General features: G+C 70.7%; 205 protein-coding genes, 3 tRNA genes and 3 pseudogenes (2 of these 211 only partly in view). 105 read left to right on the top strand and 106 right to left on the bottom strand.

The genetic code is table 11. From position 1 onward, the window contains the following. The 3 genes from rimO to A3862_RS23080 all read left to right on the top strand — a co-directional run. Nucleotides 1-1,311: the 3' portion of a 30S ribosomal protein S12 methylthiotransferase RimO gene (gene rimO / locus A3862_RS23090; RefSeq protein ID WP_043761101.1), read on the top strand. 51 nt of this gene lie to the left of the window's left edge; 1,311 of the gene's 1,362 nt are visible here — the last part of the coding sequence; its start codon lies beyond the left edge, outside the window; the stop codon is at nt 1,309-1,311. 209 nt (nt 1,312-1,520) lie between these two features. Further along, nucleotides 1,521-2,603: a DNA polymerase IV gene (gene dinB / locus A3862_RS23085; protein WP_043379674.1), complete on the top strand. Its 1,083-nt coding sequence runs from the start codon at nt 1,521-1,523 to the stop codon at nt 2,601-2,603. A gap of 161 nt (nt 2,604-2,764) precedes the next feature. Further along, complete coding sequence (locus tag A3862_RS23080; RefSeq protein ID WP_043379670.1) at nt 2,765-2,992, top strand: hypothetical protein; 228 nt, start codon at nt 2,765-2,767, stop codon at nt 2,990-2,992. Between the two features lie 51 nt (nt 2,993-3,043). Here the strand turns inward: A3862_RS23080 and A3862_RS23075 are convergent, their stop codons facing one another. The 3 genes from A3862_RS23075 to A3862_RS23065 form a co-directional block, all read right to left on the bottom strand. Next, a complete protein-coding gene (locus A3862_RS23075; protein ID WP_043350668.1) occupies nt 3,044-3,244 on the bottom strand; it encodes a hypothetical protein in 201 nt (66 codons plus the stop codon). 110 nt (nt 3,245-3,354) lie between these two features. Continuing rightward, entirely contained in the window at nt 3,355-3,981 is a 627-nt protein-coding gene (gene pncA / locus A3862_RS23070; protein WP_043350665.1) for a bifunctional nicotinamidase/pyrazinamidase, read from the bottom strand. Nucleotides 3,982-3,992: 11 nt separating this feature from the next. Beyond that, nucleotides 3,993-4,970, bottom strand: a complete 978-nt coding sequence (locus A3862_RS23065; RefSeq protein WP_043379664.1) for a quinone oxidoreductase family protein — start codon at nt 4,968-4,970, stop codon at nt 3,993-3,995. 212 nt (nt 4,971-5,182) lie between these two features. Between A3862_RS23065 and A3862_RS23060 the strand changes: the two genes are divergently transcribed. The 7 genes from A3862_RS23060 (at nt 5,183) to A3862_RS23025 (ending at nt 14,448) form a co-directional block, all read left to right on the top strand. Continuing rightward, nucleotides 5,183-5,479, top strand: coding sequence for an FAD assembly factor SdhE (locus A3862_RS23060; protein WP_043351869.1), 297 nt, complete (start codon nt 5,183-5,185; stop codon nt 5,477-5,479). A gap of 25 nt (nt 5,480-5,504) precedes the next feature. Continuing rightward, nucleotides 5,505-5,735, top strand: coding sequence for a hypothetical protein (locus A3862_RS23055; RefSeq protein ID WP_043351867.1), 231 nt, complete (start codon nt 5,505-5,507; stop codon nt 5,733-5,735). A 274-nt stretch (nt 5,736-6,009) separates the two neighbouring features. Further along, nucleotides 6,010-9,606, top strand: coding sequence for a transcription-repair coupling factor (gene mfd / locus A3862_RS23050; protein ID WP_043756801.1), 3,597 nt, complete (start codon nt 6,010-6,012; stop codon nt 9,604-9,606). Between the two features lie 148 nt (nt 9,607-9,754). Further along, nucleotides 9,755-11,083: an AmpG family muropeptide MFS transporter gene (locus tag A3862_RS23045; RefSeq protein ID WP_043756804.1), complete on the top strand. Its 1,329-nt coding sequence runs from the start codon at nt 9,755-9,757 to the stop codon at nt 11,081-11,083. Nucleotides 11,084-11,273: 190 nt separating this feature from the next. Further along, on the top strand, nt 11,274-12,650 hold the full coding sequence (locus A3862_RS23040) for a DUF2778 domain-containing protein (RefSeq protein WP_052083593.1): 1,377 nt from the start codon (nt 11,274-11,276) through the stop codon (nt 12,648-12,650). Nucleotides 12,651-12,775: 125 nt separating this feature from the next. Then, entirely contained in the window at nt 12,776-13,825 is a 1,050-nt protein-coding gene (locus tag A3862_RS23035) for an HpcH/HpaI aldolase/citrate lyase family protein (RefSeq protein ID WP_043756806.1), read from the top strand. A gap of 269 nt (nt 13,826-14,094) precedes the next feature. Then, entirely contained in the window at nt 14,095-14,448 is a 354-nt protein-coding gene (locus tag A3862_RS23025; protein ID WP_043756808.1) for an endonuclease domain-containing protein, read from the top strand. Between the two features lie 7 nt (nt 14,449-14,455). On the opposite strand, the gene A3862_RS23020 is transcribed toward A3862_RS23025, so the two are convergent. Beyond that, a complete protein-coding gene (locus A3862_RS23020) occupies nt 14,456-15,439 on the bottom strand; it encodes a GlxA family transcriptional regulator (RefSeq protein ID WP_043756811.1) in 984 nt (327 codons plus the stop codon). A 53-nt stretch (nt 15,440-15,492) separates the two neighbouring features. On the opposite strand from A3862_RS23020, the gene A3862_RS23015 reads away from it, so the two are divergent. The 3 genes from A3862_RS23015 (at nt 15,493) to A3862_RS23005 (ending at nt 17,751) form a co-directional block, all read left to right on the top strand. After that, nucleotides 15,493-16,236 (top strand): DJ-1/PfpI family protein, encoded by a 744-nt coding sequence (locus A3862_RS23015; RefSeq protein ID WP_043357320.1) that lies wholly within the window; start codon nt 15,493-15,495, stop codon nt 16,234-16,236. 96 nt (nt 16,237-16,332) lie between these two features. Next, nucleotides 16,333-16,671 (top strand): heat shock protein HspQ, encoded by a 339-nt coding sequence (gene hspQ / locus A3862_RS23010; protein WP_043357318.1) that lies wholly within the window; start codon nt 16,333-16,335, stop codon nt 16,669-16,671. 84 nt (nt 16,672-16,755) lie between these two features. After that, nucleotides 16,756-17,751 (top strand): DUF4424 domain-containing protein, encoded by a 996-nt coding sequence (locus A3862_RS23005; RefSeq protein ID WP_043756814.1) that lies wholly within the window; start codon nt 16,756-16,758, stop codon nt 17,749-17,751. A gap of 122 nt (nt 17,752-17,873) precedes the next feature. On the opposite strand, the gene A3862_RS23000 is transcribed toward A3862_RS23005, so the two are convergent. Further along, a complete protein-coding gene (locus tag A3862_RS23000; RefSeq protein WP_043379642.1) occupies nt 17,874-18,650 on the bottom strand; it encodes an invasion associated locus B family protein in 777 nt (258 codons plus the stop codon). A 454-nt stretch (nt 18,651-19,104) separates the two neighbouring features. Between A3862_RS23000 and A3862_RS22995 the strand changes: the two genes are divergently transcribed. Then, a complete protein-coding gene (locus tag A3862_RS22995; RefSeq protein WP_236961453.1) occupies nt 19,105-20,412 on the top strand; it encodes an acyl-CoA synthetase in 1,308 nt (435 codons plus the stop codon). Between the two features lie 162 nt (nt 20,413-20,574). After that, nucleotides 20,575-20,919 (top strand): hypothetical protein, encoded by a 345-nt coding sequence (locus A3862_RS22990; protein WP_043357312.1) that lies wholly within the window; start codon nt 20,575-20,577, stop codon nt 20,917-20,919. A 151-nt stretch (nt 20,920-21,070) separates the two neighbouring features. Here the strand turns inward: A3862_RS22990 and A3862_RS22985 are convergent, their stop codons facing one another. Both A3862_RS22985 and A3862_RS22980 read right to left on the bottom strand, forming a co-directional pair. After that, complete coding sequence (locus tag A3862_RS22985) at nt 21,071-22,315, bottom strand: UbiH/UbiF family hydroxylase (RefSeq protein WP_043756817.1); 1,245 nt, start codon at nt 22,313-22,315, stop codon at nt 21,071-21,073. 491 nt (nt 22,316-22,806) lie between these two features. Beyond that, nucleotides 22,807-23,691: an alpha/beta fold hydrolase gene (locus A3862_RS22980; RefSeq protein ID WP_043756819.1), complete on the bottom strand. Its 885-nt coding sequence runs from the start codon at nt 23,689-23,691 to the stop codon at nt 22,807-22,809. 97 nt (nt 23,692-23,788) lie between these two features. On the opposite strand from A3862_RS22980, the gene recG reads away from it, so the two are divergent. Together recG and A3862_RS22970 are read left to right on the top strand one after the other, a co-directional pair. Beyond that, entirely contained in the window at nt 23,789-26,020 is a 2,232-nt protein-coding gene (recG, locus tag A3862_RS22975; protein ID WP_170861803.1) for an ATP-dependent DNA helicase RecG, read from the top strand. Between the two features lie 285 nt (nt 26,021-26,305). Next, complete coding sequence (locus A3862_RS22970) at nt 26,306-26,629, top strand: hypothetical protein (protein WP_043357302.1); 324 nt, start codon at nt 26,306-26,308, stop codon at nt 26,627-26,629. Between the two features lie 255 nt (nt 26,630-26,884). Here the strand turns inward: A3862_RS22970 and A3862_RS22965 are convergent, their stop codons facing one another. Both A3862_RS22965 and A3862_RS22960 read right to left on the bottom strand, forming a co-directional pair. Next, nucleotides 26,885-27,691, bottom strand: a complete 807-nt coding sequence (locus A3862_RS22965; protein ID WP_374701387.1) for a DUF502 domain-containing protein — start codon at nt 27,689-27,691, stop codon at nt 26,885-26,887. 116 nt (nt 27,692-27,807) lie between these two features. Next, on the bottom strand, nt 27,808-28,743 hold the full coding sequence (locus tag A3862_RS22960; protein WP_111474017.1) for a sugar kinase: 936 nt from the start codon (nt 28,741-28,743) through the stop codon (nt 27,808-27,810). A gap of 743 nt (nt 28,744-29,486) precedes the next feature. Here A3862_RS22960 and A3862_RS22955 point away from each other — a divergent pair. After that, nucleotides 29,487-30,440 carry a PAS domain-containing protein gene (locus tag A3862_RS22955; RefSeq protein WP_236961451.1) on the top strand — a complete coding sequence of 318 codons (954 nt, stop codon included), beginning with the start codon at nt 29,487-29,489 and terminating at the stop codon, nt 30,438-30,440. Nucleotides 30,441-30,577: 137 nt separating this feature from the next. On the opposite strand, the gene A3862_RS22950 is transcribed toward A3862_RS22955, so the two are convergent. Beyond that, nucleotides 30,578-31,006 carry a MucR family transcriptional regulator gene (locus A3862_RS22950; protein WP_053608246.1) on the bottom strand — a complete coding sequence of 143 codons (429 nt, stop codon included), beginning with the start codon at nt 31,004-31,006 and terminating at the stop codon, nt 30,578-30,580. Between the two features lie 598 nt (nt 31,007-31,604). Here A3862_RS22950 and A3862_RS22945 point away from each other — a divergent pair. Beyond that, a complete protein-coding gene (locus A3862_RS22945; RefSeq protein WP_053608247.1) occupies nt 31,605-33,017 on the top strand; it encodes a DUF4105 domain-containing protein in 1,413 nt (470 codons plus the stop codon). Nucleotides 33,018-33,111: 94 nt separating this feature from the next. On the opposite strand, the gene A3862_RS22940 is transcribed toward A3862_RS22945, so the two are convergent. Next, nucleotides 33,112-34,344 (bottom strand): serine hydrolase domain-containing protein, encoded by a 1,233-nt coding sequence (locus A3862_RS22940; RefSeq protein WP_043756823.1) that lies wholly within the window; start codon nt 34,342-34,344, stop codon nt 33,112-33,114. Nucleotides 34,345-34,708: 364 nt separating this feature from the next. Between A3862_RS22940 and A3862_RS22935 the strand changes: the two genes are divergently transcribed. Further along, nucleotides 34,709-35,035 (top strand): DMT family transporter, encoded by a 327-nt coding sequence (locus A3862_RS22935; RefSeq protein WP_043357283.1) that lies wholly within the window; start codon nt 34,709-34,711, stop codon nt 35,033-35,035. 143 nt (nt 35,036-35,178) lie between these two features. Beyond that, nucleotides 35,179-35,805, top strand: coding sequence for a cell wall hydrolase (locus A3862_RS22930; protein WP_051045108.1), 627 nt, complete (start codon nt 35,179-35,181; stop codon nt 35,803-35,805). Nucleotides 35,806-35,865: 60 nt separating this feature from the next. Here A3862_RS22930 and A3862_RS22925 read toward each other — a convergent pair whose 3' ends face one another. Then, nucleotides 35,866-36,129 carry a hypothetical protein gene (locus tag A3862_RS22925; protein WP_043379630.1) on the bottom strand — a complete coding sequence of 88 codons (264 nt, stop codon included), beginning with the start codon at nt 36,127-36,129 and terminating at the stop codon, nt 35,866-35,868. 87 nt (nt 36,130-36,216) lie between these two features. On the opposite strand from A3862_RS22925, the gene A3862_RS22920 reads away from it, so the two are divergent. Both A3862_RS22920 and A3862_RS22915 read left to right on the top strand, forming a co-directional pair. After that, nucleotides 36,217-36,408 (top strand): hypothetical protein, encoded by a 192-nt coding sequence (locus A3862_RS22920; protein WP_043357287.1) that lies wholly within the window; start codon nt 36,217-36,219, stop codon nt 36,406-36,408. 199 nt (nt 36,409-36,607) lie between these two features. Then, nucleotides 36,608-37,015 carry a hypothetical protein gene (locus A3862_RS22915; protein ID WP_043357279.1) on the top strand — a complete coding sequence of 136 codons (408 nt, stop codon included), beginning with the start codon at nt 36,608-36,610 and terminating at the stop codon, nt 37,013-37,015. Nucleotides 37,016-37,303: 288 nt separating this feature from the next. Here A3862_RS22915 and A3862_RS22910 read toward each other — a convergent pair whose 3' ends face one another. The 18 genes and pseudogenes from A3862_RS22910 to A3862_RS22825 all read right to left on the bottom strand — a co-directional run bounded on the left by A3862_RS22910 (nt 37,304) and on the right by A3862_RS22825 (nt 53,043). Further along, entirely contained in the window at nt 37,304-37,849 is a 546-nt protein-coding gene (locus A3862_RS22910; protein ID WP_075380073.1) for a transglycosylase SLT domain-containing protein, read from the bottom strand. After that, nucleotides 37,809-39,335: a flagellar hook-length control protein FliK gene (locus A3862_RS22905; protein ID WP_043756825.1), complete on the bottom strand. Its 1,527-nt coding sequence runs from the start codon at nt 39,333-39,335 to the stop codon at nt 37,809-37,811. The genes A3862_RS22910 and A3862_RS22905 overlap by 41 nt, the downstream gene beginning before the upstream one ends. Continuing rightward, nucleotides 39,332-40,606, bottom strand: coding sequence for a chemotaxis protein (locus tag A3862_RS22900; RefSeq protein ID WP_052083594.1), 1,275 nt, complete (start codon nt 40,604-40,606; stop codon nt 39,332-39,334). Before A3862_RS22900 ends, A3862_RS22905 begins: the two co-directional genes overlap by 4 nt. Further along, complete coding sequence (locus tag A3862_RS22895) at nt 40,603-41,871, bottom strand: MotB family protein (RefSeq protein WP_043756827.1); 1,269 nt, start codon at nt 41,869-41,871, stop codon at nt 40,603-40,605. The genes A3862_RS22900 and A3862_RS22895 overlap by 4 nt, the downstream gene beginning before the upstream one ends. Nucleotides 41,872-41,873: 2 nt before the next feature. Then, complete coding sequence (locus tag A3862_RS22890; protein ID WP_124263010.1) at nt 41,874-42,530, bottom strand: hypothetical protein; 657 nt, start codon at nt 42,528-42,530, stop codon at nt 41,874-41,876. Next, the gene (gene fliF / locus A3862_RS22885; RefSeq protein ID WP_043357265.1) at nt 42,503-44,140 is read right to left on the bottom strand and encodes a flagellar basal-body MS-ring/collar protein FliF; all 1,638 of its coding nucleotides are present in this window, start codon (nt 44,138-44,140) and stop codon (nt 42,503-42,505) included. The genes A3862_RS22890 and fliF overlap by 28 nt, the downstream gene beginning before the upstream one ends. A 169-nt stretch (nt 44,141-44,309) precedes the next feature. Further along, a complete protein-coding gene (locus A3862_RS22880) occupies nt 44,310-45,476 on the bottom strand; it encodes a flagellin N-terminal helical domain-containing protein (protein WP_043756832.1) in 1,167 nt (388 codons plus the stop codon). Between the two features lie 267 nt (nt 45,477-45,743). Then, complete coding sequence (gene fliP / locus A3862_RS22875) at nt 45,744-46,481, bottom strand: flagellar type III secretion system pore protein FliP (protein ID WP_043357262.1); 738 nt, start codon at nt 46,479-46,481, stop codon at nt 45,744-45,746. A gap of 58 nt (nt 46,482-46,539) precedes the next feature. Further along, the gene (locus tag A3862_RS22870) at nt 46,540-47,022 is read right to left on the bottom strand and encodes a flagellar basal body-associated FliL family protein (RefSeq protein ID WP_043756834.1); all 483 of its coding nucleotides are present in this window, start codon (nt 47,020-47,022) and stop codon (nt 46,540-46,542) included. Between the two features lie 20 nt (nt 47,023-47,042). Then, nucleotides 47,043-47,741 (bottom strand): flagellar basal body L-ring protein FlgH, encoded by a 699-nt coding sequence (gene flgH / locus A3862_RS22865; protein ID WP_043357258.1) that lies wholly within the window; start codon nt 47,739-47,741, stop codon nt 47,043-47,045. Next, entirely contained in the window at nt 47,738-48,361 is a 624-nt protein-coding gene (locus A3862_RS22860; protein WP_043756838.1) for a MotE family protein, read from the bottom strand. Before A3862_RS22860 ends, flgH begins: the two co-directional genes overlap by 4 nt. After that, nucleotides 48,358-49,458: pseudogene (gene flgI, locus A3862_RS22855) on the bottom strand (flagellar basal body P-ring protein FlgI). The gene A3862_RS22860 and the pseudogene flgI overlap by 4 nt, the downstream one beginning before the upstream one ends. After that, on the bottom strand, nt 49,458-49,943 hold the full coding sequence (flgA, locus tag A3862_RS22850) for a flagellar basal body P-ring formation chaperone FlgA (protein ID WP_043756843.1): 486 nt from the start codon (nt 49,941-49,943) through the stop codon (nt 49,458-49,460). The pseudogene flgI and the gene flgA overlap by 1 nt, the downstream one beginning before the upstream one ends. A gap of 4 nt (nt 49,944-49,947) precedes the next feature. After that, nucleotides 49,948-50,736: a flagellar basal-body rod protein FlgG gene (gene flgG / locus A3862_RS22845; RefSeq protein WP_043357253.1), complete on the bottom strand. Its 789-nt coding sequence runs from the start codon at nt 50,734-50,736 to the stop codon at nt 49,948-49,950. Between the two features lie 92 nt (nt 50,737-50,828). Continuing rightward, complete coding sequence (locus A3862_RS22840) at nt 50,829-51,161, bottom strand: flagellar hook-basal body complex protein FliE (protein WP_043357251.1); 333 nt, start codon at nt 51,159-51,161, stop codon at nt 50,829-50,831. Next, nucleotides 51,161-51,577 (bottom strand): flagellar basal body rod protein FlgC, encoded by a 417-nt coding sequence (flgC, locus tag A3862_RS22835; RefSeq protein WP_043357249.1) that lies wholly within the window; start codon nt 51,575-51,577, stop codon nt 51,161-51,163. Before flgC ends, A3862_RS22840 begins: the two co-directional genes overlap by 1 nt. Further along, nucleotides 51,574-51,960: a flagellar basal body rod protein FlgB gene (gene flgB, locus A3862_RS22830; protein ID WP_043357248.1), complete on the bottom strand. Its 387-nt coding sequence runs from the start codon at nt 51,958-51,960 to the stop codon at nt 51,574-51,576. Before flgB ends, flgC begins: the two co-directional genes overlap by 4 nt. Nucleotides 51,961-52,359: 399 nt before the next feature. Continuing rightward, nucleotides 52,360-53,043 (bottom strand): response regulator transcription factor, encoded by a 684-nt coding sequence (locus A3862_RS22825; protein ID WP_043756845.1) that lies wholly within the window; start codon nt 53,041-53,043, stop codon nt 52,360-52,362. Nucleotides 53,044-53,353: 310 nt separating this feature from the next. On the opposite strand from A3862_RS22825, the gene A3862_RS22820 reads away from it, so the two are divergent. Next, entirely contained in the window at nt 53,354-56,083 is a 2,730-nt protein-coding gene (locus A3862_RS22820; RefSeq protein WP_052083596.1) for a hypothetical protein, read from the top strand. A gap of 562 nt (nt 56,084-56,645) precedes the next feature. Here A3862_RS22820 and A3862_RS22815 read toward each other — a convergent pair. The 9 genes from A3862_RS22815 to A3862_RS22775 all read right to left on the bottom strand — a co-directional run bounded on the left by A3862_RS22815 (nt 56,646) and on the right by A3862_RS22775 (nt 62,929). After that, the gene (locus A3862_RS22815) at nt 56,646-57,095 is read right to left on the bottom strand and encodes a hypothetical protein (RefSeq protein WP_043756846.1); all 450 of its coding nucleotides are present in this window, start codon (nt 57,093-57,095) and stop codon (nt 56,646-56,648) included. A gap of 4 nt (nt 57,096-57,099) precedes the next feature. Then, on the bottom strand, nt 57,100-57,435 hold the full coding sequence (locus tag A3862_RS22810; RefSeq protein ID WP_043357243.1) for a hypothetical protein: 336 nt from the start codon (nt 57,433-57,435) through the stop codon (nt 57,100-57,102). A gap of 41 nt (nt 57,436-57,476) precedes the next feature. Then, a complete protein-coding gene (locus tag A3862_RS22805; RefSeq protein WP_043357241.1) occupies nt 57,477-57,953 on the bottom strand; it encodes a rod-binding protein in 477 nt (158 codons plus the stop codon). Next, the gene (locus A3862_RS22800; RefSeq protein WP_111474016.1) at nt 57,950-58,465 is read right to left on the bottom strand and encodes a hypothetical protein; all 516 of its coding nucleotides are present in this window, start codon (nt 58,463-58,465) and stop codon (nt 57,950-57,952) included. Before A3862_RS22800 ends, A3862_RS22805 begins: the two co-directional genes overlap by 4 nt. A gap of 1 nt (nt 58,466) precedes the next feature. After that, nucleotides 58,467-59,213 (bottom strand): flagellar biosynthesis protein FliR, encoded by a 747-nt coding sequence (gene fliR, locus A3862_RS22795; protein ID WP_043756852.1) that lies wholly within the window; start codon nt 59,211-59,213, stop codon nt 58,467-58,469. A gap of 6 nt (nt 59,214-59,219) precedes the next feature. Beyond that, nucleotides 59,220-61,310, bottom strand: coding sequence for a flagellar biosynthesis protein FlhA (gene flhA, locus A3862_RS22790; RefSeq protein WP_043756855.1), 2,091 nt, complete (start codon nt 61,308-61,310; stop codon nt 59,220-59,222). Nucleotides 61,311-61,469: 159 nt separating this feature from the next. Next, nucleotides 61,470-61,751, bottom strand: coding sequence for a flagellar biosynthesis protein FliQ (fliQ, locus tag A3862_RS22785; RefSeq protein ID WP_043348590.1), 282 nt, complete (start codon nt 61,749-61,751; stop codon nt 61,470-61,472). A 368-nt stretch (nt 61,752-62,119) separates the two neighbouring features. After that, the gene (gene flgD, locus A3862_RS22780; protein ID WP_043756858.1) at nt 62,120-62,530 is read right to left on the bottom strand and encodes a flagellar hook assembly protein FlgD; all 411 of its coding nucleotides are present in this window, start codon (nt 62,528-62,530) and stop codon (nt 62,120-62,122) included. A gap of 45 nt (nt 62,531-62,575) precedes the next feature. Continuing rightward, nucleotides 62,576-62,929, bottom strand: coding sequence for a flagellar biosynthesis repressor FlbT (locus A3862_RS22775; protein WP_236961449.1), 354 nt, complete (start codon nt 62,927-62,929; stop codon nt 62,576-62,578). A 141-nt stretch (nt 62,930-63,070) separates the two neighbouring features. Here A3862_RS22775 and istA point away from each other — a divergent pair. Both istA and istB read left to right on the top strand, forming a co-directional pair. Further along, nucleotides 63,071-64,568 (top strand): annotated as a pseudogene (istA, locus tag A3862_RS22770) (IS21-like element ISMdi7 family transposase). After that, nucleotides 64,565-65,405 (top strand): annotated as a pseudogene (gene istB / locus A3862_RS22765) (IS21-like element ISMdi7 family helper ATPase IstB). The pseudogenes istA and istB overlap by 4 nt, the downstream one beginning before the upstream one ends. 159 nt (nt 65,406-65,564) lie before the next feature. Here the strand turns inward: istB and flaF are convergent. The 7 genes from flaF to A3862_RS22730 form a co-directional block, all read right to left on the bottom strand. Further along, the gene (flaF, locus tag A3862_RS22760) at nt 65,565-65,924 is read right to left on the bottom strand and encodes a flagellar biosynthesis regulator FlaF (RefSeq protein ID WP_043348583.1); all 360 of its coding nucleotides are present in this window, start codon (nt 65,922-65,924) and stop codon (nt 65,565-65,567) included. Between the two features lie 90 nt (nt 65,925-66,014). Further along, nucleotides 66,015-67,070 carry a flagellar hook-associated family protein gene (locus A3862_RS22755; RefSeq protein ID WP_043756865.1) on the bottom strand — a complete coding sequence of 352 codons (1,056 nt, stop codon included), beginning with the start codon at nt 67,068-67,070 and terminating at the stop codon, nt 66,015-66,017. A gap of 4 nt (nt 67,071-67,074) precedes the next feature. Then, a complete protein-coding gene (gene flgK, locus A3862_RS22750) occupies nt 67,075-68,532 on the bottom strand; it encodes a flagellar hook-associated protein FlgK (RefSeq protein ID WP_043756867.1) in 1,458 nt (485 codons plus the stop codon). 22 nt (nt 68,533-68,554) lie between these two features. After that, nucleotides 68,555-69,763 (bottom strand): flagellar hook protein FlgE, encoded by a 1,209-nt coding sequence (locus tag A3862_RS22745; protein ID WP_043756870.1) that lies wholly within the window; start codon nt 69,761-69,763, stop codon nt 68,555-68,557. A gap of 185 nt (nt 69,764-69,948) precedes the next feature. After that, nucleotides 69,949-71,274 carry a flagellar protein export ATPase FliI gene (fliI, locus tag A3862_RS22740; RefSeq protein WP_100793954.1) on the bottom strand — a complete coding sequence of 442 codons (1,326 nt, stop codon included), beginning with the start codon at nt 71,272-71,274 and terminating at the stop codon, nt 69,949-69,951. 42 nt (nt 71,275-71,316) lie between these two features. Next, nucleotides 71,317-72,057, bottom strand: coding sequence for a flagellar basal-body rod protein FlgF (flgF, locus tag A3862_RS22735; RefSeq protein ID WP_043348571.1), 741 nt, complete (start codon nt 72,055-72,057; stop codon nt 71,317-71,319). A 1-nt stretch (nt 72,058) separates the two neighbouring features. Continuing rightward, nucleotides 72,059-72,838 carry a DUF1217 domain-containing protein gene (locus A3862_RS22730; protein ID WP_111474015.1) on the bottom strand — a complete coding sequence of 260 codons (780 nt, stop codon included), beginning with the start codon at nt 72,836-72,838 and terminating at the stop codon, nt 72,059-72,061. Between the two features lie 252 nt (nt 72,839-73,090). On the opposite strand from A3862_RS22730, the gene motA reads away from it, so the two are divergent. From motA to flhB, 6 genes are all read left to right on the top strand, one after another. Beyond that, a complete protein-coding gene (gene motA, locus A3862_RS22725) occupies nt 73,091-73,978 on the top strand; it encodes a flagellar motor stator protein MotA (RefSeq protein ID WP_043756879.1) in 888 nt (295 codons plus the stop codon). Nucleotides 73,979-73,980: 2 nt separating this feature from the next. Continuing rightward, nucleotides 73,981-74,910 (top strand): flagellar motor switch protein FliM, encoded by a 930-nt coding sequence (locus A3862_RS22720; RefSeq protein ID WP_043756881.1) that lies wholly within the window; start codon nt 73,981-73,983, stop codon nt 74,908-74,910. Further along, nucleotides 74,891-75,232 carry a hypothetical protein gene (locus A3862_RS22715; RefSeq protein WP_236952921.1) on the top strand — a complete coding sequence of 114 codons (342 nt, stop codon included), beginning with the start codon at nt 74,891-74,893 and terminating at the stop codon, nt 75,230-75,232. The genes A3862_RS22720 and A3862_RS22715 overlap by 20 nt, the downstream gene beginning before the upstream one ends. Nucleotides 75,233-75,323: 91 nt before the next feature. Beyond that, on the top strand, nt 75,324-75,716 hold the full coding sequence (gene fliN, locus A3862_RS22710; RefSeq protein ID WP_043348558.1) for a flagellar motor switch protein FliN: 393 nt from the start codon (nt 75,324-75,326) through the stop codon (nt 75,714-75,716). Nucleotides 75,717-75,730: 14 nt separating this feature from the next. Then, entirely contained in the window at nt 75,731-76,759 is a 1,029-nt protein-coding gene (locus tag A3862_RS22705; protein WP_043348557.1) for a flagellar motor switch protein FliG, read from the top strand. A gap of 14 nt (nt 76,760-76,773) precedes the next feature. After that, complete coding sequence (flhB, locus tag A3862_RS22700; protein WP_043379583.1) at nt 76,774-77,835, top strand: flagellar biosynthesis protein FlhB; 1,062 nt, start codon at nt 76,774-76,776, stop codon at nt 77,833-77,835. Between the two features lie 291 nt (nt 77,836-78,126). Here the strand turns inward: flhB and A3862_RS22695 are convergent, their stop codons facing one another. Next, nucleotides 78,127-80,289, bottom strand: coding sequence for a malate synthase G (locus tag A3862_RS22695; protein ID WP_111474014.1), 2,163 nt, complete (start codon nt 80,287-80,289; stop codon nt 78,127-78,129). 141 nt (nt 80,290-80,430) lie between these two features. On the opposite strand from A3862_RS22695, the gene A3862_RS22690 reads away from it, so the two are divergent. After that, the gene (locus tag A3862_RS22690) at nt 80,431-81,330 is read left to right on the top strand and encodes a LysR family transcriptional regulator (protein ID WP_111474013.1); all 900 of its coding nucleotides are present in this window, start codon (nt 80,431-80,433) and stop codon (nt 81,328-81,330) included. A gap of 195 nt (nt 81,331-81,525) precedes the next feature. Here the strand turns inward: A3862_RS22690 and A3862_RS22685 are convergent, their stop codons facing one another. The 6 genes from A3862_RS22685 to A3862_RS22665 all read right to left on the bottom strand — a co-directional run bounded on the left by A3862_RS22685 (nt 81,526) and on the right by A3862_RS22665 (nt 86,825). Next, nucleotides 81,526-82,335, bottom strand: coding sequence for a class II aldolase/adducin family protein (locus A3862_RS22685; protein ID WP_075380084.1), 810 nt, complete (start codon nt 82,333-82,335; stop codon nt 81,526-81,528). A gap of 518 nt (nt 82,336-82,853) precedes the next feature. After that, complete coding sequence (locus tag A3862_RS22680; protein WP_111474012.1) at nt 82,854-84,137, bottom strand: amidase; 1,284 nt, start codon at nt 84,135-84,137, stop codon at nt 82,854-82,856. Between the two features lie 65 nt (nt 84,138-84,202). Continuing rightward, nucleotides 84,203-84,982, bottom strand: a complete 780-nt coding sequence (locus tag A3862_RS22675; protein ID WP_043379573.1) for an SDR family oxidoreductase — start codon at nt 84,980-84,982, stop codon at nt 84,203-84,205. Between the two features lie 130 nt (nt 84,983-85,112). Continuing rightward, nucleotides 85,113-85,250, bottom strand: a complete 138-nt coding sequence (locus A3862_RS31650) for a hypothetical protein (protein ID WP_164706393.1) — start codon at nt 85,248-85,250, stop codon at nt 85,113-85,115. A 574-nt stretch (nt 85,251-85,824) separates the two neighbouring features. Further along, a complete protein-coding gene (locus A3862_RS22670; RefSeq protein WP_236961448.1) occupies nt 85,825-86,319 on the bottom strand; it encodes a hypothetical protein in 495 nt (164 codons plus the stop codon). After that, complete coding sequence (locus A3862_RS22665; protein WP_043756890.1) at nt 86,316-86,825, bottom strand: hypothetical protein; 510 nt, start codon at nt 86,823-86,825, stop codon at nt 86,316-86,318. The genes A3862_RS22670 and A3862_RS22665 overlap by 4 nt, the downstream gene beginning before the upstream one ends. A 348-nt stretch (nt 86,826-87,173) precedes the next feature. Between A3862_RS22665 and A3862_RS22660 the strand changes: the two genes are divergently transcribed. Together A3862_RS22660 and A3862_RS22655 are read left to right on the top strand one after the other, a co-directional pair. Then, nucleotides 87,174-87,455, top strand: coding sequence for a hypothetical protein (locus A3862_RS22660; protein ID WP_052083598.1), 282 nt, complete (start codon nt 87,174-87,176; stop codon nt 87,453-87,455). A gap of 136 nt (nt 87,456-87,591) precedes the next feature. Continuing rightward, nucleotides 87,592-87,846, top strand: coding sequence for a hypothetical protein (locus A3862_RS22655; RefSeq protein ID WP_043379566.1), 255 nt, complete (start codon nt 87,592-87,594; stop codon nt 87,844-87,846). A 302-nt stretch (nt 87,847-88,148) separates the two neighbouring features. Here the strand turns inward: A3862_RS22655 and A3862_RS22650 are convergent, their stop codons facing one another. From A3862_RS22650 to A3862_RS22635, 4 genes are all read right to left on the bottom strand, one after another. Then, nucleotides 88,149-88,442 carry a hypothetical protein gene (locus A3862_RS22650; protein ID WP_043756892.1) on the bottom strand — a complete coding sequence of 98 codons (294 nt, stop codon included), beginning with the start codon at nt 88,440-88,442 and terminating at the stop codon, nt 88,149-88,151. A 413-nt stretch (nt 88,443-88,855) separates the two neighbouring features. Further along, nucleotides 88,856-89,059 carry a hypothetical protein gene (locus tag A3862_RS22645; protein ID WP_043379564.1) on the bottom strand — a complete coding sequence of 68 codons (204 nt, stop codon included), beginning with the start codon at nt 89,057-89,059 and terminating at the stop codon, nt 88,856-88,858. Next, a complete protein-coding gene (locus tag A3862_RS22640; RefSeq protein ID WP_043756895.1) occupies nt 89,056-89,313 on the bottom strand; it encodes a hypothetical protein in 258 nt (85 codons plus the stop codon). Before A3862_RS22640 ends, A3862_RS22645 begins: the two co-directional genes overlap by 4 nt. A gap of 110 nt (nt 89,314-89,423) precedes the next feature. Continuing rightward, nucleotides 89,424-89,498 (bottom strand) — tRNA-Val (locus A3862_RS22635). A gap of 356 nt (nt 89,499-89,854) precedes the next feature. Here A3862_RS22635 and A3862_RS22630 point away from each other — a divergent pair. The 9 genes from A3862_RS22630 to scpA all read left to right on the top strand — a co-directional run bounded on the left by A3862_RS22630 (nt 89,855) and on the right by scpA (nt 102,034). Then, a complete protein-coding gene (locus tag A3862_RS22630; RefSeq protein WP_043345999.1) occupies nt 89,855-90,898 on the top strand; it encodes a hypothetical protein in 1,044 nt (347 codons plus the stop codon). A gap of 2 nt (nt 90,899-90,900) precedes the next feature. Beyond that, the gene (locus A3862_RS22625; RefSeq protein ID WP_100793955.1) at nt 90,901-93,084 is read left to right on the top strand and encodes a glycosyltransferase family 2 protein; all 2,184 of its coding nucleotides are present in this window, start codon (nt 90,901-90,903) and stop codon (nt 93,082-93,084) included. Nucleotides 93,085-93,251: 167 nt separating this feature from the next. Beyond that, nucleotides 93,252-94,589, top strand: a complete 1,338-nt coding sequence (locus A3862_RS22620; protein ID WP_043379559.1) for an MFS transporter — start codon at nt 93,252-93,254, stop codon at nt 94,587-94,589. A gap of 112 nt (nt 94,590-94,701) precedes the next feature. Next, entirely contained in the window at nt 94,702-95,913 is a 1,212-nt protein-coding gene (gene cyoA / locus A3862_RS22615; RefSeq protein WP_111474011.1) for a ubiquinol oxidase subunit II, read from the top strand. Between the two features lie 75 nt (nt 95,914-95,988). Then, nucleotides 95,989-97,989: a cytochrome o ubiquinol oxidase subunit I gene (gene cyoB / locus A3862_RS22610; RefSeq protein ID WP_111474010.1), complete on the top strand. Its 2,001-nt coding sequence runs from the start codon at nt 95,989-95,991 to the stop codon at nt 97,987-97,989. Nucleotides 97,990-97,993: 4 nt separating this feature from the next. After that, the gene (gene cyoC / locus A3862_RS22605) at nt 97,994-98,626 is read left to right on the top strand and encodes a cytochrome o ubiquinol oxidase subunit III (RefSeq protein ID WP_043379554.1); all 633 of its coding nucleotides are present in this window, start codon (nt 97,994-97,996) and stop codon (nt 98,624-98,626) included. Next, complete coding sequence (gene cyoD / locus A3862_RS22600; protein WP_043379552.1) at nt 98,623-99,027, top strand: cytochrome o ubiquinol oxidase subunit IV; 405 nt, start codon at nt 98,623-98,625, stop codon at nt 99,025-99,027. The genes cyoC and cyoD overlap by 4 nt, the downstream gene beginning before the upstream one ends. 14 nt (nt 99,028-99,041) lie before the next feature. Beyond that, a complete protein-coding gene (locus A3862_RS22595) occupies nt 99,042-99,812 on the top strand; it encodes an SURF1 family protein (protein ID WP_043756900.1) in 771 nt (256 codons plus the stop codon). A 56-nt stretch (nt 99,813-99,868) separates the two neighbouring features. After that, on the top strand, nt 99,869-102,034 hold the full coding sequence (scpA, locus tag A3862_RS22590) for a methylmalonyl-CoA mutase (protein WP_043346014.1): 2,166 nt from the start codon (nt 99,869-99,871) through the stop codon (nt 102,032-102,034). Nucleotides 102,035-102,239: 205 nt separating this feature from the next. Here the strand turns inward: scpA and A3862_RS22585 are convergent, their stop codons facing one another. Beyond that, nucleotides 102,240-103,382 (bottom strand): alpha/beta hydrolase, encoded by a 1,143-nt coding sequence (locus tag A3862_RS22585; RefSeq protein ID WP_111474009.1) that lies wholly within the window; start codon nt 103,380-103,382, stop codon nt 102,240-102,242. 219 nt (nt 103,383-103,601) lie between these two features. Between A3862_RS22585 and A3862_RS22580 the strand changes: the two genes are divergently transcribed. Then, complete coding sequence (locus A3862_RS22580; protein WP_111474008.1) at nt 103,602-105,236, top strand: alpha-D-glucose phosphate-specific phosphoglucomutase; 1,635 nt, start codon at nt 103,602-103,604, stop codon at nt 105,234-105,236. Between the two features lie 129 nt (nt 105,237-105,365). Here the strand turns inward: A3862_RS22580 and A3862_RS22575 are convergent, their stop codons facing one another. Next, nucleotides 105,366-105,845, bottom strand: coding sequence for a GNAT family N-acetyltransferase (locus A3862_RS22575; protein WP_111474007.1), 480 nt, complete (start codon nt 105,843-105,845; stop codon nt 105,366-105,368). 192 nt (nt 105,846-106,037) lie between these two features. Here A3862_RS22575 and rpsD point away from each other — a divergent pair, with 192 nt between their 5' ends. Continuing rightward, complete coding sequence (gene rpsD, locus A3862_RS22570) at nt 106,038-106,655, top strand: 30S ribosomal protein S4 (RefSeq protein ID WP_010686187.1); 618 nt, start codon at nt 106,038-106,040, stop codon at nt 106,653-106,655. Between the two features lie 111 nt (nt 106,656-106,766). Here rpsD and A3862_RS22565 read toward each other — a convergent pair whose 3' ends face one another. Further along, on the bottom strand, nt 106,767-107,096 hold the full coding sequence (locus A3862_RS22565; protein ID WP_111474006.1) for a hypothetical protein: 330 nt from the start codon (nt 107,094-107,096) through the stop codon (nt 106,767-106,769). A 102-nt stretch (nt 107,097-107,198) separates the two neighbouring features. On the opposite strand from A3862_RS22565, the gene A3862_RS22560 reads away from it, so the two are divergent. The 5 genes from A3862_RS22560 to A3862_RS22540 all read left to right on the top strand — a co-directional run bounded on the left by A3862_RS22560 (nt 107,199) and on the right by A3862_RS22540 (nt 110,903). Beyond that, complete coding sequence (locus A3862_RS22560) at nt 107,199-107,540, top strand: DUF2293 domain-containing protein (protein WP_043379540.1); 342 nt, start codon at nt 107,199-107,201, stop codon at nt 107,538-107,540. 97 nt (nt 107,541-107,637) lie between these two features. Further along, complete coding sequence (locus tag A3862_RS22555) at nt 107,638-107,847, top strand: TOBE domain-containing protein (RefSeq protein WP_043350594.1); 210 nt, start codon at nt 107,638-107,640, stop codon at nt 107,845-107,847. 151 nt (nt 107,848-107,998) lie between these two features. Continuing rightward, nucleotides 107,999-109,054, top strand: coding sequence for a tRNA (adenosine(37)-N6)-threonylcarbamoyltransferase complex transferase subunit TsaD (gene tsaD / locus A3862_RS22550; protein ID WP_043350596.1), 1,056 nt, complete (start codon nt 107,999-108,001; stop codon nt 109,052-109,054). Continuing rightward, entirely contained in the window at nt 109,051-109,908 is an 858-nt protein-coding gene (locus A3862_RS22545) for a GNAT family N-acetyltransferase (protein WP_043756909.1), read from the top strand. The genes tsaD and A3862_RS22545 overlap by 4 nt, the downstream gene beginning before the upstream one ends. Continuing rightward, nucleotides 109,905-110,903 carry an NAD(P)H-dependent glycerol-3-phosphate dehydrogenase gene (locus A3862_RS22540; RefSeq protein WP_043350600.1) on the top strand — a complete coding sequence of 333 codons (999 nt, stop codon included), beginning with the start codon at nt 109,905-109,907 and terminating at the stop codon, nt 110,901-110,903. The genes A3862_RS22545 and A3862_RS22540 overlap by 4 nt, the downstream gene beginning before the upstream one ends. A gap of 342 nt (nt 110,904-111,245) precedes the next feature. Here the strand turns inward: A3862_RS22540 and A3862_RS22535 are convergent, their stop codons facing one another. After that, entirely contained in the window at nt 111,246-113,612 is a 2,367-nt protein-coding gene (locus A3862_RS22535) for a bifunctional diguanylate cyclase/phosphodiesterase (RefSeq protein WP_043756910.1), read from the bottom strand. 246 nt (nt 113,613-113,858) lie between these two features. Here A3862_RS22535 and A3862_RS22530 point away from each other — a divergent pair, with 246 nt between their 5' ends. Next, nucleotides 113,859-114,275 carry an EVE domain-containing protein gene (locus A3862_RS22530; RefSeq protein WP_043379533.1) on the top strand — a complete coding sequence of 139 codons (417 nt, stop codon included), beginning with the start codon at nt 113,859-113,861 and terminating at the stop codon, nt 114,273-114,275. Between the two features lie 24 nt (nt 114,276-114,299). Here A3862_RS22530 and A3862_RS22525 read toward each other — a convergent pair whose 3' ends face one another. Next, nucleotides 114,300-115,835 (bottom strand): sensor histidine kinase, encoded by a 1,536-nt coding sequence (locus tag A3862_RS22525; RefSeq protein ID WP_043346075.1) that lies wholly within the window; start codon nt 115,833-115,835, stop codon nt 114,300-114,302. A gap of 284 nt (nt 115,836-116,119) precedes the next feature. Between A3862_RS22525 and A3862_RS22520 the strand changes: the two genes are divergently transcribed. The 5 genes from A3862_RS22520 (at nt 116,120) to A3862_RS22500 (ending at nt 120,748) form a co-directional block, all read left to right on the top strand. Further along, entirely contained in the window at nt 116,120-116,575 is a 456-nt protein-coding gene (locus A3862_RS22520) for a (2Fe-2S)-binding protein (RefSeq protein WP_043346072.1), read from the top strand. A gap of 50 nt (nt 116,576-116,625) precedes the next feature. Further along, nucleotides 116,626-118,821 (top strand): xanthine dehydrogenase family protein molybdopterin-binding subunit, encoded by a 2,196-nt coding sequence (locus tag A3862_RS22515; protein ID WP_052083599.1) that lies wholly within the window; start codon nt 116,626-116,628, stop codon nt 118,819-118,821. A 137-nt stretch (nt 118,822-118,958) separates the two neighbouring features. Further along, nucleotides 118,959-119,576, top strand: a complete 618-nt coding sequence (locus tag A3862_RS22510; RefSeq protein WP_043756914.1) for a uracil-DNA glycosylase family protein — start codon at nt 118,959-118,961, stop codon at nt 119,574-119,576. 70 nt (nt 119,577-119,646) lie between these two features. After that, nucleotides 119,647-120,339, top strand: a complete 693-nt coding sequence (pyrF, locus tag A3862_RS22505) for an orotidine-5'-phosphate decarboxylase (RefSeq protein ID WP_043379783.1) — start codon at nt 119,647-119,649, stop codon at nt 120,337-120,339. 64 nt (nt 120,340-120,403) lie between these two features. Continuing rightward, on the top strand, nt 120,404-120,748 hold the full coding sequence (locus tag A3862_RS22500; protein WP_043346068.1) for a DUF1330 domain-containing protein: 345 nt from the start codon (nt 120,404-120,406) through the stop codon (nt 120,746-120,748). A gap of 301 nt (nt 120,749-121,049) precedes the next feature. Here the strand turns inward: A3862_RS22500 and A3862_RS22495 are convergent, their stop codons facing one another. Continuing rightward, nucleotides 121,050-121,679 (bottom strand): TetR/AcrR family transcriptional regulator, encoded by a 630-nt coding sequence (locus tag A3862_RS22495; RefSeq protein ID WP_043379529.1) that lies wholly within the window; start codon nt 121,677-121,679, stop codon nt 121,050-121,052. A 152-nt stretch (nt 121,680-121,831) separates the two neighbouring features. Here A3862_RS22495 and A3862_RS22490 point away from each other — a divergent pair, with 152 nt between their 5' ends. After that, complete coding sequence (locus tag A3862_RS22490) at nt 121,832-122,602, top strand: SDR family NAD(P)-dependent oxidoreductase (protein ID WP_043756918.1); 771 nt, start codon at nt 121,832-121,834, stop codon at nt 122,600-122,602. A gap of 102 nt (nt 122,603-122,704) precedes the next feature. Here A3862_RS22490 and A3862_RS22485 read toward each other — a convergent pair whose 3' ends face one another. The 8 genes from A3862_RS22485 to A3862_RS22445 form a co-directional block, all read right to left on the bottom strand. Next, entirely contained in the window at nt 122,705-122,902 is a 198-nt protein-coding gene (locus A3862_RS22485; protein WP_012318739.1) for a hypothetical protein, read from the bottom strand. 203 nt (nt 122,903-123,105) lie between these two features. Beyond that, a complete protein-coding gene (locus tag A3862_RS22480; protein WP_043756924.1) occupies nt 123,106-123,651 on the bottom strand; it encodes a cysteine hydrolase family protein in 546 nt (181 codons plus the stop codon). Between the two features lie 186 nt (nt 123,652-123,837). Further along, nucleotides 123,838-124,347, bottom strand: coding sequence for a ferritin-like domain-containing protein (locus A3862_RS22475; protein ID WP_043756927.1), 510 nt, complete (start codon nt 124,345-124,347; stop codon nt 123,838-123,840). A 310-nt stretch (nt 124,348-124,657) separates the two neighbouring features. Next, nucleotides 124,658-125,257 carry a PAS domain-containing protein gene (locus tag A3862_RS22470; RefSeq protein WP_043379521.1) on the bottom strand — a complete coding sequence of 200 codons (600 nt, stop codon included), beginning with the start codon at nt 125,255-125,257 and terminating at the stop codon, nt 124,658-124,660. Between the two features lie 199 nt (nt 125,258-125,456). Further along, nucleotides 125,457-126,308, bottom strand: a complete 852-nt coding sequence (locus tag A3862_RS22465) for an ABC transporter permease subunit (RefSeq protein ID WP_111474005.1) — start codon at nt 126,306-126,308, stop codon at nt 125,457-125,459. Beyond that, on the bottom strand, nt 126,305-127,096 hold the full coding sequence (locus A3862_RS22460) for a taurine ABC transporter ATP-binding protein (RefSeq protein ID WP_043756933.1): 792 nt from the start codon (nt 127,094-127,096) through the stop codon (nt 126,305-126,307). Before A3862_RS22460 ends, A3862_RS22465 begins: the two co-directional genes overlap by 4 nt. Then, the gene (gene tauA / locus A3862_RS22455; RefSeq protein WP_043756937.1) at nt 127,093-128,133 is read right to left on the bottom strand and encodes a taurine ABC transporter substrate-binding protein; all 1,041 of its coding nucleotides are present in this window, start codon (nt 128,131-128,133) and stop codon (nt 127,093-127,095) included. The genes A3862_RS22460 and tauA overlap by 4 nt, the downstream gene beginning before the upstream one ends. A 580-nt stretch (nt 128,134-128,713) precedes the next feature. Further along, a complete protein-coding gene (locus A3862_RS22445) occupies nt 128,714-129,277 on the bottom strand; it encodes a sugar O-acetyltransferase (protein ID WP_043756939.1) in 564 nt (187 codons plus the stop codon). 163 nt (nt 129,278-129,440) lie between these two features. Here A3862_RS22445 and A3862_RS22440 point away from each other — a divergent pair, with 163 nt between their 5' ends. Both A3862_RS22440 and A3862_RS22435 read left to right on the top strand, forming a co-directional pair. Next, entirely contained in the window at nt 129,441-129,986 is a 546-nt protein-coding gene (locus A3862_RS22440) for a TetR/AcrR family transcriptional regulator (protein WP_043379780.1), read from the top strand. A 405-nt stretch (nt 129,987-130,391) separates the two neighbouring features. After that, nucleotides 130,392-130,715: a hypothetical protein gene (locus A3862_RS22435; protein ID WP_043356119.1), complete on the top strand. Its 324-nt coding sequence runs from the start codon at nt 130,392-130,394 to the stop codon at nt 130,713-130,715. Between the two features lie 33 nt (nt 130,716-130,748). Here the strand turns inward: A3862_RS22435 and A3862_RS22430 are convergent, their stop codons facing one another. Further along, the gene (locus A3862_RS22430) at nt 130,749-133,451 is read right to left on the bottom strand and encodes an MGH1-like glycoside hydrolase domain-containing protein (protein WP_236961446.1); all 2,703 of its coding nucleotides are present in this window, start codon (nt 133,449-133,451) and stop codon (nt 130,749-130,751) included. A gap of 352 nt (nt 133,452-133,803) precedes the next feature. Between A3862_RS22430 and A3862_RS22425 the strand changes: the two genes are divergently transcribed. From A3862_RS22425 to A3862_RS22400, 6 genes are all read left to right on the top strand, one after another. Beyond that, entirely contained in the window at nt 133,804-134,937 is a 1,134-nt protein-coding gene (locus tag A3862_RS22425) for a branched-chain amino acid ABC transporter substrate-binding protein (protein ID WP_111474004.1), read from the top strand. Between the two features lie 141 nt (nt 134,938-135,078). Further along, complete coding sequence (locus tag A3862_RS22420; protein ID WP_043379508.1) at nt 135,079-135,969, top strand: LysR family transcriptional regulator; 891 nt, start codon at nt 135,079-135,081, stop codon at nt 135,967-135,969. A 134-nt stretch (nt 135,970-136,103) separates the two neighbouring features. Then, a complete protein-coding gene (locus tag A3862_RS22415) occupies nt 136,104-136,868 on the top strand; it encodes an HpcH/HpaI aldolase family protein (protein WP_043357688.1) in 765 nt (254 codons plus the stop codon). 24 nt (nt 136,869-136,892) lie between these two features. Continuing rightward, nucleotides 136,893-137,780 (top strand): 2-hydroxy-3-oxopropionate reductase, encoded by an 888-nt coding sequence (locus A3862_RS22410; RefSeq protein WP_043379506.1) that lies wholly within the window; start codon nt 136,893-136,895, stop codon nt 137,778-137,780. 44 nt (nt 137,781-137,824) lie between these two features. After that, nucleotides 137,825-139,393 carry a galactarate dehydratase gene (gene garD / locus A3862_RS22405; RefSeq protein ID WP_051975940.1) on the top strand — a complete coding sequence of 523 codons (1,569 nt, stop codon included), beginning with the start codon at nt 137,825-137,827 and terminating at the stop codon, nt 139,391-139,393. Nucleotides 139,394-139,464: 71 nt separating this feature from the next. After that, on the top strand, nt 139,465-140,673 hold the full coding sequence (locus A3862_RS22400) for a PepSY-associated TM helix domain-containing protein (RefSeq protein ID WP_043756946.1): 1,209 nt from the start codon (nt 139,465-139,467) through the stop codon (nt 140,671-140,673). Nucleotides 140,674-140,856: 183 nt separating this feature from the next. Here A3862_RS22400 and A3862_RS22395 read toward each other — a convergent pair whose 3' ends face one another. The 6 genes from A3862_RS22395 to A3862_RS22370 form a co-directional block, all read right to left on the bottom strand. Beyond that, a complete protein-coding gene (locus A3862_RS22395) occupies nt 140,857-143,034 on the bottom strand; it encodes a TonB-dependent siderophore receptor (RefSeq protein ID WP_043756949.1) in 2,178 nt (725 codons plus the stop codon). A 418-nt stretch (nt 143,035-143,452) separates the two neighbouring features. Beyond that, on the bottom strand, nt 143,453-144,091 hold the full coding sequence (locus tag A3862_RS22390; RefSeq protein ID WP_043756952.1) for a TetR/AcrR family transcriptional regulator: 639 nt from the start codon (nt 144,089-144,091) through the stop codon (nt 143,453-143,455). Beyond that, nucleotides 144,088-144,387 carry a hypothetical protein gene (locus A3862_RS22385; RefSeq protein WP_043756956.1) on the bottom strand — a complete coding sequence of 100 codons (300 nt, stop codon included), beginning with the start codon at nt 144,385-144,387 and terminating at the stop codon, nt 144,088-144,090. The genes A3862_RS22390 and A3862_RS22385 overlap by 4 nt, the downstream gene beginning before the upstream one ends. A 384-nt stretch (nt 144,388-144,771) precedes the next feature. After that, nucleotides 144,772-146,604, bottom strand: coding sequence for an NADPH-dependent assimilatory sulfite reductase hemoprotein subunit (locus A3862_RS22380; protein ID WP_043756958.1), 1,833 nt, complete (start codon nt 146,602-146,604; stop codon nt 144,772-144,774). A gap of 262 nt (nt 146,605-146,866) precedes the next feature. After that, nucleotides 146,867-148,636 (bottom strand): diflavin oxidoreductase, encoded by a 1,770-nt coding sequence (locus A3862_RS22375; protein WP_043756960.1) that lies wholly within the window; start codon nt 148,634-148,636, stop codon nt 146,867-146,869. Between the two features lie 111 nt (nt 148,637-148,747). After that, on the bottom strand, nt 148,748-149,263 hold the full coding sequence (locus A3862_RS22370; protein WP_043351854.1) for an Lrp/AsnC family transcriptional regulator: 516 nt from the start codon (nt 149,261-149,263) through the stop codon (nt 148,748-148,750). Between the two features lie 269 nt (nt 149,264-149,532). On the opposite strand from A3862_RS22370, the gene A3862_RS22365 reads away from it, so the two are divergent. Genes A3862_RS22365 through cysN form a run of 3 tightly spaced genes read left to right on the top strand, consistent with a single transcriptional unit; the run spans nt 149,533 to nt 152,722 of the window. After that, nucleotides 149,533-150,357: a phosphoadenylyl-sulfate reductase gene (locus tag A3862_RS22365; protein WP_043756963.1), complete on the top strand. Its 825-nt coding sequence runs from the start codon at nt 149,533-149,535 to the stop codon at nt 150,355-150,357. Then, nucleotides 150,354-151,316 carry a sulfate adenylyltransferase subunit CysD gene (gene cysD / locus A3862_RS22360; RefSeq protein ID WP_043351851.1) on the top strand — a complete coding sequence of 321 codons (963 nt, stop codon included), beginning with the start codon at nt 150,354-150,356 and terminating at the stop codon, nt 151,314-151,316. The genes A3862_RS22365 and cysD overlap by 4 nt, the downstream gene beginning before the upstream one ends. Further along, the gene (gene cysN, locus A3862_RS22355; RefSeq protein ID WP_043756966.1) at nt 151,316-152,722 is read left to right on the top strand and encodes a sulfate adenylyltransferase subunit CysN; all 1,407 of its coding nucleotides are present in this window, start codon (nt 151,316-151,318) and stop codon (nt 152,720-152,722) included. Before cysD ends, cysN begins: the two co-directional genes overlap by 1 nt. Before the next feature lie 239 nt (nt 152,723-152,961). Here cysN and A3862_RS22350 read toward each other — a convergent pair whose 3' ends face one another. After that, nucleotides 152,962-154,002 (bottom strand): fumarylacetoacetate hydrolase family protein, encoded by a 1,041-nt coding sequence (locus A3862_RS22350; RefSeq protein WP_100793956.1) that lies wholly within the window; start codon nt 154,000-154,002, stop codon nt 152,962-152,964. 108 nt (nt 154,003-154,110) lie between these two features. Further along, the gene (locus tag A3862_RS22345) at nt 154,111-155,136 is read right to left on the bottom strand and encodes an LLM class flavin-dependent oxidoreductase (protein WP_043756970.1); all 1,026 of its coding nucleotides are present in this window, start codon (nt 155,134-155,136) and stop codon (nt 154,111-154,113) included. 201 nt (nt 155,137-155,337) lie between these two features. Here A3862_RS22345 and A3862_RS22340 point away from each other — a divergent pair, with 201 nt between their 5' ends. The 3 genes from A3862_RS22340 (at nt 155,338) to A3862_RS22330 (ending at nt 158,581) form a co-directional block, all read left to right on the top strand. After that, nucleotides 155,338-156,540, top strand: a complete 1,203-nt coding sequence (locus tag A3862_RS22340) for a pyridoxal phosphate-dependent aminotransferase (protein ID WP_043756972.1) — start codon at nt 155,338-155,340, stop codon at nt 156,538-156,540. A 590-nt stretch (nt 156,541-157,130) separates the two neighbouring features. Continuing rightward, a complete protein-coding gene (locus A3862_RS22335) occupies nt 157,131-157,514 on the top strand; it encodes a hypothetical protein (RefSeq protein ID WP_043386864.1) in 384 nt (127 codons plus the stop codon). A gap of 113 nt (nt 157,515-157,627) precedes the next feature. After that, nucleotides 157,628-158,581, top strand: a complete 954-nt coding sequence (locus A3862_RS22330) for a DMT family transporter (RefSeq protein WP_043346933.1) — start codon at nt 157,628-157,630, stop codon at nt 158,579-158,581. A 30-nt stretch (nt 158,582-158,611) separates the two neighbouring features. On the opposite strand, the gene A3862_RS22325 is transcribed toward A3862_RS22330, so the two are convergent. Next, on the bottom strand, nt 158,612-158,881 hold the full coding sequence (locus A3862_RS22325) for a hypothetical protein (protein WP_043346930.1): 270 nt from the start codon (nt 158,879-158,881) through the stop codon (nt 158,612-158,614). A 333-nt stretch (nt 158,882-159,214) separates the two neighbouring features. On the opposite strand from A3862_RS22325, the gene ileS reads away from it, so the two are divergent. The 7 genes from ileS (at nt 159,215) to A3862_RS22290 (ending at nt 169,054) form a co-directional block, all read left to right on the top strand. Continuing rightward, the gene (ileS, locus tag A3862_RS22320) at nt 159,215-162,181 is read left to right on the top strand and encodes an isoleucine--tRNA ligase (RefSeq protein WP_043756976.1); all 2,967 of its coding nucleotides are present in this window, start codon (nt 159,215-159,217) and stop codon (nt 162,179-162,181) included. Nucleotides 162,182-162,413: 232 nt separating this feature from the next. Then, nucleotides 162,414-162,929 carry a signal peptidase II gene (lspA, locus tag A3862_RS22315; RefSeq protein WP_043756978.1) on the top strand — a complete coding sequence of 172 codons (516 nt, stop codon included), beginning with the start codon at nt 162,414-162,416 and terminating at the stop codon, nt 162,927-162,929. Between the two features lie 160 nt (nt 162,930-163,089). Continuing rightward, complete coding sequence (locus tag A3862_RS22310) at nt 163,090-163,752, top strand: hypothetical protein (RefSeq protein WP_043346925.1); 663 nt, start codon at nt 163,090-163,092, stop codon at nt 163,750-163,752. Nucleotides 163,753-163,912: 160 nt separating this feature from the next. Then, complete coding sequence (locus tag A3862_RS22305; protein WP_043346924.1) at nt 163,913-165,322, top strand: M16 family metallopeptidase; 1,410 nt, start codon at nt 163,913-163,915, stop codon at nt 165,320-165,322. Between the two features lie 106 nt (nt 165,323-165,428). Beyond that, nucleotides 165,429-166,724: a M16 family metallopeptidase gene (locus A3862_RS22300; protein WP_043756983.1), complete on the top strand. Its 1,296-nt coding sequence runs from the start codon at nt 165,429-165,431 to the stop codon at nt 166,722-166,724. 291 nt (nt 166,725-167,015) lie between these two features. Then, nucleotides 167,016-167,966: a ring-cleaving dioxygenase gene (locus A3862_RS22295; RefSeq protein WP_043756987.1), complete on the top strand. Its 951-nt coding sequence runs from the start codon at nt 167,016-167,018 to the stop codon at nt 167,964-167,966. Nucleotides 167,967-168,280: 314 nt separating this feature from the next. Continuing rightward, nucleotides 168,281-169,054: a ferredoxin--NADP reductase gene (locus A3862_RS22290; RefSeq protein ID WP_043346916.1), complete on the top strand. Its 774-nt coding sequence runs from the start codon at nt 168,281-168,283 to the stop codon at nt 169,052-169,054. Between the two features lie 25 nt (nt 169,055-169,079). On the opposite strand, the gene A3862_RS22285 is transcribed toward A3862_RS22290, so the two are convergent. Next, on the bottom strand, nt 169,080-169,373 hold the full coding sequence (locus A3862_RS22285) for a helix-turn-helix domain-containing protein (protein ID WP_043756991.1): 294 nt from the start codon (nt 169,371-169,373) through the stop codon (nt 169,080-169,082). Nucleotides 169,374-170,019: 646 nt separating this feature from the next. On the opposite strand from A3862_RS22285, the gene A3862_RS31645 reads away from it, so the two are divergent. The 3 genes from A3862_RS31645 to A3862_RS22280 all read left to right on the top strand — a co-directional run bounded on the left by A3862_RS31645 (nt 170,020) and on the right by A3862_RS22280 (nt 172,015). After that, nucleotides 170,020-170,087 (top strand) — tRNA-Ser (locus A3862_RS31645). Beyond that, nucleotides 170,088-170,219: transfer RNA gene (locus tag A3862_RS31640), tRNA-OTHER, on the top strand. It abuts the tRNA gene before it with no gap. A 221-nt stretch (nt 170,220-170,440) separates the two neighbouring features. Then, nucleotides 170,441-172,015, top strand: coding sequence for a TROVE domain-containing protein (locus A3862_RS22280; protein ID WP_043756994.1), 1,575 nt, complete (start codon nt 170,441-170,443; stop codon nt 172,013-172,015). Between the two features lie 34 nt (nt 172,016-172,049). Here the strand turns inward: A3862_RS22280 and A3862_RS22275 are convergent, their stop codons facing one another. Beyond that, the gene (locus tag A3862_RS22275) at nt 172,050-175,499 is read right to left on the bottom strand and encodes a DUF3971 domain-containing protein (RefSeq protein WP_043756997.1); all 3,450 of its coding nucleotides are present in this window, start codon (nt 175,497-175,499) and stop codon (nt 172,050-172,052) included. A gap of 183 nt (nt 175,500-175,682) precedes the next feature. Between A3862_RS22275 and A3862_RS22270 the strand changes: the two genes are divergently transcribed. The 7 genes from A3862_RS22270 (at nt 175,683) to A3862_RS22245 (ending at nt 182,140) form a co-directional block, all read left to right on the top strand. Then, complete coding sequence (locus A3862_RS22270; protein ID WP_043386844.1) at nt 175,683-176,150, top strand: peroxiredoxin; 468 nt, start codon at nt 175,683-175,685, stop codon at nt 176,148-176,150. 77 nt (nt 176,151-176,227) lie between these two features. Further along, the gene (locus A3862_RS22265; RefSeq protein WP_043757000.1) at nt 176,228-177,439 is read left to right on the top strand and encodes a M23 family metallopeptidase; all 1,212 of its coding nucleotides are present in this window, start codon (nt 176,228-176,230) and stop codon (nt 177,437-177,439) included. A 371-nt stretch (nt 177,440-177,810) separates the two neighbouring features. Then, complete coding sequence (locus A3862_RS22260) at nt 177,811-178,374, top strand: Uma2 family endonuclease (protein ID WP_043757005.1); 564 nt, start codon at nt 177,811-177,813, stop codon at nt 178,372-178,374. A 49-nt stretch (nt 178,375-178,423) separates the two neighbouring features. Beyond that, nucleotides 178,424-178,765 carry a hypothetical protein gene (locus A3862_RS22255; protein ID WP_043345965.1) on the top strand — a complete coding sequence of 114 codons (342 nt, stop codon included), beginning with the start codon at nt 178,424-178,426 and terminating at the stop codon, nt 178,763-178,765. A 144-nt stretch (nt 178,766-178,909) separates the two neighbouring features. Then, the gene (locus A3862_RS22250; protein WP_043757007.1) at nt 178,910-179,761 is read left to right on the top strand and encodes a DUF1206 domain-containing protein; all 852 of its coding nucleotides are present in this window, start codon (nt 178,910-178,912) and stop codon (nt 179,759-179,761) included. Nucleotides 179,762-179,867: 106 nt separating this feature from the next. Further along, complete coding sequence (locus A3862_RS31635) at nt 179,868-180,026, top strand: hypothetical protein (RefSeq protein WP_164706392.1); 159 nt, start codon at nt 179,868-179,870, stop codon at nt 180,024-180,026. A gap of 101 nt (nt 180,027-180,127) precedes the next feature. Further along, entirely contained in the window at nt 180,128-182,140 is a 2,013-nt protein-coding gene (locus A3862_RS22245; RefSeq protein ID WP_043757009.1) for an SDR family NAD(P)-dependent oxidoreductase, read from the top strand. Between the two features lie 29 nt (nt 182,141-182,169). Here A3862_RS22245 and A3862_RS22240 read toward each other — a convergent pair whose 3' ends face one another. Further along, nucleotides 182,170-183,195: a cyclase family protein gene (locus tag A3862_RS22240; RefSeq protein WP_043757012.1), complete on the bottom strand. Its 1,026-nt coding sequence runs from the start codon at nt 183,193-183,195 to the stop codon at nt 182,170-182,172. 314 nt (nt 183,196-183,509) lie between these two features. Between A3862_RS22240 and A3862_RS22235 the strand changes: the two genes are divergently transcribed. The 9 genes from A3862_RS22235 (at nt 183,510) to A3862_RS22190 (ending at nt 194,530) form a co-directional block, all read left to right on the top strand. Then, complete coding sequence (locus tag A3862_RS22235; RefSeq protein ID WP_043386830.1) at nt 183,510-184,769, top strand: ABC transporter substrate-binding protein; 1,260 nt, start codon at nt 183,510-183,512, stop codon at nt 184,767-184,769. 18 nt (nt 184,770-184,787) lie between these two features. Then, nucleotides 184,788-185,663 carry a branched-chain amino acid ABC transporter permease gene (locus tag A3862_RS22230; protein ID WP_043386828.1) on the top strand — a complete coding sequence of 292 codons (876 nt, stop codon included), beginning with the start codon at nt 184,788-184,790 and terminating at the stop codon, nt 185,661-185,663. 319 nt (nt 185,664-185,982) lie between these two features. Then, the gene (locus A3862_RS22225; protein ID WP_043345981.1) at nt 185,983-186,903 is read left to right on the top strand and encodes a branched-chain amino acid ABC transporter permease; all 921 of its coding nucleotides are present in this window, start codon (nt 185,983-185,985) and stop codon (nt 186,901-186,903) included. Then, complete coding sequence (locus A3862_RS22220; RefSeq protein ID WP_043386826.1) at nt 186,900-188,405, top strand: ATP-binding cassette domain-containing protein; 1,506 nt, start codon at nt 186,900-186,902, stop codon at nt 188,403-188,405. Before A3862_RS22225 ends, A3862_RS22220 begins: the two co-directional genes overlap by 4 nt. Nucleotides 188,406-188,700: 295 nt before the next feature. Further along, nucleotides 188,701-189,936 carry an acyl-CoA dehydrogenase family protein gene (locus A3862_RS22215; protein ID WP_043383145.1) on the top strand — a complete coding sequence of 412 codons (1,236 nt, stop codon included), beginning with the start codon at nt 188,701-188,703 and terminating at the stop codon, nt 189,934-189,936. After that, nucleotides 189,933-190,991: a phosphotransferase family protein gene (locus A3862_RS22210; protein ID WP_043353020.1), complete on the top strand. Its 1,059-nt coding sequence runs from the start codon at nt 189,933-189,935 to the stop codon at nt 190,989-190,991. The genes A3862_RS22215 and A3862_RS22210 overlap by 4 nt, the downstream gene beginning before the upstream one ends. A gap of 2 nt (nt 190,992-190,993) precedes the next feature. Beyond that, complete coding sequence (locus A3862_RS22205) at nt 190,994-191,770, top strand: SDR family NAD(P)-dependent oxidoreductase (RefSeq protein ID WP_043757017.1); 777 nt, start codon at nt 190,994-190,996, stop codon at nt 191,768-191,770. Nucleotides 191,771-191,990: 220 nt separating this feature from the next. Next, nucleotides 191,991-192,761 carry an SDR family NAD(P)-dependent oxidoreductase gene (locus A3862_RS22195; RefSeq protein WP_043757020.1) on the top strand — a complete coding sequence of 257 codons (771 nt, stop codon included), beginning with the start codon at nt 191,991-191,993 and terminating at the stop codon, nt 192,759-192,761. Continuing rightward, nucleotides 192,758-194,530, top strand: coding sequence for a class I adenylate-forming enzyme family protein (locus tag A3862_RS22190; protein ID WP_043757023.1), 1,773 nt, complete (start codon nt 192,758-192,760; stop codon nt 194,528-194,530). Before A3862_RS22195 ends, A3862_RS22190 begins: the two co-directional genes overlap by 4 nt. On the opposite strand, the gene A3862_RS22185 is transcribed toward A3862_RS22190, so the two are convergent. After that, nucleotides 194,497-195,087 (bottom strand): hypothetical protein, encoded by a 591-nt coding sequence (locus A3862_RS22185; protein ID WP_043757028.1) that lies wholly within the window; start codon nt 195,085-195,087, stop codon nt 194,497-194,499. The genes A3862_RS22190 and A3862_RS22185 overlap by 34 nt on opposite strands. 658 nt (nt 195,088-195,745) lie before the next feature. On the opposite strand from A3862_RS22185, the gene A3862_RS22180 reads away from it, so the two are divergent. Further along, entirely contained in the window at nt 195,746-197,443 is a 1,698-nt protein-coding gene (locus tag A3862_RS22180) for a methyl-accepting chemotaxis protein (protein ID WP_236961442.1), read from the top strand. Between the two features lie 40 nt (nt 197,444-197,483). Here A3862_RS22180 and A3862_RS22175 read toward each other — a convergent pair whose 3' ends face one another. The 5 genes from A3862_RS22175 to bchO all read right to left on the bottom strand — a co-directional run bounded on the left by A3862_RS22175 (nt 197,484) and on the right by bchO (nt 202,236). Then, nucleotides 197,484-198,737 (bottom strand): cytochrome P450, encoded by a 1,254-nt coding sequence (locus A3862_RS22175; RefSeq protein ID WP_111474002.1) that lies wholly within the window; start codon nt 198,735-198,737, stop codon nt 197,484-197,486. A gap of 9 nt (nt 198,738-198,746) precedes the next feature. Continuing rightward, the gene (locus A3862_RS22170) at nt 198,747-200,018 is read right to left on the bottom strand and encodes an NAD(P)/FAD-dependent oxidoreductase (protein WP_111474001.1); all 1,272 of its coding nucleotides are present in this window, start codon (nt 200,016-200,018) and stop codon (nt 198,747-198,749) included. Further along, complete coding sequence (locus tag A3862_RS22165; RefSeq protein ID WP_111474000.1) at nt 200,018-200,263, bottom strand: ferredoxin; 246 nt, start codon at nt 200,261-200,263, stop codon at nt 200,018-200,020. Before A3862_RS22165 ends, A3862_RS22170 begins: the two co-directional genes overlap by 1 nt. A 169-nt stretch (nt 200,264-200,432) precedes the next feature. Then, nucleotides 200,433-201,218 carry a gamma-glutamyl-gamma-aminobutyrate hydrolase family protein gene (locus A3862_RS22160; RefSeq protein ID WP_043354002.1) on the bottom strand — a complete coding sequence of 262 codons (786 nt, stop codon included), beginning with the start codon at nt 201,216-201,218 and terminating at the stop codon, nt 200,433-200,435. 109 nt (nt 201,219-201,327) lie between these two features. Continuing rightward, entirely contained in the window at nt 201,328-202,236 is a 909-nt protein-coding gene (gene bchO / locus A3862_RS22155) for an alpha/beta fold hydrolase BchO (RefSeq protein ID WP_111473999.1), read from the bottom strand. A 219-nt stretch (nt 202,237-202,455) separates the two neighbouring features. Between bchO and A3862_RS31630 the strand changes: the two genes are divergently transcribed. Then, nucleotides 202,456-202,602, top strand: a complete 147-nt coding sequence (locus A3862_RS31630; protein ID WP_164706391.1) for a hypothetical protein — start codon at nt 202,456-202,458, stop codon at nt 202,600-202,602. Nucleotides 202,603-202,633: 31 nt separating this feature from the next. Here A3862_RS31630 and A3862_RS22150 read toward each other — a convergent pair whose 3' ends face one another. From A3862_RS22150 to bchF, 16 genes are all read right to left on the bottom strand, one after another. Beyond that, on the bottom strand, nt 202,634-204,262 hold the full coding sequence (locus tag A3862_RS22150) for a magnesium chelatase subunit D (RefSeq protein WP_442919045.1): 1,629 nt from the start codon (nt 204,260-204,262) through the stop codon (nt 202,634-202,636). A 268-nt stretch (nt 204,263-204,530) separates the two neighbouring features. Then, the gene (bchI, locus tag A3862_RS22145) at nt 204,531-205,541 is read right to left on the bottom strand and encodes a magnesium chelatase ATPase subunit I (RefSeq protein ID WP_043757036.1); all 1,011 of its coding nucleotides are present in this window, start codon (nt 205,539-205,541) and stop codon (nt 204,531-204,533) included. 134 nt (nt 205,542-205,675) lie between these two features. Next, the gene (gene hemA, locus A3862_RS22140) at nt 205,676-206,893 is read right to left on the bottom strand and encodes a 5-aminolevulinate synthase (RefSeq protein ID WP_043383104.1); all 1,218 of its coding nucleotides are present in this window, start codon (nt 206,891-206,893) and stop codon (nt 205,676-205,678) included. 112 nt (nt 206,894-207,005) lie between these two features. Beyond that, nucleotides 207,006-207,800, bottom strand: a complete 795-nt coding sequence (gene puhE, locus A3862_RS22135; protein WP_043383101.1) for a putative photosynthetic complex assembly protein PuhE — start codon at nt 207,798-207,800, stop codon at nt 207,006-207,008. Between the two features lies 1 nt (nt 207,801). After that, nucleotides 207,802-208,890 carry a magnesium-protoporphyrin IX monomethyl ester (oxidative) cyclase gene (gene acsF, locus A3862_RS22130; protein ID WP_043383098.1) on the bottom strand — a complete coding sequence of 363 codons (1,089 nt, stop codon included), beginning with the start codon at nt 208,888-208,890 and terminating at the stop codon, nt 207,802-207,804. Further along, nucleotides 208,887-209,183, bottom strand: a complete 297-nt coding sequence (locus tag A3862_RS22125; protein WP_020095258.1) for a hypothetical protein — start codon at nt 209,181-209,183, stop codon at nt 208,887-208,889. The genes acsF and A3862_RS22125 overlap by 4 nt, the downstream gene beginning before the upstream one ends. After that, complete coding sequence (puhC, locus tag A3862_RS22120; protein ID WP_052083600.1) at nt 209,183-209,677, bottom strand: photosynthetic complex assembly protein PuhC; 495 nt, start codon at nt 209,675-209,677, stop codon at nt 209,183-209,185. The genes A3862_RS22125 and puhC overlap by 1 nt, the downstream gene beginning before the upstream one ends. An 11-nt stretch (nt 209,678-209,688) precedes the next feature. Next, complete coding sequence (gene puhB / locus A3862_RS22115) at nt 209,689-210,339, bottom strand: photosynthetic complex putative assembly protein PuhB (protein ID WP_043757042.1); 651 nt, start codon at nt 210,337-210,339, stop codon at nt 209,689-209,691. Next, the gene (puhA, locus tag A3862_RS22110) at nt 210,336-211,115 is read right to left on the bottom strand and encodes a photosynthetic reaction center subunit H (RefSeq protein WP_043757045.1); all 780 of its coding nucleotides are present in this window, start codon (nt 211,113-211,115) and stop codon (nt 210,336-210,338) included. Before puhA ends, puhB begins: the two co-directional genes overlap by 4 nt. Before the next feature lie 18 nt (nt 211,116-211,133). Further along, nucleotides 211,134-212,564, bottom strand: a complete 1,431-nt coding sequence (locus A3862_RS22105; RefSeq protein WP_043383090.1) for a BCD family MFS transporter — start codon at nt 212,562-212,564, stop codon at nt 211,134-211,136. Next, a complete protein-coding gene (gene bchM / locus A3862_RS22100; RefSeq protein ID WP_043757049.1) occupies nt 212,561-213,313 on the bottom strand; it encodes a magnesium protoporphyrin IX methyltransferase in 753 nt (250 codons plus the stop codon). Before bchM ends, A3862_RS22105 begins: the two co-directional genes overlap by 4 nt. A gap of 16 nt (nt 213,314-213,329) precedes the next feature. Further along, nucleotides 213,330-214,223 carry a ferredoxin:protochlorophyllide reductase (ATP-dependent) iron-sulfur ATP-binding protein gene (gene bchL / locus A3862_RS22095; RefSeq protein ID WP_043346558.1) on the bottom strand — a complete coding sequence of 298 codons (894 nt, stop codon included), beginning with the start codon at nt 214,221-214,223 and terminating at the stop codon, nt 213,330-213,332. Beyond that, entirely contained in the window at nt 214,220-217,924 is a 3,705-nt protein-coding gene (locus A3862_RS22090) for a magnesium chelatase subunit H (RefSeq protein ID WP_111473998.1), read from the bottom strand. Before A3862_RS22090 ends, bchL begins: the two co-directional genes overlap by 4 nt. After that, entirely contained in the window at nt 217,899-219,497 is a 1,599-nt protein-coding gene (gene bchB, locus A3862_RS22085; protein ID WP_111473997.1) for a ferredoxin:protochlorophyllide reductase (ATP-dependent) subunit B, read from the bottom strand. The genes A3862_RS22090 and bchB overlap by 26 nt, the downstream gene beginning before the upstream one ends. 4 nt (nt 219,498-219,501) lie before the next feature. Then, entirely contained in the window at nt 219,502-220,776 is a 1,275-nt protein-coding gene (locus tag A3862_RS22080; RefSeq protein ID WP_043757053.1) for a ferredoxin:protochlorophyllide reductase (ATP-dependent) subunit N, read from the bottom strand. After that, nucleotides 220,773-221,279 (bottom strand): 2-vinyl bacteriochlorophyllide hydratase, encoded by a 507-nt coding sequence (gene bchF / locus A3862_RS22075; protein ID WP_043757056.1) that lies wholly within the window; start codon nt 221,277-221,279, stop codon nt 220,773-220,775. The genes A3862_RS22080 and bchF overlap by 4 nt, the downstream gene beginning before the upstream one ends. A gap of 317 nt (nt 221,280-221,596) precedes the next feature. On the opposite strand from bchF, the gene A3862_RS22070 reads away from it, so the two are divergent. The 5 genes from A3862_RS22070 to A3862_RS22050 form a co-directional block, all read left to right on the top strand. Then, nucleotides 221,597-222,487 (top strand): cobalamin B12-binding domain-containing protein, encoded by an 891-nt coding sequence (locus A3862_RS22070; RefSeq protein WP_111473996.1) that lies wholly within the window; start codon nt 221,597-221,599, stop codon nt 222,485-222,487. A 40-nt stretch (nt 222,488-222,527) separates the two neighbouring features. Next, nucleotides 222,528-223,976 (top strand): transcriptional regulator PpsR, encoded by a 1,449-nt coding sequence (ppsR, locus tag A3862_RS22065; RefSeq protein ID WP_111473995.1) that lies wholly within the window; start codon nt 222,528-222,530, stop codon nt 223,974-223,976. A 292-nt stretch (nt 223,977-224,268) separates the two neighbouring features. Beyond that, on the top strand, nt 224,269-225,153 hold the full coding sequence (gene chlG, locus A3862_RS22060; RefSeq protein WP_043353924.1) for a chlorophyll synthase ChlG: 885 nt from the start codon (nt 224,269-224,271) through the stop codon (nt 225,151-225,153). Then, nucleotides 225,153-226,547 carry a BCD family MFS transporter gene (locus A3862_RS22055; protein ID WP_236961433.1) on the top strand — a complete coding sequence of 465 codons (1,395 nt, stop codon included), beginning with the start codon at nt 225,153-225,155 and terminating at the stop codon, nt 226,545-226,547. Before chlG ends, A3862_RS22055 begins: the two co-directional genes overlap by 1 nt. A gap of 4 nt (nt 226,548-226,551) precedes the next feature. Beyond that, nucleotides 226,552-226,628: the start of a geranylgeranyl diphosphate reductase gene (locus A3862_RS22050; protein WP_043353930.1), read on the top strand. The gene runs 1,150 nt beyond the window's last position; 77 of the gene's 1,227 nt are visible here — the first part of the coding sequence; its start codon is at nt 226,552-226,554; its stop codon lies off the right edge, out of view.

The following is a 226,628-nucleotide window of genomic DNA, read 5'->3' as shown; positions in this document are numbered from 1 at the left end:
ATCACGGCCCCCAAGATCTCGTTCGTGTCGCTGGGCTGCCCGAAGGCGCTGGTCGATTCCGAGCGGATCCTCACCCACCTGCGCGCCGAGGGCTACGAGCTGGCCCGCCGGCACGACGGCGCCGACGTGGTGATCGTCAACACCTGCGGCTTCCTCGATTCGGCCAAGGCGGAGTCGCTCTCGGCCATCGGCGAGGCCATGGCGGAGAACGGCCGGGTGATCGTCACCGGCTGCATGGGCGCGCAGCCGGAGGAGATCCGCGAGAAGTATCCGGATCTCCTGGCGGTGACCGGGCCGCAGGCCTACGAGTCGGTGGTGGCCGCCGTCCACGAGGCGGTGCCGCCGGCCCACGACCCGTTCCTCGACCTCGTGCCGCCGCAGGGGATCAAGCTCACCCCGCGCCACTACGCCTACCTGAAGATCTCGGAGGGGTGCAGCAACCGCTGCAGCTTCTGCATCATCCCGTCCCTGCGCGGGAATCTCGTGAGCCGCCCCGCCGCCGACGTGCTGCGCGAGGCCGAGAAGCTGGTGAAGGCCGGCGTGAAGGAGCTGCTCGTCGTCTCGCAGGACACCAGCGCCTACGGCGTCGACATCCGCTACGCCGAGAGCCCGTGGCGCAACCGGCAGGTCCGGGCCAAGTTCTACGACCTGACTAAGGAGCTCGGCGAGCTCGGGGCCTGGGTGCGGCTCCACTACGTCTACCCCTACCCGCACGTGGACGAGGTCATCCCGCTGATGGCCGAGGGCAAGGTGCTCCCCTACCTCGACATGCCGCTCCAGCACGCGAGCCCGTCGGTGCTCAAGCGCATGCGCCGGCCCGGCAACCAGGAGCGCCAGCTCGACCGGATCCGGAGCTGGCGGCAGACCTGCCCGGACCTCGCGATCCGCTCGACCTTCATCGTCGGCTTCCCCGGCGAGACCGAGGCCGAGTTCGAGGAGCTGCTGGCCTGGCTGCAGGAGGCCAAGCTCGATCGGGTCGGCTGCTTCGAGTACGAGCCGGTGGCGGGCGCCACCGCCAACGCGCTCGGCGACCTCGTGCCGCCGGCGGTGAAGGCCGAGCGCAAGCGCCGGTTCATGGAGACGCAGAACGGCATCGCGCTGCGGCTGCAGCGCGCCAAGGTCGGCAAGCGGCTGCCGATCATCGTCGATGCCGTCGAGGGCGGGGTCGCCCGGGGCCGGTCCAAGGCCGACGCGCCGGAGATCGACGGCACCGTCCACGCCGCCTTCCGGCGCCCGGTGCGGGTCGGCGACATCGTCACCGTGAAGATCGACCGGGCCGAGGCCTACGACCTCTACGGCAGCGTGGCGTAAGGCTGTCCCCGTCATCGCGAGCGCAGCGAAGCGACCCAGCTGGGGCTGCGCTCACCGACGTCGCGTTGCCCTGGGTCGCTTCGCTGCGCTCGCGATGACGGGCGCGGGCCGGACTCCTGTTGAAGCCCTCTCCGACGCGGCTTGACCCCGCCGGCCCACCGCGGTCTTTGGAACAGAGCAGGAACTCACCGCGGATCTCCGAGGCGGCGATGGATCCGGAGGTCGCGCTCCGCAAGATCATCCACATCGACATGGACGCGTTCTACGCCTCCGTGGAGCAGCGCGACGACCCGTCCCTGCGCGGCAAGCCCCTGGCGGTGGGCGGCTCGCGGGAGCGGGGCGTCGTGGCGGCGGCGAGCTACGAGGCGCGCAAGTTCGGCGTGCGCTCGGCCATGCCGTCGGCCACGGCCCGGCGGCTCTGCCCGGACCTGCTGTTCGTGAAGCCGCGCTTCGAGGTCTACCGGGCGGTCTCGGAAGAGATCCGCGCGGTCTTCGCCCGGCACACGCCGCTCATCGAGCCGGTGGCCCTCGACGAGGCCTATCTCGATGTCACCGAGAACCTCCTGGGCCTGCCGACGGCGACGGCTGTGGCGAAGGCGATCCGGGCCGAGATCCTGGAGCGCACCGGGCTCGTGGCCTCGGCCGGGGTCTCGTACAACAAGTTCCTCGCCAAGGTGGCGTCCGACCACAGGAAGCCGAACGCCCTGTTCGTCATCACCCCCGCCATGGGGCCGGACTTCGTGGCCGAACTGCCGATCGGCCGGTTCCACGGCGTCGGTCCGGTCACCGAGGCGAAGATGAAGCGGCTCGGGATCGAGACCGGGGCGGATCTCCGCGCCTGGACGCCGGAGCGCCTGCGCGAGACCTTCGGCTCCGCGGGCGCCTACTACCACGCGGTCGCCCGGGGGATCGACGAGCGGCCGGTCCGCGCCCACCGGGTGCGCAAGTCGATCGGGGCGGAGACCACCTTCTCGGAGGATACGGCGGCCTTCGAGGTCCTGGCCGCCCGGCTGGCGCCGCTGTTCGACAAGGTCTGGGCGGGGGCCGAGGCCAAGGGGATGCGCGCCCGGACCGTGACCCTGAAGCTGAAATTCTCGGATTTCGCCCAAGTCACCCGGGCGAAGTCGCTGTCCGTCCCCGTCGCCGACCGGGCGGCGCTGGAGCGGATCGGCCTCGACCTGCTCGCCGGCCTGTTCCCCCTGCGGCGCAGCGCGCGGCTGATCGGGGTGTCGCTGTCGGGCTTCGCGCAGGACGCGCCCGAGGCGCCGCTCCAGCTCGGGCTGGCGCTCTGACGGGGCGCCCCGTCGCGGGGCCCCGTCGCGCGGCCCGCGCTGATGCGACGCGGGATCGTCGTGCGGTCGCGCACGCCGGGCCCGCGCGGCCGCCCCCACATGGGATCCATCCGGCGCGGACCGGCATTCCCCGGGACCGCGCGCACCGAAGGGTCCGTCCCATGTCGAAGCCCGCCGTCCTGGCCCTGTCCGCCGCGCTCCTGCTGACCGTCCCGGTGCACGCCGCCCGCGCCGACGGCACCGCCGCCTTCGGGGCCGCCAACGCGGCGCAGCTCCTGGGCTACACCGCGAGCCCCGCCCAGCTCTACGTCCCGGCGAGCGGCCCATCCGCCGGGTTCGCGACCGGCCCGGCGCCCCAGCGGCCGAAGCCGCCGGCCCGCGCCCGCTGACCGGGATCGCCCGGGCCGGGCCGGCCCGGGCGTGCCGTCACGCCGGCTCGGTCAGGCGTTCTTGCGCGGCCGGTGGTCCGGGTCGACGCCGCCGTCGCGCTTCGTCTCGTTGTCGACGTCGCCCTCGAAGGTCGAATCCGCCTGCAGATCCGCCGGGTCGGCGCCGCTCATCCCCTTCGACGTGCCGATCCCGGGATTGCCCTTGAGGTCGGCGTCCGTCGGCGTGTCGGTCTTCGGGTGCTTGCCTGACATGCTGGCTCCTGACTGGCATCCTGCCGGATGCCGATGTCGGGCCAACGCGTTGGGGCGGGGGCGGTCTCCCGCGCGGCATGCGGCGGTTCGCCTCCCGCGCCCCGGGGCGCTCAGCCGATCTGCGCCGCCGCGATCCGGCGGACGCCCGCCGCCTCCATCCGCGCCCAGGCCTGCGCCAGCGACCCGTCCACGTCGATCCCGCGCACCGCATCCTCCACCACGAGGACCTCGAAGCCGGCGTCGCGGGCGTCGAGCGCGCTCCAGGCGACGCAGAAATCGGTGGCGAGGCCGCACACGGCGACGCGGGTGATGCCGCGCTCCCTGAGCGCCCCCGCGAGGCCCGTGCGCGTGGCCCGGTCGGCTTCCAGGAAGGCCGAGTAGCTGTCGACCCGGGGATCCAGCCCCTTGCGCACCACCAGGCTCGCCCGGTCGGTGGCGAGCCCCGGCGCGAAGGCGGCCCCGCGGCTGCCCTGGACGCAGTGCCGGGGCCACAGCACCTGCGGCCCGTAGGGCAGCACGATGGTCTCGAACGGCGCCCGACCGGGATGGGTCTCGGCGAAGGAGACGTGATCCGCCGGGTGCCAGTCCTGCATCAGCACCACATGCCGGAAGCGGTGCTGGAGCGCGTTGATCGGCTCGACCACCGCGTCGCCCCCCGGGACGGGGAGCGCCCCGCCCGGCAGGAAATCGACCTGCACGTCGACGACGAGGAGCAGGTCGGCGTTGCCGGGCGTCACGGTCGCGGGCCTCAGGGCAGCATCACGATCGAGCCGGTGGTCTCCCGGCCCGCGAGGTCGCGGTGGACCTGCTGCGCCTCGGCCAGCGGGTAGGTGGCGTTCACCGCGATCTTCACCGCGCCGTCGCGCACCACCTTGAACAGGCGGGCGGCCGCCTCCTCCAGGGTGGCGCGGTCCGACGTGAAGGTCGCCAGCGTCGGGCGGGTCACGTAGAGCGAGCCGCGCGGGGCCAGCAGGCCGAGGTCGAGCCCGGTGATCGCCCCCGAGGCCGAGCCGAAGCTCGCCAGGAGGCCGAGCGGTGCGAGGCTGTCCAGCGAGCCCATCAGGGTCGCCTGCCCGACGCCGTCATAGACCACCGGCACGCCCTTGCCGCCGGTGATCTCGCGCACGCGCTTGGCGACATCCTCCTCGCGGTAGAGGATGACGTGGTCGCAGCCGTTCTGCTTGGCGAGTTCCGCCTTCTCGGGGCTGCCGGCGGTGCCGATCACGGTGGCGCCGAGGTGCTTGGCCCACTGGCAGGCGATCAGGCCGACGCCGCCGGCGGCCGCCTGCCACAGGATCGTGTCGCCGGGCTTCACCGCGTAGGTCCGGTGCAGCAGGTACTCGACGGTCAGGCCCTTGAGCATCATGGCGGCGGCGGTCTTCTCGTCGACCCCCTCGGGGATCGGCACGGCCGCGGAGGCCGGGATCACCGGCTCCTCGGCGTAGCAGCCGTCCGCCACCGAGCCGTAGGCGACCCGGTCGCCGGGCTTGAACTGCGAGACCCCCTCGCCCACCGCCGTGACGGTGCCGGCGCCCTCCTTGCCGGGGGTGTAGGGCATGTGCGGGGACTTGTAGGCGCCGGTGCGGAAGTAGATGTCGATGAAGTTGACGCCGATGGCGGCCTGCTTGACGCGGATCTGCCCGGGGCCGGGCTCGGCCAGGGGCACGTCCTCGAAGCGCATCACCTCGGGGCCGCCGTACTCGTAGACCCGGATCGCCTTCGGCATCGTCCTGCTCCCGCTCGCCGCCCCGTCCGGGGCGTTGCAGCCCGAGATAACGGAGCGCCCGCCGGAGGCAATTCGTTTTTGGGCCCCCGTACGCCGCCCGTGCGCCGGTTGTAACCCGCCCAGGGGCGCCGCCGTTCTGGATCCGCCGGTCCTGGGCGCCTATCTAGCCCTCGTCCCTGCTCCTGCCCTTCCTCAGCCGAGGTCCGAGATCCATGTCCGGCACCACCCGCACGAGCGCCGACCTCGATCCGCGCCGCCGCCGCCTCCTCTACCGCGCCTGGCACCGGGGCATCCGCGAGATGGACCTGATCATGGGCCGCTTCGCCGATGCCGAGATCGGCGACCTGTCAGAGGCGGAGCTCGACCAGTTCGAGGCGCTGATCGAGGTGCCGGACCGCGACCTGTTCAAGTGGCTCACCGGCGAGGTCGAGACGCCGTCGAACTACGACACGTCGGTCTGGCGGCGGGTGCGGGCGTTCCACCGGCACGACGCGCCGATCCATTCCTGAGAGCGACCGGTCGAGAGTGCCCGCGATGGACGAACCCAAGCCCAACTACGATCACCCGGCCCGGTCGATCGCCACCGAGCTGGTGGTGCGGATCATGCTGGAGATGATGGAGCGCTCCGATCCGGCGCTCCGCGCCGAGATCCTGCGGCAGGCGACGGTGCGCGCCGGGGCGATGACCGAGCACATGCCCAACGCGGATTTCTTCCGCGGCCGGGTCGAGGCGGCGCTGGCGGAGATCGTCGGGCCGGACGCCTGAGGGGCATGCGCCGGGGTATCCCCGGCCCCGACGCGGCGCGGGCCGCGGCCTCTTCCATGCGGGAGAGGGGACCCGCGCGCCATCCTGCGCCCGGCTCACCGACGATCGGCCGCCCATCGGCGCAGGGCCGTTCCCTGCCGCGACGGAGCGTCCATATAGGCTCTGTCCCGCCGCCCGGCCGCCGCCGCCATGCTTTATCGCGGCGGCCCGATCGGCTAACGCCACCCGACCTCTACCCCTGACGCGCCCGGCGGGATTTCCCGCGAAAGACCCGATGGCCAAGCCTCAGCCGAAGCCCCCCGCCCCCGCCGCCAAGCCGCAGGTCGCGCGCTTCGCCCTGCCGAAATCCTCGGCGCTCGCCCGGGCGATCGACGCCCTGAAGCGCGGCGACAGCCCGGTCCTGGCGAACGCCCCGGAGGGCTTCGACGCGCTGGCGCTCGCCGACCTCGCCCGTGCCCTGGCGCCCACCGTCGACGCGCCGGCCGTGCTGGTCCACGTGGCGCGGGATTCCGGACGCTCGGCCTCGTTCCAGGCGGCGCTCGGCTTCGTCGCGCCCGAGATGGACGTGATGAGCCTGCCGGCCTGGGATTGCCAGCCCTACGACCGGGTCTCGCCGACCACGGCCACGGCCGCCGCCCGGATGACGGCGCTCGCCCGCCTCGCCCGCACCCGCTCCGCCGAGGACCGCCCGCGGATCCTCTGCACCACGGTCAACGCCCTGGTGCAGCGGGTTCCGCCCCGCACCCACATCGCCAAGGAGGCGTTCTCGGCGGCGATCGGCAACGTCGTGTCCATGGACGACGTGGTCGCCTGGGTCGAGGCCAACGGCTTCCTGCGCACCGGCACCGTGCGCGACACCGGCGAGTATGCGGTGCGCGGCGGCATCCTCGACCTGTCGCCGCCGGGCTTAGCCGCGCCGATCCGCCTCGACTTCTTCGGCGACACGCTGGAATCGATCCGCGCCTTCGATCCGGAGACGCAGCGCACCACCGGGCAGCTCCGCTCGCTGGACCTGATGCCGATGAGCGAGGTCCAGCTCACCACCGAGACGATCCGGCGCTTCCGCCAGGGCTACATCCAGAGCTTCGGCGCGGCGACCCGGGACGACCGGCTCTACGAGACCGTGAGCGAGGGGCGCCGCTACGCCGGCCTCGAGCACTGGATGCCGCTGTTCTACGACCACCTCGACACGCTGTTCGACTATCTCGGCGGCGTGCCGCTGGTCTTCGACCCGCAGGTCGAAGACGCCGCCGCCGAGCGGATCAGCCTCGTCCAGGATTATTACCAGGCCCGCGAGGGCGCGATGAAGACGCCGCAGGCCGGCGTCGCTCCCTACAAGCCGCTGCCGCCCCGGGCCCTCTACCTGACGCCGAACGAGCTGAAGGAGCGGATCGCCACCGCCACGGTGGCGCGGCTGACGCCCTTCGCGCAGCCCGAATCCACGGAGCGCGCCGTGATCGATTGCGGCGCCAAGGCCGGGCGGAGCTTCGCCCCCGAGCGGGCCGACGAGAATGCCAGCGTGTTCGACGCCGCGGTGGCGCATATCCGCGACCTCCAGGGATCCGGTCATCACGTGATCCTGGGCGCCTGGTCCGACGGATCCCGCGACCGGCTCTGCGGCGTGCTCACCGACCACGGCCTCAAGAAGCCGGTGGCGATCACCCGGCTCACCGACGTCTACGCGCTGAAGCGCGGCACCGACGCGGCGGTCGCCGTCTGGGGCCTGGAGGCGGGCTTCACCGCGGGCGAACTCGCGGTGGTCTCCGAGGGCGACATCCTGGGCGACCGGCTGGTCCGCCAGAAGCGCAAGGCCAAGAGACCCCAGGACGTGATCCTGGAGGTGCAGGCGCTCCAGCCCGGCGACCTCGTGGTCCATGCCGACCACGGCATCGGCCGGTTCGTCGGCCTCAAGACGATCCACGCCGCGGGTGCCCCGCACGATTGCCTGGAGCTGCAATACACCGGCGGCCTGCTGCTGCTGCCGGTGGAGAATATCGAGCTCCTGACCCGCTACGGCTCGGAGGATTCCGAGGTCGCCCTCGACCGGCTCGGTGGCGGCGCGTGGCAGGCCCGCAAGGCCAAGATGAAGCGCCGCATCCTCGAGATGGCGGGCGAATTGATCAAGGTCGCGGCCCAGCGCTTCGTCCGGAAGGCCCCCGCCCTCAAGGCGCCGGAGGGGCTCTACGGGGAATTCGCCGCCCGCTTCCCGTTCGAGGAGACCGAGGATCAGGCCAACGCGATCGACGCGGTGCTGGACGACCTCAATGCCGGCCGGCCGATGGACCGGCTGGTCTGCGGCGATGTCGGCTTCGGCAAGACCGAGGTGGCTTTGCGCGCCGCCTTCGCGGCGGCGATCTCCGGCAAGCAGGTGGCGGTGATCGTCCCCACGACGCTGCTGGCCCGCCAGCACTACCGGACCTTCGCGGAGCGCTTCAAAGGATTGCCGGTTCAGGTGGCGCAGCTCTCCCGCTTCGCCTCCGCCGGGGAGATGAAGCAGACGCGGGCGGGGCTCATCGCCGGCACGGTCGACATCGTGGTCGGCACCCACGCCCTCTTGGCCAAGAACATCGCCTTCAAGGATCTCGGCCTGATCATCGTGGACGAGGAGCAGCATTTCGGCGTCGCCCACAAGGAGCGGCTGAAGGCGCTCCAGGCCGACGTCCACGTGCTGACGCTGTCGGCGACGCCGATCCCGCGCACGCTCCAGCTCGCCATGACGGGGGTGCGCGAGCTCTCGATCATCGCGACGCCGCCGGTGGACCGGCTGGTGGTGCGCACCTTCGTGACACCCTTCGACCCGCTGACCATCCGGGAGGCCCTGCTGCGCGAACGCTACCGCGGCGGCCAGTCCTTCTACGTGGTTCCCAGGATCGAGGATCTGGCCGAGGTCAAGAAATTCCTCGACGCCGAGATGCCCGAGATCAAGGTCGCGGTGGCCCACGGCCAGATGGCGGCCGGCCAGCTCGAGGACGTGATGACGGCCTTCTACGAGGGCAAGTTCGACGTGCTGCTCTCGACCACGATCGTGGAATCGGGCCTCGACATCCCCACCGCCAACACGCTGATCGTCCACCGGGCCGACATGTTCGGGCTGGCCCAGCTCTACCAGCTGCGCGGCCGGGTCGGTCGCTCGAAGGCCCGGGCCTACGCGCTGTTCACGACCCCGGCGAACCGCCAGCTCACCGCCCAGGCCGAGCAGCGCCTCAAGGTGCTCCAGAGCCTCGACACCCTGGGCGCGGGCTTCCAGCTCGCGAGCCACGATCTCGACATCCGCGGCGCCGGCAACCTGCTCGGCGACGCGCAGTCCGGCCACATCAAGGAGGTCGGCTACGAACTCTACCAGCAGATGCTGGAGGACGCGGTGACGGCGCTCAAGGCCGGCATCGAGGACGTGCCCGAGGAGGCGTGGTCGCCGACCATCGCGCTGGGCGCCCCGGTGACCATCCCGGAGACCTATGTGGAGGATCTCGGCGCGCGGCTCGCGCTCTACCGGCGCCTCGCCACCCTCCAGGACGATGCCGAGATGGAGAGCTTCGGCGCCGAACTCATCGACCGGTTCGGGCCGCTGCCGCCGGAGGTGGAGCAACTCCTCAAGATCGGCACAATCAAGATCCTCTGCCTCAAGGCGAACGTCGAGAAGGTCGAGGCCGGGCCGAAGGGCGTGGTGGTCCATTTCCGCGACCGGTCCTACGCCAACCCGCAGGGGCTCGTCGCCTACGTGGCCGAGCAGGCCTCCTTCGCGAAGGTGCGGCCCGACATGAGCGTCGTGTTCGTGCGCGAGCTGAATACGGTCCCGGCCCGGCTCAAGACCGCCACCGAGGTGCTGCGCAGCCTCGTGAAGATCGCCGAGCGGGGGAAGAAGGCGGCGTAACGATCCGCCCGATAGACTCCCTCATCCTGAGGTGCCCGCGTCAGCGGGCCTCGGCACCTCAGGATGAGGGGGCAGGTGGGAAAGCCGTGTGTGTTGCACCGCCCGCCCATCTCTGCTCTCTCCGTCGCGAATCCCAGGAGACGCGTGGATGGCAAACCCGGCCGCAGCCAGCGCCCCGTCCGATCCGGCAAGATCCGAGAAAAACGCCTTCCTCACCCCCCTGTTCACCGACCGGCGCGTCGCCGCGGTGCTCGGGCTCGGCTTCGCGCAGGGCATCCCGTTCCTGCTCGTCTACGCGACCCAGTCGGCGTGGCTCGTCCAGGCCAAGGTGCCGCTCGCCACGATCGGGCTGATGAGCGAGCTGACCATCGCCTACAAGCTCAAGTTCCTCTGGGCCCCCTTCCTCGACCGCCACGACGCGCCGCTCATCGGCCGCTGGCTCGGGCGGCGCCGGGGCTGGATCGTCGCCACGCAGATCCTGGTGGCCCTGGCGCTGGCCGGCGTCGCCTTCGGCGATCCGGCCCACTGGCTCGCCTGGACGGTGGCGTTCTCCCTGGCGCTCGGCGTGGCCGGCGCCACCCAGGACGTGGTGATCGACGGCTGGCGCATCACCGCCGCGCCCCCGGAGCGGCAGGCGCTGATGTCGTCGTGGTCGGAGATCGGCTACCGGATCGGCAACCTCGCGGCGGGCGCCGGCGCCCTCTACCTGTCTGACGCCTATGGCTGGCGCGCCGCCTACCTGTGCATGGCCGCCCTGATGGCCCCCGGCACGATCGCGGCCCTGCTCGCCCCCGAGCCCCCCGCCCCCGAGACGCCCGCCACCGGCGGATTCGTCGAGACCGTGTGGGCGCCGATCCGCGACCTTTTCGCCCGGCTCGGGCCGCTGGCCGTGCCGGTTCTGGCGCTGGTCGCGGGTTTCCGGATGCCCGGCTACGTCTCGAACGCCATGGCGATCCCGCTGTTCAAGACGCTCGGCTACTCCAACACCGACATCGCCACCGTGACGAAGCTGTTCGGCTTCTGGATCGCGCTCGGCGGCACCTTCCTGGCGAGCGCCATCATCCCGCGGATCGGCATGATGGCGAGCCTGCTGATCGGCACCGTGACGGCCTCGGCCTCGCACCTCGCGCTGGCCTATCTCGCGTGGCACGGCGGCCATGGCGGGGCGGCGTTCTGGACCTTCGCGCTGACCGTGGGGATCGACGGCTTCGCCTACGCCTTCGCGTCGATCGTGCTGATCACCTACATGTCGCGGCTCTCGGCGACCGCGCACGCGGCGAGCCAGTACGCCCTGCTCACCTCGCTCTGCGCCCTGCCGGGCAGCCTGCTCGCCGGGTTCTCGGGCTTCGTGATCGAGCGGACCGGGTTCACGTGGTTCTTCGTCGGCACGTCCCTGATCGGCGTGCCGGTGGCCCTGCTCTGCCTGCTGGTCGCGCGCCGCCACGGGCCCATGGACACGCCCGGACAGGCGATCTGAGGCTGTGTCCCAACACGGGAACGCGCGCGGAAACTGTCTCTTTAGCGGGGATTAACCACAGCACGGCTTAATGGGGTGGACGGTTGATGTCCTCCCCAGACGGGCGACCCAGGCCACGTGCGCGGAAACAAGCTTTCGCGGGCGAACGGCGGCGGCTGCCCACGGGGAAGCGCGTACGCGAGTTCCCCGAATGGCCCAGGCTGCGTTGTCCCAAGCCGCGTTCCAGATCGCGTATCCGAGCGCGGCGCCCCTGCGCCGGGCGCCGCCGCGCATCACCTACGTCGAGACCGTCTACGATCCCGTCATCCGCACCCGGGCGCCCTACCCGAGCGCCATGCGGCGCGCGCGCCGCCGCGCCCGGCTGACGGCGCTCATCTCCCTGACGGGCATAACCCTGGCCGGCTGGGCCGTGTTCAGCCAGCCGCAGGGGCCGGCCCGGATCGACCAGCAGACCGTCGCCGCGACCGGGGCGATGTCCGGGCTCCCGCCGGTCGCCGCCCCGATCCGGCACGCCGCTCGCAACGCCGCGCCGAATCCGAGCATCGCCTGGATGCTCGATCCGAGCCCGGCGCTGGGCTCCGGTTCCGCGACGGCCTTCGGCGAGGCCCCGCCGACCGCCACCTTCCAGATCGCCCGTGCCGAGCCGTCCCCGGCGGTCCGCGAGATCGCCCGGCAGGTTGCCCGTGCCGAGCAGTCCAAGGCCGCGCAGACGGCCGAGCAGGCCCAGATCCGGATGGCCCAGATCCGGATCGCCCAGGCCAAGATGGGCGAGACGACCACGGAGGCGCCGGCCGCCCCGGTCCGGATCGCCGCGGCCGAGCCCACGCCCGCCGCCCTCGCGCCCGCCTCCGTCCTCGTGCCGCTGCCGGTGTCGCGTCCGCCCGAGCTGCGGCGTGCGCCCGCGGTCCCGGCCACGCGGGTGGCGACCCGCGCCCTGCCCCGGACCCGCGACGTGTTCCGCGCCGCGATGGCCGAGGAGCCGTCCTTCTTCGAGAAGCTGTTCGGGGTCGGTAACGCGGCGCCGTCACAGGACAGCCGCCAGGAGCCCCGTCAGGCGCTCGCCTATGCCAGCCCGGACGCCCTGCCGCAGGAGGCGCCGCGCACCCGGATCAGCCCGGAGCCCGATTCGGTGGCCGGCACGGCCGTCTACGACATCACCGCCCGCACGGTGACGCTGCCCTCCGGCGAGGTGCTGGAGGCCCATTCCGGCCTCGGTGAGGCCATGGACAACCCGCGCTACGTCCACCTGCGCATGCGCGGCTCGACGCCGCCCGGCACCTACACGCTGACCGAGCGCGAGCGCCTGTTCCACGGGGTCCGGGCGATCCGCCTCAACCCGGTGGGCGGCAGCGCCGCGATCCACGGCCGCGACGGCCTGCTCGCCCACACCTACATGCTGCGGCAGCCCGGCGCCTCGAACGGCTGCGTCTCCTTCCGCGACTACAACCGCTTCCTGCAGGCCTTCCTGCGGGGCGAGATCCGGCGCCTCGTGGTGGTGGCCGGCAGCGAGGCCGGCGGCATCCTCAACCGGATCGGCCTGGCCGGGCGCCGCGGCAGCCGGGGCTGAAGCGCGACAGGGTTGACGACCGTCTGAGCCGAAAGTTCGAGACTTCTTCGGCGCGGCGCGGCTTTACGCGCCCGCCCCAGCTGCCTTAACGGGGCTCAGACGCCAGCCCTGACAAGAGGCACCCGATGAAACTGCCCCGCCGCTTCTTCCAGCCCCTCGCCACCGGCGCGCCGGCCCCGTTCCGCGAGCTGCCCGTGCGGCTGGAGCGGATGATCCACTTCGTGCCGCCCCACAACGACAAGGTCCGCGCCCGGGTGCCGGAGCTCGCCGGCACGGTCGACGTGGTGCTGGGCAACCTGGAGGACGCGGTCCCGGCCGACCAGAAGGAGGCGGCCCGCAAGGGCTTCGTGGCGATGGCCCAGGCCACCGACTTCGCCGCCACCGGCACCGGCCTCTGGACCCGGATCAACGCCCTCAACTCGCCCTGGATTCTCGACGACCTGTTCACGATCGTGGCCGAGGTCGGGGACAAGCTCGACGTGGTGATGGTGCCCAAGGTCGAGGGGCCGTGGGACATCCACTACATCGACCAGCTCCTCGCCCAGCTCGAGGCGCGCCACGGCGTGACGAAGCCGATCCTGGTCCACGCGATCCTGGAGACCGCCGAGGGCGTCGCCAACGTCGACGCTATCGCGTCCGCCTCGCCGCGGATGCACGGGATGAGCCTCGGGCCGGCGGATCTCGCGGCGTCCCGCGGCATGAAGACCACCCGGGTCGGCGGCGGCCACCCGGATTACCGGGTGATCGCGGACCCGGCGGGCGACGCGCCCCGGGCCAGCGCCCAGCAGGACCTCTGGCACTACACCATCGCCAAGATGGTCGATGCCTGCATGGCCAACGGCATCAAGGCCTTCTACGGCCCGTTCGGCGACTTCTCCGATGGCGCGGCCTGCGAGGCGCAGTTCCGCAACGCCTTCCTGATGGGCTGCGCGGGCGCCTGGACGCTGCATCCGAGCCAGGTGGCGATCGCCAAGCGGGTCTTCGCGCCGGACCCGGCCGAGGTGGCCTTCGCGGCCCGGATCGTCGAGGCCATGCCGGACGGCACCGGCGCCGTGATGCTCGATGGCAAGATGCAGGACGACGCCACCTGGAAGCAGGCCAAGGTCATCGTGGATCTCGCCAAGCTGGTGGCCGCGAAGGATCCGGAGCTGGCGGCGGTCTACAAGCTGGGGTGAGCGGCTGCCGAGTGCGCCCCCCTGTTGATTACAGATCGGTGTCCGCAAGCCACGACGTGCCCCCTCTCCCGTGCGGGAGAGGGTTGGGGTGAGGGATCAGGTTTTTCCGGATAGGTCGCACCCCTCACCCTGTCCCTCTCCCGAACGGGAGAGGGGACCTGCGCTGTGTTCTGAGCCGGTGGCAAGGAATTCAAGCTGGAGGTGGCCCCGCACAAGCGATGTGCCAGTAACCTCGCCTGGACTCGCAATCACCCTTTCGGGCCAGTCCAGTGATCAAGTCGACCCCGCGAGCCCGAAGCCTGCGCCGCACCCAGACATCCGCCGAGGCCAAGCTCTGGCGCGTTCTGCGAAACCGCGCCCTGAACGGCTGGAAATTCCGCCGCCAGCACCCGATCGACCGATACATCGTCGATTTTGCCTGCATAGAGGCTAAACTCATCGTCGAGGTGGACGGGGCAACGCATTCCACCGATGCCGAGCTCGTCCGAGACGCCATGCGGACCGAAATCCTCGAATCGCTCGGCTTCGCCCTGCTCCGCATCCCGAACGCGGACATCCACGACCATCGCGACGGCGTGCGCGAGACGATCCTGGCGGCCCTCGAGCGCCGCGACACGGTCTAGTCCCCCCTCATCCGCCGAACCGCGCCCGATACGCCTGCGGCGTCGCCGCGACGTGCCGCAGGAAGCTGCGCCGCAGCGTCTCCTCGGAGCCGAAGCCGCAGGTCCGGGCGATTCGCTTCACCGGCTGCGCCGTCTCGGCGAGCGCCCGCCGGGCCGCCTCCACCCGCAGGCGCTCCACGGCCTTGGCCGGGGTGAGGCCGGTCGCCTCCAGATAGTGCCGGCTCAGGCTGCGCGCGCTCATCCCGGCCGCCGCGGCCAGCGCCGGCAGCGACAGGTCGCCGGACAGGTTGTCCGCCATGAAGGCGTGGAGCCGCCCGAACCGCTCCTCGCCCGCCTGCAGGGCCAGCGCCGCGCTGAACTGCGCCTGCCCGCCGGGGCGCTTGAGGAACATCACGAGGTGGCGCGCCACCGCCAGGGCGGTCGCGCGGCCGAGATCCTCCTCGACCAGCGCCAGGGTCAGGTCGATGCCCGCCGTGACCCCCGCCGAGGACCAGACCGGGCCGTCGCGCACGAAGATCGGGTCGGGCTCGATCCGGGCGCGCCGGTAGCGCGCGGCGAGCGCGCCGCAATGCTTCCAATGGGTCACGGCCCGCCGCCCGTCGAGGAGTCCCGCCGCTCCGAGCAGGAACGCGCCGGTGCAGACCGAGGCGACCCGGCGGGCCCGGCCCGCCCGGGCCCGCACCCAGGCCACCAGGGCGGCGTCGTCGCAGGCCGCGACGACGCCGGGACCGCCCGCGATCACCAGCGTGTCCACCGGCGCCGCGAGATCCGGCAGCGGGTCGGCCACCAGCCGCAAGCCCGCCGAGGCGGTGAGCCCCGGGTCGCCGGCCGCGATCACCCGCGGCGCGTATGGGGTCCCGGCGCCGCCGTGCTCGTTGGCGGTGGCGAAGACCTGGAGCGGCCCGGCCACGTCGAGGAGCTGCACCGACGGGAAGGCCAGCACCTCGACCGGTCGCGGCGGATCTGGCGAGAAACGAGGGCTCTTTGGCATTTCAGCCAGATCCTGACGCGGTAGGGTGTCCCGGTCCACCACGGAGGCCCGGCATGATCCCGCCCGACACCCATCTGCAGATCGGCTCGCTCCTGTTCGAGGGGCTGGACCAGATCGACCTCACCGGCCCGTTCGAGGTCCTGTCCCGGGTGCCCAACAGCACCTACCGGGTCTACGCGCCGAGCCTGGACCCCGTCCGCGACGTCCGCGGCCTCCGGATCCTGCCGGATGCCACCCTGGCGGAGGCCCCGCGGCTCGACGTGCTGCACGTCCCGGGCGGCCAGGGCCAGGAGGCCCTGATGCGGGACGCGGCCGTGCTCGGCTGGATCCGCGACCAGGCGGCCGGGGCCGGCCACGTCCTCTCGGTCTGCACCGGCGCGCTCCTCCTCGGTGCGGCCGGTCTGCTGGTGGGGCGGCGGGCCACGACCTACTGGAACGCCGTCCACCTGCTCCCGTTCTTCGGGGCCGAGCCGGTGGATGAGCGCGTCGTGATCGACCGCGACGCGGACGGCCGCACCTGGGTGTTCGCGGCCGGGGTCACCGCGGGCATCGACGGGGCGCTGCGGCTCGCCGCCGCGCTGCGCGGCGACGAGGCCGCGCAGGCGATCCAGCTCGGCATGCAATACGCCCCCGAGCCGCCCTTCGACAGCGGCACGCCCCGGACGGCCCCGCCGGCCATCGTGGCGCGGGCGCGGGCGGCCGCCGCCGACCTCACCGCTCGGCGCGAGGCCACCGCCCGGGCGATCGCGGCCGAACGCGGCATCCGGCCTCCCGAACCCGCGTCCGTCACCCGATGACGCGCAGGCCGGTGCGCGCCGTTACCGGTCGGCGGCACCGACCCGGTGACAGGCCCCGTCAACGGACCTATCTGTCCGTTCTGGACGGACTGAACCATGACGGACGTAACACTGAGAACCGCGAAATTCGCGATCGGCGCCGTGGTGCGCCACCGGATCTACCCGTTCCGCGGCGTCGTGTTCGACGTCGACCCGGTGTTCGACAACACCGAGGAATGGTGGCTGGCGATCCCCGAGGAGGTCCGGCCGCGCAAGGACCAGCCGTTCTACCACCTGCTCGCCGAGAACGCCGAGACCGAGTACGTGGCCTACGTGTCGGAACAGAACCTCCTGCCCGACACGTCGGGCGAAGCCCTGCGCCATGCCGGCATCGCCGAGATGTTCGAGCGCGACGCCGCCGGCGCATACCGGATGCGGGACCGCCCCACGAACTGAGCGGGCCGGGACTCGTCAAGATCCTGGCAACGCCGCCGCGATAGCCTTCCGTGACGGCCCGTGCCGTCGCACGGGCCCGACACCATGATCCGACCTGTCGCCGCCGCGCTTCTGGCCGCCGGCCTTCTCTCGATCCAGGCCCGCGCCAACGATAGCGCCGCCGAACTCGATGCCGGCGGGCTGGTCCTGAGGCGCGAGCCCGGAATCGCGCTGGCGAGCGAGGACCTGTCGATCGCCAGCGACCGGATCGGCGTCTCCAACCTGTTCCGCAATCAGGGGCAGGAGCCCCGCACGGTGCGGATCGCCTTCCCGCTGCCGCCCATCGACGGGCGCGAACTCAGCTTCTCGGCCCTCGCGCTGCCGCAGCCCGAAAGCCCGAACTTCGTCGGCTTCACCGTGACGGTGGACGGAAAGCCGCTCGCACCGGAGCTGGAGGAGCGGGCCTTCGTGGGCGAGCGCGAGGTGACGGACCTCCTCCGCCGCCACGACCTGCCCCTGAACCCGCTGCGCTTCGACGCGATCAAGGCGGCCGAGAAGCGGATCGGCACCGCCGCGTGGGCCGAACTGGTCAAGGCCGGCCTGTTCCCCGAATCCGAGGGGATGACCGATCGCATGACCGAGGGCCTGTGGCGCAGCGAGGCGAAGTTCCACTGGCTCCAGACCTTCCCGCCCGGGCAGGATATCCGCATCGCGCACAGCTACGCGCCGGTGAACGGCTTCCATTTCCTCGACCTCAAGGACGCCTCCCGCGAGGGCTACCGGGCGACCTACTGCCTGGACGAGGCCGGGCTCACGGCGATCCGGCGCCTGCAGGCGAAGGCGGCGGATCCCAGCGGCTACCTGCGCGCCACCGTGGTGCCCTACATCGTCACCACGGCGCGCAACTGGGCCGCGCCGATCGGGCGCTTCACCCTCACGGTCGACAAGGGCAGCCCGGAGGCGGTGGTGAGCTTCTGCCGCACGGGCATCCGGAAGACCGGGCCGACCACGTTCCGCTGGGAGGCCCGGGACTACGTTCCCGACCAGGATCTGCGCGTGCTGATCGTCCAGCCGGGTTCGGGCCCGGCGGGGACCCGGTAGATCCCGGCGCCGGGCGCCTCAAACGCGAAGGGCCGGACCTCGCGGTCCGGCCCCCGATACGGACCCGCCGCGCGGCGGGTCGATGGCGCTCGCGGTCCCGGAGGAACGCGGACCAGAAGCCCTTACTTGGCGGCGGGGGCCGGCGCCGCGGCACCGGCGGCCGGAGCGGAGCCCTGCTGCTGCTCCAGCTTCTTGCGCATGTCCTCGGAGCGCTTCTCCAGCTCGGCCTGGAGCTTCTTCTGCTGCTCCTCGAGGACCTTCGGGTCGATGGCCGGGCCGTCGAAGGCCTTGCCGAAGCCGGTCAGCGGCACCGCGAAGGTGACTTCGCGCTGGGTCTGGTTCTGGACCGAGACGTTGAGGGTCGTGCCCTTCTTCATCGCGGCGATCACGCCGGCATCGACGCCGCCGGCCTCGGCGAAGCAGCCGTTCGGGAAGCAGACCGCGAAGCGACCAGCGGTCGCCGCCTGGCCGTCGACGCTGAAGCGGATGCCCGGCTGCAGCAGCAGGCCGAGCGGCAGCAGGTAGCGCACCACGCGCACCTCCTGCTTCTGGGCGGCGTTCTTCATCTCGTAGACCGCCACTGCCAGCACGGGCTGGCCCTGGTCGGACACGAAGTCGCGGGTCGTGTAGCAGATGTCGGTGCCCGAGCCCTGATCCTTGCCGCAGACCTTGGTCCAGTCGGCCTGGCTCGGCTCGGACTTCACGGCGACGATCTGCGGGCCGGTCTGGGCGGCCGGGGTGTTGGCCGCCGGGGTGCCCGGGGCGGTCGGCGCCGGCGCGGCCGGCGCGGGAGCGGCGGGCTTCTTCGGCTGCGCCAGGGCCGGCGCGGCCGCGAGACCGAGGCCCGCGAGGCCGAAAAGAGCGGCGCGCGCGAGCGTCGCGGTGCGGGTGAAGGACATCGGCTCTGACCCCTTGGAAGAGACGTGGTGTGGCTGGCAGGATGCGGAGCCGGCCTGGCGGCAGGTCCGCCGGACCGTCCGGATGCCCGCCGCGTTGGCGTGCCGCCCGGAACTCCGGATGAATCGGTCCGGCCATCGGGCGGGACGGGCGCCCGTCTGCGCGCATCCCTCACCCCGGCGACCGGGCGGCCTGCCTTTCCCCTTGAATGAGGCGAAGGCATGACACCGCGGCCGGGGAGGCTGTCGGAACCGTCCTGGCCGCGCCCGGCCCCCGATAGGCCCCCATACGCCCGGCCGCAAGCACGACGTTGCGCGGGCGCGAGGCACGAGCGCGTGATCGGGCCGCGCCGTCGGCCGCCGGCGGCCGCCCTCCGGCGGCGGCCCCCTTAGCGGTCGGTTAACCCTGCCGGGCCGAGATGATAGGAGTTCTGCAGGATCGGCGGGGGCGGCGGGTGTGAGCGCGTTGGCGGTGGCGGAGTGGGCGGCCGACGCCGCACTGGACGCGTCCGCGCGATCCGAGGACGCGCCCGAAGGCCTGTCCGAAAGCTTCTTCGGCGGCCTGTCCGAGGGTCTCGCGGCCCGCCTCTTCGCGGCGGCTCTGACGGGCCCCCAGCGCACGGTCCTGCGTGATTCGGGGGACCGCGTCGCTTGGTGCGGGCGCCCGGCCATCACCTGGACCTACGCGGCCGCCGCCGAGATCGTCGGGCGGCTCGCCCGCGGGATCGGCGCGTGGCGGCTTCCCGCCGGCAGCCGGATCGGCCTGTGGTTCTCGGGGGGCGCCGAATCGACCCTCGCCCATCTCGCCGTCGAGGCGGCGGGCCACCTCCCCTGCGCGATGCCGGCCGTCTGGGATTGCGCCGAGCTCTCCGCCGGGATCGAGTCCGCCGGCCTCGTGGCCGTTCTGACGGAGGGCCGCCGCGGCGCGCGTCGGCCCGCGGAGGACCTCACCCGCGCGGCCATGCGCCATTTCGGCCTGCGCTACCTCGCGGCCTTCGGTCCGAGCGTGCCGGACGGCGTGATCAGCCTCGACGCGATGGCCCTGGAGCGGGGCGTGGTCGAACCGGCGCCGAGCCGCGGCCTCGTCACCTTCGCGGGCGGCGATCCCGGCCGGCCCGTCTACCGCAGCGCCGCGGCGCTCGCGGCGGCGATCGCCGCCCATCTCGACGCGCTGCCCCTGTCCGCGGACGAGCGGGTCCTGACGCTCCTGCCCGGCCACGACCTGCGTGGCCTCGTGACCGGCCTCGGCGCCGCCCTGGCGGCGGGCGCCGGCCTGGAGACCGTGCTGCCCTTCGACGAGGCCGGGTTCCGCGCCGCCCTCCTGCGGCCGGTGCCCACCCGGCTCGTGGTCCCGGCCCTGGTCGAATCGGCCATTGCCGCTCTGCCGCTGCCCTGGACCGTCCGCGTCCTCGACGTGGTCCATCGCGCGCCCGCGCGGCTGACCCGGCGGAGCGCCGGGCTCGCGGGCCCGCAGCGCCTCGATTCGCTGGTCCTGGGCGAGGCGCTGGTGCTCACGCGCCCCGGCCTGGAGGACCTCGCCGCGACCCTGGCCCATCCGGAGGACGCGCTCCTGCCGCGCGCCCTCCTGGACGTCGGCCACGGGCCCGCGGGCGACCTCGGCTGTCGTGGGCCGGCCTGCGCCGCACAGGCGCTTCCCCGAAGCGGAAACCCGGAGACGGATCCGCGCGCGTGGCGGGATTCGGGCTACCGCCTGCTCCTGTCGGGCGGGACGGCCGTGGCGGTCGCGGCGGTCGCGGCGACCTGAACGGCGGCGCCGCGCCGGTTCATCCGGCGCTCAGGCGGCGCAGATAATCTCGCATCTGCACACGGACCCACGGGATCCGAACCGCCTGTTAGCGGGTTCTGCATCGGATTGTCGTGACGGCTATCTTTCCAAGTCGTCCGGGATGGAGTACCGCTCAAGCTTATGGGTGCGCTGCAACAAGTGCTCGTGGTCGACGACGGCGTCCGCGCCGTGGACCGGTCCCTCTCGGGCGAGCTGGCCAGCCTCGGCTATGCGAGCGTGACCGCCTCGATGGAGGCGGCGGACGACGTGCTGGCCGTGATCGCCCGGCCGGCCGCGGTGCTGCTTCAGGCGCCCACCCGCCGCGATCCCGCCTATGCCCGCCGCGCCGCCCGCCTCCGCGGCCATCTCCGCGACCGCGGCATCCCGGTGATCCTCATCAATGATCCGGGCGGGGCCCGGGCGGGCGGCCCGGTGGACCTCGCGACCCGCCTCGGCGCCTACGTGGCCGCCCAGCCGGATCTCTGAAGCCGCAGGCCCCCGTACCGCCTTAACGGGCGTCCCTGAACCGTCTCGTCCGTGCGCGCGCAGCGATCTCAGGGCCGCGTGTGCCGTCGGGCGCCGAATGCCCCGGGATTGCGGCGCGCGCGAAGACGCCGGCTGTCGCGGCGCCCGCGGTTCAGCGGGCCGCCCGCATCAGCTCCGGGGCGCCGAGCCGGGGCAGCACGCCCTCCCGCATCACGAGCCGGCGCAGCGGTCCGAGCTGCGTCATCGCCAGCAGGCCGAGGCCGCGGAGCGCGTCCACCGGCAGCAGGCCGGTGAGCAGGCTGCGGTTGAGGAGATCCACCGCGGCGGTGCGCGCCGCCGTGTCGACCCGGCGCGCCCGCGCATAGGTGTCGAGCACCGGGCGGCTGCCGGGATCGCGGCGGTCCCGGGCGGCGACCAGCAGGGTATCGCGCAGGGTCGCTGCGTCGCGCAGGCCGAGATTGAGCCCTTGGGCGCCGATGGGTGGGAAGACGTGGGCCGCCTCCCCGATCAGAACCAGCCGATTCGCCACCGGCCGGGTCACCGCGAGGCCGCGCATGGGCACGAGGCCGCGGGGGCCGTCGACCCGCATGGCGCCGAGCATCGCCCGGGCCTGCCGCTCCACGGCTTGGCCCAGAGCGGCGTCGTCGAGGGCTGCGAGACGCCGGGCCGCGCCCTCCCCGGTTACCCAGACCAGACTGGACCGGTGACCGCCCGGCAGCGGCACCAGGGTGAAGGGACCGGACCGGGTGTGGAACTCGGTGGAGACGTCCCGGTGCGGGCGCGCATGGGCCAGGATCGTGGTGATCGCGCTCTGTGGGTAGGTCCAGTCGCGCACGCGGACGCCGCTGGCGGTCCGCAGCGGCGAGCGCGCGCCGTCGGCGGCCACCACCAGCCGGGCCTCGACCGCGGCGCCATCGGCCAGGGCGATGCGTGCCGTCGCTTCGCCGGGCACGGCGCCGGCGGCGTCCGCCTCGACCAGGGTGAGGTTGTCCTGCGCCCGGGCGCGGGCGCGCAGGCTCTCGACCAGCCGGGCGCTCTCGACGTTCCAGCCGAAGGCGTCGAGGCCGATCTCGGCGGCGCGGAAGCGTGCCGGCGGCGGCCGGAACAGGCTGCCGGTGTCGTCGACGATCTGGAGTTCGCAGAGGGGACTCGCGTGCGGCGCCACCGCCTCCCAGGCGCCGAGCGCCTCCAGGAAGCGCACGGACCCATCGAGGAGCGCGACGGTCCGCCCGTCCGCCACGGGGGCGTGGCGGCCGACCAGCGCCGTGGGGATCCCCTCCCGGGCGACCGCCAGCGCCGCGGCGAGACCCGCGGCCCCGGCCCCGACCACGGCGACCTCGAACGGCGTCGCGGCGCCTCCGACCTGGCCCGCTTCGACCTTGGCTCCTTCGGACATGTTGCCCCGCACGCGCTCCGCTCGTTCCTGGGTCGGCCGGGCTCCGCGCCCCCCGTCCGGGAGATGGCCGCCGCCACGGTCTCCCGTCGGCGCGGCCCATGCCCGTATCTGAGCATTCCGCCCTCTCTGCCAAGCCCGATCCGCGCAGGCCACAGCGCCGCACGCCCGGAGATCCGCATGCCGTCGCGATTCGATCCGACCTCCCGCTTCGCCAGCGTGGCGCCGCGCGCCGGATCCCGGAAGCGCCGCCACGCCTGCTGCGGCACCGGGCCGATGTCCCTGCCCCTCGTCGCAGGGGGCTACGCGGTCGCGGGATACGGCATCGCGGTGGCGCAGGTGCGCCGGGCCCGGACCGCCCTCTCCGCGATGGCCGAGGTCCGGGCCCTGGCCGCGACGGAGGCCTGGGCGGCAGCCGAGCCCGGCGGTCTCGACCGGGGCGAGACCCTGTCGGCCCACCTCGCGGTCGATCTGCTCCGGGCGGCTGATCGCCGTCAGCCCAGGAACGCCATCAGCTCCGAGACGACCGCGTCCGGCCGCTCCTCCTGGAGGGTGTGGCCGCAATCCAGCGCCCGGCCCGAGACGGTGGTGGCCTTCTCGCGCCAGGTCGCCAGCACGTCGTAGGTCTGGCCGACGACGCCCTTCGCGCCCCAGAGCGCCAACAGGGGCGCCGCGACGCGCGCCTCCGCATCGGCGGCGTCGTGCTCCAGGTCGATCCCGGCCGCCGCCCGGTAATCCTCGCAGATCGCGTGGCGGCAGGCGGGGTCGGCGTAGCAGCGCAGATACTCGGCGAAGAGGTCCGGCGGGGTGGAGCCGGGCGTCTTGGACTGGCCCTCGACGTGGTGGCGGAGGAAGTATTCCGGATCGGCCCCGATCAGCGTCTCCGGCAGGGGATGGGGCTGGATGAAGAAGAACCACCAGAAGTACCGGGTGGCGAAATCCTTGTCGGTGCGCGCGTACATGGTCGCGGTCGGCGCGATGTCGAACAGGGCGATCCGCTCGACCGCGGCGGGATGGTCCAGGGCGAGGCGGTGGGCGACGCGCCCGCCCCGGTCGTGCCCGACCACGGCGAAGCGGTCGTGGCCGAGCGCCCGCATCACCGCGACCGCGTCGGCCGCCATGGCGCGCTTGGCGTAATTGGTATGCCGGTCCCCGCCCGGGGGCTTCGACGAATCCCCGTAGCCGCGCAGGTCCATCGCCACCACGCTGTGGCGCTCCGCGAGTTGCGGGGCGACGTGGAGCCACGTGGAGAGGGTCTGCGGATGGCCGTGCAGCAGCAGCACCGGCGGGCCCGAGCCGGCCGACCGGGCATGGATCGTCACGCCCGGTGCGGTCTCGATCCGGTGCCGGTCGAAGCCCGGCAGGAAGTCGCTGGCCATGGGATCGGTCTCTGGGCTCGGTCTTCATCGGCCGCACTGGCGCGCCGGGATGCACCGGATGATAAGGCGCCTCCGGCACCATGTCCGCCGAACCGCCATGACAGATGCACGCGCGACTCAGGACCCGGCCTTGAAGGACCCCGACGCGGCCGAGTCGTCCGAGGGCGAGGTCGCCCGTGCGCGTCCCGCCGCATCGGCCGACGCACCCGCCCTGCGCCCGAGCATTCTCGACGCCCTGTTCGCGCCGGCCCGCGCCCTGCCGGGCATCGGCCCGAAGATGGCGCCCCTCATCGAGAAGCTGCTCGGCACCCCCGAGCGCGAGGCCCGGGTCGTGGACCTGCTGTTCCACCTGCCCCAGGGCGGCGTGGCGCGGAAGCTCATGGGCTCGATCAGCGACGCGCCCGTCGGCGAGCCGGTGACGATCGGCGTCACCGTGGTGGCGCATCGGCCGGCCCAGATCGGTTCGGGCCGGCGCCCGCACCGGGTTCTGGTGGAGGATGCCACCGGCGACATCTCCCTGGTCTTCTTCGGCATGCCCCGCGCCCGGGTGGAGAAGATGCTGCCGCTCGGGGCGCACCGCTACATCACCGGCCGGATCGACCTCTGGGACGGCACCCGCCAGATGGTCCACCCGTCCCGGATCGTGGACGAGGCGGGACTGGCCGAGCTGCCCGCCGTCGAGCCGGTCTACGGCGCCACGGAGGGGCTGACCTCGCGGGCGATCAACAAGCTCGCGGTGGCGGCCCTCGACCGGCTGCCGGTCCTGCCGGAATGGCAGGACCCGGCCTGGCTGGAGAAGAACCGCCTGCCGGCCTTCGCGGATGCGCTCCGCCTCGAGCACCGCCCCGAGGAGGCGCCCCCGAAGGCCGAGGATCCGCTCCAGCCGCCGCCCGCGACCCCGTCCCGGAAGCGGCTGGCCTACGATGAACTCCTGGCCTCGCAGCTCGCGCTCGCCCTCCTGCGCGCCCGCCAGCGGCGAAAGGCCGGCCGGGTCAATGCCGGCGACGGCGCCCTGAGCGCCCGCATCGAGGCCGCCCTCCCCTTCGCGCTGACCGGCGCCCAGGCGCGCGCGGTGGCGGAGATCCGCGCCGATCTCGCCGCGCCCCGCCGGATGCTGCGCCTGCTCCAGGGCGATGTCGGCTCCGGCAAGACCGCGGTGGCGCTGCTGGCCATGGCCTCGGCGGTGGAGGCCGGCCGTCAGGCCGCCCTGATGGCCCCCACCGAGATCCTCGCCCGGCAGCATTTCGAGCGGCTCAAGCCCCTGGCCGGCGGTCTGCGCCTGCGCCTGATGACCGGCCGCGACCGCGCCGCGGAGCGCAAGAGCACGCTCGCCGCCCTCGCCGCGGGCGAGATCGACATCCTGGTCGGCACCCATGCCCTGTTCCAGGAGGCGGTCACCTTCCGCGATCTCGGCCTCGCGGTGGTGGACGAGCAGCACCGGTTCGGCGTCCATCAGCGCCTCGCGCTGGGCGCCAAGGGCGAGGCGGTGGACTTCCTGGTCATGACCGCGACGCCGATCCCCCGCACCCTGGCGCTGACCTTCTTCGGCGACATGGACGTCTCGATCCTCGACGAGAAGCCCGCCGGCCGCCAGCCGATCCGCACGATCACCCTGCCCACCGAGCGGATCGACGAGGTGGTGGCCGGCCTCGCCCGGGCCATCGCGGGTGGCGAGCGGGTCTATTGGATCTGCCCGCTGGTGGAGGAATCGGAGTTCGTCGACCTTGCCGCCGCGGCCGAGCGCTTCGACGACCTGCGGCAGCATTTCGGCGATGCGGTCGGGCTGATCCACGGCAAGATGCCCGGCCCCGAGAAGGATGCCGCCATGGCCCGGTTCGCCGCCGGCGAGACCAAGCTCCTCGTCTCGACCACCGTGGTGGAGGTGGGCGTCGACGTGCCCGAGGCGACCATCATGGTGATCGAGCACGCGGAGCGGTTCGGGCTGGCGCAGCTGCACCAGCTCCGCGGCCGGGTCGGGCGCGGCTCGAAGGCCTCGTCCTGCCTGCTGCTCTACCGGGGCCCGCTCGGGCAGGTGTCGCGGGCCCGGCTCGAGATGATGCGCGCGAGCGAGGACGGGTTCCGCATCGCCGAGGCCGACCTGAAGCTCCGCGGCGAGGGGGAAGTGCTGGGCACCCGGCAATCCGGCATGGCCGCGTTCCGGCTCGCCCGCCTGGAGAGCGATGCCGCCCTGCTGGAAGCCGCCCGCGACGATGCCCGCATGATCGTCGAGCGCGACCCCGGACTGAAGAGCCCCCGCGGGCAGGCGCTGCGGGTGCTGCTCTACCTGTTCGAGCGCGAGGCTGCGATCCGCTTGATCGGCGCCGGATGAACGGTTTCGTTCAGGAAAGTCCGGTGTTCCTGAACGGTGGGGGCGGGAATCGCCCTCGCTCGGCCAAGCCGGGAGGCCGATGCCGCAATGTCACAGGCTCTCGGGAAAGACCAATCTTATCAAGAACTTGTTGGGATTAGGCGGAAGCTTGGCCGCGTCTTGGCGGCGGCCCGGCAGGCTCCGGACAGGCCTCGCGATCTTGCATCAGCCATATTCTTCCCTTAACTGGAGATGAACGAATGGCCCGGTAAGCCGGGACATCACGGACGAATCTGGAGGACGGACATGTCGAACGGACTGTTCCAAAACCTGCCGGGCTCCCACGAGATGGCCGGTATCCAAGCCCTGCCGACCGAGCCCTGGCTGCTGCCGATCTCGGATCGCGCCGCCGAGGCGGCCGGCAAGACCGCGGACGAGTTGCAGGCCGCCGTGCGGCGGGCCGCCCGCCCCTTCTGGCTGGCCGCCAACGGGCTGTGCATCGCGCTGGGTCTCGCCCTCACGCTCCAATGCGCCGCCGGCTGGGGGCCGACGCCCCCCCGCAGCGCCGTGACGGTCGCGCAGGCGACCCCGCCGACCATCGCTCCGCAGACGGCTTCGCTGCAGCGCTGAGCCGCCGCGGAACGGACGGGATTTCCAAGGCATTCCAGGCCGGTCCGCACCTGTGCGGGCCGGCCTTTTTCGTCCGCCCTGCAGGCGGCATCGGCCCCGCCTTCAGGGGCTTTCCGAGGGAGACGACGCAATCCGGCGGCGCGTCACGCCGCGCGGGCGGCCGCGACCGGGTCGCCGTGTTGCGCGCGTTGACGGGTCGGTCTCGGAGCCGGGCGGGCGCCGCGCCCGAAGCGGGCCTGGCCCGGAAGCGCGGCCTCACGCGTCCTGCGGCTCCCGACGCGACACCGTTCCGCCGGCCTGCTGGGCCGTCCGCAGGGTCGCCGCCATGGCGTTGAGGCGCCCCTGCGGATCCTCGGGCTGGATCACCCCGGCCGACATCACCAGCTTGGCGGCGTCGTCGACGCTGATGGCGAGTTCCACCACCTCGGCGCGGGGCAGGTAGAAGAAGAAGCCCGTGGTCGGATTGGGGGCGCAGGGCAGGAAGACGCCGACGAGTTCGTCGGCGGGGGCGCCCCGGGCGCGCAGCGCGCCCTCGACCTCGTGGCCGGCGGGAGCCGACAGGAAGACCACGGACCATGTGCCCTTCACGGGGAACTCCACCAGCCCCACCGTGCGGAACGACGTGCCGTTGGCCGAGAACAGGGTCTCGAAGATCTGCCGCAGGCCCTTGTAGAGGCCGGAGATCACCGGCGTCCGCGCCAGCAGGACCTCGCCGAACTCGATCACCGAACGGCCGACGAGGTTGGCCGTGAGGAAGCCGAGCAGCGTGACCGCCAGGAAGGCGATCACGAGGCCGAGGCCCGGGATCGAGAACGGCAGGTAATGGTCCGGCAGGTAGCTCGCCGGCACCAGCGGCTTCACGAACGAATCGATCAGCGCGATGAACCACCACGTGATGTAGGCGGTGATGGCGAGGGGGCCGGCGACGATGATCCCGGTGAGGAAGTAGGTGCGCAGCCGGCCGCGCGCGCTGACCCGCGTCTTCGGGGCGCCGCCGCCCGCGGCTGCGTCGGGCTCGGGAATCTGGATCGGCGGGGGAATCGGCGGGGGACTCGGCGCCACGGGTGCCCTCTCGGCCGCACCACGCGCGGCGATGAAGCTGCGGGGATCGTCCCCCGGGAGCAGAGGTAGCGGTTGCGCCTGTCCGCCTCAAGGGCGGCCCCCGGTCCCGGCGACCCTCAGGCCTCCGGAGCGGGCTGCCGGACGGCGGGTGCCGGCATCGCGTCCCGGGGAATCACGGCGCCGCGATGCCCGATCACCGCCCCGGCGAGGCGATGGGCCTCGCCGGCGGCGGCCTCCGGTGTCAGCCCGGCGATGCGCGCGGCGAGATAGCCGGCCGCGAAACTGTCGCCCGCGGCCGTGGTGTCGACGACCCGCACCGCCGGCTTGGCCGGCACGGCGGTGTCGGCCGCCCCGTGCAGCACCCGGGCGACGGGCCCGGATCCGCTGGAGGCCTTGAGCACGATCTCGGCCCGACCGCGATGGCGCAGCACCTCGTGCGCCCCCGCCGCGCCGAAGAGCCAGTTCAGATCCTCCGCCGAGGCGAAGATCAGGTCGGCCAGCGCCAGGGCCGCGCGGAAGGCCGCTCGGGCCTCGTCGTGGTCGGGCCAGCCGCGGGGCCGGTAATTGGTGTCGAAGGCCACCCGACCGCCTCGGTCCCGCAGGCGCGCCAGCGTCCCGAACAGGGTGGCGCGCCCGGTCTCGCCGTAGAGCGAGAGGCTGATGCCGGACAGGTAGACGAGGTCGTAGCCGGTCAGTGCCGCCTCGGTCTCGGCGGCGCCGGGCTCGGTGAAGAGGTCCCGGGCCGCGGCGCGATCACGCCAGTAGTGGAAGCTGCGCTCGCCCGCGGCATCCGTGCGGATGATGTAGAGCCCCGGCATCCGGCCCGGCAGCCGCCGGACCCGGTCGAGGCCGATGCCCTCGCGGCCCCAGGCTGCCGCCATCGCGTCGCTCCAAACATCGTCGCCCAGCGCCGTCACGTAATCGACCCTGACGCCGAGACGCGCGAGATAGAGCGCGGTGTTCAGCGTGTCGCCGCCGAAGCCCTGGACGAGGGTCCCGTCCGGGCGTTCGGACAGCTCGACCATGCACTCGCCGATGCAGGCGACCCTCATGCGGTTCCTCCCGGTGTGCGGCCCACCTCCCCGCATTGTTCGGCCCGACCTGTCAACCGTCCGCCGGCGCGGCCGCACCGGATCCCGGATCCGCGCCCCTCCGTGCGGACCGGCGACCGATTGAACACGCGACCATGGCCGCCGGCGCGAGGTGATGAGAATAAATATTTGCTCCGTAATATTTATGAAATCGTCTTGTGGCCCGGCGTATTAAAATTTCTTTGTTACGAATATTGATCGCGATTTATCCAATATTCAGTGAATAGCTCGGGGAAATATGGTGTCGCCAAGCCTCTTGCTCGGAATAGATCCAATGTTATCGCGGATGATCATTGTTTTGAAACATGCGTGAGCGAGACACAGTGCCAACTTTTGCGGGTGCACTGATCGAGAGCCGGTCGCGATGCGGTTCAGGCGGCGCGCCGCGGGGGCGGATGAGGGTTCCGCAGGCGGAATGTCCGTGTAGCGGAGCGTGGCAGGCGCAAGCCCGCAGGTCATGGGCTGCATCACGATGATCTGGGTCGGATTGGATGGGAATGCTGTATTGTAAAATAGATTCCGCAAAACATTTTACATCATTGCTTGAACATTGAGCTTAATTATGAATTAATCGCAATAAAAATTCCTTGTTCGGATGTGTGGAACGATGATATGGTCCGCGCGGTGCTGAGATGTTCCATACTGCTTTAAGCGCTCTGACATTTTCTTCGGGAGAGTTCCTGACTCTCACGGAAAGTCGTGGGATGAGCGGTGCGTGGAGCTGGGTCTTCGCGGGTGGGGAGCAGATCTGGTCTCCGGGATTCTACCGGTTGCTCGGTCTGGTGCCGAATGCCGCGAAGGCGCGCTATGACCTGCTGCTCAGCCTGATCCACCCGGAGGATCGGCACCTGATGCCGGCGCTGACCGATATCCGGCAGGGGCATGTCCCGCGCGAGGTCATCGTGCGGGTGATCCGGCCGAACGGCACGGTTCGCACCCTGTCGCTGACGATGGAGATCCGGTTCTCGACGGAGGGGCGCCCCGTCGCCCTCAACGGCACGGCGCTCGACGTGAGCGACCGGGAGCAGCTGGCGCGCCTGCGGCAGGAGGAGCGGCGGCGCCAGGGCGCGCTCTATCTCACGGAGCACATCACGACCTTCTCGATGGGCCTCGATCGCATCCGCGAAATCCCGTTCGCGGTCGCCCAGGTCCACGGCCTCCCCCTCGAGGAGATCTGCGCCGATCCGTATCTCCTGATCGTTCCGGAGGAGCGGAGCGCCTTCCAGGCGGCGGCCGCGGAGCGGATCGAGCGGCGGGCGTTCTTCCAGGGTACGGCCCACGAGCGTCTCGCCAACGGCGAGCTCTGGCATTTCCGGATTCTCACGATGCCGATCTGGGACCTGGACGGGACCTATCTCGGGCGTGGCGGCCTCAAGTACCCTGTCCGCAGCCATGCCCCCGTGCCGGTCGGCGCGCACGAGGGCCTGGAGCACTCCGTCACCGGGCACCATCTACGCGCCGCCCGGGCCCTGCTCGACTGGTCGATGATGGATCTCGCCCAGGCGAGCGGCCTGTCGCATTCCACGGTGCGGCGCCTGGAGGAGGACAGCGAGCATCGGGGGAGCCGGTCCCGCCTGCACGCGGTCGATGCGTTGCGCCGGGCGGGCGTCCGCTTCGTTCCCATCGATGACGGGACCCTGGCCGTCGCCCGGGTCTGAGCCGCGCCCGCGCGCGGCGGGCCCCCACGGGGCAATCCTGCCGCGCCGGCCCGCAGCCCGGATCCGCGCCCGCCCGTCTCGGCACCCGTCTCGGCGCCCGGATGGGGCGTCGAGGGGCGGTGCGGACCGGGTTTCGCTCAGGCCGCCTTGTGGCCCAGCTGGATCGCCTTGGCGATCTCCGAGCGCTTGGCGGCGTAACCCGGGGCGACCATCGGGTAGTCGGCCGGCAGGCCGTACTTGGCCCGGTAGCGCTCGGGCGTCAGGCCGTGCGCGGTCAGGTGGCGCTTCAGGGTCTTGTAGGACCGGCCGTCGATGAAGCTGATCAGGCCATCCTGCTGGATCGAGGATTCGATCTGTGCGGCGGTCGGGCCGGTCCAGCCCGCACCGGATCCCGAGGCGCTCCCCTGCAGGACCGTTATGGCCGTATGCACCTGATCGATCAGAACCGGCAGGTCTCCCACCCCCACCGCGTTCCGGGACACGTAAGCCGCAACCAGTGAAGCCGTGCACTTGATCAGATCTGTGTTCAGATCTGCGGCCTTTTCGTTCAATTCGATCGTATTCATGTATCCCCCAGTGCATAGAAACGAAGCTTGAGCATCGGTGCACCGACAAATCCGAACTCTTGATCGTGATTTACCGCCCGATCATGCGCCGAATTGCTTCGAGTCTGCCAAGATTGGCGCGTAACAATACAAAAACTGTGCGATTTGTCTACGGTTTATCTTAAGATGTGCTTTGAACACATTCTGTTCTTGCGAGGCAACATGAGGTTGCCCTCTCGGGAGGCTTCGCAAATATTGCGCAGTGGCGGCGTTTGCTGCGGCGGCCTGCGGCCGATGACTGCGAATGGTCGCGCGATGACAGGCTGTCAGCGGCCGAATCAGTCGCGGAGACGTGGGACAATCCGGGATGCCGCCGGGCCGCGGGAGGCGCGGGCGAGGCGGCGGCACGGTCGTCGTCCCGGCCATCCGCGACCGGCGCGGGAGCCCGTGCGAGGCCGCGATTAACAAAGTCCTCAGGCAAGTTGTGGATCGTCGTCTCGATCGTGCGCCTCGCGCGCTCCTCAGACCTCGTGCGTGTCGGGAGCCTCGCTCCGGCCGTGACGGCATGGCGGGATCTGTGCGAGAGGCTCGTTGACGCGCGCTTTCGAGGGCGACCCCTATGTCCGGACCGTGTTCGACCTCCATCCCGCGTGCGCTCTCGGCGCTCGACGCGCCCGGACCGGGCGGCGCGGACGCCGCCGGCGGCCGGATGGCGCCCCTCTGGATGCTCCTCGTCGGGCGGGCCGCGGTCCGCCGCCACTGGCACCTGATCGTCGCCACGGGCCTGCTGTGGTCGTCGCTCGGCATCCTCGTGGCGATCGATTCCCTGGACGGGGCGCTCCACGTTCCGGACCGGTGGTTCGGCCTGATCCTGCTGGCGGAGGGCGTGAGTTCCCTCGCCGCCGGCCTGTCCGCGCTCGGCGCCGCCCGCCGGCTGCGCCTGTTCAAGGGCGTGCTGCTGTCGGTCATGGCGGTGCTGATCATGATGGCCACCCGGCACAGCACCTTCCTGCTCGCCATGATCTTCGGCATCGCCTTCACGGTGGACGGCGTGGTCCGGATCACGATCGCGAGCCTGCTGAAGTTTTCCGGCTGGCGGATGTCGGTGGCCCTGGGCGGCCTCAGCATCGCCTTCGGCCTGTTCCATCTCCAGCCCTGGCCGACCTGGTATGCCGGCACGGTGGGCTACTGCATCGGGATGTTCCTGATCCTGAACGGGGCCAACCTCGCGCTGGCCGGGCTGCGCACCCGGCGCCTGGGCACAGCCGAGCCGGCCGCCTCCGTCGGCAGCGCCGAGCCCGGCAGCCTGACGGTCTATGTCTGGACCCCCACCGGGCAGGCGACGACCCCCGCCGGCCAGCGGCTGATCCGGCGCTACGTCGCCTCCGTCGACAAGGCGGGGCGGTTCTCCACCGGCCACGCCGCCCTGCAGCAGGGCGACGACCTCTACATCAGCCACTATCCCGCGGTGGAGATCGACCGTTCGCCTGCCAACCTGCGGTCGAGCCTGCGGGCCGGCCCCGAGAACGACGTGCCCGGACGCTTTCTGCCCTCCCACGAGGCGGAGGTGGCGGATTGGTGCCCGGCGACGGTGGCGGTGACGCTCAACGGCATCGACGCCGCCCGGTTGCGGGCGTTCTGGGCGTACTACAGCGCCGACACCACCTACAATTTCATCAGTCGCAACTGCTCCACCACGGTGGCCCAGGCCTTGGACATCGCGGTCGAGGGCGCGTTCAGCCGCGGCGGTCATCCCTGGCGGCAGCTCGCCGCGGCGCTGACCACGCCGGAATTCTGGGCGGCGGCCTTCCTGCGCAACGGGGCGCGGTCGATGACCTGGACCCCGGGCCTCGTGCTCGACTACACGCGGGCTCTCAGCGCCCTCGTCGATCCGGCCTCGCCGGTCCCGTCGATCGCGTGGCGGCGGGTCGGATGGCGTCTCCTGCGCAACTGGCGGGCACGGGGTCTGACGCCGCTGAGCCCGCTCACCCAGCAGTCCTCCGTGCGGGGGGGCGGACCGACCGAGGCCTGACCGGGCCTCGACCGGGGCCTTGGCCGGAGCCTTGTTGGCCGAAGCCTTCTCGGTGGAAGCCTTCTCGGTCGAAGCCTTGGCCGCGGCGCCCCGCTCAGGGTTCCTTGCGTGAAGCGGGGGGGCGACCGGCGGCGAGATCGGCCGCGATGGTCTGCATCACCGCGAGCGTGTCGATCTCGTCCTGTTCGGCGCCGTGATCGCTGAGCTTGACGATCACCGTGCCGGTCTCGCGGTTCACGTAGATGTACTGGCCGTAGACGCCGATCGCCGAGATGTCGTCGTCCTCGCCCCCCGGGGCGTGCCACCACTGGGCCGAGTACTGCCAGCCGTCGACGTCGCGCCGGGCCGGCGTCATGATCCGCTCGATCCAGCGGGCCGGGACGATGCGGTTGGCGTTCAGCCGGCCCTGGTCGGCCACCAGCAGGCCGAGGCGGGCGAAGTCGCGGGCCGTCGCGTTGATGCAGCAGAACGCCTTCTCGACGCCGCCGGGCCGGTCGAGGTTCCAGGTGGCGTCGGCCTGGGCACCCATCGGCTTCCAGATCCGCTCCGAGAGGATGTCGGCCAGGGGCTTGCCCTCGACCCGGGCCAGGATCAGGCCGAGCAGCTCTGTGTCGATGCTGCGGTAGCGGCCCTTGCTTCCGGGCTTGAACGCCAGATGCGCGTTGTCGCGCACGAAGGCCGTGATGTCGCGCGTCAGGTACATCCCCGCGGTACCGGTCAGGGGATGCCGGGGATCGTAGTTCTCCGGCACCGCGATCCCGCTCGCCATGTCGAGGAGGTTGCGCACGGTGATCTGACCGAACACCGCGCCGTTCTTCAATTCGGGCAGGAGGGCGGAGACCCGGTCGGTCTCGGCGAGCTGGCCCCGCGCCACCGCGGCGCCGACCAGCAGCGAGACGATGGACTTCGCCACCGACCACGAGGGAAACAGCGTCTCCGGTCCGGTTCCCGCGCGCTGCCATTCGTGGATCAGCACCCCGTCCTGCACCACCAGGAAGGCGTTGGTGTGGGTCGCCGCCAGCACATCCATCAGCGGGACGGTCTTCCCCTTCCAGGGGACGCGGTCGAGGATCGGGCGCGGCCGGGCCGGCAGATCGCTCGCCCGCGCGGGGGCCTGGACGATCCGGCTCGGGAACCACGTGCCCACCGACGACGGCTCGATGACCGCGAGGGCCGTCAGGGTGACGGGGTCGGGGACGTTGATCAGCGCGGCGGCGGTCCAGGCGCAACCCAGAACGGCGGCGCCGCCCGCCGCCGCGATCACGCCCCAGCGGCGGCCCCGGCGCGTGCGGGCCGGAGAGTCCGGGATCGCCAAGGGCGCGGTCATGCTGGGTCTGTGTCGCTCTGGATCGTCGCTGTCGCGCGGCCGCCATCGCGGCGGTGGGCCGGCGCGCAGCCACCATGCGCAGGAGGGCTTAACGAAAGCCCCAATCGGCCCAAGCCCGGCCGCAGAACCGGGCGCGGTGCGCCTGGCTCAGCGCCCACGAAGGTCCGGGACGCTGGTTCGGAAATGTTCATGGATCTGTGGCCTTGTGTCGGGCGGCGGCCGCCGATGTCCTGCGGCCGATTCGAAGCAGACTTGGGCCGGCCCTGCGCTCCTCCGTCTGCTCGGGCGTCCGATTCGAAACAGGTTCTACACGCCTCGACCGCCCGATTCACGCAGCCCGTGCAGCCCGAAAGTTCGCCGTGCCATGAATCCGTTCCTGATCCTCGGGCTCGCCATCGGCGCTGAGGTCACCGCCACCCTGGCGCTGAAGGCCGCCGAAGGCTTCACGCGTCCGGGACCGACGGTGATCGTGGCCCTCGGATACGGGACCGCCCTGTGGCTGATGTCGACCAGCATGGACCTGCTGCCGATCGGCGTCGTCTACGCGATCTGGTCGGGGATCGGCATGATCGGCGCGGCGCTCGGCGGCGCGTGGCTGTACGGCGAGGCGATCAACCCGACGATGCTGGCGGGCATCGCGGTGATCGCCGTGGGCGTGACCATCCTGGCCGCCGGCCAGGGCCAGCACTGAGGCCCGGGTTCAGGCCCGGCCCCGAGGCGGGGACGCCCTCGCCACATCCTCGCCGCGAACGTGCCGTCAAGCTTGGCCTTCGCCTGGTCGGAGCGGAACACCGCCCGACGCGGCAGGCTGGGGGGAGCACGGAGCGCACATGCATGCAGGGTAGCGAGAGGACGAAGGTCGGTCCTGCACTGATTGTCCTGGCGGTAGCCGGAGGCCTGGGGGCCTGCAACACCGCTTCGCCGGTTCTCACGACGGGGTCGATCCCCGACCGCAAGCCGCCGATGGTCGTCAGCGATGCCGAGCGCGATTGTCTCGGCCGCGCCATGTATTTCGAATCGAACCGGAGCGACAGCGACGGGCTGGTCGCCGTCGGGACGGTGGTCATGAACCGGCTCGAGAATGCGGTCTTCCCGGGGGGCATCTGCGCGGTTGTCGGCCAGCCGGGACAGTTCGCGCCGGGCGTGCTCACCAAGCCGATGCAGGAGAAGGACCTGCTGAAGGTTGCCGATGCCGCCGATGCCGTCCTGGCCGGCGAGCGCCACCCGAAGGTCGGGAAGGCGATGTATTTCCACACCGCCGGCCACCGGTTCCCCTACACCAACATGCACTACGTGGCCGTCGCCGGGGGCAATGCCTTCTACGAGAAGCGCGACAAGCGCATGGCAAAGCAGGACAAGCCGGATCCGCAGGACAAGCCGGCCGCACCGGCGGCGCCCGCCCTCCCCGCGACGGTCCTGACCTTCGCGGCCGTACCCGCGCCCCCGTCCGCGAGCCATTGACAGCGCACGCGCGACCCGGCCGCCGCAGCCTCTGAAGGCGGCTGCGCGGCCGGGCTTCGATCAGCCGGCCGCCGCGTCCGTCGCGCCGGTCGCGCGCAGGTTCCGGGCCTCCTGACGAGCGGCCGCCAGGACCCGTTGCCGGCTCCGCGGCTCCCGCAAGGCATGCCACAAGCGGAGCAGCTCCAGGGTCGGCATCGGGTCGCAGTCCGATCCGGACGCGCCTCCGGCTTCGGAGCCGGATTCCTGGAAGAAGATCTCGACCGGACTTTCGAGTGCCTCGGCCAATCTCCTCAGCAGAACGTCGGCTTGGCCGGGCGGGATCATGGGGCCTCCTGTTTCTGCGCGGGCGATCGAACTCGATCCATACCTTTAAGTTGTATGCTCGGCATTCAACCAGGTTACCGCCCCGCCATGTCCGACGAAGACGGTTTTGACCGCATGGTGGAGACGGCCATCGCGGCCCATCAACTCCTGGCCCTACACGGCACGTCGACGATGCAGCTCCTGTCCCGGCTGCTGCTGATGGAAATCGGCACGGAGATCGCGGCGCGGCGCGATGCCGAAGCGGCCGCCAACGACAATCCAGATGTCCCGGAGGCGTAGAGCCCGTTTCGCCGGCCGCGGAAGCCGGGTGGCCGTCCTCGGCGAGACCGGCTTGACCCGTAATCACGCGCGCCGTGAAATGGAACGAGCGGGCAAATCTGTTGATCGGCCTCTCCGCCCGAGCAGGCGGCATTTACACCGACGGGTAAAGGCCTAGCTTGTGGGTAGAAACTACCCACGAATCACGGATCCCTAGCCGATGATCGCGAAACGGGTAGCGCTCGCCGGTGCGCTTCTCCTGCTGAGCATCACGCCGTCCGCCTCCCAGCTGCGCCGTCCGATGACGTGTACGGAGGAGGCGTCCGTCGGTCTCGATGCCGCCACGCCGGAGGGGGCGAAGCCGCAGCCCCAGAAGGCCCGGACGTTCTCGCTGGTCACCAGCGGCGGCCTGCTGACCGTGATCTCGGCAGGACGCTCCGACTATTACGAGTGTCAGACCGCCTCGCCGCGTCTGAATGAGCGCACGCCGCGCAACGCGATCAAATGCCAGAACGGCGTCTATTTCCTGCTGATCGACCTGAACAAGCTGAACTTCGTCGAGGCGCAGCTCAATCCCGAGGAGCGCAATGCGATCAAGGTCAGCTACGGGAGCTGTCGAATCCTGTAGCGACGGAGCGGGATCGTCCGTCGGCGCGGCGACGGCCGGACTAATCCATACGGATCAGGACATAGGCGGCGGCGGCGACGGCCGCGAGAGTGAGGGCCACCAGCAGGGCCATCTTCCCGGATGGTGCTTCCGGCGGCTCTGGGGCGTCGGTCATGCGGCTCCTCCAGGCCGGTGAACGGACGATGACCGCCGTCCTGCCCGGTGATCGTCAGGTGTCGGGTGGCCTCTGGCGAAAGACCCCGGTTCTTCCCTTGGTTCCATGGACGCTTCCGGACTGCCTTCCGGCTCTCACTGGCAGAAGCGCGTGGCGGCGGGCGTCCACTGGCCGAAACCCGTCACCACCATGTTCGCCACGACCCGGCAGATATAGATCTTCTGCGCCGCGTTGTTGTGCGGGCCGGCATGATAGCGCGCCACGGCCATCGTCCAGCTGCCTTCCCGCTTCTTCAGGTCCCGGAGGAATTGCGTCGCGTAGTCCACGTTCGCGTGCGGGTCGATCATGGCCTCGACCGAGCCGAACTTGCCGCCGTGATAATGGTGATTGATCTGCATGCAGCCGAGATCGATCAGGCGCGCGCCCCGGCGGCGCGCCTCGGTGAAGTGGGCGAGCACGTCCTGGGGCCCGGTCGCGAAATAGGCCGTTCCTTCGATATTCATGGCATAGGGCTGGAGCGAGCCGCGTTTGCCCGTCTCCGTGAGGCCGACGGCGTAGAGGACGCCGAGAGGCACGCCGTAACGGGCCGAGGCGCGGCCCATCTCGGCCTCACACACGTTTGCGGCGGCCGGAACCGCGCTACAGATAAATGCCGCCGTCGCGAGGACGTATCGTCTCATCGATCCGCTCTCCGTCGCGCCGGCCGGTGGCCGAACGATGCGCCGCCTGTCGTTGCCCATCCTCCCCGTGACCCGGTCGAGCTCCCCCGTTCGCGAAGGAAGACTGACCCTGCGACGGAGCCCCTTCAGCAGAGCCTCCCGCATCGGCCGGTCGCGCTTGAGCGACGGTGACATCGGCTTGGTGGTGCGCCTGCTTGAGGAGGTCCGTGAGGATGGCCGCATCCCGCTGCAGGAGCGCGGCGGTTTCCGGCCGCGAGGCGCGCAGGTGCGTCTCGAGCTGGCCATTCGCCAGTCGCAGCTCCACGGTGACGGTTCCCAGCTCTTCCGGCCTCAGCTGGATCCTGAGCACCCGCAGCGGTCCGTCGGGCGCGGTCCCGGTCGCCGGGTCGGCGTGATTGCCGACCGCATCCGGACGGGCCGGCACCGCACGCGCGATCTCATCCTCGATGGCAGCGGCGATCATCGGCAGGGTGATGGCGGGCAGGCCCGTCTCTGTCCCGACGCTGTCCCTGGGGGTCGGGACGGAACTGCCGGCCCGGCTCTGATGGCCTGCGGCCGCGAGGATCGTACGGGCGATTCCGGGGACCGCATGGCTGTCCGCAGGCACGCTCAGGTCGGACGTGCCGGGCGCGGTGATGGCCGCGCGCACTGCCGTGTCTGCGGGATCCTGGGGCGCGAGACCGGTCGCGGCCCGAAGCGTCCGCGCCGTGGTGGCGATGATGTCGCCCAGTCCCGGCCGGGCGAGGTTCTGTCCGGCCACAAAGGTAGCCCCGGAGGCCGCCGGCGCAGCTTCGGCGGGCATCGCCGTGTCTGCCGGACCCTGGGACGCGAGATCGGTCGCGGCCTGAAGCGTCCGCGCCGCGGTGGCGATGACGTCGCTCAGTCCCGTCCGGGCGAGGTTCTGTCCGGCCACGGTTGGTGCCCCGGAGGCCGCTGGCGCAGCTTCGGCGGCCCCGGACTCGGGTAGCGCTGCCGGGGGTAGCACGGGTTTGAAATGGACCGCGCGGTCGAGCACCGTGACGTCCGGCTTGGGTCCTGATCCGGCGAGCAGCCCCTGCGCGGATCCTGCTCCGCGCACCAATGCGGGTGCAGAACGGGCTGCGGCGTCGGGGGCTGTCATGCGCGGCCCCGGAGAGCCGCCGGTCGCGGGGGCGTCGGAGGCGGCCGCCGGATGGGCGGTGTTCAGGACGTTGGCCAGCACCGTCGCGGCGGCGCTTGCCGGATCGGCGGGGGAGAGCGCGGGTGTCACGGTCGCCTCGTCGGGGCGGCCCTTCGCGACAGGTCCCCGCGGCTCCGCGGCATCATCCCGGTCCTCGTCGGACGAGGGCGTGGAGGGGGGCTCCGCGATCTCGCGCAGGACATCCCCGAAGGCGCCGGGCCGGCCCCTGTCCGGCGGGGTCCGGAGGTCGGTCTCCGGATGGGACCGCGCCATCTCGCGATCGGACTTCGGCGCGGGTCTCTGAACCGTGGCGGCGATCAGGGTCACGGAGTTGCCTTCTGGAGGAGCAGATCGATCTGGTCGATCGTGGCTTGGGCCTTGGGAATCAGTCTGGCCGCGCCATCGGTGGAATCCGCCGCGGCCTGCGCCTGTCGCGATGGCGCCGTGTCGGCCACCGGCCCCACGCGCGTGCCGACGAGACCGCGCCCGATCTCCTCGGCCGTCGCAAGCGCCGTCTTGAGGAGGGGGATGTCGCGGGCGGGAAGCTTGGATCGGTCGAGGGCCTGCAAGGTCCGCAGCCCGGGCTCGAAGGTCGCCAGGTCCACGATCTCGGCCGCCGCCCGGTAAAGGCGTCCCTGGGCCGCCTCCGGACTCTCGGGCCCGCAGAGCGCCAGGGCCTTGTCGGCGGCCAGGCGCGCCGAGGCCGTCTTGCCCTCCTGGATCGCCGTACGGGCGATCAGCAGGTACAGATCGCGCCGGCTCCCGGCAGCCAGTTCGTTGACGATCCTGTTGAGGGCCCCGAAGCGCGCCTCGTCCCGGCCGACATCGAACTGGGTCAACTGGTAGGCGAGGCGCTGCCTGAAATTGCCAGCGTAGACCGAATGCGGAAAGCGGCGCAGATACTGAATCGCCAGGGCTTCGAACCTGTGCAGATCGCCGATCTGCCCGAGGGCGAAGACCTCGCGGCGCAGGGCTCCTTCTTCGCTGAGGGTCCCCGGCAGCAACAGCCGCACGCGATCGAGCAGGGCGATCGCCCGGACCGGATTCTCGGTCACGATGAGCGAGGCCTGCGCGAGGCCGACCGCACCGGCGAGCGTCGGCGGCAGACCCGCCGTGTCGAAATCCCTGAGGAGGCGGTTCGCGTCCGCATCCCGCCCCTCGATAAAGGCTAGAGCGCCGCGGGCCAGCGTCGCCTCCCGCTCGCCCAGCCCGTCCAGCGCAGTCAGGCGACGCAGGATCGCCGGCCCCCCGCCGCTCAGGGAGAAGACGATGGCGGCTCTGACATGATGCCCGTCGGCCCAGACTTCCGGTGCCGCAGCGAGAAGATCCGCGTTGATCCGGGCGATCAACCGCGGCTGACCCTCGTGGGCGGCGACCGAGCCGGACGCGACCCGGTCCTGCAGCAATTGCAGCGTCCGCACCGCGGCAACGGGACCGGCCCTCAAGCCCTGGGAGTCCAGGGCCGCCGGTGCCGGCACGGACTCCGGAAGCGCGGGACGGTCCGCCTGCGGAACCGCTGTGGGTGCCGGTTCCGCGACGGCTGGATCCACGAGCCCTGTGACGAGCGCACCGAGGGCACCCAGCAGGATCCGCCTCATCCCGGAATTCCTTGGAGAAGGATCTCGATCCGCCGGTTCTCCGGCGCCTTGGGATCTGGCGCGTTGCGCGGCATCCGGTCGGCCGCCCCCTCAACGCGCCAGATCCGCGCCTCCTCGATGCCCGCTCGGATGAGCATGTAGGACGCCATGTGGGCGCGCGCCGTCGAGAGCCGCCAATTGTCGTAGACGTCCGAGCGGAACGGCCGACTGTCGGTATGGCCGCGGATGATGAGCCGGCCCGGGCGCGAGGCCAGCGCCTTCGCGAGGCGCTCCATGGCCCGCACCATCTCGGGACGGGGCTCGGCCGAACCCACCGCGAACATGCTGAAATTCAGGTCGTCCGTCACGTTGATCAAGAGCCCCTCCGACGTCCCCTGAACCTCGACGCGGGGGCCGGGGGCGGAGGGCGGGAAGATCTTGGCGATCTCCGCTTGCAGCGCAGCCTGGGCCGCAGCGGTCGCCGCCGGGATCGGGGCCGACCCCGCGATGGGAGCCTCCGCCGCCTTGGCGCCGGTGTCCCTGATCTCCGCCACCTTGTTTGCCGTCGCCGTGTGTCCTGTGGCCGCGTGTCCTGCTGCCTTGGCCTCGGGGGTCTGCGCCTCCGCCGCTTGGCGATCTGGGCGATCGGACACCGGCGGTTCAGCGTCCGTGCTGCCCGCGTCTCCGGCTCCGCGCACATCGGGCCTGGCCTGGGCCGGCGGGGGTGTGATCCCGGTTGGGGCGGGCCGGTCGGTCTTCGCCGGCGACAGGGTGGTCACCTGCCAGTACAGCGGATCGAACGGATCCCGGGCCACGTCGCCCCCCCGCCGACCCGCTTCGCCGAGATCGCCGATCGTGGTGCTCTGGGGCTTGTCCGGATCGGACTCGGTCGCGAGGTGCGCCAGGACGGAATAGGGATCCTGGAACAGTTCCCGCTCCCGCCCCGCCGATCCGGGCGGCAGGGTGCCGGATCTGTCCCGCGTGCCGGCGGCGGCCGCCGTGTCGCTCGCCTTGTTTCCCTCCTTCAAATCCGTCGAACCCGGCTGAGGATCGCTGAGCCCCTTCCGAAGCGGGAGAGGCTGGGAAAGGCTGATCGGATTGAAGTAATTCGCTATGCTGGTCTTGGTCTCATCGCTCGTGACCCTGGTCAGCCACAGGACCAAGAACAGCGCCATCAGCGTCGTCATAAAGTCGGCAAATGCGATCTTCCAGACGCCGCCATGATGTTCGTTGTCGTCCTGCGGGGGCCGGCGGACGATAATGATCTCGGGGTGATCGTTGGCCATGCTCAGCGGTCCTCGATGAGGGCGGCGATACGGTCACCCCATGCCTGGAGCCGGGTCTCAATGACCGTCCAGTTCGTCTGAATGCGCAGGTCAGGTCTGCTGTCCGGCGACAAGGCGAGTCGGCCAGGCGGCAGATTCAGGCGCCGGGCCAGCGCCTCCACGAGATCCGGCGGCCCGCTCAGGGTGAGCGTGCCCGTCTGACTGTCTGCCACTAGAGTCGACACGGTCGCCTGCAACTCGCGGATCGCCTCCTGCTGCAGGGCTTCCGCCAAGAAGGGCTGGAGGACCCGCGTCAGGCTCCCGGCCAGACGGGCTTCCAGCATCTGAACCTGCTCGGCGAAGCCGTTCGCCAGGACAGCGGCTTCCGTTTCGACCCAGCGCTGCCGTGTCTCCGCCAGGGTGGTAGCCGCCGCGGCGCGTTCCGCCGCCGCGGCGGCCTCAGCCGCCCGAGCGGCCAGCGCCTCGCCCTCTCGGCGGCCTTCCGCGCGCGCCTCAGCCGCGATGGCATCGGCGTCCTGCGGGGGGGCGGTCGCGTCGGCCGGATCCCGTTTGGCGATCAGCGCCGCAAGGGTGGGGGACGATCGCTGACCCGCATCCGAGAATACGGTCCAGATCGGAGGTGCATCCACCATTACGCGGCCTCGTCGCGCGTGAGCCATTGTTTCAGGATGTTGGCGACCTGCTCCTCGTCGAGTTCCACCAGCTGCTCGAGCTTGCGGATCGGCGAGCGCGCGACGTGCTCATTCAAATCCTCGATCAGGCTGGGATCCGAGGATGCCCCGACCTGCTCCGCTTGCGGCACGCCGAGCGCCGCCGCGAGGTCCATTGGGGCGACGGCGAGTTCGGTTCCGACCTCCGAGGGGCGGGCGAGGATGGCATTGACCGCTGGACGCAAGCCGAACCAGATGAGCAGGCATCCGACAATCAGGATCGTGGCCGCGTTGATCAGGGTTCCGGACTGCCGCATCAGGACGTCGCCGACACCCAGGGCCGGCGTGGGGGCGAGAGGCTGACCTTCGTCGATGAAACTGACGGCCGCCACCTTGATCTGGTCGCCCCGGCCCTTGTTGAAGCCGGCCGCTGACGCGACCAGTTGCTCGATCTCTGAAATCTGCGGCTCCAGATCGACCTTGGCCCCGTCTTTGACGCTGCCCGCGAGCGCCTCGAGGCGGGACCGGTTCACCAGAACGGCGACGGACAGATTCTTCACGGAATAGCCGTCGCTGACGGTCTGGACCGTCTTCGAGGAGATCTCGAAGTTGGACAATTCCTCGCGGCGCTGGCTTTCTGAACTCGACGCATCGGTCCCCTCGGAACGGACGCGCTGATCGGGCAGGTTCTGCTGAGCGGTGGTCGGCTTCTGGGGGGCGCGGTTCTGCGAACTCTCCGATTCCTTGATTGTCCGCAGCGAGCGCTCGACCTTCTGGTCAGGATTGAAGATTGTCTCGTCCGTCTTGGTCTTGTCCGTGTTGAGCCGGGCAACAACGCTGATTTCGAAATTGTTTGGCCCCAGATAAGGGGTAAGCGTGCGGCGGACGTTGTCCTGGATCTCCCGGGTGACGGTTTGCTCGAGGCTCGTCAGCCGGCCGGCCGGCGCCGTGGTGGCGTCGTCGCCGGCGAGCAGGACCGTCCCATCGGTATTCAGCACGGTCACCTTTTCCGGCTTCATGCCGGGAATGGCGGCGGCGACGAGCTGCCGGATCGCCGGCGCGGTCGAGGCATCGTTGGCGGGCTCGGTGCGCACGACCACTGAGGCCGAGGCGGGCTGCTGCTCGCGGCGGAACGAGCCGGGATCGGGCATCACGATATGGACCCGGGCTGCCTTGACGCCCTTGAGCGTCTGGATGGTACGGGCGATCTCGCCCTCCAGGGCCCGGACCCGGGTGATGTCCTGCATGAACGAGGTCAGGCCCAGCGAGCCCAGGTCGTTGAACAGTTCGTAGCCGGCCTTGCCGCTTTGGGGCAGGCCCTTCTCGGCCAGGAGCATGCGGGCCTGCGCGGTCTGCCCGTAGCTGACCAGAACCGATGTGCCGTCCGCACTGACGTCGAAGGGAATCCCGGCGTCCTTGAGCGCCACGCCCATGCGACTCACGTCGTCACGGCTCAAGCCGGAATAGAGGGTCTCCCGGAGCGGGCGGCTCAGGTAATAGGCCCCTAGGCCTATGGCGAGGAACACGGTCAGTCCCACCAGCCCGAGGGCGATCAAGCGCCGGGGCCCGAGCTCCAGGATATTGTTCCACAGCTTCTCAATGTGTTCGCGACCGGGCATCGGCAGGACTCGGTATCCACCACAGTGGCTCTGCCTCCGCATGGCGGATCAACCTTGCGCGAAGGTGGCGTAACGCGCGGCTTCGGCAAAGGAAAAAGCCGCGCATCCGAAGACGCGCGGCCTGAATCAGATCGGCGATATGGTCTTTATATTGCTCAGGTGAGCCGGATCAGTTCCGGAACAGGCTGAGGATCTGCTGCGTGTTCTGGTTGGCGATCGTGAGCGACTGGATGCCGAGCTGCTGCTGGACCTGAAGGGCCTTCAGCTTCGTCGACTCTTCTTCCATGTTGCCGTCCACCAGGATGCCGATGGAGGTGTCGTTGGCCTTGGACAGGACGTCGGTGTAGTTCTGGAACGACTGCATCTGCGACTTGAGCGCGCCGAGGTTGGCCGCCACTTCGGTCATCGCGGAGGAGATCCGGTCGACCATCGAGATGTAGGCGTTGATCTTCGACAGGTCGTTCGGCAGGACCGTCGAGATGTCCATCGTGTCAAATTTCAGGTTGTAGGCCTTGAGGAAGCCGTTGTTGTCCGCGCCGAGCACGGAGTATTCCTTGTTGAGGATGCCGCCGGTGCCATCCTTGCCCACCTTGGCCGAAGCATTCGCCGACGTCCGCGCGCCCTCGAAAGTCGCCTTGGCGGCATCGTAACTGGCCTTCGCGCTCGTGTAGGCGGTCACGTCCGCGGAGGTCTTGCCGCTGCTGGTGTAGGCCGCATAGGCGGCGTCGTACGTGGCTTGCGCCGTCGTCCAGGCCGCCAGCGACGTGGTCGCGGCACTCGTGCCGGCGCTCCCGTTGCCCGTCTTCGCATCGTACAGCTTGAGCTTGTTCGTGTCGATGTCGGTCGTCGTCAGGATCGGCTGGCCCAGCACCCGGGTGAAGCCCGAGACGACCTTCCGGATCGGCGAGTAGGTGGGCTGGTTCGAGTCGACCGACAGCCAGGCTTCGCCGGCCTGCGAGGCATCCGCAGCATAGGCGCGGAAGCGGGAGAGGGTCGCATTGAGATCGTCCTGGATCAGCATGCGGTCGACGCCGACGCCCGACGCCGTGGTCAGCTTCCTTTTGACCTCCTTGAGCTCGTCGACCATCGTGTTGAGGGCCTGGTACGTGATGTTGACGACGCCCAGGCCCTGGCCGATCGAATCCTTGACGGCGCCGAGGGCGGAATTGTCCTGGCGGATCTGGGTGGCGATCGCCCAGTAGGCGGCGTTGTCCGAAGCGCCCGCGATCTTCAGGCCCGTCGTGATGACGTCGTTGGTCTTGTCCAGGTTCTGGCCGATGAGCTTCAGCGTCAGCTGCGCCGTCATCGCGGCGTTGTTCGTAAACAGGCTCGACATAACGATGTCCCTTGGAAGACGTTGTTTCTGGGACATGCCGGATTCTCGCCGGCATAGCAGGGCGGCTTCATGCCTTTGAGATCGCCCGTCCGGGTCGGATCTCAACCTGCTATCAATGCTGCACAGAACGAGAGGTAACCTTTGTGGCCGACCGATCCATTTGCAGCGCTGATGTGATGGACTGGCTATCCTCGCAAGTCAACGTCAAAATAGACCCGTCGTGGAAAAATTTATGACGCCTCGACCTTAGAATTGTTTCGGGTCTGATTAGAAATACGATTTCACAAGACCGCTGATCAGCATGTTCCATCCGTCGATCAGTACGAAGAACAGGATCTTGAAAGGCAGCGAAATCACCGTCGGCGGCAGCATCATCATACCCATGGACATGACCAGCACCGCGATGACCATGTCGATGACGAGGAAGGGAAGCGCGATCAGGAAGCCGATCTCGAAACCGCGCCGCAGTTCGGAGATCATGAAGGCCGGGATCAGGATCCTCAGGTCGGATCTGCCGCCATCCGGCGCCTTGGACGCATTGGCCGCGGCCATCTCCGCGAAGGTGTCGAGATCCTTCGGTCGGACATGGGCCAGCATGAAGTCCCGGAACGGCGCGGTCACCTTGGCGAAGGCTTCCTCCTCGCTGATCCTGTTCTCGGTGAGCGGGCGGACGCCGTCCTGCCAGGCACGATCGAAGGTCGGCCCCATGACATAGAAGGTCATGAACAGCGACAGGCTGATCAGCACGAGATTCGCCGGGGCGCTCTGGAGGCCCAGCCCCGAGCGGAGGAACGAGAGTGCGACGACGAAGCGGGTGAAGCTCGTCACCATGACAAGGAGACCCGGCGCGATCGACAGGACGGTCATCAGCGCGATGAGCTGGATCATCCGCCCGCTGATCGAGCCGTTTCCTGGGGGCAGAACCTGGTCGAGGCTGAAATTCTGCGCGTGCGCCGCCGTGGCGACAAGGAGGAGCGAGCTCGCGATCCAGACGCGACGCAGCATGGTGTGACTGATCCTGATGATTGTCGGCCGGGGTCGAAGAGGTGGCCGACGGAGCGCCCTACTGGACGACGAGTGTTTCGATGAAGAAGTCTTGGACTTGGCCATTGCTTCGGATCTGGACGCGTTCGGTCAGATCCTCGCGCAAGTGGCTCAGGCCGCTCGGTCCCTCGATCTGCGCGACGGTCAGGGTGCGCAGGTAGCCGACGATGTCCTGGCGGATCTCCGCGGCGATCGCCTTGGGGTTGCCGAGGGCCCCACCCTTGACGACGATGGACGATTCCAGACGGATCCAGACATCGCCGGGGCCGGCGAGGTTCGTCACCACGGTGCCGAGACTCGCGACAGTCGCGTTCGCATCGTAGGGGGCCACCCGCTGGACGCGCTCCTCCTCGGCCTTCTTCCGCTCGTCGACGGCCTTCTCGATCCGTGTGGCCATGTAGAGGCCGCTCGCTCCCCCGACACCGACCGCCAGGACCGTGAGCATCGCGAGGAGGAGCAGCCAGCGGAGCTTGGAGCGGCGGGATGCGGAATCGGAAGCCATGGATCTCGCCAGCCTCGGGTTCAGAACGGCGTGGCCAGGTCGTAGACCTGCTGGACGACGGCGGGCTGCTGCACCTCCATCAGGCGCCCCCGGCCGCCGTAGGAAACGCGCGCCTCCGCGATCTTGTCGTAGTCGATCGTGTTCCGGCGCGAGATGTCGCGCGGACGGACGATGCCGGCGATGTTCAGGACACGGACCTCGTAATTGACCCGCACTTCCTGCGAGCCGCTGATCAGCAGGTTGCCGTTGGGAAACAGATGCGTGACGACGGCCGCCACGGAGAGCCGGAGCTGCTCTTTGCGGTCGATGGTGCCCTGCCCCTTCGTCGAGGAATTGCCATTGACCTCGTAATGGTTCTTCGACTCCGGCGTGAGACCGAACAGGTCGAACTGGAGATCCAGGCTCGATTTGGCGCGCGAATCGCGCGACCGGTCGGTGGCATTGTCGAACTGGGCCTTGTCGTTCATCGCGATGAGAACGGTCAGCACGTCGCCGACATTCTTGGCGCGCGGATCCTGAAACAGGTCCGCGCTCTGCTGGGCCCAGGTCGAGTGGTACCCCTGACCCTGCGTCGCCACGTAGAGCGGCGGCACGCTGTCGTGGTTCGGATCGATGCCGAGGCCCACGGGGCTCAAGGCCGGCGCGCGGCCGATCTCTTGGATGGGCGTCGCGCAAGCCCCGAGGGCCGTGAGCGCCGCGATGGCGGCCAAGCGCTTCATCCTGATGTCTCGCTGTCCTGCGGATGGCGGTCCCCCTCGTCCATACGCGGCTGGGGCTGCGCCTTGACGGCCTCGCCGGGCCTCTGGGGCGTCGGCTTCTTCGGCGGGGTGTTCGTGATGACGTTGGCCAGGCGCGCGGCCCGACCCGGTTCCATCTCGTTCAGGATCGCGCTGGCGATGCGCGCGTCGAGCCGTGTCAGGATCGCGGCTGCCGCCTCGCTGTCCATGGCGGTCAGCTGCTGCGCCGCTGCCTCGGGCCGCATCCGGGCGTAGATCGCCGTGACGCTCTCGTCCGCCTTAGCGAGGAAGGCTTGCCGGCGCTTCAGCCATTCCTCGTACTCGGCACGCTTGGCCTCGAGCTGGCTGATCCGGTTCTCGATATCCTTGGACAGCGCGGTGAGCGCCTCCTTCTGCCAAGCGAAGCGGGCATCGGCGGCGGCGTTCGCGATGCCGGCGCAGTACTGCGCGGGACGGGACTCCTCAGTCTTGCCCGGCTCGCCCGGCTTCTGCTGGGCGGCCGCCTGCGTTGCCGACAGCGCGACGGCTGAGGTCAGGAAAAGGCCGCGCCAGCTCCGTACGGAGGCCTGGCCAATGCGGCGCATGCGGATTGGACCGGTCATTGGATCACCAGCTCCGCCTGCAGGGCCCCCGCCGTCTTCACGGCCTGGAGGATGGCGATCACGTCCGTCGGCTTCATCCCGACATTGTTCAGGCCCCGGATCAGGGTCTGCAGGTCGGGCCCCGAGACGATCGCGAGGCGTGCCATCCGCTCGCCCGCCTCGATGTCGGTCCGCGGCACGACGGTCGTCTGCCCGTCGGAGAACGGAGCGGGCTGGGACACCTGCGGGGTCTCGGTGATGCGCACGGTGAGGTCGCCGTGCGTCACCGCCACGGTGGAGACCTGGACGTTCCGGCCGATCACGACGGTGCCGGTCCGCTGGTCGATCACCACCTTCGCGGGAATATCCGGCTGGACCTGCAATTCGCCGATCTCGGCCATGAATCGGGTCCGACCCACATGGCCGGGCCGGGACAGGACGACGGTTCGGTAGTCGCGCGGGCTCGCAGCACGCTTCCCGTACTTCTGGAGCGTGTAGGCGTTGATGGCGTCGGAGATCAGGACGGCCGTGCGGAAATCCGGGTTCTTCAGTTCGAGCGCCATGCCCGGCAACTCGTTGAACGTGCCGGCGACGGCGCGCTCCACCAGCGCGCCGTTGGGGATCCGGGCGGCCGTCGCCACCCCGGAGACCAGGGACTCCGCCTGCCCGGTGGCGCTGAACCCGGAGACGACGAGGGCGCCCTGGGCGACCGCATAGACTTGCCCGTCTCCGCCCGAGAGCGGTGTCATCAGCAGGGTGCCGCCGCGCAGGGAGGTGGCGTCGCCCATGGAGTTCACGGAGACGTCGACGCGCGAGCCCGGCTCCACGTAGGCCGGAAGGTTGGCGGTGACCATGACCGCCGCGACGTTGCGGGTTCGCAGCCGCTGGTCGCGCACGTTGATGCCCAGGCGATCGAGCATCGATTGCAGGGATTGTTCCGTGAACTGCGCGTTGCGCAGGGTATCGCCGGTGCTCTGCAAGCCGGTGACGAGCCCCTAGCCGACGATCTGATTGTCGCGCACGCCCTGGAGCGACGCGATGTCCTTGATCCGCGTCGCCGCGGCAGACGCCGGCCAGAGAGCGAGGGCGGTCAGGAGAAGGGGCAGCAGCCGGCGCATCACGGCTGCCCCGTCCGGACGTGGCCATCGGGCTGGACGATGCCCTGGACGACCCGTCCCGTCGCCAAGTTCCGCACGCTGACCGCCTCGTTCACGGCGGCGTTCGCCAGGGCCTGGCCGACGGTGGTGATCACCACCCCGTGCTCCTCGAAGACGATCACGGTCGGGGTGCCCCGGGTCACGAGCTTTGCCTCTTCGAGGGCGGTCGACGGGATCGTCTCGCCGGGCAGGAGGGTCCGCCGGGCGATCCGTCCGACCGCATGCGCCACCGAGTCGACGACCGGCAGACGCGGCCGGTAGCTTTCCGGATAGGCCTGCTCGCGCAGCATCGTCGGCTTGATCATGTCGCCCGCGTAGATCGTGGCGACCGGCACCGGCAGGACCTGTTCCGCGGCGACGGCCGGCACGGACGCGAGGCCGAGCGTGCAGGCCGCGCCCAGCGCCATCCGTGCCACGATCCCGACGGGGCGAGCTGCATGGGCCATGGTTTTAGCGGATGCCCTTCGAGATCGTGCCGGCCATCTCGTCCGCGGCCTGGATCACCTTCGAGTTCATCTCGAAGGCCCGCTGCGCCGAGATCAGACTGGTGATCTCCCGGACCGGGTCGACGTTGGAGGTCTCCAGATAGCCCTGGTGGATCTTGCCGAAGCCGGGATCGCCGGCGAATCCGGTGACCGGAAGTCCCGAGGCAGCGGTCTCGCGGTACAGGCCGTTGCCCAGGGGCTCGAGCCCGGCATCGTTGGTGAAGTTGGCGATCTGGAGCTGGCCGATCGTCTGCGGCAATTGCTGTCCGTCGACCTTGACCATCACTTGGCCGGTCTCGTTGATCACCACGTCGACGGCGTTCTGCGGGATGATGATCGCCGGATCGACGCTGTAGCCCTCCGCGGTGACCAGGCGCCCGTCGGCGTTCTTGTTGAAGGAGCCGGCGCGGGTGTAGTTGATCTCGCCGTTGGGCATCGTCACCTGGAACCAGCCCCGGCCGTTGAGCGCGAGATCGAGGGGATTGGTCGTGTTGTTGAGCGGGCCCTGCCGGTGCAGGTTCCGGATCGCGGTGTTGCGCACGCCGAGGCCGAGCATGGCGCCTTCGGGGATCGCCGACTCGCCGGCCTGGATCGGGACGCCCGCCGGCCGTTCGGCCTGATAGATGAGGTCCTTGAATTCCGCGCGGGCCGCCTTGAACGCTGTCGTGTTCAGGTTCGCGATGTTGTTGGCGATGACTTCCACGTTCAATTGCTGGGCATTCATGCCCGTGGCCGCGATGGCGAGCGCTCTCATGACCGGATCCTTGCGCGGGAGGAATGGGTGACGGTGTTCGGGTAGGGGCCGAGCGCCGCCCCGGGGCGGCGCCGTCGTGGCGGGCGGACGCGTCAGATCGCCATGCGGACGATTTCCAGGTAGGCGGCGACGACCTTGTCCCGGATGGCGACCGCCGTCTGGAGGGTCTGCTCGGCGGACATCACCGCCTCCACCACGGCCTGGGTGGATGTCTTGCCCTGAATCCCGGAGATGGCGGCCGCCTCGCCGGTCTTCACCGTGTCGCGCATCTGACCCGCGATCTGGGTCAGGAGGTCGCCGAAATTCGATGCGGGTCCCGCAGGGGCCGCCTGCCGGATCCCGGGCGTCGTGAGGCCGAGGTCGGCCGCGCCGAAGACGGCGTTCGTGTCGGTGACGCTTGTGAGGGCGGCGAGGGACTGGATCATCACGGCCTCAGGAGTTCGATGATGCTGGCGATCATCGAGCGGGTCTGCTTGATCATCTGAAGGTTGGCCTCGTAGGAGCGGTTGGCCTCCCGCATGTCGGCCATCTCAATCAGCATGTTCACGTTCGGCAGCTTGACGTTCCCGTTCGCGTCCGCCGCCGGGTTCCCGGGATCGTACTCGACCCGGAACGGCGCCGTGTCCTGCCCGACCTGGCGGACCGCGACGGCCGCCGTCCCGGAGGCCCGGTCGAGGGCCGTCCGGAACGTGATCGTCTTGCGCGTATAGGGATCGGCTCCCGCGGTGAGGCCCGTGGATTGCGCGTTCGCGATGTTCTCCGAGATGACGCGCATGCGCTCGGACTGCGCCTCCATGCCGGAGCCGGCGATCCGCGATGAGGCGGCGAGCGGATCGATCATTGGCCGGCCTTCACGCTCAGGGCCAGCATCCGGTTGAACGCCTTCACCACGCCGCTGTTGAGGGCTTGGTCGCGGCTGACTTCGCCGGACTTCATCATCTGTTCCTCGATGCTGACCGAGTTGCCGGAATGGACGACGTCCCAGCCGGCCGATGACGTCGCGCGCGCCGGTCGCGTGCCGGCACCGTTGGCCTCAAGGTGGCCCGTATGGGTCGCCGCCATCGTCAGAGCCGTCTTGTCCATCAGGTCCCGGAACGGGGTCAGGTCCCGGGCGCGATAGCCAGGCGTGTTGGCATTCGCGATATTGCCAGCGATCACGGCTTGGCGTGCCGCAAGATGTTGCAGCTGACGGGATGCGATGTTGAACAGAAAGATCGGGTTCATGACCTGTCGGCTTTCTGACGGGATAAGTCAGGAGGCGGGAAAATCCCGCTGGCGAGGGGCGTATCCTGGGCCGCAACGTTCGTTGTACGGCGAAACATTGTTCTGCAGGCGGATCTTTCCTCGATCTGTCTTGTCCGAAGCTTGTGGCGGCCTCCCGCCGCGCTCTCGGGGGGGCGCGTGTCCGGTCTGGCCGTTCCGCGGGTTGATCCCCGTGCGGTCTGGGAGGCGCGGAGCCGGCGTCCGGCACGCCCAGGCTGCGGCCGGATCATCTCCGCGCTGCTTCTCATGCCGGACATGCGGGCCACCGGACGATGGACGTCCGGCCGCCTGTCCGCGACGGGCCGGCCAGGAGACCGGCCCTTGTGATGAGCGGATTCCCGCAGAACTCGGATAGAGAGGTCAATTTACAAAGGCGTACCCGAGATAACGCCGAACTTCGATAGGATCGAAACTCAGCTTTTGCCGAAGTTTCTTGCGAAGTTTACTGATGTGACCCTCGATCACGCTTTCGTCCACGTCGCTCGTGAAGGCGCCGTAGACCGCATTGAACACCTGCTCCTTGGTCATCCGGCGCCCGCGATTGCGGACCAGAAATTCGAGGATCTGGCGTTCGCGGCGCGGCAGGGGCATTTTTTCCCCATCGACGTCGGGGTCGCGGCCGTCGAAGTACACCCTCAGCCGCGCGGTCCGGTCCGCCACGACGCTGTCGCTGGCCCTCTCGCGCTGCGAGCGCCGCCATACGGCCTCGGTCCGGGCGAGGATCTCGCGGACATGGATCGGTTTGCGGACGACGTCGTCGATGCCGGCTCTGAACAGATCCAGCGTCTCGGTCAGGCAGCGGGTCTCGATCATCGCGATGATGGGCGCGCGGGACCGCTTCTGAATCATCTCCGGCAGATCGGGCCGCTGCTCACAATTGCCCAGGAGGAAGCCCTGGACGGCGTCCAGATCCGTCTCGGGGGCGGACTGAATCCAGCCTTCAAAATCATCGGCCACTAATCCAACCGATGTCACGCCCTCGCGATTGAAGTTGGCCACGTAACCATCGGTAACCATCGGCCGCTCATCGACAATGACGTACATTGCCATAAGTCTCCGTCGACATTCTTGCGTGAAAGATCAAAAATTGTCTTTTCTTCGTCTTTGATTCCCTGATTTTCTCAATGGATCAAACGTGAGAAAGCGTCAACATCTTGTTATTAGATTATATCAAAGAAAATTTGTAGAGAATTGTAGCGAAAATTGAGGCGCGATATCCAAGAATAAAGGAATCATCGCAAAGTTTATCGAATTTTATGGCGTTTGCGGAATGGTGCGTCCCATATTGCGGGATCCGCCAAGATGATCGAACGCGCCCAGCGACGCTTCGATCCTGCGAGATCTGCCTGAGCCGATGTCCGAACGACACACCTTCACGCCCGACTCGGCGCGACCGGACGCGGGCGCTGCACAGGCGCCCGATGCGAGCCATGCGGTTGGCAACAGGAATCGCTGGTCGCGGGTCGTCTTCGCGTTCGAGCGTTTGATCGGCGACCGCTGGTATGAGTTCAACGCATACATGATCTGCGCTGCTGCCGAGGGATGTCCGGGCGTCCGGGACTTCGCGGCGATCGGTGTCGCATTCCGCGCGCAGGATCAGTCCGAGATCGATTTCGGCCGCATCCCGGGATTGGCGCGGACCTCGATCGACGCGCACGGAGACTGGATCGCCGGACCGATGTCGGAGGGCGGCGCGGGGTCGATCGGCGCTCCCATCCGCTGCCGCTTCTATCTCCCGGCGCCCGCCTCCCAAGTCGGCGTGACCATCAGGAGCTGGCGCAACACGCACCCGTTCCGGATCGTGCAGCCGGAGATCCGGCAGGCCGTTCCGGACGCGGCCCACCCTGAGGACGGGGGCCCCGTATCGGCGCGGGGCTGGTTCGGCCAGGACAGCCGGATCGTCCTCGGTCCCCGGCCCGCCTGGTTGCGGCACGGGCTGGTTCCCGGGCGTGCCCTCGTGTTCAAGGGGCAGGTCATCGCGCAGGGCCAGTCGGACGGTGCCCTGGCTCAGGTGTCCTTCCGCGACGCGCGGGGCAACCCGATCCCGCCGCCCTACCCCGGTACCCTGGCCACCCTGTCGATCCCCGCCTTCCTCGACATCCCGGTCCACCGGGAGGCCTACCGCTTCACCCTGAAGGTCTCGCCGCCCCCCCAGGCGGCGACGGTGGAGATCGGCTTCGCCACCTGGGATCCGGATGCGCGCCTTGCACTGGCCGCCGCACCGGACGTGTTCCTGGACGACGAGTTGCGCTTGGCCAATCTTGCGGAGGAAGCCGGCCCGGACGCCGAAGCCGTCCTGGCGCATCTGCTCGGCCGCCTCGGCGCCCCGCGGCCAACCCAGGGCGCCGCCGCGGGGTCGATCCTGCCCTATCTCGACCCCGCCCTTCTGGAGGAAGCGCCGTCGCCGTTGCGCAGCGTCGCGCTCCTGCGGGACGGGCCGGACGCCGCGGCCTGGGCTGACGGTTCCGTCAGTCTCGCGTCTTGCCCGGCCTGGGCGCTCCCGGAGGTGCCGGACTGGGGGAGCGATCCGTTCCGGTCGCATGCGTGGCGCCTTGCGTTCCAGTCCCTCTCCTGGACCTGTGCGGCCGCTGGAAATCCTGAGCGCGCGGTTCGGGACCGGGCGGTCGCTGTCGCCCTGGCCTGGTCCCGCGCGAATCCCTGGGGCCGGCCGGCCGACACGCTGAGCCTGCATCCCGCCTGCATGGCGATGCGCCTGGAGGCGATGCTGTGCCTGCTGGGCGCAGCGATGCGGGATGGCGATGCGGCGGACCGTTCGGCCGTCGAGCGTCTGGGTGCCGAGATCGTCCGGCATGCCGCGGCCCTGGCGGAGATCTTGGCCCAGCACACGGTGGCGGGGTCGTTGCTGGAGGCGCAGGTGGCGGCGTCCCTGATGGCGGCCGGCGTCACCCTGCCGGCCTTTCCGATGGCGCGGCACTGGACCGACCTCGCGATGATCGCCCTGCGCAGCGGCTTCGAGGCGATGATCGATCCCGAGGGGGCGGTCACGGAGCCATCCTACCACCGCAGACTCGAGATCCTCACGCTCGCCCTGGTCCTGATGCCGGTCCTGAAGGGCCGGCCGGATCTGGCCCCCCTGGCGGATATCCTCGACCTTCGCCTCGCGAGGGTCTGGGGCGGGCTGATCGCGCTGCTCGAGCCGGACGGCGCCCTGCCGCCTTTCGACGATGCGCCTGGGCATACGGACCGGTATCGCTGGATGGGGCGCGTTGCGGCCGCCCATCGTCACCCCTGGATGACCGGTCCGGCGGTGGGGCCGACGAGCGGCGGATGGCCCCTCCCCGGCGCCCCGATTCCGTCCGGAACCATTCTCCTGCGCCGGACGGACGCCGCCGCAGGCTGGTCCGCCTTCACGGCGGATTTCTCCGAGCAGATCCACCCGCAGGATCACCGGGACTGCACCTCCTTCACGTTCGCCACGGGCGGTCTGCGGTGGATCACGGAACGGGGCGGCTCGCAGGCCGAGCCCTTCGGTCCGCGCGGCCTGCATCCGGCGGCGGCGCGCGCCCACAACATCGCCATCCCGGAGGGCCGCGAGCCGGGTGCGGGCGTCGGAACGGCCCGGGCGACCCTCACCCTCGGCGAGGCCGCCGTGCATCTCATCGAGACGAGCGTCCACGGGCCGGACTACCGCCATATCCGGGCCTTCGTGCTGCTGAACGACCTCGCCGGGATGGCCGTCTTCGACCGGTTCCTGACGGGCGACCGTCCCCTCTCGGTCGAAGGGTTCCTGCACCTCGACCCCAGCGTGGTGGTCGCCCTGGATCCATCGCATCGGATCTTCGGCCTTCGGGGCGAGCGACGGCTGCACATCGTACCCCACGGCCTCGCCGGCCGGATCGACGATATCGGGGTGCATCGCCCATGGGCGGAACCGCCGGTGCCGGTTCCGCATCCGCGCGCGGGGGCGCATCACCGGGCGCGGCCCGGTCCCTGCCTCCGCTACACGCTATCGGGCGTGCGATGCGTGGCCGGCGGCCTTCTCATCGCCGGCGCCTCGGACGGCATCGCGCGGCTGATGCGCGCGGTCGAGGCGGCGGGGCTCCGGCGTCGCCTCACGGAATGAGGATCGTGCGCCGGCAGGGCCGGGCCCGTCCCCGAGTCCCTGCGGTCGCCCGAGGCGTCCTGACAGGTGGGTTCGGCCGGCTCCCCGACGCCGATGCCCGCGGCATCCCGACGAAGCGCCCACTCGGCCCGGGACAGAGGCGTCGAACGGGCCTTCGGGATCCGTCGTAGGATCGCAAGAGCCGGGTGCAGGCGGCTGCCGAGGCGCGCGGCTGTGCCGTCGCCCGCCGCATCGCGCCAGGACAGGGTCGTGCGCTGCCGCTCGCGCTCCCCTCGATCGATCGAGTCCCGGGCGTGCGGTGGCCGGCCGCGGTTCTTCGGCCCGGGCCTCCGCAAGCCGATCAGGAGGACGGCGGCCCGGCCGGCGAGCCCGAAGACGGGCGCGGCGAACAGCCCGCCCTCTGCCCCGCGTGAAACGCCCATGGCCGCAGCGGGGTCGAGCGGCTCCGGCGCGCTTCATGCCGGTACGGGCGGAGGCCCCACGCTGCGAGAAAACCGCCGGCCGCCTCACCGGCTTCCGCCGCCTCGCCGCGGCTCGCGGTTGAATCCCGTGACGCCGGGCCTCAGCTCCGGATGTCCTTCTTGGTGATGAAGTTGAAGTTCTCAACCATCACATCCTTGACGATCTCGGAGCCAAGACGCTCGTTGACACGTCGTTTGATCTCGTCCAGGCGCCTGTTGATATCGTACTTCTTGAGATTGCGGAAATCGAGGGCGCCGTCGCTGTAGATCTGGCGGAACGACTCGTCCATCACGAACGGCTCCGGGGTCACGCCCAGGCCCTTGATCAGGTGCGAGTCGGCCGTGAAGATGATCGTGGCTAGGATGTAGCCCTGGACGTTCCCATCCGCGATGATCGGAATGTTGAGGGGGCGCAGCTTCTGATAGGTCAGCCCCTCCAGATACTCCTCGGCTTTGGGTTTCGGCAAAGCCGGCATCCAGGAGATCACCGCGTAGCTGGACAGCACCGTGATGGCGCAGATCCACAATCCGGTGATGACGATGCGAGTCACGCGGTCACTCCTGGTAGCGCAGGACGGCCGAGTAGGTGCCGTCGGATTCCGCGCTCTGGATCATGGTGGAGACGAGATCCGAGACCTCCTGCATGGCACGCAAGTGGATGCCCAGGAGTTCGTGGTTGCGTCGCAGCTTGGCGCGGACCCGCTCCAGCCCCTCGATCTCGGGCGGGCTCAGCCGGTCCGCGCTGATCGTCCGTCCGAGACGAGCCAGTTCTACGAGGCTCTGACTCTTGCGGCGGTTGAAATCGTCCTGATCCCGCAGGTCGTGCACCGTCAGAGAGGTGGTCTCGGCGTCGATGGTCGCTTCGAGGCGGGCCAGGGATGATAGCAGCATGATCCGTGTCCGGGGTGTCGGTGGGGCGGAGCGGGGTTGCGTCAGACCGCCGGGATCCGGGACGCGGGGGCCGGGGCTCTGGTGTCCGGGTGTGACGCCTCGATCATCCGGGCGATGCCGATGCCGCCGGCCTTGGCCAGCTGGGCGCCGAGCTGCTCGGCCAGCATCGACTTCCAGATCGCCCCGGCATTGCCCTTGCCGTAGACCGCCGATGCGCCCTGCGGGAGCATCGATTCGACGAAGGTCTGAAGGACGAAGGCCTCGAATTGCTGGGCGGGGGTTCCCTTCGTCCGGGGCGACGGCAGGGTTGCGGCCGTGCGGAACCGCGTCAGCACGGAATCGGCGCTCGGCTGCGGCGCTACGGCGAACCCGGTCCGGTTGCCCGAGGCCGTTCCCAGGGCGTCCGCGAAGGTTCCGGGCGCGCCTTGGGTGAGCTTGGTGACCGCGGCCTGATAGCGGGCGGGATCCGCCGCGCGCGCAACGTCGAGGACGATATCGGAGGGAGGCTGGACGCTCACGGCGTACTCGTATCCGGATTGTTGCGATCGCGACGAGCCCAGCCGTCAAGGCCGGACACATCCGCCGGGCCCACGGGAGACCTTGGCTCGTCCTGCAGGTTAACCGGCCTGGCTGACCGGAGGCTTGCCTCCGTGGGGAGGCCCAGATGGTCGAGGCGCTCCGCCCAATCCCGCTTCTCCGCGTGCTGGCGCTGGGCGGTCTCCAGGCGTCCGACCCACAGCTCGGTCCGCTTGTGCTGCGTGGAGCGTTCCATCAGCCTCAGTGCAGAGATGTCGCGTTCCGCGCGCAGCTCCTGCGCCTCAACCGCCAGGCGCCTCAGCCGCCCGACCGCCGTGGCGCGCAGCGGCTCGTGAAACGCAGACGCTTCGTTGAGGGCGCGAATCAGATCCGCCTGCGCCATGTCGGCCGCCTGAACCCGGCGGTCCAGGGCGGCAAGGTCCCGCTCGGCGAGCTGGTGCATGCGGTCCTGCAGGCGCAGCAGCCGCATCGCCCGGCTCAGGCGTGTCCGCATGTCAGCCTCTCTTCAGCCAATGCCCGTACTCGAGGGCGAATTGCCCGAGCAGATCCGTGGACAGGACCATCAGCAGCAGGAGGCCGCCGAACAGGATGAACGGTGTCGCGATGAAGAACACCGGAATCTGTGGTGTGAGCTTGTTGGCGAGCCCCAGGGCGAGATTGACCAGCACGGAGTAAATGATGAACGGGCTCGTCACACGAACGGCCATGACGAAGGCCGCCGTGATCCGGTCGACGTAGCCGGCCAGCATGGGCCGCGCGCCGAACGGGTTCCCGGCCGGGATGCGGTCGTAGGAGGCGACCAATCCGCGGAACAGTTCCCAGTGCAGGTCCATGCTGAACACCAGCACCGTCGCCGCCATCATGATCAGCGAGCCGGCGAGGGAGGCCGCCTCGTGTTCGGCGACGGGATTCCCCGGGATGCCTCCCAGACCGATCATCGTCGCCAGGGCGCTGCCCATGGTTTCGAGCGCGAAATAGAAGGATCGGCCGAAGAAGCCGATGGCGAGCCCGGTGAGCGTCTCGCATCCGACCCACCAGAGAATGTCGGCCGGCCCTGCACCCCTCAGGCCCAAACCGAGTTTCGGCAGAAGCATGGGGGCCACCGCCAAGGTCACGGTCAGGGCGATGAACAGGCGGATGTGCGGGGCCACCCGCGCACTGGACAGGCCCGGCGCCACCAGCAGGCACCCGCCGACACGACAGAAGATCAAGAAGACGCCGAGGATCGTGTCCGAGATCATCGGGGGTCAGGAGATCGTACCGAGGGACTTGATCTCAACGCCGCGGGCGATCTCGACATGCGACAGCACGGGGACCGTCGGAAACAGGCGCTCGATGATCATCCGCACGTAGCTGCGCACCTCCGGCGCCGTGACCAGGGCGAATTTGTGCGACGTCTTCAAATGGGCGCGGATGGCCTCGGAGGCCTCGACGCCGAATTGCTCGATCAGCCGCGGATCGAGATCGACCTCGACCACATCGCCCTTGGCGTCGCGCTTGAGGCCTTGATGGAAGGTGAGATCCCAGCGGCTGCCGAGTCGCAGGACGTTGAGGGCGCCGTTCTCGGCAAGATCGCCGCAGATCTGCTGCGCGATCCGCAGCCGGACATGCTCGGCGATCTGCTCCGCCCGGCGGGCATGGGGGACGATCTCGGCGATGGCCTCGATGATCAGGTGCAGGTTCCGGATCGAGACCCGCTCGGCGAGGAGCAGCTTGAGCACGGCCTGCAGGCCTGAGTACGATATCTGCGACGGACAGATATCGTCGACCAGCCGCTTGTATTCCGAATCGAGCCGCTCGATCAGCATCCTCAAGTCCTTGTAGGAGAGGAGCTGGGGCAGGTTGTTGCGGATCACCTCGCTGACATGGGTCAGCATCACGGAGTGCCAGTCGATCGGACTGAAGCCCTCGCGCCGGGCCTCCTGGGCGTAGGCATCCGGAACCCAGACGGCCCGCATGCCGAAGGCCGGCTCGCGCACCTCCTCGCCGGCGATGCTGGGCAGCGGACCGTCACCCACGACGATCATAGTCTCGCCGGGGCGCATCTGCTGGGCGGCGATGACGGTTCCGTGGATCGCGATCTCATAGCTCTTGCTCGGGACCGTCAGGGATTCGACCAGCTTGATGTCCGGAACCACGAATCCGTATTGCTGCGCGAACTTCCGGCGCATCCGGCCGACCCGGTGGGCCAGTTCGTTCTGCGCGCCCTGCATCTGCACCGCGAGGTGCTTGCCCAGCCGCAACTCGATCTCGGCGGTTTTCAGCGAGTCCTTCACGGCCTCGCTCTCCTGGTGCTCCAGGAGACGCTGCTGCTCCTTGGCCTTCACCGCGGCATCGACCTTCGATTGCGCCTCCGCGAGGCGGCGCGGGATCAGATAGGCGATGGTGCCCATCAAGACGCTCAGGACGGCGAAGGGCAGGAACGGCATCCCGGGCATGATCGCGAAGACCAGCATCAGACCCGAGGCGACGAACAGCGCCCGCGGATAGGCGCCGAGCTGGCCGAGGACGGCCTGCTCGGCGGTTCCGCGCGTCCCCCCCTTGGACACGAGAAGGCCCGCGGCCAGGGACACGATGAGGGCCGGAATCTGCGAGACGAGTCCGTCACCGACCGAGAGCTTGGTGAAGACGTCGGCGGCCTTGCCCAGCGGCAGGCTGTGACGGGTGACGCCGATGATGATGCCGCCGAAGATGTTGACCGCGATGACGATCAGGCTGGCGATGGCTTCGCCGCGCACGAACTTCGAGGCGCCGTCCATGGATCCGAAGAACGCGCTCTCCTCCTCCAGCTCGCGCCGACGCCGCTGCGCCTCCTTGTCGTCGATGAGGCCGGCTGAGAGATCGGCGTCGATCGCCATCTGCTTGCCGGGGATCGCGTCCAGGGTGAAGCGCGCGCCGACCTCCGCGATGCGCGTGGCGCCCTTGGTGATCACGAGGAAGTTGACCGTGATCAGAATGGCGAACACCACGAGCCCGATCACGAAGTCGCCGCTCATCACGAACTGCGAGAAGCCCTGAATGACGTGGCCGGCCGCGTCGACGCCCGCATCCCCGTTGGACAGGATCAGCCGCGTCGTCGCGATCCCGAGGGCCAGACGCAGCAGCGTCGCGATCAGCAGGATCGTGGGAAAGGACGAGAATTCCAGCGGTTTGTGGATCCAGAGCGCGACCATGAGGATCAGCACCGAGATGGCGATGGAGAGCGCCAGCCCGATATCGATCAGCACGGCCGGAACGGGCAGGAACAGGATCGCGAGGATCGCGATGATGCCGATCGCGAACCAGACATCCCGCCGGATTCTTCTGTCCGGCGCGAGCGCTTGTACGGCCGATGCCACGCTCTCACCCCCTCGTGTCGTGATGGGACTTCTGGATCATCAAGCTTGCGCCTGCATGGCGTCGGTCCGCGCACCCGGCTCCGATGCCCGGGCGGCGCGCCTTGCGCGCCGCCGCGTCCGACGTGTCGCGCGCAGACCCCCCTCCGCCTTCGACGCCGCTCATTCCGACACCGCGCGGAAGCCCGTCACGATCCGGCCGTAGACCATCTCGGTGAAGGCGTAGATCTGGCCGCCCACGAAGGAGCCGCTGACGATCATCACCAGCAGGACGACCACGATCTTCGGGACGAAGGTGAGGGTGACCTCCTGAATCTGGGTCAGCGCCTGGAACAGGGCGATCAGGATCCCCACCACCATCGCGGCTCCGACCGCCGGCCCCGAGGCGACGATGATCGTCCAGATGGCGGCGCGGACGAGTTCAAGGGCGTCGATCTCGTTCATGGGGCCGGACGGGGATTCTCACAGGGGCATTCGAGAGAGGCGGACGTTCGCCGGAAACCGTCTGGCCGGCAGACGGGCTCGACTCGGTCTGATGGGGTGAGTGCGGTCTGCGCCGACGGTCCGGCGTCATCGCCTCCGCGAGCCCTTGCGGATGTCGGATCGGAGGCCTGCCGGGATCGCAGCGGCCCGCGCGCCCCATCGATTCCCGTCCAAGCCGCGCCCTGCTGGGCCGCGGCCGGCGGTTCAGTTCGGCGTGTCGACTGCGATCGCCGCGGACGTTGCGATGACGCGGATGCCGGCTCGTCGAACGATCGCGCATGCCGTGGCATTGGGGCCGCCGACCGGCTGCCGTCAGGCCGGGGACGGTTCTAGGACACGGTCAGGCCGGATTCGTAGGGGACATCCTGGCCGCTATCGAGATGTACGATCAGGCCGTCCTTCGTCACCCGCGCGGACGTGACTGTTCCCGTGACCGATCCGTCCGCGGAGGTGACGGTGTGCCCGATGAGATTGCTGGCCTGGGACAGACTCGAGGAGGTGAGCAAGGCGTCGAGCTTGCTATTCATGTTCACGCTCTGCTCAACCTGCGAGAATGTCGCGAGCTGGCCCATGTAATCGGTCGATTTCATCGGCGCCGTGGGATCCTGGTTCTTCATCTGCGCCATGAGGAGCCTGAGGAAAGTGTCGTAGTTCAGAGTCGACGGCTTCGCGGCCGGGGCCGTTCGGGCCGCGACATTCGTGGTTGACGGGTTCGTAGATTGGGTTGCCGGTATGGACATGGCTCGACCTCCGTCTGGTTTCGGCGCCTATTCCCTGACGGTTCGTCAGGCGACCTGATGAGTGAGACTGTTCGAGTTCGGTCGGGATGGCGCGTCTTCCGGTTCGAAGACCCCGCGCAGCATCCGCAGGACCTCGAACGGCCGACCCCTGTTGAGGAGATCGCGCGCCGCTGCGAGCGCCGCAACGACGGGGCGATCAGGAGTCTGATCCAGGATCGCCTGCTCGACTTTATCGTAAGCCTGTCGGACTTGGCCGGCATTGCTGGGATCGATCAACATGGCCTGGGCGATGAAGTAGAGCTGTCGCAGCGGCGTCTTCGCCTGCTCGACCTGCAGCACATGGGCTTCGAGAAGAAAGGTCGCGTCGTTGAGCAGCTCGATCGTGACCTTGCGGTCCACTCTGAGAACGGCCCCGTTGATGAAGATGCGCTCCTGTGTAGGACGGTGACAAAACCATCCACTGGAGCGTCGGCTTTGTGCTGATGCGGGCGGTGTAAAAGCCGGCCAGTGGAGAGGCTTCTCTTTCGAGAGGAGCCGAGGATGTTCGTCGTGGAAGTCTACGCAGCCGTTCGGCAGTTCGTGTTCATCGAGGGCCAGTCCCGGCGTGAGGCGGCTCGGGTCTTCGGGTTGAGCCGAGAGACGATCGCCAAGATGTGTCGGTTCTCGTTGCCGCCGGGCTACACACGCTCGAAGCCGGTCGAGAAGCCGAAGCTCGGGCCTCTTCTGCCAGTGATCGCGGCGATCCTTGAGGCGGACCGGACTGCACCGCTCAAGCAACGCCATACGGCCAAGCGGATCTTCGAGCGCCTACGCGACGAGCACGGCTATGCCGGTGGCTATACCGTGGTGAAGGACCACGTACGGATCTGCCGAGCACGGGGCAGGAGACTTTCGTGCCGCTCGCCCACCCGCCCGGCCATGCCCAGGTCGATTTTGGCGAGGCGGTCGCCACCATCGCTGGCGTGCGCCGCAAGATCCATTTCTTCTGCATGGATCTGCCGCACTCCGACGCCTGCTTCGTGAAGGCGTATCCGCGGGAGACCACCGAAGCTTTTCTCGACGGGCATGTCGCCGCCTTCGCCTTCTTCGGCGGCGTGCCTCTGTCGATCCTGTACGACAACACCAAAATCGCAGTGGCCAAGATCTGCGGCGACGGACAGCGTGAGCGTACGCGCGCCTTCACCGAGTTGGTGAGCCACTGCCTGTTCCGGGATCGCTTCGGCCGTCCGGGCAGGGGCAACGACAAGGGCAAGGTCGAGGGGCTGGTCAAGTTCGCCCGGTCCCACTTCATGACCCCGGCTCCGGAGGCGGCCTCGTTCGAGGCGCTGAACGCTGACCTGGAGCGCCGCTGCCGAGCTCGGCAGAACGAGTGCGCCGGGCGGCATCCCGAGAGCATCGGAACGCGGCTCATGGCCGATCGAGTGGTTCTGCGAGCCCTGCCGGCGGTGCCGCTGGAGCCGTGCGAGAAGAGGGCCGGGCGCGTCTCGTCGACCGCGCTGGTGCGCTATCGCGGCAACGACTACTCGGTGCCGACCACCTACGGCTTCCGGGACGTGCTGGTGAAGGGCTTCGTCGAGGAAGTCGTGATCCTGTGTGCGGGGTCGAGATCGCCCGGCACCCGCGCAGCTACGGCAGCGGCGTTTTCGTCGCCGAACCTCTGCACTACCTCGCGCTGATCGAGACCAAGCCGAACGCCCTCGACCAAGCCGCGGCACTCCAGGGCTGGGATCTGCCCGAGGCGTTCCAGCACCTGCGCCACCTTCTGGAGGCGCGCATGGGCAACCGCGGCAAGCGCGAGTTCATCCAGGTGCTGCGCCTGATGGAGGCGATGCCGAAGGACCTCGTGGCCTGGGCCGTCACCGAGGCGATCCGGCTCGGGGCGATTGGCTTCGATGCGGTCAAGTTGATCGCGCTGGCCCGTCTCGAACGGCGGCCGCCTCGGCTCGACTTGTCGGCCTACCCGCATCTGCCCCGGCCTGCGGTGCGCGCGACGATGGCCGCCGACTACACGGTGCTGGTGCCGGAGGTGGCGGCATGAGCGTGAGCGGCGATGAGACGACACCGGGCGTCCTGCTCGCCCATCACCTCAAGCAGTTGAAGTTGCCGACGGTCCTGCGCGAGTACGACAAGGTCGCCCGGGACTGCGCCCGGAGCGGCCTCGACCACCCCGCTATCTGCTGCGGCTGGTTGAGCTGGAACTGATCGACCGCGAACGGCGCATGGTCGAGCGCCGGATCCGGGCGGCACGCTTCCCGGCGGTGAAGAGCCTCGACACCTTCGACTTCGCCGCCATCCCGAGCCTGAACAAGATGCTCGTGCTGGAGCTGGCGCGCTGCGGCTACGTCCTCGGTCGGGAGAACGTCATCGCGCTCGGCAACTCCGGCACCGGCAAGACGCACATCGCCCTGGCTCTCGGACTGGCAGCCTGCCAGAAGGGCTTCTCGGTCACGTTCACCACGGCGGCCTCGCTGGTCAACCAGCTCATGGAGGCGCGTGACGAGCGCCGCCTGCTCCGGCTTCAGAGGGAGCTGGCCGCGGTGAAGTTGCTGATTGTCGATGAACTCGGCTACGTGCCGCTGTCGCCGACGGGGCCGAGCTTTTGTTCGAGGTCCTGTCCCAGCGCTACGAGCGCGGCTCGACGGTGGTGACCTCGAACCTTCCGTTCGAGGACTGGACCTCGGTCCTGGGCTCGGAGCGGCTGACCGGTGCGCTGCTGGATCGGCTGACCCATCACGTCAGCATCCTGAGCCTGAACGGAGACAGCTACCGCCTCAGATCCTCCCGCAGCCGGCGGGGCCGCACAGACAGGGCGGAGCAAAACCAGGCCACCCTTGATGACCCTGATCCCGCGACGGGCGAGATCCGGCCAGCCTGACCTCACGATCCGCGACAAACGATGAAGAGGCCCGATCGGGCCCCTTCATCGTTCAGGCTGTCCGCAGTCCGTGGCCTGGTTTTACTCCGCCACGGCGGCCTAAAATTGGTCCGCCCTTTACACGCTCCTGGCCTCGCAGGCTGAGATTGATCGAGCGGCTCATTGGAGACCATCGCGGATCAGCGTATTGACGTAGATGAGCGCCTCGAACCCCGTCGCATCGCCGCGGAGGATCTGGTCGGTCTGGCTCAAGTTCCACAATCCGATGGAGATCAGGTCCGCCCGCAATTGCGCCGGCAGCGCGTTCTCGGGATTGGCGAGATCATCGATGAGCATGCTCCAGAGGCGCTGCAGGAAGCTGATGGCCTCCTGACGCAGTTCCGCCGATGCAGGGGCGGCCTCGGCCTCCTTCATCAGAGCGATGGCCCGATCGAAGGCCGCCCGTTCCCGCTCCCGGGCGAGGGTGGGTGAATCGTCCAAGACTTCCGTGTAGGCTTCCGCGTAGGACGCGCCGTACATTGCCGATCTGCCTATCGAATTGAAGCGTTGCCGCAGTGATGTGCCGTCGCTTGGCGTGCCGCCCGGCGGTCAAAACCGTATCCGAAACTGTCAGACGTAATCGATCAGACTGATCCGTCTCATCTCGCTCGTCAGGCTGTACGAGACCTGAAGGTCGGCTTTCAGGTTTTCCTGGCGTGTCCTGAGTTCTGCGAGATCGACGCTCTCGAGATTGCTGTATCCGAGGGTCAGGAATTTTATCTTGGAATCGAGCAGGTTGTCGGCGGCTTTCATTCTGGATTGAACGATGCCGACACTGGCTTGGATCTGCGTCAGGTTGAATGCGGCATGGCTCGCCAAGTCCCGCATCTTGTCGTACACGATCGACTGCGTCGATGGAGCGAGGCTGGTCAGCCCGATTTCGGAACCGACCGTATACAGCATTGCGAGCTGTCGAACGGCCTGAACGTTGGCATTGACGGATGTCTCCGCCGTTTCGCCGCCAGCGAGTTCACTGAGGATGTTGACGTTCGACGCACCGGACCATGTTGCACCCCATTGAGGGTCGGCGAAGAGCGCGGATGCGGGGCCGTCGAGGAAGGCCTGCATCTGTGTCGCCGTGATGTTGGTCGCGGCCGGCAGCGTTCCGGGCGCGAAGCCGAAGGCGGCTTGGAACGCCTGCGCGAAGGCTAGCTTGGCAGCCGCCGGCGGCACGGATTGCGTATCCGCGATCGGGCGTCGGTCGGTATCGATTCCGGAGAACAGGAATTGGCCCGCGACGGCGGAGTTCAGATGCGCGATCAGCGCCGAGAGTCGCGATGACGCCTCCTTGACCGTCTCGGCCCCGTTGCTGCTGAACAGCTTTCCAGGGGTGACGAGGGCGAGAAAGGACTCGCTGTCCGTCCGGATCTGGGTCAGCGCATCGTAGGTGCCGCTGACCCGGAGCCCGGTTATGTTGTTGCGGCTCTGTTGCGCCTTGAGGTCGTCGACCTCCTGTCTCAGATTGATGTCTGTTCCGGTCCTGTGGCCGAGCTCAAGGCCGACATCGGCGTATCGGCCGCCCTGCACCATTTCGGCATTCGCCTTCGCGATCTCCGCCTCCAGCCGGGCGGCGCCGGCGCGGGGCGAGTTCCAGAGCGTGGCGGTAGAGATGTAGCTCGTTTTCATGACGCTACCTCACGGCATCAAGGAGAGACTGGATCATCGCATTGACGGTCGCGATAAGCTTGGCGGACGCCGCGTAGGATTTCTCGAGCTGCAGCATCGAGGCGACTTCCTCGTCGCGGTTCACGCCGGTGGTGTTCGAGAGCGCGGTCGATGCGCTGTCCAGCACCGCTGATTCTTTGTCGACCTGGAGGGACGCAGCCTTGCGGGCGGCTTCGAGCCAGCTCGCCGACGCCGCCGCGGCGGTTTGCAGGGATGCCGAGGCCGGCAGTTCCGAGGCCGCCGCAAAGGGTCGCTCCGCGCCGAGGGCGGCGCGCAAGGCGTTCAAGTGATCGGAGAAGGCGGCAGCCTGCGTGTCGTTGTACAGATATTGCGCCCCCGCATTCATGCCGCCGTCGCGCAGCGTGAACGGGTTGCCGCCCTGCTCGGGATCGGCTGCGGCGTTGACGCGGATGGTGTGGGCGAGCCCCGTAATGCCTGCCCCGGGAAGCGCCGGGCCGCCGGGATAGGTGAACAGGCCGGCCCGGGCCGCACCGATCGCGGACGTCTTGTCCGTCTCCGACAGGGCGTTGATCAATCCGGCGGCGATGGCGTCGAGCTGCTTCTGATACGTGACCGTGACTTCGTCGCGGATCGTCATCTGTCCCACGATCCGGCCGGATTGCAGCGGCATCAGGGAGCCGTTGCCGGTCACGCGCATCCCGTCGATGAACACCGCCTTGCCGGTCGTCCCGGCCGCGAAGGCGGATGTCGGTTCGAAGGTGACCGTCCGAGGCTGTCTTTCGAACAGGGGCGAGCCGTTATCGGCGTAGATCGCCATGTCGTTGTTCTCACGGACGACCGTGCTGATGCCGATCTCCTGGGACAACTGGGTGAGGATCTTGTCCCTGTTGTCGAGCGCATCGCTGATATCGTCCCCGCGCGCCGTCCCGAGGACGACGGCCTTATTGGCCGCGTCGAACTTTCCGAGCAGGTCGTTGATCGTGGCGACGGACTCGGCGATCTCCTGGTCGGCGCTCAGCCGGGCGGCCTGCACCGTGTCGCTCGCTTGGTTCAGCGCGCGCGCGAGGTCCCGCGCGGCCGCAACGGCTGCCTTCGCCAGATTCACGTCGTTCGGCTGGTTGGCGGCATCGCCCAGTGCCGAGTTCAGGATACCGACCTTTGCGGCGATGGAGCGCTGCGCGTCCGTATCGCCGACCGTACCCTCCAGCGTGGTGAGCCCGGTCAGGATCGCCTCATAGCCGGCGAGTTCCGACGTGCTGCTCATCATCCGATCGAACAACGCCGTGTTGCTGGCGCGGTTGATGACGACCCGGACCGGCCCGTCCGTCGTGACGAGCGATGCGATCTTTCGCGAATAGGCCGGATCGTGGGCCCCGGCGATGTTCCGCGACACGACGTCGGTCTGGGTCGCGTTGGCGAGCAGGGATCCGCGCGCGGCGTTCAGTGCAACGGAAAGGCCCATGTGGAACGTCCTCTATTCCAGCTCAGCGCTTCAGGTTCACGAGGAGTTCGAGCATTTCGGCGCCGGTCTGAAACACTTTGGAATTGGCGCCGTAGCTGGTCTGCGATTGGATCATCGTTGCCAGCTCGGTTCCGAGATCGACGTTCGATTCTTCGAGCGTGCCCTTCAGGATCTGCCCGCGGCCGCCGACGGTGGCGAAGCCGATCTGAGGCGTGCCCGAACTGGGGGTGGTATCGAAGACATTGCCGGCCTGCGGACTCAGATTGTCCGGGCTCTCGACAGTGGCGAGCGGGACCTTGAAGGCCGCCGCCTTCTTGCCGTCCTGATAGACGGCGTACACCGTCCCGTCCCGGTCGATGTCCGTTCCCACGACGCTCATCGGGGCGCTTCCGTTGGCGCCCCCCGTGATCGTGTATTCGCCTGCCAAAGCCGTCATGTTGGCCATGTCGATAGACACGGGCTGGCCCTTTGGAACAGTAAAATTCAGTTTCGGCAGGCCTTGAATTTTGCCATTGCTGTCGAACGTCAGATTTGTCTGGCCGAGCGGTGATCCGGGAAAGTTAGCGGGTTTGCTGGAATCGTAGGCCGAGACCTGCCACGTGTTGGATGCCGTCTTCGAGAAGTACAGATCGACGACAACGGCGTGGCCGAGATTGTCATAGGTGGTTATGCTGGTCGCCTTCGTGAAATTCGCCCCGCCCGTGACGATCGCCGCGTCGGCAGGAAGGTTGCCGCTGATCGTTCCGATGGTGGAGGGGCGGGCCTGCATGGACAGGCTGGCCGTGTTGACGGGCACAAGCCCGTCATAGCTGTTCAGCGAGACCTTCGGATCGCCCGAGGCCAGGCTGTAGCCCATCAGGTGCATGCCGGCTGCATTCACGAGATCCTTGGTTGTCGCGTCTTCGATGAAATTCCCGGCTCGGGTCAGGTAAGTCCTGCCGCCGGGATCCTTGACGACGAAGAACCCGTTGCCGTTGACGGCGAGGTCGGTGGCGGACGTCGTCGCGGATCTCGTGCCCTGGCTCGTGATCGCATGTCGCACGATCGTGTCGACCGATCCGGACTCGTAGGATCCCGGGTTCGGATCGATCAGGAGCGACGAGAACTCGGTTGATGCGCGCTTGTACCCGGTTGTATTCTGATTCTGGATATTGTCAGCAACCGTTCCAAGTCGATTGGTTTGGGCGTTCATTCCGGAGACGCCGCTGTTCAGCACACCATAAAGTCCCATAACGAACGTCCCCGTTGTTTGATCATGTTCGGCCGACTCTGATCAGAGATCGCTTGCGCGAAGCTTTCCGACCGGCTGTTCTGAACCTACGCCGGCGAGCGACGCGGATCCTCGTGACGCCCTGCCATCGGCACGGGCGATCGACCCTCCCCCTCGGATCCGGGTCCGCCCCATGCCTCCGTTGATCAGGTTCGCAACGCGTTCGCGAGGTCCAGGAAGGCGTCGAGGCTGCGCGGCTCGGTGGGATCCTGCCGGAGGGCCGCATAGATCTTCGGGACCAAGACGACGGCTTGGTCGAGTTCCGGATCCGCTCCGGCCTGGTATCCCCCCATCTGGCGCAGGTCCCGGGAATCCTCGAAGCGCGCGACCAGGCTCTTGAGCATGCGGACGAGTTCGCGCTGCTGCAGGGTCCACACGACGTCGGCCAGGCGTGAGATCGAGCCGAGCAGGTTGATCGCCGGATAGCGGCCCTGATCTGCGATCGCCCGGTCGAGGACGATATGGCCGTCGAGGGTGCCGCGGATGCTGTCGGCTACCGGGTCGTTGTGGTCGTCTCCGTCGATCAGGACCGAGAAGATGCCGGTGATCGTGCCGCCGCCCTCGGTCCCCGGCCCGGCCCGTTCCAGCAGACGCGGCAGATCGCCGAACACGCTCGGCGGATAGCCCCGTGCCACTGGCGGTTCGCCGGCCGCGAGGGCCACCTCCCGGGCGGCATGGGCAAAGCGCGTGACCGAATCGAGGATGAGCAGGACCGATTGGCCCTGATCGCGAAAATACTCGGCCACGGCGAACGCGAGCTTCGGCGCCTGCCGGCGCATCATCGGGCTCTCGTCGCCCGTGGCGACCACGACCACCGACCGGGACCGGCTGTCCTGGACAGGGCCCTCGAGGAACTCCCGAACCTCGCGCCCGCGCTCGCCGACCAGGGCGACGACCACGGCGTCGAATCCGGAGCAGCGGGCCAGCATGGACAGCAGCGTGGTCTTCCCGACCCCGGAGCCCGCGAAGATGCCGATGCGCTGCGCCGCGCAGAGCGGCGTGAACAGATCCATGGCCCGCACGCCGGTCGGAAGCGGCCGGTTCACCCGGGACCGCAGCATCGCGGGCGGAGGATCGGCATCCAGCGGCATCGCCCGCGCGCCCTTGGCCAACGGCCCCTTTCCGTCGATGGGCTGCCCCAGGGCGTTGATGACGCGATCCTTCCAGTCCTCGCAGGGTCGGGGATCCGAGGTCGGCACGCGATAGGCGGGCGATCCGAGGCCGGCGCCGATCCGGCTCTCGAACGGCTTGAGGATCGCCCCGTCTTCGTCGATCCGCACGACCTCGCCGTCGAGATTCCGCCCGCCGGTCTCGATCTGCATCCGATCGCCGAGCCTCAGTAGGGGGGTGTTGATGCGGATGCGGCAATGGCCGAACCCGATCTCCCGGACGACTCCCCCGACTCTGACGAGGGGATGATCGTCCCGGTCCTCCAGCGCGCGGGCGAGCCGGTCGAGGGCGTTCATGCTCATCTCAGCACGCGGCAGCCTTGTGGAGTCCACGATGGCGGTCGCTTACGCGCTGGGGCCGAGGCCGCGGATCGCGTCCTGCAGCGAGGATTCGGTTTCGGCCACCGCGGCGGCCGCATTCTGGAAGGTGCGCGTGATCTCGATGAGCCGGGACATCTCCATGACCGGATTGACGTTGGCCCCCTCCTGAAATCCCTGCTGGACCCGGACCGTGGTCGCGTCGCGCTGATTGAAGTCCAGGATCGGCTGGCCCGGCCTGTCCGACGCGACGGCACCGCCGGCGACACGGGTGAGTTTCGCGGCCGGGTCCAGACGGAACACGCCGAGTGCGCCGATCTGATTGGTGCCCTGGGATATGATCCCGTCCTGTCCGATCGTGATCGGGGGCCCTTCCGGATCGACGGTCAGGGGCGAACCGCCGGGGTCCAGGATCGGGCGCCCGCTCAGATCTTGCAGGTCGCCGGCCGCCGTGACCTGCATCCGGCCGTCGCGGGTATAGACCGGACCTCCTGGACCCCGCACGGCCAGCCAGCCGTCCCCCTGCACGCCGACGTCGAGGGGCGAATCCGTCTTGATGAGCGGTCCGGCCTTGCGCGACAGGAAGGTCTCGCCCGGCGTCGTGAACGCGACCTCGCGCCCGCCCGCCTCGGACAGGATCGTCTCGAACTTGACCTCCTCCGCACGGTAGCCGGCGGTCCCGAGATTGGCGACGTTGGTCGCCACGGTGTTCAGGCGCTGTTCGAGCGCCATCTGGGCGGACAGCGTGACGTAAAGCGACGCCTGCATGTCAGTGCCCCCCCAGCCGGATGGATTGCAGCTTGAGCAGGAGCCCGGTGTCGAAGCCCGAATCGGACCCGCCGAAGAGCGACAGCGTCGGCGTCGATGCCGTATCGTTCTTCTGATCCCACATGATCGTGAAGCGCTTGATGAATTTGTCGAGTTTTTCCGTATCTTTGAAGCTCGCGATGTCGAGCTTCCGGTTTATCAGGGCGGCCTGAGCATCAAGGTTGCTCATCGCCATCTCGGGAGGGAGTCCAAGGGCTGTTCGAACGACTTCCGCCAAAGCCTTGTCGGCCAGGATGCCGAACGCGGACCTAATCGTTCCCGCCTGGCGCTTGAAGTACAGGGCTAGGCGTGTGCCCTCGTCTTGCTGGCCGGCATCGCTCTCGAGCTTCTGGCGGACATAAGAATCGATCGGTGCCTGCCTGGCCTCGGCACGCTGCGTTGTGTTGGCGCCGTGGGTTTGGAAGTCGAAGGCGTTCGCAAATTCTCGAAATCGCGCATCTTGAATGCGATCGACCAAGCGCATTCCGTTCGCGTCAGGCGGCCCTGCCAGGATCTTTCTCATGAATCCCTTGGCGTAAGCCATGTCATCTAAGCCGAAGGCTTGCATGGCGAAATTGAAGATGCGCGCATTGCCGATGAAATCATCGACTGATTTTATTTCGGAAATATGATCAGAGTAATATTTTATCTCTCGAGAATTTGCCTTTTCCGACGCTTTTTCGCTCAGATTTTTTGTAATATCTCTAGATATAATCTTGTAATTAAGATAAGTTGATGTCATGTCCGGGTTCCTGATCTTGTTGGATCGGGTTCAGAACGAATTAACAAGAATTCGGATTGCCGATATATCGACCGCTGCAGATGTACAGGCCGCGGATGCTGGGCGTCAGCCCTAGGGCCGGGAGCTTGTCTGGGCCTTGCACGGTCGATCTCGAAACGTGTTGCGTTTGAGCGCTGCGAGATCGCTCCAGCCCGACGCAAGCATGACCGTCTACAGCCCGGTGTAGCGATCCATACGACGTCGAGGCGCTACGTGGGTGTTATCATCGGCTTGCTGACCGCGATGGTCTGTGTCGCGGGCGGCTTCTGGGCCATGGGCGGCCACCTCATGGTGGTCTGGCAGCCTTTCGAATTCATCATTGTCGGGGGCGCCGCGATCGGTGCGTTCATCGTCGCCAACCCGGCGCGGGTGGTGATGGACACCGCCGGTGCGGTCCGGGATGCTCTGTTCGCTCGGGAGCCGAGACAGGAGGATTACCTTTCCTTGCTCGGCCTTTTGTTCGCTTTGACACGGGAACTTCGGTCAAAGCCGCGCAACGAGGTCGAAACTCACTTGGACAGACCGGATGAGTCCGAGATCTTCAAGGCCTATCCGCGCGTGGCCCGCGACCAGGAACTGACGCTGTTCATCTGCGACTATGTCCGTCTCATTCTGGTCGGCAATGCGCGGCCCTACGAGATCGAGGCGCTGATGGAGGAGGAGATCGCGACGCACCGCGGCGACAAGCTGAAGGTCTACTTCGCGCTGATGAGCATGGCCGACGGCTTGCCGGCCCTGGGGATCGTGGCGGCGATCCTCGGTATCGTGAAGGCGATGGGGGCGCTCGACCAATCCCCCGCCCTGCTGGGAAGCCTGATCGGGGCCGCCCTGGTGGGCACCTTCACCGGCATTCTCGTCTCCTACAGCGTCGTGGCGCCGCTCGCCAACAAGGTGAAGGCGACCCGCGAGGCGCAGGCCCGGGTCTTCATCATCGTCAAGCAGACCCTGCTGGCCTTCATGAACGGCGCGCTGCCCCAGATCGCCGTCGAGCATGGCCGCAAGGCCATCACGGCGGCCTACCGGCCGACGATCGACGAGGTGGAGAACGCGACGATCACGGGCGCGCCGCGCAGCGAGAGCGCCCTGCGTGAGGCGGCTTGATCATGGACAAACAACCGGTCGCCAACGACATCCGGGATCGGCTCCTGGACGCCGCAGGGCTCTCCCTCGATCGCCTCCCGATGCTGCACGTGATCCTCGACCGGGCCGCGACGTTCTGCGCGGAGCAGCTCCGCCACCTTGCGGCCTCCCCGGTCTACTTCTCGCTGAGCAATGTCGAGAGCCAGCGGTTCGGAGACATCCTGGAGCCCTACGAGGCGAACGCGGTCGCCGGCATCTTCCAGGCGCCCGAATGGGACAGTCACATCCTGGTCGGTTTCGACCGCGACTTCATCTTCACGATGGTGGAGGCGCTCCTCGGTGCCGACGGCTCCGAACCGCCGCTCGACGAGGAACGATCCTTCTCGAATATCGAGATGCGGATCGCGCAGCGCCTCTTCGAGCAGATCGGCAAGGCGATGCAGTCCGCATTCGCGCTGGTGGCGGACACGCCGTTCAAGCTCGAGCGGACGGAGCTGCGAATGGATTTCGCCGTCATCGGCCGCCGGAACAACCAAGCGGTGGCGGCGAAGTTCGTCCTGCAGGCGCTCAATCGCGGCGGAGAGATGTTCATCGTCATCCCGCAATCCGTCCTGAATCCGATGCGGCAGAGCCTGGCGCGGATCCTGGTGGGTGAGACCTCCGCCCGGGACTCCCGGTGGACGAAGCAGATCGCCGGCGAGGTGCAGAAGACGCCGGTGACCCTCAAGGCGATCCTGGAGGAGAAGCAGCTGACGCTCGGCGAGATCGCCGAGCTCAGCGTGGGCCAGGTGCTAGAACTGCGGGCGACCCCGCGCAGCCGTGTCAAGCTGGTCGGCAACGACCGCGATCTGTTCTGGTGCGATGTCGGGCAGGAGGAGGGCGGCGTCGTCCTGCGCGTGGACCGCTTCATCGATCAGGATCAGGAATTTATCGATGATGTTCTCTCTCGCTGAGGCCCTGCTGTTCGCGGCCCTGGTCGCGACGACCGCCTGCCTCGTACCGATGTACATGCGGCTGAAGCGGCTCGATCGGTATCATGCCCAGTACCGCGACATGGTCGATTGGAGCGCGTCCGCCCTCGTCGGCGCGAGCAACGCCGTCCAGTCCTTCGCCCAGGACGGGCGTGTCGTCCTCGAAGATCTGAGCCGCGAGATCGAGTGCGCCAAGGTGGCCCTGGCCGAGCTGAAGGCGGAGCGGATCAGGCTGGCGAACGCGGCACAGCCCGGCGATGCGAGCCCTGAACCTGCCGTCGGCGGCAACCTGACGAGCGCCTGATGCCGGCTCAGCCGACGTGGCCACCCTCCCCCGCGACCGCCGGTCCCGGTGCGGCTCGGCCGCGAATCGTCCCATCCTTGAGGAGCGTTTGATGTCATCCCCCGCAGACCACGTGAATGTCGAGTCCGGGACCGGGAGTGGGCATAGCGACAGCCTGTTCGCCAAGATCGAGGCGCATGCCGACGGCCAGCGGGCGCAGGACGAGCGCTTGGGCCATGGCCGGAATCTCGATTCCATCCTCCGGATTCCGGTCTTGATGCAGGTGGTCCTCGGATCGGCCACGATGCCGGTCGCCAACCTGATGAAGCTGGGCCGAGGAGCGATCGTTCCCCTGGACCATCGCGTGGGCGAACCGGTCGACGTCGTCGTGAACGGCCGCGTCATCGCCCGGGGCGAAGTCGTCGTGGTCGAGGACGACAATTCCCGCTTCGGCGTGTCCCTCACCGAAATCGTCGGTCCCGCAGCGGCCGATTCCAACGGCTGAGAGGAAGCAGCGCCATGGCCGCAGGTTCCATGACCAAAGTCGGTCGAAGAGTGCTGACCCCTGCCGAGGAGGTCGCGGCCGTCCTCATCGCGATGAAGAAGACGACGGCCAGCCGGCTCGTCAAGTATTTCGACCAGGCCGAACTGAAGCAGATCACGCGCGCCGTCTCGCAGCTCGGACCCGTCCCCAAGCCGCAACTCGAGACGATCGTCGAGCAGCTGGCGGCCTTCTTCGCCGACGGGGCGAACCTGATCGGGACGGCCCGCGAGATGGAGAAGCTGCTGGAGGGGGTCCTGCCTCCGGAGCAGATCGCCGAGATCATGGCCGATGTGCTCGGCGGGGGGGAGCGGTCGATCTGGGACCGGATCTCGAACGGCTCGGAGACGGCTCTTGCCGCCTACCTGATCAAGGAACATCCGCAGACCGCGGCCCTGATCCTGTCGAAGGTCAAGCCGGCCTGTGCCGCCAAGGTGATGGCCCAGCTCCCGGCGCCGATGCGCAACGCGGTCATGCGGCGCATGCTGACGTTCAAGCCGATCGTCGAGACCACGATGAAGATGATCGAACAGACCATCCACGAGGACTTCATGATCAATCTGGCGCGCAACGCCGCGGCGGATACCCATTCGCGCATGGCCGACATCATCAACAAGATGGAGCGCCAGAGCATGGAGGAGGTCCTGGACAACCTCACGCAGTCGCGCCCGAAATCGGCGGAGATCCTGAAGAGCCTGCTCTTCACCTTCGACGACATCATCAACCTGACACCGCGGGCCCGCACGACCCTGTTCGACCAGATCCCCCACGAGAAGGTCATCCTGGCGCTCAAGGGCACGAGCGGACAGCTGCGCAACGTCGTGCTCAGTGCCCTGACGGCCCGCGCGCGGCGCCTGGTGGAGCACGAACTCGAGGGCGGCGAGCCCGCCTCGCAGCGGGATGTGCACGAGGCCCGCCGCGCGATCACCGATCAGGCGCTCGAGATGGCCGCCCGAGGCGAGATCGAACTCAGCTCGGCGGATTCGGATGAGACCTACATCCGCTGAGCGGGACTGCCGCGATGTCGGATGACAAGGAGAGCAAAACCGAGGCGGCCAGCGAGAAGAAGATCAGCGACGCGGTCGCGCAGGGCAATACCCCCTTCTCGCGCGAGGCCCCGGTCTTCGCCTCGATCATGGGCCTGCTGGTCTTCCTCGTGTTCGTGGTGCGGGATCAGGGGGCTGCATTCGTGCGGCGGCTCACCCTGCTCCTCGAGCAGCCGCGCAACTTCAGCGTGGAGACCAGCCCGGACGCCAAGCGCCTCGTTCACGCCCTGGCCCTGGAAATGGGCCGGTTCCTGTTGCCGGTTCTGGTGATCCTGCTCGTTGCCGGGATCGCCGCCTCGATCTTTCAGAACGCGCCCCGCATCGTGTTTGATCGCATCCAGCCCCAATGGTCTCGCATCTCGCCCGCGAGCGGCTGGAAGCGGATCTTCAGTACACAGGGGTTCGTCGAGTTCGGAAAGAGCCTCTTCAAGTTTCTGGCGATCGGCGGCATGTCCTTCATGGTTCTGCGCGCAGACCGGTACGAGATCGTGGACGCCATGTTTGTGGATCCGATCGGCCTGCCCGAGTTCCTGCTGACCCTGTCGGTCCGCCTGATCTCGGCCGTCAGCGTGGCGACCATCGCGCTGGTGGCGGGCGATCTGGTCTGGTCCCGCCTGCGCTGGCAGCGTGACCTGCGGATGTCGCGACAGGAGCTGAAGGACGAGTTCAAGCAGCTCGAGGGCGACCCGCTTGTGAAGGCCAGGCTGCGCTCGCTGGCGCAGGACCGGCTGCGCAAGCAGATGATGGCGGCGGTGCCCCGCGCCACGATGATCCTGGCGAACCCGACGCACTACGCCATCGCGCTGCGCTACGATCAGAGCGAGAGCGACGCCCCGGTGGTGCTGGCCAAGGGGGCGGACCTGATCGCCCTGCGCATCCGCGAGATCGCCGAGAGGAACCGGATCGAGGTGGTCGTCGACAAGGCCCTGACCCGGGCGATGTACGACCACGTGGAGATCAATCAGGCAATCCCGGCGGAATTCTACCGGGCGGTGGCGAATCTCCTCGTCTACGTGATGACGCGCAAGCGCCGCTGAGCGGCCGCGGGTGACCGGCCCGCGGATCGGGGAACCCGGCCTGGCCGGCCGGCGCCCCCCCCCGGCGGGCGCCGGCCCTCAGAAATGCGGGAGGGCGCGCCGCGGGGCGACGATCGCTTGTCGAACCCGGCCCCTGATCCTGGCGCCCGCGTTCCCCGGCCTCGAAGGCGGATGCGGGGAAACGCGGTGATCCCCGAAGGCCTCCTGCGAGTCCTCCTGCGAGGCCCCCGCTGCGCTCCGGCGCCTCGGGATCGGGTCGCGCTCGGGCGGATCGCAGGCCGCGAGACGGCCTCAGGCCGCCCGACCGTCGGCCTGCCGGCGCTTCGCCTCCCGGCGGAACCGGTGCAGCACGAACTCGGTGTAGCCGTTGGGCTGGCGCGCGCCCTCGAACACCAGGGCCTCCGCGGCCCGGAAGGCCGGGCCGTCGAAGCCCGGAGCCATCGGCCGGTAGGCCGGATCGCCCGCGTTCTGGCGGTCGACCACCGCCGCCATCCGCCGCAACGCCGCGTCGACCTGCGCCCGGTCCACGATCCCGTGGCGCAGCCAGTTGGCGATGTGCTGGCTGGAGATCCGCAGGGTGGCGCGGTCCTCCATCAGGCCGACCTCGTGGATGTCCGGCACCTTCGAGCAGCCGACGCCCTGGTCGATCCAGCGGACCACGTAGCCCAGGATCCCCTGGCAGTTGTTGTCGAGCTCCTCCCGGATCGCCTCCGGCGCAAAGGCGCCCTCGGCGAGGGGCAGGGTCAGCATGGCGTCCCGGGTCGCGGGCGCCCGGCCGGCCAGATCCGCCTGGCGGGCGCGGACATCCGTCCGGTGGTAGTGCAGCGCGTGGAGCGTGGCCGCCGTCGGCGACGGCACCCAGGCGGTGTTGGCGCCGGCTTCCGGGTGGGCGCCCTTCGCCTCCAGCATCGCCGCCATCTGGTCGGGGGCGGCCCACATGCCCTTGCCGATCTGCGCGTGGCCCGGCAGGCCGCAGGCGAGGCCGGCATCGACGTTCCCGTCCTCGTAGGCCTTGATCCAGGCGGTCGCCTTCATCGCGTCCTTGCGGACCACCGGACCGGCCTCCAGGGAGGTGTGGATCTCGTCCCCGGTCCGGTCGAGGAAGCCGGTGTTGATGAAGAACAGCCGGTCCGCCGCGGCGGCGATCGCCGCCTTCAGATTGAGCGTCGTGCGCCGCTCCTCGTCCATCACGCCGATCTTGAGCGTCCGCGGCGCGAGCCCGACGAGGGCCTCGACCCGCCCGAACAGCTCCACCGCGAAGGCGACCTCGTCGGGGCCGTGCAGCTTCGGCTTGACCATGTAGACCGAGCCCGTCCGGCTGTTGCGCAAGGAGCCGGTCCCGTTCAGGTCGTGCAGGGCGATCAGCGCGGTCACCGCCGCGTCGAGGAGCGTCTCGGGGATCTCGGCGCCGTCGAGGGTCACGGCGTCGGTGTACATGTGATGGCCGACATGCCGGACCAGCATCAGCGACCGCCCCGGCAGGGTCAGGCTTCCCCCGTCGGGCGCCGTGTAGGTGCGGTCCGCGGCAAGCCGCCGCTCGACGGTGCGGCCGCCCTTGGACAGGGTGGCCACGAGGTCGCCGCGCATCAGGCCGAGCCAGCTGCGATAGACCGCGACCTTGTCGGCCGCGTCCACGGCGGCGACCGAATCCTCCATGTCCATGATGGTCGAAAGGGCGGATTCCAGCACCACGTCGGCGATGCCGGCGGGGTCGGTGCGGCCGATCGGGCTCGTCCGGTCGATGACGATCTCGACGTGCAGGCCGTTGTGGCGCAGCAGGAGCGCGGTCGGCGCCTCGGGGGCGCCGGTATAGCCCGCGAGGTCCGCCGTGCCGGTCAGGCCGGCGCTCCGTCCGGCGCCGAGAGCAACGGCGAGGCGGCCGCCCGTCACCGAGAAGCCCACCGCATCCGCCCAGGAGCCGACGCTGAGCGGGGCGGTCGCGTCGAGGAGGGCCTTGGTCTTGGCCACCACGGCGGCGCCCCGGGCCGGGTTGAACCCGGTGCCTGGGGCGAGGTCGCCGTCCTGCGGGATCGCGTCGGTGCCGTAGAGGGCGTCGTAGAGGCTGCCCCAGCGGGCATTGGCGGCGTTGAGCGCGTAGCGGGCGTTCGAGATCGGCACGACGAGCTGGGGCCCGGCGATCTGCGCGATCTCCGCGTCCACGTTCTCGGTGGTCACCCGCACAGCGTCGGGCTCCGGCTGCAGGTAGCCGATCTGCGTGAGGTAGGCCGCGTAGGCGGCCGGTTCGTGCGGCAGGCCGCGATGGTCGCGGTGCCAGGAATCGATGTCGGCCTGGAGGCCGTCGCGCCGGTCGAGCAGCGCCCGATTGTGCGGTGCGAGGTCGCGGACGATCGCCGCGAAGCCCGACCAGAACCGGTCGGCCGAGAGGCCGGTTCCAGGCAGCGCCTCCTCGGACAGGAAGGTGCGGAGATCCTCGGCGACGACGAGATTCGACATGCGATCCTCTGGGAAATGGGGCGCCGTGCGTCAGAAAAAGTCGAACGGCCCGTGAAATTTTTTTGATCTCACGGCGATAGACCGCTTGGCACCCGCCGAAAAGGCGGCAAAAGGGATTTGATTTTTTCCGCAGCGTTGAAAATGAACGACCAGAGCGACCTGGAGATCTTCGCCCGGGTGGTGCGGACCGGCAGCCTGACCCGGGCCGGGTCGGAACTCGGCCTGTCGGTGGCGGTGGTCTCGAAGCGGCTGAAGCGGCTGGAGGAGCGGCTCGCCGTGCGCCTGCTGCACCGCACCACGCGGCGGCTGGCGCCGACCGATATCGGCGCGGCGTTCTTCGAGCGGATCGCCCCGATCGTCGACGCCATCGCGGAGGCCGAAAGCCTCGTCTCGCAGAACGCCACGCGGGCGCGGGGGACGCTCCGGGTTACGGCGCCGAGTTCCTTCGGGCGCCTGCACATCGTCCCGCATCTGGGGGCCTTCTTCGCCCTCCACCCCGACCTCGTGCTGAACCTGGAGCTGAGCGACGATTTCGAGTCCATCATCGAGCGCGGCTACGACCTCGCCATCCGGGTGGGCGCGCTGGAGAGTTCCGGACTGACGGCGGTGCGCCTCGCGCCGGTGCGGCGGGTTCTGTGCGCGCGGCCGAGCTACCTCGATGTGGCGGGGCGACCGCAGACCCTGGACGATCTGCGCGGCCATGTGTGCCTCGCCACCGAGAACCAGAACCCCTGGCGCCTCATCGGACCGGAGGGACCCTGCACGGTCACCGCGTCGGGCCCCCTGCGCACCCATTCCAACGAGGTGGTGCGCGAGGCGGCGATCGGCGGCCTCGGGATCGCGCTCCGCTCCACCTGGGACGTGCACGCGGAGCTGCGCGGCGGGCTCTTGGAGGTGGTGCTGCCCGCCTACACGGCCGCGGCCTCGGCGGGCATCTTCGCGGTCTATCCGAGCCGCGCCTTCGTGCCCGCCAAGACCCGGGCCTTCATCGCGTTCCTGAAGCAGACCTACCGGTCGAGCGGGGCCTGGACGGAGGGGTGAGGGGTGGGCCGAGGGGCGACGCGTCCCCCTCCCCCGCAGAGGCGACCGACGTCACACGGCCGGCGCCGCGCGCTCCGCCTCACGAGGGAGAGGGGACAGGCACTCGTCGCTCACGACTTTGATGGCCGGCGGAAGACGGGTGAAACCGCCCGCCCGGAAGCGGGGGCGCGGATCCCACCCGATCGACGTCGCGCCTCACCCTGCCGCGAAGACATCGGGATCGGTCCGCGCCAGCATCCGCTTGAACGCCGCCCATTCGTTGTCGGGCGCTCCCTGGACGACGACGCGGTCGTAGCCGGCGGCGTATTGCCCGGCGGTCTTGGTTGCGATGGCGGCGGAGGGCCGGATCACCGGCGCGCCGGCCGCCTGGATCGCCAGCTGCGCCCGGCACGAGCGCTCCATGTTGTGCATCAGCCGGAACGCCTCGCCGACCGTGCGCCCGCAGGTCAGCAGGCCGTGGTTGCGCAGCACCATCACGGGCTTGTCGCCGAGATCGGCCACCAGCCGCTGCCGCTCGTCGAGATCGAGGGCGATGCCCTCGTAGGCGTGGTAGGCGACGCGCCCCGTGAACTGCATCGACCACTGGTTCAGGGGCAGCAGCCCCTCCTCCTGACAGGAGACCGCGACCCCCGCCACCGTGTGGGTGTGCAGCACGCAGATCGCGTCGGCGCGGGCGGCGTGGATGGCGCTGTGGATCGTGAACCCGGCCGGATTGATGCCGAGCCCCATCGGGTCCGCGAGCACGTGGCCGTCGATATCGACGGTGACGAGGTTCTCCGGCGTCACCTCCTCGAAGCGCATCCCGTAGGGATTGATCAGGAACCGGTGCCCGTCCCCCGGCAGCCGCGCCGAGATGTGGGTGTAGATGCTGTCGTCGAGGCCCAGCCGATGGATCAGCCGGTAGGCGGCCGCCAGATCGACGCGCATCGCCCGGACCGCCTCCTGAATCCCTCCGCCGGACCCGGCGTCCCGGTCCGCGACGATCGACGGCGTGGCTGCGCTCATGCGGCGGCTCCCTGCCGGTCGGCCTGATCGGGATCACCCCCCGGCGCGGGCGGTCCCGGTCTCCCGGCGCGGTCGAGCCCCGGAGGACGCGGTTCGGGCCGGGATCGCCGCCAGGGTGCACGATGGGACGCCATCCGGCAATGCGCGGGACCGGGCCGGCCGGCACCGCGGCCCGAGGCGTTCGGAGCCCGCTCCTCCGCACGCCCGCCGCGATGCACCGTGACGCGCCTCGGGGCGTCGGTCCGGTCAGCCGCCGGGAAGCCGGCTTTAGCAACGTTGCGTTCGGGCTTCGCGGCGTCCCGCGTCACCCCGGCGGCGTGAGGTTTGGGCCATGCCCCCGGCGGCGCAGCGCGCGGGGCCGCGATAGTGTGTCCGGATGCGTGGGCGCTCCCGATGTACGGTGGCCGTCTTTGCGAGCGCAGCGAAGCAATCCAGGGTCGCGCCACGTCCACCGGGGTCACGCTGCTGCCCTGGGTCGCTTCGCTGCGCTCGCGATGACGGGAGCGGCGCGGAGCCCCCTACCCCGCCAGCGCCGCCTCGATGCCGGCGCCGAGGGCCAGGAGGCGGCGGTCCTGCCCGTGGCGGGCGAGCAGCATCAGCCCCGCCGGCCGGGCGAGATCCGGCATCGGCAGCGACAGGCCGGTGAGATCGAAGAAATTGCCGAACGCCGTGTTGCGCAGCATCAGGCGATTGGCGTTCAGGAACGCCGCGTCGTCCGCCTCCAGCGGGGCGGTGAGCGGCGCCGTGGTGGCGGTCGCCGGGAGGACCAGCACGTCGAGGGGGGCGAGAACCCGGTCGAAGGCGGTGATCAGTTCGGCCCGCCGGCGCATCGTCCGGACGTAGCGCGCCGCCGTCGCGGTCCGGCCGGCCAGGATGCGGCGGTGGACCCGCGGGTCGTAGCGGGACGCTGCGCTGTCCAGCCAGTCGGCATGGACCGCCGCGGCCTCGATCGCCGCGATAGAGCCGTCCGGCATGGCCGCGTCCATCGCGGCGAGGAGATCGTCGATCGGGTGGTCGACGATTCGGGCGCCAGCCCGGGACAGGCAGGCCAGCGCGCGCTCGAAGGCCTCGGCCACGAGCGGCTCCGTCTCGGTGAACAGCAGGCCCCGCGGCACGCCGACGCGCAGGCCCGCGACGGGGAAAGCCTCCAACGGCACGGGCTCCGCGCCCGCCATCACGGCGTCGGCGGCCGCGCATTCCGCCACCGTCCGGGCGAGCGGACCCAGCGAATCGAGGGCGTAGGAGAGCGGGAAGGCCCCGTCCAGCGGCACGCGGCAGGCGGTCGGCTTGAAGCCCACGACGCCGTTCAGCGCGGCGGGGATCCGGACGGAGCCCCCCGTATCCGACCCGATCGCGATGTCGCTGGTCCCCTGCCCCACCGAGACCCCGGCGCCTGAGGACGAGCCCCCCGGGATGCGCGCCGGATCGGCGGCGTTGCCGGGGGTGCCGTAATGCGGGTTGAGGCCGAGCCCCGAGAAGGCGAACTCGGACATGTTGGTCTTGCCCAGGATCACCGCGCCGGCCCGGCGCAGGCGGGCGACCACCGGGGCATCGGCCCGCGCCGGCGCCCCGTCGGCCAGCAGGATCGAGCCGGCGCGCGTCGTCTCGCCCGCCACGTCGAACAGGTCCTTGATCGAGACCATCGCGCCGTCGAGGGGGCCGAGGGAGATCCCGTCCCGGCGGCGGGCGTCGGCGGCGTCCGCCGCCGCGCGGGCCTCGGCGGCGTAGAGCCGGGTGAAGACCGCCTTGTCCCCCTCCCCGATGCGGGCCAGCCGCGCCTCGACGGTCTCGCGTACGCTCATGATCCTCACCGCGCGATGTTGCGGGCCGTCGATGCAAGCGGAGGGCCCGGGCGGGCCCCCGCCCGTCAGAACGTGCCGGGATAGGCGCCGCCGTCCATCAGCAGGTTCTGGCCGGTGATGAACCCCGCCTGCCGGCTGCACAGGAACGCGCAGGCGGCGCCGAACTCGTCGGGGTGCCCGAACCGGCCGGCGGGGTTGGCGCGCGCCCGCGCCTCCAGGAACGCCTCCACGGTGGTGCCCGCCTTGGCGGCGCCGGCTGCGGCGTTGCTGCGGATCCGGTCCGTGTCGAAGGGGCCGGGCAGCAGGTTGTTGATGGTCACCCCGTGCCGCACCGTCTGCCGGGCGAGGCCGGCCACGAAGCCCGTCAGCCCCGATCGGGCGCCGTTCGACAGGCCGAGATGCTCGATCGGCGCCTTCACGGCGCCGGATGTGATGTTGACGATCCGGCCGAACTTGCGGGCGATCATCCCGTCGACGGTCGCCTGGATCAGGGCGATCGGCGCCAGCATGTTGGCGTCGAGCGCCCGGATCCAGGCGTCGCGGTCCCAGTCGCGGAAGTCGCCGGGGGGCGGCCCGCCGGCATTGTTGATCAGGATGTCGGGCTCTGGGCAGGCGGCGAGCGCCGCGGCCCGGCCGGCCTCGGTGGCGATGTCGCCCGCGACGGCGGTGACGGTGACCCCGGTCTCGCTGCGGATCTCCCCGGCGGTCCGCTCCAGGAGCTCCGCGTTGCGGGCCGTGATCGTCACCGCGACGCCCTCGCGGGCCAGCGCCAGGGCGCAGCCCCTGCCCAGTCCCTTGCTCGCCGCGCAGACGAGCGCCCGGCGCCCGCTCAAGCCGAGATCCATGGGGAGCCTCCGTGACCGGCCCTCGCCGCGAGGGCATCCGCCGCGTCATAGCCCGCCGGACGCCCCCCGCGGAAGCGATCCGGGACGGGGCCGCGGGCCTCTCAGGCGGTGTTCGGCCGGCGCCCGCCGCTCACCACGTGCGCAGGTCGCGGGCGCCGGGCCCGTCGGGACGCTCCTCCCGCTCCGGGGCGACGAACCCGGCCCACAACAGGGCCACCGCCCCGGTGAGAAGCGGAAGGGACGTGCTGAGGACGAGGCTGAGGGTCACGGCGATCCTGCCAGGCGGACGAGGTCGAGACGACGAGGTCAGGCTCTTTTGGTCCGAAAGTTGTTTTCGTGAGCTTAAGGTTGCCGGTCATATTGAAGAGGCCGCGGCAAAATCTGCATGCGCTGCACCGCTCCAGTCACCGCCTGCGCGGTCGGGCCTCCCCGTCCGGGCGGAATCTGCGGCCGTGGCGCTCCGCATCGGGATGTCGCATGGCTGTTCGAGGACGGATCCGCTGAGCGACGGACCGGAGGCCGGCTCACGACTGCATCAACCCGCGCGATCCCCAGGCCGACGCGATCCCCAGGCCGGGCAGGCCACGTTCGTGCGCTCCGTCGCGGGGCGGCCTCTCCCCGAGATCACGCCCGGCGTGGATCGCGCCGGAGACGGCCTGTCGCCGCGCCTGTCCGACGCCTGCGTCCGAGATCTGCAACCGGACATCGCCGTGTCTCACGGCCGGATGGTGCCTAGGGCTGGGCGCAGCCTGCGGTCGGTGTCACGGCCCTGCCGGCAACCGCGTCGTCCGGCCCGCGCCTGTCGCGCCCGCCGGGACGCCGGGGGGCCGCTGCGCGCCGGCTCACGGCTGATCCGCGGCCTCGGACAGGGCGCCGAATTCGTTGACCATGCACTCGTGCATCCGGCGCAGCCACCCCCGCGCTTCCGTTCGCTCGGCCTCGGCCCGTTCGGCCCGTTCGGCCGCCGCACGGGCCTGCGCCTCGGCCTGCTCGGCCCGCTCGAGCGCCGCCCGCAGCAGCGATTCAGCGTGGCGGGCCCGGTCCTCCGCGGCGCGGCGTGCCGTCTCGGCCGCGCGCACCGAATGCTGCGCCTCCCGGACGGACGCGCGGGCGCTCGCCTGCAGGCCGCGGACCCGCGCTGCGACGCCGCGCACGGCGGTCAGGGAGGCCGACCAGTCATCCGCCTCCGCTTCGGCCGCGGGCCCGGCCGAAGCGGCGCCGGAGAACAGGGCGACGACCCGGTCGATCGGCGCGGCGTCGCCGTCGCGAGGCCCGACCGGGTAGGTCAGGGGATGGGACTCCATCGTCTCGGCCCGCGCCCGGGCGGCGCCGCTCATGCCGCCTCCTGATCGGTGAGGTCCGAGAATTCGGACAGGATCGCCTGCTGGACGCGTTCCAGCCATTCCTCGGCCTGCCGCGCCCGGTCCTCGGCGGCGCGGACGCGGGCCTCGGCGGCCCTGGCGCGTTCCTCCGCGGCGAGGACCTGGGCCTCGGCGCGCACCTGTGCCTCGCGGGCCTGCATCTCCGCCGTCCGGGCGCGCTCGTTGGAGGCTTGGATCTCCTCACGCACCTGATCCAGCACCTGTTCGATGCGCGCCTCCCGCTCACGGGCCTGCGCCTCGATCTCGCGGGCCTGGCGGGCTGCGGCCTGGACCCGGAGGATGAGGGCGTCCCAATCCTGCGGCGAGGCCGGCGGCTTCTGAAGCTCGGCCCGTGCGTGCAGCGACGAGACGACGCGCAGGACGTTGCCGAGGTTGGTTTCGGGCCCGGCGCCGGAGTCGCGCTGGGTCTTGTCTGCGGGTCGAAACCGAGGGTCGTTCAGAAGCCTCTGCAGCTCGCTCACGGATCCTCTGCTCCCTCTCGATCCAATTCCGATCCGCCTAGACTGTTTAGAATAGTTAACAAACAATTAAATGCGCTGCTGGCCGATTGTAGAATGTTAACACGATGGGCTCCGCCGCCACGCGGGATCCGGCCCTGGCGATCGAGGCCCCCGCCGCAGGCTCGACCGCGCGGGACGCGCCGGGCCCGGATCCGCGCGGCCGGGTGCCGTCGAACGGACCCGGTGGGCCTGTGCCCCGAGACCGCTGCCGCGCTGCCGGATGTGACGTTTGATACCGAAATCGCGTGGGGAATGAACGCGAATACAGATCGTCGCAGGACGCGATGGCTGGTTCGTCAGGAGGTCACGATGGCCGAGGAGCGCTTGGACGAGCCCTGGAGGCCTGCCTTCAAGACCGGGCAGATCTTCTTCGGGCGCCCGCTGGAATGCTGCGATTGTCTCATCTGGGAGCTCAGGGCATCCGGTGCGATGATCGAGCTTCATCCGGAGGCGATGCCGCCGCACACCCTGCGACTGATCTCGATCGCCCTGCTCCTGAACCAGCCGTGCGAAGTCGTCGGGCGCGATGGCCGGAGGATCGAGTTGAGGTTCTCCTCGGGTTTGGACCGCCTGCTCCTGGGGGGGCGATGACGCGGGCGCCTGTCCGGCCTGCGGGCGACCCCGCTCCGCCACGGCCCGTGCTCATCCGACGCCGCAGCCTCCGCCGCAGCCTCCGCCGCGGCCATCCGGGCCCATCGTCAGCGCGATGCACCCGCGCAGGTGCGCCATGACCGCTCCGCAAGTCATCGCCACGGTCGTCTTCCTGACCTCGGTCGGATCGGCGATGGCGCTCGCCCTCATGGCAGGCGCCTCGTCCGCTCTGGACGCGGTGACGCAGACGTTTGATCGCGTGCGGCCGGACGAAACACGCGACCGGACGCGCCGCCGCCCGGACACCCCTACGGCATCGATCCCTGCCGACGGCGCGGCCGACCCCGTGGGCGCTGCGACAGGAAGCCCGGACGCTTCGCCTGCGCTCTGAGAGACCCTGTTTCGCATCGCCGGACAGGGCCGAAGGGAGACGGGAGCGCATCGCCGTGACCGTGGTCGGGATCCATCGCTCGCCCTGGAGAGCCGCCGGGTTGTTTGCTGCCGCCCCCGCGGCTTCTTCGGCCTGTGCGCGGTGCTCGTCCGCCCCACGCTGCTCCGGCGCGGTCCGATGGTGTCCGTGGGGCCGCGCGGGATCGCTGCGCTACGCGACGCAACTCAGCGAAACGCCGGTAGCCTGCGCGTGGCGGGTCCGCGGCCCTCGTGATCGCATGCTGCCGCGCGCGCTGCGGTACGCTAACCGACCTTGTCGTCCGGTTCGGTGGGCTCCACGCTCGTACCGAGCGCTCCACCGCGCGGCAAATCCACCGGACCGTGCCCGTCCCGGTCCAATATGCCGCCGTGATCTGGATTGCGCCCGTGGTTCGGGTGCGTCGCCTGCCGCTGGGCCTGTGCCAACTCCCTGTGGGTCGGCAGCGGCCGCCAAGGCGCGGGCGCGGCCCCCAGGCGAAGGGCCGTCGGGGTGCGCGTGAAATACACCGCCAGCACCACCCATGGGACGACGAAGACAACAAATGCGGTGAGACCCATGACGACGCTCCGCGAATCTTTGCCAGCAATAGTGAGAACGCTGTCGGTCCATTGCTGATCCCGCCGGGTCGAAATCAATCTCTGTCGCACCGCAACACAGTTTTCGTTGGTGGACGCGCGATGCCGCATCGCGTCGGCTTGGCAAGATCGGAAGCGGAAACGCCGATACGCCTGACCACGCTCCGTGATTTGGCTCGCGGCGTGCGGAAGCGGGCGGTGCCGCCGCGAAGCACCCGCAAGCCGCCTGCTTGAAGTCTCCGGATCGAACGTCTGGGCCGCCTCGTCAGGCCCGAGCCGGGTGGATATCCGCCGGACAGATTTCTGGCGGCTCAACCACACAGGCCGCCATCACGCGTGGGCGAATGCCCTGACGCGGCCGAGCGCCTCGCGGCGATGGGGCCGTCGGCAGGTCGCTACCCCAGCGCGATCAGCATCCAGGTGCGAGCCTTCGCCATCAGCTCCCCGTCCCCGGCCGACGGATCGGATGCGATCACGCGGCCGATGATCTGGCGGGCGTCCGTGCCACTCAGCCCGATTCCCTGCGCGAAGCCGCTCAGGCGCTGCATCAGGCGATTGGCGGTGGCTTCGCGATCCAGATCGGCCTCGGGCTCGCTCATCCCTTCACCGGGTGCGCCAGCAGGATCGCGGTCCGGACCATGGTGCGCGTCCAGGCCGGCGTGTCGGTGGTGAGCGCATCGGCCGCATGGGCGTGCGTTCGGATGGTCACGACGAGGTCGAGGCTCCAACCCTTCGCAAGCGGGTACGCGTCGGTAGCGAGGTCGGCCGGCACCGCGTCGACCGCAGCATCGATCTCCTGATCGGTGACCTCAGCGGATTTCCGGAATTCGGAGACGGTCGGGTCGGTGGCCACGCGAACCTGCGGCTGATGTCCGCTGAACCCGCCTCAGGTTCGCCGAACCTGAGGGACCCGGTAGAAAACCGTCTTCGGTCAAAAAAACCATCCAACCTCGCTCGGTTAGATGGTGGGCGCGACAGGGATCGAACCTGTGACCCCTACCATGTCAAGGTAGTGCTCTCCCGCTGAGCTACGCGCCCGGGCCGGAGCCGTTCTTGCTCCGGTGGGCGGGGCCTATAGCGGCTGGCCGGCGAGGGCGCAAGCAGAACCTGCATCGCGGATCGGATCGATCGCGCCCGGCCGGGCACCGGACGACCGGATCGCGACGGGGCCGGACTGCATCGGTGATGTCTGGCAAGGGTTTGCGGGCAAGGGCTTGCGGGAAAAATCTTCGGGCCGGTTCAATCGACCGGCTCGGATGCGGTTCGAGGCCGAAGCCGGCCCTGGTGCACGCCGGCGGAAAAATGCGCTATGGCCCTGCCGCTCGGCATCAGGCCGTGCCGCGACACATGGCGGACACAGGGCGCCGGCATGCCGCCGCCTCACGCTTCAGGACATGCGCTACTTCATCGACCACGATCAGGGTGTTGCGATCCGCGGCTGGATCGTGCCGGACAATCCCCTCGCCATCAGCCGGGTCGTGGTCGCGGTCGACGGACGACGCGTGGCCGAGGTCCCGGCCAGCGTCATCGACGAGGCCTTCAAGCGCAACGGGTGGCATGCCACCGGGCAATGCACCTTCGTGGTCACGGAGGCGGAGGTGCCGGGGCTGACGGAGATCCCGCGGCTCGAATTGTACGATGCCGACACCAACGTGATGGTCTATCGCCGCATGCCGCCCGAGGGGCTGGTGCGGCTGCGGACCATGCTGATCAACACCGGCATCGAGCCCGAAACCGTCCTCCAGACGGCGCTCTTCCCGCATTTCCAGCATTGCTATTTCGGCATCCATAAGCTGCCGGACGAGATTCTCACCTGCGTCCTGACCGGCCCGGCCGCACCGTCGGCCTTCCTGTCCGGCGCCGTGACCGTCCCGCGCTACGAGAACTTCCTGACGCCGGACCTGATGATCACCGCCATCCTGCTGCAGGAGCCGCAGATCGAGATGGCGACCCGGATGCGCTGGCTGAAGGCTCGGGCCGGGGATGCCGCCGATCCCGCGCGCAGCTGGCGCCTGGGCCCGCTCGCCGAGGCCGCCGCCTTCGCGGAGGGGTACGACTTCTCCGACGTGAAGAGCCTCAAGCGCTTCTTCCGCATGCTGCCCGAACCCGCCTACCGGCTGCTCTACAATCCGCTGACCCGCCAACTCGGGACCCGCATGCCGGACGACCGGCTGCATCCGGGCAACTCCATCGCGGCGATCGAGATTCTCGCCCGCGTCGGGATCGTCGGGCACAAATCCCGGTTCCCCGCCTTCGCATCGACGCTGTTCGACCGCCTGGGGATCGCCAAGCCGATCCCGGCCCTGCCCCCGGTGCCGGCCGAGACGATGGCGCTCGCCGAGCGCCTGAAGGCCGTCAAGGCGGTGGAAGACATGATCGTCTTCGATGTCGCCATGTCGGATGCCGTGAAGGCCTCGGTCGACAAGAGCTGGAGTTGAGGGTGCCTGCGTCCGGGGCGGAGGTGCCCGAATTCCAGCCCCTGCCGGCGCAGCTCACGGGGCTCTGGCGCAAGCGGCGCGACCTCGCGGCGCGGGCGGCCTCGGACGGCCTGCGCGTCGCCCTCCCGGGCCTCGCGGGCCGCTGGGTCGAGATCGTCCTGTCCAACGACCCGGCCGAGGGCCGCGACACCCTCCCGGACATCAGCTTCGTCGGACCGGACGGACGCCCGGGCACGGTGCTGCCCCAGGAGGCCCGGGGCGGGGGCGCCTTCGCGTGGATCGGCCGCCTGCCCGAGGACGTCGTCGCGTTGCGCGTCGCCGATCCGGCGGGACGGGTCCCGGTCCGGCTGCGTCGGATCGCCGTGCATCGTCTCGCCCGGCCGATCCTGGCCGCGCGCGGTCTCCTGCGCGATCCCGGCCTGACCGCCCAGGCGCTCGCCTGGCGGATCCTCGGCAAGAAGGTGCGCGCCCGTGGCTTCCTCGGCCGGGCGCTGCGTCACCGGCGCGTCAGCGGCTACGAGGCGTGGCTCGGAACCCACAGCCTGCGCCGTGCGGAGCGGGACGGGATCGCCGCCGAGATCGCCGCCTGGACCGATCCGCCGCTGATCTCCGTGCTGATGCCGGTCCACAATCCCGACCCGAAGGTGCTGCGGGCGGCCCTGGCGTCGCTGCGCGCGCAGCTCTATCCCCACTGGGAATTGTGCGCCGTCGACGACGCCTCCACGCGCCCCGAGATCCCGCGGATCCTGAGCCGTGCGGCCGAGGCCGACCCGCGCATCCGCGTCCTCACCCGGCCGGAGAACGGCCACATCGCCCGGGCGACCAACGACGCGCTGGGCATGGCCCGGGGCGCGGTCTGCGCCTTCATGGACCACGACGACGCGCTCACCGAGGACGCCCTCTACGAGGTCGCCCGGGCGCTGCGCCGCGATCCGGACCTCGTGCTGATCTACAGCGACGAGGACAAGATCGACGGGCGCGGCCGCCGGTTCGACCCGCATTTCAAGGCGTGCTTCGACCGCGAGCTGCTCTACGCCCAGAACTACATCAACCATCTCACGGTCGTGCGCACCGAGGCGCTGCGCGCCGTCGGCGGCCTGCGTCCGGGCTTCGAGGGCAGCCAGGACCACGACCTGCTGCTGCGACTCACCGACGGGCTCGATCCCGGCCGCATCCGCCACATCCCGCGGGTGCTCTATCACTGGCGCGCCGCGCAGGGCTCCGGCACCTTCTCCGACCGGTCCCTCGCCCGGGCGGAGGCCGCGCGCCTGCGCGCCCTGGAGGAGGTCGTGGCCCCCTGGGGCGGCCGGGCGGAGCGCGGTCCCGGGGGCTTCAACCGCCTGATCCGGCCGCTGCCGGCGCCGCCGCCGCGGGTCTCCGCGATCATCCCGACCCGGGACCGGGCCGAGATCCTGTCGGTGACCCTCGACGGCTTGCTCGGCGCGACCGACTACCCCGACATCGAGGTGATCATCGTCGACAACGACAGCCGCGAGCCCGAGACCGCCGCCCTGTTCGCCCGCTACCGGGACGATCCGCGGGTGCGCGTTGTCCCGGTAGCGGGCGCCTTCAACTTCTCGGACCTGTCGAACCGCGGCGCCGCCGCGGCCACCGGCCCGGTGCTCCTGTTCCTCAACAACGACATCGAGGTGCTCGAGCCCGGCTGGCTCGCCGAGCTGGTCCGCCACGCGGTGCGGCCGGAGATCGGGGCCGTCGGGGCGAAGCTCCTCTATCCGGACCACACGATCCAGCACGGCGGCATCGTCCTCGGGATCGGCGGCGTCGCGGGCCACAGCCATCTCGGCGTCGCGGACGCGGATCCGGGCTATTTCTGCCGCATGGTCATCGCCCACGAGGTCTCGGCGGTCACCGGCGCGTGCCTCGCCATGCGGGCCGATGTCTTCGCGGCGGTCGGAGGCTTCGACGCCGAGGCCCTGAAGGTCGCCTTCAACGACGTCGATCTCTGCCTGAAGATCCGCCGGGCCGGCTACCGGATCGTCTGGACGCCCTTCGCCAGATTGATTCACCACGAGTCGAAGAGCCGCGGGGCCGAGGACACGCCCGAGAAGCGGAAGCGCTTCGAGGGCGAGGTGCTGACCATGCTGGACCGCTGGGGTCCCGAGCTGCGCGCCGACCCCTATTACAACATCAACCTGTCACGGAATTCGGCGCATTACCGGGTGTGAGCGGTCCACGCCCCGTGGCGCCGCCGATGGCCGCGACCACCGGTGCTATGCATGCGTCAGTGGGTGAACTTGCGTCCGGAGCCGGTTGCGATACCTCTGGACATGCCGCATGAGGCGGTTCCGGCCAAGGCGACCCCATAGGCGCGCGGCGAGGGCGGCAGCCAACAATGAGTTCGAATACCCCAATGGCCTCGGCCACGATCCTGGAGCGCGACGCCCAGCAGGCGGTGGGAGACCACAAGGTCCATCCCAACGAGATCGCCATCGGTGTGGTGATCGGACGCGCGTCCGAATACTTCGACTTCTTCGTCTTCGGCATCGCCTGCGTGCTGGTCTTCCCGAAGGTGTTCTTCCCCTTCGTCGACCCGCTGAAGGGCACGCTCTACGCCTTCTCGATCTTCGCCCTCGCCTTCATCGCCCGGCCGCTCGGCACGGTGCTGTTCATGGCGATCGACCGGCGCCACGGGCGCAGCGTCAAGCTCACCACGGCCCTGTTCCTGCTGGGCGGCTCGACGGCGGCGGTGAGCTTCCTGCCGCGCTACGACAGCATCGGCATCGCGTCGGTCTACATCCTGGCCGGCCTGCGGATCCTGCAGGGCCTCGCGCTGGGCGGCGCCTGGGACGGCCTCGCCTCGCTGCTCGCCATGAACGCCCCGCGGGAGCGCCGCGGCTGGTACGCGATGATCCCGCAGCTGGGTGCGCCGCTGGGCTTCATGGTGGCCAGCGCCCTGTTCGCGTTCTTCATCGTCAACCTCGACGAGGCGGACTTCATCGACTGGGGCTGGCGCTTCCCGTTCTACTGCGCCTTCACCATCAACGTGGTCGCCCTGTTCGCCCGGCTGCGCCTCGTCGCCACCGAGGAATTCGCCCGGATGATGGACCTCGACCGGCTGCGTCCGGTCCCGGCCCTCGAGCTGTTCCGCCACCATGCGGGCGACGTGATCCGCGGCGCCTTCGTGCCGCTCGCGGCCTTCGCGCTGTTCCACCTCGTGACGATCTTCCCGATCGCGTGGCTGGCGCTGAACAGCACCACCCGCTCGCCCGGCGAGTTCCTGATCGTGCAGTTCTCCGGGGCCATCGTCTGCGCCGGCGCGGTCGCCGCCTCCGGTCTGATCGCCGACCAGATCGGCCGCCGCAACGCCCTGATCATGAGCGCCTCGCTGATCGGCTTCTTCGCCATCGGCAGCATCATCGCGCCGCTCCTGTTCGGCGAGAGCGCCATCGGCCAGACGATCTACGTCACGATCGGCTTCATGCTGCTCGGGCTCGCCTATGGCCAGACCGCGGGCGCCGTGACGGCCCGGCTGGGCAACCGCTACCGCTACACCGGCGCCGCGCTCACCTCCGACTTCGCGTGGCTGATCGGGGCCGGCTTCGCGCCGCTCGTGGCCCTGTTCCTGTCGCAGCGCTACGGCTTGGCGATGATCGGCGTCTACCTCCTCTCCGGCGCGGTCTGCAGCCTCGTGGCCCTGTTCACCGACCGGTCGGAACTGCGCCAGATGTAGTCGGCGGGCGGCGGCGCAGGCCGCCCGATCCGCCCATCGCTGACAGGAACGCCGCCTCGCGCGGCACGGCAGAAGCGCCGCGCAAGCGGCCTGGGATGACGAGACGCGTGCTGTGACCTCTACGACCCATCGACCGGACAGGACCGACACCGCGACCCGCCGAGGCGGCCGCGGGCGGCGCCTCCTGCCGCTCCTGACCCTGCCGATCCTGACCCTGCTCGGCGGCTGCAACTTCGTGGTCATGCAGCCGGCCGGCTACGTGGCCGAGCAGCAGCGCAACCTCGTGCTGGCGGCGACCGGGCTGATGCTCCTGATCATCGTCCCGGTGATCGCCTTCACGCTGATCTTCGCGTGGCGCTACCGCGCCACGAACGAGGACGCGGTCTACGATCCCGAGTGGCACCACTCGACGCAGCTCGAGGTGCTGATCTGGACGGCGCCGCTGATGATCATCATCGCGCTGGGAGCCCTGACCTGGATCGGGACACACACCCTCGATCCGTTCCGGCCGCTCAGCAAGATCGACACGAAGCGCGACGTCCCGGCCGGCACGGTGCCGCTGGAAGTCGAGGCGGTGGCCATGGATTGGAAGTGGCTGTTCCTCTACCCGCAATACGGGATCGCCACGGTCAACGAGCTGGCCGCGCCGGTGGACCGGCCGATCCGCTTCAAGATCACCGCCACCGACGTGATGAACACGTTCTACGTGCCGACCCTCGCCGGCATGGTCTACGCCATGCCGGGCATGCAGACCCAGCTCCACGCGGTGATCAACCGGGAGGGCGCCTGGGAGGGCCGCTCGGCGCATTACAGTGGCGCCGGCTTCTCGAACATGTTCTTCAAGTTCCACGGCCTGGCCAACGACAAGTTCGACCAGTGGATCGCCAAGGCCAAGGCCGAGGGCGGCGAGCTCACCCAGGAGGCCTACCTGAAGCTCGAGGAGCCGAGCGAGGCCGAACCGGCGCGGTTCTACAAGTCCTACATGAAGGGCCTCTACGACCGGATCATCGGCATGTGCCCCCGGCCCGATCAGATGTGCGTCGGCGAGATGGTGAAGATCGACGCGCAGGGCGGCGCCTCCGGCGCGGAGGCGGAAGAGAACTACAAGCGGCTCCGATACGACAACCGCCTCGCCGAGCGCGGGATCGAGGGCCCCGGCGCCACGGCGCCGGCCTCGGAGACCGGCCCGCACGGCCAGACGCAGCCCCAGGGCATGAAGCCGCGGCCCGATATGGGCAACCCGGACGTCCGGAGCCAGAAGGCGCCGGACAGCCAGGGCCAGAGCGAGGGCGAGCAGATCGCGCCCAAGCAGCTGAACCAATGATTCCGCGCGTGATGCCAGCGGAACCCACACACAAGACCGGCGGTCGCCGTCGAACCCACTGAACGGGCCGATCCCATGTTCGCAAACCTGGACCTACAGCAGCTGCTCGTCGGACGATTTACGATCGAGCAGATCCCCTATCACGAGCCGATCCTGCAGGGGACCTTCGCCGGCGTGGCCGTGGTCGGCCTCGCCGTGCTCGGGGTCATCACCTATTACCGCTTCTGGGGGCCGATGTGGCGTGACTGGATCACGTCGATCGACCACAAGAAGATCGGCATCATGTACTGCATCTTCGCGGGCGTGATGCTGCTGCGCGGCTTCGCCGACGCGATCCTGATGCGCTCGCAGCAGGCGGTCGCCTTCGGTGACCAGCAGGGCTTCCTGCCGCCGCACCACTACGACCAGATCTTCACCGCCCACGGCATGATCATGATCTTCTTCGTGGCGATGCCGTTCGTCACGGGGCTCATGAACTTCGCGGTGCCGCTGCAGATCGGCGCCCGCGACGTGGCCTTCCCGTTCCTGAACAACTTCAGCTTCTGGATGACGGTGGCCGGCGGCATGCTGGTGATGGTCTCGCTGTTCGTCGGCGAGTTCTCCCGCGCCACCTGGCTCGCCTACCCGCCGCTCTCCGGCGCCGCGATGAGCCCCGGCGTCGGCGTCGACTACTACATCTGGGCGCTGCAGATCGCCGGCATCGGGACGCTGCTCTCGGGCATCAACCTGATCGCCACCATCGTGAAGATGCGGGCGCCCGGCATGACCATGATGAAGCTGCCGATCTTCGTCTGGTCGTCGCTGTGCACCAACATCCTGATCGTGGCCGCCTTCCCGATCCTCACGGCCGTTCTCGCGATGCTGTCGCTCGACCGCTACATCGGCACGCATTTCTTCACGAACGACCTCGGCGGCAACGCCATGCTGTACTTCAACCTGATCTGGATCTGGGGTCACCCGGAGGTCTACATCCTGATCCTGCCGGCCTTCGGCGCGTTCTCGGAGATCACCTCGACCTTCTGCGGCAAGCGCCTGTTCGGCTACACCTCGATGGTCTACGCGCTGGTGGTGATCACCATCCTCGCCTACCTCGTGTGGCTGCACCACTTCTTCACGATGGGCTCGGGCGCGGACGTGAACTCGTTCTTCGGGATCACGACCATGATCATCTCGATCCCGACGGGCGCGAAGATCTTCAACTGGATGTTCACGATGTACCGCGGCCGGATCCGGTTCGAGGTGCCGATGATGTGGGTGGTGGCGTTCATCGTCACCTTCGTGATCGGCGGCATGACCGGCGTCCTCCTGGCGGTGCCCCCGGCCGACTTCGTCCTGCACAACTCGCTGTTCCTGATCGCGCACTTCCACAACGTGATCATCGGCGGCGTGCTGTTCGGCATGTTCGCCGGCGTGACCTTCTGGTTCCCCAAGGCCTTCGGCTTCAAGCTCGACGACTTCTGGGGGAAGGTCGCCCTCGGGTTCTGGGTGACCGGGTTCTACGTCGCCTTCATGCCGCTCTACGTGCTCGGCCTGATGGGCGTGACCCGGCGCATGCAGCACTTCGACGACCCGTCGCTGCAGATCTGGTTCGTCATCGCCGCCATCGGCGCCGCGCTCATCGCCTGCGGCATCGCCTCGCAGATCATCATGTTCGTGGTCTCGATCCGGAACCGCGACAAGCTGCGCGACCTCAGCGGCGATCCGTGGGGCGGCCGGACCCTCGAATGGTCCACCTCTTCGCCGCCGCCGGACTACAACTTCGCCTTCACGCCGGTGGTCCACGATTCCGATGCGTGGTGGGACATGAAGAACCGCGGCTTCGACCGTCCCCTCAAGGGCTACAAGCCGATCCACATGCCCAAGAACACCGCGACCGGCGCGATCCTGGCGGGGCTGAACTTCGCCTTCGGCCTGGCCATGGTCTGGTACGTCTGGTGGCTGGCGGCGCTCACCTTCGTGGCGATCTTCGTCGTCGCGATTGCCCACACCTTCAATTACAATCGCGACTACTACATTCCCGCCGACGTCGTCAGTCGGACGGAAGGTCAGCGGACGCGCGAACTGGAGATGGCGTGATCCGATGATGCACGCGGAGACTGCACCCCCCGGCGCCGCGGCGCCGGTCTTCTACCAGACCGACGAGGAGGGCCATCATTCCGAGGGCTCGACCATGCTCGGGTTCTGGCTCTACCTGATGAGCGACTGCCTCATCTTCGCGACCCTGTTCGCGACCTACGGGGTGCTCGGGCGCAGCTTCGCGGCCGGCCCCACCCCGAAGGAGCTGTTCGACCTGCCCGGCATCGCGGTGAACACCGCCATGCTGCTGTTCTCGTCCATCACCTACGGCTTCGCCATGCTGGAGATGGACCGGGACCGGGTGAAGCAGACGCAGATCTGGCTCGCCATCACCGGCCTGTTCGGCGTCGCCTTCGTGGCCCTGGAGATCCGGGAATTCGTCCACCTGTTCCACGAGGGCGCGCCGCCCTGGCGCAGCGCGTTCCTGTCGTCGTTCTACACCCTGGTCGGGACCCACGGCCTGCACGTCTCCATGGGCATCCTGTGGCTCGTCGTGCTGATGGTGCAGGTCAGCAAGCGCGGCCTGATCGTCGAGAACAAGCGCCGGCTGATGTGCCTGTCGATGTTCTGGCACTTCCTCGACCTGATCTGGATCGGCGTCTTCACCGTCGTCTACCTGATGGGAGTGCTCGAATGAGCGCCGACGCACACCGCCTCACCGGCCACGGCCAGGACACGCACGATGCGCACGCCCACAGCGAGGGCGGGCACGGCAGCTTCCAGAGCTACATGACGGGCTTCGTCCTGTCGGTGATCCTGACGGTGATCCCGTTCTGGCTGGTGATGGGCAACGTCCTCGACAACAGCCTCGTCACCACCCTGGTCATCCTGGCGCTCGGCGGCGTCCAGATGGTCGTGCACGTCATCTACTTCCTGCACATGAGCACGAAGTCGGAGGGCGGCTGGACCTTCATGGCGCTGATCTTCACCATCACGCTGGTGGTGATCATGCTCGCCGGCTCGGTGTGGGTCATGTACCACCTCAACCACAACATGATGCCGATGGATGCCCACGACGTCATGAACAACGCCCGCTGAGCGCGCGTCCGCAGATGAGACCCGCGGGGTCGGCGGGGGGCTTGAGCCCCTCCCCGGCCCCGATTGCGTTGTGGCGGCGCGTCGTGTTCGGCGTCGGCGCGGGCCTCGTCTTCGTCGTCCTGCTCGGGCTCGGCACGTGGCAGGTGGAGCGGCGGGCCTGGAAGCTCGACCTGATCGCCCGGGTCGATGCCCGGGTCCATGCCCCGCCGGTGCCGGCCCCCGACTCCGCCGCATGGCCGCGCGTCGGCCCCGACGACGCCTACCGGCACGTCCGGCTCGCGGGCACCTTCCTGCACGATCGCGAGACCCTGGTTCAGGCCGTCACCGAGCGCGGCGGCGGATTCTGGGTGCTGACGCCCCTGCGGCGTCCGGACGGCAGCCTCGTGCTGGTCAATCGCGGCTTCGTGCCCGGCGACCGGCGGGATCCGGCGACCCGGGCGGCCGGGCAGGTCGCGGGGGAGACCACGGTGACCGGCCTCCTGCGGCTGACCGAGCCCGGGGGCGCGTTCCTGCGCTCGAACGATCCCAAGGACGACCGCTGGTATTCCCGCGACGTGGCCGCCATCGCGGCGGCGCGCGGCCTGACCGACGTCGCCCCCTACTTCGTGGATGCGGACGCGACGCCCAATCCCGGCGGGCTGCCGGTGGGCGGCCTGACGGTGATCGCCTTCCCCAACAACCACCTCGTCTACGCGATCACGTGGTACGGGATGGCGCTGATGCTGGCGGGCGCGGTTGTCTACGTCCTGCGGGGCGGACGCGGTCCTGGACCTGCGGGGGAGTAGCCCGCGTCAAGCGCGTGTCTATAATGGCGTGACAAACGCCATAACGAGTCAACGCCATGACCTCCCGCATCCCGAACTTCGCCGAAATCCCGCTGGCCGGCGAATCGCTCGCGGTCGCGGCGCCGGCGCTGGGCGAGCCCTGGATGACGCCGGAGGGCATCCCGGTGAAGGGCCGGTACGGACCGGAGGACCGGGAGGGCCTCGAGTTCCTCGACACCTATCCGGGGATCGCGCCGTTCCTGCGCGGCCCCTACCCGACCATGTACGTCACCCAGCCCTGGACGATCCGGCAGTACGCCGGCTTCTCCACGGCCGAGGATTCGAACGCCTTCTACCGCCGCAACCTCGCGGCCGGGCAGAAGGGCCTGTCGGTCGCCTTCGACCTCGCCACCCACCGCGGCTACGATTCCGACCATCCCCGGGTCTCCGGCGATGTCGGCATGGCGGGCGTGGCGATCGACTCGATCTACGACATGCGCACGCTGTTCTCGGGGATTCCCCTCGACGAGATGACCGTGTCGATGACGATGAACGGCGCGGTGCTGCCGATCCTCGCGCTCTACATCGTCGCCGCGGAGGAGCAGGGCGTGCCGCCGCAGAAGCTCGCCGGCACGATCCAGAACGACATCCTCAAGGAGTTCATGGTCCGCAACACCTACATCTATCCCCCCAAGGGATCGATGCGGATCATCTCGGACATCTTCGCCTACACGTCGAAGAACATGCCGAAGTTCAACTCGATCTCGATCTCCGGCTATCACATGCAGGAGGCCGGGGCGACGAACGACCTGGAGCTCGCCTACACGCTCGCCGACGGCGTCGAGTACATCAAGGCGGGCCTCGCCGCCGGGCTGACCATCGACCAGTTCGCCCCGCGCCTGTCGTTCTTCTGGGCGATCTCGACCAACTTCTTCATGGAGGTCGCCAAGATGCGGGCCGCGCGCCTGATCTGGGCGAAACTCGTGAAGGGGTTCGATCCGAAGTCGGAGAAATCCCTGGCCCTGCGCACCCATTCGCAGACGAGCGGCTGGTCGCTCACCGCGCAGGACGTGTTCAACAACGTCACCCGCACCAACATCGAGGCGATGGCGGCGACGCAGGGCGGCACGCAGTCGCTCCACACCAACGCGCTGGACGAGGCGTTGGCGCTGCCCACCGACTTCTCGGCGCGGATCGCCCGGAACACGCAGCTGTTCCTGCAGCAGGAGAGCGGCACCACCCGGATCGTCGATCCCTGGGGGGGCTCTTACTATGTGGAGAAGCTCACGGCCGACATGGTGGCCCGGGCCTGGGAGCACATCCGCGAGGTCGACGGCCTCGGCGGCATGGCCAAGGCGATCGAGGCCGGCATCCCGAAGCTCCGCATCGAGGAGGCCGCCGCCCGCGCCCAGGCCCGGATCGATTCCGGCCGGCAGACCATCGTCGGCGTGAACAAGTTCCGGGCCGACGATGACATGGCCATCGACCTGCTGCGGGTCGACAACGGCAATGTCCGCCGGCTCCAGATCGACAAGCTCAAGCGCCTGCGCGCCGAGCGCGACGAGGCGGCGGTGACGGCCCGGCTGGAGGCCCTCACGAAGGCCGCCGACGGCACCGAGAATCTGCTGGAGCTCGCCGTCGAGGCCGCCCGCGCCAAGGCGACGGTGGGGGAGATTTCCGAGGCCCTGGAGAAGGCCTGGGGCCGGCACCGCGCCGAGATCCGCTCGATCTCCGGCGTCTACAAGCGCGAGGTGGGGGGCATGTCGCCTGTGGTCGAGGAAGTCCGGGCGCTGGTCGAGGCGTTCGAGGAGAATGACGGCCGCCGGCCGCGCATCCTGGTCGCCAAGATGGGCCAGGACGGGCACGACCGCGGCCAGAAGGTGATCGCCTCGGCCTTCGCGGATCTCGGCTTCGACGTGGATATCGGGCCGCTCTTCGCCACTCCGGCGGAGGCCGCCCGGCAGGCGGTGGAGAACGACGTCCACATCGTCGGCGTCTCATCCCTGGCCGCCGGCCACCTGACCCTGGTGCCGGAGCTGAAGGCGGCGCTGACCGAGCAGGGCCGGGACGACGTGATGATCGCCATCGGCGGCGTCATCCCGCCGGGCGACTACGAGGCGCTGACGGCCGCCGGCGCGGCGGCGATCTTCCCGCCCGGCACGGTCATCGCCGAGGCGGCCGCCAAGCTGATCCGCGCGCTGAACGAGCGGCTGGGCTACGCGGCGCGGCAGGCGGCGGAGTAGAAGGCTTCCCGAGGCGGCCGGACCGGCCGCCTCGCCCCATGCCTAGGCGCCCCCTCGTCCTAAGGTGCCGGAGCGAAGCGGAGGCCTCGAAGGAGGCCTCCATTCCGGCCGCGCGATCCCTGGAGCCCCCCTGCGGCGCCCGCTGACGCGCGCACCTCAGGATGGGGCGGTGGTATGGGATCGGCCGGCCCCCGGGGCTCGCCGCTCAGTTCAGCGCCTGCGGGTCCGCCTCCGTGAGGAAGGCCCCGACCGCGTGGAGGAACTGCATGCGGTTCTTCTCCATCATCACCGTATGGGTGCCCTCCCCCAGCTCGACGAAGCGCTTGTAGGGGGCGTGGGTGAGCTTGGTGAAGTATTCCTGCGCCTGGTAGCTCGGCAGGTCGGCGTCCCACTCGGCGTGGATGATCAGCACGGGCACGCGGATCTCGCCCGGATCGTAGAGCGGCTTCCCCGCCGCCCAGTAGGCGTCCTTGTCGGCGACCGTGCCGTTCGGCGCGCGCAGGACCGGCGGCGATCGCTTCGCCCCGACCGGGTCGGTGGCGAAGGTCGCGTCGGCCCATTGGTCGAACCAGCCCGCCGGGATCAGGTCGGCCTTCTTGTCCTCGGGGACGCCGGTCAGCCAGCGCGCTCGGGCGCTGTCCCGGCTGACGGTGCGATAGGCCCCCACCGTGCCGCCGCCGCCGATCAGGCCGGGCGTGCGCGCCAGCCATTGCGGCGCGTAGAGGACGAGGCGGTTGACCGCGTCGTTGTGGGTGCTGGTGTAGAGCCCCATGGTGGAGGTCCCCCAGGACCAGCCCATCAGGTCGATCTTCTCGACGTTGCGCCGCTTCCGGATGAAGTCGACGACCTGCCCCACCACCTTGGCGGCGTCCGGCGTCCGCATGAGCGGCGGATTGTCGGCGGGCGGCGCGTCCATGGCGGCCGGGCGTCCGGACAGGCCGTAGCCCGGCAGGTCCACGCAGTAGACGTCGAAGCCGAGGCCCGCGAGGTAGTCCATGGCCGACATCCCCCCGAGCGGCAGGTCGAAGGCGGTGGAGGACGGGTAGGTGGAGCCGTGCACGTAGAGCAGGATCCGGTCGCCCGGGAACCGCTCGGTTCCCGCTGGCCGCTTGTTGCGCACGTAGATCTCGACCCCCGGCTCGCTCCAGGGCAGGCGGAACTCGTCCGTCGTCAGCTGGGCCACCGGAGCCGCGACGACAGGAGCCGCGACGGCAGGCGCCGCAACGGCTTGGGCCGCCGAGGCCGCGACCGCCGCCCCGGCGGCGAGCGCCCCGACCAGCTCGCGCCGGGCCAAGCCCCGGCCGTGCCGGGCCGCGTCCGGATCCGTCCGCATTGGTCTGTCCGCCATGATGTCTCCTCCGGTCCGCCTTGTCTGGCGGCTCGGGCGATTCAACCGGCGGGCGTCGGCGGGCGCAACGCTCCGGACCGGCCGGCGGCGGACAGGCGGCGGGTTCCGTCGCCCGATCCGGCGAAACCGCGTGAAAAAAGCCCGACCCTGTCGCCGGGGCTGGTGACGCCAAGCTCCCGGACGGGCATTGAGGCGGGAGATTCCGGGAGACGCCCGCTTATGACGACTCCGACCACCGTCGCGACCACGCCCTTCCCCGACCAGAAGCCGGGCACCTCCGGCCTGCGCAAGAAGGTGCCGGTGTTCCGGCAGCCGAACTACGTCGAGAACTTCGTCCAGGCGATCTTCGACACCCTGCCCGACAAGGCGGGCGCGACCCTCGTGTTGGGCGGCGACGGCCGGTTCCTCAACCGCGAGGTGGTGCAGAAGACGCTGCGCCTCGCCGCCGGCAACGGCTTCGGCCGGGTCCTGGTCGGGCAAGGCGGCCTGCTCTCGACGCCGGCCGCCTCCTGCGTCATCCGGAAGGCCAAGGCGCTCGGCGGCATCGTGCTCTCGGCGAGCCACAACCCGGGCGGGCCGGACGGCGATTTCGGCATCAAGTTCAACGCCGCCAATGGCGGCCCGGCGCCCGAGACGCTGACGAACGCGATCTTCGAGCGGGCGAAGGCGATCACGGAATACCGCCTCGTGGAGGCCCCGGACCTCGACCTCGACACTCTGGGCGACACCCGCCTCGGCGCCATGACGGTGACGGTCATCGACCCGGTGGCCGACTACGCTGCGCTGATGCGCACGCTCATCGACTTCGACGCGGTGGCGCGCCTGTTCGCCTCCGGCTTCCGCATGCGCTTCGACGCCATGAGCGCGGTGACCGGCCCCTACGCGACGGCGATCCTGGAAGGGATGCTCGGCGCCCCCGCGGGCACGGTGGTCAACGCGGTCCCGAAAGAGGATTTCGGCGGTCACCACCCGGATCCGAACCCGGTCCATTGCCACGACCTGTTCGACCTGATGCAGGGGCCGGACGCGCCGGATTTCGGCGCCGCCTCGGACGGCGACGGCGACCGCAACATGATCGTGGCCCCGGGCCTGTTCGTGACGCCGAGCGACAGCCTCGCCCTGCTCGCCGCCCACGCCCACCGGGCGCCGGGCTACGCGGGCGGGCTAGCCGGTGTCGCGCGCTCCATGCCCACGAGCCGCGCCGCCGACCGGGTCGCGGCCGCGCTGGGCATCAAGGCCTACGAGACGCCCACCGGCTGGAAGTTTTTTGGCAATCTCCTCGACGCGGGCCTCATCACCCTGTGCGGCGAGGAGAGCGCCGGCACCGGCTCGAACCACGTGCGCGAGAAGGATGGGCTCTGGGCGGTGCTGCTCTGGCTCAACATCCTCGCCGCCACGGGCGAGCGGGCTGACGCGCTGGTGCGGGCGCACTGGCGCACCTACGGGCGCGACTACTACGCCCGCCACGACTACGAGGAGGTGGATTCGGACGCCGCCAACGGTCTGATGGACGCGCTCCGCGAGAAACTCGACGGTCTGCCGGGCACGCGGATCGGCGACCTCACGGTGTCGACGGCCGACGAGTTCGCCTACCGCGATCCGGTGGACGGCTCGCTCACCGAGCGCCAGGGCATCCGGATCGGCTTCGCCGAGGATGCGCGGGCGGTGTTCCGGCTCTCCGGCACCGGCACCGCCGGGGCGACGCTGCGGGTCTACCTAGAGCGCTACGAGAACGCACCGGACCGGCTCGACTTGGCCGTTGCCGAGGTGCTGGCCCCGGTCGCGGCTGCGGCCCGCGCGATCGCCGAGATCGAGCCGCGCACCGGACGGCCTGAGCCGAGCGTGGTGACCTGAGGGGAGCCGGGAGACGCCTCGTCTTTGCGAGCGCCGCGAAGCAATCCAGAGGCGCCACGCTCTACGGCGGCGCGCCACCCTGGGTCGCTTCGCTGCACTCGCGATGACGGTAAGGCCGGCGCCGATGCCTCAAACCAAGTCCTTCACCATGTGCACGGTGACGTCGTCGTCGCGGGTCCGGCCCGGTCCGTCGTAGAGCTCTTCCCGCTCCACCCGGTAGCCGAGCGCCCCGTAGAGGCGCAGGTTCGCCGTGTACTTCTTGTTGGTGTAGAGGCGCAGCCGCGCGAGCCCGGCCTCGGCCGCGACGGCGTCGGCCCGTCCCATCAGCCGGCTGCCGAAGCCCCGGCCCTGGAAGGCCGGGTGCACCGCGACGTTGACGACCAAGAGGTGATCGGCCTCGGCCCGCGTCTCGATCAGGCCGGCGAGATCCGGACCGGTCCGCAGCAGGTCGAAGCGGTGGTCCCGCAAAGCCTGCGCGTAGTCCGCCTGCATGGGAATCGGCAGGCGCCCGATCACCGGGATCCATTTGGTGTAGGCCACCTCCACCAGCGCCCGGATCGCCTCCGCGTCCGCGGCCGCGCCGCGCCGGACCACGACTGACTCGTCCATCTGACCTCTCACGGTTGACCGCGGCGCGTCCGTCCCCTAAAGACCCGCCGTCGATGGGGCTCCGCACGGGGCCCCGTCGCGTTTTCACGCGCACCCGTGGGCGGGATCCTCCCGCCCTGTCGTCCCGGACCGCGAAGGGCCGGGAAAAGGAGGGCGCGTTCCTCATTCTCGTCACGAGAGGACGCGGAAGATATGTCGAAGCGGATTCAGGCCAAGCACAAGCTCGACCGCCGCATGGGCCAGAACATCTGGGGCCGCCCGAAGAGCCCCGTCAACCGCCGCGAGTACGGCCCGGGCCAGCACGGCCAGCGCCGCAAGGGCAAGATGAGCGACTTCGGCACGCAGCTGCGCGCCAAGCAGAAGCTCAAGGGCTATTACGGCAACATCACCGAGAAGCAGTTCCGCCGCTACTACGCCGAGGCGATCCGCCTGCGCGGCGATTCCGGCGAGAACCTCGTCGGCCTGCTCGAGCGCCGCCTCGACGCCGTGGTCTACCGGGCGAAGTTCGTCGCGACCCCGTTCGCCGCGCGCCAGTTCGTCAACCACGGCCACGTCAAGGTGAACGGCGTGCGCGTCAACATCCCGAGCTATCAGGTGAAGGCCGGCGACCTCATCGAGGTCAAGGAGTCCTCCCGCCAGCTCGAGATCGTCATCGTGGCGACCCAGCTCTCCGAGCGTGACGTGCCGGACTACATCGAGGCCGACCACGCCAAGATGACCGCCCGCGTCACCCGCATCCCCAGCCTGTCCGAGGTGCCCTACCCGGTGCAGATGGAGCCGAACCTCGTCATCGAGTTCTACTCCCGCTGATCCCGTCGCCCCGGCGACCGAGGAGGGGCTGCCCGTTCGGGCGGCCCCTTCGCGTTTCCGGACCCTCGTCCCGGACGAGGGCCTCCGGCGTCCGGGACGACCGCCCGGGCCTCAGCAGCCCTGGCAGATCGAGCCCATCGTGTGGCGCATCTTGCTGTCCCAGGCCTTCGAGCGGGCCTCGGCGGCCTTCTGAGCCTTGATCATCTCGGCCTGGTTCACGGGCTGCGGCAATCCGGTGGCTGCGGTGCCGCCCGGGGGTTTGGTCTGGCCGGTGGCCGTGGTCCGGCGGCCGCTGACCTGGGAACCCGCCGTGGCCGGGGACGCGGCAGAGCCCGGATTGGTGCCCGGATTCATGCCCGGAGCCGGGCCCTGGGCCAGCGCCGGCGCCGGCGCCGCCCCGAGGAAGAGGCCGAGAAGCAGCGCGGGACGAAGAATTGCCATGGACCTGATCTCCCCGGCGGAGGATCCCGTGCAGGCCCCGCCTCATCTGAGGCCGATCCTACCCGATCGCTCCGTTAAAATCATGCCGTCGGCAGGCCTGCGATGAGCGTTGGATCGCCGCCGCTGAATCGCCGGGACGCCGTCGCCGCGGCGCTGGCCCGGCTTGCCCCGCGCCTCCCGGATTTCGAGGCGGAGGCCGCCCTCGACCGGGCGCTGGCCAGCCCGGGCCTGCGCCGGGCCGCCCCGGAGACCGCGGCACGCCTCGCCCTCATCACGTACGCACGCCACGTCTTCACCGATTACGACGACCTCCTGGCCGACGGATACGACCGGGACAGCGCCCGGCACTTCGTCCTCGACGATCTCAACGCCGCGCTGGCCGCCTGGGGGGCCGCGCCGATCCCCGAGGACGAGGCCGGCGAGCCTGAGGCCGATCCGCGCTGAGGCGGTCGCGCGGGACCCCGCCATGCTGTAGGAGACCTGCCCGAGGCCGCCCGACGCGACCTGTTCCGGTGCGGCTTATGGAGCGAGGCAGCAGACCATGAAGATCAGCGCGCGCAACGTTCTCAAGGGCACGGTCCTCTCCGTGGACAAGGGGGCGACCACCTCCCACGTGAAGATCGAGATCAGCCCCGGCCAAGTGGTCACCGCTTCGATCACCAACGAGGCCGTCGAATCCCTCAAGCTCGTCGCCGGCGGTCCCGCCTACGCGGTGATCAAGGCTTCCGACGTCATGGTCGCCGTCGACTGAGGGCGTCCTCGCGCCATCCCCTCATCCCGAGGCCTGCCCTGCGCTCCGGCACCGCAGGAGGCGGATGGGACGGACGGCTGAGACCATGCTCCGCTTTCGCGCCGTGACCGCCGGCGGATAGGATGCGGTCCGGATCGGAGGAGTTCAACCCGTGCAGAAGACCGTGCTCGGCATCGAGACCACCTGCGATGAGACCGCCGCCGCCGTGGTGTCGGTCGACGAGGATGGTGTCGGCCAGATCCGCGCCAACGAGGTCCTGAGCCAGATCGCCGAGCACGCGGCCTATGGCGGCGTCGTGCCGGAGATCGCCGCCCGCGCCCACGTGGAGGTGCTCGACCGGCTGATCGCCCGTGCCCTCGACCGGGCCGGGACCGGCTTCCGGGACCTCGACGGCATCGCGGTGGCCGCCGGCCCCGGGCTGATCGGCGGCGTGCTGGTCGGCCTCGTCACCGCCAAGACCCTGGCGCTCGTGACCCGCAAGCCCCTGCTCGCCGTCAACCATCTGGAAGCCCACGCGCTCACGGCGCGGCTCACCGACGGCGTCGCCTTCCCGTACCTGCTGCTCCTGGTCTCGGGCGGCCACACCCAGCTCGTCGCCGTGCGCGGCGTCGGCGACTACGTGCGGCTCGGCTCGACCGTCGACGACGCCATCGGCGAGGCTTTCGACAAGGTCGCCAAGCTCCTCGGCCTCGGCTATCCCGGTGGTCCCGCGGTCGAGCGCATGGCCGAGGCCGGCGATCCCGAGCGCTTCGCCCTGCCCCGGCCGATGCTCGGCCGCCGCGAGGCCGACTTCTCCCTCTCGGGCCTCAAGACCGCCGTGCGGATCGAGGCCGAGCGCATCGCCCCGCTGGCCGAGCGCGACGTCGCCGATCTCTGCGCGAGCTTCCAGGCCGCCGTGGTCGACGTGGTGGTGGACCGCGCCCGGGTCGCCCTGCGCGCCTTCTCGGACGTGGCCGGACGGCCCACCGCCCTGGTGGCGGCGGGGGGCGTGGCGGCCAACGGTGCCATCCGGCGGGCGCTGGCCGCCCTGGCCGGCGAGGCGGGCCTGAGCTTCGTGGCGCCGCCCCTGCCGCTCTGCGGCGACAACGGCGCGATGATCGCCTGGGCCGGGCTGGAGCGCCTGCGCCTCGGGCTGGTGGACGACCTCACGGCCCCGGCGCGGCCCCGCTGGCCGCTGGCGGCCCGGGCGGCGGTGCCGGCCGGATGAACCCGGCGGACCGGCGCACGCATTGGCGGGATCTGGTGGAGCGCCGCCTGCCCGAAGCCGTCCGTCCGGACTGGCCGGTGCGGCTCGACCATTGCTTCGCCCGTATCCTCCTGGACAATGCCTGCGGCGGCCCCTGGCGCGACCATACCCGCCCGCCCGCCTATGCCACCATGCCGCTCGGTCAGCTCGAGATCGCGATCGCGCTGGGCGAGGCGGTGCTCGCCGGCCGTGCGGACCTCGCGCTCCTGAACCGCCGCTCCCTGGCCTGGCGCGGCAAGATCGCCGCCGCCCCGGTGCCGGAGGCCCTCCGGGACGGCGACCTGACCCTCCGCCGCTGGCGGCCGGAGGATACGGCGCCCTTCGCGGCGCTCAACGCCGATCCGGCGGTGATGGCTCATTTCCCGCGGCCCCGGACCGAGGCGGAGAGCGCCGCCGAGGCCGGCCTCTGCGACCGCCGCTTCGTGGCGGACGGGTTCGGCCCCTGGGCCCTGGAGCATGCGGGCCGGTTCATCGGCTTCGCCGGCCCGATGCGGATCCTGCGACCCCTGCCCTTCCCGGGGGGCGACCGGCCCGGAACGACGGTCGAACTGGCTTGGCGCCTCGCACGCGAGGCCTGGGGCCACGGCTTCGCCACCCGGGCTGCGCGGCTCGCCCTCGCCGATCTCGCCGGGCGCTGCAGGATCCGGAGCGTCGTGGCCTTCACGGCGGTCGGCAACGACCGCTCCCGGGCCGTGATGGAGCGCCTCGGCCTGAGGCCGGCCGGGACATTCCCGCATCCGGCGGTGCCGGAGGGGCCGCTGCGCGCGCACGTGCTCTACCGGCTGGACTGCGCGGACAGGGAGGAAGCGGCATGAGCGCGGAGACCCCGATCAACGTCGTCGGCGGCGGGGCCTGGGGCACGGCGCTGGCCAACGCCGCCGCCGGGGCCGGCCATCCCGTCACCCTCTGGCTGCGCGATGCGCAGGCCGCGGCCGCCCTCCAGGCCCAGCGGGAGAATCCGCGCTACCTGCCGGGCGTGCCGCTGCATCCCGCGATCCGCGCGACGGCCGATGCCGACGCCCTCGCGGGCGCCCGGGCGACGCTCGTGGTCGTGCCCGCCCAGACCATGCGCGGCGTGCTGGAAACCCTGCGCGGTCCCCTGGCCAGCGCCGGGCCGGTGATCCTCTGCGCCAAGGGAATCGAGCGCGGCAGCGACAGTTTCATGAGCGCGGTGGCCGAGCAGGTCCTGCCCCCCGGTGTGCCCGTGGCGGTCCTGTCCGGCCCGAGCTTCGCAGCCGACGTCGCCCGCGGCCTGCCCACCGCCGTGACCCTGGCGGCGGCCGATGCCGGCCTCGCCGCCGGCTTGAGCGCCCTGCTGTCCGGGCCGAGCTTCCGCCTCTACCACACCGACGACGTGCGGGGCGTCGAGATCGGCGGCGCCGGCAAGAACGTGCTGGCCATCGCCTGCGGGATCGTGGTGGGGCGCGGCCTCGGTGAGAGCGCCCGGGCGGCGCTGATCGCCCGGGCATTCGCCGAACTGATGCGCTTCGCCCGCGCCTTCGGCGGGCGGCCCGAGACGCTGATGGGGCTCTCGGGGCTCGGTGACCTCGTGCTCACCGCCTCCTCGCCGCAATCGCGCAACTTCGCCTTCGGCCAGCGGCTCGGCGCCGGCGCCAGCCCGGCCGAGGCCGCGGGCGGCAAGCTCGCCGAGGGGGCCTTCACCGCCGCGGCCCTCGCGGGCCTCGCCGCCGCGAAGGGTCTCGAGATGCCGGTGGCGGAAGCCGTCGCCGCCATCGTGGCCGGCTCGGCCAGCGTCGACGACGTGATCGCCGGCCTGCTGGCCCGGCCGCTGCGCGGGGAGACCGACTGAGGGCGCCCTCCCCGGGGCGTCCTCCCCGGGGCGGAGGCCGCCGACGCGCCCGGCGCCCGGACCCGGGACCGCGCATCCGGGTTTCTGGCGGGCGCTGGGGGCAGGCCCTGCGTGATCCGTCACGGCTCCGCCCCGATCCGCCGCCCAGGGGCTCGGCCCTCTGGGCGCGTGGCTGTCGACGACGGGGCCGGGGGCGCTGCGCGGAGCGCCTCCCCGGATCGCGGATCGGACCCGCGACAGCGTCGGCAGCCCGACCGCGGGGCCGCCATCGACCACCTCCGCCGGGATGAGCCGGCGCCGGGGCCGCCCCTCTTCGAGGTGAGGCGACCGGCCCGATGCGCCTCAGGCCACGGCGGCCGCCCGGTCCGGCGCCGCGCCGTGGGTGTGGGTGGAAAAGCGCGCGATCGGCTCGGGTCGGCCCAGCAGATAACCCTGGGCGAGGGTGCAGTTCTCCTGCGCCAGGAAGGACAGCTCCTCGGCGGTCTCCACGCCCTCCGCCACCACGGCGAGCCCCAGACCCCGACCCAGCCCCAGCACGGAGCGCACGATCGCGGCCCCCTGCGGGTTGCTGTGGACCGCCTTGATGAACGAGCCGTCGATCTTGATCCGGTCGAACGGGAAGGCGCGCAGGTTCGACAGCGAGGAATAGCCGGTGCCGAAATCGTCCATGGCGATCTGCACGCCGAGCGCCTTGAGCTGGCGCAGGGTGAGGAGCGCCCGGGCCGGATCCCGGATCAGCGCGGTCTCGGTGATCTCGATCTCGAGGCGCTCCGCCTTCAGGCTAGCTTCGAACAGGGTCCCGTGGACGAACTGGACGAAGTGCGGGTTGTGGAGCTGCACCGCCGAGACGTTGACGGCGATCGCCAGAGGGTTCGGCCAGCTGGCCGCCGCCCGGCAGGCCTCCCGCAGCACCCAGGCCCCGATCTCCAGGATCGCCCCGGTCTCCTCGGCGATCGGCACGAACACGGCCGGGGGGATGCTGCCCCGGGTGGGGTGGCGCCAGCGCAGCAGCGCCTCGAAGCCCGTCACCACGCCGGTGCCGATCTCGCTCTGCGGCTGATAGACGAGCTCCAGCTCCCCCCGGGTCACCGCGTGGCGCAGGTCGTGCTCCAGCTGCCGCCGGTCGCGGATCTGCGCACCCATGCTGGCGTCGTAGCGCCGAAAGGTGCCGCGCCCCTCGTTCTTGGCCCGGTACAGGGCGGCGTCGGCGTGGCTCAGGAGCGCACGCTGGTCCGCGGCGTCGTCGGGATAGACCGCGATGCCGATGCTGGTGGCGATCACCGGGCCGGAGGCGGCCGGCACCGCGGCCAGGGTGGACAGGATCCGCTCGGCCAGCCGCTCGGCGGACCCCTCCGCCTGCGGCGTCAGGATGGCGAACTCGTCGCCGCCCAGCCGGGCCATCAGCTGTTTCGCGTCGAGGAGGCCGCCGGCCCGGAGGGCGAGATCGCGCAGCATCGCGTCGCCGGCTGCGTGTCCGAACAGGTCGTTGACCTCCTTGAAGCGGTCGAGGTCCAGGCACAACACGGCGAGGCGGCCGCCCTGGGCGTCCGCGGCGCGGATCTCCCGCTCCAGCCGCGCGTGGAAGCTCGTGCGGTTGGCCAGCCCCGTGAGCGCGTCGTGGTGGGCGAGGTAATGGATCTCGCTCTCGGCCCGGCGCCGGGCGCGCAGGTCGCGCACCGCCACGGCGTGGTGCGGCAGGCGCCCGTACTCGGCGACGGGACGCATGATCACCTCCACGGGGATCGTGCCGCCGCTCGCCGGGACGAGGTCGGCCTCGAGGGGCTGGTCGACCGTTCCGGCCCCGGTGGCGACGCCCGGCAGGTACAGGGCCAGGTTCGTGCCCACGAGGTTGGAGGCCCCGGTGCCGGCGAGCCGGGCGAAGGCCTCGTTGGCGCTGACGATCTCGCCGCCGCGGCAGACGACGAGACCCTCCACCGCCGCGTTGGCGAGGCTGCGCAGCCGCTCACGCTCGAACTCGGCACGCTTGCGGTCCCGCAGGTCGAGCACCAGGGCAGCCCCGGCGAGCAGCAGGATCAGGAAGCTCGCCGCCGCCACCGCGGCGGCGAGCCAGGCGGTGCGGATGGCGCTCGCGTGGATCTCCACGGTGGGGTCCGGCAGGATGGTCACGGCGGCCATGCCGGTGAAATGATGGCCGCAGATCGCCAGGATCAGCAGCGCGCCGCCGCCGAACCGGCCCCGGACCGTGGTGGCCGACAGCCCGACCACCAGGGCGGCGGCGCCGAACGCCGCTGCGAGCCCGACCGAGATCACGACCGGGACGGGATTCCACACAAGGTGTCCCGGCACCTGAAAGGCGGCCATGCCGGTATAGTGCATCACCGCGATGCCGCACCCCACCACGGCGCCGCCGAGCGCCGCCTGGATCCTCCGGCCGGTCGTGGCCAGGGCGAAGCCGAGCCCGGTGATCGCCACGGCATCGACGTAGGAGAGGAGGGTCAGCCCGACGCCGTACCCCGACGGCAGCCCGGGCTCGAAGGCGAGCATCGCCAGGAAATGCGTCGCCCAGATCCCCGACCCGCCGGCGGCGGCGGCCACGGTGAGCCAGATGTAGCGGTTGCGGCCGCCGGCCCGGCCGGCATGGATGAGGAGTTCCAGCGCCGTCGCACTCGCCAGCGTGCAGACGAGTGCCGCCAGGACCACCAGCCAGAAGTTGTGCTCTCCGGCGAAGCAGCCGACCAGTGACAGCATGTATGCAACCGGAGATTATTAAGAGATGCTCTTATGCCACGTTTGGCATCCAGAATTTAATATTCAGCCAACAGCATCCCTCGATAAGCGAGATTTTACTGATCTTTAACGACGTCTCATGCGCCGGCCCTCGGTGCGCCGAGCGCGCCGAGCGCGCCGGGCGCGGCGCTGGCCTGTTCCCGGAGGCCGAAGCTGGGCTATGGCGGGGCATGCCGCCCGGCCGGGCGGTCCGCGGGACCTTCAGCGATGGCGTACTGGCTGTTCAAATCCGAGCCCGCGACCTGGTCGTGGGACCAGCAGGTCGCGGCCGGTGAGGCCGGCACGTACTGGAACGGCGTGCGCAACCACCTCGCCAAGAAGCAGCTGATGGCCATGCAGGTCGGCGAGCAAGGCTTCTTCTACCACTCGAACGAGGGCAAGGCGGTGGTCGGCATCGTGGCGGTGATCCGCCCCTACTATCCCGATCACACGGACGAGACCGGCCGCTTCGGCATGGTCGACGTCAAGGCCGTGCGGGCGCTGCCCCGCCCTGTGACGCTCGAGGCGATCAAGGCCGATCCGGCCCTGGCCGACATGGTGCTGGTCAACAATTCCCGCCTGTCGGTGCAGCCGGTGACCGAAGCCGAATGGGCCCGGATCCGTGTGCTCGGCGGCCTCGACTGAGCGGGGCGGCCCGACAGGCGCGGGTCACGCCGCGCGGTTGAGGGGACTGCGCGCGGGGGCCACCACCTCCGGCTCGACCTCGACGGCCGGCAGCGTGTCCATGACCCGGGAGGCTGGCAGCGTCACCACCACCTCGGTGCCCTCGCGCGGCTTGGAGGACAGCTGGAACTGCCCGCCATGCAGTTCCACCAGGCCCTTCACGATCGGCAGGCCCAGCCCAGAGCCCTGCTCGGCGGTCTTGATCGCCAGGGAGCCGCGCCCGAACGAGGACAGGACCGTGCCCAGTTCGTCTTCCGGGATGCCCGGGCCGCTGTCCTTCACCGAGACGTATTGGCCGCCCGACGCGGTCCAGCCGACCTTCAGCCAGATCTCGCCGCCCGGCGGCGTGAACTTCACGGCGTTCGACAGGAGGTTCAGCACGATCTGGCGGAGCGCCCGCTCGTCCGCCCAGAGCCGCGGCAGCGAGCCGTCCACGAGATCGTGGAACGTCTGGTTCTTGGCCTTGGCCCGCAGGCCCATCATGTGGCGGCACTCCTCCACCACGTGGGCGAGCTGCACCGGCTCCTCGTTGAGTTCGTAGCGCCCCGCCTCGATCCGCGACAGGTCGAGGATCTCGTTGATCAGGTTCAGGAGATGCATCCCGCTGTCGTGGATGTCGTGCGAGTATTCCCGATAGGACGGCGCCGTGTGGGTGCCGAACACCTCGTTCTTCATCACTTCCGAGAAGCCCAGGATGGCGTTGAGCGGCGTCCGCAGCTCGTGGCTCATGGTGGCGAGGAAGCGCGACTTGGCGAGGTTGGCCTCTTCGGCCCGGCGGCGGGCCTCGTCGGAATTGGCCTTGGCCTGTTCCAGCTCGCCGAACACCGCGTCCTTCTCGGCCCGGGAGCGCAGGGCGCCCACCGTCGAGGTGTAGAGGCGGCGGGAGAGGCCGAGGAAGAAGACCTGCGCGCCGCCGGCCATCACCACCAGCATCAGCAGGTCCATCCCGCGGGAGAAGGCGGCGAGGGACACGGTGGCGAGCGCCAGCGGCACCAGGGCGGCGATGGCGGCCAGCGGCACCGTCGCGGCCAGCATGGTGGTGACGGCGGAGGCGATGACGAGGCCGAACAGCGCGAAGGTCCAGCCGCCGGTGGTGCCGAGCCCGATCATCGCGGACCACGACAGGCTCTGCAGCACCTCGCCGATCAGGAAGCGCCTGCGCCAGCGGGCGAGCGGGATCGTCGCCGGGTCGGCGCGGAGGAAGCGCCGGCTCAAGGTGGTGTTGAGCGTGATCATCAGGAACACGCCGAGCGCCCAGGCCGCCGCCACCGGCGGCGCGATCCAGAAGGTCGCCGCCGTGGCGAGCGCCGCCGCGAATCCCACCAGCGGGATGCCCGCGCCGGCCCGGTACTGGGCGTAGTGGCGCAGCAGCTCGTAGTCGAAGGCCCGCTCCAGGCCGGTTTGCGAGGTCAGCTTCTCGCGGGCCGAGCGGATTTCCCGGGCGACCCCGAGGCGGCGCGCCGCCTCCTCCGTCGAGGGGCCGCGACCGCGCTGGACCATCTCGACGGTGAGATCGGGCATGCGCGTCTTGAAACTCGGCTCGATTCCGCGGACGGGCGGCGGTGGCTGGGAAGCACGCCGTAAAGATGAGGCGGATGTGTTAAGAAGCGGCTGCCGGCATCCCTTCAATCTTAAGCATCGGGGGCTGTATCGAGGCTGTGCCGCCGCCGGATTGAAGTGCGGTGCCGCACATCGTGTCCGGGCATGGGCTCGCTATTTAAAGGTGCGTGCTCGCTTACCCGTGCGAGGCCGCACGCCGTGATCCGGGCTGCCCGGATGCCCGCGTCGAGAAAGGGTCGCCGACCATGCCGAATCTCACCGTCAACGGTGTCACGCACGCGGTCGACGCCGACCCCGACATGCCCCTGCTCTGGGTGCTGCGCGACCGGCTCGACGCCACCGGCACCAAGTACGGCTGCGGCATCGCGCAGTGTGGCGCCTGCACGGTCCATCTCGACGGGCAGCCGGTCCGGTCCTGCCAGACGCGGCTTGGCGATGTCGGCACCGCGCAGGTGACGACCATCGAGGGCGTGTCGGGCCGCGTGGCCGAGGCCGTCCAGGCGGCGTGGCGCAAGCTCGACGTGGTCCAGTGCGGCTACTGCCAGTCCGGCCAGATCATGTCGGCGATCGGCCTGCTCTCGGGCAACGCCAAGCCCAGCGACGCCGACATCGACGGCGCCATGGACGGCAACATCTGCCGCTGCGGCACCTACCAGCGCATCCGCGCGGCGATTCACGAAGCCGCGCGCAGCCTCGCCTGATCGGCCTGACGCCTCACCTTCCCCGCGGTCCCGACCGGAGCCTCGCCGCCATGCTGAACGCCCGTCGACCGAATCCCCTGCCCGCCCGTCCCAGCCGCCGCGGCCTGCTCGCCGGCGCCGGCGCCCTCGTGGTCGCGTTCCGGCTCGACCCGAAATCCGCCCGCGCGGCATCCGGCCCGAACCTCGCCGACGTCAAGGCGCAGCCCAACGCCTTCGTGCGGATCGGCGCCGACGACACCGTCACGGTGGTGATCAAGCACCTCGACATGGGCCAGGGGAACACGACCGGCCTCGCCACCATCCTGGCCGACGAGCTCGGCGCCGACTGGTCCAAGGTCCGCACCGAATTCGCCCCCGCGGATGCGACGCTCTACAACAACAGCCTGATGGGCCCGATCCAGGGCACCGGCGGCTCCACCGCGGTGGCCAATTCCTGGTTCCAGCTGCGCAAGGCGGGCGCGGCCGCCCGCGAGATGCTGATGGCCGAAGCCGCCTTCCGCTGGAAGGTGCCGGTTTCGGAGATCACGGTCGCCGACAACATCGTGCGCCACGCGCCCTCCGGCCGGCAGGCCCGGTTCGGGGAACTCGCCGCCTCGGCCGCCTCCCTGCCGGTCCCCTCCGAGCCGCGGCTCAAGGATTCGAGCGAGTGGCGGCTGATCGGCCAGACGATCCCGCGCCTCGATTCCGTGGCCAAGACCAACGGCACGGCGATCTACTCGCTGGACATCCGCCGCCCCAACCAGGTCACCGCGGTCGTGGCCCGGGCACCGCGTTTCGGCGCCACCGTGAAGAGCTTCGATGCCGCCGCCGCCCGCAAGGTCGCCGGCGTCCTCGACGTGGTGCAGGTGCCCACCGGCGTGGCGGTGATCGCCCGCGACACGTGGTCGGCCATGAAGGGCCGCGAGGCGCTTACCGTCGCCTGGGACGACAGCACCGCCGAGACCCGCTCGTCCGACGCGATCCTCGCGGAGTACCGTGAGCGGGCCAAGGGCCCCGGCCTCACGGCCTCCGAGCGCGGCGACCCGCAGGCGGCGCTGAGAGGGGCCGCCAAGGTCGTCGAGGCCGAGTTCACCTTCCCCTACCTCGCCCATGCGGCGATGGAGCCCTTGAACGCCACGATCGAGCGGGCGGCCGACGGCGGCTACGACGTCTACGCGGGCTTCCAGTTCCAGACCGTCGAGCAGGCGACGATGGCGGCGATCCTCGGGGTGACGCCCGACCGGGTGCGCCTCCACAGCAACTGGGCCGGCGGCTCCTTCGGCCGCCGGGCGACCCCCACCGCCGACTACCTCGCCGAAGCCGCGACGGTTCTGAAGGCGTCGGGCGAGAAGGCCCCCGTGCACCTCGTCTGGACCCGCGAGGACGACATGGCCGGCGGCTATTACCGCCCGACCGTGCTGCACAAGGTCCGGGCCGGCATCGACGCCAAGGGCGCGGTGGTCGGCTGGGACCACGTCATGGTCGGCAAGTCGATCATGATCGGCTCGCCCTTCGAGGCGATGATCGTCAAGAACGGGATCGATTCCACCACCGTGGAGGGCGCCTCCGACACGCCCTACGCGCTGCCGGCCTACCGGTTCGGCGTCCATAACGGCCGCGAGGGCGTGCCGGTGCTCTGGTGGCGCTCGGTCGGCCACACCCACACGGCCCACGTGATGGAGGTGATGATCGACGAGCTGGCCCATGCCGCCAACGTCGATCCGGTGGCCTACCGGCTCTCCCTCCTGACCCAGGCGCCGCGGCTGTCCGGCGTGCTGAAGCTCGCCGCCGAGAAGGCCGGATGGAGCGCCAGGCCGCAGGATCCGGGCCGCGGCCTCGGGGTCGCGGTCCACGAATCCTTCGGCTCGTACGTCGCCATGGTCGCCGACGTCACCGCTCAGGAGAACGCGGTCCGGGTGAACCGGATCGTGGCGGCGGTGGATGTCGGCGTTCCGGTCAACCCGGACGTGATCCGCGCGCAGGTCGAGGGTGCGGTGGGCTTCGCCCTGTCGTCGGTGCTGCGCAACCGCATCACCCTCAAGGACGGGCAGGTGCAGGAGCACAATTTCGACGCCTACGCGCCGACCCGGATGAGCGAGATGCCGACGGTCGAGGTTCACATCGTGCCGAGCCAGGTGGCGCCCACCGGGATCGGCGAGCCGGGCGTGCCTGTGCTCGGGCCGTCGATCGCCAACGCGGTCTTCGCCGCCACCGGCCGGCGCCTGCGCTCCCTGCCTCTCGACCTCTCGGGCGTGAAGGGCGCGTGAGGAATCGCACGTTCCACCGGCCCGGTTCGGCGTAGGGAGGAGAGGCCTTCCCCCCAAGGCAAGAGACCCGACTGAAGACGGCGCGGCGCGACACCGCGCCGTTTCTTTTTTCTGCGCCGATGCGCCATCTCCGGGGCATGCCCGCCTTCGACGACACCGCCGCGCGCCTGCGCGCCTGCCGCCTCTGCCGGGACAGCCCGCTCTACGGTCCGCCCCTGCCCCAGGAGCCCCGGCCGATCGTGCAGGGCTCGGCCACGGCCCGCCTGTGCATCGCCAGCCAGGCGCCCGGCACGCGCGCCCACCGCACGGGCCAGCCGTTCACCGACCCGTCGGGCGTGCGGCTGCGGTCCTGGCTCGGCCTCGACGAAGCGCAGTTCTACGACGCGGCCCGGGTCGCCATCGTGCCGATGGGATCGTGCTTCCCCGGCCTAGACGCCAAGGGCGGCGACCGGCCGCCGCGCCGGGAATGCGCCGAGCGCTGGCGGGCGGAGCTGTTCTCCGGCCTGCCCGACCTCGAACTGATCCTGGTGATCGGCCAGTACGCGCAAGGCTGGCATCTCGGACGGATGGAGGGCGGGCTCACCGGCACGGTGCGCCGCTGGCGGGAGATCCTCGCCGAGCCCCGGCGCCCCCGGGTGCTCCCCCTGCCCCACCCGTCCTGGCGCAACAACGGCTGGCTGAAGCGCGAGCCCTGGTTCGAGGCGGAATTGCTGCCGGTGCTGCGGGCCGAGGTGGTGCGGGTGATGGCGGGGTGAGGCGGCGATGCCGGCATTGACCTCGCGGGCGTTCCGCGGAATCGCTGCCGCGACCCCGAAGGACGCCCCGATGACCGAGATTGCCGACCCCCGCGACCGCCTGATCGTGGCCCTCGACCTGCCGAGCGTGCAGGCGGCCGAGGCGCTGATCGACCGGATCGGCGACGCCGCGACCTTCTACAAGATCGGCTACCAGCTGGGTTACGCGGGCGGCCTCGCGCTGGCCGAGCGGCTGGCGGCCCGCGGCCTCAAGGTCTTCCTCGACCTGAAGCTCCACGACATCGGCAACACCGTCGAGGAGGGCGTGCGCTCGGCCTCGGGCTCCGGCGCCACCTTCCTCACCGTCCACGCCTACCCGCAGACCATGCGGGCGGCGGTCCGCGGCCGGGGCGCGGGGCTCAAGATCCTCGCCGTGACGGTGCTCACCTCCTACGACGATGCCGACGCCGCGGAGGCCGGCTACGGCCTGCCGGTGGCGGAGCTCGTCGCCAAGCGCGCCGCCCAGGCCGCCGAGATCGGCATCGACGGCCTCGTCTGCTCGGCTGCCGAGGCGGGCTCGGTCCGGCGCATCGTCGGCCCGGACCGGCTGATCGTCACTCCGGGCATCCGCCCGGCGGGCACCGAGGCCGGCGACCAGAAGCGGGTGATGACCCCCGGCGATGCCCGAAAGGTCGGGATCGACCATGTGGTGGTCGGGCGCCCGATCACCGGCGCCGCCGACCCCCGCGCGGTGGCGCAGGCGATCGTGACGGAACTCGCCTGAACCGGACCGGGATTGCCTTCGCGCCGATCGGATCCACTTCGCTCCGCAAGGCAGGAGACGCAGCATGACGAAGGGCTACTGGATCGCGCGGGTCGATGTCCGCGACGCGGAGGCCTACAAGGCGTACGTGGCGGCCAACGGTGCCGCCTTCGCCAAGTTCGGCGGTCGCTTCCTCGTGCGCGGCGGCGCCCACGAGGCGGTGATGGGGCCGGCCCGATCCCGCAACGTGGTGATCGAGTTCCCGAGCTATGCCGATGCCCTCGCCTGCTGGAACTCCGACCTCTACCAGGCGGCCAAGGCCAAGCAGCGCGGCGGCGTCGAGGCCGAGATCCTGGTGATCGAGGGCTATGACGGCCCGCAGCCGAGCGCCTCCGAGCCGGCGCCGGAGGCCGGTCCGGCTTCCGAGTAGATCGCAGCGAAGGGGCCACGCGGGGTCTCGCGCGGCCGAGCCGGGCACCGGACGGGGCTCTGGATTTCGGGGCCTGCGCGCAGTCGGGGAATGACGGAGGTGTCGTCCCCGGCCGCCATCGCATCCGGCGGCGCGGTGTCCGCGCTGGCGATCGCCACTGTCCCGGCGCGCCGCTTCGCCCCTGTGGGGCGGGGGGCGGAATGCCGACGTTGGACCGACCGTCAGAGCGGGACCATGGAGGCGGGTCCTCCGGGGCGGCCGCGATGCCGCCGGCGACGATCCCGGATCTCGTCCGGTCGCGCTACGACAGCGGCCTCCGCGGCGCGAGGCTTCGCAGCAGGAAGGCCGTCATCGCGGCCACGGGCGGCACCGGCTGAAGACTGGAGCTGCCCACCAGCAGCGGATGGGTGTAGCGGGCGATGGCGGCGTGGATGCAGGCGGCCGCCTCGACGGGATCGGCGGCCTCGAATTCGCCCCGGGCCACCCCCTCGCGGATGATCCGCTCGAACCCGGCGGTGATCCGGGCCACGTGATGACGGCAGACGTCCCAGCTCTCCACCATCGCCGCCTCGATCATCTCGTGCAGGCGGGGAAACGTCTCGCAGCGGCGGGTGCAGTCGCGATGCAGGGTCTCGATCGCCGCCACGAGGCGCGCGGTGGCGTCGAGGCCCGGCCGGTCGGCGATCTCCGAGATCACCGCCTCGCTCTCGCCGATCAGCCGCTCCAGCACCGCCTCGTTGATCGCCTTCTTCGACTCGAAGAACCGGTAGACGTTGGCCGGACTCATCTTGAGCGTCCGGGCGATGTCGGCCACGGTCGTCTTCTGATAGCCGATCTCGCGGAAATACGTGCCCGCCGTCGCCAGGATGCGGCTCCGCGTGTCGGGCGCGCACTCCTCTGCGATCGCGTGGGGCGTTTCGTCCAGGGACATGCGTCCTCACTAGGCCATGCGGCCGTGGGGCGTCAAAGACGCGAACCCGGATCGGGTTCCCCTGCGGCCGGTGCGCGCGCCCGGAACCCGCCCCGGCGACACCCATTGCCCCCGCATCCGGCCGCCATGGCGGTGCCAGCGAGAGAGTCCCGATGAGCTTCACCGACACCCGTGCCCTGGTCACCGGGGCCGATTCCGGCATCGGGCAGGCGACGGCGGAACTGCTCGCCCGGGCAGGCGCCGACGTTGCGATCACCTATCACAGCGACGCGGACGGCATCCGCGAGACCGCCGCGCGGGTCGAGGCCGCGGGCCGCCGGGCCCTGGTGCTCCAGCTCGATGTCGGCGATCCGGCGGCCGTCACGGCGGCCTTCGACCGTATCGGCAGCGAGCTCGGCACCCTCGACATCCTCGTGGCCAATGCCGGACAGGCCATGAGCGGGATACCGGTCGCCGAGATGGACGACGCGGTCCTGGAGCGGATCCTGCGGGTGAACCTCATGGGACCGCTGTTCTGTGCGCGCCCCTTCATCAAGATGCGCCGAGCGCAGGGCGGGAACGGCAAGATCGTGTTCGTCTCCTCCGTGGCCCAGCACCTGCCCACCCCCGAGAGCGCGCCCTACGGGATGTCGAAGGCGGGGCTCGGCTCCCTCTGCCGCTCCCTGTCGCGGGAACTCGCCGAGGACCGGATCAACGTCAACAATGTCGCCCCGGGCCTGATCGAGACGCCGATGACCGCGGACCGGTTCGAGCGGTCGGAGGTTCTGGACCAGTCCCTGGAGCGGATCCCGTGGCATCGGGCCGGCCAGCCGGAGGAGATCGCTCAAGCGATCCTGTATCTGGCCTCGGATGCCGCGGCCTATGTCACCGGCCACACTCTGGTGGTCGATGGCGGCTTGACGATGCAGTGGGGTGGCGCCTGAACGACGAAGCGCGGCGCTGGGCTCAAGGTCCGGCGCCGCGTCGAGACATTTTTGACCGGCGCCGGGGCTGCCGGTGGTGCCACCAAGCCCTCGGGCAGGCCCTCAGGACCCGAATTGCGAGCCCAGCCGCTCGAGGTACTCGGCCAGGTCGACGCCCCCGACACGCTTGCCGTAGTCGAAGCGCATCCCCTGGCGGATGTCGACGCTGGCATCCCGGGTGGTCAGGGTGAAGGGACGGACGCAGACCCAGGCCCCGTCGCGGCGGTGCTCGAAGTAGCCGAGGATCTCGTGCTTGGCCATAACCTTTCCTCCGGGACCGTGTTCAGGATCATAACGGTCGCGCAGGCCGCTGGTTCGCGCGGCGCGACTGTTTTTCGCGTGCGGCGGCGCACGGATCGAGTGTTCGAGAGCCGGGATGGTCGCGGACGGCTCGCGCAGATCTCGCCTGAGCTTGGCTATTACGGTGCGAATGTTCGGCCCTGTCCGGAGGGCGGCGGGCCGGGTCAGTGCCAGAGATCGAGGATCTCGGCGGTCGTCATGGTCTCGACCTGGTGGCCGTAACGCATCCGGTACATCAGCAGGAGGGCGTCGTGCGCCGCGTCGCAGGAGCTGCACAGGGCGTCGGTGGCCAGCACGATCCGGTAGCCGAGATCGACGCCGCCGAGCACGGCGGCCAGCACGCAGACATCCGTCTCGGCGCCGGTGACGATCAGCGTATCGACAGCGCGCGCCCGCAGGCGCGCGTCGAGGCCGGTCTCGAGCCAGGGCGAATAGACGGTCTTGTCGACGACCTCCGCGGGCGGGACCAGCCGGGCGAGATCCGGGACGAGGTCGATCATGCCGGCGTCGAGGCGCTCCCGGGTCATGGCGGCCCAACGCTGCGAGTAGGTCGCCCAGGTGCCGCGGCCCTCGCCCGGCCGGGCGGCCGGGATGAAGCGGGTGAAGATGGTCCGCTCCGGATGCGCCGCCGCGAGGCGGCACACCTGCGGCAGGACGCGGTTCATCCACGGGGTCTGCCAGTCGGTGGGCTCGGCGAACATGCGCTGCATGTCGATGCAGAGATGGACGCAACCCGTCCCCAGGGCCCCTCCGGAGGCTTTCCCCTCCGGCCGGGGAGCGTTCGTCGATCGACCGCTTCCAGTGTCCATGTGCGCGCAATCAGGCCGGGTCGGCGTTGGTGTGAGGGTCGTCGGACGCGGCCGTCCCCGCCCCGCTTCGGGCGGGGCGGCGCGACGTCAGCGATCGGCCTTGGCGCCGGACACCGTCAGGGAGAGGTAGCGCTCCGTGATCGGACGGATCAGCTTGCGCACCGCATCCGCCATGGCCTGCTCCTCCTTGAGCGACTGCTCGAAGGCGCTCCGGTGTCCCTGCTGTCCGGCGGCGTCGCTGATCGTGAGCAGCGACTCGTAGGCGGCGATCTCGAAATTCTCGAAGGCGTGGTTGGCGTAGGTGTTCTTCAGGATCTCGTCCTGGGCCGGGGTGTGACCGAGCGCCATCATGTTCCCGACGAAGCCCAGGAAGCCCTCCTTGAGGGCCGAGGGGCTGTCGCCCAGGCTCTGGAGCGCCTCCTCCAGGCGCTGGCGCTGCCCGTGCGTCTCCTCGATGTGGCGGCGCAGGGCCTGTTCCATCTCGGGGTAGCGCTCCAGGCGCTCGACCTGCCGCTCCATGATCTGCAGCGCCTGCATCTCCACCGCATGGGTATTCTTCAGGGCCGTGACGTAGATCTCGCGGACGTCCATGGTCATGGCGTTTGCCTCGTAGCAGTTGCGAGCCTGATGGCTCGTTCAACCAGCAAACACAGGCGCCGCGCGGCCAAGTTCCGGTCGGAAGGTCGCAGGAGGAGGCGCCGATCGAGCCTGTCCTGCGCCGTGCCGGGATCCGGACCAGCGCGGTTCCGGATCGACCGCCTCCGGCGCGCCCCTCCGGGGCCGGGCGCGCCCTCGACGCCCCGGACTGACGGCGCGGGTCAACCGGCCGGCGGCGTCGATGGGGAGACGCGGCTCCGGCGCCACGGTCGTCGCCCTGGCCGCCGCCTCGACGGGAACGGGGGGCCAATCAATGCAGGGCGTCGCCGCGCTCGGTGCGCTGGCGGTCCGCGAGGCGCCGGCCGATCTCGATCAGCAGCGTCTCGGTCAGCGCCACCAGGGCGGTGTCGCGGAGCTGCGAGACCGTGTCGTGCAGCGAGAGGCACAGGTCGGCGGTCCGGCTGAGGGCGTCGTCGATCGTGGCCCCGTCGCGCTTCGCGAAGGCTGTGCCGGCGGACTTGCTGTCCGAGATCTCGACGATCACCCCCCGGCCGGTGGACGGACGGCCGTCCTGATCGAGGTAGAAATGCCCGCGGGTGAACAGCCACCGCAGCCGGCCTTCCGGGGAGCAGACGCGGTACTCGGCCGTGTAGGAGCCGCCCGTGCGGACGCAATCCAGGATGACCTGCGAGATATGCGGCTGGTCGTCCGGATGGACGGCCTCCAGGAGCTCGGCGAGGCTGACGCCGGCCCGCGACCGGGCCGGGCTGATGTTGAACAGCAGGGCGCTCACCGGATCGGCCCGCGCCTCGTCCCGGAGAATGTCCCACATCCAGAAGCCGACGCCGCCCGAGGCTTCGAGAGCCGCGACCAGAGCCGCCTCGGACACATCCTCGTCCGTTTGGGCCATCCGTGGCATCCCCGAGCGCATCGCCAAAACGGCCGCTGCCGCGCGCCCTCTCCGATCGTACACACTCCGTATTCCGTTGGGATCTGCAAGCGACACAATTAAGTGCGCATGTTGAGGGCGCAATATTGACCTGCGGCATTCCCTCCCCGCCGCCGCATCGGCGCCTCGTCCGGGATCGTGGGCTCGGGTCGGTCGCCTCTCAAGCCCTGCCCTTCCAGGGGACCAGCACGCGCTCCAGGCACCGCATCCCGAACTCGAACAGGCCCGCGAACAGGCCGATCACCAGGATGCCCATCAGCACCACGTCGGTGCGCAGGAAGTTGGACGCGTTGAGGACGAGCTGGCCGAGGCCGGCCTGGGCCGCCACCATCTCGGCGGCCACCAGGGTGGTCCAGCCGACGCCCATGCCGATCCGCAGGCCGATCAGGATCTCCGGCAGGGCTGCCGGGACGACCACGTGGCGCAGGACCTGCCAGGGGTTCGCTCCCAGGGCGCGCGCCGCGTTGATCTGGTCGACCGAGGCGGAGCGCACCCCCGCGCGCGCGGCGAGCGCCACCGGGGCGAGGCAGGCGAGGAAGATCAGCAGCACCTTCGACAGCTCGCCGATCCCGAACCAGATGATCATCAGCGGCAGGTAGGCGAGCGGCGGCAGCGGCCGGTAGAACTCGATCGGCGGGTCGAGGATGCCCCGGGCGATCCGGCTCGTGCCCATGGCGAGCCCGACGGGGATCCCGACCAGGGTAGCGAGCCCGAAGGCGCCGAGGACGCGCAGGAGGCTGTCGCGGATGTGGATCCCGAGCGGGGCGCCGTCGATCGCCCCGTGCCAGGCCTGCCCGAAGGCCGACAGGACCGCCTCCGGCGGCGGCAGGAACAGCGGCTTCACCCAGCCGGCGCCCGTGGCGACCACCCAGAGGCCGAGGGCCGCGAGCACGGTTGCGACGCTGACCGCCGGCACCGGGATCCCGCCGCGGCGACGGGGTCCGGGGCGCGCCGGCGGATCCGCCGCGGAGCCCGAGGCCGCGTCCCGCGCCGTGCGGGGCGGCCCGCTCATCGGACGGCCTCGGGCCGGGCGCCGGCACCGTGGCGGATGCGCTCGAGGACGCGCTCCCGCACGGCGATGAAGGCGGGATCCGACTTCACGGCCCGCGTATCGCGGCCGCCGACCGCCGCCCGGGAGAAGGGCAGGTCCAGCGTCTCGACGATGCGGCCGGGCCTCGGGCTCATGATCACCAGCCGGGTCGCGAGGAACACCGCCTCTTCGACGTCGTGGGTGATGAAGAAGGCCATCTTGCCGGTCCGGTGCCAGATCCGGAGGATCAGCTCCTGGATCTGCTCGCGGGTGAGGGCGTCCAGCGCGCCCAGCGGCTCGTCCATCAGCAGGACACGCGGGTCTCCGGCCAGTGCCCGGGCGAGGCCGACCCGCTGCTGCATGCCGCCCGAGAGCTCGTAGACCTTCCGATCGGCGCAGTCGGGCAGGCCCACGAGGTCGAGCATCGCGCGGGCGATCCGCTGCCGCTCCGCCCGGGGCACGCCCCGCATCTTGGGGCCGAAGGCCACGTTCTCGGCCACGTCCAGCCAGGGCATCAGCGCGTGGCGCTGGAACACCACGCCCCGCTCGGCCCCCGGGCCCCGGATCGGGGCCCCGTCGAGGAGGATCTGACCCTCGGTGGGCGGGAGGAAGCCCGCGATCGCCGAGAGCAGGGTGGTCTTGCCGCAGCCCGAGGCGCCGAGCGCCACCACGAACTCCCCGGGGCCGATGGTCAGGTCGATCCGCGACAGGGCGGCGACCGCGCCGGCACCCTGTCCGTAGCGGACGCTCAGGTTGCGGATCTCGATCATCGGCCCTCCGGTCCGGGGACAGGCCCTTTCCGGGCCGCGTCCACGACGTCCGTCGTGACGAACCGGCCGTAATCCGGCGCCAGCGCCTGGACGCGCCCCTGCGCCTTCAGGAACGCGGCGGTCTCGGTCAGGGCCTTGGCGGCGGCACCGCCGAGCCAGGCCGGGGAGGCCTGCGCCTCGAGGGTCGGGAACCGGTAGGCCGCGAGACTCGCCGGCACCTGCGCCGGCGCCGAGCCGGTGATCCGGGCCACCGCCGCCACCTCGGGCGCGTCGGCATTCCAGGGCTTGGCGGCATAAGCCGCGTCCTGGGCGGCGATCAGCTTGACGAGCGTCACCAGGAAATCCCGGTTCGCGGCCGCCCAGGCGCGGTCGACCACGAGGCCGTCGAAGGTCGCCTTGCCCCGGCGGGCGAGGTCGCCGGCCGAGACCACCACCGTGCCGGATGGCTTCACCCGGGCGAGCACCGGATCCCAGATGAAGGTCGCGTCGATGTCGCCCCGCTCCCAGGCGGCGGCGATCTCGGGCGGGCGCATGTTGAGGATCCTGACATCCGCTTGGCCGAGCCCGGCCTCCGCCAGGGCGGCGATCAGCTGGTAATGCGCCGTCGACACGAACGGCACGGCGATCGTCTTGCCGCGCAGGTCGGCCACGCGCGTCACGCCGCTGCCGGCGCGGGCCACGAGCTGCTCGGCGTCGGCGATCTCGTCGAGGATCCAGAACAGCTGGATATCGAGACCCTGCGACGCGGCGGCCGCGATCGGGCTCGATCCCGCCTCGCCGATCTGGACGCTGCCCGAGGCCATGGCGCGGATCACGTCGCCGCCGCCGCCGAACTTGCGCCAGTGCACGGTGTAGCCGGTCGCCTTTTCGAGGGCGCCCGAGGCCATCAGCGCCCGGAACGGCACCACCATGTCCTGGTGGGCGAAGGTGACCTCCTTGTCGGCCGCGCAGGCGGGGCCCGGCGCCGGGAGGCCGAGAACCAGCGTTGCCAGCGCCGCCACTGCAACCGACCGGCGGAGCATACCCTCTCGAGCCATGACCTGTTCTTCCTCCTCGCAGCCGAATCGAACGTGCGCCGGCCAGCCGCCCGGAGGGTCCGACACGCTTTGCTTCGGAGGCAAGAGACCTGCCCGTTGGACAGGGAAGCCGGCCGGACATGGCGCGTCCTCCTTCCCCGTGACGGCGCCCGACCCGCTCAGGCCGCGTGCGGCATCACGATCCTCCGGGGAGGCCTGGGCCGGGGGCGTACCCGGCGGCGGGCTGACGTCGCCGCCGCCCAGCCCGATGGAGTTCGGGACCGCGCGTTACGGCGCCTTCGCACAGGTCTCGTACCGGCTGGCCGATTTCGGCTTCGGCGAAACGGTCGCCCCGGCGGCCCTCATCCACACGGACTGATCCCGCACGCGGCGATCGTCCGGCACGGCCACGCACCGCGTCAGGCGTTGGGCGGGACCGTGCCGGGCGATCGGACCGATGCCGACATCCGCCCCGCCCGGCGCCAGGGTCTCGGCGTCCCTGGCGGCTCGATCTGGACGCGATGTCCGGCACGATCCCGATCGGCACGGCCGCCGAGCGGCCGGATCGCAGCCTCCCGCGGCACCCCCGTGCTTCCTCGCCTCACGGCCGTGGCCGAGCGGGATTCCCGATGACGGTCGCGCCCGGCGGGACATCGCGCGTCACCACGCTTCCCGCCCCGATGATCGCGTCGTCGCCGACCGTCACCCCGGGTAGGATGATGGCGCCGCCGCCGATCCACACATTCGCGCCGATCACCACCGGGCGGCCGAATTCCAGCATCTGCCGCCGCTGCGCCGGATCGCGGGGATGATCGGCCGTCAGGATCTGCACGGCCGTGCCGATCTGGGTCATGTCGCCGATGGTGACCGATACCACGTCGAGGATGCAGCATCCAAAATTCAGGAATACGCCGCGGCCCAGGCTGATGTTGTAGCCGTAGTCGCAGTGGAAGGGAGGACGGATGTTGCAGCCCGCGCCGACGCGGGCGAACGCCTCTTCCAAGAGCGCCTGCCGCTCGGGCTGGCTCCGCGTGTGCGTGGCGTTGTAGCGGTCCATCCATTCCGAGATGCGCCGGTTGTCGGCGGCCAGGTCCGGGTCGTCGGCGCAGTACAATTCGCCGGCCAGCATTTTCTGCTTCTGAGTCTTCATGGTCTCTGTCGTCATGGCGAGGATTCCCCTCCAGCCTCTTCGGCCCGCTCCCGCACGGCGAGACCGCACAGGACGTCAGCACCGGCATCTCACAACCGAACGATACGTACATATGTACACATCCTGGCCGCGTGCGCTACCGCCCGGCGGCCGTGATCCCGGATCCGAGGAGGCTCCCGTGCCCGCCGCCCAGCGTCGTTTCGACCCGGATCGCCGGGCGCGCATCATCCAGGCGAGCCTCGACGTCGTCGCCGAGTACGGCGTCGCCGGCACGACCCACCGCCGGGTCGCGGCGGCGGCCGACGTCCCGCTCGGCTCCATGACCTACCATTTCGAAAGCCTGGACGCGCTCTTGACCGAGGCGTTCACCGGGCTCGCCGACACGGTCTCGGCGCGGTTCGCCGACCGGCTCGCCGCGGCCGCGACCTTCGACGAGGCCTGCGAGGCCGTGGTCGACCTCATCGTGAGCGATGCCTGGGCGAGCCCGCGCACGATGCTGCTGAGCTATGAACTCTACGCCTTCGCGGCCCGGAACCCGCCGCTGCGCCGGGTCATGCAGGACTGGATGGCCAAGAGCCGCGCCGCCCTGGAGCGCCACTTCGCACCGGAGACCGCCAAGGCCCTCGACGCGATGATCGAGGGCCTGACGATCCACCGCTCGGTCGACCCGCAGCCGGCGGATCGGGCACAGGTGCGTGCGATCGTCCTGCGGCTGGTGCGGTAGGGCTGGGTCCATCCGTATCGCGACACGCCGCGGTGCGCGGCGGCGGGCAAGCCACGACAGGAGGTCCGCTCCCGTTCCCCGTCACCGTGAGCTGCCCGCCCGCGGCGAGCCCCGACCGAGGATTCCGGAGATGGCGCGGCACCGGAGACTTCCGGGCGGCCGCGCCATCCGCGGCCTGACCGCGCCCATGACGCATCGGGAGAAGCGCTACCTGTGACCGGGATCGGCGGTGGGCCGGCCCCGACGCGCGGCCCCCGGGCGGCCCTGGCGAGCGGCTCCCCGGTGCCAGAGCGGCCATGGTCCCGGTCCGTCCTCGGAGGTCTGCGGTGCGCGCCGCTACGTCCGGGACGATCGAACCATCCGTGGCGCTGTGCGTTTCAAGGCACCGAAAGGGAGATTGGTACAATGAAGGCGTTTCTGGCAGCGGCCGCGGTGAGCCTCGGAATCTTGGGCGTCGTCGGCCCGGTCTCGGCACAGCCGCGCCCCGATTACGACGATTACGGCGGTCGCGGTTACCGTGATCGCGGCGACTACGATTACCGCGACCGCGACCGCGGCTACCGCGATCGGGACGATTATCGGGGACGCGCCAATTACGGGTTCGACGAGCGGGAATACCTGCGCTGCAATCCGGATGTCCGCCGCGCCGTGGCCAACGGCCAGATGGAATCGGGCGCCGCCCATTACCGGGTGTTCGGGCGTCGCGAGGGCCGCCGTCTGAGCTGCTGACCGGATCGCCGGACCCCGCTCGACCGGGCGCGCCTATCGGGCGCGAGCCCGGTCGTGCAGCAGGTTGATGATCAGCGCCGTCCAGCCGGTCTGATGCGCGGCGCCGAGCCCCCTGCCGGTGTCGCCATCGAAGAATTCGTGAAACAGCAGCGGCTCCTCGGCGCCGGGCGCCGGGGCGATCGGCTCGCGGGGCCCGAGGGCGGGCCGCCGGCCGGTCTCGTCCCTGGCGAACAGGGCGATCAGCCGGTCCTCGAGGGCGTCCGCGATGGCGCTGAGCGTCAGCATCGCGCCCGAGCCCGTCGGATACTCCACCCGGAAGTCGTCGCCGTAATAGGTATGGAAGCGCCGTAGCGCCTCGACGATCAGGAAGTTCATCGGCATCCAGACAGGCCCGCGCCAGTTCGAATTGCCGCCGAACATGTTCGAGGTGGAATCGGCCGGGTCGTACCGGACCGTGAAGGAGGCGCCCAGCTCGTTGAGCACGTAGGGCGCGTCGCGGTGGACCTTCGACAGCGAGCGTATGCCGTAGGGCGAGAGAAACTCGGCCTCGTCGAGCATGCGGCGCAGCAGGGCCTTCATCCGGTGCCCGCGCAGCAGCGACAGCAGCTTGCGGTCCTTCACGCCGCCCTCGGTCCAGCGGGAGACCAGCTGGGCGAGATGGGGCCGGTTCTCCAGAACCCAGTTCAGGCGCCGGGCGAAGTCCGGCAGCCGGTGGAGCACGGAGGGCTCGATCACCTCCACGGCGAAGAGCGGGACCAGCCCGACCATGGAGCGGACCCGCAGCGGCAGCATCCCGCCGCCGGGGATGTCGACCTCGTCGTAGTAGAATTCGTCGGCCTCGTCCCACAGGCCGAAGCCGTCGCCGCCCCCTTCGCCGCCCATGTCGGTCATGGCCTCGGCGATGAGCAGGAAGTGCTCGAAAAACTTGGAGGCGGTGCTCTCGTAGACGTCGTTGTGGAGGGCAAGCTCCAGGGCGATGCGCATCATGTTGAGCGCGTACATCGCCATCCAGGCGGTGCCGTCGGCCTGGTGCACCACCCCGAAGCCCGGGGGCGGGCGCGAGCGGTCGAACACGCCGACATTGTCGAGCCCCAGGAAGCCCCCCTGGAACACGTTGCGGCCCTGCGCGTCCTTGCGGTTCACCCACCAGGAGAAGTTGATCAGGAGCTTGTGGAACACGCCTTCCAGGAAGGCGAGGTCGCCGCGCCCGCCCCGCCGGTCCCGGTCGATCTCGAACACCCGGTAGGTGGCCCAGGCATGGACCGGCGGGTTGGCGTCGCCGAACTCCCACTCGTAGGCCGGGAGCTGGCCGTTCGGGTGCATGTACCATTCGCGGGTGAGCAGCAGGAGCTGCTTCTTGGCGAAGTCCGGGTCCAGCAGGGCGAGCGGCAGGCAGTGGAAGGCGAGGTCCCAGGCGGCGAACCAGGGATATTCCCAGGTGTCAGGCATCGACAGCACGTCGGCCGCCGCGAAGTGGCGCCACTGGCCGTTGCGGCCGCCCGCGCGCCCCCGCGGCGGCGGCGGCTGGAGCGGGTCGCCCTCCAGCCAGCGCCGCACGTCGTAGCTGTAGAGCTGCTTCGACCAGATCAGGCCGGCGGCGGCCTGGCGGAAGATGGCGCGGGAATCCAGGCTCGCGATGCCGTCCTGCAATTCCTCGTAGAACGCGTCCGCCTCGGCCACCCGGCGGCGGACCAGCGACCCGTCATCGACCACCCGGGGGCGCGTGCCCGCCGACAGCCGCAGGCGGATCCGGGCGGTTTCCCCAGGCGCCAGCCGCAGCGCGTAGTGGAGGCCGAGCTTGGTGCCCGTGTCCCGGCGCACCGAAGCGGGATCGCCGCCGACGATCGCCGCGTGGAGCCCGTCCTTGAACGGCCCGGCGGCGTCCGGCTGCCCGCCGTGCCGCCGCAGGTTGGTGTCGTTCTCGCAGAACAGGAGGTCCGGCATCCCGTCGAAGGCGAGCCGGTACGGCCCGAGCCGGTCATGCGTGCAGATCACGCCCCCGTCGGGGGCGCAGGCGATCCGCGGGCGCGCCTGCCCGGCCTGCCAGGACCACGTGTTGCGGAACCAGAGCTGCGGGACGAGGTGGAGGTCGGCGGCCTCGGGCCCCCGGTTCAGCGCGGTGATCACCGCGTGAATGTCGTCGGCGTCGGCCTTGGCGTATTCCACCGTGACGTCGAAGAACCGGTTCCCGTCGAAGAGGCCCGTCTCCTCGATCTCGTATTCGGGCTGCTCCCGCCCGCGCCGCATGTTCTCGCCGACGAGGTCCTCGTACGGGAAGGCCGCCTGCGGATAGCGGTAGAGCATCTTCAGGTAGGCGTGGCTCGGGACCGCGTCGAGGTAGTGGTAGACCTCCTTCACGTCCTCGCCGTGGTTGCCCTCCTGGTTGGTCAGGCCGAACAGCCGCTCCTTGAGGATGCGGTCGCGCCCGTTCCAGAGGGCCAGGGCCAGGCAGAGGCTGCCGCGCTCGTCGCAGATCCCCGCCAGCCCGTCCTCGCCCCAGCGATAGGCGCGCGAGCGGGCGTCCTCGTGCGTCAGGGCGGCCCAGGCGTTGCCGCAGGGGCTGTAATCCTCCCGCACGGTCCCCCATTGCCGCTCGCTGAGATAGGGCCCCCAGAGCGACCACGCCCGGTCGCCCCGGCCCTGCTCGGCGATCCGGCGGCGCTCGGCCCAGCCCACCGACGCGTCCCGGGAGTCGTCACGATCCTCGGCACGATCCTCGTCCACGCGCGGCCCCATCAGCCGCGTCCCGGACGCGGTCTCGGACGGCGGGGGACGGGGGCGCGGCGGGGATGGGAGGCGGCCATCGGTCACGACGGTTTGCTGCGGATGCGCCGGCCCGATGCATCATTGACGCCATCCCGACCCGGCCGCCCGCACGGCCACCGCACGGCTCCGTGAGGGCCCGTCCGCCGGCCCCGCGGCGGGCCCGGCCCGGGACCATCCGGGCCCGCCCCGGAAAACTTGACCCTGCGCAAGGTGAGCGACAGGATCGGTCTGGATGATCTGCGACTCGACGCGCGGCGATGCACGTTGATCTGTCCGAACTCAGCGTTCGTCGGCGATCTGACCGGCCGCATCTGGGGGAACGATGACGCAATTACTGAGGGCCGGCCTGGCCGGGCTGCTGTTCATGACCGCGGCGCAGGGGCAGGAGGGCGGCGCGCCGGTGAAGATCGGCGTCGCCGCGCCCATGACCGGGCCGAACGCGGCCTTCGGCGCCCAGATCCGGAACGGCGTGAGCCAGGCGGTCGAAGACCTCAACAAGGCGGGCACGCTGAAGGGGAGGACGCTGACGGTCACGGTCGGCGACGACGCCTCCGACCCGAAGCAGGGCGTCTCGGTGGCCAACAAGTTCGCCAGCGACGGCGTGAAGATGGTCGTCGGCGACTACAATTCCGGCGTCACGATCCCGGCCTCGGACGTCTACCTCGACGCCGGCATCATCCAGATCACGCCGGCCTCCACGAGCGTGAAGTTCACCGAGCGCGGGATGTGGAACACGTTCCGCACCTGCAGCCGCGACGACCAGCAGGGCGCGGTGGCGGGCAGCTATCTGGCCGCGCACTTCCCGGGCCAGAAGATCGCCTTCGTCCACGACAAGACGCCCTACGGCAAGGGGCTGGCCGACGAGACGCTGAAGGCGTTCAGGGCCAAGGGCGGCAAGGAGGTGCTGTACGAGGGCATCAACCCGGGTGAGAAGGACTACTCTGCGCTCGTCTCCAAGATGAAGTCGGCCAATGTCGACGTCGTCTATTTCGGCGGCGTGCACACCGAGGCCGGGCTGATCATCCGGCAGATGCGCGATCAGGGCCTCGCCGCCCGCATGATGAGCGGCGACGCCATCCCCGACAAGGAATTCGTCCAGATCGCCGGTCCGGGCGCGGCCGGGACCCTGATGACCTTCGCGCCGGATGCCCGCAAGAACCCGAACGCCAAGGGCGTGGTGGCGGCCTTCAACGCCCGGGGCATCGATCCCGAGGCCTATACGCTCTACGCCTACGCGGCCGTGCAGGTCCTGGCCAAGGCGATGGCCGAGACGGGCTCCAGCGACGGGAAGGCGCTCGCCGACTGGCTGCACCAGGGCAAGCCGGTGGACACGGTGGTCGGGCCGATCGCCTACGACAGGAAGGGCGACCTCACCCGGCCCGACTACGTCATCTACGCGTGGACCAAGGGGCCGGACGGCCGGATCGACTATGCCGGGCACGAGGTGACCCCGTAGGCACGAGGTGACCCCGTAGGCCGGTCGGGGCCGGAGGCCGCCGTCTCAGCTAATTGGATGAGGGCGGCCCTCTCAACGCAGCCGCCGCGACGGCCTTATGCTCCCGCCCGACTGCGCCGCGGTCCGGAAGAGGGAGCCTTCATGTTCGATTTCAGCCAGCTCCGGTGCTTCGCCGCCGTGGCGGAGGAGCTGCATTTCGGGCGCGCGGCCGCCCGGCTGAACATGACGCAGCCGCCGCTGTCGCGGCAGATCCAGGTTCTGGAGCGCGTCCTCGACGTGCAGCTCCTGGAGCGCACCAGCCGCACCGTCCGGCTGACCGCCGCCGGCCGCAGCTTCCTGCCCGAGGCGCAGCGCATCCTGCGGCTGGCCGAGACCGCGACCCACGTCACCCGGCAGGTGGCGGCGGGGCGCGCGGGCGTCCTCAAGTTCGGCTTCACGGCGGCCTCGGCCTACGACTTCCTGCCGCGCCTCGTCACCGCGTTGCGGCGGGCGCTGCCGGACGTGACGCTCGCGTTGCGCGAGATGGTCAGCAAGGATCAGATCGAGGAACTCCTCGCCGGCCGGATCGACGCCGCGCTGGTGCGGCCGCCGGTGACGCATCCGGACCTGATCGCCGTCCGGGCGCTGGCCGAGCCCCTCGTGGTGGCCCTGCCGGCCGGGAACCCCCTGGCCCTGCGCGACGGGCTCACCCCCGCCGATCTCGGGCGCGAGCCGCTCATCGGCTACGCGCCCAACGAGGCGCGCTACTTCCACGACCTCGTCCTCGGCCTGCTCGCCGAGGCCGAGATCCAGCCCCCGATGGTCCAGCAGCTGACGCAGATCCACTCGATCCTGGCCCTCGTCCGGGCGGCGCTCGGCATCGCCCTGGTGCCGGCCGCCGCCGAGCGCCTGCGCTTCGAGGGCGTGGTGTTCCGGCCGCTCGCCCTGCCCGCCCCGCGCCCGGTGGAACTCCTCCTCGCGTGGCGGCGCGATGCGGACGCCCCGCTCATCGCCCGGCTGGTCTCGATCCTGGCCGAGATGCCCCCACCCTGACGGGGCCTCCGATTGATGCATGTTCGGCATCGATCGATCCAGTGTTTGGCTTTGACCTGGCACCGGAAGGCTGCGCGTGATGGGGCGGACGGCGCGCAGACGCCGCGACGCGTGCGCGCCCAGGGAGGATCGTGATGGACAGCCTCACCAACCGCTTCAAGGCGGCCCTCGCCGAGGGGCGCCAGCAGATCGGCCTGTGGTGCAGCCTCGCGAGCCCGATCTCCACCGAGGTGGTCGCCGGGGCCGGGTTCGACTGGCTGCTCCTCGACATGGAGCACTCGGCCAACGACCTCCGGGACATCTACGCCCAGCTCCAGGCCATGATGGAGGGCGACACGCACCCGATGGTGCGGGTGCCGAGCGACGACCCGATCACCATCAAGCGCATCCTCGATGCCGGCGCGCAGTCGCTGATGATCCCCAACATCGACGATGCCGAGCAGGCCGCCCGGGTGGTCGCGGCGACGCGCTACGCGCCCCGCGGCATCCGCGGCTTCTCGCAGGCGCCCCGCGCCGCCCGGTTCGGCCGGATCAAGGACTACCACACCCGCTGCGAGGCCGAGATCTTCGTGGCGGTGCAGGTCGAGTCCCGTCGCGCCCTCGACAATCTGGACGCGATCGCCGCCGTCGAGGGCGTGGACGGCGTGTTCATCGGGCCCGGCGACCTCTCCACCAGCCTCGGCCATGTCGGCCAGCAGGGCCACCCGGAGGTGGTCGCCACCATCGAGGCGGCGGTCGCGCGGATCGTCCGGGCCGGCAAGCATGCCGGCATCCTCACGCCGAGCGAGGAGCTGGCCCGCCGCTACATCGCCGCCGGCACCCGCTTCACCGCGGTGGGCTCCGACATGGGGCTGCTCGCCCGCGGCTCCGAGGCGCTGGCCGCCCGCTTCCGCGCCTGAACACCGCAACCGGGATCGACACGCATGAACATCGGATTCATCGGCCTCGGCATCATGGGCGCGCCCATGGCCGGACACTTGATCGCGGCGGGCCACAGCCTGTTCCTCAAGACCCGGCGCAGCGTGCCCGAAGCGCTGCTTGCCGCGGGCGGCACCGCCTGCGCCACGGCGGCCGCGGTGGCCGAGCGCGCCGACACGATCATCCTGATGCTGCCCGACACACCGGACGTGGAGCAGGTCCTGTTCGGCGCCGACGGCGTGGCCGAAGGCCTGTCCCCCGGCAAGACCGTGATCGACATGAGCTCGATCGCGCCGCTGGCCACCAAGGATTTCGCCGCCCGGATCGCCGAGCGGGGCGGCGCCTATCTCGACGCGCCGGTCTCCGGCGGCGAGGTCGGAGCGAAGAACGCCGCGCTCTCGATCATGGTCGGCGGCGAGCCGGAGGCTTTTGAGCGCGCCCGGCCGCTCTTCGAGGCGATGGGCAAGACCGTGACCCATGTCGGCCCGGTCGGCGCGGGCCAGGTCGCCAAGGTGGCCAACCAGATCATCGTCGCCCTGACGATCGAGGCGGTGGCCGAGGGGCTGCTCTTCGCCTCGAAGGCCGGCGCCGACCCCGCCAAGGTGCGGCAGGCGATCACCGGCGGGCTGGCCACCTCGCGCATCCTGGAGCTGCACGGCGCGCGGATGATCGAGCGGACCTTCGATCCCGGCTTCCGCATCGGCCTGCACCAGAAGGACCTCAACCTCGCCCTTGATGGAGCCCGGACGCTGGGCCTCAGCCTGCCCGCCACGGCTTTGGCCCAGCAGCTGTTCTCGGCCTGCGTGGCGCAGGGCGGCGCGGCCTGGGACCATTCGGCGATGGTGAAGGCGCTCGAGGCCCTGGCGAACCACGCCGTCGGCGCCGCCGCCTGATCACGCCAGAAGCCCGGACGGGCGCGTCACGGAAGGAGCCTCCGATGCAGGCCGAGATCGAAGCCCCGACCCGCCCGCCCGCCGCCGGCGACGTGCCGCGCACGATCCGCCTGAGCCCCGACGACAACGTCGCCATCGTGGTCAACGCCTTCGGGCTGCCGGCCGGCACGGTCTTCCCGGACGGGCTGGAGCTCGTCGAGTTCGTGCCGCAGGGCCACAAGGTCGCCCTCACCGACATCCCGGAGGGCGGGGCGGTCCGCCGCTACGGCGAGGTGGTGGGTCTCGCCACGCAGGCGATCCCGCGGGGCGCCTGGGTCGAGGAATCCCGCGTCGCGACGCCGGTCCCCCCCGCCCTCGACGCCCTGGAGATGGCCACCCGCGTGCCGGCCCCCCTGCCCTCGCTCGAGGGCTACACCTTCGAGGGCTACCGCAACCCGGACGGGTCGGTGGGCACCAAGAACATCCTGGCGATCTCGATCAGCGTGCAATGCGTCGCCGGCACCCTCGACGTGGCGATCCGGCGGATCAAGCAGGAGCTGCTGCCGCGCTACCCCAACGTCGACGACGTGGTCGGCCTGACCCACGCCTATGGCTGCGGCGTCGCCATCAACGCCCCCGAGGCGGTGGTGCCGATCCGGACGCTCCAGAGCCTCGCGCAGAACCCGAATTTCGGCGGCGCGGTCATGGTCGTCGGCCTCGGCTGCGAGAAGCTCGTCTCGGAGCGCCTCCTGCCCGACAACGGCGCCGCCGGCGACGGGGTGGTTCGGCTGCAGGACGAGCGCCATCACGGCTTCTCGGCCATGATCGACAGCATCCTGGCGATGGCCGAGGCGCGCCTCGCGGAGCTGAACCGCCGGACCCGCGAGACCTGCCCGGCCTCGGACCTCGTGGTCGGCCTGCAATGCGGCGGCAGCGACGCCTTCTCGGGGGTGACCGCCAACCCGGCGCTCGGCTTCGCGGCCGACCTGCTGGTGCGCTGCGGCGCCACCGTGATGTTCTCGGAGGTGACCGAGGTGCGCGACGCGATCCACCTCCTGACCCCGCGCGCCAAGACGCCGGAGGTCGCCGAGGCGCTGATCCGCGAAATGGCGTGGTACGACGCCTACCTCGCCAAGGGCGAGGCCGACCGGCGGGCCAACCCGTCGCCGGGCAACAAGAAGGGCGGCCTCAACAACATCGTCGAGAAGGCTTTGGGCTCGGTCGCCAAATCGGGCACGAGCGCGATCTCCGGGGTCCTGGCGCCGGGGGAGCGCGTCCGCGAGAAGGGCCTGATCTTCGCCGCGACCCCGGCGAGCGACTTCGTCTGCGGCACGCTGCAGCTCGCCTCGGGGATGACCGTCCAGGTCTTCTCCACCGGGCGCGGCACGCCCTACGGGCTCAGCCAGGCCCCGGTGATCAAGGTCGCGACCCGGACGGAACTCGCCGAGCGCTGGTCCGATCTGATCGACCTGGATGCCGGCCGCATCGCCACCGGCGCGGCCACGATCGAGGAGGTCGGCTGGGAGCTGTTCCACCTGATCCTCGACGTGGCGAGCGGGCGCAAGCGCCCCTGGTCCGACCGGTGGGGGCTGTTCAACGATCTGACCCTGTTCAACCCGGCGCCGATCACCTGAGGGCGGCCGGGGGGCATGCGCCCTGCGGCGTCGTCAGCGTGGCCGCGTTCTGCTAGGCAGCCGGCATTGCCATGACGCTGCCGATTCCCTCCCTCCGGACCCTGCTCTTCCGCCTGCACTGGGCGCTTGGCCTCACCGCCGGTCTCGTCCTCGCCCTGATGGGCCTGACCGGGGCGCTGATGAGCTACGAGGAGGCGCTGACCGCCTTCGCCAACCGCGACCGGCTGGAGGTCACGCCCGGCGCGCGGACGGCGCTGTCTCCCGCGACCCTCGCGGCGCGGATCGACGCGCAGGCGGGGGGGCGTATCGCCAACGTGCTGACCCTGTCGGACGATCCGCGCGCCAGCGTCCATGTCCGCTTCGCCCGCGATCCCGAGACCCGCGCGCGGCCGCCCGCCGCCTATGCCGATCCCTACGACGGCACCCTGCTCGGCCCGGTGCGGCTGGAGGGGGCCTTCACCACGGTGCGGGACCTGCACCGCTGGCTGCTGCTCCCCGGCGGGTCCAAGGGCTGGGGCCGCACGATCACGGGCGCCTGCACCCTGGCGCTGCTGGCTTTCCTCGGGACGGGTCTCTACCTGCGCTGGCCCAGGATCCATCGCTGGCGGATCTGGCTGAAGCCGGCCCTGTCGCGCCCCGGCCGGCCGCGCTGGTGGTCGCTGCACGCCGTGGTCGGGACGTGGCTGCTGCCCGTCTACCTGGTCATCGCGCTCAGCGGCCTGACATGGTCCTACCCGTCGTTCAAGGACGGCGCCACGCGGCTGCTCGCGGGCGCTCCGGACGCGGGGAAGCCTGCGCGACCGGCCGGGAGCAAGGCTGCCGGACGCCCGGTCGATGCCGGGGCCGATGGCGGCGCGGCCGTCGACCGCGCCTGGGCGGATTTCCGCGCGCGGACCGGTGACGCCGCCGGGACAGCGGTCCTGACCCTGCCGGGGGCCGACACGAAGGCGATCCGGATCCGCTGGCTGCCCAAGGGCGTCGATGCGCCGAGCGCCCGCAACGAGGAGCGCTACGATCCCCTCACGGGCGCCCTGCTGGCCTCCGAGCGCGCCACCGATGCGCCGCTGGGCCGGCGTCTCCTGGACAACATCCTGGAGGTGCATCGCGGCCGCTTCTTCGGCGATCTCGTCGCTCTGCTGTTCTGCCTCGCGGCCCTGGCCATGCCGGGTTTCGCGGCCACCGGCCTGACCCTCTACGTCCTGCGCCGCCGCGCCGGTGCCCGGCGCAGGGCCGCCGAGCCCGAGGCGCCCGCGGTGGCCGTCCGTGCGGTGAGCCCCTGAGACGGTGCCGGCATGGCCTTCGGCCGCCCCCGGCGTTCTGCGTGCGGCGAGGAGGGATCAGGGCAGCGCGCGGCCGATCGGCGGGGCGCTGTCCCGGATTGCCGCGCTCCGCGCGTGCATGACGGCGACGCGAGCCACCGCTGACGCGACGAGGCCGCCGCCTTCGCGAGGCGGCGGCCCGGCTCAGAGCCGGGCGGTGATCGTCGCCAGCACGGAGAGCGGCGCGCCGGGGAGGTTGTTGAACTGGTTGAACGGCTGCTCGATGTAGCGGCGGTCGGTCAGGTTCCGGGCATTGATCGAGAACCGGGCGTGCTCGCTGAAGTCGTAGAACACGGCCGCGTCGAGCCGGGCGTAGCCGCCCACCGAGTAGCTGTTGTTCAGGTCGCCGGCGCGGCGCCCGACATAGGTGATCCCGGCCCCGACGTTCCAGCCGAGCAGGAAGCCTTCCTGGAACTGGTAGGTGGACCAGATGCTGCCGCTGAAGGCCGGCGCCCCGACCAGCCGGTTGCCCACCGCGAAGGTGGTGTCCTTCGTGATCCGCGCGTCGAGGACGCTGATGCCGCCGATGACCTTCCAGCCGGGCAAGACCTGTCCGGCGAGGTCGGCCTCCACGCCTTGGGAGCGCTGCTGCCCGGTGATCACCGAGAAGCCCGTGTTGACCGGGTCGGCGGCCGAAACGTTGTTGCGGATGATGCGGAAGGCTGCCGTCGACAGGGTCAGGTCCGGGTTGAGATCGAGCCGGCTTCCGACCTCGTAGAGCTCGCCGGTCTCGGGACGCGGATTGACGGCGTTGTAGACGTTGTCCGTCTGCGGCTTGAACGAGGTCGCGTAGCTCGCATAGAGCGTCAGCGGCTCCACCGGCCGGTAGATCAGGCCGACCCGCGGCGAGATGCCGGACAATTGCTGCTCGGGCGGGATGGTGCGCGAGGTCGGGACGCGGCTGAAATAGTACTGGGTGCCCGTATCGTAGCGGACACCGACCAGCATCTGCAGGCCGAGACCGAGATCGATCTGGTCCTGCACGTAGAGGCCGGTCAGCGCGTTCTTCTGCTTCAGATCGGACTGGAACTGGAGGCCGACGATCGGGGATCCCGGGACCGGGTTGAGGAAGCTGACCGACGGGAAGTTCGTGCTCTGCGTCTGGTAAGCGCGCCGGTAGCCGTTCGTGTACTCGACCCCGGTGAGCACCGTGTGCCGGAAGCCGAGGAGGTCGAACTTCGCCACCATCTCGGTCTGGCTGTCGACGGCCGCGTAGGTCGAGTAGACCGCAGTCTCCCGCCGGGTCACCTGGGTGTTGCGGTTGGTGAGACCGATGGCTCGGGTGGCCAATAAATCGAAGCCGCCCCACTGCGCGTTGAGCACCTCGCGCAGGGTGATGTTGGCATTGAGGTCGTGCTCGACCTTGAGCAGGCCGAAATTGGCGCTGCCGTTGTAGCGGGAGAACGGCTCGCCGTAGTAGCGCGCGACATTGTCCAGGGGCACGCGGCCGTTCCGGGCGACGAGGCCCTCGTCGTACTGGTTGTCGACCCGGGTGAACTCGCCGAGGAACGTGACGCGCGTGTCCGGGGTCGGAGTCCACGCGAAGGCCGGGGCCACGAAGGTGCGGGCATTGTCGCGGCCGTAGAAGTTGCGGAAGGTCGGGTCCGACTGGGCGGCGAAGCTGAGCCGCCCGGACAAGCCCTCCACGCCCTCGATCGCGCTCGAGACCGAGCCCTGCACCCGCCGGAAGCCGAAGCTGCCGGCCTGCAGGTTGATGTCGCCGGACGGCATCAGCGTCGGCTGCCGGGTGACGATGTTGATCAGGCCGCCCGGATCGCCGCGCCCGTACAGGACCGAGGCCGGGCCCTTGAGCACCTCGATCCGCTCCACGTCGGCGAGATCCCGGGTCACCGAGGAGAAGTTGCCGGCCTGATTCAGGAGGACGCCATCGATGGCGTAGGTCTGGGTCCTGAAGCCGCGGATGATGAAGGTGTCGCTCCGGCCCTGGATCGTGCCCCCGGGCTGCACGCTGCTGACGTTCTGCAGCGCGTCGCTCAACCGGATGTCCTGCTGGTCGACCAGCACGTCGCGCGGCACCACCTGCACCGATTGCGGCGTGTCGCGCAGGGGCGTGTCGGTCCGGGTGGCGGTGGCCGAGCGCGTGGCCCGGTAGCCGACGACCGGTCCACCGGCCCGCTCCGCCGCTGGCCCGGTGCCGGTCACGCTGAGTTCGGAGAGGGCGACCTCGTCGGTCTCCGCCTGCGCGTGAACAGCCGTCGAAGACAGGACCAGAATGGCCGTCGCAAGTCCCGTATGGGCGAAACTCAAGTACTCGCGGAGACGGCGCGTGCCATCGACCTCGTCGATCCGCCCAGAAAGCATAGTTTACAATCGTTCTCAGGAGTGAAGCGCCAGCGCGATTCAGCACTCCTAGAATGGATCGGCCCGATCATCTCAACAGCGATGCGCATCTAGGGCGCCGGGACACGCATCCGTCGTGGGAATGTGGCTGAAATGGCACGAATCGCGGGGCGATATATTAAAACTCCTCCAGTGTGCCTACTTGTGCGTGTATACAGTTGCGGTGTTGAACCCGAATCGCGTGCGGGTTGAGGGCGCCGGCAGCAGCGGACACGACCGGCCGGCCCGCAAGAGGGGGGGATTGCGAGCCGGCCGGCGTACCGCGCGCCGGTTTCGGCGCGCGATCGGAAGCGACTGTCCTCGGCCCCGTGGGCAGCGACAGCCTCCCGTGCGCCGTCACGTCGTCCGGCGCGGACGCAGCGATCGCGCCGGGCGCGGATCAGAGGCCCGCAGGCGAACGCGCATCCGCCGGGCACGGCAGGCGGCCGTCGAGCCCGGCATGGAGGAGCTGGTGGATCTGGGTGACCGCCCCGGCGACGTCGTAATCGGGCAGCGCGGCGCGGCTCACGACGATCCCCTTCATCAGAGGCGCGAGGAGCGCGTAAAGTGCCGCCGGATCGCAAGCCGGCGTGGTGGCGAGCGCCGACAAGGTCGCCACGAACCAGTCCCGGCTCTCGGCTTCGGTCTGCACCGTCATGGCGGCGATGGCCGGATTGCGCGTCGATTCCGACCAGATTTCCACCCGCAGGGCCGCGGCTTCGCGGGTGATCGACATGAAGTAGCGGGCGATGAGGCCCAGCAACGTCCCGCGCGGGTCACTGCTGCCCTCCATCTCGGCGACCAGGAGCGTGCCGCGCTCGCGCTCACGCTCGACCAGCCCGAGGACCAGGGCCTCCTTGGATTCGAAGTAGCGGTAGAAGTTGCCCGGACTCATCGCAGCCTCGCGGGCGAGGTCCTGCATGGTGGTGCGATGAAAGCCGTTGCGCGTGAAGCAGGCTTCGGCGGCGTCGAGAATGTGCTCGCGCCGGGCGGAGGGCCCGACGCGGGCCTCCGCAAGTCCGTCCGCCGCGGCGGTCACTGCCCCGGCTGCGCGGCGACGGCCACCGGCGTGATGCGGCTCTGATCCTTGCCCAGGCTGGCGACGGTGCAGGATTGCGGTCCCTGATGCAGGTCCGCGCAGATCCGGGCCTGCCAGCCGTCCGGGCCGGCCCCGGTCCAGCCGATCAGCGCCAGCCAGGCGAGGGCCAGGACGGCGCCGAAGGTCAGGTTGGCGGGGGTGCAGACGGCGCGGAGCTGGGCGAGAGCGCCCGGGCCGCGGGCGCCGAAACGCTCGGCATCGAGATCGGACCAGCGGCCTTCGAGGGTGAGAGCCATCGTGCGCTCCTGTTGGCCTCACCTGTATAATGAACGTTCATTCTCATGTCAATGAACGTTCATTCTCGTCGAGGTCGCGCAGCGGACGAAGGACGGCCTGCCGCCGATGCTTGCGGTTCGTCGGGAGGGAGGGCGCGATCGCCGCCGGGTCTTCGACGCCGGTGCAGGGTATGCCGGAGCGGCGGTTCGGACCGGTGCGCGGGCGGGACGCCGCTCCGGGTCCCCGATCCCTCCCGCCGCGCTCCGGCGGCTCGGGATCGGGACGCGCAGATCCGGTCATGGTGGATCCGGTCATGGCGGAGCCGGGCCGGAACCCGCGATCCGCGGCCGTGTCGCGATCTCGGCGCGTCCGGGAGCCCCGTCCCGGACGCGCGAGGCCTGCCGTCAGCCGAGCACGGCCGGCTTGAGGGCGCCGGTCCGCTCGTGGAAGTCCGGGCCGTTGGTGGTCCGGGCCACGTGGCCGGCGCGGATCAGGTAGTCGCCGAAATGCTCGCCCGGTTGCCGACCCTTCGCGTAGTCGGCAAACAGCGGATCGAGGGTGCTGCGGATCTCGGAGGCCGCGACGTCCTCCTTGTAGAGCTTGCTCAGGCGCGAGCCGTCGTGGGCGGCGCCGAGATAGAGGTGGTAGCGCTCGGGGCCGCGGCCCACGAGGCCGATCTCGGAGATGAACGGCCGGGCACAGCCGTTCGGGCAGCCGGTGGAGCGGATCGTGATCTCCTCCTCGGCGAGCCCGTGGGACGCGAGGCTCTCCTCCAGCTCCGTCATCAGGTCCGGCAGGTAGCGCTCGCTCTCGGCGAGCGCCAGGCCGCAGGTCGGCAGGGCCACGCAGGCGAGCGAGTTGCGCCGCAGCGCGCCCGCGCCCCGGGTCAGGCCGTACTCGTCGACGAGCGCGTCGATCTCGGCGCGCTTCTCCGCCGGGACGTTGGCGATGATCACGTTCTGGTTGCCGGTGAGGCGGAAATCGCCCTCGTGCACCTCGGCGATCCGCCGCAGGCCCGAGAGGAATTGCGGCCCGCCCTCGATGTCCTTGATCCGGCCCGAGGGCACGTAGAGGGTGAGGTGATAGCGGCCGTCGTCGCCCTCGACCCAGCCGTAGCGGTCGCCGTTGTTGGTGAAGGTGAAGGGTTTGGGCGCGCCGAGCTTCTGGCCGATCCGCTTCTCTACCTCGGCCCGGAAGGCGTCGAGCCCGTAGCGCTCGATCGTGTACTTGAGGCGGGCGTTCTTGCGGTTCTTGCGGTTGCCCCAGTCGCGCTGGACCGTCATCACGGCCTCGGCGACCTTGAGGGCGTCCTCCGGCTTCACGAAGCCCATCACGTCGGCGGTGCGCGGGAAGGTGTCGGGCTCGCCGTGGGTCATGCCCATGCCGCCGCCCACCGTCACGTTCCAGCCCGTCACCTGGTTCTTCTTGTCCAAGATCGCGATGAAGCCGAGGTCGTGGGCGAAGATGTCGACCTCGTTGGAGGGCGGCACCGCCACGACCGTCTTGAACTTCCGCGGCAGGTAGGTCCGGCCGTAGACCGGCTCGACCTCGGCCGCGTCCTCGCCGCCGACCACGCGCTCGCCGTCGAGCCAGATCTCCCGCCACGCGCTGGTCTTGGGCAGCAGCGAGTCGGAGATGTCCTTGGCGAGCTGGTAGGCGGCCTTGTGGGCGCCTGCCTGCGCCGGGTTCGTCGCCGCCATGACGTTGCGGTTGACGTCGCCGCAGGCCGCGATCGTGTCGAGGAGCGCGCCGTCGATGGCCGCCATCGTGCGCTTCAGGTTCGACTTGATCACGCCGTGGTACTGGAAGGTCTGGCGCGTGGTCGCCCGCAGCGCCCCGCCCGCGTAGGTCCGGGCGATGTCGTCAAGGATCAGCCACTGCTTCGGGGTGATGACGCCGCCCGCGATGCGCAGGCGGATCATGAAGCTGTAGGCCTTGTCGAGCTTCTTCTTGGTCCGCTCGGGGCGCAGGTCGCGGTCGTCCTGCAGGTACATCCCGTGGAACTTCACGAGCTGCCCGTCATCCTCCGAGATCGCCCCCGTGGCGTGCTTCAGGAGGCCGTCCGCGAGCGTGCCGCGGAGATAGCCGCTGGCGATCTTGATGTGCTCGTTCGCCGCGAGCTGGGCCGCGCGGGCGGCCTCGGCATCGGTGATCGGCCGGTCGGTCGGCGGGGTCTCGTAGACGCGCTTGGCCGGGGTCGGGGTCTCGGCGGCGTCGCGGGGGCTGTGGTCGTCCATGGGGTGAATCCGTCTGTCTGAACGCGTCTCCCACCCCACGCGTCAGGGGTGGGTGCCGAGCGGAACGCGTGCCGGTTCACGGGAAGGGCGGGAGCCGCGACGGTCCCCCTCTCCCGTGCGGGAGAGGGTCGGGGAGAGGGATGCGCCCTCTCCGGAAAGACCTGGATCCCTCACCCTGTCCCTCTCCCGCACGGGAGAGGGGACCCGCGCCCCGTCCTGCTCCGCTCCAATCTTGATCCTGCGGCCTCGGAAGGCCGGTCCGTTAGTACACGTCCTGCTGGTAGCGGTGACCGCGCTCCAAAGCCGCGACCTGGGTCTCCGCGTCGGCGGCGCTCAGGTTCTTCACGGTCTGGTACGCGCCCACCACCGCGGCCCGCACGTCCTTGGCCATGTTCTTGGCATCGCCGCAGACGTAGAGATGGGCGCCCCCATCCAGCCAGGAGACCAACTCCTGCGCGTGCTGGGTGATCCGGTCCTGCACGTAGACCTTTTCCGGCTGGTCCCGCGAGAAGGCCACGTCGATCTTCGTGAGCGACCCGTCCTCCAGGGCGTCCTGCCACTCGAGCTGGTACAGGAAGTCGTGGGTGAAGTGCCGGTCGCCGAAGAACAGCCACGACCGCCCGGGGGCCTCGATCGCCCGGCGCTCCTGCACGAAGGCGCGGAACGGCGCGACGCCGGTGCCGGGGCCGACCATGATGATGTCGGTGGCCGGGTCCTGCGGCAGGCGGAAGTGGCGGTTCGGCTTCAGCCGCACCCGCAGCTTGGCGCCGTCGCGGATCCGGTCGGCCACGTGGACCGAGGCGACGCCCGAGCGGGCGCGGCCGTGGGTCTCGTAGCGCACCGCCGCGATGGCGAGGTGGACCTCGTCGCCCACCTCCTTGCGCGAGGAGGCGATCGAGTAGGCCCGCGGCGGCAGCGGCCGGGTGATGGTGCCGAGATGCTCGGCCGTGAGCTTGGCCGGATAGGTCTCCAGCAGGTCGATCAGGTGCCGCCCCTCGATCCAGGCCTTGGCCTCGCCGCTGTCGATGAGCGTCTGCGCCTGCGTGTGGCCGGTGGCCTTGACGAAACGCTCGACCGTGGCGGCCGACAGCGTGGTGATGTCCCGCTCGGCCAGCAGCGCCTTGCGCAGGGCCTCGTCACCCGAGAGCCCGGCGGCGTTGAGGATCTCGTCCACGAGCTGCGGGTCGTTCTCAGGGAAGATTTCCAGCGAATCGCCCGGCTCGTAGGCCGGGGCGCCCTCCTCGAAGGCGAGGGCGAGGTGGATCGTCTCCTTGTCGGAGCGCGAGGAATTGAGGTTCACGTGCTCGACGACCTCGACCACCACGGGCTCGCGGCTCGGCTCGGCGTCGTCCTCCTCGCCGGTGCCGGCGCGGGCGAAGTCCACCGCCACGACGTTGTCGGGCTGCTCCGCCGGGGCGAGCGCCTTGAGCGCGCCCTTGATCCAGTCGGCCGCCGGCTTCTCGAAGTCGAGGTCGAGGTCGGCCCGCTCCGCGGCGCGCTTGCCTCCCAGCGCCTCGAAGCGTTCGTCGAGGGCCTTCCCGATGGCGCAGAACTCCGCGTAGGAGGTGTCGCCGAGCGCCAGCACCGCGAACTCGACGCCGTCGAGGCGCGGGGCACCCTCCCCCATCAGCTCGCCATAGGCCCGCACGGCCCGGGCCGGCGGCTCGCCCTCGCCCCAGGTGGCCGCGATGGCGACGAGCTTGCCGGCCTTGGGCAGGGTCGCGATGTCGAGGTCGGCGAAATCCACGACCTTCGGCTTGAAGCCCTGCTTGCGCGCGAGCTTCGCGACGGTGCCGGCGAGCGCTTCGGAATTCCCCGATTCGCTCGCGTAGATCACCGTCAGCGGCGCGGCGGCCTTGGGCGGGGCGGCCGGCAAAGCGGCGGGCTGGCCACCGGCGGCGTCGAGGCCCGCCAGGAAGCCGGCCAGCCATGCGCGCTGCGTGGGGCTCGCGGCGCCGAGCACCGCATCGAGGCTGGCGCGCTCGCCGTCCCCGAACGGGGCGGTGCGCGGGAGGAGGTTCTGGCGGGACATTACGAGACCATGTCGGGGCCTGCGCGGCCCGTGTCAATCAAGAAACGTTCTTTTTGCAGAACGGGCGGAGACGAGAACATCACATTCGCTGCACTGCGAAAAAAGAGAATATCATTCTCCCACCACGGAGAGGACCGGGGAGGTCCCGGGCAGATGGCGCCCGTTCTTCGGCGGCGCCGGCAGCGGCAGCGCCGTCGTGGATTTCACCTTTTCCATGGCGAAGCGGGAGGTGACGTTCTTGAGCGGCAGTACCGCGATGAGGTGCTTGTAGAAGCTGTCATAGGCCTGCATGTCGGCGACGACGACCCGCAGCATGTAGTCCACGTCGCCCGCCATCCGGTAGAACTCCAGCACCTCCGGCATGGCCGAGACGGTTGCGGCGAAGCGCTGCAGCCAGTCCTGGGAATGGTCGGCGGTCTCGATGGAGACGAACACGGTCAGCCCGAGGCCGAGCTTCACCGGATCGAGCACCGCCACCCGCCGGTCGATGACCCCATCGGCCTCCAGCTTCTGGATCCGCTTCCAGCACGGGGTCTGCGACAGGCCCACGCGTTCGCCGATCGCCGCGATGGAGAGCGTCGCGTCGGTCTGCAGCAGGGCGAGAATCTTCAGATCGATCGCGTCCAAAGCTATCTCCGTGGGCTTCCGCCGCGCGCGGGGCGCGGGCGCATATAGGAGGCTACCGGTCTCGGTGAGAAGAATCTTTTACCTCGGGACCAGGTTGCCCGCGCCGATTGCTGTGCGCAACCGCACGCCGAACCGCCGGCCCGACACCGTCAAGCGCGCCGGGGCGCCTTGACTTCGTTCGGTATAGCGAACATTTCCGCCCTTCGACAACAGGCATGGCGCAGGCCGTGGCCTTTCCACCCACCACGCGAACCCCGGGACATGGCGCGATGACCCGTCCGGACCGACAGACGGCCGAAGCCCTCGCGGAGCGGCTGTCCGGGCTCGACCTTCCAGGCCGCCTCGACCTGATCGCCGCCGAGATCCCCGGCCGCCTCGTCTTCACGACGAGCCTGGGCGTCGAGGATCAGGCGCTCACCCACGCCCTGGCCATGGCGGGCCTGGCGAAGGGGCGCGTCGAGATCGTCACCCTCGATACCGGCCGCCTCTTCGCCGAGACCTACGACACCTGGACCGAGACCGAAGCGGCCTACGGCATCCGGATCGCCGCCTATGCGCCCGAGCGCGCGGCCGCGGAGGCGTTCGTTCGGAACGAAGGCATCAACGGCTTCCGGCGCTCGGTGGCCGCCCGGCAGGCCTGCTGCGGCTTCCGCAAGGTCGAGCCGCTGGGCCGGGCGCTCGAAGGCGCGAGCGGCTGGCTCACGGGCCTGCGGGCCGGCCAGTCCGCCAACCGCGCCGAGACGCCGCTGGCCGAGTTCGACCCCGCCCGCGGCCTGATCAAGCTGAACCCCCTGGCCGATTGGTCCCGGGCGCAGGTCGACAGCTTCGTGCGCGACAATTTCGTGCCCTACAACGTCCTACACGACCGGGGCTTCCCGTCGATCGGCTGCGCCCCCTGCACCCGGGCCGTGAAGCTCGGCGAGCCCGAGCGCGCCGGCCGCTGGTGGTGGGAGCAGGAGGAGAAGAAGGAATGCGGCCTGCATGTCGGACGCCCCGGGGCGTCGGTGCAGCCCGGCCAGGAGGCCGCCGTTTTCGAGACTCCTTTAAAGACTAACCAAGATCATTCAGCCCGCCAGCCGGAGTTCGCCCGATGAGCGCCGCCCTCGCCGCCACCGTGCCGCCGAGCGCCCCTGCGTCCGCACAGACCTCTGCCGACCGCCTCAGCCACCTCAAGCGGCTTGAGGCCGAGGCCATCCACATCTTCCGGGAGACGGTCGCCGAGACCGAGAACCCGGTGATGCTCTACTCGATCGGCAAGGATTCCTCGGTGCTGCTGCACCTCGCCCTCAAGGCCTTCGCGCCCGGGCGGCTGCCGTTCCCGCTGCTCCACGTCGACACCACGTGGAAGTTCCGCGAGATGATCGCCTTCCGCGACGCCCGCGCCAAGGAACTCGGCCTCGACCTCCTGATCCACACGAACCCGGACGGGCTCGCCCGCGGCATCGGACCGGTGAGCCACGGCTCCGAGGTCCACACCGACGTGATGAAGACGCAGGCCCTGCGGCAGGCCCTCGACAAGCACAAGTTCGATGCGGCCTTCGGCGGCGCCCGCCGCGACGAGGAGGCGAGCCGCGCCAAGGAGCGGATCATCTCCCTGCGCACCGCACAGCACCGCTGGGACCCGAAGCGCCAGCGCGCCGAGCCCTGGCATCTCTACAATCTCAAGAAGAAGCGGGGCGAATCCCTGCGGGTCTTCCCGCTGTCGAACTGGACCGAGCTCGACATCTGGCTCTACATCGAGCAGGAAAACATTCCGATCGTGCCGCTCTACTTCGCTAAGGAGCGGCCCGTGGTGGAGCGCGACGGGCAGCTGATCATGGTCGACGACGACCGGCTGCCGTTGGCGCCCGGCGAGACCCCGCAGCAGCGGCTCGTCCGCTTCCGCACGCTCGGCTGCTACCCGCTCACCGGCGCGGTGGAGAGCGACGCCGCGACGCTCCCCGAGATCATCGGCGAGACGCTCGCCGCCCGCACCTCGGAGCGCCAGGGCCGGGTGATCGACAAGGACGGGGCCGGCGCCATGGAGCGCAAGAAGCAGGAGGGCTATTTCTGATGACGGTGCACCAGGCTCCCACGGCCTTCGCCGATCGCGCCTCCGGCTACGCGGCCTTCCTCACGGCCCACCGCAGCAAGGCGGTGCTGCGCTTCATCGCCTGCGGCTCGGTGGATGACGGCAAGTCGACCCTGATCGGGCGGCTCCTGCACGACACCAAGCAGATCTTCGACGACCAGATCTCGGCCCTCCAGCGCGATTCGCGCAAGCACGGGACGCAGGGGCAGGAGGTGGATCTCGCGCTGCTGGTGGACGGCCTCCAGGCCGAGCGCGAGCAGGGCATCACGATCGACGTCGCCTACCGGTTCTTCTCCACCGACAAGCGCTCGTTCATCGTGGCCGACACGCCAGGCCACGAGCAGTACACCCGCAACATGGCCACCGGCGCCTCGACGGCGGACGTGGCGGTGATCCTGGTCGATGCCCGCCAGGGCCTGACCCGCCAGACCCGGCGCCACGCGCTGCTGGTCTCGAATCTCGGGATCCGCCGGGTCGTGCTGGCGGTGAACAAGATGGATCTCGCCGGCTGGGCGCAGGGCACCTTCGACGGCATCGTCGCGGGCTTCTCCGACTTCGCCCGGGATCTGAACTTCGCCGAGGTCAAGGCGATCCCGCTCTCGGCCAAGAACGGCGACAACGTCGTGGAGCCGGGCATCGCGGCGCCCTGGTACACGGGCGGCCCCCTGCTCGCCTACCTGGAGACCGTGCCGGTCCGCGCCGAGGCGCTGAACGCGCCGTTCCGCATGGCGGTGCAGTGGGTCAACCGGCCCAATTCCGAGTTCCGCGGCTACAGCGGCCGGATCGCCAGCGGCCGGGTGCGCCCGGGCGATTCCGTGACGGTCCAGCCCTCCGGCCGGACCTCGACCGTGGCGCGGATCTACACCGCCGACGGCGACCTGCCCGAGGCCGGCGAGGACGAGTCGGTCACCCTGGTGCTGGCCGACCAGATCGACGCCTCCCGCGGTCAGGTGATCGTGGCCACCGACGCACCGATGCGGGTCACCGAGACCCTCGACGCCCGCCTGTTCTGGGCGGCCGAGACCGATCTCAACCCGGGTGCCAGCCTGTTCGCCAAGATCGGCACCGCCACGGTCACCGCGACCGTGGAGCGGATCATCTCGCGCATCGATCCCGAGACCGGCAGGCCCGGCCCGGCCGAGCGCCTGTCGGCCAACGACATCGCCGACGTGGCCCTGCGCCTCGACCGGGCGGTGGCGGTCGACGCCTACGCGGAGAACCGCGAGACCGGCAGCCTGATCCTGATCGACCGCGAGACCACCGACACGGCGGCCCTCGGATTGGTCCTGACGCCGAAGGTGGCGCCCGCGCAGGCGGCGACGCCCGGCGTGAAGCCGGCGGACGGGGGCGGCTTCCTCGCCCGTCTCGGTCGCCTGTTCGGGCGCTGAGGACGGCCGGGCGCGCGACTGGTTTCAGGATCGGGCGCGGGTCCCCTCTTCCGTGCGGGAGAGGGACAGGGTGAGGGATCAGGTCTGTCCGGAGAGGGCTCGACCTGACTGCGCGGCAAGGACGGGCTCGATCCTGTGGCGTCTCGTCCCTCACCCCAACCCTCTCCCGCACGGGAAAGGGGGCCGGTCGCTTGCCGCGCCCGTGTAGGCGCAGCGGACCGGGCCGTCGCGCAACGCGATCAGACCAGCTTGAACCGCAGCGCCCCGAGCCCTTCCAGCTCCGAGACCACCTCGTCGCCGGGCTTCAGCCACGCCCGGTCCTTGCGCGGAGTCTTCTCGCCGAAGATCACCCCCTGCGGCGTGCCCGTGTAGAAGATGTCTCCCGGCTTGATCGTCATCACCTTGGACGCGAAGCTGATCAGCTGGCGGCAGTTGAAGATCATGTCGTTGGTGCTCCAGTCCTGGCGCACCTGGCCGTTGACCAGCGTCTTGAGCTTGAGGTTGTTCGGGTCCTTCACCCGGTCGGCGGTCACCAAGTAGGGGCCGAGCGGCGCGAACCCGTCCGAGGTCTTGCCGATCATGAATTGCGAGGTCAGCGTCTGGAGATCCCGGGCGCTGAAATCGTTGCCCGTGCAGTAGCCGGCGAGATAGTCGAGGGCGTCCGCCTCGGACACGTTCCGGCACTCGCGGCCGAACACCATCACCAGCTCGGTCTCGTAGTCGAATTCCCGCGCCGCCTGGGTCGGCAGCGTGATCGTGCCGCCGTGGTGGTTCAGGGCGTTGTTGTACTTGTTGAACAGCGGCGGGTCCTTGGGGATCGGTGTGCCGGTCTCCTCCGCGTGGTGGCGGTAGTTGAAGCCCATCATGATGATCTTCTCGGGCCGCGTGACCACCGGCGCGTAGGCGATGCCGGATTCCGCCAGCATGAAGCGCCCGTCGGGGGCGGCCTCGACCGCGTCGATCAGCGCCCGCAGCGCCGGGCCGCGCCCGTTCTGGAGAAGGTCGTCCATGTCGGTGGGAACCGGCATCCCGAGCGCCCGGCCGGCGGCTTCGACGTCGAGCACGCCGTCCCTGGTCTTCACGCCCAGGGCGTAGCCGTCGCCGCGGCGCATGTTGAGCAGGATCATGTCCCGAGGCATGCCGAAGGGCGGCGGCGCCGCCGGCGCGGTGTTGGGCGCGGTCTTCGGAGCCGCCGTGCGCTCCTCGGCGGCCCGGGCCGGCGCCGCGGCGGCGGCGAGGCCCGCGGCCGTGGCGGTCAGAAATTCGCGTCGGTTGCCCATGCTGCCTCTCCTCCGGTCGGCCCGTCTGGTCGCGGGCGTGATCCGGGCGGGAGCCTGCACGGCCGGCGGCGGCGCCGCCAGGACCCCGCGGCGGGGGCCGGTGACGGCTCAGGCCGCCTGTGAGGCGGCGCCGAGCCCCCAGGCCTGCGCCAGCAGCGCGTAGGATTCGTGCCGGGCGGCCTGATCGGGGATCGCCGTGACGACCATCAGCTCGTCGGCCTGCGTGCGCTGGACCATGTCGGCGAGCCGGGCCCGCAGGGTCTCGGGGCCGCCCACGTGCAGGCGGTCGCGGCCGCGCGCGATCTGCATCCGCTCGGCGTCGGAATACGGGTAGGCCAGCGCCTCGGCGAGGCTCGGCAGCGGCCGGTACTCGCCCCGCTCCCGCCGCAGCGTCGCCAGCCGCGCGCTGGAGGCCAGCCGCTCGGCCTCCGCATCCGTGGGGGCGCAGATCGCCGCCACCGCCAGGATCGCGTGGGGCTTCGCGCCGAGCCGCGTCGGCTGGAACCGGTTCCGGTAATCCAGCATCGGCGGCTCCGCGGGCATCCCGGAGAAGTGCTGCGCGAAGCCGAAGCCGCAGCCGATCTCGGCGGCGAGGCGAGCGCTGTAATCGGAGGAGCCGAGCAGGAAGATCGGCGGCAGCGGCACCCCCGCGGGGCTCGCCTCGATCCGCGCGAACGGATGCCCCTCCGGGAAGCCGCCGTCCCAGAACAGGAGCTCCTGCAGGCGGTCGAGGAAATCGTCCCCGCCGCCCTCCCCCGGCGCCTCCCGGCGGCGCAGCGCCCGGGCGGTGAGGCCGTCGGTGCCGGGCGCGCGCCCGAGACCCAGATCGATCCGGCCCGGGAACAGCGCCTCCAGCACCCGGAAGCGCTCGGCCACCATCAGCGGCGCGTGGTTCGGCAGCATGATCCCGCCCGAGCCGACCCGAAGGTCGCGGGTCGCGGCGGCGATCTGGCCGATCATGATCTCGGGGGCGGGGCTCGCCACGTTGGGCAGGGCGTGGTGCTCGGCGAGCCAGTAGCGCCGGTAGCCGAGGCCGTCGACGTGGCGGGCGAGCGCCAGGGTGTCGTGCAGGGCCTGCGCCGGGGTCGAATCGGCGCCGACGAAGGAGAGGTCGAGGACGGAGAGCGGAGTCATGGACAGGATCTGGTAACGACGATCCCGCAAAGCGAGAGCAGCCGCGCAGGCGAGACCTGCGCCGCGCGCCCGGCGCGAGATCCGGCTTCGTGCCGCGCACCGCCTTGCCGGCTCAGCGTCCCGGGCCTAGGGTCCGCCGCGCCGCAAAAAGGGGCGGCGAACGGGCATTCCTCGCCCACGCAATCCGGAGCACCGCACGCCATGGCTCTCCTCGCCGACGTCCTCTCGCGGGTGAAGCCGTCCGCGACCATCGTGATGACCCAGAAGGCCCGGGACCTGAAGGCCTCCGGCGTCGACGTCATCAGCCTGTCGGTGGGCGAGCCCGATTTCGACACGCCCGAGCACATCAAGCAGGCCGCCATCGCGGCGATCCACCGGAACGAGACCCGCTACCCGCCGGTCTCCGGCATCGTGCCCCTGCGCGAGGCGATCGTGCGCAAGTTCAAGCGCGAGAACGGGCTCGACTACAAGGTCTCGCAGACCATCGTGGGCACGGGCGGCAAGCAGGTGCTGTACAACGCCTTCCTCGCCACCCTGAACCCCGGCGACGAGGTGGTGATCCCCCGCCCCTACTGGGTGTCCTACCCGGAGATGGTCGGCCTGTGCGGCGGCACGCCGGTCTTCGCCGACACCGACATGGCCAACGGCTTCAAGCTCCAGCCCGAGGAGCTCGACCGGGTCCTGACGCCGAAGACCAAGTGGATCGTCCTCAACTCGCCCTCGAACCCGTCCGGGGCCGCTTATTCCCGCGCCGAGATGAAGGCGCTGACCGACGTGCTGCTCCGCTATCCGGACGTGCACATCCTCACCGACGACATCTACGAGCACCTGACCTACGGCGATTTCGAATTCGTCACCCCGGCCCAGGTCGAGCCGGAGCTCGTCGAGCGGACGCTGACCATGAACGGCGTCTCGAAGGGCTACGCCATGACCGGCTGGCGCATCGGCTACGCGGCCGGGCCGGAGACGCTCATCAAGGCGATGGATTTCGTCCAGGGCCAGCAGACCTCCGGCGCCAGCACGATCGCGCAATGGGCTGCGGTCGCTGCCCTCGACGGCCCTCAGGATCACCTCGCCACGTTCCGGGCGGCCTTCCAGGGCCGGCGCGACCTCGTCGTGTCGATGCTCAACCAGACCAACGGCCTGACCTGCCCGACGCCCGAGGGCGCGTTCTACGTCTACCCGTCCTGCGCGGCGCTGATCGGCAAGAAGACGGAGGCCGGCAAGACCATCGAGACCGACGAGGACTTCGTCATGGAGCTGCTCCAGGCCGAGGGCGTGGCCGCGGTGCATGGCTCGGCCTTCGGGCTCGGCCCGAACCTGCGCATCTCCTACGCGACGTCGAACGCGGTGCTGGAGGAGGCCTGCCGGCGTATCCAGCGCTTCTGCGGCTCGCTGCGGTAGGGCCCTCCGGGCGATCCTTCCCGGGCGCGGACCCCGGTCCGCGCTCGGCGTGACGGGGCTCGCGCCCGCGCTCTTGCCCGCGCTCTTGCCCGCGCTCTCGGGGGCGCCCTCCGGTCGGCCGCGGGGCCCGCTGATACGCTTCGCCGCGGCCGCGGCGGCGCGCGGATCGCCGCGCGGGCCACCGAAACGGTCCCGCCTCTGTTGCCGGCTCGGCTGTCACCCTCTACACGGGCTGTCCCCAGCGGCCGATGCGCCTGAAGGTTTCGCGAGCCCGCTCGGGCCTGCATGGCAGCGGGGTCGGCAGTGACGGGGCGGTCCGGACCAGTTCTCTGGACCGTTCCTGTGAGGCTCAGTGGGCCGAGTCGCTGCAGGAGTGTCGGGAGCGCGGGGAACAGGAACCGCGGGTTCGGCGCAAGGCCCACAAGATTCCCCGTCGACCGAGCGCCGGAGCCGTCCCGACGCCGCGATCTGACCCGTTCCGGGACAGGGCCGAACGCGACGGTTGCGGCTTCGTTCACGCTCGCGCGCGATGATGCGTCCGGGCCGGGGATCCGGTTCCGCGTAACCGCGTTCTCTCGGGCCTGACGACCATGCGAGCCCTGCTCACCAGCGGCATCAAGGCGATCCTCGGCATCGCCGCGCTCTCCACCGCCGCCCACTGGACCTTGCGCGTGCAGCGCGAGTCCGCCGCGCCCGCCACCGCAACGGCGCGCCCGGCCGAACCGACCGTGACCGGCTCCATCGAGCCGCGCCGGGTCGAGCGGGCCGCCGCGCTGGTCCCCGCCTCGGTGCCGGCCCCTGCGGCGGCGGTTCCGGTGGCGGCCGCGCGCGCCGCTCCGGGGCTCGACCAGTCGCATCTGGCTGCCCTGATCGCCGGCGCCACGCCGCCCAAGCCGAAGCTCGCCAAGACCGCGACCAAGACGGCCTCCGCCGAGAAGACGGCCTCCGCCGAGAAGGCCGCGGTGAAGCGCTGAGCTCCGCCCGGCCCGGGCGATCGTGCGGGCTGCATGGTTCCCCTGCGCGGCGGCGGATACCGGCGAAGCGCCGGGCGTGGCAGTGAACCGGCCTCTACCGAGATGGGTCAGGCATGAGCACGCAGGTCGCGACCTCCGTCCCCGATGACATCGGCGCGCCGCGCGCCGCTCCGGAGGTCGACCTCGCCGGCCGCCGACGGATCGTCGGCATCGCGCTGATGTGCGGGGCCGTCGCCTTCTTCGCCAGCCTCGATGCCTGCGGCAAGACCCTGGCGCGGGCCGGCGTCGACCCGCTGGTCACCACCTTCATGCGCTACGCGGCCAGCGTCGCCATGATCTCCCTGTTCATCAACCCGGTGCGCACGCCGGGCGTAGTGAAGAGCCGGCGGCTGCCGTTGCAGATCGTCCGCTCGCTGCTGCTCTTCGCCTCCACGGCCCTGAACTTCCTGGCCCTGCGCTACCTGCAACTTGCCGAGACGATCTCGATCCAGTTCGCCGCGCCGCTCACCGTGGCGCTGCTCGCCGGGCCGCTGCTCGGCGAGTGGTCGTCGCGGGCGCGGCTCATGGCGATCGGCGTCGGCTTCCTGGGGGTGCTGGTGATCGTGCGCCCGGGCGTGGGCGGGATGCATCCGGCCGCGCTGCTGTGCGTCGCCAACGTCGTGGTCTACGCCTTCTACGCGATCATCACGCGCAAGCTCGCGGCCTACGATTCGACCGCCACGACCATGTTCTACACGGGGCTCGCGGGCCTCGCGCTGATGGCCCCGCTCCTGCCCTGGATCTGGACGAGCCCGGCGAGCCTGACCCACTGGGCCCTGCTGTTCGGGGTCGCGCTGTTCGGGACGCTGGGCCACTGGCTGCTGGTGATGGCCCATGCCCGGGCCCCGGCCAACGTGCTGGCACCGTTCATCTACACGCAGCTGCTGTGGTCGGTGACGCTGGGCTTCCTGCTGTTCGGCGACGTCCCGAGCCGCTGGACCGTGGCGGGCGCCATGATCGTCGTCGGCTCGGGCCTGTATCTCCTGGCGCAGGAGACGATCCGCCGGGACACGCGTCCGGCCGCCTGAGGCGGCCGGATGATCCGGTGACGGATCGGGTCAGCGGCCCATGCGCTCCTGGCGCTCCATCCGCTCCTCGCGGCGGTTCTCGCGCGCACGCCGGGCCGGATCCGGATCGGTGCCGAGCACGCCGCCGACCGTGCCGGTGGCCGCGCCCACCGCGCCACCGACGACCCCGCCCACAGGACCGGCCGCAGCCGCGCCATCCTCGGCACCCCGCTGGGCGCCGCGGGCCGTGCCCTGGGCCTGCGCGGCGCCGGCAAAGGCGAGGGGCGCGAGGGCGAGGGTCGTGATCAGTAGCTTCTTCATGGGTCTGCTCCGGTCATACGGTCTGGGAGTCTCCGCGCCGCCTCGGGGCGCGGAGGATGTGCCTGTTCAACGGTTCAGGCGCCGATTGGTCCCATCCGCGGTCACGGGCGCGTGATCCGCGCTGCCGCTGGCCTCGGGCCGGAGCGGCTGATAGAGAACGGGTCATGCACGCTTCGCGCGCCCTGCGCGGCTTCGGCCGCCCGATCCGAATTACCGGCCCGGCCTCCGCCTGAGGGCCCGCTTCGGCGCGGCCGCGCGGAGGTCCGGGATCCTCCTGCCGCCTGACCCGATTCCGCCGGCCTTTCGCCGGCCCGACCGCCGATGCGAGATCCGATGACGACCCCCGAGACCGCGCCCGCCCGCGACTATTCCAAGACCCTGTTCCTGCCGCAGACCGAGTTCCCGATGCGCGCCGGCCTGCCGGTGCGCGAGCCGCTGTTCATCGAGCGCTGGAAGCGGATGGACCTCTACGGGAAGCTGCGCGCCGGCGGCCAGGGCCGGCCGAAATTCGTGCTCCACGACGGCCCGCCCTACGCCAACGGCAACATCCACATCGGCACGGCGCTCAACAAGATCCTCAAGGACGTGGTGGTCCGTTCGCAGACCGCCCTCGGCTTCGACGCCAACTACGTCCCGGGCTGGGACTGCCACGGCCTGCCGATCGAGTGGAAGATCGAGGAGCAGTACCGCGCCAAGGGCCGCAACAAGGACGACGTGCCGGTGATCGAGTTCCGGCAGGAATGCCGGACTTTCGCGGCCCACTGGCTCGACGTGCAGCGCGAGGAATTCAAGCGGCTCGGCGTCACCGGCGACTGGGACCATCCCTACGCGACCATGGCGTACCCGGCCGAGGCGGTGATCGCCGACGAGCTGATGAAGTTCTCGATGAGCGGCCAGCTCTATCGCGGCTCGAAGCCCGTGATGTGGTCGGTGGTGGAGAAGACCGCGCTGGCCGAGGCGGAGGTCGAGTACGAGGAGCACGTCAGCGACACGATTTTTTGTGCTTTTCCGATCCGGTCCGGCGCCGAGGGTGATCTCGCGCAGGCCCGGGTGGTGATCTGGACGACCACCCCCTGGACGATCCCGGGCAACCGCGCGGTCGCCTACTCCAAGAAGATCGCCTACGGCCTTTACCGGGTCACCGAGGCGCCGGCCGACAACTGGGCGACCCCCGGCCAGACCTATGTCCTCGCCGACAGCCTGGCCGCGACCGTGTTCAAGGCCGCCCGCGTCGAGGCGTTCGCGCGCGTCGGCGACGTGAGCCCGGCGATGCTCGCCGCCCTCACCCTGGACCATCCCCTGGCCCAGCGCGGCTACGGCTTCGCGGTGCCGATGCTCGACGGCGACCATGTCACGGACGAGTCCGGCACGGGCTTCGTCCACACGGCGCCGAGCCACGGCCGCGAGGATTTCGAGCTCTGGATGGCGAGCGGCCGGTCGCTGCGCGAGCGCGGCATCGACACGACCATCCCCTACACGGTGGATGCGGACGGCGTGCTCACCGAGGCGGCCCCGGGCTTCACCGGCACCCGCGTGCTCACCGCCAAGGGCGAGAAGGGCGACGCCAACAAGGCGGTCATCGCCGCGCTGACCGAGGCCGGGGCGCTGATCGCCCGCGGGGTGCTGCGCCACCAATACCCGCATTCCTGGCGCTCCAAGAAGCCGGTGATCTTCCGCAACACGCCGCAATGGTTCATCGCCATGGACCGGCCGGTGGATTCCCTCGGCGACCGGACGCTCCGCGAGGTGGCCCTTCAGGGCATCGACGACACCCAGTGGGTGCCGGCCCAGGGGAAGAACCGCATCACCGGCATGGTCGCCAACCGGCCGGACTGGGTGGTCTCGCGCCAGCGCGCCTGGGGCGTGCCGATCACCGTGTTCGTTCACCGGGAGACGGCCGAGATCCTGAAGGACGAGCGCGTCAACGCCCGCATCCGCGACGCCTTCGCGGCCGAGGGCGCCGACGCGTGGTTCCAGGACGACGCCGCCCAGCGCTTCCTGGCGCCGGACCACGACCCGGCCGCCTACGACAAGGTCACCGACGTCCTCGACGTCTGGTTCGATTCGGGCTCGACCCACGCCTTCGTGCTGGACGATCCGGAGGCCTTCCCGGGCCTGGCCGGAGTGACGCGCGTCCGCGACGGCGGCCAGGATCGGGTCATGTACCTGGAGGGCTCCGACCAGCACCGCGGCTGGTTCCAGTCCTCGCTGCTCGAATCCGCCGGCACCCGCGGCCGGGCCCCCTACGACATCGTCCTGACCCACGGCTTCGTGCTCGACGGCAAGGGCCTGAAGATGTCGAAGTCCAAGGGCAACGTCGTCGCGCCGCAGAGCGTCATCAAGGATTCGGGGGCCGACATCCTGCGCCTGTGGGTCGCCGCCTCCGACTACACCGACGACCTGCGCATCGGACCGGAGATCATCAAGACCTTCGCGGAGACCTACCGGAAGCTGCGCAACTCCCTGCGGTGGATGCTGGGCTCGCTGGCCCACCGGGTTCAGGGCGACGACGTGGCCTACGCGGACATGCCGGAGCTGGAGCGGCTGATCCTGCACCGGCTCGCCGAGCTCGACGGCGAGATCCGCGAGGCCTACGCGGCCTTCGACACCAAGCGGGTGGTGGCGCTGCTCAACGGCTTCATGACCGGCGACCTGTCGTCCTTCTACTTCGATGTCCGCAAGGACGCCCTGTACTGCGACCCGATCTCCTCGGTCCGCCGCCGGGCGGCGCTGCAGGTGATCGACGAGGCCTTCCGGCGGGTGGCGATCTGGCTCGCCCCGGTGCTCGCCTTCACGGCCGAGGAGGCGTGGCTCGATCGCTACCCGTCCGAGGACGGATCGGTGCATCTCCAGACCCTGCCGGAGACCCCGGCCGCGTGGCTCGACGCCGCCCTCGCGGAGCGCTGGCACAAGATCCGGCGGGTGCGGCGGGTCGTGACCGGCGCCCTGGAGATCGAGCGCGCGGCGAAGCGCATCGGCGCGAGCCTGGAGGCGGCCCCGCTTGTCTACGTCGCGGATCCCGAGTTGCTCGCCGCGCTCGAGGGCTGCGACTTCGCCGACACCTGCATCACCTCGGACATCACCGTGGTGGCGGGCGAGGGGCCGGCCGACGCCTTCCGCCTCGACGAGGTGCGCGGCGTCGCCGTGGTGCCGAGCCCGGCCGAGGGGCGCAAATGCGCCCGCTCCTGGCGGGTGAGCCCCAGCGTTGGCAGCGATCCGGACTATCCGGACGTGACCCCCCGCGACGCCCGGGCCCTGCGCGAGTGGGACGCGGCGCATCCGGAGGCGAGCGCGGCGTGAAGAGGCGCGCGACGGTGCTCTCCCTCTCCTCCCTGCGGGGGAGAGTGGCCCTCGCGTCCGCGAGGGTCGGCAGAGGGGAGCCCGGCTTCCGGTTGCGGCGCGACCGTCTTGAAGCCCACAGCCTTTCTCTGCGCCGTCGCTCCCCCCTCTCCCGCTGCTGCGCAGGGTACCCTCCCCCGCAGAGGGGAGAGGGCGATGCGCCCGCACGGCACGGGTCGCGGGGTCGGCGCCCGTGACCCCCTTCCGCGCCGGCCTTCTGGCCCTCCTCCTCACCCTGGTCCTCGACCAGGCCACCAAGCTCGGCCTCTATTTCGGCACCGACCTCGTGCTGACCCAGCCCTGGCGGCTGGCGCCGTTCGTCGACTTCGTCGTGGTCTGGAACCGGGGCGTCTCCTACGGCCTGTTCCAGCAGGAGGGCGGGATCGGGCGCTGGCTCCTCGTGGTCCTGTCGCTCGCCGCCGCGATCGGCCTCGGGATCTGGATGCGCCGGGCCGGCTCGCGGCTCCTCGGCGTCGCCCTGGGGCTCATCGTCGGCGGGGCGCTCGGCAACGCCATCGACCGGGCCGCCTACGGGGCGGTGTTCGACTTCGTCCACCTGCATGCCGGCGGCTGGTCCTGGTACGTGTTCAACGTCGCCGATGCGGCGATCGTGGCCGGCGTGATCGGCCTGATCCTCGACAGCCTGTCCCCGGACAGCCGCAAGGAGCGGCCGCTTCCGTCGCAGGGCGACCCCGCGCCGCGCCTGTGATCCGCGCAACACACAGGTCCACCTGCATGCCTGCCCTGGCGCAACGTGGCCAAGGCGCCATACGATCGCCGGAAACCGGTCTCAGGCCGGGACCCGTCGGATCAGGCCGCGCCGCGGTCATCCCAGAGCCGGACGCTCCGTCCGGAACCCGTGAGGCAGCATGACCGGGCATAGCAGGCTTCGTCCCCTCCTCTCCGCCGCGGTCGTCCTGGCCCCGCTCTGCGCCGGCACCGCGCAGGCGCAGGAGCGCGGCGAATTCATGCGCGACGCGCTGTCGGGCATCGGCCTCTTGGAGAAGCGCCAGGATCCGATCGACTATCACGAGCGCCCGCCGCTGGTGATGCCGCCCAAGATCGACGGCAAGGCCCTGCCCCAGCCCCGGGCGCGCTCCACCAGCACCGCGTGGCCGAAGGATCCCGAGATCGTCGAGCGCGAGCGCGCCGCCGTGGAGCGGCGTAATCCCAGGGGTGCCCAGGCCCAGGGCCGCTACGACGACAACAACGCGACGCTCTCCGTGGATGAGATGCGCGGCGGCCGCCGCGCCGGGGCGGGCCTCACGACCACGGCCGAGCGGAAGCCCGGCGACAACAACCGCGACGACAGCCTGCTCAGCCCCTTCGAGCTCCTGAAGGGCAAGAGCGCCAATGCCGAGCCGTCCGACATCGAGCCGAGCCGCGACACGCTCACGGATCCGCCGACCGGATACCGCCAGTCGCCCAAGAAGCTGGCCCGCCCGCCGTCGAGCGACCCGATCAACAACGCCAGCCGCGAACGCGAAGAGGCGGATCCCGGCGCGTATCTCCGGAAGCGCGCGCAGCAGTGACGGGGGGCGCCGTGTCGCCGTTGCAACGACGACGCGGCATGGCAACATGAGATGATCGTCCCGGTACGGCTCTTGCCCACCGGAGACCAGGACGGCCCCGAACCACGAACGCGTCCTGTCGTGGAACGCTTCGATCCGGGGCCGGCAGAAGGAAAGCGGAATGCACCTGTTCAGGAAGGCGACGCCCCACCTCTTCCCGCTGCGTCCGGGTTCGTCCTTCGGCGGCAGCGCCGGCCGGGGCGAGGCCGCGCCGTTCGGGCGTTCCGAGGCGGGCGGACCGGAAGTGACGGCCTTCACCCTCGACAACGGCCTCGACGTGGTGGTCGTCCCCGACCACCGGGCCCCCGTCGCCACCCACATGATCTGGTACCGCAACGGCTCGGCCGATGATCCCCTCGGCCAGTCGGGCATCGCCCACTTCCTCGAGCACCTGATGTTCAAGGGCACCGAGAAACACCCCGTCGGGGCCTTCTCCAAGGCGGTGTCGGGCCTGGGCGGCCAGGAGAACGCCTTCACCAGCTACGACTACACGGCCTATTTCCAGCGGGTCGCCCGGGATCATCTCGGCACCATGATGGCGTTCGAGGCGGACCGGATGAGCGGCCTCGTCCTCGACGATGCCGTCGTGGCGCCCGAGCGCGACGTGGTGCTGGAGGAGCGCCGCATGCGGGTCGAGACCGACCCCTCCGCGCAGCTCTCCGAGGCGATGGCCGCCGGCCTGTTCGTGCACCATCCCTACGGCATCCCGATCATCGGCTGGATGCACGAGATCGAGGGCCTGAACCGCGAGCATGCGCTCGCCTACTACAAGCGCTTCTACACCCCCGAGAACGCCATCCTGGTGGTCGCGGGCGACGTCACCCCGGACGAGGTGCGTCGCCTCGCCGAGGACACCTACGGCCGCGTGACGCCCCAGGGCGCCCGGCCGGAGCGCCTGCGTGCGCGGGAGCCGGAGCCGAAGGCGCTGCGCCGCGTCGCCGTGGCCGACCCGAAGGTGGAGCAGCCGACCCTGCAGCGGCTCTACCTCACGCCCTCCTGCATCACCGCCCGCGACGGCGGCTGCCACGACCTGGAACTCCTCGCCGAGGTGCTGGGCGGCGGCTCGACCTCCTACCTCTACCGCAAGCTGGTCATGGAGAGCGGCCTCGCGGTGAATGCCGGCGCCTGGTACATGGGCTCGGCGATCGACGACACCCGCTTCTCCGTCTACGCGGTGCCCGCCGAGGGCGTGCCGCTGGAGAAGCTGGAGGAGGCCGTCGACAAGGTGCTGCGCCGCGCGCCCGCCGAGGCCCTGGACGCCGAGGCGATCGAGCGGGCCAAGACCCGCCTCGTGGCCGAGACCGTGTACTCCTCCGACAGCCAGTCGTCGCTGGCGCGCATCTACGGGTCTGCGCTCGCGATCGGCGAGACCATCGAGGAGGTCCGCCGCTGGCCGACCGATATCGAGGGGGTGACGCAGGACCGCCTCAAGACCGCCGCCGAGCGCTGGCTGACGCCGGCCCGCTCGGTGACCGGTTACCTGACCAAGGCGCAGGATCCGGACGCCCCGGTCGCGATGGCCGCCGAGTAGCCCCGGGCGCGTCCCGCCCGGCCCTCGGAGGGCCGGCACGGGGCGTGTGCCGAACGGGAGCCTTGGCCCGCTCCGCCGTCGCCCGAGAAAGAGACAAGAGGTTCCCATGAGCTTGGCCGAGACTCTGGTCGAGACCGCCGCCCCCGCCGCCACGTCGCCCACGACGGCGCTGCCGGTGACGACCGCCCCCGGCATCGAGGCGTGGCACGTCGAATCGCCGGTGGTGCCGATGATCGCCCTCGCCTTCACCTTCGAGGGCGGCGCCGCGCAGGACCCGGCGGGCAAGGCCGGCTGCGCCCAGATGCTGGCGCGGCTCCTCGATGAAGGGGCGGGCGACCTCACCTCCGATCTGTTCCAGGAGCGGCTGGCCGCCCGGGCCATCGAACTGTCCTTCCATGCCGGCGCCGACGCGGTCGGCGGCTCGCTGAAGATGCTGGTCAAGCATGCCGACGAGGGCATCGCCCTCCTCGCCCTGGCGCTGGCCAAGCCCCGCTTCGATCCGGACGCGATCGAGCGGGTTCGGGCCCAGATCATCGCCGGCCTGCGCTACCAGCAGAACGATCCGGGCGTCCTGGCCTCGCGGCGCTTCTTCAAGGAGGCCTTCGCCGGCCACCCCTACGCCCGACCCTCCTCCGGCACCGTGGAGAGCGTCGCGGCGATCACCCGCGAGGACCTGCTGGAGATGCATGCCCGCATCATCGGGCGCGGCCGGGTCAAGGTTGCGGCCGTCGGCGCCATCGGGGCGGAGCAACTCGCCGAGGGTCTGAACCGCGCCTTCGGGGCGCTCCCCGAGGCCGGGGCGCTGAAGGCGGTGCCGCGGACCGAGGTCCAGGATCTCGGCCGCCGCATCGTCGTCGACCTCGACGTGCCCCAGTCGGTGATCCGGTTCGGCATGGCCGGCGTGCCCTGGCGGGACCCGGATTTCATCCCGGCCTACGTGCTGAACCACATCCTCGGGGGCGGCGCCTTCACGTCCCGCCTGTTCCAGGAGGTGCGCGAGAAGCGCGGGCTGGCCTACTCGGTGGGGACCTCCCTGGTCAGCCACCGGTCCGCCGCGATGACCTGGGGCTACACCGCCACCAAGAACGAGCGCGTCGGCGAGGCGCTGTCGGTGATCGGCGACGAGATCGGCCGGCTCATCACCGACGGGCCGGACGACGACGAATTGCAGAAGGCCAAGGACTACCTCACCGGCTCCTACGCCCTGGGCTTCGACACCTCGACCAAGATCGCCCACCAGCTGGTGCAGATCGCCTTCGAGGAGCTCGGCATGGACTACATCGCCCGCCGCAACGCCATGGTCTCGGCCGTGACCCAGGCGGATATCCGCCGGGCCGCCGCCCGCACCTTCGCGGACGGCAAGATGCTGGTGGTCGCCGCCGGCCGTCCGGTCGGGCTCTGAGCTTTCGGAGCGGACCATCGCGGCGGTCGACCGCGAGGCCGTCCGCTCCAACCCTTCATCCTGGAGGCTGAACGATCGTCGATCGTTCAGCCTCCAGGTGTTGTCCAGGGCCCGCACGGCTGGCTGGAAGACCTGTCCCAGTCCCCGCGCACGGCGTCGGCATCTCCGGACCGGATTGCGCCCGGACGAGGCGCCTTCCGACGCGATGTCGATCGGCCCGGAAGCCTCGGTGCTCGCAGTGCCGGCGGGGATCCCTACCTGAGACGCATCGGCGTCAACCCCCGGATCGACATGCACCTCACCGGCCTCCATCACCTCACGGCGGTGACCGCCCGCGCGGCCGAGAACGTCGCCTTCTACACCGGGACGCTGGGCCTGCGCCTCGTCAAGAAGACGGTGAATCAGGATGACGTCTCGGCCTACCACCTGTTCTACGCGGACGGGCTGGCGAGCCCCGGCACGGACATCACCTTCTTCGACTGGCCGGCGCCCCCGGAACGGCGGGGCTCCAACAGCATCACCCGCACGCATCTGCGTGTGCCCGGCGAGGGCGCGGTGGCCTGGTGGCACGCCCGGCTGCGCGAGGCCGGGATCGTCGAGGCCGAGCCCGCCCTGCGCGACGGGCGCCTCACCCTCGACTTCGAGGATCCGGAGGGTCAGCGCCTCGCCCTGGTCGATGACGGCGGGACCGGGCCGGAGCATCCCTGGGACGGCTCGCCGGTGCCGGCGGCCTACCAGATTCGCGGCCTCGGCCCGATCCGGCTCTCGGTGCCGGACCCGGCCCGCACCGCCGCGGTGCTGACCGAGGTGCTCGGCATGCGTCGGGACCGCGTCTTCGAGACGGGCGACGGGCCGGTGGCGGTCTACGCCATGGGGCCCGGCGGCCCGGCCGCGGAGGTCCAGCTCCTGGCCGATCGGTCCGCGCCGGCCCGCCAGGGCGCGGGCGCGGTTCACCACGTCGCCTTCCGCATCCCGGATGCGGATTACGGCGGCTGGGCCGACCGGCTCAAGGCCGCCCGGGTTCCGACCAGCGGGCCGGTGGACCGCTACTACTTCCGCAGCCTCTACTTCCGCGAGCCCAACGGCATCCTGTTCGAGATCGCCACGGATGGGCCCGGCTTCACCGCGGACGAGCCGCTGGAGACCCTGGGCGACCGCCTCGCCCTGCCGCCGTTCCTTGAGCCGCGCCGGGCCGAGATCGAGGCGGGATTGAAGCCGCTCCACCCCGGAACCGCCGGCTGATCGCGCCGCGCGAGGCCCGGCGGGCGGCAACCCTCCCATGTCCGGAGCGGTGCTGCAGACCTTCCGCGAAGACGCTAAATATTCGAACGATTCCAGGCCGTTCACTTCTTTCGCGAGTGTGATCCCGGCGCGCCTTGACGGGCGTGCTGCAACTGCGAAAGAAGCAGCGCGCGTGTGTCATCCGGATCCGGGCGGGCTCTCTCGTCGAGGATCCACCCCCGCCCGAGCGGGGCGGCGGGGATCCGCCGAACCACGGCCCCCGAATCGTCGGGACCGTGAGCCGAGCATCAGAGGATTCGAGGGCTGATCCGTCGATGAGCAAGTTCTACGAGGAGCGCGTCCTGTCGGTCCACCACTGGACCGACAATCTGTTCTCGTTCCGCACGACCCGCGACCCGGCGTTCCGGTTCCGCAACGGCGAGTTCACCATGATCGGCCTGGAGGTCGAGGGCCGGCCGCTGCTGCGCGCCTATTCCGTGGTCTCGGCCAATTACGAGGAGGAGCTGGAGTTCTTCTCGATCAAGGTCCAGGACGGCCCGCTGACCTCGAAGCTCCAGCATCTCAAAGTCGGCGACCCGATCATCGTCGGCAAGAAGCCCACCGGCACCCTGGTGCTCGACAACCTCCTGCCGGGCAAGAACCTCTATCTGCTCGGCACCGGCACGGGGCTCGCGCCGTTCCTGTCGATCATCAAGGATCCGGAGGCTTACGAGCGCTTCGAGAAGGTCGTGCTGGTCCATGGCTGCCGGCAGGTGCAGGAACTCGCCTACGGCGAGACCATCACCGAGACGCTGCCGAAGCACGAATTCCTGGGGGAGATGATCTCGAACCAGCTGATCTACTACCCGACCGTGACCCGCGAGCCGTTCCGCAATCGCGGCCGGATCACCGACCTCATGGTCTCGGGCAAGCTGTTCGAAGATATCGGCCTGCCGGACATGTCGATCGAGAACGACCGGTTCATGCTGTGCGGCAGCCCCGACATGATCCGCGACACGCGCGAGCTGCTCTCGGGCCGCGGCTACGAGGAGGGCAACCACGGCGAGGCCGGTCACTACGTGATCGAGAAGGCCTTCGTGGAGAAGTAGCCCGCCGCGCAGGTCGGTTTCGGGTTCAGCCCGGTGCGGTCCGCCGCGCCGGGCTTTTCTGTGCCTGCGCGTCCCCGGATCCGGTCGCGGGGGCGGGGCGCAGGATCGCCCCGTATCCCTCCTGATCGTCGCCGACGAAGCGGATGCCCGCCCCTTCGAGGACCGTGCGGATCGCCGCGAGGGTCCGGTTGCGGGGCTGGACCTGTTCGCTCTCGATCATGTTCAGGGTGACGACGGAGACCGCGGCGCGGCTCGCGAGAACCCCTTGCGTCCATTTGAGAAGTCCGCGGCCGGCGCGGATCTGGGCGGCAGTGATCATGGCTCCGGCATCGCCCGAACTGAAAGAATTTTCAAGTTTCTGGTTGACGCAGGTCGAGCGCGGCCGTATCCACCCCGCCATCGGCCTGCCGGGCCGGTGATCCGAGGTTATCGCACCCTTGGGACGTCCGCGGCCGGCGAGCCGCGGGGGTGAAACGCCCAGTCCGCCTCGATCGGACATGACCGGCAGACCTCTGATATTCACCGGCGCGGGCCGGAGACGCTCGGTTATCCCTGTCACGGATCCCCCCGAGCCTCATCGACACGCCCGCGTCACCCGCAGCCCCGTTCGGACGGAGCCTGGCATGAAACAGCACGACGGAATCGGCGTCGCGGCGTTCGCCCGTCCCGGGCTGATGCGACCGTTACGGTCGTATCGCGGGGCTCTCGGCCCGAGAGGCTGAGCGCGTCCGGGCGGAGCCCGGCGCCGCCGACGCGGTTCCCACGCGCGTCTCGAGGACCCTGCGGGCCGGCAGGGGACGGTTATCATCGGTAGAGCGCCGCGGGCTTGTCCCGCGGAGGTTGCGGGTTCGATCCCCGCCGGGGGCCGCGAGGTCGCCGGAGCTCATGCCCGTCCCCGACACCACGACCGCAGGGCCCCGCGAGACGACCGTGGAGCCGACCGTGCGCGGATCCCGACCGACGATGCGGGCCGGAGAGGAACGGTTATCCTGACGCAGGAGGAGGTCGCGGGTTCGAATCCCGCCGGGCCGCGAGGCCCGTAGCTCAGCCCGGATAGAGCGCCCAGACACCGTTCCTCACGCCACGACTGCATCGCCCGGACGCGGGCCGGAAGACGAAGGTTCTCGGGATCCGAGGGGTGCGGGTGCAAGTCCCGCCGGGCCGTCAGGCCCGTCGCTCAAGCAGAGCATCGGACAAGCCCTTCGTCGCCGCCACGCCCGCAGCCGGACGGAAACCCGCCCCCGACGACACGAGAGACCGGCCGCCCGGCAGCGGCGGAGGACGATGCGCTGCGGCCGCGTCCCCCGCCCGTCCGCGCGCGCCGAAACGCGCCACCGGCCGGCGATCGGCCGCGATGGAGAGAGGAGAGACAGAGAGGAGCCCGCCATGACGAAGCTTGCACAGATGTTCCGGCTCCGAGCCACCCCGCAGGCGGAGCCGATCCCCGGCACGGTGCCGAATGCCGCCGGGGGCCACGCCTTCGCGGTCGGCGACTGGGCGCGGTTCGACCGCTTCCTGGTGCTCGGCTCCGAGGGCGGCTCGTACTACGCGAGCCCGCGCGCCCTGACCGCCGAGAACGCGGCTTCCGTGCAGCGGTGCATCGCGCAGGACGGCGCCCGCGCGGTCGCCGCCATCGTGGCGGTGAGCGAGGGCGGCCGGGCTCCGAAGCAGGATCCGGCGATCTTCGCCCTGGCGCTGGCGGCCGCTTCGGCGGATCTGGCGACCCGGCGCGCGGCGCTCGCGGCCCTGCCCCGGGTCTGCCGCACCGGCACGCACCTGTTCCAGTTCGCCGCGTCCGTCGAGGCGATGCGCGGCTGGGGCCGGGGCCTGCGCCGGGCCGTCGGCGGCTGGTACTGCGCCAAGCCCGTGGAGGCCCTGGCCTTCCAGGCGGTGAAGTACCGGGCCCGTCAGGGCTGGTCGCACCGCGACCTGCTGCGGCTGGCCCATCCGGAGACGGAGGAGCCCGCCCGGAAGGCGCTGTTCGACTGGATCTGCCGCGGCACCGTGACCGAGGCCGCCCCCGGGATCGTCCACGCCTTCGCGCAGGTGCAGACGGAGGGCATCGACGGGGCGGTGGCCGCCGCCCTGGTGCGCTCGCACGGCCTGCCGTGGGAGGCGCTGCCGACCGGGCTGATGGGCAGCCGCGCGGTGAACGAGGCCCTGATCGAGCGGATGCCGGTCGGAGCCCTCGTGCGCCAGCTCGGCCGCCTGACGGCCGCGGGGGTGCTCGCGCCCTTCTCGGAGGGCACCGAGCATGTCCGGTCGGTCCTGTCGGACCGGGAGCGCATCCTCCGGGCGCGCCTCCACCCGATGGCGCTGCTGCTCGCCCTCAAGACCTACGCCTCCGGGCGCGGTCAGCGGGGCACGCTCGCCTGGGAGCCGGTGGCCGCGATCGTCGAGGCGCTGAACGCCGCGTTCTACACGGCGTTCAGCGCGGTGGAGCCCACGGGCCGGCGCCTCGTGCTGGCGCTGGACGTCTCGGGTTCGATGGGCGCCAGCACGGTCGCGGGCTCGACGCTCACGGCCCGGGAGGCGGCCGCCGCGATGGTGCTCGTCACCGCGGCGACGGAGGAGCACTGGCAGGTGCTCGGCTTCACCGACGGTCTGACGCCCCTGGCGATCGGCCCGTCGATGCGGCTCGATCAGGCGGTGCGGGCGACCGCCGACCTGCCGTTCGGCGCCACCGACTGCGCCCTGCCGATGCGCTGGGCGCTGGAGCGGGGCGTGAAGGCCGACGCGTTCGTGGTCTACACGGACTCGGAGACCTGGGCGGGGTCGGTCCACCCGGTCCAGGCCCTGCGGGCGTACCGGGAGAAGACCGGGATCCCGGCGAAGCTGGTGGTCGTGGGGCTGGTCTCCAACGGCTTCAGCATCGCCGACCCGGCGGATCCCGGCATGCTCGACGTGGTCGGCTTCGACGCGGCGGCGCCGGCCGTGATCGCGGATTTCATCCGCGCGTGAGACTGGGGCGGGCGGCTCTTCCGGGCTGCCCGCCCTATTGCTGCGGGACCCCCTGCATCCCGTCCGCGAAGGGGCCGCCGCCGGCGCTGAACAGCTTGCGCAGGAAGCCCGGGGCGATCGCCGAGAGCGGGTTCACGCTCACGTCCGGCGAGGCGAGCTTGCCGGAGACGCGGAAATTGACCGCGAACAGGCCCTCGTTGTGCCCGCCCCCGAGAAGCGGCCCGAGCAGGGGCAGCTGCGAGGCCACGTTGTTCAGGCCGTAGAGCGGCACGAAGGTGCCGGTCATGTCGGTGCGCTCGCGGCCGGTATCGAGCCAGCCCGACAGGGTGAAGCCCATGGCGGCGTTCGAGATCGCCGCGTCGCTGAAATCGACGCGGGTGCCGGTGCGCACGAAGTTTGCGCGCATGCGATCGAAGGTGACGTCGCCCGCCCCCCGGCCCGGGGCGACCCGGCGGCCGCGGGCCGTCTCCGTGTCGGTCGGCTCCGGGCCCTGCGCCATGATGCTCGACAGCGCCGGCTCGTTGCGCAGGATGAAGTCGCGGATCTGCACGACGCCGGATTGCGGACCGTCGTTGAGGCCGATCCCGGCATTGAGCCGGCCGCCATACATGCGCCGGTACACGTCGACGAACCGCAGCGTCGCGCCGGCATCGGCCGAGTCCACCGCGAGCGTCGGCACGCCGCGCTCGCCGCGCGTGACCGTGGCGGCGAAGGGCGCCGCGCGGAAGCGCCCGGTGATGGTGGCGGCCCGCAGCGTCTTCCCGTGCAGGGCGAGCTTCAGGGTGGCGCCGGTCAGGGCCTCCTCGTTGAAGCCGGTGACGATGGGCACCTGGATGTCGGCATCGACATCCTTCGGGTTCGCGTCCTTCGCATCCCGGCCGCCCTTGGGATCGGGGGCGCCCAGGGATTTCAGGAACGGCCTTGCATCGACCACTGCGCCCCGGACCACGACCTTGTAGCCGCCGCCGGTCCGGTCGAGGCTCACGCGCAGGTCGTCGCCGGGGGACAGCTTGACGTTGGTGAGATCCGCCCGCTCCAGGCCGCCCTCGGGCGTGATCGAGACGGTGCCGCGCGCGCTCGCGGGGGCCGCGTCGAGGGCAAAGTCGCGCAGGTCGAAGCTCTGGCCGCTGTCGACGAGGGTGAAGCTGAGCCGCCCCGGCTTGCCCGCGGGCTTCGTGAGCCCCGGGATCAGCCCGTCGATCCCGGCCTTGGCCAGATCCGCCTCGACCCGGATCGGTGGCTTGCCGGATCCCGGCCGGCCGATCGGCACCACCGCGCGGACCGGGATCGTGCCGGTGAGCTGCGGCGCGGTCGGCAGGCCCTTGCGGCCGCGGACCGCCTCGTCGAGCGAGACGTTGACCACCGCCTCGCCGGGCTGCCCGACCTTCGGCTGGCGCAGGTCGACCGACATGGGGGCGCCCGCGACCCGGCCGTCGCCCTTCAGCGTGAAGGCACCCCGGTCGTAGGCGAGGTTGAACTTGCCCGACTCGAGCCTATCCCGGCCCATCACCTTGTCGACCGAGAGGTCGGCGAGCGTGCCGATCAGCGTCACCGGCAGGTCCGGCAGGTCGGGGATGTGCTTGAGATCGAGGGGAAAGTCGACGCGCAGGTCGGCGCTGCCCTTGATCGTGGCGGGGTCGAGGTCGACGCTCATCACGCTCTTGAACAGCTTGGCCTGGAGCACGGAGGCCATGCCGTCGGCGCCGCCGGAGAGCCGCATCCCGATCTGCGCCACGACCCGGTCCGGCGTGATCTGCGGGATGACGAAGCTGCCGTCCGTGATGGCGAGCCCGCGCCCGTCCGGCCCGTGGACCTCGGCGGTCACGTTGCGCACCGTGGTCGAGCGCCCGGTGATGACGCCGGTGACGTTGCCCTTGGTGACCGGCGGAGCGTCGGCGGTGACGTCGATGGCCGCGTCCGAGACGTGGAAGTCGATATGGACCGCGTCGTCCGGGGCCGGGTCGCCCCGGGTCGCGGCGGCCAGGACCGAGCCCGACATCCTCACCTTGATGTCGACGGAATCGACCCGGCCCCGGCGGAGCTGGTCCACCAGGTAGGTGCGGGCCGGCGGCGCGATGTGCTCCGGCCAGAGCCGCAGCCCGGTGCGGACCTCGCCGTCGTGCCCGGCGAGGTGGAGGGTCAGGCCGCCGTCGTCGGCGGTGGTGCCGATCGTGCCGGTGATCGAGCCCTTCACGCCGGGGCCCGACAGGGTGAGCGCGTCGATGGCGATCCCGCCGTCGCGGCCGGAGAGCTGCGCGTCCAGGGCGTCGATCTTCACCGGCGCGTCCTGCGGGGTCGCCCCGCGTAAGGTCGCGTCGCGGCTCGCGAGGGTCGCGGTCCAGGCCATGCTCGCGTCGGCGGGGTTGCCCTTCCACGTCCCCGTGAGGTGCACGGCGTTGCCGGCCCCGCGATAATCCAGGCCGGTGAGCGACATGACCCGGTTGGCCTCGTCCCAGTCCAGGGACGCGTCGAGGCTCTCGACGGTGACGGGGTTGAAGTCCTTCTCCTCGATCAGGAACGTGCCGTCGCCGGTATGGAGCTTGGCGTTCATGGTCCGGATGCGGCCGGCCGTCAGGCTCACGTCGGCGCGAGCCGAGACCTTCAGGTCCGTGGTCAGCGGCATGCCGGACTGGCCCGAGAGCAGCAGGAGATCCGTGACCGGCAGGTCGTCGAGGGTGATGACGCCCGAGCGCTCCTGCCCGTCCGCGCCGTCGCGCAGCGTGCCGCCGAAGCGCCACTCGCCGTGCGGACCGTCGAGCCGCAATTCGAAGTTCCGGGTCCCGTTGACCGGATCGCGCCCGAACAGGCCGTTGACCCGCGCGAAGACCGCGCGCTCGTGGCCGTCCTCGTCGATCAGCCGCAGGCGCGCGTCGGTGACGCGGGCGCGGTCGAGGGCGCCGACCACGCCGCCCGAATCGAGGACGACACCGAAGATCGACGCGATCGCGGCCGAGAGCGGCGAGACGGTGCCGCGCACCCCGTCCACGCTCGGCGGCGTGTGCGGCGCGATATCGACCGGGTGGTTGGCCTCCGAGGCCGCAAAGGCGATGGAGCCGTCCCGGTGCAGCAGCGCGGTGGTCTGCGTCTCGCGGAACTCGATCGAGCGCGGCTGCACGTTGAGCCGCAGGAGTCCCCAGAGGTCGAGGCTGACGAGCGCCAGGGGCGCACGGACCACGAGGTCGCCCTGCGGGTTGCGGATGTCGAGGCCGGAGAAGCGCAGGCTCAGGGCGTTCTCGCGGTCGAGCTCCAGGCTGCTGCCGCGCAGCCCGATGCTCCAGCCGGGCCCGATCCGCTCGGCCACGGCGGCGGCGACGCGGCGCGACAGGCCGTCGATCTGCAGCGGCCCGTTCGACAGGCGCAGGGCCACGAGGCCGACACCGGCGCCGAGGAGCAGCACCAGCGCGAGGGCGCTCACGAGGCAGAAGCCACCCACGCGCCGCGCCCGCCCCCGAGGCCTGCCTGCCGACGTTGTCTCGTCCGCCATCGGGACCCTTGTTCCGGGGGCTCTGCGCGCGGCACCCTCGGGCACCGCGGCCGGTGGATCGAAGCACGCCCGCGCTTTACAGCGGCGGCGACTCCGGGCTTGGCTCGGACGTGCGCGGCGCAATCGCTTGAGGCCGCGCACGAGATCGGTTGCACATCATCAATCGGCCGAAAGGAAGGCACGATGCCGCTGTCAGAGGGGGATCTCGCCCCCGATTTCGACCTTCCCGCCTCGGGCGGAGGGCGCGTCGGATTGTCCGCGCTCAAAGGTCACAAAGTCGTGCTCTACTTTTACCCGAAGGACGACACGAGCGGATGCACGCTGGAAGCGCAGGACTTCAACGGTCTCCTGCCGGCCTTCGCGGAGGCGGACGCCAAGGTCGTCGGCCTATCGCCGGACCCGGTGAAGAGCCACGACAAGTTCTGCGGCAAGTACGGACTCGCCTTCCCGCTCGCCGCCGACGAGGACAAGGCCGTGCTCGAAGCCTACGGCGTCTGGGTCGAGAAGAGCATGTATGGGCGCAAGTACATGGGCGTGGAGCGCACCACCGTGCTGGTCGACCGCGAGGGGCGTATCGCGAAGATCTGGCCGAAGGTGAAGGTCCCGGGGCATGCCGAGGCCGTGCTGACGGCCGCCCGCGCCCTGCCCTGACCGGCCGGACGACCCGGCCCGCGACGGATCCTTAACCCTACTGAGGTCTGAATGGCGGCTCCCCCGGGGCCGTCCCGATGCATCCTCCGAAGTTCCACATGCTTCCCAGGCCGCGCCGGCCGGCCCCCTGGCTTGCCGCCGGCCTCGCCCTGGCGCTGGTCTGGGCGCTCGGCGCCTCCTACCTGATCGTGTTCCACGACGACGTGCTCGCCGGCTTCGTCGCCCGGCAGGCCGCCCTGCGCGACGCCTACGAGGCGCGCATCGGCGAGTTGCAGGACCGCCTCGACCGCGACCGGCGCGACAGGGTGGGCAGCGAGGCGGGATTGGCCGAACGGGTCGCGGCCGCCCTGGAGCGCCAGGCCGAGCTGGAGCGGCGCACCGCGGCTCTCGGCGACCTCGAGCGGCAGGCCCTGTCCGAGCCCTCCACCACCGGCGCCCTGCCCGACCGGTCCGACGGACCGCGCAGCGGCGGCTATGACGGGCTTCTCCTGCGTCCGACCGAGGGGCCGGCTCCGGCGCGGTCCGCCATCGAGCCCCTGCCCCGCCGGAGCGCGCGCGAGGCGGAGACCGGGCTGATCCGGCTGGAGGCCCGGCTCGACGGCCTGCAGGCGGCCCAGGGCGAGCGCCTCGCCCGACTGTCCGCCCAGGCCGGGGACGCGGTGCGGGGGCTGCGCGGCCTGATCGGCCGCACCGGCCTCGATCCCGACCGCTTCGATGCGGCCGTGCCGGCCGCCGGACTCGGCGGCCCGCTGGTCCCCCTGAATGGCCGCGCCCTGGACGGCAGCGGCTTCGCGGAGGGCCTCGCGCTGGCCCGGCGGACGCTCGACGACGGCGAGCGCCTGCGCCGGGTCGCCGCGACCCTGCCCCTGGCCCGTCCGATCCGGGGGGCCTCGATCGTGTCGAGCCCGTTCGGCACGCGCCTCGACCCCTTCACCCGCGGCCTCGCCCTGCATACCGGGCTGGACCTGAAGGCGGAGTACGGCGAGCCCGCCCGCGCCACCGCGCCGGGCCGGGTCGTCACCGCCGAGGCTGCGGGCGGGTACGGCAACATGGTCGAGATCGACCACGGCCACGGCCTGACCACCAGGTTCGGCCATCTCGCCCGCATCGGGGTGCGCCCGGGGCAGCGCGTGGCCGCGGGCGACGTCATCGGCTCGGTCGGCTCGACGGGGCGCTCCACGGGGGCGCATCTCCATTACGAGACCCGCATCGACGGCGCGCCGGTGGATCCGCAGCGCTTCCTGGACGCCGGCGCGACCGTCGCGACGGCCCGGCTCGGAGCCGACTGAGTCCGCCCCCTGGAGGGCCGCATCGTGCGAGCCTCCGCGTCGCGCTCGGAGGCCGCCATGGCATTGGCCGTGAAGCGCGACGCGCGCATGGGCGTCGCCGAGGACATGCGATGGCGGAAGCCGTGCTGGGACGAGGGGCGCGGGGACGTCCTCGACGGTGCTGAGGGCGCCGCCGCGCGCGCGGCTGATCGTTCTCAACGGTCGCCCGAAGTCTCGACGCGATGGCCCGAGAACGGGGCGGCGGCGCCTATCCGGATCTCGCGATCCGCAGCGCCGCGATCGACGATGACGCGCCCGGATGACCTTCTGAGGCGGCGCTGTTGCGGCCGGCCGCCCCGGTGCTACGATCGGGTCGGGATCGGGGATCGGCGATGGCTCTGACCGCGAAGCGCGACGCGCGGATGGATGTGTCCGAGTTCAGGCTCTGGGTGGAGAGCCGGCCCGCGCACGAGCGTCGGGAGCTGCCCGACGGCGGACCCGTGCTGATGGCGCCGCTGCGGGAGCGGCATCGGGCGATCGTCGCCAACCTGATCCGACGAATCGGCGATCTCGCGGACGGCAGGGGCTGCCGCACCATGCCGGATCTCGGGATCCCCCGCGCCGCGAGGGACAATTTCGCGACGGTCCCCGATGTGGTGGTGCGGGCCGGGCCGCCCCTGCCGGAGGGCGATGCCACGGATCCGCTTCTCGTCGCCGAGGTGCTCCTTCCCGCGACCATGAGGCTCGACCGCGGCCGCAAGATCGATACCTGCCGGACCGTGCCGCGCCTCGCGGTGCTGCCGATCGTCTATTCCGACGCGGCACGGGTCGAGGTCTGGCGGCGCGCGGGGGACGACCGGAGCGTCGCGGCCCTCGGGCTCGACGGCACCGTGCCGCTGCCGGAACTCGACGGGGCGGTGCCGGTGCGCGACATCTACCGCGGCCTCGCCTTCTGAGCGCCCGCACCCCACCTGATCGAACGGCGACGCATCAAGGCACCGAGACTTGCCCCATTTCGAAGACTTCTACGCGGCCAAGCTGCGCGGCTCCCTCGGCGTGACCGACGCTGAGTCGGTGCTCGACCTGCGCGGCGCCAACCGGGCGACCGCCGAGGCCTCCCTCAAGGACATGCTGGAGCGCAGCCGCTTCGCCAAGGGCAAGACCGTGGCGATCCGGCTCGATCCGCCGCCGGAGGGCGGGGGCGAGACCCTGTTCCAGCCGGCCGGCCGCCTGCTCCTCGACGCGAAGCGCCGCGGCCTGATCGAGCGCCTGCAGACCCTCCCGGCCCAGGACGGGCTGGGCTTCTACGTGGCGCTCACGGGCCGGGCCGAGCGGACGCCGATGTAGGCGGCCGGAACTCTGCGCCGGCAACGGATCGCGCGCGGGCCGCCGGGCGTTGACGAGGCGCAGCGTCACCGGACGTCGCTCAGGACGTCGCTCATCGAGGCAGCCCGTGACGAACATCCGTATCCCGGCTTCCCAGGTCTGCCGATGAGGACGCTTCCCGGGGGCCGCAACACGATCGAGCGCATCGCCCGCTTCGGCTACGGCGCCCGCGGTGTCGTCTACATCTTGGTCGGCGGCCTCGCCTTGCTGGCGGCCCTGGGGCATGGCGGGCGGGCCGGGGACAGCAAGGACGCGCTCCGCGCCGTGATGGCCGGGCCGTTCGGCGCGGCCATCGTCGGCCTGATCGCCCTGGGCCTCGCCGGATTCGCCCTCTGGCGCCTCGTCGAGGGCATCACGGATGCCGACCGGCGGGGCACCTCGGCCAAGGGCCTCGCCGTGCGCGGCGCCCACCTGATCAGCGCCGTGCTCTATCTCGGTCTCGCCGCCAGCGCGGCCTCGCTCAGCCTCGGCCTGGGCATGAGCGGCGGCGACGGCGTGCATGACGGGACCGCGTGGCTCCTGAGCAAGCCCTTCGGCCGCTGGCTCGTGGCCCTCGTCGGCCTCGCGGTCGTCGGAGGCGGCTTCGGCTTCCTCGGCAAGGCTTGGCGCGGCGACGTCACCGACCGACTCGCCATCGACCCGCAAGCCCGTGACCGCTGGGCCGGCCCGATCGGCCGGTTCGGCTACGCGGCGCGGGGCCTCGCCTTCCTGATCATCGGCGGGTTCCTCGTGGCCGCGGCATGGCACCAGCGCTCCTCGGATGCCAAGGGCCTGTCCGAGGCCTTCGCGCTGCTGCGGGCGCAGCCCTACGGCTGGGTGCTGCTCGGGCTCGCCGCGGCGGGCCACGCGGCTTTCGGTGCCTTCGGGCTGATTCAGGCGCGGTACCGGCACATCGAGGCCCCGGACATCGACCGTGTGGACGATGCGGCCGGCGCCGCGGCCCGGGCGCTGACCTAAGCCTGGCAATTCTGAGGCTGCTCCGATTGTAATCGGCTGGCCACACACCAAGTAAAACAGACCCTCCGCGCGATCCTGTGCCCTGGGCGATGTTGCGGAGGCGAAGATGGCTAGAATTCTGATCACCGGTCGGGCACAGACCGTGACCACGGAAGACTTCAATGAGCGCGTCAAAATTCTGATGGTCGACAAGGCCGACCCGGTGAAAGGGCGCACTTATCAGAAGAATTTCAAATCCGGGTTCGGCGGCAGTCTCGGCAGGTAATACGCCCAGCGGTCGCGCGTCCGTGTGGCGCGGGGCCGGAGCGGCGCGTTGACAGGGCCGGTGCCGCGGCGGATACCCCGCGGCATCCCATCCGGCACCCGATGCAGCAGCGCCTCTACAAGACCGCGGTGATGGTGACCCACGACCTCGCGGCGACCGCTGCCGCCGTGGTGCTCACCTTCCTGTTCCGCTTCCAGGGCGGCATGCTCGCCGAGCGCCTGCACGCCCTGCCCCTGCTGCTGCCGCCGTTCCTGGTCTTCGCAGGCCTCGTCTACGGCCGGTTCCGGCTCTACCGGACCAAGTGGCGCTTCGCCTCGCTGCAGGATCTCGCCGGCATCGTCCGGGCGGCCAGCGTCCTGGCGCTGGCGCTCCTGGTGACCGACTGGGTCCTGGTCTCGTCCGACCTGTACGGCTTCTACTTCTTCGGCAAGATCGCGATCCTGCTGTACTGGGTCCTGCAGATCTTCTTCCTGGGCGGTACCCGGCTCGCGTTCCGCTACCTCAAGGATACCCGCTCCCGGCAGACGAGCGCGCGGGCCGCCACCGTCCCGACCCTGCTCCTCGGCCGTGGCGCCGACATGGACGTGCTGCTCCGGGCGATCGAGACGGGCTCCGTGAAGAAGCTCGCCCCGCGGGGCATCCTGTCGCCCCGGGCGGACGAGCGCGGCCAGTTCATGCGCGGCGTGCCGGTTCTGGGCGGGTTCCCCGATCTTGAGCGCGTGGTCGCCGACCTCGCGAACCGCGGCGCGCCGGTGCGGCGGCTGGTGGCGGCCCCGAGCGCCCTCGTGCCCGAGGCGGCCCCCGACGACCTGATCGCCCGTGCCCGGCGCCTCGGCCTGCCCCTCGCCCGCGTCGTCGGTCTCGGCGAGGGCGTCCAGGGCCCGGAACTGGCGCCGCTCGAGATCGAAGATCTGCTGCTGCGGCCGACCGTCGCCATCGACCGCCCGCGCCTGGAGGCGTTCCTGGCCGGACGCCGGGTCGTGGTCACCGGCGGCGGCGGCTCGATCGGCTCGGAGATCTGCCTGCGGGCCGTGGCCTTCGGGGCCGCCGCCGTGCTGGTGCTCGAATCCTCCGAGCCGGCCCTCCACGGCATCCTCAGCCACCCCGCGATCCTGGCCGCGGAGGCGGACGTGACCGGCGTGCTGGCCGATATCCGCGACCGGGAGCGGACGCACGCGGTGATCGCGGCGTTCCGGCCGGACTACGTGCTCCACGCCGCCGCGCTCAAGCAGGTGCCCTACCTGGAGCGGGACTGGCAGGAGGGCATCAAGACCAACGTGTTCGGCTCGATCAACGTGGCCGAGGCCGCGGTGGCGGCCGGCGCCCGGGCGCTCGTGATGATCTCCACCGACAAGGCGATCGAGCCGGTCTCGCAGCTCGGCGTCACCAAGCGCTTCGCCGAGATGGTCGCCCAGGCCCTCGATGCCGAACAATCGGTCAGGCCGAACCACGCGACCCGGCTGATCGCCGTGCGCTTCGGCAACGTGTTGGGCTCCGCCGGCTCCGTGGTGCCGGTGTTCAAGGCGCAGATCGCCCGGGGCGGCCCGGTCACCGTCACCCACCCCGACATGGTCCGCTACTTCATGACCGTGCGCGAGGCCTGCGACCTCGTGCTGACGGCGGCCTCGCATGCCGACGGCGAGGCCCGGGCGGGCGCGGAGCGTGCCGCGGTCTACGTGCTCAAGATGGGCCAGCCGGTGCGGATCGCCGACCTCGCCGAGCGGATGATCCGGCTGGCCGGCTTCGAGCCCGGCGCGGAGATCGAGATCGCCTATACCGGCGCCCGGCCCGGCGAGCGGCTCAACGAGATCCTGTTCGCCCGCGAGGAGCCCCGGATCGCCCTGCCGGGCATCGACGGCGTGATGGCGGCGCGGCCGGTCTTCGCCGACCGGGCCCGGCTCGACGGCTGGGTGGTGCGGCTGCGCGACGCCGTGGCGGCGGGCGACCGGGCCGCCGCCGAGGCCGTGTTCGAGGCGGCCATCCCGCATTTCCGCGAGCGCGCCGTCCTCCGTCCCGGGCCGCCCCAGGAAGCCGCGGAGCCGGCTGCGGAGCCGGCCGCGGAGCCGGTCGGCGATCCGCCGCGCGCCGCCGCCGCGCCCGCCGCCCTCGGCTGATCCGGTCGGCATCTGAGGCCGCCCGGTGCTCACACCGTGGCGATCGGCGTCGTCGGCGAGCCCACCGCGCCGGGCAGGCGCAGCGGCGGGGCTGTGAGCAAAAAGCGGCTCCGTCCATGGGCGCGCAGCCACGCGGCCAGCGGCGTCAGGTGCCACAGTTCGCCGAGATTGACCCCGAGCTTGAACAGGCAGTGCTCGTGGAGCGGCAGCGTCGCGCAGCAGGCGGGACCGGGTCCCGCCGGGTAGGCCTCCACCGCGTAGTTGTCGGCGATCAGCGCGCAGAGCCCGGTTCGGGTGATCCAGTCGAGGAGGCGCGGGTCCCGCCCGTCGAGGCCGGCGCAGAGATTGTGGACCAGCTTCGGGTCCGGATCGCCGCCCATGGCGATCAGCCGCTCGGCAAAGCCCGTATGCAGGCAGACCATGTCGCCGGGCTCGATCACGACGCCATCGGCCTCCAGGATCCGGGCGAGCTGGTCGTAACCCACCTTGGTCTTGGCGTCGCCGAGATGGGCGCGCAGGTCGATCATCACGGCGCGGCCCTGCATGCCGGCCTCGGCCAAGCGCTCGATCCCGAGGCGCTTCGCCCGGGACGGCTGATCCGCCGCTTCCGGCGCGCTCGGACCGACGATGTCCCGGCCGCCGCGGAAGCCGTTGTAGTAGGTCGGCGTCGCGCCCGTGCCGTCCGCGTCGAACAGCGACCCGACATGGGCGAGCGAGTCCCACTGCGTCGAGTATTGCAGGTGGATCAGCGCCCGGTCGTCGCAGATCACGTCGGTGGCGCCGTCGACCTCCTCGCAGACCGGGAAGTTCATGTTCGGCCGGCCGTCGGCGCGGCGGGTCGGGGTGATCTGGGGCGGGTGGCGGCGCGGGTTCAGGACGTTGCCGCCCGGCAGGTCCAGCGGCAGGCTGAGGCAGAAGGTCAGGCCCGCGCGCACCTCGGCGACGCCCTGCAGCACCTTCTCGGGGGTGAGCAGGTTCAGGCGCCCCAGCTCGTCGTCGGGGCCGAAATCCCCCCAGGTCGAGCCCTCGGGCCGCCGGGTCCAGCGCAGGGTCATGCCTGTGGTCCCCCTGCCCGCGCCGGCCGCTTCCCGAGGCTCCAGGGCCGCGGTCCGGGGCGAACCCCGGCCGCGGCCGAGCGTGCGTTCCTCACCAGACCGTGCCCTTCTTCGAGGCCGCCGGGCCCGCGCTTCGCAGGGCCGCGGCGAGCCTAGGACGCGGCGGCGCGCCGCGATACCCCGGGCGGAAAACGACTCGGTGCAAACGTCACCGGCCGGTCCCGATCGGCCCCTTGTGATCCGTCGGAGCGCGGGTACAGTCCCTCCCCAAGCCCGCGAATATAAAATTCGGGCACTGGGATGAGGAAGCGCCGATGTCCGAGACCGTGCGCGCCGCCGCTCGGGTTGCCCCGATTCGGCGCATGCTGCCCGCGCTGATCGCGGCGGGGCTGGTCGCCGCCGGGCCCGTCCGGGCCGCGGATCCGATCAAGATCGGGGTGATCGCCGAGGCGCAGTCGGTCGCCGGGGCCTCGATCCCGCAGGCGGTCCAGCTCGCCGCCGACGAGATCAACGCCAAGGGCGGGATCGACGGGCGCCAGATCCAGGTCGTCACCTACGACGACAAGTCCTCCGCCTCCGACGCGGTCCGCGCCTTCCAGCGGGCGGTCTCCGAGGACAAGGTCAACGTCGTCATCGCCAGCTACATCTCGGAGGTCGTGCTGGCGCTGATGCCCTGGGCGGCGCGGCTCAAGACGCCGATGATCACGCCCGGCGCGGCCTCCAACGAGATCAGCGTGAACGTCCATAAGGACTACGCCCGGAACAAGTACACCTTCCACGGCTATCTGACCTCCCACGCCCTGGCGCAGGCGGTCTGCGACTCGGCCAAGGAGGTGCTGGTCGGGACGCTCAAGGCCAAGACCGCCGCGATCATGAGCGAGGACGCCGCCTGGACCCGGCCGCTCGACGCCGCCTACCAGGAATGCCTGCCGAAATCCGGGCTCAAGGTGGTGGAGCATGTCCGCTTCTCGCCGGACACGGGGGACTTCACGCCGATCTACAACAAGATCGAGGCGGCCAAGCCCGACCTGATCGTCACCGGCATCGCCCATGTCGGCGTGCAGCCGACCGTGCAGTGGCAGAATCAGCAGGTGCCGATCGCCATGACCGGCATCAGCGGCCAGGCGACCTCCTCGACCTTCTGGGCCAACACCAACGGCGGCACGCAGGGCGTGCTGTTCGACAGCGTGGCGCTGCCGGGCGTGGCGCTCACCGAGAAGACGATCCCGTTCTCCGAGGCCTTTACCAAGCGCTTCGGCGGGGCGCCTTCCTACGCGGGCTTCATGGCCTACGACGCCGTCTACTACACCGCGGAGGCGATCAAGCGGGCGGGCTCCACGGAGGCCGACAAGCTCGTCGAGGCCCTGGAGAAGACCGACTATGTCGGCACCGTCGGGCACCTGAAGTTCTACGGCAAGGACGACCCGTTCACCCACTCGATCCAGTACGGCCCCGGCCTGATGACCAGCGTCCTCGGCCAGTGGCAGAACGGCAAGCAGGTGGCGATCTGGCCGGCGGCGACCGCCAACGGGACCATGATCCTGCCCCCTGCGGTGAAGGCGGCGGTCCCGTAGGCGGACAGGGAGAGCGCGATGATCGGCCTCCAGATCCTCGTCGACGGTTTCGCGATCTCGGCCCTCTACGCCCTCGGCGCGATGGGCTTCACCCTGATCTTCGGGGTCTCGGGCGTCCTCAACCTGACCCACGGCGCCCTGATGGTCATGGCCGCGGTGGCGGCCTGGGCGGCCTCGGCCCTGTTCGGGCTCGGCTCCTATGCGGGCGCGGCGATCGGCGTGCTGTGCGGGCTCGCCGGCGCCCTCGTCACCTATTTCGCCGTCGTGGCGCCGATCGAGCGCAGCCGGGCGATCCCGCGCGAAGAGAAGGAAATCTTCGTGCTCACCGGCACGCTGCTCTGGGGGATCATGATCCAGGAGCTGGTGGCCTACTTCTTCACCGACAACCCGAAGACCGTGCTGCCGCTCATCGAGGGCGTGGTGGAGATCGCGGGCGTCCGCACGCCGAAGAACGAGCTCTTCACCGCGCTGATCTGCTGGGTGGTGATCGGGCTGCTCTGGCTGTTCGTGAACCGGGCGCGGGCCGGCAAGGTCCTGCTCGCCGCCTCCATGAACCCGCGCGGCGTCACGCTGCTCGGCCACGACATGGCGAAGATCTACGTCGCGGTCTGGGCGATCTACGGGCTTCTGGCCGGCATCGCCGGGGTGCTGCTCGGGATGTTCCTCGGGGTGTCTTCGTATTCGGTGGGGCCGCTCACCGCGAGCGCCTTCTCGATCGTGGTGCTGGGGGGCTTGGGGAGCGTCACCGGCTCGCTGATCGCCGCCTACGTGGTGGGCTACCTCGAGACCGCCACCGCCTACCTGATCTCGCCGGCCTACCGGGTCATCCCGGCGCTGCTGCTGCTCGTCGCCGTCATGTACCTGCGCCCGCAGGGCCTGCTGGGGCGGCGCTGATGGCGGTCCTCGAGATCAGAGTCTTCGCCGGGCGCGTGATGAACGCCCTTCCCTGTGCTGGCTCCCGGATTCGAACGGCGTGTGCGCCGCCGCGGCGGCCGCAAGACGAGACGCGGGTCCCCTCTCCCGTGCGGGAGAGGGACAGGGTGAGGGGCGTGCGGCGCCCGGAGAAGGCGGGACGCGAACGCGCGTCGAAGACGTGCTCCAGCCTGACGCGTCCCGTCCCTCACCCCAACCCTCTCCCGCACGGGAGAGGGGGCGCGTCGCGTTCCCTCATCAGCGTTGAAGCCCTGATCATCAATCCTGGTGCGGCTCATCCATGAAGCTCCTCACCACCCCCGGCTTCTGGATCGCGATCCTCGCCGTCGCGGCCGCCGCCACCCTCCCCTGGTATGTCTCCGGCTACATCCTGGGCCTGCTCACGATCGCCTACTATTTCGGCGTGTTCTCGATGGCCTGGGACCTCCTCTTCGGCTTCGCCGGCGAGGTGAATTTCGGCCCGACCTTCCTGATCGGGCTCGGGGCCTACGGCGCCGGCATCCTCAACAACCGCTACGAGCTGCCGATCCCCTACTGCCTCGCGGCCGGGACCGTGCTCGCCGTGGTCGGCGGCCTCGCCCTGGCGCTGCCGGCGCTGAAGGTCCGCGGCCCCTATTTCGGGCTGATCACCCTGGTGGCGGTGCTGCTCCTGCAGAACATGATCGTGGTCTTCTCCGGCCTCACCGGCGGCGAGATCGGCCTGACCGTCCCCGACGTCATCTCCATCGACGCCGACACCAATTACTGGCTGGCGCTCGGCTTCATGGCGGTCTCCGGCCTGATCCTCACGGCCATCGCCCGCTCGCCCGCGGGGCTGATCCTCCAGGCCGCCGGCCAGGATCCGGTGGTGACCGGGGCGCTCGGCTTCAACGTCGCCAAGCACAAGCTCGCGGCCTTCGCGGTGAGCGCCGCCTTCTCGGGCCTCGCGGGCGGGCTGGTGGTCTTCTACATGGGCACCGCCTCGGTGGGCACGCTGATCAACACGTCGGTGGGCGTGCAGGTGATCATCGCGGCGGTGCTCGGCGGCCGCCGCACCATCGTGGGCGCGGCGCTCGGCGCCGTGTTCCTGATCGCGGCGGGCGAATTGCTGCGCCCGCTCGGCGGGCTCTCGACCTTCGTGGTCTCGGCGGTGGCGCTGCTGGTGATCCTGTTCGTGCCCTCGGGGCTCCTCGGCCTCGCCTCCTTCCGGAGCGCCCGATGACCGTCGCCGTGGCACCCCCGCCGGCCGTGTCGCCCGTCCTGGCCGAGCCCTGCCTCACCGTGCGCGGCCTGACCAAGCGCTATGGCGGCCTCGTCGCCGTCAAGGAGGTCGATCTCGACCTGCGGCCCGGCGAGATCCTCGGCCTGATCGGCCCGAACGGCTCGGGCAAGTCCACCGTGATGAAGCTGATCATGGGGCTGGAGCGGCCGAGCGCCGGCTCGATCCGCCTCGACGGCGCCGAGATCGGCGGGATGCCGGCCCACCGGGTGGCGCGCTCCGGGATCGGCCTCGTGTTCCAGCACGCGCGGCCGCTCCAGCGGCAGACCGTGCTGGAGAACATCAGCCTCGCGCTCCTGCCCGACAGCCTGATCCGATTGGTCGCGGATCCCCACGTCGCGCGGCGCGCGAAAGAAATCGCCGAGCGCGTCGGCCTCGGCGCCGTGGTCGACCGGCGGCCCGGCACCCTGCCCTTCGCGGATCTGCGCCGGCTTGAGCTCGCCAAGGCCATCGCCCGCGATCCCCGGGTGGTGCTGGTCGACGAGCCCTTCGCGGGCCTGACCGGCGGCGAGGTCGCGGCCTTCTCCGAGCTGATCCGGGGGTTTCGCGACGAGGGCAAGGCCGTGCTCCTCGTCGACCACAACGTGAAGAGCGTCTCGGCCCTCGTGGACCGGGTGTTCGCCATGTATCTCGGCGAGCGCATCGCCGAGGGCTCGGCCGAGTCCGTGATGGCCGACCCGACCGTGCGCCGGGTCTATCTCGGCGGCAGCATCGAGACGGCGGCCCGGCCGGAAGCCGCGTTCAAGCCGGATTCGCTGCTGACCGTCGAGGGTGTCGACGTGCTCTACGGCAAGGCGCAGGCGCTCCGCGCCGCCTCGATCCACGTCCACGAGGGCGAGTTCGTCTCGGTGGTGGGCCTGAACGGCGCCGGCAAGACCACGTTGTTCAACGCCATTTCGGGCCTCGTGCCGCATACCGGCACGATCCGGTTCGACGGCCGGGATCTCGCGACGATGAAGCCCGCCGCCATCGCCCGGGCCGGCATCGTCCAGGTGCCCGAGACCCGCGAGCTGTTCGGTGACCTCAGCGTGCGCGAGAACCTCGACCTCGGCGGTCAGCATTTCCCCAAGGCCGAGAGCGCCAGGCAGCGCGACTGGCTCTACGAGCTGTTCCCGATCCTGAAGGCCCGCGAGACGCAGAGCGCCCGCACCCTGTCGGGGGGCGAGCAGCAGATGCTGACCATCGCCCGGGCGCTGATGATGCGGCCGCGCCTCCTGATCCTCGACGAGCCGACGCTCGGCCTTGCCCCGGTGATCCTGGAGCTGCTGTCGAAAGCCTTGGAGAAGCTGCGGCAGACCACGCCGATCACGGTCCTGCTCGGCGAGCAGAACGTCACCTTCGCGCTCCCGCACGCCGACCGGGTCTACGTGCTGGAGCAGGCGCGGATCGTCTGGGAGGGGCCGCCGCAGCGTTTCGCCAGCGAGATGGGATCGGCCTATCTGTGAGGGGTGGCGTGATCCGGGTCGATCAAGATCCACGTTCGATTCGGGTTGGAGCGCAGGTCCCCTCTCCCGTACGGGAGAGGGACAGGGTGAGGGATCAGGTCTGTCCGGAGGCGGCGCGCCAGGGACGCGCGTCGCTGGGTTGCTTGATCCTGAGAGTTCTCGTCCCTCACCCCAACCCTCTCCCGCACGGGAGAGGGGGCCCGTCGCGCCGCGGGTGAAGGCAGTGGGACGGCGGGCAGCCGGCTCGCACAGCTTGGTGCGCTGGCCGGCAGGAAAACCCTAGGGAGCGGACACCGTGGACTTCAACCTCTCCCAGTCCCAGACGCACTGGCTGAACCGCGTCCGCGCCTTCATCGCCGCCGAGATCCTGCCGGCCACCGCCGCGGTCGCGGCCGAGCGGACGGAGAGCCGTGCCCCCTCGCCCACGATGGAGCGGCTGAAGGACCGGGCGAAGGCCGAGGGCCTGTGGAACCTGTTCCTGCCGCCCTCCCCCGAGCACGACACGGTGGAATACCGCGGCGCCGGCCTCACCAACCTCGATTACGCGCTCTGCGCCGAGGCGATGGGCCGGGTCGGGATCGCCTCGGAAGTCTTCAACTGCGCGGCGCCCGATACCGGCAACATGGAGGTGCTGCACCGCTACGGCAGCCCCGCCCAGAAGGAGGCGTGGCTCAGGCCCCTGATGGCCGGCGCGATCCGCTCGGCCTTCCTGATGACCGAGCCGGAGGTCGCCTCCTCGGACGCCACCAACATCGCGACGTCGATCCGCCGGGACGGCGACCACTACGTCATCGACGGCCGCAAGTGGTGGTCGACCGGCGTCGGCGACCCGCGCTGCAGGATCGCGATCCTGATGGGCAAGACCGACCCGGACGCCCCCCGCCACCGGCAGCAAACGCAGATCCTGGTGCCGATGGACACGCCGGGGGTGCGGGTGGAGCGGCTGCTGCCGGTCTTCGGCTACGAGGACGCCCCCAAGGGCCACGGCGAGGTGGTGCTGGAGCATGTCCGCGTGCCGGCCGGGAACTTGATCCTGGGCGAGGGCCGCGGCTTCGAGATCGCGCAGGGAAGGCTCGGGCCGGGCCGGATCCACCATTGCATGCGCACCATCGGGGCCGCCGAGGTGGCCCTGGAGGCCATGGCGCGCCGCCTCGTGTCCCGGGTCGCCTTCGGCAAGCGGATCTCCGAGCAGTCGGTCTGGGAGCAGCGGGTCGCGGAGGCGCGGATCGACATCGAGATGGCCCGCCTCCTCTGCCTGAAGGCCGCCGACATGATGGACAAGGTCGGCGCCAAGGGCGCCAAGCTCGAGATCGCCATGATCAAGGTCGCGGCGCCCCGGGTGGCGCTGAAGGTGATCGACGACGCGATCCAGGCCCATGGCGGGGCCGGCGTCTCGGAGGATTTCGGGCTCGCCAGGATGTACGCCCATATCCGCACCCTGCGGCTCGCCGACGGGCCCGACGAGGTCCACAACCGCTCGATCGCCCGGCTGGAATTCGGGCGCTACACCAATGCCCGCGAGGGCGCATGAGCGACGCGGATGTCTTCTCCGGCGTGAAGCCGGTCGAGCCGCGCCACCGGATCGACGAGGCGAAGCTCGCCGCCTGGATGGAGGGCCACGTCCGCGGCTACGCCGGCCCGCTCACCGTGCGGCAGTTCCGCGGCGGTCAGTCGAACCCGACCTACCGGCTCGACACGCCCGCCCAGGCCTACGTGCTCCGGCGAAAACCCTTCGGCCCGCTCCTCCCCTCCGCGCACGCGGTGGACCGCGAGTTCCGGGTGATCGGCGCCCTCTACGGCGAGGGTTTCCCGGTGCCGCGGCCCTTCGCGCTGTGCGAGGACCCGGACATCATCGGCGCGGCCTTCTACGTGATGGAGGCGGTGGACGGCGCGGTGCACTGGGACGGGGCGCTGCCGGGCCTCGATCCCCATGCCCGCCACCGCCACTACGCCGGCATGATCGCGACGCTCGCCCGCCTCCACGCCATCGACCCGGAGGCGGCGGGGCTCTCCGATTACGGCCGGCCCGGCAACTACTTCGCCCGGCAGGTCGACCGCTGGACCCGCCAGTACCGCGCCGCCGAGGACGGGCGCCTGGAGGACGTCGAGCGGCTGATCGCGTGGCTGCCTCGGACCGTGCCGGAGCAGCAGGGCGCCTGCGTGGTCCACGGCGATTACCGCCTCGACAACCTGATCTTTTCCCGCGACGGCGGCGTCAGCGCGGTGCTCGACTGGGAGCTGTCGACGCTCGGCGACCCGCTCGCCGATTTCAGCTACCTGCTGATGCAGTGGGAGTTGCCGGCCGACGGGCGCAGCGGGCTCGGCGGGCTCGACCTGCCGGCTTTGGGCATTCCCACACGGGACGAGGCGGTGGCGCTCTACTGCCGGGCGGCGGATCGGAAAAGCCTGCCCGACCTCGACTGGTACTTCGCCTACAACCTGTTCCGGCTGGTCGGCATCCTGCAGGGTGTGGCCGCCCGCGCCAAGGCGGGCAACGCCGCGAGCGAGCACGCCGCCGCCATGGCGGCACGCGTCCCGAAGCTTGCCGAAGCGGCCTGGGGCTTCGCCGAGCGGGCGGGGGCCTGAGCATGGAGTTTTCCGGCCGCGTCGTCGCCGTCACGGGGGCCGCCCGGGGCATCGGCCGGGCGCTCGCCGCGGCGGCCCGGGCCCGGGGCGCGACCGTGGTCGCCCTCGACCGCGACGGCGCCGGGGCTGAGGCCGTGGCGGTGGAACTCGGCGGACGGGCCTATGCCATCGACGTGGGTGACCCGGAGGCGGTCGCCGCTGCCCTCGCAGGCATCGAGGCCGGGATCGGTCCCATCGCGCTCTACTGCTCCAATGCCGGCATCCTGGAGCGCGACCCCGATCCGGAGCTGGCCACCTCCGCCGATCCGGAGAGCTGGGCGCGGTCGTGGTCGGTGAACGTGATGGGCCATGTCCACGCGGCGCGGGTTCTGGTCCCGCTCTGGCGCGCCCGAGGCGGGGGCGCGTTCCTCGGCACCGTCTCGGCGGCGGGGCTCTTGAGCCAGATCGGCAGCGCCACCTACTCGGCCACCAAGCACGCGGCGCTGGCCTTCCTGGAGCATCTCGCCATCGCCCATGCCGCGGACGGGATCCGGGTCGCCGCCCTGTGCCCGCAAGGCGTCGACACCGCCATGCTGGGGGCGGCCAGCGCCGCGTCGCGCGACGGCGTGCTGTCACCCGAGGCCGTCGCCGAGGCCGCCCTGGATGGGCTGGCATCGGGGCGCTTCCTGATCCTGCCGCACCCGCAGGTGGCCGAATACGCCCGCCGCCGGGCCGAGGATCCCGAACGGTGGCTTGCCGGCATGGCGCGCCTGCGCCGGTCGATGCGGGCGGGGGCGTGAGGATGGGCGGCGTCCGGAGACATCGTCGACAGCCGGATGGGGCGCTGGTCCCCTCTCCCGTGGGGGAGAGGGACAGGGTGAGGGATCGGGTCTTTCCGGACAGTGCGCACCCCTCACCCCAACCCTCTCCCGTGCGGGAGAGGGGGCGCGTCGCGACCGTCAGATCCCGCGGAACCAAGCTGGCGGGCGTGTCCGGCCCTGCGCAGCGCGGAGGCGAGCCATGTCCCTGTTCGACCTGACCGGCAAGGTCGCGCTCATCACCGGCTCCTCCCGGGGCATCGGGCGGGCGATCGCCCTGCGGATGGCCGAGCACGGCGCCCGGGTGGTGATCTCCTCGCGCAAGCGCGAAGCCTGCGACGCGGTGGTCGCCGAGATCGAGGCCGCGCACGGCGCCGGCCGCGCCGTGGCGATCCCGGCGAGCATCTCGGTGAAGGACGAGCTGGAAGCCCTGGTCACCGAGACCGAGGCGCGGCTCGGCCCGGTGGACGTGCTGGTCTGCAACGCCGCCAGCAATCCCTATTACGGGCCGCTGGCCGGCATCTCCGACGCGCAGTTCCGGAAGATCCTCGAGAACAACGTCCTGGCGAACCACTGGCTGATCCAGAGGGTCGCCCCCGGCATGGTGGCGCGGCGGGACGGCGCGATCGTCATCGTCTCCTCCATCGGGGCGCTCAAAGGGTCGCCGGTGATCGGCGCCTACAACGTCTCGAAGGCCGCCGACCTCCAGCTCGCCCGCAACTACGCGGTGGAGTACGGGCCCGCCAACGTGCGGGTGAACTGCCTCTGCCCGGGGCTGATCCGCACCGATTTCGCCCGGGCCCTGTGGGAGGATCCCGAGATGCTGGCCGCCACCACGGACGCCGCGCCCCTGCGCCGGATTGGCGAGCCCGACGAGATCGCCGGCGCCGCCGTGTTCCTGGCCTCCGCGGCGGGCCGGTTCGTGACCGGTCAGGCACTGGTCATCGACGGCGGCGTGACCATCGCCCGATGAGTCTCGACCCCCGCATCCCCGCCGGCTGGCCTTCCCTGCCCTTCCGCGAGGCCGAGGCGCGGCTCACCGCCCCGGGCGCACCCTTCGCCATCGCCACGGTGCCGATCCGGGGCGTGCCGACCCGGATCTGGGAGAAGGCCCCGCCGACCCTGCGCGACCTGTTCCGGATCGCCCGGGGGCACGGAGAGAAGACCTTCGTTGTCTATCAGGACGAGCGCGTGACCTTCACGGGCTTCGCCCGCGCCGCCACCGCCCTGGCGCGGGCCCTGGTGGAGGCCGGCCTGCGCAAGGGCGACCGGGTCGCCATCGCGCAGCGCAACCTGCCCGAATGGCCGGTGAGCTATTTCGGCGCCCTGCTCGCCGGGGCGATCGCGACGCCGCTCAATGCGTGGTGGACCGGGCCCGAGCTCGCCTACGGCCTGCAGCATTCGGGCGCGCGGGTGCTGATCGCCGACGGCGAGCGCTTCGCCCGGCTCGCCCCGCATCTGGGCGAATGCCCGGCCCTGGAGCGGGTCCTCACCACCCGGATGGAGCCGGACCCCCGGGCGACGCCGCTCGCCGAGATCGTGGGGCCGGTCCGGGACTGGGCCGCCCTGCCCGACCTGCCCCTGCCCGACATCGCTCTTGGTCCGGAGGACGACGCGACGCTGTTCTACACCTCGGGCACCACCGGCAAGCCCAAGGGGGCGGTCGGCACCCACCGGGCGGCCGCCACGACGGTGATGGCCTATCCCTACTCGGCGGCGCGCAGCGCCCTGCGCCGGGGCGAGAGCCCGCCCAAGCCCGACCCGTCCGCGCCGCAGCGGGCGGCGCTGCTGGTGATCCCGCTGTTCCACGTCACCGGCTGCCACGCGAGCCTCGGGGCGGCGCTCTACGGCGGCCACCGGCTGGTGATGATGCACCGCTGGGACGCGAACGCGGCCCTCGACCTGATCGAACGGGAGGGCTGCACCAGCGCGGGCGGCGTCCCGACCATCGCGTGGCAGCTCGCCACCGCCGCCCGGGAGGCCGGACGGCCGCTGCCGAGTCTCGAGGGCGTCACCTATGGCGGGGCCCCGGCCGCCGGCGACCTCGTGCGAACGCTCGGCGAGGCCTTGCCGAAGGTCGTCCCCGGGACCGGCTGGGGCATGACCGAGACCTCGGCGACCTTCACCCATCACCAGGGCGAGGATTACCTCGCGCATCCCGAGTCCTGCGGTCCGCCCCTGCCGGTCTGCGAGGTGCGGATCGTCGACCCCCTCGGGGACGTGCTGCCGCCGGGCACGGTCGGCGAGCTCTGCGTGAAGGGCCCCAACGTGGTCCGCGGCTACTGGGACGACCCGACGGCCACCGCCGAGGCCCTCTCCGAGGGCTGGCTGCGCACCGGCGACCTCGCCCGCGCCGACGACGAGGGGTTCCTGACCATCGTCGACCGGATCAAGGACATGCTGATCCGCGGCGGCGAGAACATCTATTGCTGCGAGGTCGAGAACGCCCTCTACGCCCATCCGGACGTGATCGACGCCGTGGTGCTGCCGGTGCCCCATCCGACCCTCGGGGAGGAGCCGGGCGCCATCGTGGTTCTGGCGGAGGGGTCGAGTGCCGACGCCTCGGAGATCCGCGCCTTCGCGGCCGCGCGGCTCGCGGCGTTCAAGGTCCCGGTGCGGATCGTGATCCGGGACGAACTCCTGCCGCGCAACCCCGCCGGGAAGATTCTGAGGGCCCCCCTGCGGGCGGTGTTCGCAGGCGTGTCAGATCAGAACGGCTCACCCTCTGGGTCCGGGCGGTAGACCCGCAGGGTCCGGCCGTCGGGGAACTGCACCGTCCGGCGGCGGACCACGACGTAGCCGGCGGCCTGCGCGCTGCTCAGGCGATCGAGGCGGTCGTCGGTGTCGTCCGGCGCGTAGCCGTACCCATAGCCCGGCCCGTAATTGTAGGCGCGGTAGCGCGCGTAGCCCTCAGGCGGAGGCGGGGGCGCTGCCGCGGCGATCTGCGGGCCGCTGCGGATCATGCGGGCCGGCGCCGCGGTGATGCGGGCCCGGCGCGGCGCGGCGGCGAACCGCTTGGCGGTCGATGATGGGCCGCGTGCCGCCTTCCGCTCCGGCTCGCGCCGCGCCGCGACGGCCGTCCGTTTGGCGGGCGTCGGCCGGGCCTTCGTCGCCGCCGCGGGGGTCGAGGCGGCCGTTGCCGGCGCCGCCGCCTTCTGATCCGCGGCCGGCGCCTTTTCGGTGGCCGGTTTGTGGGCCGGTGGGTCCGTCCAGGTCGTGGCCACGGATTCGGCGGATGCGCCGCCCAGGCCGAGGGCCAGAATGAGGGCGGCGAGGCTCGTTCGCGCACCGTGCAACATGGTGCCCTCCTGAAATCGCGGCGTTCCCGACTGATCCGCTAGGCGATGCAACAATAGATCGAACTGCCGCACAGGGGAATTCCGTCGCTGCATTTCCATGAAGATCGTCGAAGCACGTTTAATACCGATGACGCTCCGCTCGGGCGATCCGTGTCGGGGCGATCCGTGTCGGGGCGATCCGTGTCGGGGCGGTCGCGGTCCTGCCGACCGGGAGCCGCTGCCGGACCGGCGCCATCGGAGCCTGCCGATCGATGACGGATCCTGCGGCCGGACAGGCTCGCGCTCGTGGCGCAGACCGGACTGATCGTCGGGCCGACCGCCTGCTCGCCCCTGCGGCCGGACACGGGCTGCTTCAGGCGGGTACACTACAGCGTGACCGGACAGCCGTGAACAGTTGAGTTGCTGTCCCGTCTCGAATAGAATTAGATACTAATCTATGTAAATTTACTGAGATAGGCTGCTTTCACGGGGCGCCTCTCGACATCCGCCCTCATGGTTCCGGCTCTCGGTCGCGAATTTTTGCGATTTACTAACCCGATCGCGCGAAAGTGGCCCGATGCAGCGCCGACGGCGACCCTGTTCCGGCAGGCTGCAGGCGTCCTCTTCCGGTGCTCGGATGATTCCCAACCAGACCAGCCGCCCGTCCGCCGACCGTGCCGTGCCGTGGCACAGTCTCGCCAACCTCAAGCTCCGCCACAAGCTGGCGGCCGTGATGGTCCTGGTGCTCGTGGCCATCGGCGCCCTGAGCGCGCTGAGCTACGTCGACATGCGCAGCTCGGCGCTCGAGGATCGCGCCCTGATGACGAAGCGCCTCACCGAGGTCGCGCAGAGCCTGCTCGGCCATTACGAGGCGCAGGCCACCGCGGGCCAGATGCCCCTCGCCGAGGCGCAGAAGGCGGCCCTCGCGGCGATCACCGCCCTGCGCTTCGGCAGCGAGGACTACTTCTTCGTCCTCGATGCCCAGGGTCACCTGATCGCCAACGCCTTCAACGCCAAGAACGTCGGCAAGCGGGTGGTGGACCAGACCGACGTCCCCGGCGGAAAGCGCTACTTCGCCGAGATGGTCGAGACCGCCACGCGCGACGGCTCCGGCTTCGTCGACTACATGAAGCCGCGCGCCGGCGGGTCCGTGGCGGTGGAGAAGGTCGCGAGCGTGCAGATGTTCAAGCCGTGGGGCTGGATCGTCGCCACCGGCCTGTACCGGGACGATGTCCACGCGGCCGTGCGCGACCGGGCGGTCACCATCGCCGTCTGGTCCGCCGGCCTCGCCCTGCCGATCCTGGCGCTGCTCCTCCTCGTCGGCAACAGCCTGGCGCGTCCGATCACCCGCCTGACCGCGGCGATGCGCGGCCTCGCGGACGGCGATCTCGCGGTGACGGTCGATGACCAGCGGCGCGGCGACGAGGTCGGCGCCATGGCCCGCGCGGTCCAGGTGTTCAAGGACGCCCTGATCGCCAAGCGCGCGGCCGACGCGGCCGCCGTGGCGGAGAACGACGCGAAGATGCGCCGCGCCCAGATGCTGGACGCGATCACCGCCCGGTTCGACACGCAGGTCGGCGCGCTGACGCAGGGGCTGTCCTCGGCCGCGGTGGAGATGGAGGCCACCGCCCGGGAGATGACGCGCACGGCCGCGCGGACCACCGACCAGTCCGTGCGCGTGGCCGCTGCCTCCGAGCAGACGTCGAGCAACGTGCAGACCGTGGCGGCGGCCAGCGAGGAGATGGCCGCCTCGATCCACGAGATCGCGGCCCGCGTCGCCCAGTCCTCCGCGATGGCCGACCGGGCCAGCACGGATGTGACCCAGACGAACGCCCTGATGCAGGTGCTGTCCCGCGGCACCGACCAGATCAGCGAGGTGATGGGCCTGATCGCCGGGATCGCCGGGCAGACCAACCTGTTGGCCCTCAACGCCACCATCGAGGCGGCGCGCGCCGGCGAGGCCGGCAAGGGCTTCGCCGTGGTGGCGGGCGAGGTGAAGGCGCTCGCTTCGCAGACGGCCCGGGCGACCGAGACCATCGCGGCGCAGATCGCGGCCATACAGACCGAGACGCGGCAGGCGGTCGAGGCGATGCGGACGATCGGGGGCACGATCGACGAGATGCGCACGGTGGCGCTCAGCGTGGCCGCCGCCATGGAGGAGCAGGGCGCGGCCACCAGCGAGATCGTCCGGAACGTCACGCAGGCGGCGCAGGGCACGCAGGCGGTGAGCACCGATATCGCCGACGTCCGGCAGGCGGCCCGCGACACCGGGACGGCCTCCGGACAGGTCCTGAGCGCCGCGCAGGAACTGGCCCGCTACTCGGCGAGCCTCGGCGAGGAGGTCACGACCTTCCTCGCCGCCGTCAAGGCCGCCTGACGGGCATCAGGCGCCGCCGCCCCGCCGGCCCGGCGGCGCCTCATGCGATCCCGTCGATCGCCACCTGCAGATGCTCGGGCCCGCGGAGCGCCGCGCCCGACCGGTAGGGCGGCGGGTCCTCGATCAGCCGGGGCGCCTTGAGCCGGCGGGCAAGCGCGGTCAGCGCCGCCTCGGCCTCGAACCGGGCAAGGGGCGCGCCGACGCAGTAATGCAGGCTGCCGCCGAAGCCGAGATGGCGGAGTCCGGCGCGGTCGGGGTCGAACCGGTCGGGATCCGGGAAGACGGCCCCGTCGCGGTTGCCGGAGGCCAGCAGCAGCACGAGGTCGGCGCCCTCGGGGATCGTCACGCCCGCGATGTCGATGGCCGAGAGCGTCCGCCGCGTCCGGAACTGCACCGGCGGCTCGTAGCGCAGCAGTTCCTCGATCAGCCGCGGGGCCCGGAGCGGATCCTGCCGCAGGCGCTCCAGTTCGTCGGGATGTCGCAGCAGGGTCAGCAGGCCGTTGGTGATCAGGTTCACGGTGGTCTCGTGGCCGGCCACCAGCATCAGGATCGAGGTGGCGATCAGGTCGTAATCGCCCATCTTCACCCCGGCCGGGGTCGCGTGGTTGGCAAGCCCCGACAGCATGTCGTCCCCCGGGTGCTTCCGCTTGTCCTTGATCAGGTCGGCCATGTAGCCGCCGATCGCGTCGAAGGTCCGGCTGTTCTCGGCGCGGATCTCGGGATCGGACAGGCTGTCGGGCTCCAGCGCGGTGGCAAGCTGCGTCGCCCAGCCGTGGAACTTCGGCTCGTCCTCCCGGGGCACGCCGAACAGCTCGCAGATCACCGTCACGGGCAGCGGGTAGGCGAGGTCGTCGACCGCATCGATCTCCCGGGCGCCGCATTTCTCGTCGAGCAGATCGGCGACCAGCCGGTCGGAGCGGGCGCGCATCGCCTGAACGCGCTCCCGGCTGAACTGGTGCATCACCGCCGAGCGCAGGGCATCGTGGTCCGGCGGGTCGCGGAAGATGAAGACCCGGTGCCGGTCCATCATCCAGTCCTTGAGCGGCTTCACGATCAGGTCGGTGAGGGGGTTGCCGGTACGCGGCCGATCGGCTGGGGGCAGGGTCTCGGAGCTGACCCGCGGGTCCTGCAGCAGGCTGGCGATGGTGCCGTGGGTCGCCGCAACCCAGGTGCCCTCCTCGGTGCCGTCGTCCTGGCGCGAGACGGGGTTCTCCCGCAGCCGCGCATAGATCGGATAGGGATTCGGCCGGTTGGCGAAATCCTTGACCTGATTGAGGAGGGTGGCGTCGGGCATGCGGTTTCCTTAGGGCAAGCCCGGCTCGAGGATCGTGACGGCCTTCGGCCGGTCGGTCGCGGCGCCGCGTGGCGGGAACGGGGCCCGGGCGGCGACCAGCTCGGCATGGGCCGGCAGCCAGCGGGCGGAATCCACCGAGACCGCCGCGATGCAGCGTCCTTCGCGGCCGTAGAGGGCGACGAAGCGGCCGGCGGCCGCATCGCCCTGCGTGATCGCCACGGCGTCGGCGCCCTCGGTCAGACCCGCGGATTTCACCACGAGGTCTCCTTGCGTCGACCAGAAGGTCGGCAGGGCGCCGTAGGGCACCTCGGGTCCCGCGCCGGCGAGCAGCCGGCCGGCATGGATGCCCTGCGCCACCGCGTGGCTCCAGTGCTCCAGGGCGACGCGCCGGCCCCCGTAGAGGGGATGGGGAAAGCGCGCCACGTCGCCGGCGGCGGCGATGTGCGGATCGGGCTGTCCGTCGGTGTCGAGGACATAGCCGTGCGCGTCGCAATCGACCCCGCCGCAATCCGCAGACAGGCCGGACCCTTCGAGCCAGTCGGTGTTGCGCACCGCGCCCAGGGCGATGACGGCGATGTCGGTCGCGATGCTGCCGCCGTCGACCAAGTGGGCCCGCACCAGCCGGCCGCCCTCCGCCTCCAGCCACTCGACTTCGCTGCCGCAGCGCACCGCGACCCCGTGGCCCGCGTGGATCGCGCCGATCAACCCCCCGACGGTGCTGCCGAGCACGCGGGACAGGGGCGTCGGGCCGGGCTCGACCAGGGTGACGGGAAGGCCGAGCTGCCGGCACAGGCTCGCGACCTCGCAGCCGATGAAGCCCGCGCCGATCACCAGAACGTGCCTCGGGCCGGCGGCCAGGGCGCGCCGCAAGGCGGCGGCATCGTCCCGCCCGCGCAGGGTGAAGACGCCGGAGAGCCGGCCCTCGTGGGGGTTCGGCCACGGCCGGGCGCGGGTGCCGGTGGCGATGAGCAGGCGATCGTACGGGAGGGCACGCCCGTCGGCGAGGTGGACCGTGCGGGCTTGCCGATCGAGGCTCACGGCCGCCGTGCCGAGCTGCCAGTCGGCCGCGAGGCCGTGGCGTCCCGGCAGCGTCGTCGCGTCGGCCGCGACGGCACCGGTCAGGACATGCTTCGACAGCGGCGGCCGGTCGTAGGGAGGATGGGGCTCGTCGCCGACGATGGTGAGCGGGCCGGAGAACCCCGCCGCGCGCAGGGACTCGGCACCGCGCAGGGCCGCGAGGCCGGCGCCCACGATCAGGGCCCGCCCGGGGGGCTGCGCCATCAGGCGCCCCGCTCCGGATCCTCGACCCGGATCGCCTGGACCGGACAGGCGGCGCGCGCCCGCTCGATGTCGTCCCGGTCCTGCGCGGCGGGCGCGGGATCGTAGAACAGGGCCTCGTGCCCCTCGATGCGGAAGTGCCGCGGCGCCGCGTAGCAGCACTGGGCATAGGCTTGGCACAGGTTGAGATCGACGCTCACCCGCAGGCCGGACGGGGGACCGGAAGACGCATCGGCAGAGGGGGACATGGCGAGGCAACCGCGGGCGGGCGCTGCGGGTTCCGCGGGCCGTCGTCGCGGCCCGATTCGCCCGACCCTGGATGCCGATGCCTGGCAGCCTCTGGCGGCGTGGAGACGGCGGCCGGCCGCCGCATCGGCGCCCCGTCAGGGGATCGCCGTCCGCGGCCGATGCCGCGCTTCAGCGCCCCCCGGCCACCCTTGCCCGGTGCCGCGTCGCCGCGGCCGTCCCGAAGGCCTCGAACAGGGCGCGGTTGAGCGGGTTGGTCGCCGGATCGTGCTCGGCGTGCCACTGGACGCCGAGGGCGAAGCCCGCCGCGTCGCGGACGCGGATCGCCTCGACCGTCTCGTCCTCGGCGACCCCCTCGATCACGATCCGTCCGCCCGGTTCGAGGATGCCCTGGCCGTGCAGGGAGTTCACCCGGATCGTCTCGCGTCCGAGGAGACGGGCGAAGGCGCCTCCGGGCGTCAGGCGGACCTCGTGACGGTCGGCGAAGATCACCTCCAGGTCCGGATGGATCTCGCCGTTCGGGAGGCGCGGCATGCGGTGGTTGAGCCGGCCCGGCAGGTCGCGGATCTCCGGGTGCAGGCTGCCCCCGAAGGCGACGTTCATCTCCTGAAAGCCGCGGCAGATGCCGAACAGCGGCACCCCGCGGGCCACGCAGGCCTCGATCAGCGGCAGAGCCACGGCGTCGCGGTCCTCGTCGTAGGGCTCGTGCGCCGCGCAGGGCTCGGTGTTGAACCGGGTCGGGTGGACGTTGGCGCGGCCGCCCGTGAGCAGGATGCCATCCACGGTATCGAGGAGGTCGCCGAGGTCGGTGATCGCCGGGGCGGCAGCGAACATCAGCGGCAGGGCTCCCGCCACCGCGGCCACCGCCCGCATGTTGTTCTCGCCGACGATCTGCGCCGGAAACCGATTGTCGATCAGGCGGGCATTGCCGATGACGCCGATCACGGGTCTCGCCATCGTCCCGGCTGCTCCTTGTGCTGGCTAATTGTGCTGGCTAAGCGGCAGGCCCTTGCGGCCCGCGGCAGGCTCTACGACCCACGCAAGGCCGACGCCAGTCCCGTCCGGGTCACGGCGGCGACAGAAGGCCCGCGTCCAAAGCCTCCGCGCGCAGCACCTCGGCCACGCGCTCCGGCGCCTCCTCGTGCGCGAGGTGGCCGAGACCCCGGATCAGGCGGACGCGGGCGTCGGGCAGGCGGTCGCGCAGGGCGAAGGCGGTGTCCGGCAGGATGGCCCTGTCGTCGCCGCCGACGATCAGCACGGTCCGGGTCGCGAGGCCGGGCAGCGCCCGGTGCAGGCCGGCCAGATCCCAGTTCGCCATCATCCCCAGCGCTCCGCGGACATGGCCGGCCCGGGCGAAGAGCCGCCGGTAGAGATCGACGCCCTCCGGGTCGAGGCGCGAGCCGGTCCCCTCGATCAGCCGCTTGGCCGCGGCGCGGTCCGCCGTCCAGGCGAAGATCTTCGGGGTGAGCGGGTTGAGGAACAAGAGCCGCGCCATGCCGGGGAACAGCAGATTGGCCGCCCCCGGCAAGGGCGCCAGGGCGCCGTTGAAGGCCGCCAGCAGCCGGGGAGCGATGGTGCCGTCGAGGCACATCCGTGCCAGCACGGCCGCACCGGCCGAGTGGCCCGCCGCCAGGACGGGCGGCCGGCCGAGCGCCGCCACGAGGCCCGCCACGGCCCGGGCCATGCCGGGCAGGGACAGGTCGGCGTCGGGCAGGGGATCCGTGAAACCGTGACCCGGCAGGTCCGGGGCGATGACGCGGAAGTCACGGGCGTGGAGCGGCGCCAGCCCGCGCCAGGAATGCGTGGCCGCCCCCGTCCCGTGCAGGAGCAGCAGCGTCGGGGCATCCGGGGACCCGAATTCCTGGACGTGCCAGCGCAGGCCCGCCGCCTCCACGAAGCGGCTGGCCTCCCGATGGGGCCAGTCGCGACCCTCCACGGCCCAGTCCGGTCGGTCGGTCGCGACGCCGGTCAACATGCGTCCGCATCCCGCAATGCGGCATGACCGGAGATGCCGGAGGTGCCAGAGGCGGCGGCGGTGCTATCGTTCATGGCCGGAAGTATTTCGTAGCACTGCATAATCCTATGCGGCGGCCGCATGCCACCGGTGAGAGGAAGCGGATTGCTGCGTCGCAACAACGGCGGCATATCACGGGCGAGCAAGAGCAACACGCGTCCCCGGACTTTGGAGAAGGCCATGATCCTGTTCACCTCCTCGACCCAGAACATCGCCGCCCCGGTCTCCGGCGGCTGGAGCCTCAAGGCCGTCATCCGCGAGATGCTGAACTCGTGGCTCGCCCATCACCAGCGCCTCGCCGACAGCGGCATCGGCGGCGACCTCTGAGACCCCGCCCCGGGGCTGAAGAGCGGGGCGCTCAGAGCGCCGCCCGCACCGCTGCGCTGAGCTGACCGGCCTCGGCCCGCGGCAGCTTCAGGTAACGGGCGCCCATCGCGTCCGCCACCGCCCGGGCGTCCTCGCCCCGGGTCCCCGTATCGACCACCAGGGCCGCCAGCCCGGCCGCCCGCAAGGTGCGGGCCGCCTGCAGGGCCTCCGCGCCCGCCCGGGCCCGTCCCCCCTCCCCCGACCGGGCGACGTTGGCGCGCCCGTCGGTCAGCAGCACGATCGCCGGCCGGCTGCCGCCGCGGCGCACGCCCAGCGCCACCGCGACCGCGGCATCGATCCCCGCCGCGAGCGGCGTGCCGCCCCCGCCGGGCAGCCCCGAGAGCCCGCGCTTGGCCCGGGTGAGCGAGCGGGTCGGCGGCAGCACCAACTCCGCGCCGGTGCCGCGGAACGCCACCAGCGCCACCCGGTCGCGCCGGACATAGGCCTCGGCCAGCAGCAGCTCGACCGCGCCCTTGGCTTCGGCCAGCCGCTCCAGGGCGGCCGAGCCCGAAGCATCGACACAGAACACCGTGGTGGTCTCGGTCCGCTGCTTGAGGATCCGGATCCGCAGATCGTCCCGCCGCACCACGATGCGGCGCGTCTCCTCCCCCGTGCGCCGCAGGGCCTGCCAGGGCGCGGCCGTTCGCAGGGTGGCGAGCAGGTCCAGGCGTCCCCGCCGCGGATCGCCCCGCCGGCAGCCCACCGGGCGCCCGGTGCGGGCGGCCGCCGCCTGCCCCACCCGGCCGGACTTCGCGGCCGTGAGCCGCCGACCCCCCGCCAGCAACTGGTCGAGGAGGTTCGGCGGTATGGCGGCGCGCACCGCCTCCAGCACGACGTCGTCGGGGGTTTCCGCGGCGGACGGATCCGTCGTCTCCGCCCTGGGCTGTTCCTGAGGCGCGTCCGCGGGGGGCGCCTCGGCGGTCTCGGGGCGCGGCTCTTCCGGTGCGGGCAGGCGCGTGGCGCGCGGCGCCAGGACGAGGCGCCCGGCCGCGACGATCTCCGCCCGGCCGATCGGCCCGTCGCCCGCGAGGGCGCGCGCGACCCGCACCGCCAGGATCGGGCCGCGCAGCGACGCGATCCCGAAGGCCTCGGCCAGGGCGCAGAGGCTCCCGACCGGATCGGGCTCCGGAGCGTCCGAGACGGGTTCCGGCTCAGCCGGGGGAGGCTCCGCGAGGCCGTTCAGGTCGATCCGGAAGGCGAGGCGATCGGCCAGCGCCTCGGCCACCGTCTCGTCCGCCTCGCCCTCGTCGAGGAGGATCAGGCCGAATCGGGACGGCCGGTCCACCGCGGTGCCGGCATCCAGGGCGGCCGCGAGGCGGGACGCGGTGCCGGCCGGCAGGCGCTCGGCCATGGGGACGACGACGATCCCGCCATCGGCCTCCGCCAGCAGACCGGCCCGCGCGATGGGGCGGCCCGCCGCCAGGGTCGCGGCGAGATCCAGGCCGCCGAGCAGGCTGTCGTCGCCGATGCCGGGCGGCAGTCGCCGCCAGGGCGTTCCGGAGGGCAACGCGGACCGCAGGGTCTCGAGCCAGCGCTCGCGCTCCGGTCCGGGAGGGGCGCGGACCACCGCGCCACCGAGCCCATGCGGGTCGGCGGCGAGGAGCCGGGCGGCGCGATGCACGTCGGTCCAGGGATGCGACGCGCTGAAAAGCCTGTCCTGCAGAGGCGCGTTCTCGCCCTGGGCCGCCGGTTCGGCCTTCCCGGGACGCGACGCGACGCCCCCTGTCTCCCGTGCGGAAGAGGGTCGGGGTGAGGGAGGAGACCTTTCCGGATCGGGCACGTCCGTCACCCTGTCCCTCTCCCGCACGGGAGAGGAGACCCGCGCGCCATCCCGACCCGGTCGGGCGCGGTCCGTCCGGCCCACGACAGGCGGACCGGCAGCGCGACCGTCACGAAAACATCTCCGCCAGCGCCCGCTCCACCCGGGCGGTGGATCCGGATTCGTCCAGCGGGTTGCGGCGCAGCCGGTGGCGCAGGGCGGCCGGGGCGATGCGGCGGAGGTGGTCGTCGGTAACGGCCCCGGCGCCATCGAGGGCCGCGAGCGCCCGGGCGGTCCGCATCAGGGTCAGCTCGCCGCGCAACCCGTCCGTGCCCAGGGTGAGACAGAGCCGCGCCGCGCGCTCCAGGGCGGCATCCGGCACGGTCACCGACGGCAGGCGCTCCCGCGCCAGCAGGAGGCGCTTTCGAATCGCGGCCTCGTCCCGGGCGCGGGCGGCGCAGAAGCCCTCCGGGTCGCGCTCGTAGGCGTCGCGGGCACGCACCACCGCGATGCGGGTCGGGATGTCCTTCGGGGTCACGACCTCGCAGGCCAGCCCGAACCGGTCGAGGAGCTGCGGGCGCAATTCGCCCTCCTCCGGGTTGCCGGATCCGACCAGCACGAACCGCGCCGGATGGCGCAAGGACAGGCCTTCGCGCTCGACGGTGTTGACGCCGGAGGCCGCCACGTCGAGCAGCAGGTCGACGAGGTGGTCCTCGAGGAGGTTCACTTCGTCGATGTACAGGAAGCCGCGATTGGCCCGGGCGAGCAGCCCCGGCTCAAAGGCCTTCACGCCTGCGCCGAGCGCCCGCTCCAGATCGAGGGTGCCGACCACGCGGTCCTCGGTGGCGCCGAGCGGCAGGTCCACCACCGGCACCGGTGTCTTGTGACTCTTTCGCGGGCCGCCTTCCGCGCAATGCGGGCAGGATGCGGCCGGGCTGTCGGGGTCGCAATTGTAGGGGCAGCCGGCCACCGCCCGCATCGGCGGCAGCAGGGCGGCCAGCGCCCGGATCGCTGTGGACTTGCCGGTGCCGCGGTCGCCGAAGACCAGCACGCCGCCGACGGACGGGTCCACCGCCGCGATCAGCAGCGCCTGGCGCATCTCGTCCTGGCCGACGATGGCCGAGAAGGGGAAGGTGGGCACGGGGTTCTGGCTCTGGCTCCTCTCCTCCCCGCGTGGGGAGGAGCCGGAGATGGGGGGTGCAGGATGGGTCGAGGCGGTGCCGTCTGCACCACCCCCACCCCTACCCCTCTCCGCAAGGGGGAGGGAAGAGCGCCTTACTCCGCCGCCTTCTGCCGAAGCCCGATCCGCCCCCAGATCGTGGTCAGGGCCTCGACGAGACGGGCGATGTCGGCATCCGTGTGTAGCGGCGACGGGGTGATCCGCAGGCGTTCGGTGCCGCGGGCCACCGTCGGGTAGTTGATCGGCTGCACGTAGATGCCGAACTCGTCGAGCAGGGTGTCGGAGATCCCCTTGCACAGCACCGGGTCGCAGACCATCACCGGCACGATGTGGCTGTCGTTGGGCATGGTCGGGATGTCGGCGGCCTCCAGCGCCTGACGGACCTTCGCCACGCGCTCCTGGTGCCGGGCGCGCTCTTCGCCGCTCGTCTTCAGGTGGCGGATCGACGCCGCCGCGCCCGCCGCCACCGCGGGTGGCAGGGAGGTGGTGAAGATGAAGCCCGACGCGAAGCTGCGCACGAAGTCGCAGAGCTTCTCCGAGGCCGTGATGTAGCCGCCGTGCACGGCGAACGCCTTGCCCAGCGTCCCCTCGATCACGTCGAGCCGGTGGGCGACGCCGTCCCGCTCCGAGATGCCGCCGCCGCGGGCGCCGTAGAGGCCGACCGCGTGGACCTCGTCCAGGTAGGTGAGTGCCCCGTGGGCCTCGGCCACGTCGCAGATCTCTCCAATGGGGGCGATGTCGCCGTCCATCGAGTACACCGATTCGAACGCCACCAGCTTCGGTCGGGCCGGATCGACCAGGGCGAGCTTGCGGTTCAGGTCCTCCGGGTCGTTATGACGAAAAATGTGTCGCTCGGCGCGGGAGAACCGGATGCCCTCGATCATCGAGGCGTGGTTCTCGGAATCGGAGAAGACCGCGCAGTTCGGCAGGCGTGAGGCCAGGGTCCCGAGCGCCGCCCAGTTCGACACGTAGCCGGAGGTGAACAGCAGGGCCGCCTCTTTGCCGTGGAGGTCGGCGAGCTCGCGCTCCAGGAGCACGTGGTAGTGGTTGGTGCCCGAGATGTTGCGGGTGCCGCCGGCGCCGGCGCCGCAGCGGTCGATCGCCTCGTGCATCGCGCCGGTCACGGCCGGGTGCTGGCCCATGCCGAGATAGTCGTTGGAGCACCACACCGTCACGGGACGCGTGCCGCCGGCATGGTGGTGCGTGGCGTGCGGGAAGTTGCCCGCGTGGCGTTCGAGGTCGGTAAAGACCCGGTAGCGCCCCTCCCGGTGGAGCCCGGCGATCTCAGCCCCGAAGAAGGTCTCGTAGTCCATGTCGCCTCTCCCCGAACAAATCCTGCGGGTTGATCCCGCCTGTGACACCGGACTTCGCACAAGACCAGTTCCAGATTGGTGGACGTGCGTCGCCCGTTCGTGATCCCTCGGCCTACACGTGATCCGGCGGTCCGGCCGCTTCCCCGGGCGCCCGGGCCGGCAGGCTCCAGCGCCACAGCTCCGCCGAGGGCAGCGGCAGCATCAGGAACCAGTGCTCCAGGGTGGCGAGCGCCGTGAGCGTCGCCAGGACCGTGAGGCCGATCAGCTCGTGCTCCAGCAGGTCCGGCCCCAGGGCCGCGCGTCCGAGCAGCGCCGCCGCGATGGTCCCCAGGCTCACGGAGACCGGAAACAGCAGGTTCATCGGCTTCCGGGACAGGTAGCAGGCGAGGTAGCCGAGATGGTCCGGGAGGAACTCGGCGTGGAGGTTGCGCACCCCCAGGAACAGGTTGAGCCGCGCCGAGAGGTTCATCACCACCAGGGTGCCGTAGGTCCACAGGGCGAAGCGGTTGGGGCTGCCCCAGACCAGGGCCAGGACCGCCAGACCCCCGATCACGATGGCGAATTCGTGCCACAGGCTCGTGGCGAGCGCCGCGAGGAACCGGTCGAACCCCCGCACCCCCGGCGCGCAGGCGGCCGGCTTGGGGCCGGACAGGAAGCCCATGTAGTAGCTCATTTCCTGCCAGCCCCAGACGACGAGCGCCGCCGTGAAGGCCGTGTAGGCCCCCGTGGCACTCGTGTCCGCGGCGCTGGACCGGATCGCCAACAGGGCGCCCGCGAGCAGCAGCGTCGCCCCGGCCATGCTCCACGCATGCGTCCGCCGCGGGGCGTGGTCGAGCAGCAGGATCAGCCCGGTAGAGAACCACCAGAGCAGGACCGCGTAGACCACCGGGGCGGCGTAGGTCCCCATGCTACCAGACCGGCTGGAGGCGGATGTCGGCCGGCAGGGCGTTGGCCTTGACGGGGAGGAGATAGAGCCGGGCGAAGGTCGTGGCCGCCCGCAGCACCTGCACGCCGTGCTGCACCGTGCCGACGACGCCGCCCCGCGCCTTGGCGTCGGCGATCGCCCGCGAGCAGGCAAGCAGCCGGTCGAGCCCCGCCTTGAACTTCGGGTTGTCGAGGTCGAGTTCCAGCGGGAAGGTCTGCCGGGAGATCTCCGAGGTGATCCGGAAGACCTTGAAGTCGTAGTCGGTGGGATCGACCCCGAGCGCCTTGTGGAAGGCCGGCCGGTGATGGTCGCGCACGTACATCGTGGCGAAGACCGCAAGCAGGAAGAACCGGATCCAGTAGCGGTTCACGCCGCTCGTCAGCTTCGGGTTCGCGCGCATCAGGAGCGCGAAGGCCTCCCCGTGGCGGAACTCGTCGTTGCACCAGAGTTCGAACCACTTGAAGATCGGATGGATGCGCCGCTCCGGGTGCCGCTCCAGCTCGCGGAAGATCGTGATGTAGCGGGCGTAGCCGATCTTCTCCGAGAGGTAGGTGGCGTAGAAGATGAATTTCGGTCGAAAGAACGTGTACTTCTTGGATTTGGTGAGAAACCCCAAATCCACGCCGATGCCGAAATCCTTGAGCGTATCGTTGATGAACCCGGCGTGACGCGCCTCGTCCCGGCTCATGAAGCCGAACAATTCCTTGATATCTTTGTTCTTTGCCCGCTTCCTCATCTCGGCATAGAGGACGCAGCCGGAAAACTCCGCCGTGATCGAGGAAACCAAGAAGTCCAAAAACTCCTTCCGCAATTCGGGCTCCATCTGCGACAGGTCGCAGTCGAACTCTTCGTTGCGGGTGAAGTGGCGCTTGTTCGGGTCGGCGCGCAGCTCGGCAATGAGCAGATCCCAGTCGCGGCGCACGGGCTCGACATCGGTGCGATCGAGCTCGTCGAAATCCGTCGTGTAGAAGCGCGGGCTGAGGAACGTCGTCTCCTGGGCGGCCCGCGTCGATTCGTTGACCGGGACCTTCGGGACAGGCTGGCCGGAGGGCGGCGGGACAGATGCGTTCACAGCTTCCTCCTCTCGGAAAAGCTGACCTCGTAGAGTTCGGTCAGCTCGAGATGGGCGATGAGTTTGGTCCAGGCCCGCTCCAGCGCCCCGGCCCGGGTGACCGTGGCGGTGCGGCGCACGGTCAGCCGCTCGCCGTAGGGCACCGAGGTCGGCGCGTCGTGGACCTGGACCTCGTCGCCGGGTTCGATCTCGAAGCCGGCATCGAGGGTCACGTGGGCGTGCAGGCTCTCGGGGGTCTGCTCGATCTCCACCGTGCAGGGTACGGTGACGGTGCGGCTGCCGAACAGGCCCATCACCGCGTCTCCGTGGCGGGTACGCCCGGCGCGGGCATCAGCCGGGCGAAGGCGCCGGCATTGGTCGGCCCGAAGGCCTCGAGCGGCACCCGGCGGCCGGTCGCCTCGTCGGCGAGCGCGAGCCGGCCGTCCTCGTAGCGGGTCAGGCTGAACGGTTGCTCGGGCCCGAGGCCTTCCCGTTGGCGGGCCTGGGCGAGGCCCCGCAGGGTCCCGCGCAGGAAGCCGTCCTCGCCGGGGCGGATCCAGGCGACGATGTGCCGGTCGGCGATGTCCCGCAGGGCGATCGAGCCATCGACCTGATCCTCGGCGCGGAATTCGAGCCGCGCCACCGCTTTGGCGGGCGGCAGTGCGACGAGGCCGACCTGCTCGCTCCGGCCGATCAGGACCGCCAGCATGGTGAAGCCCATGAGTGCGCCCGCACCGACCATCAGCAGCGCCGGTGCCGGTCCCGCCGGCCCCATCGCCCGGCCGGCGCCCTCCGCCCGCTCGCCCATCGTGCCCCTCCCTATTCGGCCGCGACGAGGCGACCGGAATTTTCGTCCGCGCGCTCGAGCTGCGCCACCCGAACCGGCGGCGCGGTGCCGTCGGCATGGGCCGCGAGGGCCCGTGCCAGCAGCGCCGCCGCGGCGTCGGCCTCCGGTACGGACCGCATCATGGGCTCGGTCCGGGCGAGACGCCAGGGCCGGACATGCGGCCAGATGTGAAGGTAGGCGATGCGGATACCCGGCCGCAACTGCAGAGGGAGATCGCCGCTGCCATCCGTGAAGGCGCGCAGGGCCGCAGTCTCGATCTGCGCGAAGGGCAGGTTGTGGGTCACCGGCAGGGCGATGCCGGCCTGCAGCACGACACGACGGTTGGTCACCGTGTAGAGCGTCGTCCGATGGGTGAGCCATGCGAGCAGCCAGAGCAGCGCGACGGCGCCCGCGCCGATCACCAGGGTCGGTCCCACCACCTTCAGGGCCGAGGCGGGCGAACCGGCCGCCAGGCCGAAGGCCAGGGCGCAGACCGCAAACCACGCAATCACCAGACGGGCGTGGAACACCCGGACCAACAGGCCCAAGGTGGTCGGCCTGCTCTGCCACAGGATGCGCTCGCCCGCCGGCAGAGGACCGGGCAGGCCCCGCGGGGTGCCCTCGGGGAGAAAGTCGCCGCTCATATCAGGGGCTCCGCCCGGGCCGGCGTCGCGTAGAGCGTGCCGGCGCCGAAATACGAGACGATCCGCTCCTCCTCCAAGAAGGTCACGCTGTCGGGATCGCGGGTGGTCGGGATGTCGGCGAACTGGCTGGCGAGCAGCGCCTCGGTCGTCACCGTCTTGGTGAAGCCGCCGGCCCGGCAGAAGGTGGTCGGCATCAGCCGGCGGCCGCCCGCCGGGAGTTCCACCTCATAGTAGCGGATCAGCGACTCGCCGCGGTCGACCCAGACGTCGCTGATCACGCCCGCCACGGCGTTGTCGGTGCCGAACACCGTCATGCCGATCGGGTTCGGGCCGCTTTCGTGGATGACGAAGTTCTTCGCCACCCGCAGGGGAACGATGCGGATCTCCTCGTCCCAGGTCCGGTCGTGGACGTCGTGTCGCAGCACCCAGGAGCCGGGGCCGACGCCGGCCTGGAGCGACGTGTCGGTGCGCTCGTAGGGAGCGCCGGGCCAGGGCTCGACCTTGCGGGCCGGGATGCCGGTCTCGATGTCGTCCCGGCCGTGCACCGCCTGCGGTGCGTAGGTGGTCTCGCCGCCGGGGAGATGGAAGGCCTTGGACCGGGGGATCAGGATCGGATCGTCCGCCTTGCGGCGGCCGACGGCCTCGTTCTCCAGCGGGTAGCCCTCCCGCCGGTCCTCGCGGCGCAGCCAGAAGACCAGCCCGGCGAAGAAGATGAAGAACGCGTAGAGCACGACCTGGGCGACGTCGACATAACCCGTAAGTGCGCCGGTTGGCATGGCTGTCCTCCCCGAATGTCAGGCCGTCCGGCCGGCAAGGCCGTTGGCGATGCGGTCTCGATCCTCTGTCCGTGCGTCCTCACGCACCAGCGGCCCCAGCGCGAGGAGCGCCGCGAACAGCAGGGCGATCTCGATGTGGTAGACGATGAGGTAGCCGATCGCGGGCTCGTTCATGCCCTCGCCGAGCACCCCCGACTGGGCGATGGCGCCGCCCACGTCGCGCACGAGGCCGCTCGCCGCGATCGACAGGCCCGCGGCGGTCGCCTGCACGGCGCCCCAGGCGCCGAGCGCCAGCCCCGTATCCTCGGGGCCGGCGCGGTTCATCGAGGCGGTGAGCGTGCCGTGGGCGAAGAGGCCGCCGCCGAGCCCGATCAGGCTGACGCCGGCGGCGAACAGGTCGGCCGAGGCCAGCGGCGCGGCGAAGACCACCGCCGAGAAGGCGAGGATGCCGATGCCGACGCCGACCGCCGACACCCGGAACGGATCGCCCCCGCGGCCGAGCCAGCGCGCCGCAACCAGCAGGCCCAGCCCGCCGCCCGCGGCGAGCAGCGCCGTGAGGGCCGTGGTCGCGCCCACGGAAAGGTGCAGGATCTGGCCGCCATAGGGCTCCAGCAGGATGTCCTGCATGGAGAAGCCCGCTGTGCCGAGGCCGATCGCCACGAGGCGACGGCGGGCGGTCCCCTCGCCCGCATAGGCCCGCCAGGACGACCGGAAGTCGCGCTGCGGCGCCGTCTGCGTCCTATTGGGATCGCGCGGCTCCTGCTTCCAGAGGGCGAACCCGTTGAGGATGATGGTGACCAGGGCGGCGCCCTGGATCACCTGGATCAGGCGCACCGGCGAGAAATGGGCGAGGAACAGGCCGAACAGCAGGGCGCTCGCCATCATGCCGAACAGCAGGGCCGCGCAGAGCAGCGCCACCACCTTCGGCCTTGCATGCGCGGGGGCGAGGTCGGTGGCGAGCGCCAGCCCGACGGTCTGGGTCGTGTGCAGACCGGCACCGACCAGCAGGAAGGCCAGAGCCGCCGCAAGGTTGCCGACCCAGAGCGGCCCGGTGGTGTCGCCCGACAGGATCAACAGGGCGAACGGCATGATCGCGAGGCCGCCGAACTGAAGCAGCGTGCCGAACCAGATGTAGGGCACCCGCCGCCAGCCCAGCAGCGAGCGATGCGTGTCCGAGCGGAAGCCGACCAGCGCCCGCAGGGGCGCAAAGATCAGCGGCAGCGCCAGCATCACCGCGACGATCCAGGCCGGCACCCCCAGTTCGACGATCATCACCCGGTTCAGGGTGCCGATCAGCAGCACCGCCGCCATGCCGACGGTGACTTGGAACAGGGCGAGCCGAAGCAGGCGCCCGAGGGGCAGCTCGACGGTTGCGGCATCCGCGAAGGGGAGGATCGCCGGGCCGAGGCGCATCAGCGCGCGGGTCAGTTTCTGGGATGCGGCGTTCATGTCCGCACCCCGGGCGACGCCGCCCCCGATCCCGCAGAGGCGGACGGGCGCGCGCGCGTCAGCGCCACCGCGTTCGACAGGTAGAATCCGCTGTTGATCCGGTGGCTCCGCGCCCAGGTGAAGGCGTCGAGCGCTGTTTCAGAGGTCATCCGACGGCGCAGGCCGCCCTCGGTCACCGGCACGATCGCTGGCGAACGGTCGCTGCGGGGAAAGAACTTGCCCGCCGCGTGCATCACAGTCAGCAGGGCCGTGCGCGGCGCCACGGTGAACAGCACCGAGCCGTCGGTGCGCGCACCCAGCGCCGCCAGCGCCCGGGCGATGTCGGCAGCCCGGTAGTGAATCAGCGAATCCATCGCCACCACGTGGTCGAAGCGGCCGAGACCCGGATCGAGCATGTCGCCGACGCGGAAGTCGATGCGGCCCGCCCCGGCGATCGCCGGCAGCCGCTCCTGCGCCAGCCCGATCAGCGTCGGCGAGACGTCGATCGCCACCACCTCCGCCCCGCGGTGCGCCGCCTCGACGCTGAGCGCCCCGGTGCCGCAGCCGGCATCGAGCAGGCGCAGGCCGGTCATGTCGGCGGGCAGCCAGGAGAGGAGCGTCGCCCGCATGGCGTCGCGGCCTGCCCGCACCGTGGCGCGGATGCGGCTCACCGGCGCGTCCGAGGTCAGGCGCGACCACGCCTCGACCGCGGTGCGGTCGAAGTAGGTGGTCAACTCGCCCCGGCGGGCGTCGTAGCTGGCGCTGGCCATCGGTCGGACCCCAAACTCAATCGAAACCGAGGAACTCGAACAGGTCGCGATCCTTCATCGGGACCGCCTCGCAGGGCGGGGCGCCCGACCACAGCGTCTCGGCGAGCCGCATGTACTCCGCGGTCACGGCGTCGAGCTCCGGGGACGAGTCCATCTCGAACAGGGTGGACTTCTTGAGCCGCGAGCGGCGGACCACGTCGAGGTCGGGGAAATGAGCCAGCCGCTTCAGGCCGACCGCGTCGTTGAACCGGTCGATCTCGTCGGTCTTGGCCGAGCGGTTGGCGATGACGCCACCCAGGCGCACGGGGTAGTTCTTCGACTTGGCGTGGATCGCCGCCACGATCCGGTTCATGGCGAAGATCGAGTCGAAATCGTTGGCGGTGACGATCAGCGCCTGGTCGGCGTGCTGGAGCGGCGAGGCGAAGCCGCCGCAGACCACGTCGCCCAGCACGTCGAACACCACGACGTCGGTGTCTTCCAGGAGATGGTGCTCCTTGAGGAGCTTCACCGTCTGGCCGACCACGTAGCCGCCGCAGCCGGTGCCGGCGGGCGGGCCGCCGGCCTCGACGCACATGACGCCGTTATAGCCCTCGACCACGAAGTCCTCGACGCGCAGCTCCTCCGAATGGAAGTTCACTGCCTCCAGGGCGTCGATCACCGTGGGGGCGAGGCGCTTGGTCAGGGTGAAGGTCGAGTCGTGCTTCGGGTCGCAGCCGATCTGGAGCACGCGCTTGCCGAGCTTGGAGAAGGCCACCGACAGGTTTGACGAGGTGGTCGACTTGCCGATGCCGCCCTTGCCGTAGACCGCGAAGACCTTGGCGGTCTCGATCTTCAGGTCCGGGTCCAGGGCGACCTGGACGCTGCCTTCTTCCTTCCGGGCGACGACCGGATTGCGGATGGCGATGTTCATGCGGCGACTCCTGTGGTGACGCCTTCGAGACGATCCTCCAGCTCCTCCTCGGCCCGGTCGAGGGCGTCGCGCATCTCTGCGTTGGGAGTCCAGAAACCGCGGCGGTGGGCCTCGATCAGCCGTTGGGCGACCTTGGCGGAGGCGGTGGGGTTGAGGGCCGCCATGCGCTCGCGCATGGCAGGGTCGAGGACGTAGGTCTCGGTGATCCGCTCGTAGATCCAGGGCTGGACCGCGTTGGCGGTGGCCGACCAGCCTACCGTGTTGGTCAGGTGGGTCTCGATCTGGCGGACGCCTTCGTAGCCGTGGCCGAGCAGGCCCTCGTACCATTTGGGGTTGAGCATGCGGGTGCGCGTCTCCAGCGCCACCTGCTCCTCGAGGGAGCGCACGCGCCCCTCCCCGCGGGTCTGGTCGCTGATGTAGATCGGCACCGACTCGCCCTTGGCGCGGGCCACCGCCCGGCCCATGCCGCCGAGGCCGTCGAAGTAGTGGTCGACGGAGGTGACGCCGACCTCGACCGAGTCGAGGTTCTGGTAGGCCATGTCGACGGAGGCCAGCACCGCCTGCATCAGGGCGCGTTGCGGCGCCGGGCGGCCGGTGCGGCCATAGGCGAAGCTCTTGCGGCGCGAGAAGGTCTCGCACAGCTCGGCGTCGTCGTCCCAGCTCCCCGAATCGACAAGGTGGTTGACGTTCGCGCCGTAGGCCCCCTCGGCGTTCGAGAAGACCCGCAGGGCCGCCGTCTCCAGGTCGCAGCCCTGCTCGGCCTGGATCGCCAGGGCGTGCTTGCGGACGAAGTTTTGCTCCAGCGGCTCGTCCGCGGTGGCGGCGAGGTACGAAGCCTCCGCCAGGAGCTTCGTCTGGAGCGGCAGGAGATCGCGGAAGATGCCCGAGAGGGTGACCACCGCGTCGATGCGCGGGCGGCCAAGGGTCTCCAGTGGGATCAGCTCGGCGCCGCTCAGGCGGCCGTAGCCGTCGAAGCGGGGCGCGGCGCCGATCAGCGCCAGCGCCTGGGCGATCGGGCCGCCCTCGCTCTTGAGGTTGTCGGTGCCCCACAGGACCAGGGCAACGCTCTCCGGGCAGGGCTTTCCGTCGGCCGCGAAGCGTTCGAGGATGCGGGCCACCTGCCGGGCACCGTCCGCGACCGCGAAGGCGGAAGGCAGGCGGTAGGGGTCGAAGCCGTGGAGGTTGCGGCCCGTTGGCAGGATCGCAGGGTTGCGCAGCAGGTCGCCGCCCGCCACCGGCGGAACGAAGCGGCCGTCGAGGGCCCGCAGCAGCGCCGGCACCTCGTGGTCCCGGGCGAGCAGCCGGTCGGTCTCGGCCAGACTCGCGAAGGCGGCGCGGCTGGTCTCGTCGGCGGACAGGCCGGAGGCCGTCAGCGCCGCCTCGACGCCGTGCCCGGCCACCAGGGCCTCGATCCCGGCCCGCTCCGGACTCACGCCGTGCGCCGACTCGGCGAGCGCCAGGAGCAGGTCGACCCGCTCGACCTCCGGCGTCCCCGCTCCGACCACGTGCAGCCCGTGCGGGATCAGGGTCTGCTCCAACTCCTGCACGGCGGACCAGAGGGCGCCGACCCGAGCGCCGAGATCGCCGGTCCAGGCCGGCTCGGCGGCCACGAGATCGAGGGCCGCGCCCTGGTCCTGGATCATCCGGGCGAGACTCTCCCGCTCCGTCCCGGCTTCGAGGTCGAGGCCGCGCCAGCGCTCCATCGAACTCTTCAGGTCGATCAGCCCGCGGTAGAGCCCGGCCGCCGCGAGGCTCGGGGTCAGGTAGCTCACCAGCGTCGCGGCCGAGCGGCGCTTCGCGAGCGTCCCCTCCGACGGGTTGTTGGCGGCGTAGAGGTAGACGTTCGGCAGCGCCCCGATCAGCCGCTCCGGCCAGCAGGCCTCGGACAGGCCGGTCTGCTTGCCGGGCATGAATTCGAGCGCCCCGTGGGTGCCGAAATGCAGCACGGCGTCGGCGGAGAAATCCTCCCGCAGGTAGCGGTAGAAGGCCGAGAAGGCGTGGGTCGGCGCGAAGCCGCGCTCGAACAGCAGCCGCATCGGGTCGCCCTCGTAGCCGAAGGCAGGCTGGACTCCGACGAAGACGTTGCCGAACTGCGCTCCGAGCACGAAGATTTCGGCGCCGTTGGTCTGATGGCGGCCCGGCGACGGGCCCCACTGGGTCTCGATCTCGGCGAGGTAAGTCTCGCGCCGCAGATGGTCCTCGGCCGGAATGCGGGCGTGGACATTCGCCTGAGTGCCGTAGCGCTTGGCGTTGCCCTCAAGGATCGCTGCGCGCAGGGCATCGACGCTCTCCGGGACGTCGACGGTGTAGCCGTCGGCCGCCAGGCCCTTCAGGGTGTTGAGGAGCGAGGCGTAGACCGACAGGAACGCCGCCGTGCCGGTGGCGCCGGCATTCGGCGGAAAATTGAACAGCACCACGGCGAGTCGGCGCTCGGCTTTCTCGGTCCGGCGCAGGGACACCAGCCGTTCGACCCGCTCGGCGAGACGCGCGGCCCGCTCGGGATGGACCCGCATGTCGCGGGAATTGTCGCTGCCCGACGCGGCGGAGCGGCCCCCGAAAACCATCGGGGCGGTGGCGCCGTCGAGTTCGGGGATCGCGACCATCATGGTCGCCTCGACCGGCGACAGGCCGCGCTCACCCGCCTCCCACTGCTCCAGCGTCTGGAACTCCAGCGCCTGGGCGGCGAGGTAGGGCACGTCGAGTCGGGCCAGCATCGCTTCGGCGGAAGCGGCATCGTTGTAAGCGGGGCCGCCGACCAGGGAGAAGCCGGTGAGGGACACGAGGGCGTCGATGCAGGCGCGCCCATCCCGCATGAAGAACGAATCCACGGCCGGGCGGTTGTCGAGACCGCTGGCGAAGGCCGGCACCACGTCGAGGCCCTTGGCCTCCAGGGCCGCGATGACGCCGTCGTAGTGGGCGGTGTTGCCGGCGAGCACGTAGCTGCGCATCACCAAGAGGCCGACGCGGCCCGTCGCGTCGGCCCTTCGCGGCAGCCGAGACGGGTCCGCGCCGATTCGGCCGGGCAGGCGCGGGTGGTAGAGGCCGGTCTCGGGGTAGTCGAGGGGCGCGGGTGCCGCCGGCCCGTCGCGCCAGGCCGCCCGCTCGCCCGCCGCGTACCGGTGCACGAGGAAACGCACCAGGGCTGCGACGTTCTCGTCGGAGCCCGCCAACCAGTATTGCAGGGTGAGGAAGTAGGCGCGCACGTCCTGGGCCGAGCCCGGGATGAAGCGCAGGATCTTCGGCAGCTTGCGCACCAGGGCCATCTGCCGGCCGGCATTGCCCTGCTGGCCGGGCTTGCCGCGCAGCTTCTTCAGGAAGTCGAGGGCGCTGCGCTTGGTGCCGCTCATGTCGAAGCGGCCGAGCCGCGTCGTCTTCACCACGTCGCCCGCCGACATGCAGCCAATCATCGCGTCGCAGGCCTCGCGCCGGGCCGCGAGCGCCGGCAGGATCGCCCGGACATGCTCGTCCATGAACAGCATGGCCGAGAGCACGATGTCGGCCTGCGCGATGTCGGCCCGGCAGGCCTCTAGCGTCGCAGGATCGGTCTCCCACTCGGCTGCCGCGTGGAAGCCCAGCACCAGCCCCGGCATCTCGGACCGGAGGCGCAGGCGCGCCCGTTCCACCGCGCTCGCCAAATGATTGTCGAGCGTGACGATGACGACGCGGATCGGCGGCCTAGCGGCCGTAATGCGCTTTGGCATCGTAGAGGGTCTCGATCGTGATGAGCGGCAGGTGCCGCTCCCGGGCGAAGGTCTCGGTGTTGCTGCGGGCCTTGCCGCGCACGAAGAACGGGATCTTTCTCAGTTCCTTCTCGGCTTCCGGCGACCACGCGGTCGCGACCGGCCTGTCCAGCAGGATCGGAACGGGCGCCGACGTCGGAGGGGTGTCGGCCGGCGCCCGTTCTCCGGCCTCGAGCGCCCCGTCCGCCGGAGTCCCGAAGGACTTGCCGCCGAGATGCGAGGGGCCGACGCCGTCGTGGAATTCGGGATCCTCCCGGAACATGCCGAGGAGGTGCTCTTCGAGGCCCATCATCAGCGGATGGACCAGGGTGTCGAACAGGACGTTGGCGCCCTCGAACCCCATCTGCGGCGCGTAGCGGGCCGGGAAGTCCTGGACGTGGACCGGCGCCGAGATCACCGCGCAGGGGATGCCGAGCCGCTTGGCGACGTGGCGCTCCATCTGGGTGCCGAGCACCAGTTCCGGTGCCGCCGCGCGGATCGCCGCCTCGACGTCGAGGTAGTCGTCGGTGATCAGCGCCTCGATCCCGTGCTCGGCCGCTTCGGCGCGGACCTCGCGGGCGAATTCGCGGCTGTAGGTCCCGAGACCGACCACCGTGAAGCCGAGTTCGCGCGCCGCGACCCGGGCGATGCCAATGGCATGCGTCGCGTCCCCGAACACGAAGACGCGCTTGGCCGTCAGGTAGGTCGAATCGACCGACCGCGAGTACCAGGGCAGGCGCGAGCCCGGGCCGTCGAGCACGGGTGCCGGATCGATTCCCGCGATCTCCGCCACCTCGGCGACGAACCGGCGGGTGCCGCCGACGCCGATCGGCAGTGTCTGCGTGAATGGCTGCCCGAAGCTCTTCTTCAGGTACTCCGCGGCCGACCGAGCGGTTTCGGGGTAGAGCACGACGTTGAAATCGGCGTCCCCGAGGCGGCCGAGGTCGGCCGGAGAGGCTCCCAGCGGCGCGACAATGTTGACGGCGATCCCGAGGGAGTCGAGCAGACGTCGGATCTCGATCAGATCGTCCCGGTGGCGGAAGCCCAAAGCCGTCGGCCCGAGGATGTTGCAGAGCGGCCGCCGACCGCGCTCGCGCGCCGGACGCGGGGCCGGCGGACCGGCGAGCGCCCGGACGAGGCGATAGAAGGTCTCCGAGGCGCCCCAGTTCTCCTTCTTCTGGTAGGCGGGCAGCTCCAGCGGGATCACCGGGATCGGCAGGTTGAGGGCCTTGGCGAGGCCACCCGGATCGTCCTGGATCAGCTCGGCGGTGCAGGAGGCGCCGACGATCATCGCCTGGGGTTGGAAGCGTGCGTGCGCGGCGGCGACCGCCTCCTTGAACAGCTCGGCGGTGTCGCGGCCGAGATCCTGCGCGCGGAAGGTGGTGTAGGTGACGGGCGGGCGGGCGTCCCGCCGCTCGATCATCGTGAACAGCAGGTCCGCGTAGGTGTCGCCCTGCGGCGCGTGAAGCACGTAGTGCAGGCCGGACATCGCCGTTGCGACGCGCATGGCGCCGATATGCGGGGGACCCTCGTAGGTCCAGAGGGTGAGCTGCATGGCGCTACACCTCCAGCAGGGCGCGGCGCCGGAGCGGGCGCACGAACAGCTCGGCGAGGTCGCCGGCCTGCTCGTAGCCCTGTACCGGCGTGAACAGCAGCTCGATCGACCACTTGGTCGACAGACCCTCCGCCTCCAGCGGGTTGGCGAGGCCGAGGCCGCAGACCGTGAGGTCCGGGCGCGCCGCTCGGCAGCGGTCCATCTGGTCGTCGAGGCTCTGGCCCTCGGTCACCCGCGTACCCTGGGGCAGCAGCTCGATCTCGGCGGCGAGATGCGCCCGGTGCAGGTAAGGCGTCCCGACCTCCACGAGATCCGCGCCGAGTTCCCGGGCGAGGAAGCGGGCGAGCGGCACTTCGAGCTGCGAATCAGGGAAGAAGAACACGCGCTTGCCCGCGAGCTTTTCGCGATGGGGCGCGAGGGCGGTCTCGGCACGGGTGCGGCCCGGGGCCGTCGCCCGGTCGAAGACGGCCTCGGCGACGCCGAACGCCTCAGCCGCCGCCCGCAGCCATCCGGTCGTGCCCTCGGCACCGAGCGGGAACGGCGCCGGGAGCCGGCGGGCGCCGCGCTCTTCGAGGGCGCGGGCCGTGTCGGCCAGGAACGGTTGGGCCAGGAGGTAGCGCGTGTTGCGCCCGACCGAGGGCATCGTGTCGGCCCGGCGGGCGGGCAGGAACCGGACGTCGCCGATCCCCATCGCGGCAAAAATCCGAAGAAACTGGTCCTCCACCACGTCGGCCAGCGCCCCGACGACCAGGAGCGACGGCGCGGCCGTCTCGACCTCGCGGGGCAGGTCCGGCACCAGGGCGGCGAGGCAGGCATCCTCGCCCTGCGTGAACGTCGTCTCGATGCCGGAGCCGGAGTAGTTCAGGACCCGCACGGGGGCGAGGCGCCCCGACAGCCGTTGCGCCGCCCGGGACAGGTCGAGCTTGATCACCTCCGACGGGCAGGAGCCCACCAGGAACAGGAGCTTGATATCCGGCCGCCGCTCGATCAACCGGGTCACGACCCGGTCGAGTTCCTCGTTCGCGTCGGCGATCCCGGCGAGGTCGCGCTCGTCGATGATCGCGGTCGCGAAGCGCGGCTCGGCGAAGATCATCACCCCGGCGGCGGACTGAATCAGATGCGCGCAGGTCCGTGAGCCGACCACGAGGAAGAAGGCGTCCTGGATCTTCCGGTGGAGCCAGACGATGCCGGTGAGGCCGCAGAACACCGCCCTCTGCCCCTGCTCTTGGTGCAGGTCGATGCCGCCGCAGGGAGGCTGGTGGATCAGGGGAGCGTTCATGACAGCGCCTCCGCGAGGCGCGGTGCGCGGCTGCCGGTGCCCTCGAGACGGGCGGCGCGGAGCTTCATGAGGAACTGGCCGGCATTGACCACGTAGGTCGCGTAGGCCGCCAGCGCGAGCAGCAGCAGCGCCTGCCCGCTGAGTGCGCCCGTGATGAGAGCCGCGAGATAGGCTGTGTGGAGGGCCAGCACGAGCATGCTGACCACGTCCTCCCAGAAGAACGCCGGTGCGAAGAGCCACCGCCCGAACACCGCCTTTTCCCAGATCGAGCCGGTGACCATGATCGCATAAAGCGCCAGGGTCTTCACGACGACCGAGATCTCAGCGGCGAACTGACCTGCACCGGTGGCGAGGGTGCGCAGCACCAGGACGAGACTGATCAGGAAGATCGCGAATTGCAGAGGCGCCAGCACGCCCTGAACCAGGGTCCAGGGCGAAGAGTCGCGCTTTCGCCGTTCGGCAGGCGTGTAGAGCGGTCGTGCCGGCCGGTCCTCGGGACCCATGCATCCGCTCCCTGGTGCTCGGCGGCGCCAAAGGCTCCGTCGTTGACAGAGGCTAGGGCGAGGGTCCCAGAAGTGTCAAGTGCGCTTGACGGTTTCGGAACATGACAGGTGAGAGATATTTTTTCTTCGAATAAGATCATTGCCAAGATCGCCAGGAAGCGTATCGTCGGGCTCGACGGCTGGAGACTGCCGCAGTTTCACTTGTCAGATCCGGGACTGACGAACGCGAAGAATAGACAGGCGAGCAACGCCGCACCCAGGACACGAGCGGTGCCGCTGGTCCTCCCGGGCCAGGGCCGACTCAGGGAGGGATGCCGATGGGAGACTGGAGGCATTTCGGCGATCGCCTGGATCACGGCCAGCCCGCGGCCGGCTGTAACCCTGTGAGCGATGGTCGTTCCGTGTTCCGCGATAGCCCCGTCGGTTGGTCCGATCTGCGCCGGCCCGTTCCGGACATGCTCGCCCGCGTGGTCGAGGCGGAGATCCTGCCCCGGCTGATGCTCGCGCACCGGCCCGCCGGCCGCGGCCGCCCGGCGAATCGCGCGCCGAGTGCCCGGGAGATCGCCGAGTTCAGCGCCCTGCTCCTGGAGGCCGGTCCGGTCGATCTCGACGCCCGGGTGGAGGTCCTGCGCGACGGCGGCCTGCCCCTGGCCCGCCTGCTCCTCGATCTGCTCGCCCCGGCGGCCCGCCACCTCGGCGCGCTGTGGGAGGAGGATGCCTGCGACTTCCTGGCGGTGACGGAGGCGCTCGGGCGGCTCCATGCGGTGAGCCGACGCCTCTGCGCCGAGCTGGAGGACGAATCGATCCCGGCCAACGGGCGCAGCGTGCTGCTGCTGCCCTGTCCCGGCGAGACGCATGTCTTCGGCCTGTCGATCGTCGCGAGCTTCTTCCGGGAGGCCGGCTGGGACGTGACCACGGCGGTGCCCGGTCCCGAGGTCGATCCCCTGACGCTGCTCCGCACCGACTGGTTCGACGTGGTCGGCCTGTCGCTCTCCTGCGACGTGCTGCTGCCGGCCCTGACGAGGGCCGTGGCGGAGGTGCGCCGCGACTCCCGCAACCGGGAGATCCGCGTTCTGGTCGGCGGCCCCTATTTCGCGCGCTACGGCGGCGAGGCGGGGATCGTCGGGGCGGATGCCTGCGTGTCGGACGCCTGCCTGGCGCCCGCCGCGGCGGAAGCTTTGCTGGACAGACAGGCATTGGCCTGCTGAAAGGGTTGGTATCCGAATATCACATTGCAATCACATTGCGGTGACCGTGACGCCCCAGCCTCGCCACACCTCGCAGTCGCCGCCCGCGGCCCTGCAGCAGGTGGCCGGCCTCCTCGAAGGCGAGGCGGTCGGCCGCATCGTCGCGGCATCGACGGACCTGTCGCTGGTGATCGATGCCGACGGGGTGATTCGGGACGCGACGGTCGGCGCCGATCTCAAGGCCGAGACGGTGGCGGGCTGGCTGGGCCGGCGCTGGATCGACACGGTCACGGTGGAGAGCCGCCCGAAGGTCAACGCCCTTCTGCGGGATGCCCGGGCCGAGGGCATCACCCGATGGCGCCAGGTGAACCATCCCTGCCCCGACGGGATCGACCTGCCGATCCGCTACGCCTCGATCCGGCCGGCGGGGGACGGTCCGATCCTCGTGCTCGGGCGCGACATGCGGGCGGTGGCGGCCCTTCAGCGCCGGCTGATGGAGACGCAGCAGGCCCTGGAGCGGGACTACGACCGCCTGCGCGCCGCCGAGACCCGCTACCGGCTGCTGTTTCAGATCTCCGGCGAGCCGGTGCTGGTGGTCGATGCCGGGACGCGCCGGGTGGCCGAGGTCAATCCCGCCGCGGCGCGCCTGCTCGGGCGGCCCGCACGGCGCATCACCGGCCAGGACGCCGTCGACCTGTTCGACGCCTCCAGCGCCCGGGCCCTGGAGGCGCAGTTCGCCGCCCTGCGGGCGACCGGGCAGGCCGGGGCGATCCGGGCGTCCCTGCCGCACGAGCGGGGCGAGGTCACGGTGTCGGCCTCGCTGTTCCGGGGCGAGGGCGGCGCCAGCGCCCTGCTGCAGCTGGCCGCCGACCCGGCGGCGGCGGCCGGGCCCGATCAGGAGGCGCCCACCGCCGCCGTGCTGGCGGCGATGCCGGAAGGATTCGTCGTCACCGACCCGTCGCGGCGCGTCCTCATGGCGAACGCCGCCTTCCTGGAGCTGGCCCAGCTCGCCACCGAGGGGCAGGCCCGCGGGCGGACCCTCGACCACTGGCTCGGCCGCGACGAGATGGAGGCGCAGGCCCTGTTCGCAACCCTGGTCGACCACGGCGCCGTGCGCCGCTTCGCCACCGTCATCCGGGGCGCCTATGGCGGCCTGGAGGATGTGGAGGTCGCCGCCGTGTCGGTGGCCGGCCCCCGCCCCTGCCTCGGCTTCGCCATCCGGTCCGGCCCGCGGCGGATCGCCGAGGGGCGCTCCGCCTCGGCGATCGGGCGGGGGCTGCCCCGCTCGGTGGAGCAGATGACCGAGCTGGTGGGCCGGGTCTCGATGAAGACCCTGGTGCGCGAGACCACGGACCTCATCGAGAAGCTCTGCATCGAGGCGGCGCTGCGGATCACCCGGGACAACCGGGCCTCGGCGGCCGAGATGCTGGGCCTCAGCCGGCAGGGCCTCTACGCCAAGATGCGCCGCTACGGCGTCGGCGATCTGGACGGCCCGGCCGACGACGCCTGAGGCGGGCGACGGACTCCCTTTCGGCCCTCGGCGGACTGCCGCGCGCCTGACCGCGCCCGACGCGCGAGGATGGCCGCGTTCCGCGCGCACGACCGCCGGATCGCGCGCGCACGACCGCGTCCGCGGCGGCAAAACCGGCCGCCGCCGAGGCGCTGCGCCCCGCGACTTTTCGGTGTGCCGGATAATGTATTCCTGACGTGGGGGTTGTATTCGCTGGACAAACGCCGCGCACATTCCGCCGCGTGGTGTAAATCTGCCTTGACACTTCGGCGGGGCCCGGTAGCCTCCCGCCATGGCCGCTACGCCCGCCCCGAGCGCAGTCATCGAGCTGCTCAAGCCGCTGACGTGGTTCGCGCCGATGTGGGCGTTCGCCTGCGGGGTGATCTCCTCCGGGCAGCCGGCCAGCGGCCAATGGCCGGTGATCGCCGCCGGGGTGCTGCTCGCCGGGCCGCTGGTCTGCGCCACCAGCCAGGCCGCCAACGACTGGTTCGACCGCCACGTCGACGCGATCAACGAGCCGAACCGGCCGATTCCCTCCGGGCGGATCCCGGGCCGCTGGGGGCTCTACCTCGCTCTGGGCTGGACGCTGCTGTCGCTGGTGGTGGCCGCCGCCCTGGGGCCCTGGATCCTCGGGGCCGCCCTGTTCGGGCTGGTGCTGGCCTGGATCTACTCGGCGCCGCCGGTCCGGCTGAAGCGGAACGGCTGGTGGGGCAACGCCGCGGTGGCGCTCTGCTACGAGGGGCTGCCCTGGTTCACCGGCGCCGCCGTCATGGCCGCGGCCCTGCCGGACCGGCGGGTGCTCCTGGTGGCGCTGCTCTACGCAGCCGGCGCCCACGGCATCATGACGCTCAACGATTTCAAGTCGGTGGAGGGTGACCGGCGCATGGGTCTGCTGTCCCTGCCCGTGCAGATGGGCTCGCAGCGCGCCGCGCGCTTCGCCTGCCTCGTGATGGCCCTGCCGCAGGTGGCGGTGATCGCGCTCCTCGTCGGCTGGGAGCGGTACTGGCATGCCGGCCTCGTCGCGGCGCTGCTCGCCGGCCAGGCCGCCCTGATGGTCCGGTTCCTCGAGAACCCCCGGGAGCGGGCGATCTGGTACAACGGCACCGGCACCACCCTCTACGTCCTGGGCATGCTGGTCTCGGCCTTCGCGCTGCGCCCGCTGGTGGGAGGGGCGTGATGGCGGGCGGCTCGCGCACGGAACGGCCGGGCGCCCGCCCGTCCCCCGCGAAGGCGGGCGGGCGAGCGGTCGCGCCCGACGGGTATCTCGGCTGGCCCCAGATCGTCCGCCTCGGCCTCGTCCAGACGGCGCTGGGCAGCGTCGTCGTGCTGATGACCGCCACCCTCAACCGGGTGATGGTGGTGGAACTGGCGCTCCCCGCCATCGTGCCGGGCCTGCTGGTCGCCCTGCACTACGCCGTGCAGGTCCTGCGCCCGCGCTGGGGCTACGGGTCCGACCGCAGCGGCCGGCGCACCCCCTGGATCGTCGGCGGCATGGTGGCCCTCTGCCTCGGCGGGTTCGGCGCCGCCTGCGGCACCGCGCTCGCCGCCGAGAACCTCGCCCTGGGCCTCGCCCTCGCGGCCCTCTCCTTCCTGTGCGTCGGGATGGGCGTCGGCGCGGCCGGGACCTCGCTCCTCGTCCTGCTGTCGGGGGGCGTCGCCCCGGCCCGGCGGGGCGCGGCCGCCACCATCGTCTGGGTGATGATGATCGTCGGCTTCGCCGTCACGGCGCCGCTCGCCGGGCATTTCCTGGATCCGTTCTCCGGTCTGCGGCTCGTGGCGGTGTCGGGCACGGTCTCGCTCGTCGCCTTCTGCGTGGCGGCGCTGGCGGTCGCCGGCATCGAGCGCCGCCTGCCGGCCCGCGCCCCGGAGCCCGCGGAGGCGCGCCGGCCGTTCTTCACCGTGCTGGCCCAGGTGCTGGCCGATCCCGTGGCCCGGACCTTCACGATCTTCGTCTTCGTCTCGATGCTGGCCTACAGCGCCCAGGAACTGATCCTGGAGCCCTATGCCGGCCTGGTCTTCGCGATGAGCCCCGGCGCCACCACCAAGCTCGCCGGGTTGCAGCACGGCGGGGTGCTCGCCGGCATGCTGCTGGTGGCGGGGGTGACCCTCGCCGCCCGCGGCACCGCCCTCGCCTCCCTGCGGCTCTGGATCGGGATCGGCTGCGCCGGCTCGGCGGCCGCCCTCTTCGCCCTGGCGAGCGGTGTGGCGGCGGGCTCGGACTTCCCCCTGCGCGCGACGGTGTTCGCCCTGGGCGTCGCCAACGGTGCCTACGCGGTGGCCGCCATCGGCTCGATGATGGCGCTGGCCGGCCGCGGCGACGCACGGGAGCGCGGCACCCGCATGGGCGTCTGGGGCGCCGCGCAGGGCGTCGCCTTCGGGGCCGGCGGATTCCTGGGGGCGGCGGCGGTGGATGCCGTCCGGCTCGTCACCGCCGAACCGGTCCAGGCCTACGCGGCGGTCTTCGCCGCGGAAGGCGTGCTCTTCCTCGTCGCGGTCGTCCTGGCGGCCCGGCTCGAATCCGCTCCGGCACCCGATTCGGTGCCGCTCGATCCTGCCTTCAGCGCGAGGTGAGGCCATGGCTCGGTTGGACGAAGGCGGCTCCGGTCGCGAATCCTACGACGTCGTCGTGGTCGGCGGCGGGCCGGCCGGGGC

Origin of the sequence: Methylobacterium sp. XJLW (genome assembly GCF_003254375.1) — a bacterium.
Lineage (GTDB): Bacteria > Pseudomonadota > Alphaproteobacteria > Rhizobiales > Beijerinckiaceae > Methylobacterium > Methylobacterium fujisawaense.
This window is presented reverse-complemented; position numbering and strand designations above follow the sequence as displayed.

Bases quoted from the DNA above. Each gene is read 5' to 3' on its own strand.
- flhB (WP_043379583.1), top strand. From the start codon at position 76,774: ATGTCGGATGACAAGGAGAGCAAAACCGAGGCGGCCAGCGAGAAGAAG.
- cyoD (WP_043379552.1), top strand. From the start codon at position 98,623: ATGAGCGCCGACGCACACCGCCTCACCGGCCACGGCCAGGACACGCAC.
- hemA (WP_043383104.1), bottom strand. From the start codon at position 206,893: ATGGACTACGAGACCTTCTTCGGGGCTGAGATCGCCGGGCTCCACCGG.
- A3862_RS22105 (WP_043383090.1), bottom strand. From the start codon at position 212,564: ATGAACGCCGCATCCCAGAAACTGACCCGCGCGCTGATGCGCCTCGGC.
- A3862_RS22540 (WP_043350600.1), top strand. From the start codon at position 109,905: ATGAGCGCGGAGACCCCGATCAACGTCGTCGGCGGCGGGGCCTGGGGC.
- A3862_RS22585 (WP_111474009.1), bottom strand. From the start codon at position 103,382: ATGGCGGACAGACCAATGCGGACGGATCCGGACGCGGCCCGGCACGGC.
- A3862_RS23060 (WP_043351869.1), top strand. From the start codon at position 5,183: ATGTCCGGCACCACCCGCACGAGCGCCGACCTCGATCCGCGCCGCCGC.
- A3862_RS22925 (WP_043379630.1), bottom strand. From the start codon at position 36,129: ATGATCCCGCCCGGCCAAGCCGACGTTCTGCTGAGGAGATTGGCCGAG.
- A3862_RS22945 (WP_053608247.1), top strand. From the start codon at position 31,605: ATGTCCGGACCGTGTTCGACCTCCATCCCGCGTGCGCTCTCGGCGCTC.
- A3862_RS22630 (WP_043345999.1), top strand. From the start codon at position 89,855: ATGCGCTACTTCATCGACCACGATCAGGGTGTTGCGATCCGCGGCTGG.
- flgK (WP_043756867.1), bottom strand. From the start codon at position 68,532: ATGGGCCTTTCCGTTGCACTGAACGCCGCGCGCGGATCCCTGCTCGCC.
- A3862_RS22980 (WP_043756819.1), bottom strand. From the start codon at position 23,691: ATGGCCAGCGACTTCCTGCCGGGCTTCGACCGGCACCGGATCGAGACC.
- flgC (WP_043357249.1), bottom strand. From the start codon at position 51,577: ATGATCGATCCGCTCGCCGCCTCATCGCGGATCGCCGGCTCCGGCATG.
- A3862_RS22515 (WP_052083599.1), top strand. From the start codon at position 116,626: ATGCTGAACGCCCGTCGACCGAATCCCCTGCCCGCCCGTCCCAGCCGC.
- A3862_RS22720 (WP_043756881.1), top strand. From the start codon at position 73,981: ATGGACAAACAACCGGTCGCCAACGACATCCGGGATCGGCTCCTGGAC.
- A3862_RS22470 (WP_043379521.1), bottom strand. From the start codon at position 125,257: ATGGCCCAAACGGACGAGGATGTGTCCGAGGCGGCTCTGGTCGCGGCT.
- A3862_RS22840 (WP_043357251.1), bottom strand. From the start codon at position 51,161: ATGATCCAGTCCCTCGCCGCCCTCACAAGCGTCACCGACACGAACGCC.
- fliR (WP_043756852.1), bottom strand. From the start codon at position 59,213: ATGATCTCGGACACGATCCTCGGCGTCTTCTTGATCTTCTGTCGTGTC.
- A3862_RS22465 (WP_111474005.1), bottom strand. From the start codon at position 126,308: ATGAGCGGGCCGCCCCGCACGGCGCGGGACGCGGCCTCGGGCTCCGCG.
- A3862_RS22410 (WP_043379506.1), top strand. From the start codon at position 136,893: ATGAACATCGGATTCATCGGCCTCGGCATCATGGGCGCGCCCATGGCC.
- A3862_RS22395 (WP_043756949.1), bottom strand. From the start codon at position 143,034: ATGCTTTCTGGGCGGATCGACGAGGTCGATGGCACGCGCCGTCTCCGC.
- flgH (WP_043357258.1), bottom strand. From the start codon at position 47,741: ATGAAGCGCTTGGCCGCCATCGCGGCGCTCACGGCCCTCGGGGCTTGC.
- A3862_RS22705 (WP_043348557.1), top strand. From the start codon at position 75,731: ATGGCCGCAGGTTCCATGACCAAAGTCGGTCGAAGAGTGCTGACCCCT.
- A3862_RS23080 (WP_043379670.1), top strand. From the start codon at position 2,765: ATGTCGAAGCCCGCCGTCCTGGCCCTGTCCGCCGCGCTCCTGCTGACC.
- A3862_RS22910 (WP_075380073.1), bottom strand. From the start codon at position 37,849: ATGAGACGATACGTCCTCGCGACGGCGGCATTTATCTGTAGCGCGGTT.
- A3862_RS22435 (WP_043356119.1), top strand. From the start codon at position 130,392: ATGAAGGCGTTTCTGGCAGCGGCCGCGGTGAGCCTCGGAATCTTGGGC.
- puhA (WP_043757045.1), bottom strand. From the start codon at position 211,115: ATGCCAACCGGCGCACTTACGGGTTATGTCGACGTCGCCCAGGTCGTG.
- A3862_RS22685 (WP_075380084.1), bottom strand. From the start codon at position 82,335: ATGAGCGCAGCCACGCCGTCGATCGTCGCGGACCGGGACGCCGGGTCC.
- A3862_RS22475 (WP_043756927.1), bottom strand. From the start codon at position 124,347: ATGACCATGGACGTCCGCGAGATCTACGTCACGGCCCTGAAGAATACC.
- A3862_RS22680 (WP_111474012.1), bottom strand. From the start codon at position 84,137: ATGAGCGTACGCGAGACCGTCGAGGCGCGGCTGGCCCGCATCGGGGAG.
- A3862_RS22290 (WP_043346916.1), top strand. From the start codon at position 168,281: ATGAGCAAGTTCTACGAGGAGCGCGTCCTGTCGGTCCACCACTGGACC.
- A3862_RS22920 (WP_043357287.1), top strand. From the start codon at position 36,217: ATGTCCGACGAAGACGGTTTTGACCGCATGGTGGAGACGGCCATCGCG.
- A3862_RS22530 (WP_043379533.1), top strand. From the start codon at position 113,859: ATGGCGTACTGGCTGTTCAAATCCGAGCCCGCGACCTGGTCGTGGGAC.
- flgF (WP_043348571.1), bottom strand. From the start codon at position 72,057: ATGCAGGCGTCGCTTTACGTCACGCTGTCCGCCCAGATGGCGCTCGAA.
- A3862_RS22380 (WP_043756958.1), bottom strand. From the start codon at position 146,604: ATGGACGACCACAGCCCCCGCGACGCCGCCGAGACCCCGACCCCGGCC.
- A3862_RS22545 (WP_043756909.1), top strand. From the start codon at position 109,051: ATGAACCCGGCGGACCGGCGCACGCATTGGCGGGATCTGGTGGAGCGC.
- A3862_RS22745 (WP_043756870.1), bottom strand. From the start codon at position 69,763: ATGGGACTTTATGGTGTGCTGAACAGCGGCGTCTCCGGAATGAACGCC.
- A3862_RS22525 (WP_043346075.1), bottom strand. From the start codon at position 115,835: ATGCCCGATCTCACCGTCGAGATGGTCCAGCGCGGTCGCGGCCCCTCG.
- A3862_RS22340 (WP_043756972.1), top strand. From the start codon at position 155,338: ATGGCTCTCCTCGCCGACGTCCTCTCGCGGGTGAAGCCGTCCGCGACC.
- A3862_RS22430 (WP_236961446.1), bottom strand. From the start codon at position 133,451: ATGGGGCCGCGCGTGGACGAGGATCGTGCCGAGGATCGTGACGACTCC.
- A3862_RS22870 (WP_043756834.1), bottom strand. From the start codon at position 47,022: ATGGCTTCCGATTCCGCATCCCGCCGCTCCAAGCTCCGCTGGCTGCTC.
- bchL (WP_043346558.1), bottom strand. From the start codon at position 214,223: ATGAACATCGCCATCCGCAATCCGGTCGTCGCCCGGAAGGAAGAAGGC.
- fliI (WP_100793954.1), bottom strand. From the start codon at position 71,274: ATGAGCATGAACGCCCTCGACCGGCTCGCCCGCGCGCTGGAGGACCGG.
- A3862_RS22915 (WP_043357279.1), top strand. From the start codon at position 36,608: ATGATCGCGAAACGGGTAGCGCTCGCCGGTGCGCTTCTCCTGCTGAGC.
- A3862_RS22730 (WP_111474015.1), bottom strand. From the start codon at position 72,838: ATGACATCAACTTATCTTAATTACAAGATTATATCTAGAGATATTACA.
- flgB (WP_043357248.1), bottom strand. From the start codon at position 51,960: ATGAACCCGATCTTTCTGTTCAACATCGCATCCCGTCAGCTGCAACAT.
- fliN (WP_043348558.1), top strand. From the start codon at position 75,324: ATGTCATCCCCCGCAGACCACGTGAATGTCGAGTCCGGGACCGGGAGT.
- A3862_RS22890 (WP_124263010.1), bottom strand. From the start codon at position 42,530: ATGGCTCACGCGCGACGAGGCCGCGTAATGGTGGATGCACCTCCGATC.
- A3862_RS31635 (WP_164706392.1), top strand. From the start codon at position 179,868: ATGGCTAGAATTCTGATCACCGGTCGGGCACAGACCGTGACCACGGAA.
- dinB (WP_043379674.1), top strand. From the start codon at position 1,521: ATGGATCCGGAGGTCGCGCTCCGCAAGATCATCCACATCGACATGGAC.
- A3862_RS23000 (WP_043379642.1), bottom strand. From the start codon at position 18,650: ATGTCCTTCACCCGCACCGCGACGCTCGCGCGCGCCGCTCTTTTCGGC.
- A3862_RS22500 (WP_043346068.1), top strand. From the start codon at position 120,404: ATGACGAAGGGCTACTGGATCGCGCGGGTCGATGTCCGCGACGCGGAG.
- A3862_RS22230 (WP_043386828.1), top strand. From the start codon at position 184,788: ATGATCGGCCTCCAGATCCTCGTCGACGGTTTCGCGATCTCGGCCCTC.
- A3862_RS22820 (WP_052083596.1), top strand. From the start codon at position 53,354: ATGTCCGAACGACACACCTTCACGCCCGACTCGGCGCGACCGGACGCG.
- chlG (WP_043353924.1), top strand. From the start codon at position 224,269: ATGGCCGCTACGCCCGCCCCGAGCGCAGTCATCGAGCTGCTCAAGCCG.
- A3862_RS23015 (WP_043357320.1), top strand. From the start codon at position 15,493: ATGATCCCGCCCGACACCCATCTGCAGATCGGCTCGCTCCTGTTCGAG.
- A3862_RS22940 (WP_043756823.1), bottom strand. From the start codon at position 34,344: ATGACCGCGCCCTTGGCGATCCCGGACTCTCCGGCCCGCACGCGCCGG.
- A3862_RS22650 (WP_043756892.1), bottom strand. From the start codon at position 88,442: ATGGGTCTCACCGCATTTGTTGTCTTCGTCGTCCCATGGGTGGTGCTG.
- A3862_RS22295 (WP_043756987.1), top strand. From the start codon at position 167,016: ATGCACCTCACCGGCCTCCATCACCTCACGGCGGTGACCGCCCGCGCG.
- A3862_RS22225 (WP_043345981.1), top strand. From the start codon at position 185,983: ATGAAGCTCCTCACCACCCCCGGCTTCTGGATCGCGATCCTCGCCGTC.
- A3862_RS22125 (WP_020095258.1), bottom strand. From the start codon at position 209,183: ATGGGCCTGTTCGGCAGCCGCACCGTCACCGTACCCTGCACGGTGGAG.
- A3862_RS22205 (WP_043757017.1), top strand. From the start codon at position 190,994: ATGGAGTTTTCCGGCCGCGTCGTCGCCGTCACGGGGGCCGCCCGGGGC.
- A3862_RS22800 (WP_111474016.1), bottom strand. From the start codon at position 58,465: ATGCGGACACGCCTGAGCCGGGCGATGCGGCTGCTGCGCCTGCAGGAC.
- A3862_RS23040 (WP_052083593.1), top strand. From the start codon at position 11,274: ATGGCCCAGGCTGCGTTGTCCCAAGCCGCGTTCCAGATCGCGTATCCG.
- A3862_RS22260 (WP_043757005.1), top strand. From the start codon at position 177,811: ATGGCTCTGACCGCGAAGCGCGACGCGCGGATGGATGTGTCCGAGTTC.
- A3862_RS22755 (WP_043756865.1), bottom strand. From the start codon at position 67,070: ATGAAAACGAGCTACATCTCTACCGCCACGCTCTGGAACTCGCCCCGC.
- garD (WP_051975940.1), top strand. From the start codon at position 137,825: ATGCAGGCCGAGATCGAAGCCCCGACCCGCCCGCCCGCCGCCGGCGAC.
- A3862_RS22175 (WP_111474002.1), bottom strand. From the start codon at position 198,737: ATGCCCGACGCCACCCTCCTCAATCAGGTCAAGGATTTCGCCAACCGG.
- A3862_RS22480 (WP_043756924.1), bottom strand. From the start codon at position 123,651: ATGCAGCGCATGTTCGCCGAGCCCACCGACTGGCAGACCCCGTGGATG.
- A3862_RS22310 (WP_043346925.1), top strand. From the start codon at position 163,090: ATGACCGGGCATAGCAGGCTTCGTCCCCTCCTCTCCGCCGCGGTCGTC.
- A3862_RS22345 (WP_043756970.1), bottom strand. From the start codon at position 155,136: ATGACTCCGCTCTCCGTCCTCGACCTCTCCTTCGTCGGCGCCGATTCG.
- flgA (WP_043756843.1), bottom strand. From the start codon at position 49,943: ATGGCCCATGCAGCTCGCCCCGTCGGGATCGTGGCACGGATGGCGCTG.
- A3862_RS22185 (WP_043757028.1), bottom strand. From the start codon at position 195,087: ATGTTGCACGGTGCGCGAACGAGCCTCGCCGCCCTCATTCTGGCCCTC.
- A3862_RS22950 (WP_053608246.1), bottom strand. From the start codon at position 31,006: ATGAATACGATCGAATTGAACGAAAAGGCCGCAGATCTGAACACAGAT.
- A3862_RS22595 (WP_043756900.1), top strand. From the start codon at position 99,042: ATGAGACCCGCGGGGTCGGCGGGGGGCTTGAGCCCCTCCCCGGCCCCG.
- A3862_RS22420 (WP_043379508.1), top strand. From the start codon at position 135,079: ATGTTCGATTTCAGCCAGCTCCGGTGCTTCGCCGCCGTGGCGGAGGAG.
- A3862_RS22860 (WP_043756838.1), bottom strand. From the start codon at position 48,361: ATGACCGGTCCAATCCGCATGCGCCGCATTGGCCAGGCCTCCGTACGG.
- A3862_RS22235 (WP_043386830.1), top strand. From the start codon at position 183,510: ATGTCCGAGACCGTGCGCGCCGCCGCTCGGGTTGCCCCGATTCGGCGC.
- A3862_RS22170 (WP_111474001.1), bottom strand. From the start codon at position 200,018: ATGGCGCAGCCCCCCGGGCGGGCCCTGATCGTGGGCGCCGGCCTCGCG.
- A3862_RS22195 (WP_043757020.1), top strand. From the start codon at position 191,991: ATGTCCCTGTTCGACCTGACCGGCAAGGTCGCGCTCATCACCGGCTCC.
- A3862_RS22510 (WP_043756914.1), top strand. From the start codon at position 118,959: ATGCCCGCCTTCGACGACACCGCCGCGCGCCTGCGCGCCTGCCGCCTC.
- A3862_RS22970 (WP_043357302.1), top strand. From the start codon at position 26,306: ATGTCGAACGGACTGTTCCAAAACCTGCCGGGCTCCCACGAGATGGCC.
- rpsD (WP_010686187.1), top strand. From the start codon at position 106,038: ATGTCGAAGCGGATTCAGGCCAAGCACAAGCTCGACCGCCGCATGGGC.
- cyoB (WP_111474010.1), top strand. From the start codon at position 95,989: ATGTTCGCAAACCTGGACCTACAGCAGCTGCTCGTCGGACGATTTACG.
- mfd (WP_043756801.1), top strand. From the start codon at position 6,010: ATGGCCAAGCCTCAGCCGAAGCCCCCCGCCCCCGCCGCCAAGCCGCAG.
- bchM (WP_043757049.1), bottom strand. From the start codon at position 213,313: ATGGCCAGCGCCAGCTACGACGCCCGCCGGGGCGAGTTGACCACCTAC.
- flgG (WP_043357253.1), bottom strand. From the start codon at position 50,736: ATGAGAGCGCTCGCCATCGCGGCCACGGGCATGAATGCCCAGCAATTG.
- A3862_RS22285 (WP_043756991.1), bottom strand. From the start codon at position 169,373: ATGATCACTGCCGCCCAGATCCGCGCCGGCCGCGGACTTCTCAAATGG.
- A3862_RS22660 (WP_052083598.1), top strand. From the start codon at position 87,174: ATGGCCGAGGAGCGCTTGGACGAGCCCTGGAGGCCTGCCTTCAAGACC.
- A3862_RS22280 (WP_043756994.1), top strand. From the start codon at position 170,441: ATGACGAAGCTTGCACAGATGTTCCGGCTCCGAGCCACCCCGCAGGCG.
- A3862_RS22220 (WP_043386826.1), top strand. From the start codon at position 186,900: ATGACCGTCGCCGTGGCACCCCCGCCGGCCGTGTCGCCCGTCCTGGCC.
- bchO (WP_111473999.1), bottom strand. From the start codon at position 202,236: ATGTTGACCGGCGTCGCGACCGACCGACCGGACTGGGCCGTGGAGGGT.
- A3862_RS22675 (WP_043379573.1), bottom strand. From the start codon at position 84,982: ATGGATCTCGGCTTGAGCGGGCGCCGGGCGCTCGTCTGCGCGGCGAGC.
- A3862_RS22880 (WP_043756832.1), bottom strand. From the start codon at position 45,476: ATGTCGAGCCTGTTTACGAACAACGCCGCGATGACGGCGCAGCTGACG.
- A3862_RS22325 (WP_043346930.1), bottom strand. From the start codon at position 158,881: ATGAAGAAGCTACTGATCACGACCCTCGCCCTCGCGCCCCTCGCCTTT.
- A3862_RS22300 (WP_043756983.1), top strand. From the start codon at position 165,429: ATGAGCTTGGCCGAGACTCTGGTCGAGACCGCCGCCCCCGCCGCCACG.
- recG (WP_170861803.1), top strand. From the start codon at position 23,789: ATGACAGATGCACGCGCGACTCAGGACCCGGCCTTGAAGGACCCCGAC.
- A3862_RS22245 (WP_043757009.1), top strand. From the start codon at position 180,128: ATGCAGCAGCGCCTCTACAAGACCGCGGTGATGGTGACCCACGACCTC.
- puhE (WP_043383101.1), bottom strand. From the start codon at position 207,800: ATGGGGACCTACGCCGCCCCGGTGGTCTACGCGGTCCTGCTCTGGTGG.
- A3862_RS23055 (WP_043351867.1), top strand. From the start codon at position 5,505: ATGGACGAACCCAAGCCCAACTACGATCACCCGGCCCGGTCGATCGCC.
- A3862_RS22495 (WP_043379529.1), bottom strand. From the start codon at position 121,679: ATGTCCCTGGACGAAACGCCCCACGCGATCGCAGAGGAGTGCGCGCCC.
- A3862_RS22520 (WP_043346072.1), top strand. From the start codon at position 116,120: ATGCCGAATCTCACCGTCAACGGTGTCACGCACGCGGTCGACGCCGAC.
- A3862_RS22305 (WP_043346924.1), top strand. From the start codon at position 163,913: ATGCACCTGTTCAGGAAGGCGACGCCCCACCTCTTCCCGCTGCGTCCG.
- A3862_RS22535 (WP_043756910.1), bottom strand. From the start codon at position 113,612: ATGCTGTCACTGGTCGGCTGCTTCGCCGGAGAGCACAACTTCTGGCTG.
- A3862_RS22400 (WP_043756946.1), top strand. From the start codon at position 139,465: ATGACGCTGCCGATTCCCTCCCTCCGGACCCTGCTCTTCCGCCTGCAC.
- A3862_RS22270 (WP_043386844.1), top strand. From the start codon at position 175,683: ATGCCGCTGTCAGAGGGGGATCTCGCCCCCGATTTCGACCTTCCCGCC.
- A3862_RS22715 (WP_236952921.1), top strand. From the start codon at position 74,891: ATGATGTTCTCTCTCGCTGAGGCCCTGCTGTTCGCGGCCCTGGTCGCG.
- A3862_RS22070 (WP_111473996.1), top strand. From the start codon at position 221,597: ATGGGAGACTGGAGGCATTTCGGCGATCGCCTGGATCACGGCCAGCCC.
- bchB (WP_111473997.1), bottom strand. From the start codon at position 219,497: ATGCAGCTCACCCTCTGGACCTACGAGGGTCCCCCGCATATCGGCGCC.
- A3862_RS22250 (WP_043757007.1), top strand. From the start codon at position 178,910: ATGAGGACGCTTCCCGGGGGCCGCAACACGATCGAGCGCATCGCCCGC.
- A3862_RS22165 (WP_111474000.1), bottom strand. From the start codon at position 200,263: ATGTCCCCCTCTGCCGATGCGTCTTCCGGTCCCCCGTCCGGCCTGCGG.
- A3862_RS22485 (WP_012318739.1), bottom strand. From the start codon at position 122,902: ATGGCCAAGCACGAGATCCTCGGCTACTTCGAGCACCGCCGCGACGGG.
- A3862_RS22575 (WP_111474007.1), bottom strand. From the start codon at position 105,845: ATGGACGAGTCAGTCGTGGTCCGGCGCGGCGCGGCCGCGGACGCGGAG.
- A3862_RS22080 (WP_043757053.1), bottom strand. From the start codon at position 220,776: ATGAACGCTCCCCTGATCCACCAGCCTCCCTGCGGCGGCATCGACCTG.
- A3862_RS22275 (WP_043756997.1), bottom strand. From the start codon at position 175,499: ATGGCGGACGAGACAACGTCGGCAGGCAGGCCTCGGGGGCGGGCGCGG.
- A3862_RS22365 (WP_043756963.1), top strand. From the start codon at position 149,533: ATGACCCGTCCGGACCGACAGACGGCCGAAGCCCTCGCGGAGCGGCTG.
- flaF (WP_043348583.1), bottom strand. From the start codon at position 65,924: ATGTACGGCGCGTCCTACGCGGAAGCCTACACGGAAGTCTTGGACGAT.
- A3862_RS22055 (WP_236961433.1), top strand. From the start codon at position 225,153: ATGGCGGGCGGCTCGCGCACGGAACGGCCGGGCGCCCGCCCGTCCCCC.
- ileS (WP_043756976.1), top strand. From the start codon at position 159,215: ATGACGACCCCCGAGACCGCGCCCGCCCGCGACTATTCCAAGACCCTG.
- A3862_RS22240 (WP_043757012.1), bottom strand. From the start codon at position 183,195: ATGACCCTGCGCTGGACCCGGCGGCCCGAGGGCTCGACCTGGGGGGAT.
- scpA (WP_043346014.1), top strand. From the start codon at position 99,869: ATGACCTCCCGCATCCCGAACTTCGCCGAAATCCCGCTGGCCGGCGAA.
- A3862_RS23065 (WP_043379664.1), bottom strand. From the start codon at position 4,970: ATGCCGAAGGCGATCCGGGTCTACGAGTACGGCGGCCCCGAGGTGATG.
- A3862_RS22580 (WP_111474008.1), top strand. From the start codon at position 103,602: ATGACGACTCCGACCACCGTCGCGACCACGCCCTTCCCCGACCAGAAG.
- A3862_RS22960 (WP_111474017.1), bottom strand. From the start codon at position 28,743: ATGAGGGTCGCCTGCATCGGCGAGTGCATGGTCGAGCTGTCCGAACGC.
- fliP (WP_043357262.1), bottom strand. From the start codon at position 46,481: ATGCTGCGTCGCGTCTGGATCGCGAGCTCGCTCCTCCTTGTCGCCACG.
- A3862_RS22160 (WP_043354002.1), bottom strand. From the start codon at position 201,218: ATGGCGAGACCCGTGATCGGCGTCATCGGCAATGCCCGCCTGATCGAC.
- A3862_RS22900 (WP_052083594.1), bottom strand. From the start codon at position 40,606: ATGAGGCGGATCCTGCTGGGTGCCCTCGGTGCGCTCGTCACAGGGCTC.
- A3862_RS22690 (WP_111474013.1), top strand. From the start codon at position 80,431: ATGAACGACCAGAGCGACCTGGAGATCTTCGCCCGGGTGGTGCGGACC.
- A3862_RS23035 (WP_043756806.1), top strand. From the start codon at position 12,776: ATGAAACTGCCCCGCCGCTTCTTCCAGCCCCTCGCCACCGGCGCGCCG.
- pyrF (WP_043379783.1), top strand. From the start codon at position 119,647: ATGACCGAGATTGCCGACCCCCGCGACCGCCTGATCGTGGCCCTCGAC.
- A3862_RS22560 (WP_043379540.1), top strand. From the start codon at position 107,199: ATGAGCGTTGGATCGCCGCCGCTGAATCGCCGGGACGCCGTCGCCGCG.
- A3862_RS22895 (WP_043756827.1), bottom strand. From the start codon at position 41,871: ATGGCCAACGATCACCCCGAGATCATTATCGTCCGCCGGCCCCCGCAG.
- A3862_RS22190 (WP_043757023.1), top strand. From the start codon at position 192,758: ATGAGTCTCGACCCCCGCATCCCCGCCGGCTGGCCTTCCCTGCCCTTC.
- A3862_RS22985 (WP_043756817.1), bottom strand. From the start codon at position 22,315: ATGTCCGAAGGAGCCAAGGTCGAAGCGGGCCAGGTCGGAGGCGCCGCG.
- A3862_RS31630 (WP_164706391.1), top strand. From the start codon at position 202,456: ATGATCCTGTTCACCTCCTCGACCCAGAACATCGCCGCCCCGGTCTCC.
- puhB (WP_043757042.1), bottom strand. From the start codon at position 210,339: ATGAGCGGCGACTTTCTCCCCGAGGGCACCCCGCGGGGCCTGCCCGGT.
- A3862_RS22335 (WP_043386864.1), top strand. From the start codon at position 157,131: ATGCGAGCCCTGCTCACCAGCGGCATCAAGGCGATCCTCGGCATCGCC.
- A3862_RS22490 (WP_043756918.1), top strand. From the start codon at position 121,832: ATGAGCTTCACCGACACCCGTGCCCTGGTCACCGGGGCCGATTCCGGC.
- A3862_RS22565 (WP_111474006.1), bottom strand. From the start codon at position 107,096: ATGGCAATTCTTCGTCCCGCGCTGCTTCTCGGCCTCTTCCTCGGGGCG.
- A3862_RS22445 (WP_043756939.1), bottom strand. From the start codon at position 129,277: ATGACGACAGAGACCATGAAGACTCAGAAGCAGAAAATGCTGGCCGGC.
- A3862_RS22620 (WP_043379559.1), top strand. From the start codon at position 93,252: ATGAGTTCGAATACCCCAATGGCCTCGGCCACGATCCTGGAGCGCGAC.
- A3862_RS22670 (WP_236961448.1), bottom strand. From the start codon at position 86,319: ATGAGCGGCGCCGCCCGGGCGCGGGCCGAGACGATGGAGTCCCATCCC.
- cysN (WP_043756966.1), top strand. From the start codon at position 151,316: ATGACGGTGCACCAGGCTCCCACGGCCTTCGCCGATCGCGCCTCCGGC.
- flgD (WP_043756858.1), bottom strand. From the start codon at position 62,530: ATGTCCATACCGGCAACCCAATCTACGAACCCGTCAACCACGAATGTC.
- hspQ (WP_043357318.1), top strand. From the start codon at position 16,333: ATGACGGACGTAACACTGAGAACCGCGAAATTCGCGATCGGCGCCGTG.
- A3862_RS22935 (WP_043357283.1), top strand. From the start codon at position 34,709: ATGAATCCGTTCCTGATCCTCGGGCTCGCCATCGGCGCTGAGGTCACC.
- bchF (WP_043757056.1), bottom strand. From the start codon at position 221,279: ATGGGTCCCGAGGACCGGCCGGCACGACCGCTCTACACGCCTGCCGAA.
- A3862_RS22460 (WP_043756933.1), bottom strand. From the start codon at position 127,096: ATGATCGAGATCCGCAACCTGAGCGTCCGCTACGGACAGGGTGCCGGC.
- A3862_RS22695 (WP_111474014.1), bottom strand. From the start codon at position 80,289: ATGTCGAATCTCGTCGTCGCCGAGGATCTCCGCACCTTCCTGTCCGAG.
- fliF (WP_043357265.1), bottom strand. From the start codon at position 44,140: ATGCCCGGTCGCGAACACATTGAGAAGCTGTGGAACAATATCCTGGAG.
- A3862_RS22350 (WP_100793956.1), bottom strand. From the start codon at position 154,002: ATGGGCAACCGACGCGAATTTCTGACCGCCACGGCCGCGGGCCTCGCC.
- A3862_RS22810 (WP_043357243.1), bottom strand. From the start codon at position 57,435: ATGCTGCTATCATCCCTGGCCCGCCTCGAAGCGACCATCGACGCCGAG.
- A3862_RS23075 (WP_043350668.1), bottom strand. From the start codon at position 3,244: ATGTCAGGCAAGCACCCGAAGACCGACACGCCGACGGACGCCGACCTC.
- fliQ (WP_043348590.1), bottom strand. From the start codon at position 61,751: ATGAACGAGATCGACGCCCTTGAACTCGTCCGCGCCGCCATCTGGACG.
- A3862_RS22375 (WP_043756960.1), bottom strand. From the start codon at position 148,636: ATGTCCCGCCAGAACCTCCTCCCGCGCACCGCCCCGTTCGGGGACGGC.
- A3862_RS22955 (WP_236961451.1), top strand. From the start codon at position 29,487: ATGAGCGGTGCGTGGAGCTGGGTCTTCGCGGGTGGGGAGCAGATCTGG.
- puhC (WP_052083600.1), bottom strand. From the start codon at position 209,677: ATGGGCGAGCGGGCGGAGGGCGCCGGCCGGGCGATGGGGCCGGCGGGA.
- A3862_RS22415 (WP_043357688.1), top strand. From the start codon at position 136,104: ATGGACAGCCTCACCAACCGCTTCAAGGCGGCCCTCGCCGAGGGGCGC.
- A3862_RS23005 (WP_043756814.1), top strand. From the start codon at position 16,756: ATGATCCGACCTGTCGCCGCCGCGCTTCTGGCCGCCGGCCTTCTCTCG.
- A3862_RS22090 (WP_111473998.1), bottom strand. From the start codon at position 217,924: ATGCCAAAGCGCATTACGGCCGCTAGGCCGCCGATCCGCGTCGTCATC.
- cyoC (WP_043379554.1), top strand. From the start codon at position 97,994: ATGATGCACGCGGAGACTGCACCCCCCGGCGCCGCGGCGCCGGTCTTC.
- A3862_RS22265 (WP_043757000.1), top strand. From the start codon at position 176,228: ATGCATCCTCCGAAGTTCCACATGCTTCCCAGGCCGCGCCGGCCGGCC.
- A3862_RS22655 (WP_043379566.1), top strand. From the start codon at position 87,592: ATGACCGCTCCGCAAGTCATCGCCACGGTCGTCTTCCTGACCTCGGTC.
- A3862_RS22990 (WP_043357312.1), top strand. From the start codon at position 20,575: ATGGGTGCGCTGCAACAAGTGCTCGTGGTCGACGACGGCGTCCGCGCC.
- cysD (WP_043351851.1), top strand. From the start codon at position 150,354: ATGAGCGCCGCCCTCGCCGCCACCGTGCCGCCGAGCGCCCCTGCGTCC.
- A3862_RS23045 (WP_043756804.1), top strand. From the start codon at position 9,755: ATGGCAAACCCGGCCGCAGCCAGCGCCCCGTCCGATCCGGCAAGATCC.
- A3862_RS22555 (WP_043350594.1), top strand. From the start codon at position 107,638: ATGAAGATCAGCGCGCGCAACGTTCTCAAGGGCACGGTCCTCTCCGTG.
- A3862_RS22330 (WP_043346933.1), top strand. From the start codon at position 157,628: ATGAGCACGCAGGTCGCGACCTCCGTCCCCGATGACATCGGCGCGCCG.
- A3862_RS23020 (WP_043756811.1), bottom strand. From the start codon at position 15,439: ATGCCAAAGAGCCCTCGTTTCTCGCCAGATCCGCCGCGACCGGTCGAG.
- A3862_RS22825 (WP_043756845.1), bottom strand. From the start codon at position 53,043: ATGTACGTCATTGTCGATGAGCGGCCGATGGTTACCGATGGTTACGTG.
- A3862_RS22210 (WP_043353020.1), top strand. From the start codon at position 189,933: ATGAGCGACGCGGATGTCTTCTCCGGCGTGAAGCCGGTCGAGCCGCGC.
- tauA (WP_043756937.1), bottom strand. From the start codon at position 128,133: ATGGCTCGAGAGGGTATGCTCCGCCGGTCGGTTGCAGTGGCGGCGCTG.
- A3862_RS22425 (WP_111474004.1), top strand. From the start codon at position 133,804: ATGACGCAATTACTGAGGGCCGGCCTGGCCGGGCTGCTGTTCATGACC.
- A3862_RS22385 (WP_043756956.1), bottom strand. From the start codon at position 144,387: ATGGCTCTCACCCTCGAAGGCCGCTGGTCCGATCTCGATGCCGAGCGT.
- A3862_RS22645 (WP_043379564.1), bottom strand. From the start codon at position 89,059: ATGAGCGAGCCCGAGGCCGATCTGGATCGCGAAGCCACCGCCAATCGC.
- A3862_RS22930 (WP_051045108.1), top strand. From the start codon at position 35,179: ATGCAGGGTAGCGAGAGGACGAAGGTCGGTCCTGCACTGATTGTCCTG.